Annotated in this window: 186 protein-coding genes, 1 tRNA gene, 3 pseudogenes and 1 riboswitch (1 of these 191 cut by a window edge); of the genes and pseudogenes, 115 read left to right on the top strand and 75 right to left on the bottom strand. The window is 70.2% G+C overall.

What is annotated here, in order from left to right; genetic code table 11:
- The 5 genes from ACFWGD_RS03790 to ACFWGD_RS03770 form a co-directional block, all read right to left on the bottom strand.
- Positions 1-522: the 5' portion of a DUF4191 domain-containing protein gene (locus tag ACFWGD_RS03790; RefSeq protein WP_291344320.1), read on the bottom strand. Its footprint begins 261 nt before the window's first position; the window shows 522 of its 783 coding nt (coding positions 1-522); the start codon lies at positions 520-522; its stop codon lies beyond the left edge, outside the window.
- Between the two features lie 101 nt (positions 523-623).
- Positions 624-1,664 carry a lipoyl synthase gene (gene lipA, locus ACFWGD_RS03785; RefSeq protein WP_377777217.1) on the bottom strand — a complete coding sequence of 347 codons (1,041 nt, stop codon included), beginning with the start codon at positions 1,662-1,664 and terminating at the stop codon, positions 624-626.
- A 10-nt stretch (positions 1,665-1,674) separates the two neighbouring features.
- Positions 1,675-2,466: a lipoyl(octanoyl) transferase LipB gene (gene lipB, locus ACFWGD_RS03780; RefSeq protein ID WP_377777216.1), complete on the bottom strand. Its 792-nt coding sequence runs from the start codon at positions 2,464-2,466 to the stop codon at positions 1,675-1,677.
- 537 nt (positions 2,467-3,003) lie between these two features.
- Positions 3,004-5,223, bottom strand: coding sequence for a 2-oxoglutarate dehydrogenase, E2 component, dihydrolipoamide succinyltransferase (gene sucB / locus ACFWGD_RS03775; RefSeq protein WP_377777215.1), 2,220 nt, complete (start codon positions 5,221-5,223; stop codon positions 3,004-3,006).
- Positions 5,224-5,443: 220 nt separating this feature from the next.
- Positions 5,444-7,036 carry a leucyl aminopeptidase gene (locus tag ACFWGD_RS03770; protein ID WP_377777214.1) on the bottom strand — a complete coding sequence of 531 codons (1,593 nt, stop codon included), beginning with the start codon at positions 7,034-7,036 and terminating at the stop codon, positions 5,444-5,446.
- Positions 7,037-7,195: 159 nt separating this feature from the next.
- On the opposite strand from ACFWGD_RS03770, the gene ACFWGD_RS03765 reads away from it, so the two are divergent.
- On the top strand, positions 7,196-8,320 hold the full coding sequence (locus tag ACFWGD_RS03765) for a branched-chain amino acid aminotransferase (RefSeq protein WP_377777213.1): 1,125 nt from the start codon (positions 7,196-7,198) through the stop codon (positions 8,318-8,320).
- An 894-nt stretch (positions 8,321-9,214) separates the two neighbouring features.
- On the opposite strand, the gene ACFWGD_RS03760 is transcribed toward ACFWGD_RS03765, so the two are convergent.
- From ACFWGD_RS03760 to ACFWGD_RS03745, 4 genes are all read right to left on the bottom strand, one after another.
- Positions 9,215-10,285 carry an adenosylcobinamide-GDP ribazoletransferase gene (locus ACFWGD_RS03760; RefSeq protein WP_377777212.1) on the bottom strand — a complete coding sequence of 357 codons (1,071 nt, stop codon included), beginning with the start codon at positions 10,283-10,285 and terminating at the stop codon, positions 9,215-9,217.
- A gap of 89 nt (positions 10,286-10,374) precedes the next feature.
- The gene (gene cobT, locus ACFWGD_RS03755; protein WP_377777211.1) at positions 10,375-11,514 is read right to left on the bottom strand and encodes a nicotinate-nucleotide--dimethylbenzimidazole phosphoribosyltransferase; all 1,140 of its coding nucleotides are present in this window, start codon (positions 11,512-11,514) and stop codon (positions 10,375-10,377) included.
- Positions 11,515-11,615: 101 nt separating this feature from the next.
- On the bottom strand, positions 11,616-12,215 hold the full coding sequence (locus ACFWGD_RS03750) for a bifunctional adenosylcobinamide kinase/adenosylcobinamide-phosphate guanylyltransferase (protein ID WP_377777210.1): 600 nt from the start codon (positions 12,213-12,215) through the stop codon (positions 11,616-11,618).
- A gap of 6 nt (positions 12,216-12,221) precedes the next feature.
- Complete coding sequence (locus ACFWGD_RS03745; protein ID WP_377777479.1) at positions 12,222-12,992, bottom strand: DUF3043 domain-containing protein; 771 nt, start codon at positions 12,990-12,992, stop codon at positions 12,222-12,224.
- A 265-nt stretch (positions 12,993-13,257) separates the two neighbouring features.
- Here ACFWGD_RS03745 and ACFWGD_RS03740 point away from each other — a divergent pair, with 265 nt between their 5' ends.
- On the top strand, positions 13,258-13,599 hold the full coding sequence (locus tag ACFWGD_RS03740; RefSeq protein WP_377777209.1) for a HesB/IscA family protein: 342 nt from the start codon (positions 13,258-13,260) through the stop codon (positions 13,597-13,599).
- A 641-nt stretch (positions 13,600-14,240) separates the two neighbouring features.
- Here the strand turns inward: ACFWGD_RS03740 and asnB are convergent.
- Positions 14,241-16,166, bottom strand: a complete 1,926-nt coding sequence (gene asnB / locus ACFWGD_RS03735; protein ID WP_377777208.1) for an asparagine synthase (glutamine-hydrolyzing) — start codon at positions 16,164-16,166, stop codon at positions 14,241-14,243.
- Between the two features lie 407 nt (positions 16,167-16,573).
- Between asnB and ACFWGD_RS03730 the strand changes: the two genes are divergently transcribed.
- The 4 genes from ACFWGD_RS03730 (at position 16,574) to ACFWGD_RS03715 (ending at position 20,116) form a co-directional block, all read left to right on the top strand.
- Positions 16,574-17,734 carry a cytochrome c oxidase subunit II gene (locus tag ACFWGD_RS03730; RefSeq protein WP_377777207.1) on the top strand — a complete coding sequence of 387 codons (1,161 nt, stop codon included), beginning with the start codon at positions 16,574-16,576 and terminating at the stop codon, positions 17,732-17,734.
- Between the two features lie 30 nt (positions 17,735-17,764).
- Positions 17,765-18,211 (top strand): cytochrome c oxidase subunit 4, encoded by a 447-nt coding sequence (locus ACFWGD_RS03725; RefSeq protein WP_377777206.1) that lies wholly within the window; start codon positions 17,765-17,767, stop codon positions 18,209-18,211.
- Positions 18,212-18,653: 442 nt separating this feature from the next.
- Positions 18,654-19,457 carry a MerR family transcriptional regulator gene (locus tag ACFWGD_RS03720; protein WP_377777205.1) on the top strand — a complete coding sequence of 268 codons (804 nt, stop codon included), beginning with the start codon at positions 18,654-18,656 and terminating at the stop codon, positions 19,455-19,457.
- The gene (locus tag ACFWGD_RS03715; protein ID WP_377777204.1) at positions 19,454-20,116 is read left to right on the top strand and encodes a hypothetical protein; all 663 of its coding nucleotides are present in this window, start codon (positions 19,454-19,456) and stop codon (positions 20,114-20,116) included. The genes ACFWGD_RS03720 and ACFWGD_RS03715 overlap by 4 nt, the downstream gene beginning before the upstream one ends.
- 410 nt (positions 20,117-20,526) lie before the next feature.
- Here the strand turns inward: ACFWGD_RS03715 and ACFWGD_RS03710 are convergent, their stop codons facing one another.
- The 5 genes from ACFWGD_RS03710 to ACFWGD_RS03690 form a co-directional block, all read right to left on the bottom strand.
- Positions 20,527-22,245, bottom strand: a complete 1,719-nt coding sequence (locus ACFWGD_RS03710) for an ABC-F family ATP-binding cassette domain-containing protein (protein ID WP_377777203.1) — start codon at positions 22,243-22,245, stop codon at positions 20,527-20,529.
- Between the two features lie 391 nt (positions 22,246-22,636).
- Positions 22,637-24,268: a cytochrome b N-terminal domain-containing protein gene (locus ACFWGD_RS03705; protein WP_377777202.1), complete on the bottom strand. Its 1,632-nt coding sequence runs from the start codon at positions 24,266-24,268 to the stop codon at positions 22,637-22,639.
- Entirely contained in the window at positions 24,265-25,476 is a 1,212-nt protein-coding gene (locus tag ACFWGD_RS03700) for a ubiquinol-cytochrome c reductase iron-sulfur subunit (RefSeq protein ID WP_377777201.1), read from the bottom strand. The genes ACFWGD_RS03705 and ACFWGD_RS03700 overlap by 4 nt, the downstream gene beginning before the upstream one ends.
- Positions 25,473-26,366: a c-type cytochrome gene (locus ACFWGD_RS03695; protein ID WP_377777200.1), complete on the bottom strand. Its 894-nt coding sequence runs from the start codon at positions 26,364-26,366 to the stop codon at positions 25,473-25,475. Before ACFWGD_RS03695 ends, ACFWGD_RS03700 begins: the two co-directional genes overlap by 4 nt.
- 72 nt (positions 26,367-26,438) lie before the next feature.
- Positions 26,439-27,053 carry a heme-copper oxidase subunit III gene (locus ACFWGD_RS03690; protein ID WP_377777199.1) on the bottom strand — a complete coding sequence of 205 codons (615 nt, stop codon included), beginning with the start codon at positions 27,051-27,053 and terminating at the stop codon, positions 26,439-26,441.
- Between the two features lie 447 nt (positions 27,054-27,500).
- Between ACFWGD_RS03690 and trpD the strand changes: the two genes are divergently transcribed.
- Positions 27,501-28,553, top strand: coding sequence for an anthranilate phosphoribosyltransferase (gene trpD / locus ACFWGD_RS03685; RefSeq protein ID WP_377777198.1), 1,053 nt, complete (start codon positions 27,501-27,503; stop codon positions 28,551-28,553).
- Between the two features lie 129 nt (positions 28,554-28,682).
- On the opposite strand, the gene ACFWGD_RS03680 is transcribed toward trpD, so the two are convergent.
- The gene (locus tag ACFWGD_RS03680) at positions 28,683-30,290 is read right to left on the bottom strand and encodes a DEDD exonuclease domain-containing protein (protein ID WP_377777197.1); all 1,608 of its coding nucleotides are present in this window, start codon (positions 30,288-30,290) and stop codon (positions 28,683-28,685) included.
- A 383-nt stretch (positions 30,291-30,673) separates the two neighbouring features.
- Positions 30,674-30,831, top strand: a riboswitch (cyclic di-AMP (ydaO/yuaA leader).
- Positions 30,832-30,847: 16 nt separating this feature from the next.
- Here ACFWGD_RS03680 and ACFWGD_RS03675 point away from each other — a divergent pair.
- The 9 genes from ACFWGD_RS03675 to ACFWGD_RS03635 all read left to right on the top strand — a co-directional run bounded on the left by ACFWGD_RS03675 (position 30,848) and on the right by ACFWGD_RS03635 (position 39,731).
- Complete coding sequence (locus ACFWGD_RS03675; RefSeq protein WP_377777196.1) at positions 30,848-31,447, top strand: C40 family peptidase; 600 nt, start codon at positions 30,848-30,850, stop codon at positions 31,445-31,447.
- A 376-nt stretch (positions 31,448-31,823) separates the two neighbouring features.
- Positions 31,824-32,855, top strand: a complete 1,032-nt coding sequence (locus tag ACFWGD_RS03670) for an NlpC/P60 family protein (RefSeq protein ID WP_377777195.1) — start codon at positions 31,824-31,826, stop codon at positions 32,853-32,855.
- 40 nt (positions 32,856-32,895) lie between these two features.
- Positions 32,896-34,074, top strand: coding sequence for a glycosyltransferase family 4 protein (locus ACFWGD_RS03665; RefSeq protein WP_377777194.1), 1,179 nt, complete (start codon positions 32,896-32,898; stop codon positions 34,072-34,074).
- Between the two features lie 11 nt (positions 34,075-34,085).
- Positions 34,086-34,526, top strand: a complete 441-nt coding sequence (locus ACFWGD_RS03660) for an SRPBCC family protein (RefSeq protein ID WP_377777193.1) — start codon at positions 34,086-34,088, stop codon at positions 34,524-34,526.
- Entirely contained in the window at positions 34,523-35,557 is a 1,035-nt protein-coding gene (locus ACFWGD_RS03655) for a hypothetical protein (protein ID WP_377777192.1), read from the top strand. The genes ACFWGD_RS03660 and ACFWGD_RS03655 overlap by 4 nt, the downstream gene beginning before the upstream one ends.
- A gap of 53 nt (positions 35,558-35,610) precedes the next feature.
- The gene (locus ACFWGD_RS03650; protein WP_377777191.1) at positions 35,611-36,582 is read left to right on the top strand and encodes an ROK family protein; all 972 of its coding nucleotides are present in this window, start codon (positions 35,611-35,613) and stop codon (positions 36,580-36,582) included.
- 313 nt (positions 36,583-36,895) lie between these two features.
- Positions 36,896-37,654 (top strand): lysophospholipid acyltransferase family protein, encoded by a 759-nt coding sequence (locus ACFWGD_RS03645; protein ID WP_377777190.1) that lies wholly within the window; start codon positions 36,896-36,898, stop codon positions 37,652-37,654.
- A gap of 87 nt (positions 37,655-37,741) precedes the next feature.
- On the top strand, positions 37,742-38,233 hold the full coding sequence (locus ACFWGD_RS03640; RefSeq protein WP_377777189.1) for a polyadenylate-specific 3'-exoribonuclease AS: 492 nt from the start codon (positions 37,742-37,744) through the stop codon (positions 38,231-38,233).
- Positions 38,234-38,342: 109 nt separating this feature from the next.
- Positions 38,343-39,731 (top strand): class II 3-deoxy-7-phosphoheptulonate synthase, encoded by a 1,389-nt coding sequence (locus ACFWGD_RS03635; RefSeq protein WP_377777188.1) that lies wholly within the window; start codon positions 38,343-38,345, stop codon positions 39,729-39,731.
- 109 nt (positions 39,732-39,840) lie between these two features.
- Here the strand turns inward: ACFWGD_RS03635 and ACFWGD_RS03630 are convergent, their stop codons facing one another.
- Together ACFWGD_RS03630 and ACFWGD_RS03625 are read right to left on the bottom strand one after the other, a co-directional pair.
- Positions 39,841-40,650 (bottom strand): hypothetical protein, encoded by an 810-nt coding sequence (locus ACFWGD_RS03630; protein ID WP_377777187.1) that lies wholly within the window; start codon positions 40,648-40,650, stop codon positions 39,841-39,843.
- Positions 40,651-40,678: 28 nt separating this feature from the next.
- Positions 40,679-43,168, bottom strand: coding sequence for a PASTA domain-containing protein (locus ACFWGD_RS03625; RefSeq protein WP_377777186.1), 2,490 nt, complete (start codon positions 43,166-43,168; stop codon positions 40,679-40,681).
- 110 nt (positions 43,169-43,278) lie between these two features.
- Between ACFWGD_RS03625 and ACFWGD_RS03620 the strand changes: the two genes are divergently transcribed.
- Positions 43,279-43,635 carry an Rv2175c family DNA-binding protein gene (locus tag ACFWGD_RS03620; protein ID WP_377777478.1) on the top strand — a complete coding sequence of 119 codons (357 nt, stop codon included), beginning with the start codon at positions 43,279-43,281 and terminating at the stop codon, positions 43,633-43,635.
- 7 nt (positions 43,636-43,642) lie between these two features.
- On the opposite strand, the gene ACFWGD_RS03615 is transcribed toward ACFWGD_RS03620, so the two are convergent.
- The 3 genes from ACFWGD_RS03615 to ACFWGD_RS03605 form a co-directional block, all read right to left on the bottom strand.
- Positions 43,643-45,298 (bottom strand): alpha-(1->6)-mannopyranosyltransferase A, encoded by a 1,656-nt coding sequence (locus ACFWGD_RS03615; RefSeq protein ID WP_377777185.1) that lies wholly within the window; start codon positions 45,296-45,298, stop codon positions 43,643-43,645.
- Positions 45,295-46,995, bottom strand: a complete 1,701-nt coding sequence (crtI, locus tag ACFWGD_RS03610; RefSeq protein WP_377777184.1) for a phytoene desaturase family protein — start codon at positions 46,993-46,995, stop codon at positions 45,295-45,297. The genes ACFWGD_RS03615 and crtI overlap by 4 nt, the downstream gene beginning before the upstream one ends.
- A gap of 83 nt (positions 46,996-47,078) precedes the next feature.
- Positions 47,079-48,203 (bottom strand): polyprenyl synthetase family protein, encoded by a 1,125-nt coding sequence (locus tag ACFWGD_RS03605; RefSeq protein WP_377777183.1) that lies wholly within the window; start codon positions 48,201-48,203, stop codon positions 47,079-47,081.
- Between the two features lie 82 nt (positions 48,204-48,285).
- On the opposite strand from ACFWGD_RS03605, the gene ACFWGD_RS03600 reads away from it, so the two are divergent.
- Complete coding sequence (locus ACFWGD_RS03600; RefSeq protein WP_377777182.1) at positions 48,286-49,272, top strand: methylenetetrahydrofolate reductase; 987 nt, start codon at positions 48,286-48,288, stop codon at positions 49,270-49,272.
- 70 nt (positions 49,273-49,342) lie between these two features.
- On the opposite strand, the gene ACFWGD_RS03595 is transcribed toward ACFWGD_RS03600, so the two are convergent.
- Both ACFWGD_RS03595 and ACFWGD_RS03590 read right to left on the bottom strand, forming a co-directional pair.
- Complete coding sequence (locus ACFWGD_RS03595) at positions 49,343-49,987, bottom strand: LppM family (lipo)protein (protein WP_377777181.1); 645 nt, start codon at positions 49,985-49,987, stop codon at positions 49,343-49,345.
- On the bottom strand, positions 49,984-50,652 hold the full coding sequence (locus ACFWGD_RS03590; RefSeq protein WP_377777180.1) for a GNAT family N-acetyltransferase: 669 nt from the start codon (positions 50,650-50,652) through the stop codon (positions 49,984-49,986). Before ACFWGD_RS03590 ends, ACFWGD_RS03595 begins: the two co-directional genes overlap by 4 nt.
- Positions 50,653-50,942: 290 nt before the next feature.
- Here ACFWGD_RS03590 and ACFWGD_RS03585 point away from each other — a divergent pair, with 290 nt between their 5' ends.
- The 22 genes from ACFWGD_RS03585 to ACFWGD_RS03480 all read left to right on the top strand — a co-directional run bounded on the left by ACFWGD_RS03585 (position 50,943) and on the right by ACFWGD_RS03480 (position 79,452).
- Positions 50,943-51,362 (top strand): SAV_6107 family HEPN domain-containing protein, encoded by a 420-nt coding sequence (locus ACFWGD_RS03585; RefSeq protein WP_377777179.1) that lies wholly within the window; start codon positions 50,943-50,945, stop codon positions 51,360-51,362.
- 266 nt (positions 51,363-51,628) lie between these two features.
- On the top strand, positions 51,629-52,042 hold the full coding sequence (locus ACFWGD_RS03580; protein ID WP_377777178.1) for a DUF3040 domain-containing protein: 414 nt from the start codon (positions 51,629-51,631) through the stop codon (positions 52,040-52,042).
- Between the two features lie 834 nt (positions 52,043-52,876).
- Positions 52,877-53,308 (top strand): division/cell wall cluster transcriptional repressor MraZ, encoded by a 432-nt coding sequence (gene mraZ / locus ACFWGD_RS03575; RefSeq protein WP_377777177.1) that lies wholly within the window; start codon positions 52,877-52,879, stop codon positions 53,306-53,308.
- A 215-nt stretch (positions 53,309-53,523) separates the two neighbouring features.
- Positions 53,524-54,609: a 16S rRNA (cytosine(1402)-N(4))-methyltransferase RsmH gene (gene rsmH, locus ACFWGD_RS03570; protein WP_377777477.1), complete on the top strand. Its 1,086-nt coding sequence runs from the start codon at positions 53,524-53,526 to the stop codon at positions 54,607-54,609.
- A gap of 176 nt (positions 54,610-54,785) precedes the next feature.
- Complete coding sequence (locus tag ACFWGD_RS03565) at positions 54,786-55,559, top strand: hypothetical protein (protein ID WP_377777176.1); 774 nt, start codon at positions 54,786-54,788, stop codon at positions 55,557-55,559.
- Between the two features lie 168 nt (positions 55,560-55,727).
- The gene (locus ACFWGD_RS03560; RefSeq protein WP_377777476.1) at positions 55,728-57,656 is read left to right on the top strand and encodes a peptidoglycan D,D-transpeptidase FtsI family protein; all 1,929 of its coding nucleotides are present in this window, start codon (positions 55,728-55,730) and stop codon (positions 57,654-57,656) included.
- A 77-nt stretch (positions 57,657-57,733) separates the two neighbouring features.
- Positions 57,734-59,392, top strand: a complete 1,659-nt coding sequence (locus tag ACFWGD_RS03555; protein WP_377777175.1) for a UDP-N-acetylmuramoyl-L-alanyl-D-glutamate--2,6-diaminopimelate ligase — start codon at positions 57,734-57,736, stop codon at positions 59,390-59,392.
- A complete protein-coding gene (murF, locus tag ACFWGD_RS03550; RefSeq protein ID WP_377777174.1) occupies positions 59,393-60,892 on the top strand; it encodes a UDP-N-acetylmuramoyl-tripeptide--D-alanyl-D-alanine ligase in 1,500 nt (499 codons plus the stop codon).
- Positions 60,889-61,995 (top strand): phospho-N-acetylmuramoyl-pentapeptide-transferase, encoded by a 1,107-nt coding sequence (gene mraY / locus ACFWGD_RS03545; protein ID WP_377777172.1) that lies wholly within the window; start codon positions 60,889-60,891, stop codon positions 61,993-61,995. Before murF ends, mraY begins: the two co-directional genes overlap by 4 nt.
- Entirely contained in the window at positions 61,992-63,497 is a 1,506-nt protein-coding gene (gene murD / locus ACFWGD_RS03540; protein ID WP_377777171.1) for a UDP-N-acetylmuramoyl-L-alanine--D-glutamate ligase, read from the top strand. The genes mraY and murD overlap by 4 nt, the downstream gene beginning before the upstream one ends.
- Positions 63,494-65,065 carry a putative lipid II flippase FtsW gene (ftsW, locus tag ACFWGD_RS03535; protein WP_377777170.1) on the top strand — a complete coding sequence of 524 codons (1,572 nt, stop codon included), beginning with the start codon at positions 63,494-63,496 and terminating at the stop codon, positions 65,063-65,065. Before murD ends, ftsW begins: the two co-directional genes overlap by 4 nt.
- The gene (murG, locus tag ACFWGD_RS03530) at positions 65,062-66,216 is read left to right on the top strand and encodes an undecaprenyldiphospho-muramoylpentapeptide beta-N-acetylglucosaminyltransferase (RefSeq protein ID WP_377777169.1); all 1,155 of its coding nucleotides are present in this window, start codon (positions 65,062-65,064) and stop codon (positions 66,214-66,216) included. The genes ftsW and murG overlap by 4 nt, the downstream gene beginning before the upstream one ends.
- A 195-nt stretch (positions 66,217-66,411) precedes the next feature.
- Complete coding sequence (murC, locus tag ACFWGD_RS03525; RefSeq protein WP_377777475.1) at positions 66,412-67,812, top strand: UDP-N-acetylmuramate--L-alanine ligase; 1,401 nt, start codon at positions 66,412-66,414, stop codon at positions 67,810-67,812.
- Positions 67,812-68,516, top strand: a complete 705-nt coding sequence (locus ACFWGD_RS03520) for a cell division protein FtsQ/DivIB (RefSeq protein ID WP_377777168.1) — start codon at positions 67,812-67,814, stop codon at positions 68,514-68,516. Before murC ends, ACFWGD_RS03520 begins: the two co-directional genes overlap by 1 nt.
- 184 nt (positions 68,517-68,700) lie before the next feature.
- Positions 68,701-69,999, top strand: coding sequence for a cell division protein FtsZ (gene ftsZ, locus ACFWGD_RS03515; protein ID WP_377777167.1), 1,299 nt, complete (start codon positions 68,701-68,703; stop codon positions 69,997-69,999).
- 10 nt (positions 70,000-70,009) lie between these two features.
- Complete coding sequence (gene pgeF / locus ACFWGD_RS03510) at positions 70,010-70,750, top strand: peptidoglycan editing factor PgeF (protein ID WP_377777166.1); 741 nt, start codon at positions 70,010-70,012, stop codon at positions 70,748-70,750.
- A gap of 96 nt (positions 70,751-70,846) precedes the next feature.
- A complete protein-coding gene (locus tag ACFWGD_RS03505) occupies positions 70,847-71,404 on the top strand; it encodes a cell division protein SepF (protein ID WP_377777165.1) in 558 nt (185 codons plus the stop codon).
- Positions 71,405-71,413: 9 nt separating this feature from the next.
- Positions 71,414-71,704, top strand: a complete 291-nt coding sequence (locus tag ACFWGD_RS03500; RefSeq protein ID WP_377777164.1) for a YggT family protein — start codon at positions 71,414-71,416, stop codon at positions 71,702-71,704.
- Between the two features lie 535 nt (positions 71,705-72,239).
- Positions 72,240-73,331 (top strand): DivIVA domain-containing protein, encoded by a 1,092-nt coding sequence (locus tag ACFWGD_RS03495; RefSeq protein WP_377777163.1) that lies wholly within the window; start codon positions 72,240-72,242, stop codon positions 73,329-73,331.
- A 405-nt stretch (positions 73,332-73,736) separates the two neighbouring features.
- Positions 73,737-76,934 carry an isoleucine--tRNA ligase gene (gene ileS, locus ACFWGD_RS03490; RefSeq protein ID WP_377777162.1) on the top strand — a complete coding sequence of 1,066 codons (3,198 nt, stop codon included), beginning with the start codon at positions 73,737-73,739 and terminating at the stop codon, positions 76,932-76,934.
- A gap of 155 nt (positions 76,935-77,089) precedes the next feature.
- A complete protein-coding gene (locus tag ACFWGD_RS03485; protein WP_377777160.1) occupies positions 77,090-77,932 on the top strand; it encodes a hypothetical protein in 843 nt (280 codons plus the stop codon).
- Between the two features lie 29 nt (positions 77,933-77,961).
- On the top strand, positions 77,962-79,452 hold the full coding sequence (locus ACFWGD_RS03480; RefSeq protein ID WP_377777159.1) for a DNA polymerase IV: 1,491 nt from the start codon (positions 77,962-77,964) through the stop codon (positions 79,450-79,452).
- 35 nt (positions 79,453-79,487) lie between these two features.
- Here ACFWGD_RS03480 and ACFWGD_RS03475 read toward each other — a convergent pair whose 3' ends face one another.
- Complete coding sequence (locus tag ACFWGD_RS03475; protein ID WP_377777158.1) at positions 79,488-80,432, bottom strand: asparaginase; 945 nt, start codon at positions 80,430-80,432, stop codon at positions 79,488-79,490.
- 124 nt (positions 80,433-80,556) lie between these two features.
- On the opposite strand from ACFWGD_RS03475, the gene ACFWGD_RS03470 reads away from it, so the two are divergent.
- The gene (locus ACFWGD_RS03470) at positions 80,557-81,249 is read left to right on the top strand and encodes a hypothetical protein (RefSeq protein WP_377777157.1); all 693 of its coding nucleotides are present in this window, start codon (positions 80,557-80,559) and stop codon (positions 81,247-81,249) included.
- A 611-nt stretch (positions 81,250-81,860) separates the two neighbouring features.
- Here ACFWGD_RS03470 and ACFWGD_RS03465 read toward each other — a convergent pair.
- Positions 81,861-82,757, bottom strand: coding sequence for a hypothetical protein (locus tag ACFWGD_RS03465; protein ID WP_377777156.1), 897 nt, complete (start codon positions 82,755-82,757; stop codon positions 81,861-81,863).
- Between the two features lie 70 nt (positions 82,758-82,827).
- On the opposite strand from ACFWGD_RS03465, the gene lspA reads away from it, so the two are divergent.
- The 4 genes from lspA to rarD are packed head-to-tail and all read left to right on the top strand — an operon-like array spanning position 82,828 to position 86,042.
- Positions 82,828-83,490 (top strand): signal peptidase II, encoded by a 663-nt coding sequence (gene lspA / locus ACFWGD_RS03460; protein WP_377777155.1) that lies wholly within the window; start codon positions 82,828-82,830, stop codon positions 83,488-83,490.
- Positions 83,483-84,409: an RluA family pseudouridine synthase gene (locus ACFWGD_RS03455; RefSeq protein ID WP_377777153.1), complete on the top strand. Its 927-nt coding sequence runs from the start codon at positions 83,483-83,485 to the stop codon at positions 84,407-84,409. Before lspA ends, ACFWGD_RS03455 begins: the two co-directional genes overlap by 8 nt.
- On the top strand, positions 84,406-85,161 hold the full coding sequence (locus ACFWGD_RS03450; RefSeq protein WP_377777152.1) for a hypothetical protein: 756 nt from the start codon (positions 84,406-84,408) through the stop codon (positions 85,159-85,161). The genes ACFWGD_RS03455 and ACFWGD_RS03450 overlap by 4 nt, the downstream gene beginning before the upstream one ends.
- Positions 85,158-86,042, top strand: a complete 885-nt coding sequence (gene rarD, locus ACFWGD_RS03445) for an EamA family transporter RarD (protein ID WP_377777150.1) — start codon at positions 85,158-85,160, stop codon at positions 86,040-86,042. Before ACFWGD_RS03450 ends, rarD begins: the two co-directional genes overlap by 4 nt.
- 84 nt (positions 86,043-86,126) lie before the next feature.
- On the opposite strand, the gene ACFWGD_RS03440 is transcribed toward rarD, so the two are convergent.
- The 3 genes from ACFWGD_RS03440 to ACFWGD_RS03430 all read right to left on the bottom strand — a co-directional run bounded on the left by ACFWGD_RS03440 (position 86,127) and on the right by ACFWGD_RS03430 (position 89,003).
- Positions 86,127-87,461 (bottom strand): D-arabinono-1,4-lactone oxidase, encoded by a 1,335-nt coding sequence (locus ACFWGD_RS03440; RefSeq protein WP_377777148.1) that lies wholly within the window; start codon positions 87,459-87,461, stop codon positions 86,127-86,129.
- Entirely contained in the window at positions 87,458-88,666 is a 1,209-nt protein-coding gene (locus ACFWGD_RS03435) for an alanine racemase (RefSeq protein ID WP_377777146.1), read from the bottom strand. The genes ACFWGD_RS03440 and ACFWGD_RS03435 overlap by 4 nt, the downstream gene beginning before the upstream one ends.
- 172 nt (positions 88,667-88,838) lie before the next feature.
- Entirely contained in the window at positions 88,839-89,003 is a 165-nt protein-coding gene (locus tag ACFWGD_RS03430) for a hypothetical protein (RefSeq protein WP_377777145.1), read from the bottom strand.
- Positions 89,004-89,246: 243 nt separating this feature from the next.
- Here ACFWGD_RS03430 and dnaE point away from each other — a divergent pair, with 243 nt between their 5' ends.
- Entirely contained in the window at positions 89,247-92,807 is a 3,561-nt protein-coding gene (gene dnaE / locus ACFWGD_RS03425; protein ID WP_377777143.1) for a DNA polymerase III subunit alpha, read from the top strand.
- Positions 92,808-93,121: 314 nt separating this feature from the next.
- Here dnaE and ACFWGD_RS03420 read toward each other — a convergent pair whose 3' ends face one another.
- Entirely contained in the window at positions 93,122-93,943 is an 822-nt protein-coding gene (locus ACFWGD_RS03420) for a DUF6308 family protein (RefSeq protein WP_377777141.1), read from the bottom strand.
- Positions 93,944-94,402: 459 nt separating this feature from the next.
- Complete coding sequence (locus ACFWGD_RS03415) at positions 94,403-95,068, bottom strand: hypothetical protein (protein ID WP_377777140.1); 666 nt, start codon at positions 95,066-95,068, stop codon at positions 94,403-94,405.
- A gap of 163 nt (positions 95,069-95,231) precedes the next feature.
- Here ACFWGD_RS03415 and ilvA point away from each other — a divergent pair, with 163 nt between their 5' ends.
- The 3 genes from ilvA to ACFWGD_RS03400 all read left to right on the top strand — a co-directional run bounded on the left by ilvA (position 95,232) and on the right by ACFWGD_RS03400 (position 102,281).
- A complete protein-coding gene (gene ilvA / locus ACFWGD_RS03410) occupies positions 95,232-96,527 on the top strand; it encodes a threonine ammonia-lyase IlvA (protein WP_377777139.1) in 1,296 nt (431 codons plus the stop codon).
- Between the two features lie 240 nt (positions 96,528-96,767).
- The gene (locus ACFWGD_RS03405) at positions 96,768-98,372 is read left to right on the top strand and encodes an MFS transporter (RefSeq protein ID WP_377777138.1); all 1,605 of its coding nucleotides are present in this window, start codon (positions 96,768-96,770) and stop codon (positions 98,370-98,372) included.
- Positions 98,373-98,453: 81 nt separating this feature from the next.
- The gene (locus tag ACFWGD_RS03400; protein WP_377777137.1) at positions 98,454-102,281 is read left to right on the top strand and encodes a hypothetical protein; all 3,828 of its coding nucleotides are present in this window, start codon (positions 98,454-98,456) and stop codon (positions 102,279-102,281) included.
- A gap of 90 nt (positions 102,282-102,371) precedes the next feature.
- On the opposite strand, the gene ACFWGD_RS03395 is transcribed toward ACFWGD_RS03400, so the two are convergent.
- Positions 102,372-102,890, bottom strand: a complete 519-nt coding sequence (locus tag ACFWGD_RS03395) for an MmcQ/YjbR family DNA-binding protein (RefSeq protein WP_377777136.1) — start codon at positions 102,888-102,890, stop codon at positions 102,372-102,374.
- A gap of 47 nt (positions 102,891-102,937) precedes the next feature.
- Positions 102,938-104,797, bottom strand: coding sequence for a malto-oligosyltrehalose trehalohydrolase (gene treZ, locus ACFWGD_RS03390; RefSeq protein ID WP_377777135.1), 1,860 nt, complete (start codon positions 104,795-104,797; stop codon positions 102,938-102,940).
- A gap of 91 nt (positions 104,798-104,888) precedes the next feature.
- On the opposite strand from treZ, the gene ACFWGD_RS03385 reads away from it, so the two are divergent.
- The 5 genes from ACFWGD_RS03385 (at position 104,889) to ACFWGD_RS03365 (ending at position 107,609) form a co-directional block, all read left to right on the top strand.
- Positions 104,889-105,530: a YigZ family protein gene (locus tag ACFWGD_RS03385; protein WP_377777134.1), complete on the top strand. Its 642-nt coding sequence runs from the start codon at positions 104,889-104,891 to the stop codon at positions 105,528-105,530.
- A gap of 64 nt (positions 105,531-105,594) precedes the next feature.
- Positions 105,595-106,398 carry a crotonase/enoyl-CoA hydratase family protein gene (locus ACFWGD_RS03380; protein ID WP_377777133.1) on the top strand — a complete coding sequence of 268 codons (804 nt, stop codon included), beginning with the start codon at positions 105,595-105,597 and terminating at the stop codon, positions 106,396-106,398.
- A gap of 51 nt (positions 106,399-106,449) precedes the next feature.
- Positions 106,450-106,695, top strand: coding sequence for a hypothetical protein (locus ACFWGD_RS03375; RefSeq protein ID WP_377777132.1), 246 nt, complete (start codon positions 106,450-106,452; stop codon positions 106,693-106,695).
- Positions 106,696-106,731: 36 nt separating this feature from the next.
- Positions 106,732-107,115, top strand: a complete 384-nt coding sequence (locus tag ACFWGD_RS03370; RefSeq protein ID WP_377777131.1) for an RNA-binding S4 domain-containing protein — start codon at positions 106,732-106,734, stop codon at positions 107,113-107,115.
- A gap of 152 nt (positions 107,116-107,267) precedes the next feature.
- Positions 107,268-107,609: a TfoX/Sxy family protein gene (locus ACFWGD_RS03365; protein WP_377777130.1), complete on the top strand. Its 342-nt coding sequence runs from the start codon at positions 107,268-107,270 to the stop codon at positions 107,607-107,609.
- Here the strand turns inward: ACFWGD_RS03365 and ACFWGD_RS03360 are convergent.
- The 5 genes from ACFWGD_RS03360 to ACFWGD_RS03340 all read right to left on the bottom strand — a co-directional run bounded on the left by ACFWGD_RS03360 (position 107,593) and on the right by ACFWGD_RS03340 (position 114,245).
- Positions 107,593-108,246, bottom strand: coding sequence for a CPBP family intramembrane glutamic endopeptidase (locus ACFWGD_RS03360; RefSeq protein WP_377777129.1), 654 nt, complete (start codon positions 108,244-108,246; stop codon positions 107,593-107,595). The two genes, ACFWGD_RS03365 and ACFWGD_RS03360, sit on opposite strands and share 17 nt — an antisense overlap.
- A 195-nt stretch (positions 108,247-108,441) precedes the next feature.
- Positions 108,442-109,509, bottom strand: coding sequence for a GTP pyrophosphokinase family protein (locus ACFWGD_RS03355; protein ID WP_377777127.1), 1,068 nt, complete (start codon positions 109,507-109,509; stop codon positions 108,442-108,444).
- Positions 109,510-109,518: 9 nt separating this feature from the next.
- On the bottom strand, positions 109,519-111,927 hold the full coding sequence (gene treY / locus ACFWGD_RS03350; protein ID WP_377777126.1) for a malto-oligosyltrehalose synthase: 2,409 nt from the start codon (positions 111,925-111,927) through the stop codon (positions 109,519-109,521).
- A gap of 98 nt (positions 111,928-112,025) precedes the next feature.
- Complete coding sequence (locus tag ACFWGD_RS03345) at positions 112,026-112,658, bottom strand: hypothetical protein (protein WP_377777124.1); 633 nt, start codon at positions 112,656-112,658, stop codon at positions 112,026-112,028.
- 117 nt (positions 112,659-112,775) lie between these two features.
- Positions 112,776-114,245, bottom strand: coding sequence for an exonuclease domain-containing protein (locus ACFWGD_RS03340; RefSeq protein ID WP_377777122.1), 1,470 nt, complete (start codon positions 114,243-114,245; stop codon positions 112,776-112,778).
- A 269-nt stretch (positions 114,246-114,514) separates the two neighbouring features.
- Between ACFWGD_RS03340 and ACFWGD_RS03335 the strand changes: the two genes are divergently transcribed.
- Positions 114,515-114,736 carry a HigA family addiction module antitoxin gene (locus tag ACFWGD_RS03335; protein ID WP_377777121.1) on the top strand — a complete coding sequence of 74 codons (222 nt, stop codon included), beginning with the start codon at positions 114,515-114,517 and terminating at the stop codon, positions 114,734-114,736.
- A gap of 84 nt (positions 114,737-114,820) precedes the next feature.
- Here ACFWGD_RS03335 and glgX read toward each other — a convergent pair whose 3' ends face one another.
- Positions 114,821-116,962, bottom strand: a complete 2,142-nt coding sequence (glgX, locus tag ACFWGD_RS03330) for a glycogen debranching protein GlgX (protein WP_377777120.1) — start codon at positions 116,960-116,962, stop codon at positions 114,821-114,823.
- 134 nt (positions 116,963-117,096) lie between these two features.
- On the opposite strand from glgX, the gene ACFWGD_RS03325 reads away from it, so the two are divergent.
- The gene (locus tag ACFWGD_RS03325) at positions 117,097-117,804 is read left to right on the top strand and encodes a lipocalin family protein (RefSeq protein ID WP_377777119.1); all 708 of its coding nucleotides are present in this window, start codon (positions 117,097-117,099) and stop codon (positions 117,802-117,804) included.
- Between the two features lie 82 nt (positions 117,805-117,886).
- Here the strand turns inward: ACFWGD_RS03325 and ACFWGD_RS03320 are convergent, their stop codons facing one another.
- Entirely contained in the window at positions 117,887-118,555 is a 669-nt protein-coding gene (locus ACFWGD_RS03320; protein ID WP_377777118.1) for a TetR family transcriptional regulator, read from the bottom strand.
- A 173-nt stretch (positions 118,556-118,728) separates the two neighbouring features.
- Here ACFWGD_RS03320 and bioB point away from each other — a divergent pair, with 173 nt between their 5' ends.
- The 4 genes from bioB (at position 118,729) to ACFWGD_RS03300 (ending at position 122,055) form a co-directional block, all read left to right on the top strand.
- Positions 118,729-119,739: a biotin synthase BioB gene (gene bioB / locus ACFWGD_RS03315; RefSeq protein WP_377777116.1), complete on the top strand. Its 1,011-nt coding sequence runs from the start codon at positions 118,729-118,731 to the stop codon at positions 119,737-119,739.
- Between the two features lie 2 nt (positions 119,740-119,741).
- Entirely contained in the window at positions 119,742-120,023 is a 282-nt protein-coding gene (locus ACFWGD_RS03310) for a hypothetical protein (protein ID WP_377777115.1), read from the top strand.
- 84 nt (positions 120,024-120,107) lie between these two features.
- Positions 120,108-121,562 (top strand): aldehyde dehydrogenase, encoded by a 1,455-nt coding sequence (gene aldA, locus ACFWGD_RS03305; protein WP_377777114.1) that lies wholly within the window; start codon positions 120,108-120,110, stop codon positions 121,560-121,562.
- 193 nt (positions 121,563-121,755) lie between these two features.
- Complete coding sequence (locus tag ACFWGD_RS03300; protein ID WP_377777113.1) at positions 121,756-122,055, top strand: hypothetical protein; 300 nt, start codon at positions 121,756-121,758, stop codon at positions 122,053-122,055.
- 77 nt (positions 122,056-122,132) lie between these two features.
- Here the strand turns inward: ACFWGD_RS03300 and ACFWGD_RS03295 are convergent, their stop codons facing one another.
- Positions 122,133-123,287 (bottom strand): 8-amino-7-oxononanoate synthase, encoded by a 1,155-nt coding sequence (locus ACFWGD_RS03295; RefSeq protein ID WP_377777112.1) that lies wholly within the window; start codon positions 123,285-123,287, stop codon positions 122,133-122,135.
- A 94-nt stretch (positions 123,288-123,381) separates the two neighbouring features.
- Between ACFWGD_RS03295 and ACFWGD_RS03290 the strand changes: the two genes are divergently transcribed.
- The 4 genes from ACFWGD_RS03290 to nadC all read left to right on the top strand — a co-directional run bounded on the left by ACFWGD_RS03290 (position 123,382) and on the right by nadC (position 127,698).
- Positions 123,382-124,011: a hypothetical protein gene (locus ACFWGD_RS03290; protein WP_377777111.1), complete on the top strand. Its 630-nt coding sequence runs from the start codon at positions 123,382-123,384 to the stop codon at positions 124,009-124,011.
- A gap of 40 nt (positions 124,012-124,051) precedes the next feature.
- The gene (gene nadA / locus ACFWGD_RS03285) at positions 124,052-125,140 is read left to right on the top strand and encodes a quinolinate synthase NadA (protein WP_377777110.1); all 1,089 of its coding nucleotides are present in this window, start codon (positions 124,052-124,054) and stop codon (positions 125,138-125,140) included.
- Positions 125,141-125,179: 39 nt separating this feature from the next.
- The gene (locus ACFWGD_RS03280) at positions 125,180-126,751 is read left to right on the top strand and encodes an L-aspartate oxidase (RefSeq protein ID WP_377777109.1); all 1,572 of its coding nucleotides are present in this window, start codon (positions 125,180-125,182) and stop codon (positions 126,749-126,751) included.
- Between the two features lie 104 nt (positions 126,752-126,855).
- A complete protein-coding gene (gene nadC, locus ACFWGD_RS03275) occupies positions 126,856-127,698 on the top strand; it encodes a carboxylating nicotinate-nucleotide diphosphorylase (RefSeq protein ID WP_377777108.1) in 843 nt (280 codons plus the stop codon).
- Between the two features lie 40 nt (positions 127,699-127,738).
- Here the strand turns inward: nadC and ACFWGD_RS03270 are convergent, their stop codons facing one another.
- From ACFWGD_RS03270 to ACFWGD_RS03260, 3 genes are all read right to left on the bottom strand, one after another.
- Positions 127,739-128,311, bottom strand: coding sequence for a hypothetical protein (locus ACFWGD_RS03270; protein WP_377777107.1), 573 nt, complete (start codon positions 128,309-128,311; stop codon positions 127,739-127,741).
- 77 nt (positions 128,312-128,388) lie between these two features.
- Positions 128,389-129,975 (bottom strand): hypothetical protein, encoded by a 1,587-nt coding sequence (locus ACFWGD_RS03265; RefSeq protein ID WP_377777106.1) that lies wholly within the window; start codon positions 129,973-129,975, stop codon positions 128,389-128,391.
- 113 nt (positions 129,976-130,088) lie between these two features.
- The gene (locus ACFWGD_RS03260; RefSeq protein WP_377777105.1) at positions 130,089-131,054 is read right to left on the bottom strand and encodes a hypothetical protein; all 966 of its coding nucleotides are present in this window, start codon (positions 131,052-131,054) and stop codon (positions 130,089-130,091) included.
- 205 nt (positions 131,055-131,259) lie between these two features.
- Here ACFWGD_RS03260 and hisD point away from each other — a divergent pair, with 205 nt between their 5' ends.
- The 6 genes from hisD (at position 131,260) to ACFWGD_RS03230 (ending at position 137,256) form a co-directional block, all read left to right on the top strand.
- Positions 131,260-132,588, top strand: coding sequence for a histidinol dehydrogenase (gene hisD / locus ACFWGD_RS03255; protein WP_377777104.1), 1,329 nt, complete (start codon positions 131,260-131,262; stop codon positions 132,586-132,588).
- Positions 132,588-133,766: a histidinol-phosphate transaminase gene (locus tag ACFWGD_RS03250; protein ID WP_377777103.1), complete on the top strand. Its 1,179-nt coding sequence runs from the start codon at positions 132,588-132,590 to the stop codon at positions 133,764-133,766. Before hisD ends, ACFWGD_RS03250 begins: the two co-directional genes overlap by 1 nt.
- A 3-nt stretch (positions 133,767-133,769) precedes the next feature.
- Entirely contained in the window at positions 133,770-134,393 is a 624-nt protein-coding gene (gene hisB, locus ACFWGD_RS03245; protein WP_377777102.1) for an imidazoleglycerol-phosphate dehydratase HisB, read from the top strand.
- The gene (locus tag ACFWGD_RS03240; RefSeq protein ID WP_377777101.1) at positions 134,390-134,563 is read left to right on the top strand and encodes a hypothetical protein; all 174 of its coding nucleotides are present in this window, start codon (positions 134,390-134,392) and stop codon (positions 134,561-134,563) included. Before hisB ends, ACFWGD_RS03240 begins: the two co-directional genes overlap by 4 nt.
- Before the next feature lie 127 nt (positions 134,564-134,690).
- Positions 134,691-136,031, top strand: coding sequence for an MFS transporter (locus ACFWGD_RS03235; protein WP_377777474.1), 1,341 nt, complete (start codon positions 134,691-134,693; stop codon positions 136,029-136,031).
- A gap of 22 nt (positions 136,032-136,053) precedes the next feature.
- Entirely contained in the window at positions 136,054-137,256 is a 1,203-nt protein-coding gene (locus ACFWGD_RS03230) for an MFS transporter (protein ID WP_377777100.1), read from the top strand.
- Between the two features lie 18 nt (positions 137,257-137,274).
- Here ACFWGD_RS03230 and ACFWGD_RS03225 read toward each other — a convergent pair whose 3' ends face one another.
- Complete coding sequence (locus ACFWGD_RS03225; protein ID WP_377777099.1) at positions 137,275-137,913, bottom strand: low molecular weight phosphatase family protein; 639 nt, start codon at positions 137,911-137,913, stop codon at positions 137,275-137,277.
- A gap of 217 nt (positions 137,914-138,130) precedes the next feature.
- Here ACFWGD_RS03225 and hisH point away from each other — a divergent pair, with 217 nt between their 5' ends.
- The 14 genes and pseudogenes from hisH to ACFWGD_RS03155 all read left to right on the top strand — a co-directional run bounded on the left by hisH (position 138,131) and on the right by ACFWGD_RS03155 (position 152,992).
- Positions 138,131-138,805: an imidazole glycerol phosphate synthase subunit HisH gene (gene hisH / locus ACFWGD_RS03220; RefSeq protein WP_377777097.1), complete on the top strand. Its 675-nt coding sequence runs from the start codon at positions 138,131-138,133 to the stop codon at positions 138,803-138,805.
- 132 nt (positions 138,806-138,937) lie between these two features.
- The gene (gene priA, locus ACFWGD_RS03215) at positions 138,938-139,672 is read left to right on the top strand and encodes a bifunctional 1-(5-phosphoribosyl)-5-((5-phosphoribosylamino)methylideneamino)imidazole-4-carboxamide isomerase/phosphoribosylanthranilate isomerase PriA (RefSeq protein WP_377777096.1); all 735 of its coding nucleotides are present in this window, start codon (positions 138,938-138,940) and stop codon (positions 139,670-139,672) included.
- 22 nt (positions 139,673-139,694) lie between these two features.
- On the top strand, positions 139,695-140,516 hold the full coding sequence (locus ACFWGD_RS03210; RefSeq protein ID WP_377777095.1) for an inositol monophosphatase family protein: 822 nt from the start codon (positions 139,695-139,697) through the stop codon (positions 140,514-140,516).
- Between the two features lie 47 nt (positions 140,517-140,563).
- Positions 140,564-141,340 (top strand): imidazole glycerol phosphate synthase subunit HisF, encoded by a 777-nt coding sequence (gene hisF / locus ACFWGD_RS03205; RefSeq protein WP_377777094.1) that lies wholly within the window; start codon positions 140,564-140,566, stop codon positions 141,338-141,340.
- Positions 141,337-141,741, top strand: coding sequence for a phosphoribosyl-AMP cyclohydrolase (gene hisI / locus ACFWGD_RS03200; protein WP_377777093.1), 405 nt, complete (start codon positions 141,337-141,339; stop codon positions 141,739-141,741). The genes hisF and hisI overlap by 4 nt, the downstream gene beginning before the upstream one ends.
- A gap of 45 nt (positions 141,742-141,786) precedes the next feature.
- Positions 141,787-143,397 (top strand): anthranilate synthase component I, encoded by a 1,611-nt coding sequence (locus tag ACFWGD_RS03195; RefSeq protein WP_377777092.1) that lies wholly within the window; start codon positions 141,787-141,789, stop codon positions 143,395-143,397.
- The gene (locus ACFWGD_RS03190; RefSeq protein WP_377777091.1) at positions 143,390-144,109 is read left to right on the top strand and encodes a TIGR02234 family membrane protein; all 720 of its coding nucleotides are present in this window, start codon (positions 143,390-143,392) and stop codon (positions 144,107-144,109) included. The genes ACFWGD_RS03195 and ACFWGD_RS03190 overlap by 8 nt, the downstream gene beginning before the upstream one ends.
- Before the next feature lie 67 nt (positions 144,110-144,176).
- Positions 144,177-144,980 (top strand): indole-3-glycerol phosphate synthase TrpC, encoded by an 804-nt coding sequence (gene trpC / locus ACFWGD_RS03185; protein WP_377777090.1) that lies wholly within the window; start codon positions 144,177-144,179, stop codon positions 144,978-144,980.
- Positions 144,981-145,056: 76 nt separating this feature from the next.
- Entirely contained in the window at positions 145,057-146,439 is a 1,383-nt protein-coding gene (gene trpB, locus ACFWGD_RS03180) for a tryptophan synthase subunit beta (protein WP_377777089.1), read from the top strand.
- A complete protein-coding gene (gene trpA / locus ACFWGD_RS03175) occupies positions 146,436-147,257 on the top strand; it encodes a tryptophan synthase subunit alpha (protein WP_377777088.1) in 822 nt (273 codons plus the stop codon). The genes trpB and trpA overlap by 4 nt, the downstream gene beginning before the upstream one ends.
- Complete coding sequence (lgt, locus tag ACFWGD_RS03170) at positions 147,254-148,135, top strand: prolipoprotein diacylglyceryl transferase (protein ID WP_377777087.1); 882 nt, start codon at positions 147,254-147,256, stop codon at positions 148,133-148,135. Before trpA ends, lgt begins: the two co-directional genes overlap by 4 nt.
- Positions 148,136-148,193: 58 nt before the next feature.
- Positions 148,194-149,615 (top strand): pyruvate kinase, encoded by a 1,422-nt coding sequence (gene pyk / locus ACFWGD_RS03165; protein WP_377777086.1) that lies wholly within the window; start codon positions 148,194-148,196, stop codon positions 149,613-149,615.
- Positions 149,616-149,943: 328 nt separating this feature from the next.
- Positions 149,944-151,685, top strand: a pseudogene (locus ACFWGD_RS03160) (BCCT family transporter).
- Between the two features lie 116 nt (positions 151,686-151,801).
- Complete coding sequence (locus ACFWGD_RS03155; protein WP_377777085.1) at positions 151,802-152,992, top strand: alkene reductase; 1,191 nt, start codon at positions 151,802-151,804, stop codon at positions 152,990-152,992.
- Positions 152,993-153,028: 36 nt separating this feature from the next.
- Here the strand turns inward: ACFWGD_RS03155 and ACFWGD_RS03150 are convergent, their stop codons facing one another.
- The 12 genes from ACFWGD_RS03150 to ACFWGD_RS03095 form a co-directional block, all read right to left on the bottom strand.
- Positions 153,029-153,976, bottom strand: coding sequence for a TIGR03571 family LLM class oxidoreductase (locus ACFWGD_RS03150; protein ID WP_377777084.1), 948 nt, complete (start codon positions 153,974-153,976; stop codon positions 153,029-153,031).
- Between the two features lie 69 nt (positions 153,977-154,045).
- Positions 154,046-155,332: an amidohydrolase gene (locus tag ACFWGD_RS03145; RefSeq protein ID WP_377777083.1), complete on the bottom strand. Its 1,287-nt coding sequence runs from the start codon at positions 155,330-155,332 to the stop codon at positions 154,046-154,048.
- A 134-nt stretch (positions 155,333-155,466) separates the two neighbouring features.
- A complete protein-coding gene (locus tag ACFWGD_RS03140; protein ID WP_377777082.1) occupies positions 155,467-157,167 on the bottom strand; it encodes a DUF222 domain-containing protein in 1,701 nt (566 codons plus the stop codon).
- A 225-nt stretch (positions 157,168-157,392) separates the two neighbouring features.
- Positions 157,393-158,418, bottom strand: a complete 1,026-nt coding sequence (locus tag ACFWGD_RS03135; protein WP_377777081.1) for an urease accessory protein UreD — start codon at positions 158,416-158,418, stop codon at positions 157,393-157,395.
- 2 nt (positions 158,419-158,420) lie between these two features.
- Positions 158,421-159,101, bottom strand: coding sequence for an urease accessory protein UreG (ureG, locus tag ACFWGD_RS03130; protein ID WP_377777080.1), 681 nt, complete (start codon positions 159,099-159,101; stop codon positions 158,421-158,423).
- A 42-nt stretch (positions 159,102-159,143) separates the two neighbouring features.
- Positions 159,144-159,860: an urease accessory protein UreF gene (locus ACFWGD_RS03125; protein ID WP_377777079.1), complete on the bottom strand. Its 717-nt coding sequence runs from the start codon at positions 159,858-159,860 to the stop codon at positions 159,144-159,146.
- Complete coding sequence (gene ureC, locus ACFWGD_RS03120; RefSeq protein ID WP_377777078.1) at positions 159,860-161,587, bottom strand: urease subunit alpha; 1,728 nt, start codon at positions 161,585-161,587, stop codon at positions 159,860-159,862. The genes ACFWGD_RS03125 and ureC overlap by 1 nt, the downstream gene beginning before the upstream one ends.
- The gene (locus tag ACFWGD_RS03115; RefSeq protein WP_377777077.1) at positions 161,584-162,024 is read right to left on the bottom strand and encodes an urease subunit beta; all 441 of its coding nucleotides are present in this window, start codon (positions 162,022-162,024) and stop codon (positions 161,584-161,586) included. The genes ureC and ACFWGD_RS03115 overlap by 4 nt, the downstream gene beginning before the upstream one ends.
- The gene (locus ACFWGD_RS03110; protein WP_377777075.1) at positions 162,017-162,856 is read right to left on the bottom strand and encodes a hypothetical protein; all 840 of its coding nucleotides are present in this window, start codon (positions 162,854-162,856) and stop codon (positions 162,017-162,019) included. Before ACFWGD_RS03110 ends, ACFWGD_RS03115 begins: the two co-directional genes overlap by 8 nt.
- Entirely contained in the window at positions 162,853-163,182 is a 330-nt protein-coding gene (locus ACFWGD_RS03105; RefSeq protein ID WP_377777073.1) for an urease subunit gamma, read from the bottom strand. The genes ACFWGD_RS03110 and ACFWGD_RS03105 overlap by 4 nt, the downstream gene beginning before the upstream one ends.
- 102 nt (positions 163,183-163,284) lie before the next feature.
- Complete coding sequence (locus ACFWGD_RS03100; RefSeq protein WP_377777072.1) at positions 163,285-164,634, bottom strand: DUF4921 family protein; 1,350 nt, start codon at positions 164,632-164,634, stop codon at positions 163,285-163,287.
- Positions 164,635-164,644: 10 nt separating this feature from the next.
- Positions 164,645-165,796, bottom strand: a complete 1,152-nt coding sequence (locus ACFWGD_RS03095; RefSeq protein WP_377777071.1) for a glycerate kinase — start codon at positions 165,794-165,796, stop codon at positions 164,645-164,647.
- 46 nt (positions 165,797-165,842) lie between these two features.
- Between ACFWGD_RS03095 and ACFWGD_RS03090 the strand changes: the two genes are divergently transcribed.
- The 3 genes from ACFWGD_RS03090 to ACFWGD_RS03080 all read left to right on the top strand — a co-directional run bounded on the left by ACFWGD_RS03090 (position 165,843) and on the right by ACFWGD_RS03080 (position 168,768).
- Positions 165,843-166,226 (top strand): hypothetical protein, encoded by a 384-nt coding sequence (locus ACFWGD_RS03090; RefSeq protein WP_377777070.1) that lies wholly within the window; start codon positions 165,843-165,845, stop codon positions 166,224-166,226.
- A gap of 354 nt (positions 166,227-166,580) precedes the next feature.
- Entirely contained in the window at positions 166,581-167,924 is a 1,344-nt protein-coding gene (gdhA, locus tag ACFWGD_RS03085) for an NADP-specific glutamate dehydrogenase (RefSeq protein ID WP_377777068.1), read from the top strand.
- A gap of 88 nt (positions 167,925-168,012) precedes the next feature.
- A complete protein-coding gene (locus ACFWGD_RS03080; RefSeq protein WP_377777067.1) occupies positions 168,013-168,768 on the top strand; it encodes a sulfite exporter TauE/SafE family protein in 756 nt (251 codons plus the stop codon).
- A 163-nt stretch (positions 168,769-168,931) separates the two neighbouring features.
- On the opposite strand, the gene ACFWGD_RS03075 is transcribed toward ACFWGD_RS03080, so the two are convergent.
- The 5 genes from ACFWGD_RS03075 to ACFWGD_RS03055 form a co-directional block, all read right to left on the bottom strand.
- Entirely contained in the window at positions 168,932-169,684 is a 753-nt protein-coding gene (locus tag ACFWGD_RS03075; RefSeq protein ID WP_377777473.1) for an amino acid ABC transporter ATP-binding protein, read from the bottom strand.
- A gap of 80 nt (positions 169,685-169,764) precedes the next feature.
- Entirely contained in the window at positions 169,765-170,754 is a 990-nt protein-coding gene (locus ACFWGD_RS03070; RefSeq protein ID WP_377777065.1) for an amino acid ABC transporter permease, read from the bottom strand.
- A complete protein-coding gene (locus ACFWGD_RS03065; protein WP_377777064.1) occupies positions 170,751-171,647 on the bottom strand; it encodes an ABC transporter substrate-binding protein in 897 nt (298 codons plus the stop codon). Before ACFWGD_RS03065 ends, ACFWGD_RS03070 begins: the two co-directional genes overlap by 4 nt.
- 11 nt (positions 171,648-171,658) lie before the next feature.
- Positions 171,659-172,981 carry an NADP-dependent malic enzyme gene (locus ACFWGD_RS03060; protein WP_377777062.1) on the bottom strand — a complete coding sequence of 441 codons (1,323 nt, stop codon included), beginning with the start codon at positions 172,979-172,981 and terminating at the stop codon, positions 171,659-171,661.
- 18 nt (positions 172,982-172,999) lie between these two features.
- Entirely contained in the window at positions 173,000-173,788 is a 789-nt protein-coding gene (locus ACFWGD_RS03055; protein ID WP_377777061.1) for a hypothetical protein, read from the bottom strand.
- A gap of 386 nt (positions 173,789-174,174) precedes the next feature.
- Here ACFWGD_RS03055 and ACFWGD_RS03050 point away from each other — a divergent pair, with 386 nt between their 5' ends.
- On the top strand, positions 174,175-174,429 hold the full coding sequence (locus ACFWGD_RS03050) for a hypothetical protein (protein ID WP_377777060.1): 255 nt from the start codon (positions 174,175-174,177) through the stop codon (positions 174,427-174,429).
- 493 nt (positions 174,430-174,922) lie between these two features.
- Here ACFWGD_RS03050 and ACFWGD_RS03045 read toward each other — a convergent pair.
- The 3 genes from ACFWGD_RS03045 to ACFWGD_RS03035 form a co-directional block, all read right to left on the bottom strand.
- Positions 174,923-174,999, bottom strand: a tRNA-Leu gene (locus tag ACFWGD_RS03045).
- Positions 175,000-175,053: 54 nt separating this feature from the next.
- On the bottom strand, positions 175,054-176,055 hold the full coding sequence (locus tag ACFWGD_RS03040; RefSeq protein ID WP_377777059.1) for a DUF368 domain-containing protein: 1,002 nt from the start codon (positions 176,053-176,055) through the stop codon (positions 175,054-175,056).
- 90 nt (positions 176,056-176,145) lie between these two features.
- Positions 176,146-176,742, bottom strand: a complete 597-nt coding sequence (locus tag ACFWGD_RS03035; protein ID WP_377777058.1) for a TetR/AcrR family transcriptional regulator — start codon at positions 176,740-176,742, stop codon at positions 176,146-176,148.
- 280 nt (positions 176,743-177,022) lie between these two features.
- Between ACFWGD_RS03035 and polA the strand changes: the two genes are divergently transcribed.
- Both polA and ACFWGD_RS03025 read left to right on the top strand, forming a co-directional pair.
- A complete protein-coding gene (polA, locus tag ACFWGD_RS03030; protein ID WP_377777057.1) occupies positions 177,023-179,710 on the top strand; it encodes a DNA polymerase I in 2,688 nt (895 codons plus the stop codon).
- 271 nt (positions 179,711-179,981) lie between these two features.
- Entirely contained in the window at positions 179,982-181,637 is a 1,656-nt protein-coding gene (locus ACFWGD_RS03025) for an ABC-F family ATP-binding cassette domain-containing protein (RefSeq protein ID WP_377777056.1), read from the top strand.
- Positions 181,638-181,684: 47 nt separating this feature from the next.
- On the opposite strand, the gene ACFWGD_RS03020 is transcribed toward ACFWGD_RS03025, so the two are convergent.
- The 4 genes from ACFWGD_RS03020 to ACFWGD_RS03005 all read right to left on the bottom strand — a co-directional run bounded on the left by ACFWGD_RS03020 (position 181,685) and on the right by ACFWGD_RS03005 (position 191,082).
- Complete coding sequence (locus ACFWGD_RS03020; protein ID WP_377777055.1) at positions 181,685-184,864, bottom strand: UvrD-helicase domain-containing protein; 3,180 nt, start codon at positions 184,862-184,864, stop codon at positions 181,685-181,687.
- Positions 184,861-187,650, bottom strand: coding sequence for a PD-(D/E)XK nuclease family protein (locus ACFWGD_RS03015; protein WP_377777054.1), 2,790 nt, complete (start codon positions 187,648-187,650; stop codon positions 184,861-184,863). Before ACFWGD_RS03015 ends, ACFWGD_RS03020 begins: the two co-directional genes overlap by 4 nt.
- Positions 187,651-187,721: 71 nt before the next feature.
- On the bottom strand, positions 187,722-188,600 hold the full coding sequence (locus tag ACFWGD_RS03010; RefSeq protein ID WP_377777053.1) for a methyltransferase domain-containing protein: 879 nt from the start codon (positions 188,598-188,600) through the stop codon (positions 187,722-187,724).
- Positions 188,601-188,640: 40 nt separating this feature from the next.
- Positions 188,641-191,082, bottom strand: a complete 2,442-nt coding sequence (locus ACFWGD_RS03005; protein ID WP_377777052.1) for an ATP-binding protein — start codon at positions 191,080-191,082, stop codon at positions 188,641-188,643.
- 278 nt (positions 191,083-191,360) lie between these two features.
- Here ACFWGD_RS03005 and rpsA point away from each other — a divergent pair, with 278 nt between their 5' ends.
- Complete coding sequence (gene rpsA, locus ACFWGD_RS03000; protein ID WP_377777051.1) at positions 191,361-192,821, top strand: 30S ribosomal protein S1; 1,461 nt, start codon at positions 191,361-191,363, stop codon at positions 192,819-192,821.
- Between the two features lie 608 nt (positions 192,822-193,429).
- The gene (gene coaE / locus ACFWGD_RS02995; protein ID WP_377777050.1) at positions 193,430-194,296 is read left to right on the top strand and encodes a dephospho-CoA kinase; all 867 of its coding nucleotides are present in this window, start codon (positions 193,430-193,432) and stop codon (positions 194,294-194,296) included.
- Between the two features lie 27 nt (positions 194,297-194,323).
- Here coaE and ACFWGD_RS02990 read toward each other — a convergent pair whose 3' ends face one another.
- On the bottom strand, positions 194,324-195,292 hold the full coding sequence (locus ACFWGD_RS02990) for a LysR substrate-binding domain-containing protein (protein WP_377777049.1): 969 nt from the start codon (positions 195,290-195,292) through the stop codon (positions 194,324-194,326).
- Between the two features lie 148 nt (positions 195,293-195,440).
- Here ACFWGD_RS02990 and ACFWGD_RS02985 point away from each other — a divergent pair, with 148 nt between their 5' ends.
- The 5 genes from ACFWGD_RS02985 to ACFWGD_RS02965 all read left to right on the top strand — a co-directional run bounded on the left by ACFWGD_RS02985 (position 195,441) and on the right by ACFWGD_RS02965 (position 201,195).
- Positions 195,441-196,505 (top strand): YeiH family protein, encoded by a 1,065-nt coding sequence (locus tag ACFWGD_RS02985; RefSeq protein ID WP_377777048.1) that lies wholly within the window; start codon positions 195,441-195,443, stop codon positions 196,503-196,505.
- 33 nt (positions 196,506-196,538) lie between these two features.
- Entirely contained in the window at positions 196,539-197,846 is a 1,308-nt protein-coding gene (locus tag ACFWGD_RS02980; RefSeq protein ID WP_377777047.1) for a hypothetical protein, read from the top strand.
- Positions 197,847-197,884: 38 nt separating this feature from the next.
- Positions 197,885-198,379 carry an FABP family protein gene (locus ACFWGD_RS02975; protein WP_377777046.1) on the top strand — a complete coding sequence of 165 codons (495 nt, stop codon included), beginning with the start codon at positions 197,885-197,887 and terminating at the stop codon, positions 198,377-198,379.
- 58 nt (positions 198,380-198,437) lie between these two features.
- On the top strand, positions 198,438-200,549 hold the full coding sequence (gene uvrB, locus ACFWGD_RS02970; RefSeq protein ID WP_377777045.1) for an excinuclease ABC subunit UvrB: 2,112 nt from the start codon (positions 198,438-198,440) through the stop codon (positions 200,547-200,549).
- Positions 200,550-200,754: 205 nt separating this feature from the next.
- A complete protein-coding gene (locus ACFWGD_RS02965) occupies positions 200,755-201,195 on the top strand; it encodes a universal stress protein (protein ID WP_377777044.1) in 441 nt (146 codons plus the stop codon).
- 117 nt (positions 201,196-201,312) lie between these two features.
- Here the strand turns inward: ACFWGD_RS02965 and ACFWGD_RS02960 are convergent, their stop codons facing one another.
- The 3 genes from ACFWGD_RS02960 to ACFWGD_RS02950 form a co-directional block, all read right to left on the bottom strand.
- The gene (locus tag ACFWGD_RS02960) at positions 201,313-203,679 is read right to left on the bottom strand and encodes a HelD family protein (RefSeq protein WP_377777043.1); all 2,367 of its coding nucleotides are present in this window, start codon (positions 203,677-203,679) and stop codon (positions 201,313-201,315) included.
- 201 nt (positions 203,680-203,880) lie between these two features.
- Positions 203,881-204,684 carry a DoxX family membrane protein gene (locus tag ACFWGD_RS02955; RefSeq protein WP_377777042.1) on the bottom strand — a complete coding sequence of 268 codons (804 nt, stop codon included), beginning with the start codon at positions 204,682-204,684 and terminating at the stop codon, positions 203,881-203,883.
- Positions 204,685-204,806: 122 nt separating this feature from the next.
- Complete coding sequence (locus ACFWGD_RS02950) at positions 204,807-205,451, bottom strand: MBL fold metallo-hydrolase (RefSeq protein WP_377777472.1); 645 nt, start codon at positions 205,449-205,451, stop codon at positions 204,807-204,809.
- 263 nt (positions 205,452-205,714) lie between these two features.
- Here ACFWGD_RS02950 and uvrA point away from each other — a divergent pair, with 263 nt between their 5' ends.
- A complete protein-coding gene (gene uvrA, locus ACFWGD_RS02945; protein WP_377777471.1) occupies positions 205,715-208,570 on the top strand; it encodes an excinuclease ABC subunit UvrA in 2,856 nt (951 codons plus the stop codon).
- Between the two features lie 55 nt (positions 208,571-208,625).
- On the opposite strand, the gene ACFWGD_RS02940 is transcribed toward uvrA, so the two are convergent.
- Both ACFWGD_RS02940 and ACFWGD_RS02935 read right to left on the bottom strand, forming a co-directional pair.
- The gene (locus tag ACFWGD_RS02940) at positions 208,626-210,734 is read right to left on the bottom strand and encodes a hypothetical protein (protein WP_377777040.1); all 2,109 of its coding nucleotides are present in this window, start codon (positions 210,732-210,734) and stop codon (positions 208,626-208,628) included.
- 156 nt (positions 210,735-210,890) lie between these two features.
- Positions 210,891-212,300: pseudogene (locus ACFWGD_RS02935) on the bottom strand (YeeE/YedE thiosulfate transporter family protein).
- Positions 212,301-212,847: 547 nt separating this feature from the next.
- On the opposite strand from ACFWGD_RS02935, the gene infC reads away from it, so the two are divergent.
- The 17 genes and pseudogenes from infC (at position 212,848) to tyrS (ending at position 230,082) form a co-directional block, all read left to right on the top strand.
- Complete coding sequence (gene infC / locus ACFWGD_RS02930; RefSeq protein ID WP_377777039.1) at positions 212,848-213,399, top strand: translation initiation factor IF-3; 552 nt, start codon at positions 212,848-212,850, stop codon at positions 213,397-213,399.
- A 126-nt stretch (positions 213,400-213,525) separates the two neighbouring features.
- The gene (gene rpmI / locus ACFWGD_RS02925) at positions 213,526-213,720 is read left to right on the top strand and encodes a 50S ribosomal protein L35 (protein ID WP_291343462.1); all 195 of its coding nucleotides are present in this window, start codon (positions 213,526-213,528) and stop codon (positions 213,718-213,720) included.
- Positions 213,721-213,809: 89 nt separating this feature from the next.
- A complete protein-coding gene (gene rplT / locus ACFWGD_RS02920; RefSeq protein WP_377777037.1) occupies positions 213,810-214,193 on the top strand; it encodes a 50S ribosomal protein L20 in 384 nt (127 codons plus the stop codon).
- A 28-nt stretch (positions 214,194-214,221) separates the two neighbouring features.
- Positions 214,222-215,043, top strand: coding sequence for a TrmH family RNA methyltransferase (locus tag ACFWGD_RS02915; protein ID WP_377777036.1), 822 nt, complete (start codon positions 214,222-214,224; stop codon positions 215,041-215,043).
- Positions 215,044-215,211: 168 nt separating this feature from the next.
- Entirely contained in the window at positions 215,212-216,261 is a 1,050-nt protein-coding gene (pheS, locus tag ACFWGD_RS02910; protein ID WP_377777035.1) for a phenylalanine--tRNA ligase subunit alpha, read from the top strand.
- Positions 216,262-216,295: 34 nt separating this feature from the next.
- A complete protein-coding gene (gene pheT, locus ACFWGD_RS02905) occupies positions 216,296-218,797 on the top strand; it encodes a phenylalanine--tRNA ligase subunit beta (RefSeq protein WP_377777034.1) in 2,502 nt (833 codons plus the stop codon).
- A gap of 85 nt (positions 218,798-218,882) precedes the next feature.
- Positions 218,883-219,926, top strand: a complete 1,044-nt coding sequence (argC, locus tag ACFWGD_RS02900) for an N-acetyl-gamma-glutamyl-phosphate reductase (protein ID WP_377777033.1) — start codon at positions 218,883-218,885, stop codon at positions 219,924-219,926.
- A 32-nt stretch (positions 219,927-219,958) separates the two neighbouring features.
- A complete protein-coding gene (gene argJ, locus ACFWGD_RS02895; RefSeq protein ID WP_377777470.1) occupies positions 219,959-221,152 on the top strand; it encodes a bifunctional glutamate N-acetyltransferase/amino-acid acetyltransferase ArgJ in 1,194 nt (397 codons plus the stop codon).
- Positions 221,153-221,167: 15 nt separating this feature from the next.
- Positions 221,168-222,061: pseudogene (gene argB / locus ACFWGD_RS02890) on the top strand (acetylglutamate kinase); the annotation flags it as partial.
- Between the two features lie 230 nt (positions 222,062-222,291).
- Complete coding sequence (locus tag ACFWGD_RS02885; RefSeq protein ID WP_377777032.1) at positions 222,292-223,512, top strand: acetylornithine transaminase; 1,221 nt, start codon at positions 222,292-222,294, stop codon at positions 223,510-223,512.
- A gap of 136 nt (positions 223,513-223,648) precedes the next feature.
- The gene (gene argF / locus ACFWGD_RS02880; protein ID WP_377777031.1) at positions 223,649-224,623 is read left to right on the top strand and encodes an ornithine carbamoyltransferase; all 975 of its coding nucleotides are present in this window, start codon (positions 223,649-223,651) and stop codon (positions 224,621-224,623) included.
- Between the two features lie 7 nt (positions 224,624-224,630).
- Positions 224,631-225,113 carry an arginine repressor gene (locus tag ACFWGD_RS02875; protein ID WP_377777030.1) on the top strand — a complete coding sequence of 161 codons (483 nt, stop codon included), beginning with the start codon at positions 224,631-224,633 and terminating at the stop codon, positions 225,111-225,113.
- Between the two features lie 41 nt (positions 225,114-225,154).
- Complete coding sequence (locus tag ACFWGD_RS02870; RefSeq protein WP_377777029.1) at positions 225,155-226,354, top strand: argininosuccinate synthase; 1,200 nt, start codon at positions 225,155-225,157, stop codon at positions 226,352-226,354.
- A gap of 88 nt (positions 226,355-226,442) precedes the next feature.
- A complete protein-coding gene (argH, locus tag ACFWGD_RS02865; RefSeq protein WP_377777028.1) occupies positions 226,443-227,903 on the top strand; it encodes an argininosuccinate lyase in 1,461 nt (486 codons plus the stop codon).
- 11 nt (positions 227,904-227,914) lie between these two features.
- Positions 227,915-228,091 carry a Trm112 family protein gene (locus ACFWGD_RS02860; protein WP_377777027.1) on the top strand — a complete coding sequence of 59 codons (177 nt, stop codon included), beginning with the start codon at positions 227,915-227,917 and terminating at the stop codon, positions 228,089-228,091.
- 41 nt (positions 228,092-228,132) lie between these two features.
- Positions 228,133-228,753, top strand: a complete 621-nt coding sequence (locus ACFWGD_RS02855) for a DNA-3-methyladenine glycosylase (protein ID WP_377777469.1) — start codon at positions 228,133-228,135, stop codon at positions 228,751-228,753.
- A gap of 54 nt (positions 228,754-228,807) precedes the next feature.
- A complete protein-coding gene (tyrS, locus tag ACFWGD_RS02850) occupies positions 228,808-230,082 on the top strand; it encodes a tyrosine--tRNA ligase (protein ID WP_377777468.1) in 1,275 nt (424 codons plus the stop codon).
- A gap of 291 nt (positions 230,083-230,373) precedes the next feature.
- On the opposite strand, the gene ACFWGD_RS02845 is transcribed toward tyrS, so the two are convergent.
- On the bottom strand, positions 230,374-230,686 hold a 313-nt coding region (locus tag ACFWGD_RS02845), incomplete at its 5' end, for a hypothetical protein (RefSeq protein ID WP_377777026.1).

Here is a 230,686-nt window from a genome sequence, read left to right as displayed (position 1 = left end):
GCCGAGGAAGCGCGCGAGCGTCTTCTTCTCGCGGGCCATCATGGCCTTCACGCGATTCTCGTCGCCCTCGCCGACCAGGACCACGCCCGGGTTGCCGATGACGCGGTGCACCGCATCGAGCTGCTGATTGGCCTGCGCGGCCGTCTTCACGTGCCACACCGTGCCCACGCCGGAACGCATGTTCTCCAGCGCCCAGCCCGCGGCGCCCATCTGGCCCTCGGCCTCGGAGTAGAACGACGACTCCAGGCGCTTGGTGAAAATCCACATCGCCAGCGCGAAACCGATGGACAGGCCGAGCAGCGGCAGGAACCACGCCCACATGCCGCCGATCAACAGGCCGATCAGCAGCAGCACCAGCACCGGGGCCAGCAGCCCCAGCAGCATGTACGGGATCAGCTTCTTGTCGCGGGCCTTCTGCATCTTGAAGGCCTGCCACAGCTGGCCGCGGGTCTCCTTGCGCTTACCGCGCTTGGCCGCCCGCTCGGCCTTCTTCGACGCCTTCAGCTCGTCCTTGTTCGCCATGGCCACAACTCTAGGGCATGCACGATTCCGGGGACGAAACGGCCCGGCACGCACGTGGCGAGCCGGGCCGGGGGTCGTCGCAAAGCAAAATGCGACGCAAACTACCGCGCCGGGGAGACCTCGGCGTCCTTCGACGAGCCGTAGCGCTCCAGCAGGGACGAAGCCTCCTGGTTGGTGGAGACGTCCTCCGCCAGGGCCGACAGATGCTCTGGCAGCTCCTCGCCGCGCGCCGCCAGCGCACGCGCGAACAGGCGGCCGGCACGATACGACGACCGCACCAGGGGACCCGCCATGACGCCGGCGAAGCCCATGTCGTAGGCGGCCTCCGACAACTCGACGAACTCCTCCGGCTTGACCCACCGATCGATCGGATGGTGCATCGCCGACGGGCGCAGGTACTGCGTGATGGTCAGGATGTCACAGCCGGCGTCGTTGAGATCGTGCATCGCGCCCAGGATCTCCTCGCGCGTCTCGCCCATGCCCAAGATCAGGTTCGACTTGGTCACCAGACCGGCGGCGCGGGCGCGGGAGATCATCTCCAAGCTGCGGTCGTAGCGGAACGCCGGGCGGATCTTCTTGAAGATCCGCGGCACCGTCTCGATGTTGTGCGCGAACACGTCCGGGCGGGCCTCGAACACGGCCTCCGCCGCCGAACCGTCGCCCCGGAAATCGTCGACCAGCAGCTCCACGCCCGTGCCCGGGTTCAACTCGCGGATCTGGCGGCACGTCTCCGCGTACAGCCACGACGCGCCATCGGACAGATCATCGCGGGCCACGCCCGTCACCGTCGCGTACCGCAGCCCCATCTCGCGGACCGACTCGGCCACGCGCCGCGGCTCATCGCGATCCAGCTCCTCCGGCTTGCCCGTGGCGATGTTGCAGAAATCGCAGCGCCGCGTGCACTGGTCGCCGCCGATGAGGAACGTCGCCTCCCGGTCCTCCCAGCACTCGTACAGATTCGGGCAATTCGCCTCCTGGCACACCGTGTGCAGCGACGCGCCCGACACGCGCTTCTTCATCGCCTTGTACTCCGGGCCCGTCTTCGCGGTGGTGCGGATCCAGGACGGCTTGTGCTCGATGGGCGTCTCGGCGTTTTTCGCCTCGATGCGCAACATGCGACGACCTTCAGGTGCGGTAGACATGTCGACCACCCTACAGATCGTGCTTTTCCACGCGAAGGTCGCCGTCCAGAGCGGCGGCGATAGCCGAAGTCAAAGGTTCCCGCAGGTCGGCGACGGTGACGTCGCGGCCGAGCTCCTCGCTGAGCGTGGTCACCCCGGCGTCCGCGATGCCGCACGGCACGATATGCCCGTAGTAGTCCAGCGTATTGTCGCAATTGAGCGCCACCCCGTGCATGGTCACCCCGTGCGTGACGCGGATGCCGATCGCCGCCACCTTCCGCGACGGCTTCAACTGCCCGCCGACGACCCCCGCCGGCAGCCACACGCCGGAGCGGCCCTCGACGCGGCCGGCGTCGTCAAGCCCCATGCCCCGCACGACGTGGATGACCGCCTCCTCGATGCGGCGCACGTAATCCACGACGTCCATCGGCTCGGCCAGCTTCACGATCGGATAGCACACCAGCTGCCCCGGCCCATGCCACGTGATGCGGCCCCCGCGATCGACGTCGACGACCGGCAGGCCATTGTCCGGGCGGTCCTCCGGCTGCGTGCGCTTGCCGGCGGTGTACGTGCTCGGGTGCTCCAGCGCCCACAGCTGGTCGCCGATGGTGCCGGCCGCGCGGGCGGCGGCGGCCTCGGCCTGCTTGTGCCACGTGTCCACGTAATCGACCGTGCCCAGGTCGATGATCTCGAGCGGGGCGTCGGCCGCGCGGATCGAGTCGGTGGGGTGCGTCGCCGGGGCCGGGGTGGCGGTGGTGGCGGCGTCGGTGGCGGCGGCGTCGGTGGCGTGCTGGGAGTCCTGCGTGCTGACCGTGTTCGTCATGCGAAGCAGTCTAGCCCCGCCCCGCTTTACGACGGCCCGCGCCCACCTCAACCGCCCGCATCCCGAGTGCGCCGCCTTCACCACGCGCCAAATTTCTCCTTGCGGCGCAAATAGACGTCCAGTGGACAGAAAGAGGTGGATGACCACGTCTTTCTGTCCACTGGACGTCTTTCTGGCGAAGTCGAGGGAGACCCGGGCAGGGAAACACCGGAATGCGGTCCTTGGAAGCCTCGGTGGCCACCCCGATTGCCGACCCGGCGCCCATGACCCGGCCAGATACCTACGTTCCGGCCAGATACCCATGTTCAAACGTGAGTATCTGGCCGGAACGTAGGTATCTGCGCGGTGGTGGTGCGGTGCTGGGCTCGTCGGCGGCCGGGTCACGGTCGAGTGCTCGGAAACGCCGAAACCCGGCCACCCTCCCTCTGGGAAAGGCGGCCGGGACACCTTCGGCGACCCGAAACGCCGAAACCCGGCCACCCTCCGTTTCGGGAAGGTGACCGGGCAACGGTCGGCCGGAGCGGCCGATCTAGCGGACTAGAGCTCCAGGTCGGACTCGAAGTTGGCGACCTGCAGGCGGTCGACGACGGTGGTCATGAAGCGACCGGCGTCGGCGCCGTCGATGAGGCGGTGATCGTAGGTCATGGGCAGGTAGGCCATCGCGCGGATGCCGATGGCGTCGCTGCCGTTCTCCGTCACCACGACGGGGCGCTTCTTGATCATGCCCGTGCCGACCATCGCGCCCTGCGGCGGGACGAGGATCGGGGTATCGGACAGCGCACCCTCGGAACCGATGTTGGTGATGGTGAACGTGCCGCCGGACAGATCATTCGGCTTGAGCTTGTTGTTGCGCGCGCGGTCGGCGATGTCGGCGATCGCGGCGGCGAGCTCCGGCAGGGACATGTCCTGGGCATCGTGGATGACCGGGGAGAGCAGGCCACGCTCGGTGTCCACGGCGATGCCGAGGTTCACCTTCTCGTGGTACGTGATCTCCTTCTTGCCCTCGTCCCACGACGCGTTCACGTTCGGGTGCGAGACCAGCGCCTCGACCATGGCCTTGGCGAAGAACGGCAGGAACGTGAGCTTCACGCCGTGCTTCTCCTCGAACGCGGCCTTGTTCGCAGCGCGCAGGTCCCAGACCTCGGTCATGTCGGCCTCGTGCAGCTGGGTGAGCTGCGCGGAGGTCTGCAGGGACTCGAGGGTCTTCGCCGCGGTGATCTCGCGGATGCGGTTGACGCGCTGGGTGGTGCCGCGCAGGTCCGCCATCTCGGGGCGGACGCCCTTGGTGGACCAGTTCGACGAAGCCGGCTCATCGCCCTTGGACGCCTCGGTGCCGCCCTCGGCGGCCTTGAGCACGTCCTGCTTGCGGATGCGGCCGCCGATGCCCGAGCCCTCGACCTTCGTCAGGTCGACGCCGTGCTTGTCGGCGAGCTTGCGGACCAGGGGAGTGACGTACGGGACGTCGGCGTTGCCGGAGGTGTCCTTCTTGGACTCCTCCTTCTTCGGCGCGTCCTGCTTGGGCGCGGCCTTCTCCGCCTTCTCCTCCTTGTCCTGCTTCTTCGGCTCGGCCTTCTTCTCGGCCTTCTCTTCCTTCTTGGGCTCCGGCTTCTTGGGCTCGTCGTCCTTCTTCGGCTCGGCCTTCTTTTCGGCCTCCGCCTCGGCGGCCTCGACCTCGGTGTCGCCCTCGGCGGCGTCGGCGTCACCGACGCGCGCGATGACGGCGCCCACGTCGACGGTGTCGTCGACGTCGAACAGGACCTCGATCAGGGTGCCGGCGACCGGCGACGGGATCTCGGTGTCGACCTTGTCGGTGGAGACCTCCAGCAGCGGCTCGTCGACCTCGACGGTGTCGCCGACCTCCTTGAGCCACTGGGTGATGGTGCCCTCGGTGACGGATTCGCCGAGCTCCGGCATCTCGACGTCGGACGCCTTGCCTCCGCCGGATCCGCCGGACTTCTTCGGCTTCTCGTCCTTCGCCTCGTCCTCGGAGTCGGCGTCGCCCTCGTCGTCGCCTTCGGCCTCGTCGACGGTGTCGTTGTCGTCCTTGGACTCCGACTCCTCGATGGCCTCCTCCGACGGGACGTCCTCGTCCTCGTCGTCCTCGGCATCATCGGAGCCCGCGGCGTCGGCGTCGCCGATGCGCGCGATGACCGCGCCCACGTCGACGGTGTCGTCGACCTCGGCGAGGACCTCGACCAGGGTGCCGGCCACGGGCGACGGGATCTCGGTGTCGACCTTGTCGGTGGAGACCTCGAGCAGCGGCTCGTCGACCTCGACGGTGTCGCCGACTTCCTTCAGCCAGGTGGTGATGGTGCCCTCGGTGACGGACTCGCCGAGCTCCGGCATCTCCACGTCGGTGGCCTTGCCGCCGCCGGATCCGCCGGACTTCTTCTTCGGCTTCTCGTCCTTCTCCTCGGACGCCTCCTCGGCCTCCTCGGTCTCCTCCGCCTCGACCTCTTCGGCCTCTTCCTCGGCGTCGGCGTCGTCGGCATCGTCCGAGCCGGAATCGCCGGCCTCGTCCTCGTCGCCGATCTTGGCGATGACCTCGCCCACGTCGACCGTGTCGTCCTCGTCCGCGAGGATCTCGAGCAGCACGCCGGCGACCGGCGACGGGATCTCCGTGTCCACCTTGTCGGTGGAAACCTCCAGCAAGGGCTCGTCGACCTCGACGGTGTCGCCGACCTTCTTCAGCCAGGTGGTAATCGTGCCCTCGGTGACGGATTCGCCCAGTTCGGGCATCTCAACAGAGGTCGCCATGTGTGCTCTCCTCGACAATCGCTCAATAGTTGGTGATCACAACTAGGGTACCGGTTCGCACACGCTCCCGCTTACGCGGTACGCCCGACGCGCCGGGTGGTGGCGCGTCGGGCGTGTTCGGGGGCGAACGGGGTGAGCCCGGGCAGGGGGTGGGCGGGGCTTCATCGTCGTCAAGCGCACGTGCTTTGCGACGGCCACCCGCCCCATCCCCGGCCGAAAACTACTTTCCGGCGAGGTCCTCCAGAGCCGCGAGCATGGTGCGCACCGGGACGCCGGTGGCGCGCTTGGGGGTGTAGCCCCACGGCGCGTGGGTGTTGAACGCCGGGCCGGCGACGTCGATGTGCACCCACTCGGCGTCGTCGGCGACGAACTCGCGCAGGTACGCGGCGGCGACGCTCATGCCGCCCTCGCGGGAGTTGGACACGTTGCGCAGGTCGGCGACGGGGGACTTGAGGCCCTCGGCGAGCTCCTCGGGGATCGGCATGGCCCAGCCGCCCTCGCCGGCCTCGCGGGACAGCTCGGCGACGCGGTCGCGGAATTCGTCGGTGCCGAGCACGCCCGGGGTGCGGCCGCCGAGCGCGACGAGCTGCGCGCCGGTGAGCGTGGCGGTGTCGATGACGTGGGTCGGCCCGTCCTCGCAGGCGCGGACCAGGGCGTCGGCGAGAATGAGGCGGCCCTCGGCGTCGGTGTTGAGGATCTCGATGGTCTTGCCGCCGTACTGCGTGATCACGTCGCCGGGGCGGTAGGCGCGGCCGCCGGGCATGTTCTCCGCCATCGGGATGGTCGCGGTGACCGGCACGTCGAGGCCCAGCCGGCCGGCGAGCACCACGGTGGCGATGACCGCCGCCGCGCCGCCCATGTCGGAGATCATGTTCTCCATGTTCGCGCCCGGCTTCAGCGAAATTCCGCCGGTGTCGAAGGTGACGCCCTTGCCCACCAGCGCGACCTTGGCGGCGCCGGAGTGCTGGTCTCCGGAGTTCTTGGCGGCGGCGTCGGCGCTCTGAGAGCCCTGAGCGCCCTTCCACGTCATGCGCACCAGGCGCGGGCCGCGCTCGGAACCGCGGCCGACGGCGGTGAGGCCGCCGAAGCCGCCCGCGGCCAGCGCCTCGTCGTCGAGCACCTCGACGTCGAGGCCGGCGGACTCGCCGAGCTTCGCCGCCGCGTTGGCGAACACCTCCGGGTACAGGTGCGACGACGCCGTATTGACGAAGTCGCGCGCCGTCGCCACCGCGTCGACGATCGCCGCCGCGCGCTCGACCTGCGCATCATCCGCGCCGAGCACCGTCAGGGTGCGGGCCGTGCTTTCCGACGACCCGGCGTCCCCGCCCGTCGACTTCAGCCCGCCGTAGGAGTAGGCGCCCATGCCGAACCCCTCGGCCGCAGCCGCGGCGTCGAGCTCGCCCAGGGCGCTGACCACGTGATCGACCGACCCCAGCGCGCGGGCAGCGGCACCGGAGGCGCGGCGGATGGTCTCGGCATCCGGGTCGGAATCGCCCAGGCCGACCGCCGCGATCGTCGCGACGCCCAGCCCCTCCGGCGCGGGAATGCGGGTGACCTTCTCCAGCTTCGCCGACGCCCCGACCAACTCCAGCTGCGCCAGCACCTCCGACGCCTTCTCACCGAGCACCGACGAAGCGACGAGCTCGAGGTCATCGCCATCGAGAAGCGCGACGAGCAGGCAATCGGCGCCGAGATCGGCGATGTCGCCCGCGTCGCCCGCGGCAATGGCGACGCGCGTGCCCGTCGCCGGGAGGAACTCCTCCAACACGGTCGAATTGGGGGTGGCGAAATCGGTGGTGCGGGAATCGGTCATGCGAACGCTCCTTCAATCGGGTGCGGCGGATCGGGGCGGCGGTGGGCGTCGTCAAGCAAAAGCCCTGCCCCGGTGAATCGCCACCACCGTACCGCCGCACCCGGACCCCGCGCCGGGCCTTGGCCACCACACCGCCACCACCGGTCTACGATGTACGCCATGGCTGCCACGACTTTCGACATCGTCCGCAACGAGGACCCCCGCTCCGACGAGGAGCGCACCCGCATCCTGGCCAAGCCCGGATTCGGCCAGCACTTCACCGACCACATGGTCCGCATCGACTGGGACGCCGACCGTGGCTGGCACTCCCCGCGCGTCGAAGCGTACGGCCCGCTGACCATGGACCCCGCGTCGTCCGTGCTGCACTACGGCCAGGCCATCTTCGAGGGGCTCAAGGCCTACCGGCACGCCGACGGATCGATCGTCACCTTCCGCCCCGAGCAGAACGCCCGGCGATTCCAGCGCTCCGCCGCGCGCATCGCCATGCCCGAACTCCCCGAGGAACTCTTCCTCGAAGCCGTGCGCCTGCTCGTCGACATCGACCAGGCCTGGGTCCCCGCCGCCGGCGGCGAAGAATCGCTCTACCTGCGGCCCATGCTCATCGCCACCGAGCAGACCCTCGGCGTGCACCCGTCGACGTCCTACTCCTTCCTGCTCATCGCCTCGCCCGCCGGCGCGTACTTCACCGGCGGCATCAACCCCGTCAAGGTCTGGCTGTCCCACGAATACGTCCGCGCCTGCCCCGGCGGCACCGGCGACGCCAAATTCGCCGGCAACTACGCCGCGTCGCTGGCCGCGCAGGCGCAGGCCGAGGAAAAGGGCTGCGACCAGGTCGTCTGGCTCGACGCCCTCGAGCGCACCTGGATCGAGGAAATGGGCGGCATGAACCTCGCCTTCCTCTACCCCGACAACGAGGCCGAGGCCGGCGTCAAGCTGGTCACCCCGGCGCTGTCCGGCTCCCTGCTGCCCGGCATCACCCGCGACTCCCTGCTCACCGTCGCCGCCGACATGGGCATGGACGTCGAAGAGCGCCGCGTGTCCACCGCCGACTGGGAAAGCGACGCCACCAGCGGGAAGATGTCCGAGACCTTCGCCTGCGGCACCGCGGCCGTGATCACCCCGGTCGGCGAGGTCGACTCCCGCGACGGGTCGTTCACCATCAACGGCGGCGAGACCGGCGAGTGGACCATGAAGCTCCGCGAGCGCCTCACCGGCATCCAGCGCGGCGACGTCCCCGACGAGCACGGCTGGCTGCACACCCTCGTCGAGGCGCCCCAGGCGTAGGCGGGGGAGTAGGGGCGCGGGGCCGGCGGGGGGAGCGCGCGGCCGGCTTTCTCGCCCTGCTCGGTCCCGCCCTTTCCCTCAGCCTCCCGCGCTTTTCCTTCAAAAAGACGCCGAGTGGCCAGTTAGATGTGGTGTACCGCATCTAACTGGCCACTCGGCGTCTTTCCGTGGGCGCGGTCGCCCCGATTCCCTGATTCTCCGACCTCTGGGCCACCCCGCAGTGGGCCGGAGCCGTCCGACCCGGCCAGATACCTACGTTTCGGCCAGAAACTCACGTTTGAACATGGGTATCTGGCCGAAACGTAGGTATCTGTCGTCGTGGGCTCCGCGGTTGCTTTACGACGCCACGTCCTCGCCCTCCGGCCCGCTCCTGCCGAGCACCCCCGACGACGATCGGCCAGAGCTGCGACGGGGAAATCGAACACCGGAGGTGGATCAAGGGAAGGATGCCTGGTGCCGATTGGGGGAATGGAATTCACCCGTGAATCGCGAATGGGAATGAGAATGGGTAAGTGAATGGGCGCGCGATTGGGTCCGTGAATGGGCAATCGGACAAACGAAAATGCGCCTCGCGGCAGTCATTCCGCAAGGCGCATTCCGTAAAACCCGGAGGTCGAAGGTGTGCTCGTGAGTGGCGCCCCGGCAAACGGACGGCGCGTAATTTAATTGGGCGAGCCCCGAAACGAGCCTCCTACTCCGCCTCTCCGGCGGTGTGCCCTCAGTCTAGGCCCGCCATTCCGCGTTCGTCAATGGGCAATTTTCGCCAATGTCCAATTTGGGGCCAAAAGGGGTGGTGGCGCACCCCCACCGGGCCGTGAAAGTCCAGGTCACGGGAGGGAGGAGGTCAGGATCGGGTGATACGTGACCGGGGAGGGCGGTGGCCGGCGCCGGGGCTCAGCCGATCGCGAGAGCCAGGGCGATGGCCGCGATGAGCGTGGCCAGCTGGATGATCGCACCGAGGGCGTCGCCGTTGATGCCGCCGAGCCTCCTGACCAGCAACCGCCCGAATCCCAGAGCGAACACCAGCGCCGCCAGGCAGGCCAGTGCGCCCGCGACTCCGGCGGCGATGCCAGCGACGGCGGTCAACGGCACCCACCAGGCAACGAGCGCCCAGGTCGGCTGCGTCGCCGCAACGAGCCCGCCGAATCCAGTCGGCGCCATCGGCGGCAGTGAGTGGTGGCAGGCCGTGGTCGCCGCGGCGCGCCCGATGATGAAGGGCAGCGCAAGCACCAGGAGAGATGCTGTGACACGGACCCCATCGAATTCCGCGCCGAGGATCCACGGAGCGGGGAACATGGCCGTGGCAGCTCCATGGGCCAGCATCGCCATCGCCGCAGCCTGGGCCAGCAAAGTCAGCGACACCGCGGCCGCGCCCATCGGTCCGGTGTCCGGGGCGCGCAGAATCTCCCGGGCACCCTCGGGATCGCGGTAGGAACCGAGGGCGTCGGCGACATCGGCGAGTCCATCGACGTGCATCGCGCGGGTGACCAGCTCGGCCGCGCACACGATGAGCACGCCGATCACCGCGGCGAGCAGGGGAGAGGTTGCGGCGGCGACGGCGGCGGCTTCCCAGCTCCCGCCCAGGCCCACCGCGCCGGCGGGGTCCGCGGCTGGGCCAACGCCCGCCACGACTCCAGCGAGGCCGACTGCCGCCGAATCTGCGCCGGCGGGATTTACGCCGACGGGGTCTGCGCCGGAGCCGGAGGCAGAGCCGAAGGCCGCAGAGTCCGGGGCGCCCGTGCCGGACAGCCCTCCGAACCAGGCTCGGGCACCTCCGGTTTGATGCGCTGACGCGGCCAGCAACCACGCGGCACCGCTGACGCAGATGGTCACGAGCACGGCGACCGCGCCCGGAATCAGCCCCGCGATCGGCGCCGCCGCCATCGCGCGGCGGCCGGTGATGCGGTCGAACGTCTTCGCGCCGCGCATCGGCACGACGGTCAACCACGAGATCGCCGTGGTCACGCCCTCCACAACCGCATTGCCGTGGGCCGCGCGGTCACCGTCCAGTGGCGCGCCCTCGGACGGCCCGGCCTTTCCCGACACCGAGCCGATCAGTCCCGCTGGGAGGGCTGCTCGCCGCCCTCGCGATGGCCGGGGCGTTCATCCTCGGCCGGCGGCTCCGGGATATCGGCGGCGGTCGCGGCGGGCACCGCGCCATCCTTGTCGGACACACCGGCATCGCCGAACGTGGCCATCTCGGACAGTACGGCCACCGACTGCTTCAGAATCGGCAGCGCCGCCACCGCCCCCGACCCCTCGCCGAGGCGCATGCCATATTCCAGCAGCGGCTCCAGGCCCAGGTGGCGCAGGGCAATCGAGTGGGCGGGCTCGGCGCTGCGGTGCCCGGCGACCCACCAGGCCCGCGCGCCCGGCGCCAGCTGGTCGGCCAGCAGCGCCGCCGCCGTGGCCACCACGCCGTCGAGGATCACCGGCGTGCGCCGCACGGCCGCCTGCGCCAAAAACGCCGCCATCGCCGTGATGTCGGGCGACGACGCCCGCCGCAGCACCTCCACCGGATCGTTGCGCAGCCGCCGGACGCGGAACATCGCGTCGCGCACGGCCGCCGTCTTGCGCTTCCATCCCTCATCGTCGATGCCGGTGCCGCGGCCGACGACGGTCACCGGCTCCGACCCGGTCACCGCGCCGATGAGCACCGCCGCCGGGGTGGTGTTGCCGATGCCCAGGTCACCGGCGATGAGGAGGTCCGCCCCCTCGTCGATGGCATCGTCGGCAAGCTTCGTGCCCACCTCGATCGCGTGATCGCACTCCTCCTGGGACATCGCGTCCTCGACGTCGATGGACCCGCAGGAACGGCGGACGCGGAACGGCCCCTCGCCCTCATGGTCCAGCGACACGTCCACCGACGTCACCGAAGCCCCGGACACCCCCGCGATCGCGTTGACCCCCGCGCCACCGGCGTTGATGTTGGCGTGCATCTGAATGGACACCTCGGTCGGGTACGCCGACACGCCGCCGGCCGACACCCCGTGGTCGCCTGCGAAGACGATGACCCGGCAATCCTCCAACGGCTTCGGCGGGCACTGGCCCTGACATGCGGAAACCCACACGCCGAGCTCCTCGAGACGACCGAGCGCCCCCGCGGGCTTGGTCAGCTGCAGCTGGCGTTCGCGGGCGAGCTGCTCGACATGCTCATCGGGGGCGACGACGGTACCGAAGCGATTGTTGGTCATGCCGAAAAGATTATCCCAGCCGCCGGATGCCGGTCCGGCGAGCGACCGCGCCCGGGTCCCCGGCGCCGGCCCACACGCTGGCCCCGCACCAGCCCCCGCCCCTACTTCAGCCGCAGCGGCACACCCGCGATGACCAGCACGACCTGGTCGCACACCTCCGCCAAACGCCCGTTGAGCAGGCCGATCTCGTCGCGGAACAGCCGCCCGGACCTGTGCTCGGGAATCACGCCCATCCCCACTTCCGGGGTCACCACGACCAGCTGGGGGCCCGGCCCGGCTTCTTGCTTGACGACGCCTCCGCGCACCCCTCCGCCCCGATTCTCGCCCGGGGCCCAATCGCGGACGGCCGAGACCAGGTCGTTGGCCCACGGGGCGACGGATCCGCGGGGAGAGTCCCACAGTTGTTCGCGGTCCAACACGCCGGTCAACCACGTGCCCACGTCGTCGAGGAGGACGAAATCCGCGGTCGGCCGACGCAATGCCTCCACCGCGTCGACGTCGTCGACCGTGCGCCAATGTGCAGGGCGACGCCGCCGGTGGCCGTCGATGCGGGCGGCGAAGTCGGGGTCGAAATCATCCGCGCCAGGCCACGGCCGCGCCGTGGCGATGTAGTCGGCGCAGGGGTGGGCGTGGGCGTCGTAAAGCGACTCCGCCCACCCCGACTTGCCGGAACGGGCCCCGCCCAGCACCAGCGTGCGCACGAAAGCCTAGACCTCGTCGCCGATGTTCTTCTGCGGGCGCGGCGTGCGCAGGCGGCGCGGCTGCGAGGCGCGGGAGTAGGCGTAGAAGCCCAGGCCCGCACCGGTGGCGTCCGAGTCGGGGAAACGCTCGCGGACCAGCTTGTTGGCGCGCTTGCCGATCAGGATGGCCTCGATCACCAGACCGACGATCATGATCATCGAAATGATCGACGCAATGTTCGCGACCTGCGGCAACGCCTGGCCCACGAACATGAACAGCAGCAGAATCAGCGCGAACGGCAGGAAAATGTTGGCGAAGAAGCGCCGCGAATCCACCCAATCGCGCACCAGCGCACGCTCCGGGCCCTGATCGCGCGCCAACATGTACTTCGGGTCGCCGGCGGCCATGCGCTCATCGGCGATGCGGCGCTGCTCCCGGCGCTCCGCGCGCTCGCGGGCCTTCTGCGCCTTCAGCTCCTCCTTCGACATGGTGGCCTTCTGCTCGCGGCGCTGCTCGCGGGCCTCCTTGCGGGTCTTCGGCGGCGTCACCGGGCCGCGGCGGGTGCCGTGGGCGCGCTCGATCTCGTTGCGCTTCGGAGTCGGGCGGCCCTTCTTCGGCGTATACGCGCTGCCCTTGTTCGACGACGCGCGGGCGGCCTCCTCCGCGGTGGGCAGGTGGCCGCGCGAGCCGCCGGCGCCGGAGGAGGCGCTCGCGGTGGTCGCGGCGGAGGAGCCGGACGCGGTGGTGGCGTCGGCACTCGCGGCGTCGGAGGTGGGCTCGGTCTTCTTCCAGGGCATCTTCACGGCCAACACCCTATCGGGCCTGCGGCGACGGCCCAAAGTGGCGCGCCGGACCAGCGGAGTGCCGAGGCGTTGCCGGGGGTTGGCCCGCGACGCTAGGGTGCTGAAGGTATCCTTCGGCCATACCGGAACGCGCACCACGCGGGAAGCCGCGGATGAATGCGGAGATACGCAGAAAAACGCACGCGGCATGGGGAATAACCCGGCCCGCGCGTGCGTTCCCCGAAGTAACCGAGCACCGCAAACCAAGGAGCACCACGCTATGACCACCGCACAGACCACCGGCGTGACCCTCACCGACACCGCCGCCGCCAAGGCCAAGGCCCTCCTCGATCAGGAAGGCGCCAACAACCTGTCGCTGCGCATCTCCGTCGCCCCGGGCGGCTGCGCGGGCCTGCGCTACCAGCTGTACTTCGACGACCGGAACCTCGACGGCGACGTTTCCGAGGAGTTCGGCGGCGTGCGCCTGGTCGTCGACCGCCAGTCGGTGCCCTACCTGATGGGCGCGAAGATCGACTTCGCCGACACCATCGAGCAGCAGGGCTTCACCATCGACAACCCGAACGCCACCGGCTCCTGCGCCTGCGGCGACTCGTTCAACTGATCGGCTGACCCCGGCGCCCGGGCCGCAGAGACCCGGGATTTCGAAGCGCCCGGTTTCGAGGCGCCCGCGCCGCGATCGCACTGATGCCCGCCCCGACCCACGTGGTCGGCGACGGGCTTTCGCGTTTTCGGGGCGGCGCATGCTGGGCTGCACATCTGACGAGTGTGCGTGTGAAGGCCTGTACCGCACACTCGTGGGCGGAACGTGGGCTGCACATGTGACGAGTGTGCGCCTGGGGGCCCGTACCGCACACTCGTGGGCTTCGGCGGGGCTTCACATCTGACGAGTGTGCGCCTGAGGGCCCGTACCGCACACTCGTGGGCTTCGACGGTGCGGATCGCGCCGGCTCTCGGGCCGCTCGTGCCGAGAGGACGCCACCGATTTCGGCGACCTGCGCAAACGTAGTTATCGACGCTGCGTTGGTATCTCCTTGGCACGGGCAGGCGAGATGCGGGCACGGGCGGTCGGGCATGGGCACGGGTAGTCGGGGTGCGGGCACGGGCATAGGCGCGGGCGCGGGGTGCGGGCAGGCGTCGTCAAGCAACGGGCCCGCAAACGACGAAATCGCGATTCCTCACCGGAATCGCGATCTCGTGGGGCCGGGGCGCCGCGGACGACGCTGCGGGCCTACAGGCTCGGGCCTACAGCTGGACGGGGTAGTCGCGCTCCTCGATGTCGGGCTTGATGCGGCCCTCGATGAAGATGCCGTGCCACACCATGAACGCCAGGATGGTCCACAGGCGGCGGGAGTGGTCGCGCTCGGTCGGGTGGTGTTCGTTGAGCATCTGCAGCACCTGCGCCTTGTCGATCAGCGCGTCGGTCTGCGACTCGCGGATGACGTCCTCGGCCCAGCCGCGCAGCTCATCGCCTGCGAGCCAGTGGCGGATCGGCACCGGGAAGCCCAGCTTGCGGCGGCCCAGCACGTGCGCCGGCACGATCTGCTCCATCGCCTTGCGCAGCGCGTACTTGGTGGTGCCCTCGGCGATGCGCATGTCCACGGGCAGCGTCTCGGCGACCTTGAACACCTCGCGGTCGAGGAACGGCACGCGCAGCTCCAGCGAGTTGGCCATGGTGATCTTGTCGGCCTTGACCAGGATGTCGCCGCGCAGCCACGTGAACAGGTCCAGGTGCTGCATGCGGGTGACGGGGTCCATGCCCTCGGAGCGGGCGTAGATCGGGGCGGTGACCTCGCGGTGGTCCCACTCGCGCTCGGCCCACGGCAGGACGCGCTGCAGCTGCTCCCAGTTGAAGGAGCGGGCGTTGCCGTAGTAGCGGTCCTCCAGCGAGGTGGTGCCGCGCTGCAGCAGGGACTTGCCGCGCATGCCGTCGGGCAGGGCGTCGCCGAGCTTGGCCAGGCCGGCCTTGAGCGGGCCGGGCACGCGGTCGAAGCCGGCGAGCGACAGCGGCTCCTTGTAAATGGTGTAGCCGCCGAAGAGCTCGTCGGCGCCTTCGCCGGACAGCACGACCTTGACGTGCTTGCGGGCCTCGGCGGCGACGAAGTAGAGCGGCACGAGCGCCGGGTCGGCCACGGGGTCGTCGAGGTACCAGATGATCTTCGGGATCGCCGACGCGAACTCCTCCGGCGACACCACCTTGACGATGTGCTCCACTCCGATCGCCGCCGCCGATTCCGCGGCGACGTCGACCTCGGAGAAGCCCTTGCGCTCGAAGCCGGTGGTGAAGGTCAGCAGGTTCGGGTTGTGGCGCTTGGCCAGCGTCGCGATCGCGGTGGAGTCGATGCCGCCGGACAGGAAGGAGCCCACGGTGACGTCGGCGCGCATGTGCTTTGCGACGGAATCCTCCAGCGCTTCGGCGACCCTGTCGAAGACGGCCTGCTCGCCGCCCTTCGGCACCGGGCGGATGGGGAAGTTCGGGTGGAAGTAGCGCGTCTGCTCGACCTCGCCGCCCGGCGTGATCGTGGCGGTGCAGCCGGACTCGAGCCGGCGGATCCCGGTGTGCAGGGACTCCGGCTCCGGCACGTACTGCAGGTCCATGTAGTGGACCAGGGCTCGCTTGTCGACGTCCTTGGCGTCCACGCCAAGCTCCGGGGCCATCTCGAGGATGGTCTTCTTCTCCGACGCGAACGCGGTGCCGCGCTGCGTCGTGGCGTAGTACAGCGGCTTGATGCCGAACTGGTCGCGCGCGAGGAACAGCTTCTTTTCCACGGTGTCCCAGATGGCGATGCCGAACATGCCGCGCAGGTGCTTGACCACGTCGGCGCCCCAGTGGTGGAAGCCGACGACGATCGGCTCGCCGTCGCCGGAGGTGTTGAAGGAATAGCCGGCGGCGGACAGCTCCTCGCGCAGCTCCACGTAGTTGTAGATCTCGCCGTTGAACGTCATGGCGTAGCGGTCCGGCTGATCTTCGGGGCCCCACGTCAGCGGCTGGTGCGAATGCGCCAGGTCGATGATGGACAGGCGGTTGAAGCCGAACACGACGTCGGCGTCGTTCCACGTGCCCGCTTCATCGGGGCCGCGGTGGCGCATGCAGGGCAGCGCGCGCTCGATGGCGGGCACCAGGTCCGCCGCATCGGAGCCGGCCGTGAGAATTCCGAGGAGACCGCACATGACTGACGCGAACACCTTTCATCGGGGAGGGGGATCGGTTAGACAATAGTCTCCCGTCCGGCGTGGGCGAATTCCCGCGCCGGACGACGGGGACGCGGGCCGTCGTCAAGCAAAATCGGCGGGAAGGTGGGCCGTCGCCAAGCGAAAACGGACCCGAAACGGCCCGGACGCGCCCCCGGCCCGCCCCCGACTCGCCCCCGTGAAAGAGTGTGACCGGGATCTCGCCGAAGGGCGGCACCCCCGCCCGCATGCCCCTTCTCAGCGTTTTATCAGCCCGTCTATACTCGGTGACACCCCGTGGGGTCAGTCCAGTGTGGAGAATTCACAGGAATGGGCTAACCTGCTTGGGAAAGACAGAACCCTGATGGGTTCTTAAGGAATTGTGTGGATCAGGAAGGCAGACACACGTGAATCAGCGTAGAGAGTACGGAGCCGCCCGTAAGCTCGGCCTGCTCGGCGTCCTCGCCGGCGGTTCGACCCTGCTCGCCGGCTGCGACGTCGCAGTGCCGGACAACGGCTTCTTCAAGCTGCTGCGTTTCGGCTGGCCGATGGGCGTCACCCCGGAGGCCGAGGCCATGGGCAACTTCTGGGTCTGGGTCTGGGTCGCGGCCTGGATCGTCGGCATCGCCGTCTGGGGCCTGACCATCTTCTCCATGATCGGCTTCTCCGCCAAGAAGGCCAAGAAGGCCGGCAAGGGCGAGTTCCCGCGCCAGACCGCCTACAACGTGCCGCTCGAGCTGGTTCTGACCATCATCCCGATCCTGATCGTGATGTCGCTGTTCTTCTTCACCGTCCAGACGCAGGACAAGGTCACCGCGATGGACAAGGACCCGGAGGTCGTCGTCGACGTCACCGCGTTCCAGTGGAACTGGAAGTTCGGCTACTCCAACGTCTCCGGCGACATCATGGGCGGCGCCGACTACCAGGGCCGCGACGAGCGCCAGGACCCCGAGGCCTACTTCACCGACGAGCACGCCGGCGAGGACGCCCCGGACCAGGCCCAGTTCCCGGTCCACGGCATGTCCAAGCAGGACCGCTCCTACCTCCACTTCAACGAGGTCGAGGTCCTGGGCACCACCGAAGAGGTCCCGGTCCTGGTCGTCCCGACCGACACCGCCATCGAGTTCGACCTGGCTTCCGCCGACGTCGTCCACTCCTTCTGGGTCCCCGAGTTCCTGTTCAAGCGCGACGCCTTCCCGCACCCGGAGGCCAACAAGTCGAACCGCCGTTTCCAGATCGAGGAGATTTCCTCCGCGATGATCGAGAACCGCCCGGTCGACAACCCCCGCGACACCTACAGCAACGCCTTCGTCGGCCGCTGCGCCGAGATGTGCGGCACCTACCACGCGATGATGAACTTCGAGGTCCGCGCCGTCTCCCGCGAGGCGTTCGCCGAGTACATGCAGTTCCGCATCGACAACCCCGAGGCCACCAACGCCCAGGCGCTGGAGCACATCGGCGAGGAGCCCTTCGCCGTGTCCACCAGCCCGTTCAACTCCGGCCGACTCGACACCCGCGACATGGGTGACCGCGAGGCCAACACGGTTGACCTCAACGCCACCAACTAATCGCCCGCCGACTCCAGAAAGAAGCCAGACATGAAGTCCGCAGCAAAGCTGTTTTACGGCCTCACCGCGTTCCTGGGCGTTATGACCGTCGTGTACATCTTCGGCACGATGTACCTCCAGGACACCGGCAACATCATCAACGAGAACCACGGCCGCCTGGAGTGGGCCGGCGCGACCGGCCTGCTGATGTCGGCCCTCCTGACCCTGTTCCTGGGCGTCTACTTCCACTTCACCGAGGTCCGCTCCGACATCACCCCCTCCGACTGGGAGGAGGCCGAGGTCGCGGACGGTGCCGGCACCCTGGGCTTCTTCTCCGCCAGCTCCATCTGGCCGTTCGTCATGACCATGGCGATCCTGCTGATGGGCTACGGCATCGCCTTCATGGCCTACTGGCTGATCGTGCTCGGCGCGGTCATCCTGATCTGGGCCGGCACGAAGCTGAACACCCAGTACATCACCCCGCCGGAGAAGCACTAGTTTCCCGGCCCGCCGGAGGGCACCGTCTCTCCTGCAGCCCGCGGCGGTGACCTCCCCGGTCACCTGACGCGGACGCGACAGAACCCCGCCACCCGGCCTTCCGGTGGCGGGGTTTCCGCATGCGCGCATGGCCGCATGGCCGCGGCCAGAAAGACGTCCAGTGCACGGATAGAGGTGGCCGACCACGTCTATCCGTGCACTGGACGTCTATCTACGTGCGGGGCGCGCCCCGTGCCCCTCACACACCGCGCCCCGCGCCCCTTACACCCCGCGACGGAGCGCGCCGGCCGGCGCTAGTCGGAGATACCTACGTTTCGGCCAGATACCGACGTTTGAACATGAGTATCTAGCTCGAACGTAGGTATCTGCAGGGAGTACGGGGCCGCACGTCCGATGGAAATAGACTTGACCTTGACGCGGCGTCAAGGTGCACGATGTAGTCATGCGCATTGGTGATCTCGCTCGGGCTGCCGGCTGCTCTACCCGAGCTATACGGCATTATCATTCCGCGGGCGCTTTTCCGGAGCCCCCGCGCAACTCCTCGGGCTACCGCGACTACGGCATCTCCGATGTGGCGGAAGTTCTGCGTATTCGGGCGCTCGTGGATGCGGGTGTTCCTGTACAGGCCATTTGCGATATCGGTTCGGGTTTGGGACCGACTGAACGCGAGCACCTGTCGGATGCATTGCGACGACTCGATGATCGAATCGCCGGACTGATGCGTCAACGGGATCGCTTGGAATCGATGCTCACCGGAACCTTTGGCCTACCGGCCGACATTCGAGAGGGAGTCCGAGCTACGATGATCTCCGGTGTAGCCAAGGAGGGGGCGCACGCTGACTTTGAACTGGAAGCTCATGCCGAGGAGGAACTCGCCTCGCTTGAGCTTATGGCGCTGTCCGGCGTCGCCACCGAACGTACATGGACACAGATCCGACGCAATTTGTTGGACAACGCCAGCATCGGGTTCACCCACCGGGCAGCCAGAGCGTGGGTTGCGCTCGCTCATGAACCGGTGGAAAGGTTTGGTGACGAGAACGAGGCGATTCGTCGGCTGTCCGAAGAGGTGATGATTGGCCACCGACTGGGTGTCTTCCGGGGGGTGGCCGAAACGCTCGTACCGGGAGATGTTCCTATCACCGTCGGCGACGCGAAACTGACGGGAGCGCAAGCCGAGCTGTTCGCGCATTTGGTGGCGACCATGTCGGAGGGCGAATCCGCTTCGGATGCAGGCGGAACAATATGAATCGCGTGCTGCCGGAGCGGCTGGTGCGACTACTGGGGCGACATCCGGCCGTGTGGGTCTTCCGGCATGAGATTCGGGTGTGGGCCGATCTGATTCGCCTTCTGCGGCGGCAACGGGTCGTGCCACCCCGGCGGATTCCGATTCCGGCAGTCGAGGGGCTGTGGGGGATTCCCGGAATGATGACGGTGGCGACGATCGTCGAGCTCATCGCAATCGAACTTCTTTTGCCTTGGCCCGAGGTGCGGGTGGTATTGGCGTTGGTCTCGATCTATTCGCTTTTGATCCTCTGGAGCTTCATCGGTCAGCGCGTGGTCTATCCGCATTCAGTCGGGCCAGAGCTGATACTCAGGCACGGGCGGACGATCATCGCACGCATTGACGCCGCCGCCGTCGGAGAAGTTCTGGTGGTCCGCGACTATGCGGCAGAACAACACGCCGTCGGCGGTGGTGTATTGACGTTATCCAACGGTCAAGGGACAAACGTCCGAGTCGCCCTGCATGCTGGGGCAGTTCCAGTGGAGACTCGTCCCCCGACGTGGATTCCGTGGAAGAAGAAGCCGATGGAGACGATCACCGAAGTGGCGCTGTGGGCCGACGATCCGATCGAAGCAGTCGCCGCAATTCGCACCGCGCGGGACCAGGCGGCGGCGCACACTTAGACAGAAAGACGTCCAGTGTACGGATAGAGGTGGCGGACCGCTTCTATCCGTGCACTGGACGTCTATCTGCATGTTGGGCGCACGCCCCGCGCCCCGCGCCCCTCACACCCCGTGACGGAGCGCGCTGGCCGGCGATAGTCGGAGATACCTACGTTTCGGCCAGATACCGACGTTTGAACGTGAGTATCTGGCTCGAACGTAGGTATCTGCGGGGATGCGTGGGCGCCGCGGGCTACGGGAGTGCTTGGGCGCCGCGCGCTACGCGACCCCGACTGGCCCCGCGCGCGCTACGGGATGCGCGTCCGCCGCCGCGCGATACGCGACCCCGACCGTGCCTCGGCGCTACGGGATGCGCGCTACGCGACCCCGACCGGGCCACCGGCGCTGCGGGGTGCGTCCCACTCCTCGCACTACGCGAACTCGACCGGCTTCTTGCCCCGGGGCAGCTCGGTGACCTCGCCCTCCTCGACGACGAGGTGGCGCGCCTCCAGCCGGTCGACCATGCGGCGGTCGTGGGTGACCACGATGATCGTGCCCTCGGCCTCGGCGATCGCGTCCTGCACCTCTTCGATGAGGTCGACGGACAGGTGGTTGGTGGGCTCGTCGAGAAGCAGAATGTCCGGCGGGTCGGCGACGACGAGTGCCAGCGCCACGCGCCGCTGCTGCCCCACGGACAGGTCGCCCACGGGTCGCTTGGCGTCGCGGGCGGTGAGCAGCCCCAGGTCGTCGAGGGTGACGGTGGGGGACGGGGTGGCGTCGTAAAGCTCGTTGGGGCTTTGCGACGGATCGGCCCAATCCTGCTCCTGCGCCAACATCGAAATGCGGGCGTCCTGCCCGATGCACATCTCGCCGGCGGCCGGCGCGACCTGGCCGAGCATGACCTTCAGCAGCGTCGACTTGCCCGCGCCATTCGGGCCGGTGACCACGATGGTGTCGCCGGGGCGGATGGTCAGCGAGCCGACGTGGATGCGGTCGGGGACGACGACGCCGCGGAGCTTGACGTGGAAATCCTCGTCGCTGCCGGACGGCGCGCGCTTGGTGGACAGCGGCCGGGTCAGCGGGGCGTCGAAACCGAGCAGGGCCGGGGGCTTGGCCACGCCGTCCTCCTCGAGCTCGTCGAGACGCTGGCGGGCCGAGCGGATGCGGCGGGCGACCTGGCGGTCGGCGCGGCCGCCGGCGTGGCCGTAGCCCATCTTCTCGTTGTCGCGCTTGGCGCGCACCGGCCCGGAGGATTCGTTGGCGGCGTCGATGGTCTTCTCCAGCCGCGCCTTCTCGTGCTGCTCCGTGCGCCACTGGTGCTCCCACAGCTGGCGCTCGTGGCGGCGGTGCTTGTCGTAGTCGGTGTAGTTGCCGCGGAACATTCCGATGCCCTCGCGCCCCGGCACGAGGTCGCCGATGACGGTGCACACGGCGTCGAGGAAGTCGCGGTCATGCGTGGCCACGACGACCACGCCCGGATGCGCGGTGATGGTGTCGATGACCAACTGGCGGCCGCGGTCGTCGAGGTGGTTGGTCGGTTCGTCGAGAAGCAGAATCTCGGGCTTGCGGATCAGCGTCAGCGCCAGCCCCAGCCGGGCCCGCTGCCCGCCCGACAGTTCCACGGAGGGCTGGTCGAGCACGAGGCCGTCGGGGCCCGTGCCGGACAAGCCGAGGTAGTCGAGGACGACCTCCGCGTGATGCTCGGCGTTCCAGTCGTCGTGGGCCATGACATCCGAGAACAGCGTGGAATAGGCCTTCTCGGCGGCGTCGGCGGCTTCGGGAGTCGCGGCCGTGCCCATCGCCTCCGCGGCGTCCTCGAGGGCCTGCAGACGCCGTTTCGCCGGGCCGAGCGCCTCGTCGACGAGCATCCGGCCCGTCGACTCGAACGGGGCCTCCAGCTCCTGCGAGCCGAGCACGCGCGTGCCCACGTGCTTGACGCTGCCCGACGTCGGCTTGCGGCGGCCCGACAACAGCCACAGCAGCGTCGACTTGCCGGCGCCGTTGTCGCCGACGAGCCCCAGCACGTCGCCGGCCGAGACGGTCATGTTCACGTCGCGGAGGACGGGCGTGCCCTCGTAGTCGTAGTTGACGGAGTTGGCCACCAGCTGGGTGGCGGAGCCGTCGATGAAGGGGAGCGGGGATTCGGCCATTGCGGCGCCTCCTGCAGAGCGGAAAACGGGTGGGGGAGGGGAGGGGTCGCGGGGGCCGGGCCGGGTGCGCGTCGGGCTGACGCGATTGCTTGGCGACGCCGGCGGGCGCGACCGGAGGCGTCAGATGTTCATGTATCCAGCCTACGCGCCCACGTGCTGGACATTGGCGGCACGAACCCGGGTGTCGTCGCCGGGAATGGGCGGGGAGAGGGCGGCCGGAGAAGTGTGGCCCGAGAGTGGGGGCCCGGTGTCGTCGCAGGGGAGAGAGCCGGAAATGCGGAACCGCCCCGCCGGCGAGAATTTCTTCTCGCCGCCGGGGCGGTTCGTCGAGCGCAGTTGAAACGCCGTGCCGGGCGGGCCCGCAGTGGGCCGTGCCCGGGCTTACCGGGACTTACTTGTCGAGCTCGCCGCGCGCTTCCGCGTTGCGGGCCTCGAGGTCGCGGAGCATCTGAGCCTGCTCGTGGTGGTTCTCCGCCTCGATGCGGTTCGCCTCGTCGGCGATGTCCCGCGGGTCGGGGGAGAACCAGCTGCCGCGGCCCGGGGAGCCGGCGGCACCGAGCTGGTTCATCGTCTTCGGGACGTAACCGCCCTGGTACTCGAGCGGGATCGGGTGACCGTGCTCGTCGACCGGGCCCAGCGGCTGGTGCACCTCGATGAAGGCGCCCGAGGGCAGCTGGTCGATGACGCCGGTCTCGATGCCGTGCTCCAGGACGGCCTGGTCCGAACGCTGCAGGCCGATGCAGATGCGGTACGTGACGAAGTACGCGATCGGCGGGAGCAGGATCAGACCGATTCGGCCGACCCAGGTCATCGCGTTCAGCGAGATCTGGAAGTGGTAGGCGATCAGGTCATTGCCGCCCGACAGGGTCAGCAGGGTGTAGAACACCAGGGCCATGGCGCCGATGCCGGAGCGGACCGGAACGTCGCGCGGGCGCTGCAGCAGGTTGTGGTGGGCGTCGTCGCCGGTCATCTTCGCTTCGATGAACGGGTAGGCGAACAGCAGCACCACGAGCAGGCCGAGCAGCAGGGCGACCCAGAACACGGCCGGGATGGTGTAGGAGCCGATGTAGAGCTCCCACGCCGGCATGACTCGCGCCGCGCCGTCCGTCCACAGCATGTAGATGTCCGGCTGCGAACCGGCCGAAACCTGCGCCGGGTTGTACGGGCCCAGGTTCCAGATCGCGTTGATCTGGAAGGTGCCGGCCAGGAAGGCCATGAAGCCGATGTTGATCAGGCCGAAGGTCATCGCCTTGACGGCGAAGACCGGCATGATGCGGACGCCGACGACGTTGTTCTCGGTGCGGCCCGGTCCGGGGAACTGGGTGTGCTTCTGGTACCAGACCAGCGCCAGGTGCGCGGCGATGAGGCCGAGCAGCAGGGCCGGGATGATGAGCACGTGGGCGATGTACAGGCGCGGGATGATGATGTCGCCCGGGAAGTCGCCGTTGAACATCATCCAGTGCATCCAGGTGCCGATGACCGGCAGGCCGATGATGATGGCCGACATGATTCGCAGACCGACGCCCGAGAGCAGGTCGTCCGGCAGCGAGTAGCCCATGAAGCCCTCGGCGATGGACAGCAGCAGCAGGATGCAGCCGATGACCCAGTTGGCCTCGCGCGGCTTGCGGAACGCACCCGTGAAGAAGATGCGGAACATGTGCGCCATGATCGAGATGGCGAACAGCAGCGCGGCCCAGTGGTGGATCTGGCGGATGAACAGGCCGCCGCGGACCTCGAAGGAGATCTGCAGGGCGGTCTCGTAGGCGCGGGACATTTCCACGCCGTTGAGCGGCGCGTACGCGCCGTCGTAAATGACCTTCGACAGCGACGGATCGAAGAAGAGGGTCAGGTACACGCCGGAGAGCAGCAGCACGATGAAGCTGTACAGCGCGATCTCGCCCAGCATGAAGGACCAGTGCGTGGGGAAGACCTTGTTGATCTGGCGGCGGATGCCGGACGACATGGTGTAGCGGTCGTCCATGTTGCGCGCCATCAAGGCGACGCGGTTAGTGGAGTTGCTCATGACTGACGCTCCCAGAAGGCCGGGCCGACGGGCTCAATGAAGTTGCCGTTGGCGTAGAGGAATCCGTCCTCGTCGACATCGATGGGCAGCTCGGGCAGCGCACGGGCGGCCGGGCCGAAGACCGGCTTGCCGTACTGCAGGGCGTCGAACTGCGACTGGTGGCAGGGGCACAGGATTCGGTTGGTCTGGGCCTCGTACAGCGAGGTCGGGCAACCGATGTGCGTGCAGATCTTGGAGTAGGCGAAGTAATCGCCGTAGTGGAAGTCCTCCTGGCCGGCGCGCAGCGTCGCGCGGGCGGCGTCGCTGGAGCGCAGGCGGATGAGCATCACGGAGTTGCGCGATCCGTGGATCGAGTGCATGTGGTGCTCGTAGACCTCGGCGTCCGGCGAGTAGAGCTCGCCGTCGTTGACGTCGTCGGCCAGCAGGGGGAAGACCGTCTCCATGGAACCGGCGGCGAGATCCTCCGGGCGGATGCGGACCAGGCGGGACACGCCCTTGAAGGAGAAGCCGTGGCTGCCCTCCTCGGCGATGGCGCCGGTGTCGCGGCCCAGGTAGACCTTCTCGCCCTTCTCGACCAGGGTCCAGCCCGTGGTCCAGAGGGTGCCGTCGCCGGTGATGTCGACCTCGTGCTTCGGCTTCCAGGGGTTCTTGATCATGCCGCCGAGCGGCAGGACCATGCCGATGCCGGCCAGGACCGCGCCGGCGCCGAGCAGACCCTTGATGGCGGAGCGGCGACCGAGGGTCGACGTCTCCCAGGAGTCGTTCAGCAGGGCGACGATGGTCTTCTGGTCGGTCTCGGAGGACGCGCCGTCGTGGCGGCGCTGCACCGAGATCTCCTCGGGCACGAAGCGCTTGGTGTACTTCACCGCGCCGACGCCCAGGGCGATGATGGAACCACCGATGGTGATGCCCAGCATCGGGGTGTACAGGGTGTACAGCCACAGGCCGTCGTCGCCGTGGCCGCGGTACTCCCACGGCCAGAACAGGTACACGGCGATGAACGCCAGGCCCAGGACCACCGCGGCGACGAGCCAGGCGATGACGCCGGCGGCCGCGCGCTTCTCCGCCGGGTCACCGGCGATGGGGAAGCGCTCCTTGCGGTAGGCGATGGTCACGTCGTCGAGCTCGGTGCCCAGGCGGGCGAGCTCGTCGTTGCTCATCTTGGACAGCTCCTCGGAGCTGTAGTTCTTCTTCACGTTGTCGGTCACTGTCGGGATCCAATCCAGAGTGCGGCCGCCACGAGGGCGACGATGCCGGCAATCCACATGAACAGGCCCTCGGTCACGGGGCCGAGGCCACCGAGCGGGTAACCGGACGGGCCGGGGGTCTCCGCCGAGTTCTTGATGTAGGCGATGAGGTCCTTCTTCTCGTCAGCGGTGAGCTGGCGATCGGAGAACTTCGGCATGTTCTGCGGGCCGGTGAGCATGGCCTGGTACAGCTCCTGCTCGTTGGCAGGATCCAGGACCGGGGCGTACTTGCCGCCGGAGAGCGCGCCGCCACGGCCGGTGAAGTTGTGGCAGGACGCGCAGTTCAGGCGGAAGAGCTCGGAACCGCGGGCGACGTCGAGGGGATCGATCTCGCCGTTCGGGCCGGCGTTCTTGCCGCGGAGGGACTCCATGGCGATGGAGCCGTCCTCGTCGCGGACGATGCCGGCGCCGCCGCCGTGGGACTGAACGTAGGCGGCGAGGGCGAGGGTCTGCTCCTCGGAGTAGCGCGGGGTCTTGCGCGAGGCCTGGGCCTCGTTGCGGATCATCGGCATGCGGCCGGAGTGCACCTGGAAGTACACGGCGCCTTCGCCGACGCCGATGAGGGACTTGCCGCGGTCCTTGACGCCCTGGAGGTTGGCGCCGTGGCAGGTGATGCACGCGACGTCGTAGATCTCCTTGCCCTGCTGGATCAGAGCCGCCTCGTCCTGCTGGGCGGTGGCGACCTGGGCATCGGGGGTCAGGGCATTGGCCAGGAAGCCCGCGCCCGTGAGGGCGAGGGCGAGCGCCATGACACCGGAGACGGTGCGGCGCATCTTGCGGCGGCCCTTGGCCTTGCGGCCGGCCGCCGCGGAGGACGTGCGGTCCTCAGCTGCGGGGTTATGGTTTTCCATCTTTTTCCCTTTGTTGTGCGTGGAAAGTGGATGGCTGTAGTAGGCCGCACCGGGGGTGTCGGCCGTTACGGCCTACTGGATGAAGTAGATGGTGATGAACAGGCCGATCCACACGACGTCGACGAAGTGCCAGTAGTACGAGACCACGATGGCGGCCGTCGCCTGCGCCGGGGTGAACTTCGACTTGAAGGTACGGATCAGCACCACGACGAACGCCACGGCGCCCGCGAGGACGTGCGCGGCGTGGAAGCCGGTGGTGATGAAGAAGACCGAACCGTAGATCGAGTTCTGGATGGTGAGCCCGTGGCCGACCAGGGTCACGTACTCGTACGCCTGGCCGATCAGGAAGATCCCGCCCAGCAGCGTCGAAAGGGCATACCACCTGCGCAGGGCGAACACGTCGCCCCGCTCGGCCGCGAACACGCCCCACTGGGCGGTGAACGAAGACGACACCAGGATCACGGTGATCACCAGTGCGTACGGGACGTTGAGGTGGCCGGTACCCCAATCCCACGATTCTCCCTGGCCATTTGCGCGCGATACGAAGTACATCGCGAACAGGCCGGCGAAGAACATCAATTCCTGAGACAGGAACACGATCGTCCCGACACTGACCATGTTCGGTCGGTTCAGTGTCGCGGCACGACGTGGTGCTGTCATACCTGTGTTTTCAACTGCGCTCGTCACGTTAGACAGTATGGCCTGTTCTTAAGGAAGAGTCACGTTGCAACCCCCGTTTTGGGAAAGTTTTTTGCAAAACCCCAGGTGGCTGGTTCTGGTTCCTGAGAGTTCCACTAATTTTTCCGGTCGCCGGGAACTTCTCCGGTTGCTTTGCGACGGCCCCCGGTTCCCCTCGTCCGGCCCCCGTGCGGGCAGCGGCCCGATCCCCTCCGGTCCATTCCCGGTCGGGCCCGCTCACATCGTGTTCCAGCCATGCTAGCTGATGATCACATGAGCATAGAAGGTGGGGAAGGTGGGCGGGGGCGGTTGGCCCGGTTTGGCGCGCGGCGCCGTCATGATGTGCGTCACATGCACCCGGCGGCGGCGGGCTGCCGCGGTGCGCCGTAATATTCAACGGGTGGCGGCCCGCGCATGTGGTCGTCGAAAAGCAAGGTGAATAAGAAGGAGCGATGCATGACCCAGCAGACCGTTAACCCGAGCCGGGCAGATTGGCGCGACGTGCTGGGCACCATCGGCGCCCGCCGCGAGGTCTCCGCCGAGGGCATCCGCTTCGCCATGGACCAGATCATGACCGGCCAGGCCGTCGATGCGCAGATCGCCGCGTTCGCCTTCGGGCTGTTCGCCAAGGGCATCACCGCCGCCGAGCTCGACGCCGCGGCCACCGGCATGCTGGCCCACGCCGCCGATGCCGGGGTGCCGAATGCCACCGGCGCGGTGGACATCGTCGGCACGGGCGGGGACGGGGCGCACACGGTCAACATCTCCACGATGTCGTCGGTCGTCGTGGCGGCGTCGGGCACGCCGGTGCTCAAGCACGGCAACCGCGCGGCGTCGTCGAAGTCCGGCGGCGCGGACATGCTCGAGGCGCTGGGCATCGACATCGCCGACGGCCACGTGTCCTCGCCGGAGCACCCCGACTTCAGCCTCCGCTTCCTGTTCGCCGCGACGTACCACCCGGCCATGCGGTACGCAGGCCCGGTCCGCTCGCAGCTGGGCGTGCCGACCCTGTTCAACCTCCTTGGCCCGCTGACCAACCCGGCCCAGCCGGCGAGCAGCCTGATCGGCTGCGCCTTCGAGGACCAGATGGAGACGATGGCCGGCGCGTTCGCCCGCCGCGGGCAGCGCGTCCTCGTCGTCCGGGGATCCGATGGCCTCGACGAGATCACGGTCACCGGCACGTCGCGCGTTTTCGTCGTCGACGGTGGCGCGGTCACCGAGGACGTCATCGACCCGCGCGACTACGGCATGGAGTTCGCCCCGGCCGATTCGCTGCGCGGCGGCGAGCCGAGCTACAACGCCGACGTCGCCCTCAAGGTGTGGAACGGCGAGCTGCGCGGCCCGATCCGGGATGCGGTGCTGCTCAACTCCGCGGCGGCCCTCGTCGCGGCGCGCGGCCTGGAGGGCGGCGATTTGAAGTCCGCGATGACCCGGGCCCTCGCCGACGTCCGCGAAACCCTCGACTCCGGCCGCTGCGCCGAGATCGTCGCCGCCGCCACGGCGCGCTGAGCCCTTCCGGGCACCGACTTCCCGGTGCCAGTCGCGGCCGCGCGCTGAGTCACCAATTCGCGCCGAGTCTTTATATAAGGGCGCGGCTGCGCGGGGTCAGGTCTTGCGCGGGTCAGGTCTAGTGCGGGGTCAGCTCTTCCGCGCCGCCACCGCTGCGGTGGCCCACTCGCGCCACCGGCCGGCGCCCTCGGCGGGGGAGATCCAGGGTGCGTCGGTGGGGCCGATGCGGACGTCGTCGCGAAGCAACCAGTTGAGCACCACCCGCAACTCGTGGGGATTGGCCCCGCGGTAGGGGCCATCGCCGGGGATGACCGTCTCGGCCGACTGCGACAACAGCCCCGCGATGTGCGCCGCGTCGGCCCCGCGCGGCGACCGGCCCGCCGCGGCGAGCCGGCCGTGGCGGACGACGGCCAGGTTCCAGCCGCCGCGGCCATCGGGAAACGCCGCCTGCAACTGCGGGACGGCGGCGAGGGCGCCGAGGCGCTGCCGCGAATCGAGCGCGAGGATCAGATCCGCCGTGATGTCGCGCAAGAACGCCGCCCGGCGATACCGGCCTTCCTCGGACGCCGCCGTCACGTCGGCGATGAGCCGCTCGATGAGCGAGGCGCCGCCCGCACGGAGTTCTTCGGCGATGGTCGGGAACGAGTCGGCGTCGAGGTCCAGCGTCTCCTTCGTCGACTGGGCGGCGTTGCGCGTGCGGAATGGCCCGATCGCGTCGTCGCCGTCCGCGACCCGGGAGACCTTCGGCCCGCCCTTTTTCGCCGGAGGGTTGAGGTACCATCCGCGGCCCGGTTCCTTGCGCTGCCGGTTGTACGGGGGACGCGCCGCGGCGAGCAGGCGGGCCTCGCGGACCTCGGCCTCCATCCCGTGGGCGCATTCGGCCATGTCGACGGACTCGGCGAGCATGACCATTTCCTTCATGCGCCGCCGCGGATCGGCCCCGGTGAAGTACTGCAGCAGCCTGCGGCGCAAGTCCACCGCGGTTCCTATATATAAGGGCTCGCCCGCGGCGCCCCGGAACACGTAGACGCCGGGGGCGTGGGGCGCGTCGGCGATGAGGGTCTTCTTCTCGCGCAGCGCCGGGTCGACGTCGGGGGAGAAGTGCTCGAGTTCGCCGACGGTGCCCACGGAATGGCCGGCGAGCCGCTCGATGAGGAAGTGGAGGACGTCGACCGTCGCCGCCGCATCGTCGAGCGCGCGGTGGTTCGGGGTCACCTCCGCCCCGACGTAGCGGGCCAGGTCTCCGAGCCGGAAACTGCCCGTGCGCTTGCGGTCCAGCAGGCGCCGGGCGAGCTGCAGCGTGTCGACGACCGTCGGCGCCGGCCACCGCAGCCCCAGCTGCTCGCACGACGCCCGGAGGAAACCGATGTCGAACGACGCGTTGTGGGCCACCCACACCGCACCGCGGGCGAATTCGAGGAACCGGGGCAGCACCGTGCCCAGCTGCGGCGCGCCGTCGAGGTCGGCGTCCTTGATGCCGGTCAACTCCGTGATGAAGGAGGGCAGCGGCATCCCGGGGTCGATGAGCTCGCTGAACCGGCCCTCCTCGACCCCGCCGCGCACGCGCACGGCGCCGATCTCGATGATGTGGTCGTCCCCGGCGCGCATGCCGGTGGTCTCCAGGTCGACGACCACGAACGTCGTCTCGCCGAGCCCCAGCTCCTCGGGCACCCGGCCCGCGCCATCGCCGGGGGAGGCGTCGGCGAAGGAGAGCTGGAGGGGGTCGGCGTCGGTCACCCGCCCGATTCTAGGCTTTGCGACGGATCGACCGTGAACACTGTGGCCGGTGTGAAAGTTGAGCCGTCAACGGTAGTGGAATCACAAAATGTGACGCGTTTCACATAACTGTGGATTCAGTACCTTCGCCCCTCGAAGGGGCCGTCGTAACGCGTGACGGCGAAGTGTCGCAAACCTGCAGGTCTCGGTTGGGTCTCGGCGCGTGACACTGAAAACGTTCACATCGGCGCCGCTTCATAACGGACCGGTAACAGATTGGGGTGCATGCCGATAACGGAGCGATTTCGAAACGGTCTTGGCGCGTCGGCTGGACAAGATCCGTGCCCATTTCGTAATCTTGCCGAGACATTGAAGCGGGGTCCTCCAAGAGGTGCCGCTCATGGCAGGAAACCAAGCCTAATCGGCGCCCGCGAGGACGCCGAACCGGGGACCCACTCCTTTCACTGGGGTGAATCCCACCGGCGAGAGCCGGAGGGTAGGGAGAACTTCCATTGCTCCCGAACCCGTCAGCTAACCCGGTCGGCACGAAACTGGAAGAGAACACGGAGTTTTTCATCATGGGTAAGCACCAGCGCCGTTCCAACATCGCCCGCAACGCCGCCGCCTTCGGCGCCACCGTCGCCGGCATCACCGCCCTGACCGCGCCGACCGCCTCGGCCGCGCCGGTCGCCATCCCGGGCGTCGGTTCCATCGACGTCCCGGGCGTCGAGAACATCCAGGGCATCGCCGACGCCATCCCGGGTGCCGCGCAGGGCATCGAGTCGATCACCGATCGCTCCACCGCCTTCGCCCCGGCCGCCGCGCCGGTCGTCTCCACCGGCCAGAAGATCGTCGACGCCGCGCGCTCGCAGATCGGCACCCCGTACGTGTGGGGCGGCACCCAGCCCGGCGGCTTCGACTGCTCCGGCCTGACCTCCTGGTCCTACGCGCAGGTCGGCAAGTCCATCCCGCGCACCTCGCAGGCCCAGGCCAACGGCGGCCAGTCGGTCGGCATGGCCGGCAAGCAGCTCGGCGACATCGTCGTGTTCTACCCGGGCGCCACCCACGTGGGCATCTTCTCGGGCGGCAACAACGTCATCCACGCGCCGCAGGCCGGCCAGAACGTTCACGAGGCCAGCATCGACTACATGCCGGTCCACTCCGTCGTCCGCTTCTAACCAGCGCTCGACACTCCTGCCATGACGGGCGGGGCCACGGGAATTCTCCCGGGCCCCGCCTCATGGCTTTTGCGGGGCGCGGCTTCTGGGCGCCGGGTTCCCGCGGGGCGTGGCTTTCGCGGACCGTGACGATTGCGGAACCCGTGTCACCCGGGGGTACCTGTCGGTCACTTCCGTCACAGCTGACCTCACGTTTCACGTCCCGTGCAGAATGTTCGCGGAATCACTCCCAAGTGATTCGCCCGGCGCCCGGGCGGTTGTTAAAGTTCATCGCGACAATGCCCATCCGACCAGGGCATGCAGCAGATTCCCCGGCCCGCGCCACCGCGCGAGGAACCGGATCCGGAATCCCGGTTTCGAAAGGCCATCCCGCACCGTGCAGCACCGCAGGACCCATCTCCGTCGTTTGATCGCCTCCACGACCGTGGCGGCGACCCTCTCCGCTTCGGCGGCCATCGTCCCGTCCGCCGTGGCGCAGGAGCTCACGGCCGACGCCATCATCGCGGACCTGGAGAAGCTCTCCCGGGAGACCGAGGAGAATTCGCAGGAGGTCCTGCGGCTGGACGGCGACGTCGTCAAGCAAGAGGAACTCGTGCTCAAGCTGCAGGGCGAGGTCGAGCAGGCGACCCGCCTGGCGGAGGAGTCCCGCGGCGAGCTGGACCGCCACCGCGACGACATTTCGCGGTTCGCCCGCCAGCGCATGCGCGGCGACGTCGTCGACCCGATCACCGCCGTCATCGGTTCGAGCGACGCCCAGGATGCGCTGGACCGGTCCTCCTACGTCAACCGCCTGTCGCGCGACAAGGAGGGCACGCTGTCGGAGGTGGCCAAGCGCCAGCGCGAGGCGGCCGACGGTTTCGCCCGCGCGGCGTCGGCCCGTGCGGTCGCCGGCGTGCAGCTGGGCGCCCTGGAGCGCCAGCGCGGTGAGCTGGAGAAGAAGTCCGGCGAGCTGGAGCGCCGCACGCAGGAGGTCCGCGACCGCGTCGATTCGCTGTCGCCGGACGAGCTGGCCGCCTGGCGCGCTAAGGACAACCCGATCACCGATGGCCTGGGCATGCTGCTCGGCTCCTCGGGCGCGGTCGACGCCGCGATGACCAAGGTCGGCTCCCCGTACTCGTGGGGCGCCGCCGGCCCCGACGCGTTCGACTGCTCGGGCCTGATGTACTGGGCGTACCAGCAGCTGGGCAAGTCCATCCCGCGCACGTCGCAGGCGCAGCTCGCGGGCGGCACGCCGGTGAGCCGCGATCAGCTGCAGCCGGGTGACCTCATCGGCTTCTACGAGGGCATCACGCACGTGGGCATGTACGTGGGCAACGGCATGATCATCCACGCCTCGACGTACGGCGTGCCGGTGCAGGTCGTCCCGATCGAGCAGGGCGGCCCCTACCAGGGCGCCGTCCGTTACTGACCGGCTGCGGCGGGGATGGCTGTAGTTGGGGCGGACGCCCGTGCTTGACGACGCCCACCGCGGCACCCACGGCCGCGTCCTCCTGATCACCAACGACTTCCCGCCCCGCCAGGGCGGCATCGAGTCGTACCTGAGGGACTTCTGCGGCACGCTCGATCCGTCGTCGCTGACGGTGCTGGCGTCGACGCGGATTCCCGGCGAGGCCACCCGCGACCACGATGCGGCGCTGCCGTACCGGGTCCACCGCCTGCGCGATCGGGTCCTGCTGCCGTTGCCGCACGTGGCGCGGGCGGCGGCGAAGATCATCGCCGACGAGGACATCGACGTCGTGTGGTTCGGCGCGGCGGCCCCGATGGGGCTGTTGGCGCGCGCGTGCCGAAGGGCGGGGGCACGGCGGATCATCTCCACCACGCACGGCCACGAGGTCGGCTGGTCCATGCTGCCCGTGTCGCGGCGCGCCCTGCGGATCATCGGCGACGGTTCCGACGTGGTCACCTACATTTCCTCGTACACCCGCAACCGGTTCGCCGCCGCCTTCGGCCCCCGCACGGCCTTCGAGCGCCTGCCGTCGGGCGTCGACGTCGAACGCTTCCGGCCTGACGCGGAAGCGGGCGCCCGGATCCGCGCGCGCCACGGCATCGCCGCCGATCAGCCGCTGATCGTGTGCATTTCCCGCCTGGTGGCGCGCAAGGGGCAGGACTCGCTCATCGCGGCCATGCCGGCGGTCGCCGAAGCACTGCCGGAGGCCCGCCTCATGATCGTCGGCGCCGGCCCGTACCGGGAGAAGCTCGACGCGATGGCCGAGGCTTCCGGCGTGGACGACCGCATCATCTTCACCGGCCCGGTGCCCTTCGGCGAGCTGCCGGACCACTACAATGCCGCCACCGTCTTCGCCATGCCCGCCCGCACCCGCGGCCGCGGCCTCGACGTCGAGGGGCTGGGCATCGTGTACCTGGAGGCCCAGGCCTGCGGCGTGCCCGTCATCGCCGGCGACTCCGGCGGCGCGCCGGAAACCGTCGTCGACGGCGTCACCGGCCTGGTGGTCTCCGGCCGCGACACCCGCGCCCTGGCCGGGGCGATCACGTCGATCTGCTCCGACGGCGAACGCGCGCGGGAGATGGGGGAGCGTGGGCGGCGGCACGTCGTCAAGCATTGGACCTGGGAGGTCATGGGCGCCCGCCTGCGCAAGATCCTCGCAGGCGCCGCGCCCCGCGGGTAATCTCGGAGGGCATGAGCGACCGAACGCAGGGACAGATCCTGATCAACGCCCCTCGGGAGCGGATCCTCGACGTCGTCGGCGACGTTCCCGCCTACCCGGAATGGGCGACGGGCACCACCGCCGCGGAAGTCACCGAGGAAGGCGACCGCCCGCTGCGGCCGGCGCGCGCGAAGTTCACCCTGGAAACCGTGCTCAAGGACGTCTACGAGCTGGCCTACGACTGGACCGCCGACGGCGTGAGCTGGTCGCTGCTGTCGTCGCAGCTGCAGAAGTCGCAGTCGGGCCGCTACGTCCTGTCCGACGCCGACGACGGTGCGACGAAGGTGCTCTACGAGCTGGAGATCGTCACCGCCGTGCCCATGCTGGGGATGCTGCGGCGCAAGGCGGAGCACCGCATCGTGGACACGGCGCTGAAGTCGCTGAAGCGCCGCGTCGAGGGCCTGCCTGAGTGACCCCCGACGCCGCGCCGCCGACCCCGCGCCACCCCGTGTACCTGGTGCCGGGGCATCCGGGCGACCGCGCGGCCGAGGCTTTCCTGCCCGCTGGCCTGCAGTGGGCCGAAGCCGGGCCCGATCCCGTCGCCGACGCCGTCGGCCTGTTGCGCGGCATGGACGCCGATGCGTCGGCGCTGGATGCGCTGACCGGTTTCGCCGGCCTGGAGCGCCTGCTGGTGTGGGCGAAGGCGCAGACGATGGCGGGCGTCGGCCCGGTGGGCGTGCGCTTCGGCCCGACGCCGGACCGCCAGCTGTCGTGGCTGCGCAGGGTGCAGGGCCCGGCGGAGCTATCGGACATGCTCGACCTGATCAATCCCCGCGTCGACCGCCACCGGTCCATGCCCGACGTCTTCGGCGACCGCGCCCGGCGGGCCCGGCTGCTGGAGTCCCTGTGGTCATGGGGGCATTCGTGGCAGCGGTTCGTCGACTCCGGCGGCGTGCACCTGCGCGCCGACGGGCCGGTGGATCCGCGCGTGTCCAGCGTCGCCCGGTGGATCGGGGTGGGCATTGAGGAAGGTGCGGAGGGGGGCGTGGAGGTGGCCGCCGGCGAGCCCACCGACGTGGCTACGCCTGCGCCGCTCCCGCGCCTGACTCTCGCGGACCTCGGCGCCGGCGGCGATGGCGCGCCCCGCTACCGCATGCGCGTCCACGCGCCCCTGCACCTGGCGTTCCCGGACTTCGGCGATTCGGGGGAGGTCGCCGAAACCGACGTGGGGGCGGCGGCGGGTGCTACGGGGGTCCGTCGTCAAGCTTTTGTGCTTGACGACGGCGCCGACCCCGGCGACTTCCCCGAATCCACCGTCCGCGTCGACGCATCGCCGAGGGGAGTGGTGGTGCAGGTCGCGGGGTTCGCGAAGCGGTTCGGCGCGCCCTCGATCTTCGGGGTGTGCGCGATGGAAAAGGTGCGCGTGGCGGCTCCGGATACGTGGGCCGGCGGCTGGGGGGATATTCTTGTTTGGTTCCGCGCCGACCCGGCGCGACTGCCCTGAGGGGACGAACCCACCGGTTCGCCCCGCTGACCCACCCGACCAGGAGCCCCCACGTGACGACGCCGCCCGACACCGCGCCCGCGGGGCCGACCATCAGCTTCGACATCGGCGGCACGAATCTGCGCGCGGCCGTGGTGACGGCGCAGGGGCGGGTGATCGACCGGATGCAGCGGTCGTCGAACGGGACGGCCGAGGCGCTCGAGGACGGCATCGCGGAGATGACCGGCGAGCTGCTGCGCGACCATCCCGATGCCGTGGGCGTGGGGCTGGCCGTGGCCGGGTTCCTCGATTCCGAGCGGCGCGTGGTGCGGTTCGCGCCCCATTTGCCGTGGCGCGACGCCGATGTCGCGGCGCGGCTGGGGGAGCGCCTCGACCTGCCGGTGACCCTGGAGCATGACGCGAACTCGGCGGCGTGGGGCGAGTACCGCTTCGGTGCCGCGCGCGGTGCCCGCGATTGGGTGCTCTTCGCGCTGGGCACCGGCATCGGCGGCGCGATGATGAGCGGCGGCCAGATCTACCGCGGCGCGTACGGCACCGCACCCGAGTTCGGCCACCTCACCGTCGTGCCTGGCGGGCGGCCGTGCTCGTGCGGCAAGCGCGGCTGCCTGGAGCGGTACTGCTCGGGCACGGCTCTGGCGGCGACGGCGCGGGAGCTGGCGACGACCAAGCGTTTCCCGGGGCCGCTGGCGCGGGCGTGCATCGACGGTACCGCCACCGGCTCCGACGTCATGCTCGCCGCGCAGACCGGCGATCCGCTGGCGGTGGCGGCCGTGGGGGACTTCGCCGACTGGCTCGGGCGGGCACTTGCGCTGGTGGCCGACGTGTTCGACCCGGAGCTCATCGTCATCGGCGGCGGCGTCGCCCAGGCCGCCGACCAGTACCTGGAACGCGCCCGCGCCGTGTTCGCCTCCGAGATCACCGGCGCCGGGCACCGGCCCACCGCCCGCATCGAGATCGGCCGGCTGGGCGCGGATGCCGGGATGATCGGCGCGGCCGACCTCGCCCGCGCCGACGCCCTCGGCTGACGCGTTGGGGTGACGCGCTGGGCCAACTTCGCCCGCACCGAGGGGCTCGAATACCGCGCCGTCCTGATCACGTGTCGCCGGATGGTTTGACGGGGCCGATCTGCTGCGCGTGGACGTTGTCAAGCGAGGTCCTTATCCGACGAATGCAGCCACTGGCCGGGTGAATGTCGGTAAAACCCCAGGACGCGAAATCGTGTGGCTGCGCTGGGCGGCTAACTCCGGGCCGAGCGCGAGGGGACGGCGGCGCGACGGGGGCACATCGTCGGCGCGGCCACCCGGGCTCCCGCCGAAGCTGAGGGTAAGGTTAGCGGGCGTGAATAACCCCTGGTACAAGTTCTTCAAGTACGTGCTCATCGGGCCGTTCCTGCGCGTGTGGAACCGCCCCACCTACAAGGGCGGCGAGAAGGTGCCGGATCAGGGCGCCGCGATCATGGCGTCCAACCACCTCGCGGTGATGGATTCCTTCTTCTTCCCGCTGGTCCTCGACCGCCAGATCACCTTTCTGGCGAAGAAGGAGTACTTCACCAGCCCGGGCATCGTCGGCCGCATCCAGCGGTTCTTCTTCTCCAACACCGGCCAGGTGCCCATCGACCGCAAGTCCGGCGACGCCGCCCAGGACGCGCTCGACGCCGCCGTGAAGGTCCTCGACCGCGGCGACGTGCTGGGCATGTACCCGGAGGGCACCCGCTCCGCCGACGGCCGCCTCTACCGCGGCAAGACCGGCCTGGCCCGCGTGGCGCTGAAGACGGGCGTCAAGGTCTACCCGGTGGCGATGATCGGCACGGCCGAGGTCAACCCCATCGGCACGTGGGTGCCGCGCCCGAAGAAGGTCGGCGTGGTCATCGGCGACCCGCTGGACCCGGCCGACTACCGCGACCGCGGCGACGAGTACGCGTGCTCCAGGGCGCTCACCGACGACCTGATGAAAGCCCTGCAGGACATGTCCGGCCAGACCTACGTTGACGCGTACTCGGCGGACGTCAAGGATTCGCTGGCCAAGGGCCACGGCTACCCGGAGGGCACCGAGCCGGGCGGCCGGCTCGAGGTCCGCCCCGGCCAGAAGGCACTGTAGGCGATTGTTCGACTGGCCGGCGCACGCCGCCGGCTTCGCACGCCCCACCGGGGAAGATGACGCGGCGCACGGGTTATCCTGTGCGTCGTGCGCTATTTCTACGACACCGAGTTCATCGAAGACGGCCGGACCATCGACCTGGTCTCCATCGGTGTCGTCGCCGAGGACGGCCGCGAGTACTACGCCATCTCCTCGGAATTCGACGCCCGGTCCGCGGGCCCGTGGGTGCGGGCCAACGTGCTCAACCAGCTGCCGAACCCGTCGTCGCCGCTGTGGAAGTCCCGGTCGACGATCCGCGACGATCTGGAGCGGTTCTTCCTCGCCCCCGGCACCGGCGACCCGGAGCTGTGGGCGTGGGTCGGCGCCTACGACCACGTCGTCCTGGCCCAGCTGTGGGGCGACATGACCCGGCTGCCGCGCAGGATCCCGCGCTTCACCAGGGAACTCAAGCAGTACTGGGAAATGGCAGGAGAGCCGCGGCTGTCCAAGCAGGACGAAGGCCGCCACGACGCCCTCGCCGATGCGCGCCACAATATGGTGCGGTTCCGCGAGATCGCGAAGGTGCGCCCCTCGCGGTAGGCGGTGGCCGTCGCAAAGCAGGGTGCATGGACCACCGCCGCGCGGCCCCGAATGCCCCCGGGCGCGGTGGGAGGCAACCCGATCCGGGCGGTCGGCTACGATTGCACCCGTGAGTTGGACCATTGACCTCCCCGTAAACGATCTCCCCGATCTGCCGCCGCTGCCCGAGGGCATCCGCGAACGATTCGAAGACGCACTGTCGCGCCAGGCGCTGCAGCAGCCGTCGTGGGACCCGAAGGCCGCCGCCAACGTGCGCCGCATCCTCGAGTCGGTGCCGCCGATCGTCGTGGCGCCGGAGGTGCGCAAGCTCAAGGAGGAGCTGGCGGACGTGGCCATGGGCCGCGCGTTCCTGCTCCAGGGAGGCGACTGCGCGGAGACCTTCGAGTCCAACACGGAGCCGCACATCCGGGCGAACATCAAGACGCTGCTGCAGATGGCCGTGGTGCTGACCTACGGCGCGTCGACGCCGGTGGTGAAAATGGCCCGCATCGCCGGCCAGTACGCCAAGCCGCGCTCGGCCGACCGCGACTCCGAGGGGCTGCTCAGCTACCGCGGCGACATGGTCAACGGCGTCGAGGCGACCGAGGAATCCCGCGTCCACGACCCGGCCCGCATGGTCCGCGCCTACGCCAACGCGTCGGCCGCCATGAACATGGTCCGCGCGCTGACCGGCTCGGGCACCGCAGACCTGCACCGCCTGCACGAGTGGAACCGCGAATTCGTGACCACCTCGCCGGCCGGCGCGCGCTACGAGGACCTGGCCCGCGAGATCGACCATGCCCTGCGCTTCATGCAGGCCTGCGGCGTCTCCGACTCCAACCTGCAGACCGCCGACATCTACTGCTCGCACGAGGCGCTGGTCGTCGACTACGAGCGCGCGATGCTGCGCCTGGCCCACGACGAGGCCGGCGACGACAAGCTGTACAACCTCTCGGCGCACCAGCTGTGGATCGGCGAGCGCACCCGCGGCCTCGACGACTTCCATGTGGCGCTGGCGGCGCTGATCGGCAACCCGGTCGGCGTGAAGATCGGCCCGAAGACGACGCCGGAGGAGGCCGTCGCCTACGTGGAGAAGCTCGATCCCCTGTTCCAGCCGGGCCGCCTGACGCTGACGTCGCGCATGGGCAACGACAAGGTCCGCACGGTCCTGCCGGCCATCGTCGAGGCCGTCGAGGCCACCGGCCACAAGGTCATCTGGCAGTGCGACCCGATGCACGGCAACACCTACAGCGCCTCCAACGGCTACAAGACCCGCCACTTCGACCGCATCGTCGACGAGGTCCAGGGCTTTTTCGAGGTCCACCGCGCCATCGGCTCCCACCCGGGCGGCCTGCACATCGAGCTCACCGGCGAGGACGTCACCGAGTGCCTCGGCGGCGCGCAGGACATCGCGGACGTCGATCTGCCGGGCCGCTACGCCTCGGCGTGCGATCCGCGCCTGAACACGCAGCAGTCGCTCGAGCTGTCGTTCCTGGTCGCGGAGATGCTGCGCAACTAGCCGCTTGACGACGAAATCACGGTGATCGGCGAATCACCGCTGAAAGGGGCCCCGGCATGATTGCCGGGGCCCCTTCGGCCTGCGTTCCCGTTTGAGTTTCCTCGTGCGTTCAGTCGTCGAGGGCGCGGCGGTAGAAGCGCAGGCGCAAGAAGGCGCGGTCGGCGGCGTCGATGCGCTGCAGCCGCTGGTGGAGATCCGCGCCGGGCAGGTCGCTACGCAGGTCCGCGAGGGCGTCGTGGCCGTCGGCGAGCGCGGAGTCGATGGAGGCGATGATCGACTGGCGTGCGCGGTCGAGTTCGGGGGACTGGGGCTCGCGGGCGTAGGCCGATTCCAGTGCGGTGCCGATGCCCAGGGTGTCGTCGATGCGGAACCACTCGTCGATGATCGCCTGCAGCCGGGCGCGGGAATCGGCGGCGAGTTGGTCGAGCGTCGCCGCGGCGTCGGCGCCGGCGATCTCCGCGCGGCGGCCGGCGAACCAGCGCCCGCCGCCGATGTAGAGCACCGCGCCGATGGCGACGGCGGCCACGAACAACCCGGCCCCACCGGCCAGCCCGGCCGCCACGACGCCGAGGAGCCGCGGCGCGATGAGCACGGCGGCGATGAGGACCAGGATCACCGTCAATCGGCCCATCGCAGGCTGCCGCCCGGAGAAGAACTCGGCGACACCGCCAACCCCGCCGCCGATTCCACCGCCTCGAGCGCCCGGCATCTCTCCACCGCCCCCGCCGATGCCGCGGGCGAGTTCGGCGGAGGTGTCGTCGATGACGGCGTCGGCCCGCTGTTTGGCGTCGAGGAGCCGCCGATGGCGCAACGGCTGGTCGCCGGGGGCGCGCAGCTGGGGTGGGCGGTGGGCGTCGTCAAGCACGGCCCGCCGGCGCTCGACGATGCGGCCCCACCCGCGGCCCGGTCCGCCCGCCATGTTCGCCCCGTCCCGTCGCCGTCGTCCGCTAGAACCCGCGGACGGTGACCTCGTCGCCGCGCTTGGCGTCGCTGCCGGAGCGCGGGGACTGGCTGTAGATGCGGTCGTCGTCGGAGGCGTCGCCGGTGATGCGCAGGCGCAGGCCGAGCTCGTCGAGCTTCTGGCGGGCGTCGCCGATCTTCGAGCCGAGGATGTTGGGCACCTCGACGCGGTCGGAGACGACGAGGTCGATGGTGGCGTTGGTCGGCTCGACCATGGTGCCGGCCTGGGGAGTGGTGGAGTCGATCTGGCCGGCCTTGCGCGGGGAGGACTCCGACCGGGTCACGTCGCGCACGGTCAGGCCGGCTTCCTCGAGCTTGGTGCGGGCTTCGTCGAGGGTGAGGCCCTCGACGTCGGGGACCTCGATGCCGTTGTTGACGGCCAGGGTGACGTCGGAGCCGCGCGCCAGGCCGGTGCCGGGGTCGGGCGTCACGGACAGCACGGCCCTGGGGTCGTAGGTCTCGGAGAATTCCTCGGTGACGTCGGCGACGGTCAGGCCGGCGTCCTCGATGACCTTCCGGGCGTCGTCGAGGCTCAGCCCGACGACGTCGGGGACCTTCACGGGCGCCTGCCCCTTGGACAGGTGGACGGTGACGGTGGATCCGGTGCCCACGGTCTGTCCGGCGGCGGGTTCGGTCATGAGGATCGCGCCGGAGGGCACGGAGTCGGAGTACATCGGCTCGCCGGTGGCTTCGACGAGGGTGCGCTCCTTGAGCATCGTCGAGTACCGCGACGGCGAGCGGTCTGCGGGCAGCGCGGGCACGGTGGGCCGGCCCAGGCTGACCAGGACGGTCACCGGGGCTCCTTTGACGGCGCGCGCCCCGGCGAGCGGTTCGGTGCCGATGACCTGCGATTGCGGCACCGCGTCGTGGTACTGCTGCTGCGCGATCGGTTCGAATCCCGCGTCGCTGACGGCGGCGGAGGCCTGCTGTTCGGTCATGCCGGAGATCGACGGCACTTCGCCGTAGCGCCCGGAGCCGAGCCACCACGCGCCCAGGCCCATGCCCAGCGTCGCGATGAGCGCGATGATCAGCCAGATCGCGCAGCCCGTGCGGGTGCGCTGGCGTCCTTCCCGGGCCCCTGCTTGACGACGGGCCGGCGTCGCACCCCGTCCACCCCTCCCGTCGCGTCCGTCGTCGGGGGCGGCGTGGCGCGGTGCGGGGACGTCGTTGCGGTAGGGGGCGGGCCCGGGCATTCCGGTGGGCATGCCGGGCACGGCGCCCGCACCTGCTGCACCGGTTGCTCCGGCCGCGCCCGCGCCGGCGGCGGCACCCGGCACCGGGCCGGGCAACACCGCCGTGCCGTCGGGGCGGGCGGCGAAATCGCCATCGTCGTAATCGTCCGAGTAACCGTCTCGGTAATCGGCGTCGCCGAACTCATCGCCGTGATCGTCGCCGTATCCGTCCCCGGCGTCAGGGGAGGCGAAGGTGCCGGGAGCCGGCAGAGGGGAGGCGGGAACGTCGTGCCGGGTTTCGTTCATCCCGTCGCGTCCGTGGGGGCCGAACAAACCGGGTTCGGGCGGGCCGTCGAAAAGCTCCGTTCCCCGCACGTCCTCCGGATCCGGCGCCGACAAATCATCCCTGGTCCGGGAGGCGCGGTGGGCGGCGGAATCGACGGGGGCGGGCACGCGGAACGGCGGCAGGCCGAGCTCGTCGACGATGTCGTCGAGCTCCTCGGCGAACTCCGCGGCCGACGCGAACCGATCCTCGGGCTCGCGGGCGCAGGCGCGGGCGACGAGCTCGTCGAACTCCGGGGGCACGCCGTCGATGGCCTCCGACGGCGGGGGAACGTCGCGATTCAGCCGCTGCAGCGCCACCGCCAGCGACGTGTCGCCGGTGAACGGGGTCGAGCCCGTCAGCAGCTCATAGAGGAGGATGCCGGTGGAGTAGACGTCCGAGGCCGGCGTCATCTCCGCACCCGTGACCTGCTCGGGCGACAGGTAGCCGACCGTGCCCACGATCACCGAATTGGACGTCACCTTCGAATCCGCCGCCGCGCGCACCAGGCCGAAGTCGGCGAGCTTGACCCGCCCCGAATCCGAGATGAGCACGTTTTCCGGCTTGATGTCGCGGTGGACCATCGACCGGTCGTGCGCCAGCGACAGTGCGCGCAGCACCGGGCCGAGCACGGCGGCCGCGGCATGCGGCGGCATGGGGCCGCGTTCGCGCAGCAGCTCGCGCAGCGTGCCGCCGTCGACGAGCTCCATGATCAGGAAGACGTGCCCCGCGGCGTCGTGGCCCTGGTCGTAGACGTTGACCAGCGACTCGTCGGCCATGCGGGCCACGGCGCGGGCCTCGCGCTCGAAGCGGATGCGGAAGGATTCGTCGTGGACGAACCGGGGGTCCATCACCTTGGCGGCGACGTCGCGGCCCAGCCGCAGGTCCGTCGCGCGATGGACGGAGCTCATGCCGCCGCGCGCGATCAGCGGACCGATGCGGTACCGGCCGTCGAGGACATCGCCCTCGCGAACTTCAGCCATCGCCTGTTCTCCTCCCGTTGCCGCCCACCAGTATGGCCGACCGCCGCGCGCCGGTGCCAATGCGGTCGGGGACCGGCGGCGGGGCGCGGTATGGTGACGGCGTGAGAAAGATCCCCACGTGCCCCGATGTCCTGCCCGCCGACGAGGAGACCCTGGTCGTCCCCGACGTCGCCGATCACCTCGGCGTCCCGGTGACCCGCGTCCACGCGCTGCTGCAGGAGGGCAAGCTGGTCGCCGTCGAGCGTCGCGGCGTGCCCCAGGTCCCGCTTTTGCTTCTCGACGATGACGGCGTGAACAAGTACGCCTCCGGCGCCCTCGCCGTCCTCGCCGATGGCGGCTACCGCCCCGAGGAAGCCCTGACCTGGCTGTGGACCGAAGACGAGTCGCTGCCCGGCCGCCCGATCGACGGCCTGCACGGGCACCTGGCGCGCGAGGTCATCCGCCGCGCCCAGGCCTCCGCCTTCTAGCGGCGTTCTAGCTCCGCTTCACTTCCTCCGCGCCCGCGGAAGTGTCGGGCGCCGGGTCGTCGTCAAGCGGCCCGCGCCAGCGCACCGGGCGCCGCAAGTCGCCATTGACCAGCCACCGCAGCGCGAACCAGGCGGCGACGGTGATGACGATCATCCAGGGGACGTCGTAGAAGCGGTTGTTGCCGCCGCCGGAAAACGACAGGCACAGGATCAGCGTGGCCACGACCGTGCCCTGCACCAGCCACCGCGGCGGGCGGAACGTGCCGACCGGCGTGAGCAGGCTGGCGTAGTACCAGGGCAGCGCGACGGCGTTGAACACCACCGCGACTCCGTAGGCGGCGACCATGCCGGCCATGTTGCGGCGCGGATCCTGGCGGAACACGAACCAGCACACCACCAGGCCGGCGACCATGATCACCGACGACACCGTGCGGGTGACGGCGACGATGGAGTTGAACACCACCGTGTCGTCGATCCACGCCATCACCGCCGCGATGATGCCCGCCACCGCCGACGGCGCGGCCAGGGGGTTGATCACCTTGGTGTTGCCGCTGATCTCCGTCAGCCAGCCCCAGGTCGAACCGGTCGCCCACGTCACCGCGGTCAGCGCCGCGACCATGAGCGCGGACATGCCGATGCCGTAGCCCAGCAGCGACGGCAGGCGGCGAAACACCGCGCCCCACTTCGGCAGGGTGCCGCCGCGGGTCACGGCGATCCACACCAGGAACGGCAGGGCGATGACGGCGGTGGCCTTCAGCGACACCGCGACTCCGATGAGCAGGGAGGCGACGACGGCGCCGCGCAGGCGGGGCATTTTCAGGCCGGCGACCAGCGCCAGCGAGACCAGTCCGACCATGATCGACTCGTTGTGCAGGCCCGCGACCAGGTGCAGGATCACCAGCGGGTTGAGCACGCCCAGCCACTGCGCCATTGCCGGATCGCCGCCGAGCCGCACCGCGATGCGCGGCACCGACCAGACGATCGCCGCGAAGCCCAGGATGCACAGGATCCGGAACAACACCACGCCGATGGAGATGTTGTCGCCGACGATGCGGGTGATCACCTCGTTGATGCCCAGGTGCAGCGGGCCGTACGGGGTGGTGGTGTTGCGCCAGTCGGCGGAGACCTCCAGCAGCATCGGGCCGGGGTTGACGGCCGCGCCCTCGCTGTAGGGGTCGAAGCCGTCGCGCATCATCGCGCCCTGCATCAGGTACGAGTAGATGTCGCGCGAGAAGATCGGCGCCGACAGCGACAGCGGCACCAGCCACCACAGCAGCGAGCGGTTGAGCGTGCGCAGGCGGGTCGTGGCGGGTCCGCGGCCGCGCCAGATCAGTTGCCGGCCCGCGATGAGCCAGGCGCCGAGCAGGCAGACGATGCCGACCCAGATGAAGATCTCGAACAGCGCGAACCCGTGGCCGTAGGTGATCCAGCCGATGCCCAGCGCGTCGACGACGCCGCCGCGGTACCGGGTCGCGCCGGCGCCGTAGGAGCCGAGCGCGATGAACAGGGCGCCGACGAATCCGAGCTTCGCATGGTCGGCCCACCAGGGCAGGCGGGCGTCGGGCAGGGCTGTGTGCTTGCCGACGGCCGTGGCGCCCGATCCCTCAGCAGTGGCGGATCCGGTGGCGCCGGACCCGGCGGTGGTGTCGGTGTCTGCGGTCACCGGACCGCACCTCCCGTGAATCGGTCGGCGGCGAGCGCGCCGGAAATCATGACGGTGGGCACCCCGACGCCGGGGACGGTCGTCGACCCCGCGAGCACGAGATTCGACGGCAGGCGCGGGGAGAGATTGCGCGGGCGAAATGGCCCGGTCTGGCGGAACAGGTGCGCCAGCCCGAAGGGACTGCCGTCGACCATGCCCTGCCCGGCCCAGGTGGCCGGGGTGTCGAGCTTTCCGACGGCCCAATGCTCCGCAATGCCCGTCAGCCCCCGGGACTCCAGCTCGGCCGTCACTTCGGCGAGGTGGGCGGGTCCGACCAGGTCCCAATCGACGTCGGCCGACGCCAGATTCGGGCATGGCGCGAGCACGCTGACCGGCTCCCACTCGCGGCCGTCGGCGTCGACGACGATGCGGTCGGGGCACGTCACCGCGGGGCGGGTGACCAGCAGCGACGGATCCGACATCAGCGAGCCGCCGCGCGGCGAGGAGATCTCGCGGAACGTCTCGTCCCACGCCTCGCCGAAGGAGATGAGGTGGTGGCGCTCCGGCCAGTTCTCGGTGACGTCGACGGGCACCGCACCGTGGGAGACCATCGCAGACGGCGACGACCGGGTGGGCACGACGCGTTTCTTCGCGGGTGCGCCGGCCTCGCCGAGCCACTCCTCGACCACCGGCAGATCCACGGTGGCGACGATGCCGTCGCAGGAAATGGAGCCATCGGCGGTGCGCACGGCCGTGACGCTCCGGCCGGAACCGACTGACAGGCCGGTCACGGGCGTCGACAAGCACAGCGTGCCGCCGGCCCCGACGAAGGCTTCGGCCATGACCTCCGCGATGGCCCCGATGCCCGAACCCGTGCGCGAGGCGGTCGGGTAGAACACGCCCATCGTCGTGTCCATGTGCGCGATGCAGCCGTAGACTGCGCGGGCGTTCTTCGGCGCGACGCCGGCGTACAGGGACTGGAAGCTGAACACGCGGGCCAGCAGCTCGTCGCCGAGCATCGCCTCGACCCTGCGGCCCAGCGACCCGAACGCGCCGAGCTGCACCAGCTGGCCCAGGTCGCCCGCCGTGCCGGAGTCGCCGACCATGTCCAGCGGCGAATCGAAGCTCGCGGCCATGAAGTGGGGGAACGCGGAGGCGAACATCTCGGCCAGCCACTCGCGCATCCGCCGGTAGCCCTCGACGCGCGGGGCGGGGTCGTCGCCGCCGGCTTCGGCGAAGCGGGTGATCTCCGCGGCCATCCGCGAGGCGTCGCCGTAGACGTCGATCGAGCGGCCGTCATGGAACGTCGCATGGTAGGCGGGGGTCAGGCGGTCGACGGCGAAGGCCGGGTCGACGTCGGCGATGCGCTTGCCGACGGCCGACAGCGCCGACTCCACCAGCTGCGGCATCGTCCACACCGTCGCACCCGTGTCGGCGCGGACGGTGACGCCCGCGCCGGGCACCGCGACGTCCTCGGTCGCGCAGCGGCCGCCGACGTGATCGGACGACTCGACGACCGTGACCCGGTGGCCCGCGCCGATCAGGTGCAGCGCAGCGGTCAGCCCGGACAGCCCCGCGCCGATGACGACGATGTCGCGGGTGCCGCCGGCGGCGTTCGCTCCACCAGCACCTGCATCAGGGGCGGGGACGCGGCGGCGGGGTCCCGGCACCGGCGACAGCGGCAGGAACTTCATGAAGTCCGAAGCGGGGTTCTGCACTGGTTTTTCGACCTCGATGTTTTCGTGGGGTGGGGAGGCGGTCCGGGTGGGGAAGCGGCTCGGCTGGAGGAACCGGCCGTCCGCTACCAGGCGCGGGCGGTGGCCCGGCGGCCCATTTCGGCCAGGCGCTCGCGCTGCTCGTCGACGATCGGCGCCGACTCCAGGGCGTCGAGGCCGCGGCGGGTCAGCCGGGTGATCTCTTCTTCGAGCAGCTCGTTGGCGCCGGAGGCGAGGATGAGCCCGCGCAGTTCGGCGACGTCGTCGAGCCCTCCGACGCGGCCGAGCTTCTCGTCGAGGTGGTGCGCCCCATCCGGGTCGGTCTGCCGCAGCCGCTCCAGGGCGGTGGCCACGAGCACGGTGCGCTTGCCCTCGCGCAGATCGTCGCCGGCGGGCTTGCCGGTGACCTCCGGGTCACCGAAGACGCCGAGCTGGTCGTCGCGGAGCTGGAAGGCGATGCCGATGTCCTTGCCGAACTCGCGGTAGGCGTCGACGATGTCATCGCCCGCACCGGCGATGGCCGCGCCGATGTGGAGGGGCCGCTCGATGGTGTACGCGGCGGTCTTGAAGCGGTTGACCTTCTCGGCGACGCCGACGCGGGAATCGCCGGAGGACTCGGCGGTGATGTCGAGCAGCTGGCCGCCGAGGACCTCGGTGCGCATGCGCCACCACGGCTCGCGGGCGCGGTTGCGCGCGGAATCGGACAGCCCCGACCCGTGGAACATGTCATCGGCCCAGGCCAGGGCCACGTCACCGGCGAGGATGGCCACCGAGTGCCCGTAGTGGGCGGCGTCGCCGCGCCAGGAATTGCCCCGGTGGCGGGACTCGAAGACCTTGTGCACCGTCGGATTGCCGCGGCGGGTGTCGGAGGCGTCGATGATGTCGTCGTGGATCAGCGCGCACGCCTGGATGAACTCCAGGGCGCAGACGGAACGGAAGACCGCATCGGGGTCCTCGGCGTCGTCGTAAAGCCCCGCGTCACCCCCGGCACCCAGCCAGCCCGCCCAGGCGAACGCCGGGCGCACGCGCTTGCCGCCCAGCAGCGTGAAATCGCGCAATGCCCCGATGACCCGCGAAAACTCGTCGTCGATGTCGGCGACCATCGACGAACGGGCGTCGAAAAAATCGGCCAACGCGCCGGTCACCGCGGCGGGGACGTCGAGGGGGGACATTCCGGGTTCGATCGCCGGGAAGTTCGCTGGGTCGGCCATCACGCCACCTTTCGGGTGTCATCGACTCCAATCGGGGGCCGGGTCGGCGCCCACTGTCGTCCTCCCAATAAGATAACCGGTCATGTCCGACTTCCCGCCACCCGCGGTGGGCCGCCAGGTTCCCGTCCGCCACGCGCTGACGCTGCCCAGCCCCGGCCCCATCCCGTTCTCCGTCGAGTTCATGCCCCCGCGTGACGACGCCGCCGAGGAACGCCTGCTCCGGGCGGCGGAGGCCTTCCACGATCTCGGGGCGTCCTTCGCCTCCGTGACCTACGGTGCCGGGGGATCCTCCCGCGACCGGACGCTGCGCATCGCCGAGCGGGTCTCGCGGGAGCCGCTGACCACGCTGGTGCACCTGACGCTGGTGGGCCATTCCGTCACCGAGCTGCGCGAGATCCTGCGCGCCTACCTCGAGCGTGGGCTGACCAACCTGCTGGTCCTGCGCGGCGACCCGCCCGGGGACCCGCTCGGCGAGTGGACCCCGATGGACGACGGCCTGAGCTACGCCTCCGAGCTCATCGAGATGATCCGCGCCGAGGACGAGTTCTCCGACTTCGAAATCGGCATCGCGTCCTTCCCCGAGGGCCACTTCCGCGCCGCCGACCTGGAGGCCGACACGCGCCACACGCTGGCGAAGCTGCGTGCCGGCGCCGAGTACTCCATCACCCAGATGTTCTTCGACGTCGACCACTACCTGCGCCTGCGCGACCGCCTGGCCGCCGCGGACCCGGAAAACGGCGCGAAGCCCATCATCCCGGGCCTGATGCCGATCACGTCGATGCGGTCGCTGCGCCGCCAGGTCGAGCTGTCCGGCTCGGCGCTGCCGCCGGCCGTCGACGAGCGGCTGCTGCGCGCCGCCGCCGGCGACGAGGAGGCCAACCGCGATGAGATCCGCAAGGCGGGCATCGAGGTGACCACCGAGATGGCCGAGCGCCTCATCGCGGAGGGCGTGCCGGGCATTCACTTCATGACCCTCAACTTCGCCCGCGCCACCCAGGAAGTCCTGCACAACCTGGGCATGGCCCCGGCGTGGGGCACCGGTCAGGACATGCTGCGGGGCGGGTTCTAGGGCCCAGCTTTTCGGCGGGCCAGGTTTTCAGCGGGCCCAGCGTTCCGGCGGGCCCAGCTTTCCGGCGAGCTCAGTCCCTCATGTCGTGGTCGCGGCGGGCCCACAGGACGACGAGCAGGGCGGCGAGCAGCCCGGCGGCGGTGGCCAGGCCGGTCCACAGCAGCAGCTGGTCGCGGTCGGTGCTGCCGGCGGGGGAGGTGGCCCAGAACGTCGAGTCGCTGCCGCCGTCCATGGTCCATCGGACGGTCTGGCCGCCGTCGACGGTGCCGTTGGTGCCGGTGACGGGGGCGGGGAAGGCGATGGCCAGGGTGAATTTCGCGCCGGGGTAGCGCGCCAGGGACGCCTTGCCGGCCACCGAGACCTGGTTGCCGCCGACGCGCTCGAGCTCCAGGTCGATGGCGTCGGAGGAGGCGGCGTCGACGAGGTCGTGAATCTCGTCGAACGTCAGGTCGCGCACCACGTAGGTGGCGGTGCGGTTGCCGTCGGACTCGCCGTTTTCCACGGTGACGCCATCGCTGAACGCCGCGGGGACCTCCCACAGCTGCTCGCGGGTCGTCGCGCCGGCGGGCACGGCCACGTGGATCGTGCCGCTGACCCGATCAGATCCGGAAATCGACATCGCCGCGTCGGTGGTGAAGCACCCCGTCAGCGCCAGCACCGGCGCCACGATCACGGCCAGCGCGGCCAGGCGGGCGCGCAGGGTCACGGCTTTCATGCGGGCCCCTCCTCATTGCTTGGCGACGATTGCGTGGGCGCCGATTCGTCGTCAAGCGAATCGACCCGGGCCAGCGGAAGCCTGGCCCCGAGCACCGCGAAGGGCCGGGAATCGCCCGCGAAGTGGAAATTGCGCAGGACATCGGTGAAGCCGAGGCGGCGGTAGAGGCGCCAGGCGCGGTTGGCCTCGGCGGGGACCTCCGGCGTGGACAGCAGGACGCGGCGCTCCGGGCGGCCGCGCATCAGCTCGTGGAGGAGCCGCTCGCCGATGCGCGCGCCCTGGTGGCCGGGATCGACGTGGATCTCGGCGAGCTCGACGTAATCGCCGAGGATGTCGCGGGCGGCGTGGATCGGGGTGCGCCGCGCAGCCAGGCCCGCGCGGACCTGCACGTGCCACCACTGCGTCGACGTGCCCTGCTGGCAATACGCGATGCCCGCCAGCGGAAACGCGGGATCGGCCAGGGCCACGTGCGGCGCGACGTCCTCGGGGTGGGCCACGGCGGCGACGGCCGACCACCCGGGCTCATGGCGGGCCCGGGCCCACGCCAGCACGCGCGCATCGACGATCGACGGGTCGTAGCCCATCGCCCCGACATAAAGGGAGACGGCCTCGTGGAGCCGGAGCCGGAAAATCGGTTCCGGCAGGGGGAGGACGCTGTATCGCACCCGACCAGCTTAACCGGGCCGGCGGCGCGGGCGGGGGCGCGGGCCGCAGAAAGGGCGGATGCGCGGCGAAAACCCTTGTGTGCGAATGGGTGTTCGATTATGCTGGAGGGTGAATCCGGGCGGTCTCGTAGTGTCCGGGGCGTCGCGGAAGCGATGGTGGGCCGGTGGTGCGGATCCCATCGAACGAACGAGTGAAGTTCGGCCGGTGCCGGTGGTGGTGCGGTCGGTGGACGTGGTTATTGACGGACGGTTTTGACGGATCGCTTGAACGGATGGAAGGGAGAAGTCGGATGGCACGCATTGGAAACGGGAGGAGCGCGATGGTGGCGCCGTCGGGCATCTCTTCTCAGGCAGTGTCCTTCCTGGGTCGGGCGGCGTCGCTGCTCGCGCAGGCGAGGACGGCGGCGCCGGCGGATCGGCTGGACCTGTCGTACCAGGCGGCGCTACGCGTCGCCGGTGCGGTGATCGCGGAAAATCCGGGCCGGCGCCGGAAGGCCGACCACGGTGCGTGGGCGCGGCTGCGCAGGCATGCGCCGGCGTATGCGCCGTGGGCCGCGCGGTTCGAGGCGTTGTCCGGGCAGTGGGAGGACGTGCGCCTGGGGCTGTCCCGGGGCGTCGACGAGCTCGAGGCCCGGCGGGTGCAGTCGCTGGCGGCGGATTTTCTGGCGGAGGTGGAGGCCGACTTCGGAATGCTGTCTGACGTTGCCTGATGGCGTCGCATGAACCTGCCGAATTGTGGTGGTTGGCGGGAGGTGGCGTGCGTACACTGGCCGGTACTGGAGAAGCACCGCCGTTCGGCGTCTGCGCGTGGTTGGCGGTCGTGGAGCGCGGGGCAGGTTCGGGAACAAAATCGGCGCGCCGCCCGTTGGACTTTGTGAGCGAACATTGCGCCCGGTGGCAGCTGCCGCAGCGATGATGTGTTGCAGCGAAGATGTGAAGTACGACGAGCCCGACCGTGAGTCAGGGAAGGAAACCCATGGGACTTTCCGAGCAGGAACAGAGGATGCTGGCCGAGATCGAATCGGCGCTGTATGCCGAGGATCCGAAGTTCGGCTCCGCCATGTCCGGAAAGTCGATGGGCCTGGAGTCGGGTGGAACGCCCCGCGGATTTTCGCCGCGAGTCATCGCCATCATCGGCGTCGGGCTGCTGCTGCTGATCGGCGGCATGGCGTTGTCGCAGACGAGCCTGTGGTTCCTGGCGCTGAGCATCATCGGATTCCTGGCCATGTTCGGTGCCGGCGTGTGGGCGCTGACCGGATCCGGCAAGGACCCGAAGCTGGTGTCCGTCGGTTCGGACGGCGCGCGCGGCGGCAAGGCGAAGAAGCCCCGCCGCCCCAGTTCGTCGGGCGGCGGCATGGAAGACCGTTTCCGCGGACGGTTCCAGGGCTAAGCGCCGACCCCCGAGGATTTCAAGCGCGCCGTCCCCGTCGCGTATGAATCGTCCACCAACCCCGTTTCCGGCAGCCGCCGGGGCGGGGTTTTCGCGTGCCTTGTGCTGCGGCAGATTCTGTGCGCCGAGCGCACTCGCTAACCCACCTCGAATGCCCTAACCCACCTCGAATGGCCTAACCCACCCGTTATAGCGGGTGGGTTAGGCCATTCGAGGTGGGTTAGCCGCTGAGGGGATGGCGACGGGCGGTGAGGGTCGGCCGCCGGCGCGATTCGAGGTGGGTTAGCCGCTGAGGGGGCGGCGACGGAGGGTGAGGGTCGGCCGCCGGCGCGATTCGGGGTGGGGTAGCCGCTGAGGGGATGGCGGGCGGAGCTGCGGTCGCTCCTTTCGGCCCCACCACGGCAATCCACTCGGCCTTGCCGAGGCTGCCCACTCGGCCCCACCTCGATCACCCACTTTGCCCCACCTCGATCGCCCACTTCGCCCCACTTGGGTGCGTCGCTGGAGAAGATCGACTCGGGGCCCATGTGAAATGTGATGCACGACACGCCGGAGGGACACGCCGGTGGGGAATATTCGTCGTCAAGCGTGGTCCGTGACACCGCCCACGGGCGAACGCCCCACCTGCGAATATGCAGGTTGACAGGTTTTGGCCGGTGAAAAACCCCTGGAAACCGATGCGTCTTGGTGTTGCTTGTGGGGCAAAGTGGGGTACTGTGGGCCGTGATGTTGGAGAGGTCGACCGGCATCGCAGGAAAAAGACGAATACCGATGAGATGACTCGATGCGGCGCCACCGCGTCGGCCGGAGAAGGGGAGAGGAGCCGGAAGCGACATGTTCCTCGGCACCTATACCCCGAAGCTGGACGACAAGGGCCGCCTTACGCTCCCGGCGAAGTTCCGCGACGAACTCGCCGGCGGGCTGATGGTGACCAAGGGGCAGGACCACTCGCTGGCCGTCTACCCCAAGGACGAGTTCCTCCAGCTCGCGCAGCGCGCGACGAAGGCATCGCGGACCAACACCCGCGCACGAGCCTTCATCCGCAACCTGGCGGCGAGCACGGACGAACAGCGGCCCGACGGGTCGGGGCGCATCACGTTGTCGGCGGATCACCGCACCTACGCGGGCCTGACCAAGGAATGCGTGGTCATCGGATCGATCGATTTCCTGGAGATCTGGGACAAGCAGTCCTGGGAGGCCTACCAGGCGGAGCATGAAGAGGACTTCTCCGACGGCGAAGACGATTCGCTGTTCGGGGTGCTGTAGGACTCGCGCCGCCCGGGACGGGAGCGTCCGCAAGGACTCTGTCCGACCCGCCCCTGGTGTACTTCCCCGACACCAGGTTCGGGTCGGGCAGGGCCCTGTGCACGCGCCCGCGGATCACGCACGAGCGAGGTAATCGAAGACCAACTGCGAGACTTCCGGAGGGAGTGCCGATGACCGATGTCAACGATGTGACTGGAGTGGTCGCCGGTGCTGATGTGGCGCCCGGTGGGCGCTCCGCACCGGGGGACCGCAAGTCCGGGGAGCACGGCCACGTGCCCGTCCTCCTCGACCGCGTCACCGCGCTGCTCGAGCCAGGCATCACCGGCGTTGGTTCCCCCGATGGGACCGGCGCCGTCGTCGTCGATGGCACCCTCGGCGCCGGCGGCCACGCCGAGCATCTCCTGGAGACGTTTCCCGGGCTCCACCTGATCGGCCTCGACCGCGATGCCGCCGCGCTGGCCTCGGCCCGCGAGCGCCTCGCCCGTTTCGGCGACCGCTTCGCCGGCGTCCAAACCAGATTCGACGGCCTCGCCGACGTCATCGGCGTCGACGGCGCGGTCGCGGTCCCCGGCTTCGACCCGTCCGACGAGTCGGCCCTCGACCCGCAGGCCCCGGCGATCGCCCTGGCTCGCGAGGCCGGGCTGGCCGGCGCGCTGTTCGATCTCGGCGTGTCCTCCATGCAGCTCGACCAGGTCGACCGCGGTTTCGCCTACCGCGTCAATGCGCCGCTGGACATGCGGATGGACCCCACCACGGGCCCGACCGCGGCGGACGTCCTCAACGGCTATTCGCACGGTGACCTCGCGCGGATCCTGTCGACGTACGGCGACGAGCGTTTCGCGGGCCGCATCGCCACGGCGGTGCTGCGCGAGCGGGACAAGGAGCCGTTCACCACGTCGGGCCGTCTCGTCGAGTTGCTTTACGACGCCATCCCGGCCGCATCCCGGCGCACCGGCGGCCACCCCGCCAAGCGCACCTTCCAGGCGCTTCGCGTCGAGGTCAACCGGGAGTTGGAGGCGCTGGAGAACGTCCTGCCCATGACCTGCGAGGGCCTCGCGGTCGGCGGCCGGGCGGTGTTCATGAGCTACCAGAGCCTCGAGGACCGACTGGTCAAGCGCGATTTCGCTGAGCGCGTGAAGTCGACGACGCCGGCCGGGCTGCCGATGGAACTGCCGGGCCACGAACCCAAGTTCCGCCTGATCACCCGCGGCGCCGAAAAGGCCGATGCGCAAGAGGTAGAGGACAACCCCCGCGCCGCACCGGTGCGGGTCAGATGCATCGAGCGCGTCCGGCCGAATTGACCGGAGCCGGCGATGTACCGGACTAGGCGAAGCGCCGGAATAACCGAATAACCGGAACAAGCGAATAGCAGCACCCGCACCACACACCACCACCAAGCACCACCCACCACCGCACCACCCACCACCACACCGCACCAAGCACCCCGCCGCTCGCGGCGACGACCCCGGGAGAAGTCATGGCAGCCACCATCACGGACGACGCCCCCGCCCGCACGATCGGGCGCGGCCGAGGCCGCGGCCGCATCGATACGCCCGCGGCCCCCGCCCCCGCCCGCCGGGGCAAGGGTCGCCGGACCATCCACCGTGGCCGCACGGGATCCCGCCAGATCGTGTCCCGCCGCGGGCGCCGGCTGACCAACACCACGGCCGACCGCTCCAAGGTGCGCTTCGCCATCGGCTCGATCCTCGTGGTGGTGCTGGGCATCGTGCTGGCCATGGTCCTGTCGGGCCTGTCCACCTCCCAGTCGTTCCAGCTCAACGAGGCCCGCCAGGAGGAGCAGCGCCTGCGCGACGGCATTTCCGTCCTCGAGCGCGACGTCGAGTTCCAGCGCTCCACCGCCGAGATCGCCCGCCGGGCCGCGGAGATGGGCATGGTCAACGTGGAGAACCCGGCGATCCTGGTCGTCGGCGAGGACGGTGCGGTCCACGAGGTCCGCCCGGGCTCCCCGGAGCACCAGCGCGTCGTCGACGTCAACGGCGCCGCCGTGCGCCCCGACGCCCCGACGTCGAACCCGGCCGAGACCGAGCACGTCCCGGGCATGCAGGCCCCGTCGGTGCAGGAGGCCAACCCGGCCGTCCCGCAGCTTCCGGCGCAGGCGCCCTACGCCCCCGGCGCCGCCCGCCAGCAGGCTCCCGCGCCCGCCCCGGCACCGGGCCCGGCGCCCGCACCTGCACCGGCTCCCGAGGGTGACGTCAATCCCGGGGAGGTCCCGGGACCGGCTGTAGACTGACGCCCGCATGCGACCACGGCACACCGCCGTGGTCCGTCCATCGAGAAGGCACCAGGCATGATCCGATCTTCTGACGACCGCGGCGATTCCGGGCAGTTCCGGGATCGCCGGGATCGTCGCATCCCCGTCGAGTCGGGGACCCGGCCCGCGCCGCGCCGCAATCGGGCGATGGCGTCGTCGGAGCGGGTGGACGTCTCCGGCAGCGAGTTCCACCGCCGCCGCAAGGTGCTGCAGGTCATCGGCGCGATCATCGTCGCGGTCCTCATCGTCCGGCTGGGCTGGGTCCAGCTCGTCGCCGGTCCGGATCTGGCCGCGAAGGCCCAGAATCAGCGCACCATCGAGGTCGTCGAGGCCGCCCGCCGCGGCGCCATCACCGACCGCAACGGCGCGTCGATGGCCTTCACCCTCGAAGCCCGCAGCATCACGGCGCACCCGTCGAGCCTGCGCGCCCACCTCGAGCACGCCCACCAGCTGTGGCCCGAGGATTACCCGGAGTACGAGGAGCGCCTGCGCGACATCGCCGACGCCCTTCCCGAGATGCTCGGCGTGCCCGACCTGGACGCGGCGAAGGAGCGGGAGAGCCGTCGTCGTCAAGCACCGGAGGCCCCGGCCGACGACGGCATCCGCGAGGCACCCGGCGGCATCAGCTCGAAGGAGGTCCTGGACAAGCTTCGCGACGAAAACAGCACCTACGAGGTGCTCGTGCGCAACGTCGACCCGGACAAGGCCGCCGCGGTCGTCGAGCGTTTCCCGGAACTGGTCTCCGAACGCCAGGACATCCGGCAGTACCCGAACGGGGCGGTCGGCGCGAACGTGATCGGCAAGATCGGCATGGACGGCGTCGGCCAGTTCGGCTTCGAGGCATCGCGCGACGCGACGCTGCAGGGCGTCAACGGCGGCCGCACCGTCGACATCGCCGCCAACGGCATCGCCATCCCGGGCTCGACCCGCGACCAGCACCCGCCGATCGACGGCACCGACTACGAGCTGACCATCGACGCGGACATGCAGTACTTCGTCCAGCAGCAGGTCCAGCAGGCCAAGGACAACTCCGGGGCGAAGGAAGCCTCGGCGGTGGTCATGGACGCCAAGACCGGCGAGATCCTGGCCATGGCGCAGTCCGACACCGCCAACCCCAACCGCGACATCGGCCGTGAGGTCGAGGACGGGCGCAACATCGGCAACACCCCGGTGTCCACCCCGTTCGAGCCCGGTTCGGTGGCGAAGATCATCACCGCAGCCGGCGCCATCGAAGACGGCGTGACCACGCCCGACGAGGTGCTCACCGTCCCCGGCTCCATCCACATGTCCGGCGTGACGGTCAACGACGCGTGGCAGCACGGGCCGGAGCCCTTTACGACGACCGGCATCTTCGGCAAGTCCTCCAACGTGGGCACCCTGATGCTCGCCGAGCGGCTGGGACCGGACCGTTTCGCCGAGCTGCTCCACGACTTCGGCCTGGGCCAGTCCACCGGCGTCGAGCTGCCGGGCGAGTCCTCCGGCCTGGTCCCGCAGCGGCCCCAGTGGTCGGGCGGCACCTTCGCCAACCTGCCCATCGGCCAGGGCATGGCCATGTCCTTGCTACAGATGACCGGGATCTACCAGACCATCGCCAACGACGGCGTGCGCGTCGCGCCGCGGGTGGTCAAGTCCGCCACGGCCCCCGACGGCACCGTCGTCGAGGCCGAGCGCCCGGATCCCGTCGAGGTCATCAGCCCCGACACCGCGCGCACCGTCCGCGACATGTTCCAGTCCGTGCTGCAGTCCGACCCGACCGGCCGCCAATCCGGCACCGCCTCGGGCGACGGCATCGAGGGCTACCAGCTCACCGGCAAGACGGGCACGGCCCAGAAGGTCGATCCCGACACCGGCCGGTACTCGAATTCCAAGTACCACATCACCTTCGCCGGCATCGCGCCGGCGGATGACCCGCGGTTCGTCATCGGCATCATGCTCGACGAGCCCGTCCGCGGCGTCCACGGGCAGGGCGGCCAATCGGCCGCGCCGCTGTTCAGCGACATCGCCGCGTGGGCCCTCAACCGCTACAACGTGCCGCCGGCCCCGCGTGAAGAGGGCACCCTCCTCCTGCAGCCGTGACCGCCCGCCACCCATTGGCGCGTCACCCGGATGGCACGACAACCGAATCCACGAACCAGACCCCACAAGGAGCGCACATGACCGTCACACTCGGACACCTCGCCGAATTGATCGGCGGTTCCGTGCTGCCGTCCGCGACCGGCCCGGCCACTGATGCCACCGATGCCGCCGGCACCGCCATTTCCGGCGTCGAGCTCAACGCCGCCGAGGTCCCGGAGGGCGGCCTGTTCGCCGCGCTGCCCGGCACCCGGGTCCATGGCGCGTCGTACGCGGACCAGTCTCCGGCCGCGGCGATCCTCACCGATGCCGCGGGTCTGGCCATCCTCGAGCAGGCGGGCGGCCCGGATCGCCCGGTGCTGCTCGTCGACGACGTCCGCGCGGTCCTCGGGGCGGTCTCCGCGGAGATCCACGGCCGCCCGTCGGAGAAGCTGACGGTCATCGGCGTCACGGGCACCTCCGGCAAGACCACCACCACGTACCTCCTAGAGGGCGCGCTGCTGGCCGCCGGCAAGCGCACGGGGTTGATCGGCACCACGGGCACCCGCATCAACGGCCGGTCGGTGCCCAGTCACCTGACCACGCCCGAGGCCCCGGCCCTGCAGCGCCTGTTCGGGGAGATGCTTGACGACGGCGTGACCCACGTCGTCATGGAGGTGTCGTCGCACGCCCTATCCCTGGGGCGCGTCGACGGGGTCTCGTTCGACGTGACGTGCTTCCTCAACCTGTCGCAGGACCACCTCGACTTTCACGACGGCCTGGAGGACTACTTCGACGCGAAGGCGGCGCTGTTCCGCCCCGAGTCGCCGCTGCACGCACCGCGCGTGGTCTCCTGCGTCGACGATTCCTGGGGCCGCCGCATGGCGGAGATCGCCGCCGCCCCCGGCGTCACCGTGGACACGGTGGGCACGCCCCACGCCGAGGACGCGAAGATCGCCGACGACGGTTCCCGCATGGCGCCGCAGGCGACATGGCGCGCCGGCTCGGTCTCGGTCGCCGACAACGGAGTCCAGCACGTGACCTTGACGGGCCCGGGCGGCCCCGTGGATCTCGACGTGCCGCTGCCGGGCGCGTTCAACATCGCCAACGCCGCCGTCGCGTGGGCTGCGCTCGCCGCCCTGGGCGCCGCCGGTCCCGAGGCCGCCGAGGGCATCGCCCGCGTCGCCGTGCCCGGCCGCATGCAGCGCATCGACGAGGGCCAGGACTTCCTCGCCGTCGTCGACTACGCCCACAAGCCCGCCGCGGTCGGCGAGGTGCTGCGCACCCTGCGCGCCCAGACCGTCGGCCGCGTCATCGCCGTCGTCGGCGCCGGCGGCGACCGCGACTCCTCCAAGCGGCCCCTGATGGGCGCCGAGGCGGCCCGCGTCGCCGACGTCGTCATCGTCACCGACGACAACCCGCGCACCGAGGACCCTGCCACCATCCGCGAGGCCGTCACCGACGGTGCCGTGGAAGCCGCCGAGAAGCGCTCGGCCGCCGTCGGCATCGACGCCATCCGCGTCGAGAACATCGGCGACCGCGCCGAGGCCATCGATCTGGCCATCGGCCTTGCCGAAGCCGGCGACGCCGTCGTCGTCGCGGGCAAGGGCCACGAAACCGGCCAGGAGATCAACGGCGTCCAGCACCACTTCGACGACCGCGAGCAGGTCCGCGAGGCGCTGCTGCGCCGCGCCGGCCGCGACGGCGACTCCCGCCGTGACGGCAGTGCGGCCCGCGACGATCACGAGGGGGAGAGCTAGATGATCCAGCGCACCGCGGGGGAGATCGCCGACATCGTCGGAGGCGAGCTCCACGACGCCGACCCGCAGACCCCGGTCGCCGGTCCCGTCGAATTCGATTCCCGCCGCATCGTCCCCGGCTCAGTGTTCCTGGCGCTGCCCGGCGCCCGCGCGGACGGCCACGACTTCGCCGGCGGCGCCACGGCAGATGGCGCCGCGCTGGTGCTGGCGGCGAGGCCGGTCGGGGTGCCGGCGGTCGTCGTCAAGCCCCTGGGCGCCCAGGACTCCAACGCCGACGCCTTCGCGCACGACCCGGACGGCTCCGGGGCCGCGGTGCTCGAGGCGGTGGGCAAGCTCGCCCGCCGCGACGTCGACGAGCTGGCCGCCGACGGCCTGGTCGTCGTCGGGGTCACCGGGTCGGCCGGCAAGACCTCCGTCAAGGACATGATGGCCACGATCCTGCGCACCGACGGCGAGACCGTCGCGCCGAAGGGATCGTTCAACAACGAGATCGGCCACCCGTACACCGTGCTGCGCTGCACGCGCGAGACCCGGTACCTCGTCGCCGAGATGAGCGCCCGCGGCATCGGCCACGTCGCGCACCTGGCCCGCATCGCGCCCCCGCGCATCGGCGCCGTGCTCAACGTGGGCACCGCCCACCTGGGCGAATTCGGATCCCGCGAGACCATCGCGCAGGCCAAGGGCGAACTCGTCGAAGCGCTCCCCGACGCCGCCGACGGGGGAGTCGCCGTGCTCAACGCCGACGACCCGCTGGTCGCCGGGATGGCGCCGCGCACCCGCGCGAAGGTGGTCACCTTCGGCGTCGACTCCGAGGCGGCCGACTACCGAGCCACCGACGTCGCCGTCGACGATCTGGCCCGGGCCTCCTTCACCCTGCAGTGCCCCGACGGCTCCGCCCACCGCGTGGAGCTGAAGGTCCACGGCGCCCACCAGGTGCCCAACGCGCTGGCCGCCGCGGCCGTCGGCATCGAGGCCGGCCTGGCCCCGGCCGCCGTCGCCGAGGGACTGAGCTCCCACCTCGCCGCCTCCGAGCGGCGCATGGAGATGCGACAGCGCGGCGACGGCACGACGGTGATCAACGACTCGTACAACGCCAACCCCGACTCGATGCGCGCCGGCATCGATGCGTTGGTGCTGGCCACCGCCGCCCGCGACGGCGCGACCTCGTGGGCCGTGCTCGGCCAGATGGGCGAACTCGGCGACACCGCGGTCGGCGAGCACTCGGCGCTGGCCGGGTACCTCGCCGAGCACGGCGTCGACCGCCTGGTCGCCGTCGGCGACGGCGCCAACGTGCGCGCCCTGGCGGACGAGGCGGAGACCATGGGGTTAAATACTGTGCGGGCGCCGGGCCCCGACGACGCCGCAGAGGCGGTCGCGGCGGGCCTGCGGCCCGGAGACGTTGTGCTGGTCAAGGCGTCCTACGCCGATGGCCTGTGGCGGGTCGCCGACGCATTGGCGCCGGCGGCGCATGAGAATTCGACCGAGAGGCGAGGCAAGTGACTCAACTCATCTACAGCGGAGCCTTCGCGTTCATCGTGTCGGTCTTCCTGACCCCGGTGCTGATCCGCCGCTTCTCCGCGGAGGGCATCGGCCAGGAGATCCGCGAGGAGGGGCCGAAGAGCCACCTGCGCAAGCGCGGCACCCCGACGATGGGCGGCATCGCCGTCATCGCCGGCATCCTCGCGGGCTACTTCGGCTCGCACGCCATCGGTTTCTTCCAGACCGGCGCGGGGCCCTCGGCCTCGGGCCTGCTGGTGCTCTTCCTCACCCTGGCCATGGGCGGCCTGGGGTTCGCGGATGACTTCATCAAGCTGTACAAGGGCCGCAACCTGGGGCTGAACAAGACGGCGAAGCTCATCGGCCAGCTGGCCGCCGCGCTGATTTTCGGCGTGCTGCTGCTGCAGTTCCCGGACGCCTCGGGCATCACTCCGGGCTCGACGAGCCTGTCCTTCGCCCGCGACATCACCACCTGGAACCTCGCACCCGGCCCGGTGTGGCTGGGCATGATCGTGTTCCTGGTGTTCGTGTTCATCGTCATCGCGGCGTGGACCAACGCGGTCAACCTCACCGACGGCCTGGACGGCCTCGCCGCCGGCGCGGTGGCGCTGCTGCTGGGCACGTACACGGCCATCGCCTTCTGGCAGTTCCGCAACTCCTGCGACGTTGCCATCGGCGCCGGCTGCTACGACGTCCGCGATCCGCTCGACGTCGGCATCCTCGCCGCCGCCGGCCTGGGCGCGTGCCTGGGCTTCCTGTGGTGGAACGCGGCCCCGGCCAAGATCTTCATGGGCGACACCGGTTCGCTGGCGCTGGGCGGCCTCATCGCCGGACTGTCGTTCGTGACCAAGACCGAGCTGCTCATGGTCATCATCGGCTTCATCTTCGTCCTGGAGGTCGCCTCGGTGGCCATCCAGATCGCGGCGTTCCAGACGACGGGCAAGCGCCCGTTCCGCATGGCGCCGATCCACCATCACTTCGAGGCGAAGGGCTGGGCCGAAACGGCCGTCGTCATCCGCTTCTGGCTGTTGGCGGGCATCTTCAACATGCTCGGTTCCGCGATCTTCTATTCCGACTGGCTCATGCAATCGGGGGTTCTGCGATGACGTCGCCCGGCACGTCCATGGATCTGGTGGCGCTGGTGTGCTCTGGCCCGGTGCTGGTCACCGGCGCGGGCGTGTCGGGGGAGGGCGCGATCAAGCTGCTGCGCGACCTCGGGTGCCCCGCGATCCACCTCGTCGACGATTCCGCTGAGCGCGGCCGGCCCATGGCCGACTCGCACGGCGTGGCATGGTGCACCTCGGATGCGGCACGGGCCTTGCTTTCCGACGCCGCGGCCGTGGTGACCTCCCCGGGCTGGCGCCCGGACACGCCGCTGCTGGTCGACGCCGCGGACGCCGGCGTCCCGGTCGTCGGCGACGTGGCCGTGGCCTTCGCCGGCGATCGCGCCGGTGCGTGGGGAGCCCCGCGCACGTGGCTGGTGGTCACCGGCACCAACGGCAAGACCACGACGACCGCGATGCTCGCCGCCATGCTCGGCGACCGTGGCGCGGCGGTCGGCAACATCGGCGTGGCGCTGCACGACGCGCTCACCGCCGACGACCGCGTCGACGTGCTCGCCGCGGAACTGTCCAGCTTCCAGCTGCACTGGGCCCCCGGGCTGCGCCCCGACGCGGGTGCGCTGCTCAACCTGGCCGAGGACCACATCGACTGGCACGGCTCCTACGACGCCTACGGCGCCGACAAGGCCATCGCGCTCACCGGCGGGGTGGCGGTCTACGGACTGGACGACGGTGACGTCGTCAAGCAAGTCACCGCCCTGGCCGATGCCGGGCGTCTGGCGCCGGCTGACGTCGGCTTCACGGTCGGCGAGCCGGAGGAGGGCCAGATCGGCGTCGTCGGCGGCCGCATCGTCGACCGCGCCTTCGGCGACCGCACCACCGACGAGCCGCACGAGGAATCCCCGCTCGGCGGCGTGGACATCGCGCCGGTCGAGGGCATTTCGCCCCCGGGCCCGGCCGGCGTTCTCGACGCGCTGGCGGCCACGGCGCTGGCCCGATCCATCGGGGTGCGCGCCGCGGACATCGCCTCCGCGCTGGCCGGCTTCACCGTCCGCGCCCACCGCGGGCAGGTCGTCCACTCGCACGGCGGCGTCGACTGGATCGACGATTCCAAGGCGACCAACCCCCACGCCGCCGACGCCGCACTGCGCGGCCACGACTCCGTGGTGTGGGTCGCCGGCGGCCAGCTCAAGGGCGCCGACGTCTCCGGGCTCATCGCCGACCACGCGCACCGCATGCGCTCGGCGGTGGTGCTCGGCATCGACGGCCCGGCGATCGCCGAGGCGCTCGCCGCCGCGTCGCCGGGACTGCCGGTGACGGTGATCGGGGAGACCGATCCGGCCGTGGCCATGGAGCAGGCGTGCTCCGCGGCCGCCGGCGCCGCCGAACCCGGCGACGTGGTGTTGCTCGCGCCCGCCGCCGCCAGCCTGGACATGTTCACCGGCATGGCGCAGCGCGGCGACTTCTTCGCCGCCGGCGCCCGTGCCGCGACCGGCTCGCCGGCCGACGCCGCGGCCCCCGCCATCACCGAGGGTGACCCGCGATGAACCGCGCCAAGCGGGAGGGCCGCGGCGCGGAGACCGGCGCGATGCTGCGCGATTGGATCTCGCGCCCGCTGTTCGACTACCACGTCCTGCTGGCCATCACGGCGCTGCTGACGGGCATCGGCCTGGTCATGGTGCTGTCGTCGTCGATGGCGTCGTCGGGCACCGACGGCAGCGTCTGGGGCGTCTTCATCCGTCAGGCGGCGATGGTCGCCGTCGGCCTGGTCGCGTTCTGGGTGGTCATGCGCGTGCGGGTGGAGATCATCCGCAAGCTCGCCGCCTTCGGCCTCATCGTCGCGTTCGCGCTGCTCATCCTCGTGCTCATCCCCGGCATCGGCGTCGGCATGGAGGAGACCGGCGCGCAGTCGTGGATCTACGTCGGCGGCGTGTCCATGCAGCCGTCGGAGGTCGCGAAGGTCGCGCTGGCGGTGTGGGGCGCGAAGTTCCTGGCCGAGCGCATGCGCACGGCCACGGACCCCAAGCAGATCGTCGTGCCGTTCGGCATCGTCTCCGCGCTGGTCCTGGGCCTGGTGTTCTTCCAGCGCGACCTGGGCATGGTGGCGTCGATGGGCTTCGTGGTCCTGGCGCTGATGTGGTTCGCGGGCCTGCCGCGCTACATCGTCGGCGGCATCGTCGGCGTGGGCCTGGCGGTGCTGGCCGTGGCCACGCTGACGACGGGCTTCCGTTCGGCGCGCATTTCGGTGTACTTCAACACCCTCTTCGGTCGCTTCGACGAGACCCAGGGGCCCGCGTACCAGTCCTATCAGGGCATTCTTTCGCTTGCCGACGGCTCCATGACCGGCGTGGGATTGGGCCAGTCGCGCGCGAAGTGGTTCTATCTGCCCGAGGCCAAGAACGACTTCATCTTCGCCATCATCGGCGAGGAGCTCGGCTTCCTCGGCGCGATCATCGTCGTGCTGCTCTATGCCGCGCTCGGCTGGGTGGGCCTGCGGGTCGCCCAGCGCCAGGCGGACCCGTTCCTGCGCCTGATGGCGGGCACGATCACGCTGGCCACGGTGGTGCAGGCGTTCATCAACATCGGCTACGTCGTCGGCGTGCTGCCGGTGACGGGCCTGCAGCTGCCGCTGATTTCCGCCGGCGGCACCTCGGCGATCGTGACCCTGCTGTCCATGGGCCTGTTGGCCACCTGCGCCCGGCACGAGCCGGAGTCGGTGTCGGCCATGCAGACCTCCGGTCGCCCGGCGATCGACCGCATCCTCGGCCTGCCCGAGCCGTTGCCCTACGACCCGTCGCGTCGCGAGGACCGGCCGACGCGCGGCCACCGGGACACCCGCCGTTTCGGCCCGCCGGTCACCGGTTCCGACGATGTCGTGGGCGATCGTTTCGAGGGCCGACAGCGGCGTCGCGAAGCAACCCCGCCCACCCGCACCGCCCGCACCGCGACGGCCGCCCGCCCCGACCCGCGCTCGCGCGACGGGATCAGGGGAGGCCGCGCCGGAGGTTCCTCGCGCGGCGTCGCGGAGCGGTACCGTGAATCCGAACGAGGGGATCGCCGTCCCCGAGGCCGCGGCAACCGCCGGCCGGGCGGCCCCGACAGGAGGATCAGGTGACCGGAGGGACTGCGCAGGCGCGGCACTTCGCCAAGCCGGACGGGCGTCCGTTGTCGATCGTCGTCGCCGGCGGCGGCACCGCGGGCCACATCGAGCCCGCGCTGGCCGTGGCCGACGCCATCCGCGAGATTGCGCCCGACGCGCGCATCACGGCGCTGGGCACCAACCGCGGCCTGGAGACCACCCTGGTCCCGGCGCGCGGCTATGACCTGCGACTGATCCCGCCGGTGCCGGTGCCGCGCAAGCCCTCCGGCGACCTGGTCAAGCTGCCGCTGCGCGTCGCCCGCGCGGTGTCGGAGGCGCGGGCGGTGCTCGACGAGGTCGAGGCCGACGCCGTCATCGGCTTCGGCGGCTACGTCTCCGCCCCCGCGTACCTGGCGTGCCGCCGCGGCCGCCGCATCCCCTTCCTGGTCCACGAGGCCAACGCCCGTGCCGGCATGGCCAACAAGCTGGGCGTTAAGCTCGGCGGCGAGGGCCTGACCGCCGTGTCGGGCTCCGGCATGGACGGCGACGTGGTGGGCATCCCGGTGCGCGCCGCGCTGTCGACGCTCGACCGCGCCGCACTGCGCGCCGAGGCCCGCGAGTTCTTCGGGCTGCCCGCCGAGGGCCCCGTGCTGTTCGTCACCGGCGGTTCGCAGGGCGCGCGCAGCATCAACGAGGCCGCCTCCGGCGCCGCCGCCGACTTCGCCGCCAAGGGCATCGCGGTGCTCCACGCCCACGGCAAGAAGAACACGGTGACGCTGCCGGAGGGCACCGGAGCCGATGCCGAGACCCCGTACGTCGCCGTGCCGTACGTCGACCGGATGGATCTGGCGTATTCGGCCGCGGACCTGATCCTGTGCCGGTCGGGCGCGATGAGCGTCGCGGAGATCTCCGCCGTCGGCCTGCCCGCCGTCTACGTCCCGCTGCCGCACGGCAACGGGGAGCAGGCCCTCAACGCCACGGACATCGTCGAGGCCGGCGGCGGCCTGCTCGTCGCCGATTCCTCGCTGACCGCGGCGTCGATCCGGGACACCGTCATCCCCCTGCTTTCCGACGCCGACCGCCTCGCCGGCATGGCGCGCGCCACCGCGGCCGCCGGCCACCGCGATGCGGCGTCGGCGATCGCCCGGAGGGTCCTCGCGGCCGCGACCGGGACGCCCCGCGGATGACCGCGGGGACCGCGCACTAGTCGTGCCGGATAATCTTGAAGAGTTGTCAGCCCTCCGGGCCCCCGGCCCGGCTTCTTCCCCCGAGGTGACCACCAGATGAGCGATTCCACCACCAACGGCGCCAACGGCTCTACCGGCTCCACCGGCTCCGCCGGTTCCTCCCGCGAGCCGGGGGCCCTGCCCGCCAGCGTGCACATGATCGGCATCGGCGGCGCCGGAATGTCGGGCGTCGCCCGCCTGCTGCTGGCCCGCGGCGTCACCGTGTCCGGTTCGGACATGAAGGATTCCCGCGCGGTGGTCGGCCTGCGCGCCATGGGCGCCACGGTGTGCATCGGGCATGACGCGGCGAACCTCGACTCGTCGGGAAGCCTGCCGGAGGCCATCGTGGTCTCCTTCGCCGCGATCCCGGACACCAACCCCGAGCTGGCGCGGGCCCGTGAGCTGGGCATCCCGGTGCTCAAGCGGTCCGACGTGCTGGGCATGCTGCTCGAGGGCAATCGCGCCGTGCTCATCGCCGGCACCCACGGCAAGACTTCGACGACGTCGATGAGCGTCGCCGCGCTGCAGGCCGCGGGCCTCGACCCGTCCTTCGCGGTCGGCGGCCTCATGTCGAAGGCGGGCGTCAACGCCCACCAGGGCAGCGGCGACGTTTTCGTGGCGGAGGCCGACGAGTCCGACGCATCGCTGCTGACGTACTCGCCGCAGGTCGCGGTGGTCACCAACATCGAGCCGGATCACCTGGACTTCTTCGGCACCGCCGAGAAGTACTACGCGGTGTTCGACGCCTTCGCCGGGCGCATCGTCGACGGCGGCGCGCTGGTCGTGTGCGCCGAAGACGAGCACGCCGCCGCACTGGGCGAGCGCGCCGCGGCCGCGGGCATCCGCGTCTACGGCTACGGCGGGCCCGAGGCCCTGGAGGCGCACCCGGCACTGGAGCCCGGCGGCGTGCTGCACGGGTGGACCGCCCACGGCGGCGGCGCCCGCGTCGAGGCGACGGTCCTCGGCGACCGCGTGAGCTTCGAGCTGCGCCAGCCCGGCCGCCACATGGCGCTCAACGCGCTGGCGGCGCTGGTCGGCGGCGGTCTCGTCGACGCCGACTTGGTGCGCATGGCCCGGGGGCTCAGCGAGTTCACCGGCGTGCGCCGCCGCTTCGACTACCACGGCCGCATCGGCGCCGGGGAGTTCGAGGGCGCCCGCGTCTACGACGACTACGCGCACCACCCGACCGAGGTCCGGGCCGTGCTGGGCGCCGCCCGCGAGCTCGTCGACGAGGCGGGGCAGGGCAACGTCGTCGCCGTCTTCCAGCCGCACCTGTACTCGCGGACCAAGGCGTTTTCCGCGGAGTTCGCCGAGGCCCTGTCCCTGGCCGACCGCGTCATCGTCCTCGACGTCTTCGGCGCCCGCGAGGAGCCCGAGCCGGGCGTCGACGGCGCGCTGATCGCCCGGGACGTCACCGTCCCCGTGGTGTTCGAACCGCACTTCACCAGCACGCCGGAGCGCGTCCGCGAGGTTGCCGGGCCGCATGACGTGATCCTGACCATCGGCGCCGGCAGCGTGACCATGCTCGCCGACGAGATCCTGCGGGAACTGGACTGATGCGTGGCCGCGGAGGCGCCAAGCGCGCCGGTCTGATCGTGCTGGCGCTGCTCGCCGTCGCGGCGATCGCGTGGGCGGTGCTGTGGTTCACCCCGGTGGCCACGGTGAAGGAGATCCGCGTCGAGGGCGTCGTCAACGGCGACGCCGCCGCGATTTCCGAGTCGACGGGGATCTCCACCGGCGAGCAGCTCGCGCGCGTGGACACCGGCGCGGCGGCGCGCTCCGTCGCCGCGCAGCCGTGGGTGGAAAAGGTCACGGTCGGCCGTTCGTGGCCGTCGGCGATCACGGTCGAGGTCGTCGAGCACACCGCGCTGGTGCACATCCGCGCCACCGACGGCGAGCACCTGTTCAACGCGGAGGCCAAGGAATTCCTCGTGGCCCCGCCGCCGCCGGGCAGCGTCGAGATGGTCCGCGTCCCGCGCGTCGAGGACCCGCAGCCGGGCAAGCTCGACCCCGACCCGGATGCGGTGCGGGCGGTGCTCGACGTGCTGGCCGCATTGCCGGAGCGCGTCCGCGGCGAAGTCGCCCGCGTCGATGCGCCGGGTGCGACGGAAATTGCGCTCAACCTGCACGATGGCCGCGAAATCTACTTCGGCTCGTCGGACCGTGCGAAGGAAAAGGGCCGTGCGGCGGAGATCGTCCTGGACCGCGAGGGGCAGCGCTGGAACGTGTCCAACCCGGTCGAGCCGACCGTGCGAAACTGATCGCGAACGCGATGCGCAAGTGATTGCGCAATCGGGCGATCCGCGCACCAAACTAGCCCTCAACCTTTACTTGAGGGTACCGACACGCCGGGCCGTCGGTGGCGGATCTGCGCCAGTCCATGGACGATGATGGGGCGGACAAGAAAGCCGGGAACGCAATCAAAGGAAGGGCGAGCAGAACCACATGACCTCCCCGAATAACTACCTCGCCGTGATCAAGGTCGTCGGAGTCGGCGGCGGCGGCGTCAACGCCGTCAACCGCATGATCGAGGAGGGTCTGAAGGGCGTCGAGTTCATCGCCGTCAACACGGACTCGCAGGCCCTGATGTTCACCGACGCCGACGTGAAGCTCGACATCGGCCGAGAGGCCACCCGTGGCCTGGGCGCCGGTGCGAACCCGGAGGTCGGGCGCACCTCCGCCGAAGACCACAAGGACGAGATCGAGGAGACCCTCAAGGGCGCCGACATGGTCTTCGTCACCGCCGGCGAGGGCGGCGGCACCGGCACCGGTGCGGCCCCCGTCGTCGCGTCCATCGCGAAGAAGGCCGGCGCGCTGACCGTCGGCGTCGTCACCAAGCCGTTCTCCTTCGAGGGCAAGCGCCGCACGAAGCAGGCGATGGAAGGCATCGAGCAGCTCAAGGAAGCCTGCGACACGCTCATCGTCATCCCGAACGATCGCCTGCTGCAGATCGGCGAAGAGAACATCGGCATGATGGAGGCCTTCCGCGCCGCCGACGAGGTCCTGTTCAACGGCGTCCAGGGCATCACCGATCTGATCACCACCCCGGGCATGATCAACGTGGACTTCGCGGACGTCCGCTCCGTCATGGCGTCGGCCGGCTCGGCGCTGATGGGCATCGGTTCGGCCCGCGGCGAGAACCGCGCGCAGAAGGCCGCGGAGATGGCCATCAACTCGCCGCTGCTCGAGACCACGATGGAGGGCGCGACCGGCGTGCTGCTGTCCTTCGCCGGCGGCTCCGACATCGGCCTGATGGAGGTCAACCAGGCCGCCTCGCTGGTCGAGGAGCAGGCCGACGACGACGCGAACATCATTTTCGGCACCATCATCGACGACAACCTGGGCGACGAGGTCCGCGTGACCGTCATCGCCACCGGTTTCGAAGACCGCGCCCGCAAGGCCACGGTCACCCCGTCGCAGCCCAAGGCCGAGTCCGACCAGCGTTCCGGCGCCCTTCCCGGCGGCGACAACCTGGGCGCCGGCGAGCGCGACCGCGAGCCGGCCCCGCGCGAAGATGCCCGCGACGCCCGTGACGTCCGCGATGATCGCCGCGATGACCGCGACGACCGCCGCGACTCCGGTTTCACCCCGCGCTCCGACGTCTCCGGCGGCCTGTTCACCCGCCGCGACGATTCCTACCGTGGCGAGCACCGCCGCTCCTACCGCGGCGATGACCGCCGCGACGACCGCCGGGATGACCGCGGCCAGCAGGACGACGGCCTCGACCTGCCGGGTTGGGCGTAGGCCCCGACCGATGAACCCCACCTCCCCGCAGGGGAGCGGAACCCGCCGCGTGCGCAAGGTGCTCACCACCCGCCGCGGCGGGTTTTCCGCGTCCCCGTACGACTCCTTCAATCTCGGCGACCACGTCGGCGATGATCCGGCCGCCGTCGCCGCCAATCGCCGCCGCCTGGCCGAGGGCATGGGCCTGGATCCCGCGCGGTTCGTGTGGATGGAGCAGATCCACTCCAACACGGTCACCGTCGTCGACGGCCCCCGCGACGAGCCCGTCCCCGCCACCGACGCCGTGGTCACCACGGTGCCCGGGCTGGCGCTGGCGGTCCTGGTCGCCGATTGCGTCCCGGTCCTGCTTTCCGACGACGACGCCGGCGTCATCGCCGCCGTCCACGCCGGGCGCATCGGCGCGCGAAACGGCATCGTCGCCCGCGCCGTCGAGGCGATGGTCGAACTCGGCGCCGCTCCCGGGAACATCCATGCCCTGCTCGGCGCCGCCGCGGGCGGCGAATCCTACGAGGTGCCCGAAGCGATGGCGGCGGACGTCGACAAGCACCTGCCGGGGTCCCGGACGGTGACGACGAAAGGCACCCCGGGCATCGACGTGCGCGCGGGCCTGATGCGCCAGCTGCACGGGATGGGCGTGACCAACATCAACGCCGAACCGCGCTGCACGATCTCCGAACCGGAGTACTTTTCCTACCGGCGCGAGGGGAAAACGGGGCGCCAGGCGGGCGTCGTCGTCCTCGTGGAGGAGTAGTTTTCCGGCCGGGCGTGTCGGCCCGGTGATCCCCGGCGGCCCAGGTACCTTTGTGGGCAGCACCGCACCATGAACCACGACATGCAAAGGATGAACATGTCCAACATCTCCCGGAAGTTCTCTGACTTCTTCGGCCTGACCCCCGCGCAGGCCGATTCGGAGTTCGCCGACCGTTACGAGCGCGACTCCTACGAGGACGACTACCGCGCCTCCGGCCGCTACGCCGACGACTACGACGAGGATTACCGCTCGTCGGACCGCGGCTACTCCCGCGGCGCCGGCATCCGCGACTACGACCGCGAGGACCGTACCGAGCGCGACGCGGACCGCGACGATTCCTACAGCCGCCCGCACCTGCGCCCGCTGGACCGCCCGGTCGCCCCGTCGGTGCACCACATCACGCCGAAGACGGAGTTCCTGGACAAGTTCTCCGAGGCCAAGGTCATCGGCGAGACCTTCCGCGACAACGACGTCGTGGTCTTCGACCTGGTCGATCTGGAGCCCGCCGAGCGCAAGCGCTACCTGGACTTCGTCGCCGGTCTGGCCTTCGCCCTGCGCGGCCGCATCCAGCGCACCGAGGGCGGCACCGTGTTCACGCTGCTGCCGGAGGGCGTCGAGCTCTCCGACGTCGAGCGTGACCGCATGTCCGTCTAAGATCTAGGCGTGCAGACTTTCTTCGGCATTCTCCTCATCGTCGTCCAGCTGTTCACGTACCTGCTGTTGGCGCGGATCGTCATCGAGATGATCCAGTCGTTTTCGCGGTCGTGGCAGCCGGGCCGGATTTTCTCCATGGTCGGCGAGGTGATCTTCACCGTCACCGACCCTCCGGTCAAGGCGTTGCGCAAGGTCATCCCGCCCATGCCGATGGGCGGAGTGCAGCTCGACATGTCCGTGCTCGTGCTCTTCTTCATCCTGATGATCATCCGCATGGTGCTGCAGGGCATCGCTTTCTGACGCCCCGGTAAACCGGCGGGCCACCACCTGGTGGCCCGCCGGTTTCGTGTTTGCCGGGCGAACATGGGCCCGAACTGATCCCGGGTCGATCCCGAGTAGATCCCGAGACGATCCCGAATTGGTGGGGAGTCGGGCGGAGGTGGGGTGGAAGTGGGGCGGGATTGGGCCGGAAGTGGGGCGATTTTCCGGGAAATTGCGGGGAGGCGCGGGAATTTGCCGACGTCGCGTCCGCCGCGGCCTCCGCGGGGGACAGAAGGTCAAAGTCCCAGGTTGAGCGGGAGGTTTAGAGTTTGGGGCGGGAGTGGTTCGACCGAACTCGGGTGCATCCTGGGGTTTTCGGGGTGCACTTGACGTGTGTTGCAGGTGTGATGTCGGTAGTATGGGGCGGGAAGAAACAAGTATCGTCGTTCGAGGATCGTTTTCTTCCGTCCGGATCCCGGGCGGGAGCCCGATTCCGACGTGCGGGTTCCCGGCCACGGTTGGCTGGGATTTCCGTGAAAATACAGCGTCCACAAATTTTGAAGGGGAACTCTCCATGCCGCTGACTCCAGCTGATGTGCACAACGTCGCGTTCAGCAAGCCGCCGATTGGCAAGCGCGGCTACAACGAGGACGAGGTCGACCAGTTCCTCGACCTCGTCGAGGACGCGCTGGGCGAGCTCCAGGACGAGAACGCGGATCTGCGACTCCGCGTCGAGGATCTCGAGCGCGATCTCGAAGACGCCCGCTCCGGCGGTTCCGTCCCCGCCGCCGCCCCGGTGGCCGTCGACTCGTCGTCGGACGTCGACGAGGATGCCCTGCGCGCCTCCATCGAGGCCAAGGTCCGCGCCGATTACGAGCGCCGCCTCGACGAGGAGTCGGCCCGCCTGCGCGAGGAGGCCGAGGACCGCGTCCGCGAGGCCGAGGAGCGCGCCGCCGAGGCCGAGTCCCGCGCCGAGGCCGCTTCGGTGTCCGGCACCGATTCCGACGCCGGCACCCAGCAGCAGTCGTTCGTGTCCACTCCGGCCGCGTCCGTCGACAACGGCGAGGTCGCCACGGCCGACACCCACATGCAGGCCGCCCGCGTCCTGGGCCTGGCCCAGGAGATGGCCGACCGCCTGACCTCCGACGCCAAGCGCGAGTCGGACGAGATGCTGTCGATCGCCCGCACCAACGCCGAGACCACCGTCTCCGACGCCGATGCCCGTTCCGAGGAGACCCTGACCAGCGCCCGCCGCGAGGCGGAGGAGACGCTGACCAGCGCCCGCCGCGAGGCCGACGAGACCCTGGCCGACGCTCGCCAGCGTTCCGAGCAGATGATCACCGAGGCGCAGACGGAGTCCGAGAACACCCTCAACGACGCCCGCCAGCGCTCCGAGCAGATGATCTCCGACGCCGACGCCCGCTCCACCGCGACGGTGACCACCGCGCAGGAGAAGGCCGCCGAGCTGCAGGCCGACGCCGAGCGCAAGCACACCGAGATCATGACCACGGTCAAGGAGCAGCAGCAGGCGCTCGAGGGCCGCATCGAGGAGCTGCACATCTTCGAGCGCGAGTACCGCACCCGCCTGAAGACGTTCCTGGAGTCCCAGCTCGACGAGCTCAACTCCCGCGAGACGGCCGCTCCGGCCGACGGCTACAACAACTAGGCCGAATCGCCCGAGCACGGCGACGAAGCTCGCGCGCCGGTCCGTCGCAAAGCGGACCCGGCCGCCCGGCGCCCGCCCCCATCCCCGCAACGACGCGGGGGAGGAGGCGGGCGCTTCGCCGTTGCGGGGCGGCCGGTCTATACTGATGCCTTGTATGCGCAGTGATCCGGCAATCACCGGGGAGCGTTCCGGAAGAAAGGCGCCGGCCCATCCCCGCGGGAGACCGCGGGAGGGGGCCGGGGCCCGGTAGAACCGGACGGGTCGGGCCCGCACAGCCCGGACGATGAGCGGGCCATGCGCCTCCCCACCGGGAGGCGGGCGGCCAAGCGGGGTGGTACCGCGCCGACAGGCGTCCCCGTGGCACTCCCCGGCTCCGGCCGGGGCCAGCGACCATGGAGGACCCACGTGAACAAGCCCACCCCCGCAGGCGGCGCCTACCCGCGCACCGACCAGTTCGGCGACGTCTCCGGCAGCCCCAGCTTCCCCGCCCTCGAGGAACGAGTCCTCGACTTCTGGGAGTCCGACGCGACGTTCCAGGCCTCGATCGACGAGCGCGACGGCGACGAGGAGTACGTGTTCTACGACGGCCCGCCGTTCGCCAACGGCCTGCCGCACTACGGGCACCTGCTCACCGGCTACGTCAAGGACATCGTCCCGCGCTACCAGACCATGCGCGGCAAGCAGGTCAACCGCGTCTTCGGCTGGGACTGCCACGGCCTGCCCGCCGAGCTGGAGGCCGAGAAGCAGCTGGGCATCACCGACAAGGGCCAGATCGAGGACATGGGCCTGGCCAAGTTCAACGAGTATTGCGCCTCGTCGGTGCTGGAGTACACCAACGAGTGGCAGGAGTACGTCACCCGCCAGGCTCGCTGGGTCGACTTCGACAACGGCTACAAGACCATGGACCCGGGCTTCATGGAGTCGGTCATGTGGGCGTTCAAGGAGCTCTACGACAAGGGCCTGATCTACCAGGGCTTCCGCGTCCTGCCGTACTCGTGGGCCGAGCACACGTCGCTGTCGAACCACGAGACCCGCCTGGACGATTCGTACAAGATGCGCCAGGACCCGACGCTGACGGTGACCTTCCCGGTCACCGGTGCGGTGGCGGGGTCGGCGGGCGAGTCGACGCTGGCCGAGCACCCGGAGCTTTCCGACGCCGCCGCGCTGGCCTGGACGACCACCCCGTGGACCCTGCCGTCGAACCTGGCGCTGGCGGTGCACCCCGAGGTGGAGTACTCGCTGGTGCGCGTGGGCGAGAAGGGCCTGGCGGAGTTCGCCGGCCGCACCTTCCTGCTGGCGTCGAACCTGGTGGCCGCCTACGCCAAGGAGCTGGGCAAGGACCGCGAGGTCGTGGCCACCTACTCCGGCGCGCAGCTCGAGGGCCTGACGTACCAGCCGATCTTCGACTTCTTCGCAGACCACCCCAACGCCTTCCAGATCCTCGTGGCCGACTACGTGACCACCGAGGACGGCACCGGCATCGTCCACCAGGCCCCGGCCTTCGGCGAGGACGACATGAACGTCTGCCAGAGCTACGGCATCGAGGTGGTCATCCCGGTGGACATGGACGGCAAGTTCACGTCCCTGGCTGCGCCGTACCAGGGCCAGCTGGTCTTCGACGCGAACAAGGACATCATCCGCGACCTGAAGTCCGCGGCCCGCGTGGTGCGCCACCAGACCATCGAGCACTCCTACCCGCACTCGTGGCGCTCGGGCGAGCCGCTGATCTACATGGCGCTGCCGTCGTGGTTCGTCGCGGTGACCAAGTTCCGCGACCGCATGGTCGAGCTCAACCGCGAGCAGATCGAGTGGATGCCGGAGCACATGCGCGACGGTCAGTTCGGCAAGTGGCTCGAGGGCGCGCGCGACTGGAACATCTCGCGGTCGCGCTACTGGGGCTCGCCGATCCCGGTGTGGGTCTCCGACGACGAGGAGTACCCGCGCGTCGACGTCTACGGGTCGCTGGAGGAGCTCGAGCGCGACTTCGGCACGCGCCCGAAGTCGCTGCACCGCCCGGACATCGACGAGCTGGTCCGCCCGAACCCGGATGACCCGACGGGCAAGTCGATGATGCGCCGCGTGCCGGAGGTCCTGGACTGCTGGTTCGAGTCCGGTTCCATGCCGTTCGCGCAGAAGCACTACCCGTTCGAGAACAAGGAGTGGTTCGACTCCCACTCGCCGGCGGACTTCATCGTCGAGTACTCGGGGCAGACGCGCGGCTGGTTCTACACGCTGCACGTGCTGTCGACGGCGCTGTTCGACCGCCCGGCGTTCAAGAAGGTCGTCGCCCACGGCATCGTGCTGGGCAACGACGGCCTGAAGATGTCCAAGTCCAAGGGCAATTACCCCAACGTCAACGAGGTCTTCCAGCGCGACGGTTCCGACGCCATGCGCTGGTTCCTCATGTCCTCGCCGATCCTGCGCGGCGGCAATCTGGTGGTCACCGAGCAGGGCATCCGCGACGGCGTGCGCCAGGCGCTGCTGCCGATGTGGAACGCGTACTCCTTCCTGCAGCTCTACGCGTCGAAGCCGGCGCAGCGCGCGACGGATTCGGGCAACGTGCTCGACCGCTACATCCTGGCCAAGCTGGCCGCGACGGTGAAGGCGACCACGGACAAGCTTGAGGCGACCGACATCGCCGGGGCGACCGATGAGATCCGCTGGTTCTGCGACGCCCTGACCAACTGGTACGTGCGCCGTTCCCGCGATCGTTTCTGGGCGGGCGACGAGGAGCACCCGGAGGCCTTCAACACCCTGTTCACGGTGCTGGAGACCCTGACTCGCCTGGCCGCGCCGATGCTGCCGATGGCGTCGGAGGTCATCTGGAAGTCCCTGACGGGCGGTCGCTCGGTGCACCTCGCGCCGTGGCCGACGGCAGATGAGCTTGCCGACGACGCTGCGCTCGTCGCCGCGATGGACGACGTCCGTGCGGTGTGCTCGGCGTCGTCGCGCGTGCGCAAGGCGCACCAGCTGCGCAACCGCCTGCCGCTGCCGAAGCTGACCGTGGCCATCCCGGACGCCGATGCGCTGGAGCCGTTCAAGGACATCATCCGCGACGAGGTCAACGTCGACGACGTGGAGCTCACCGAGGACGTGGCGTCCGTCGGCCGCTTCGAGGTCGCCGTCAACGCCCGTGCCGCGGGCCCGCGCCTGGGCAAGGACGTCCAGACGGTGATCAAGGCCGTGAAGTCCGGCGACTACGAGGTCGTCGATGGCACGGTCGTCGCCGGCGGCATCGCGCTGGAGGACGGCGAGTACACCCGCCGCCTGGTCGCCGAGAACGCCGAGTCGACCGCCGAGGTCGATGGCGTCGATGGCCTGGTGGTGCTGGACATGACCGTCACCGCGGAGCTGGAGGCCCGCGGGTGGGCCGCCGACCGCATCCGCGGCCTGCAGGACGCCCGCAAGGCCAGCGGCCTGGACATCACCGACCGCATCGCCGTGACCATGAACGTCCCGGCGCAGCGCGCCGAGTGGGCGCAGCGCCACAAGGACCTCATCGCCGGCGAGGTGCTGGCCACGTCCTTCGACGTCGTCGTCGATGGCGCGGCGCTGGCCCACGATCTGGGTGACGGAACCACCGCCGACGTCGCCAAGGCGTAGGAGGGCGCGGGGTTTTTCCACAGCCCCCGATCCATCCACAATCGCACCCGAGGCCACCGCCTCCCGAGCTGCATCCGGGAGGCGGTGGCCTTAGCGTTGCCGTCGTCGGGCGCCGGAAGGTCCGCCGCCCGCTGACGACGAGGGGGACACCGGGGATGAACGAGTCGGGTATGGGCGAGTCGGGGATGGAGATGCCGGGGATGTTCGGGCCGGGGATGGATGCGCCGGGGGTCGACTACATGGGGTGGGATGACCGCGAGGATCCGGGGCCGGAGGAGCTCGAGTACCTGGGCACCGTCGATGCGGTGGTGCGGTTGCTGGAAGAGGAGTTCGGGCCGGGCGCGACGTGGCCGTGGACGTGGGCGCGGCGGGCGGACATGGCCGAGTGCATCATCGACGCGGTGTTTTCGGTGCGGGCGCGCAACATCGACGTCGATCGCATCGTCGACCGGTGGCGGCATTGGCAGATGGAGGAGGGCATTGCCTCCGTGACGCCGTGGGATTTGGCGGTGGCGCTGAGGAACCTGCCGGGGCTCACGGGCGCTGGCCCCGTGCGGGTGATCGAGGGCAACCCCGCGGCCAGGCGCCCGGTGTTCCCGCGCAATCGCATCGCCGGTCGGCTGAAGACGACCATTGCGGAGGAGGCCGCCACGGTGCTCGACGATGCCGGGATCGTGGGGATGGAGAGCTTCCGCCGTCGCCTGCGCATCAGCCCGATGGCGCTGCGCAACGAGTGGCTGCGGGTGCACGGCCTGGGGGAGACGTCCTTCTGCCACATGCGTTTGCTCGCCGATTCCGATGCCCTCGATCCCGGGGTGCGGGTGCTGCGGTTCCTCGGCCTGGGCAAGGCGGTGCCGGTGCAGTGGGCCAAGGACGTGATCCTGGGCGTGGCCAATGCGATGGACGTGCCGCCGGTGGCCGCGGAGTACGCGCTGTCGCTGTTGGCGGCGCGGTCCCACGTGCGGGCGAAGAAGGGCGGGGACGCCGACGCGGCCTGAGCGGGAGCCGCCGCCTATGCTGTGCAGTCATGCATCGCTGGGTCCTGCACATCGACATGGACGCGTTTTTCGCGTCCATCGAACAGCTGACCCGGCCGACGCTCACGGGCCGCCCGGTCCTCGTCGGCGGGGTCGGCGGCCGAGGGGTCGTCGCCGGTTGCTCGTACGAGGCCCGCGCCCACGGTGCCCATTCCGCGATGCCGATGATGCAGGCCCGCCGCCTCATGCCGCCCGGCGCCGTCGTCGTCGGCCCCCGCAAGGGCATCTACGGTCCCGTCTCGCGCCGGGTGTTCTCGCTCATCCGCGACCGGGTGCCGGTGGTGGAGCAGCTCAGCGTCGACGAGGCCTTCATGGAACCCGCCGAACTCGCCGGCGCCGACGCGTCGACGGTGGAGGAGTGGGCCCACCGGCTGCGCGCCGACATCCGCGAGGAGACCGGCCTGCCCGCCTCGATCGGTGCGGGGCCGGGCAAGCAGTTCGCCAAGATCGGCTCTGGGCTGGCGAAGCCGGATGGCGTGTACATCATCGAAAAATCGAGGCAGCACGAGTTGCTCGACCCGCTGCCCGTCGGAAAGCTCTGGGGAGTCGGTCCCGTCACCGAAGCCAAGCTCAAGGCCCAGGGCGTGGAGACCATCGCGGACTTCGCCGCGCTCGAGCGCCGCGACGTCGAGATCACGCTGGGGCGCACCGTCGGGCCGGCGCTGCAGCTGCTCGCCCGCGGGATCGATGATCGGCCGGTGAAGGAGAGGGACATCGCCAAGTCCATCTCCGCCGAGTACACCTACCCGCGCGACCTCGAATCCACCGCGCAGATGCATTCGGCGATCGAGCGCGCCGGGCGGAAGTCGCACGGCAGGTTGCTTTCCGACGGCCGCGGAGCCCGCACCATCACCGTCAAGGTCCGGTTGGCCGATCTGAGCCTGCACACGAGGTCGGAGACGCTGCCGTACGCGACCCAGGACGTGGAGACGCTGCTGTCGGTGGCCCACCGGCTGGCGTTCGACCCCGCGTCGATCGGGCCGGTGCGGCTGGTCGGCGTGGGATTGTCGGGGCTCGACGCGACGATGCAGGCGGTGCTGTTTCCCGAGCTCGACCGCGGCCAGGTCGTCGAGGACACCGTGCCCGGTCTCGCCGACGTGCCCGCCGGGCTGGTCGAGCTGACCGGCGACGGGGCGCTGCCGACGTTCCGCGCGTCCGATTCGAAATGGGCGCCGACCTCCGACGTCCACCACCCCGAGCACGGCCACGGGTGGGTGCAGGGGTCCGGCCACGGCGTGGTGTCGGTGCGGTTCGAGTCGAGGACGACGGGGCCCGGGCGGGGGATCAGCCTCCCCGAGGATGATCCGGACCTGCGGGAATGCTCGCCGCTGTGCAGCCTCGACTGGGAGGAATGGTTCTCCGAGCACGACGACGCCGCCGAATGGGCGGATCAGCCGGCCAAGCCCGCCACGGGAGACAACGGTGAGTCCGGTGAACCCGGCGAGAACGGTGGGGACGACCACACCGGCGGGACCGGCTGATTCAGTGGGGCCGGTGGCGACGCTGGTGGAAGGCCCTAGAAGAGCGTCTGCGGGTGCACGCCGGAGGCGATGGCGGCGGCGAGGATGATGCGCGCCTGCGGGGCGTGGACGCAGCCCGCCCCGACGACGCCGCGCGCCGCCAGGGTCGCGCCGCCGCCGGCGCCGCCGTAGGTGCCGTGGACGTCGCCGCGCGGTACCCGGGTGCACATGACCACCGGCACATCGGCGTCGAGGGCGCGGCCGATCGCCGCGGCCATCGCCGTGCCGACGTTTCCTGCGCCCATCCCTTCCACGACCAGGCCCTTGGCACCGGCGGCGAGAGCCGCGTCGACGAAGGACCCGTCGCTGCCGGCGTGGGCGGGGATGATGTCCACGCGGACGTCGTCAAGCTCATGGAGGGGGAGGGGACTCGGCCGCACGGGATCCTCCGGCGCGTTGGTGGCGAACCCCAGCTCGTCGGTGGTGTGCCACTTCACCGCGCCGCGCACCGGCAGCACCGCGTGGCCGAAGACGATGAGCACGCCGATGCCGCGGGCGGAGGCGTCCATGGCGACGACCATGGCCTCGAAAAGATTGTTCGGGCCATCGGCCTCCGGATCATCCGACGGCTTCTGCGCGCCGGTGAAAACCACCGGGCGGGCGTCGTCGTGGAAGACGTCGACGGCCATCGCCGTCTCCTCCATCGAATCGGTGCCATGGGTGACCACGACGCCGTCGACGCCCGGGTCGGCGAGGATTTCGTGGATGACGGCATTGAGCTCGTCGACCTCCGCCAGCGTCATCGACGCGGAATCGACGTGAGCGATCTCGCGGACCTCGACCTCCACGGAACCGGCGGGGAAGCGGTCGGCGATCGGCCGGACGAGCGACTCCCCGTCGAGGGCTGGCAGCAGATGGCCCTGGCGGTCGCTGGTGCAGGCGATCGTTCCGCCGGTGGTCAGGACGACGAGGCGGGCGGGTGCGGCATCGGTGTCGGACATGCGCCCCACTCTACGGAGGTGCCGTGCGGTGTAGGATCGGCGGGCATACCGAACCAACCGGAAACACCGCCAAAGGATCCCGGACCCGGCCACCTGCCGCGGCCCCGGCCCGATGAGGAGTGAGATGAAGTTCCACCGCAGCCTGACCGCGACCCTGATCGCGGGAGCCACAGCACTGTCCCTCGCGGCGTGCGGCGACAACGGCGAAGGCACCGAAGAGACCACCACGACCACGACGTCTGCGTCCGAGGTCGCGGCGTTCCCGACGGCCATGGAGCTCAATGACATCCTGGCCCGCGCCACCGACCCGGCGCTGCCGGCCGAGGAGAAGGCCCAGACCGTCGAGAACGGCGAGGACGCCGCGGAGCTTTTCGACGTCATGACGCGCTCCAAGCAGGAGTCGGGCGCGACCCTCGAGGTCGTGGAGCCCGTGCTGCCGGGGTACACGCCCGATGCCGTGCTGGCCGGCGTGAACTTCATCCTGCCGGAGCAGCCGCCGCAGCTGATCGAGGGCGTGGAGTTCCGCAACATCGACGGCCAGTGGAAGCTGTCCCAGACCTGGGCGTGCACGCTGGTGCAGAACGTCGCCCCGGATCAGGTGCCGCCGATGTGCCTGCCGGAGGGCGTCGAGCCCCCGCCGCCGGCGCCCGAGGGTGACCCGGCCGCGCCGGACGCCCCGCCGGCCGAGCCCGCGCCGCCGGCCCCCGAAGCTCCGCCGGCCCCGCCGGCCGATGCGCCCCCGGCCCCCGAGGCCCCGCCGGCGCCCCCGGCTGACGCGCCCCCGGCTCCGGAGGCTCCGCCGGCGCCCCCGGCCTAAGCGTTACCGGATGACCGATTGCGCGTAGCCGGTTCGCCGTAGTCGGCGTCGAGCAACGGGCACGACACCGGCACTGCACCGGCCCTACTCCGAGGCCCCGCTCCCAGGAACAGTGGGAGCGGGGCCTCGTTGCGTTGGGCGGCATTGGCCGTCGGCCACATGGCCCAAAGCCGCGTTGGCGTCCGCTGTGCGCACTCCGGCACCGGCCAACGGCGCTGAGGGGCACACAGCGCCCTTCTTTTGTTTGTGCTGGTCACGGGGGCGTTGGGCGTCGTCAAGCAAGGTGCACTGCGGCGTGGGGCGCACCTGAGTAGAACCTATTCAAGCTCAGAGTTTTCGTGGCGCCGGAAGCGGCGACGATGTGCACGAGATTGAATTTCCGGACCCCCTATTCTTCAATCTCAGAGTTTTCGTGGCCGACGGAAGGACCACGGATGCCGCGAGATTGAATCGATGGGGCGGCACCAACGACTTTTCGAGGATGCCCGAGCCCTCCCACGCAGTACGGCCACGTGTCGAGGAGCATCGAGTGGTGCGGAGGGGGCGCTGGGTGCCGCAGAGCCGCGTGGGGCGGGAGTGTCGGGTGCCGGGTGCCGGGGGAATCTGAGCGGCTACTTGCCGAACTGCACCGCGCGGTGGGTCTGCTGGATGATGCGGGTGCCGGACTCCTCGCCGGCAGCGTCGCCGTAGGTCACCGTGGTGACGTAGTCGATGAGCCCGGACGTGGGCAGCGGGGACGTGAGATCGATGCTCAGCTCGCCGGAACGGGTCTCGGTTCCGGAATCGACGACCTTCAGGGTCACGCCGTCGCCGGAATCGAGCTCGGTGACGGTGGGCGTCTGCTCGACCTCGACGTCGAGCTCCACCTGGTCGCCGTCGCGGGAGGCCAGCGTGTAGGTGATGGACTGGCGCAGCGACGAATCGCCGCCGACGTGGGCGTCGACCGTCCACTCCGCACCCTCGCCGATCGGCTCGGAGGGGAACACGATGGGCAGGCGCGCCCACTGCAGCAGCGCCGCCTCGGCACCCGCGCGAGCGGTGTCGGTGGCCTCCTCGGGCGCGCCGACCTCCAGCTCGAGCATGCGGCCGGTGGCGTCGCCCTTCCACGCGGCCACGAAGCCCTCGGCGCTGGCGATGTCCTCGTTGAGCTCCGCATTCGAGCCGAAGGGGACGCCGACCTCGGCCTCGGCGGAACGCTCGTCGCCGGAACCCGATGCGGTCACGGTCACGGGCAGCTCCAGGCGCGTGTCCGGCGATGTGGTGTTCGCCGACTCGTCGGCGCCGGGGCCTTCGGCACGCTGGGTGAAGCCCTGCGTCACCACGATCGACGTCTCCTGCTCGGCCCCGTCGTCGGCCCATTCCACGACGTCGCGCGCGCCCTCGCCGGCATCGGCCAGCGTGACGGTGGGGACTTCGAGGGGCACCGGCGCGGTCTCCGGCGCGGAGCCGGAACCGCAGCCCGACAGGACCAGGCCGGCGGCGAGCAACATGGGGGCAAGACGACGCATCTTCACCCGGACCAGGCTACCGTCGCCGGGCCGTTGGCCCCGAACGGGGGACATGGGAGATGATGGGCGGGTGACCAATTCCCGCACCCCAGGATCAGCGACGAGTTCCCCGCCCGACCCCGCCCCCGCCCGGAGGTGGTCGGCCCTGCGCCCGAAGCGCGGGCTGCTGGTGGCGACGATCCTGGCGGTGGCCGCCATCGACCAGGTGACCAAGATCGTCGCCGTCGATGCGCTGGAGGGCGGCGCTCCGGTGGACATCCTCGGCGAGTGGTTCCAGCTGACGCTGCTGCGCAATCCGGGTGCGGCGTTTTCCATGGGCACCGGGTCGACGTGGCTGTTCACGACCATCCAGATCGCGTTCATCGTCGCGGTGGCCATCGCCTCGAAGTGGCTGCGCACGCCGTGGCCGACGATTTCCGCGGGCCTCATCGCCGGTGGCGCGGCGGGCAATCTCATCGATCGCCTCGTCCGCGACCCGTCGTTCTACTTCGGCCACGTCGTCGATTTCCTGTCGGTGCGCGGGTTCGCCGTGTTCAACCTCGCCGATGCCGCGATCACCGTGGGCGTGGTCATCCTCGCCGCGTGGATCATGTTTTCGCCCGACGTCGACGAGATGACGGGGGATTCGAAGAAGAAGGCAGGGAAGGGGGACGGTGGGGGCGTCGTAAAGCGTGACGACGATGCCGACCGCCCCGCACCCGAGGGCTCCGGGGAGCGTGGCGCCGATGCGTGAGACGAGGCAGATGCCGGTGCCGCCGGGCCTGGCCGGGATGCGCGTCGATGCCGGGCTGGCGAAGCTGCTGGGCCTGTCGCGCACCGCGGCCGCCGAGCTGGCCGAAGCCGGCGACGTGCAGGTCGACGGCGCGACCGTGGGCAAGTCCGACCGGCTCCATGAGGACGCGTGGCTGTCGGTGCTGCTGCCCGAGGTCAAGGCGCCGCTGATGCCCAAGGAAGAGCTGGTCGAGGGCATGGACGTGCTCTATCACGACAGCGACCTGGTCGCCGTGCACAAGCCCGTCGGCGTCGCCGCGCACCCGTCGGTCGGCTGGACCGGGCCGACCGTCATCGGCGGGCTGGCCGCGGCGGGATTCCGCATTTCGACGTCCGGGCCGCCCGAGCGCCAGGGCATCGTGCAGCGCCTCGACGTGGGCACCTCCGGCGTCATGGTCGTGGCGTGCTCGGAACGCGGGTACTCGGTGCTCAAGCGGGCGTTCAAGAACCGCGAGGTGACCAAGACCTACCACGCGCTGGTGCAGGGCCACCCCGATCCGTCGTCGGGCACCATCGACGCCGCCATCGGCCGGCACCCCTCGGCCGGCTGGCGCTTCTGCGTGCGCCGCGACGGCAAGCCCGCCGTGACGCACTACAAGACCCTCGAGGCCTTCGCGCCGGCGACGCTGCTGGAGGTGGGGCTGGAAACCGGCCGCACCCACCAGATCCGCGTGCACTTCTCCGCGCTCAACCACCCGTGCTGCGGCGACCCCATGTACGGCTCGGACGAGGCGCTGGCCGCCAAGCTCGGCCTGAACCGCCAGTGGCTCCACGCCGTCAACGTGGGATTCCGCCATCCCGCCGACGGGCGCTGGATGGAGATCGAATGCCCGTACCCCGATGACCTCCAGCACGCGCTCGACGTGCTGAGGGCGCAGTGAGCCGCCACCGGGCCCCCGAACCGGAGCAGAAGCAGGGGGAGGGCGTCAGCCCGATCGCCGCAGTCATCGCCATCGTCTGCGTGCTCGGCCTGGCCGTGGCGCTGATGATGATGGCCGGCTCCGACCGCACCAGCGCGCCCATGAACGTCAACGGCGATTTCGTGGGCATGGACTCCGGCGAGGACGTCGCCGCCTACGCCGCCCGTGCCGCGGGCACGCTGGCCGATCCGCCGGCGCAGGCCGACGGCATGGCCTCCGGCCCCGGCGACGCGCATTGGGCGCTGGTGTCCTTCGACCCGCCCGCCGAACCGGCGGCGGCCGCGGCGGCGGTCGACGGCCTCGACGGGTTGCGCGCGGGCACCATGTACGTCGGCCAGATCGTCTCGCGCAGCCTGCCCGAGCCCGTCGCCGGGCAGACCAGGGCCGACGTCATCGAGCGCGAGCTGGACCTGCTGCGCCGCTCGGCCGGCCCCGTCGTGCGCGGAACCGGTGACGCGAATCTGACCGGCCTGCTCGTGCGCGGCACCCTCGACCAGCTGCGCACCATCGCCGGCCGGCCGGGCGTCGCCGCCGTGGAGGCGCTGGCCGCCGACGCGGTGATCGGCCGCTTCGGCGTGCGCCCGCTGCCGCTGCCGGAGCCCGGGCCCGACCCGGTCCCGGCTCCCGCACCCGAGGGCGCGCCGGATGCGCCGGCTCCCGAACCCTCTCCCGCACCCGAGCCCGCACCCGACCCAGAGGCGGCGCCGCTGTGATCCAGGCATTCCTCGCCTACCTGCTGTGGGGCGCGTTCCCGCTGTACTTCCCGCTGCTGCAGCCGGCGGGCCCGGTGGAGATTTTGGCGCACCGGTTCGTGTGGACCCTCGTGGTCATGGCCGTGGTCCTGTCGATCATGCGCAAGTGGCCGGAGCTGCGCACGGCGTCGCGGCGCACGTGGGGCATCGTCGCCGCGGCGGCGCTGTTCATCGCGGTCAACTGGGGCGTCTACGTCTACGCGGTCAATTCGGGCCACATCGCCGAGGCGGCGCTGGGCTACTTCATCAATCCGCTGGTGTCGGTGCTGCTGGGCGTCATCTTCCTCAAGGAGCGCCTGACGGTGCTGCAGAAGTGGTCGGTGGCCATCGCGGCGGTCGCCGTGGTCGTGCTGACCATCGGCGTCGGCCGGCCGCCGGTCCTGGCGCTGCTGCTCGCGTTCAGCTTCGGCTTCTACGGCCTGATGAAGAAGCGCGTCAGCCTGTCGGCCACGGCCTCGCTGACGGCGGAGTCGGCGATCATGACGCCTGTGGCCATCGCCTACCTCGTCTACCTGGGCCAGCAGGGCACGGGGACCTTCACCGCGCACGGGCCCGGGCATGCGCTGCTGCTGGTGTCCGCGGGCTTTGCGACGGCCCTGCCCCTTCTCCTCTTCGGCATCGGCGCGAAGAAGATCCCCCTGTCGACCATCGGCCTGATGCAGTACATCACGCCGATGATGCAGATGAGCATCGCCATCTTCATCGCCGGCGAGCACCTGGAACCGGCGCGGTGGATCGGCTACATCATCATCTGGGTGGCCGTGGCGGTGTTCGTCACCGACATCCTGCTGCGCCACGGGCGCAACCGCCGGCGCAAGCGCGCCGAACGCCACGCGGGCTGATCCGGCGCGCCCCGGGAGAAGTGCCGGGCCCCGGGCCCCGGGCGGCCGGCGCCGGCGTTACCCGGCGCCCGGCGCGTCCGGCCTTTACCCCTCGAACAGCCCCCGCAGGTGGTCGTTGAGGAAGACGCCGTTGGGGTCGAGTTGGCGGCGCAGCTGGGCGACGTCGTCGAAAAGCGGGTAGCGCTCGCGCAGCTGCTCCGCGCCCAGCGTATGCAGCTTGCCCCAGTGCGGGCGGCCGCCGGCGGCGAGGAAGATCGGCTCCAGCAGATCGAAGTACGCGCGGTAGTCCTCGCGGTGGTAGCGGTGCACGGCGATGTACGCGCTGTCGCGGCCATAGGCGGTGGACAGGGCGACGTCATCGCCCTTGGCGGCGCGGATCTCCAGCGGGAACGACACCCACGCGCGGTGGCGGTCGATGGTGCGGCGGACCTCGTCGAGCACCTCCGGCAGCGACTCCAGCGGCACGGCGTATTCCATCTCGGAGAAGCGCACGCGGCGCGGGGAGACGAAGACCTTGTGGGCCTCGTCGACGTAGCGGCGGGTGGACACCGTCTTCGCGGCGAAGGCGTTGAGCGTGCGGGTCAGCTTCGGCGCAGCCTTGGCGGCCTCGCACATGGCCAGCAGGCCGGCGTTGTTGATGACCTCGTCGGCGATGAACTCGCCCGCGCGCCCCAGCAGGCCGGGGTCGTGGGCGGACTCCATGTCCTCGACGCCGGGCAGCCGCGTGTTCTCCTTGACCAGCGCCAGGTCGGTGCCGGGGAACCAGTAGAACTCCATGTGGTCGACGGCGGCGACGCGCTCGGGGAAGGTGCGGCGGACCTCGTCGAAGTCCTCGGCGTGCTCGTCGGCGGACAGGCGGAAGGCGGGCACGCCCTCCAGGGTCAGTTCGGTGATCACGCCGAAGACGCCGAGGCCCAGGCGCGCCAGGCGGAACAGCTCGCCGGCGGTGCCGGGTGCGCCCTCGTGGGCGTGGACCTCTTCGCCATCGGCGCCGACGATGCGGAATCCCTTGACCATCCCGGCGAACCCGGTGAAGCCGAGCCCGGTGCCGTGGGTGCCGGTGGACACCGCACCGGCCAGCGCCTGCGGGTCGACGTCGCCCTGGTTGGCCAGCGCCAGGCCGCGCGGGCGCAGGATGCCGGGCACGTCGCGCAGGCGGGTGCCGGCGCGGAGGGTGACCGTGCCGGCGTCGGCGTCGGAGCCGACGAAACCGGTCATCTTGTCCAGCTGCACCCGGTGGCCGTCGGTGACGGCGACCGGGGTGAACGAATGGCCCGCGCCCAGGGGACGGACGGTGCTTTGCGACGACGCCGCGTCGCGCACGATCCGCCCGACTTCCGCGGCATCGGCCGGCTGATGGACCGCCCCGGGCACGCATGTCTGGGTGCCCGACCAATTGCTCCAGGTTTTGCCGCTCACGTGTAAATCAGTCCCTTCCCTCGGTAGGTGGCCCAGCGGCCGATGATGGCGCCGTCGGAGACGACGATGGCCTCGTTGGCGTGCTCGGCGGTTTCGCCGGCCTTGGTGTGGCGGAACCACACGGGGTCGCCGATGCGCAGCGACATCGCCGCATTGCCGGTCAGCGGCGTCTGCACCTCGCCGGGTCCCTCGTCCTTGGCGAAGGCCAGGCCCTCGGGGAACACGGCGCTGGGCAGGCGGTCGTCGCCGGCGGGGCCGGAGGCGATGCGGCCGCCGCCGGCGACGGTGACCGTGTCCTTCTTCGGGCGCCTGACGACGGGCAGGACGAACCAGCTCGCCGGGCGCAGCGTGAAGGCGCGGTAGTTGTCGAACAGCGTCGGCGCGACGAACCCGGAGCCGGCCGCGGCCTCGGTGACCGCATGCTCGGCGCAGGTGGATTCCAGGGATCCGGTGCCGCCGCCGTTGACCAGCTCGAGGGGCCCCACGGCCGCCTCGACGGCCTTGACGACCTTCGCGCGGCGCGCGGCCAGCTCCTTGCGCGAGAGCTTCTGCATGACGCGGATGCCCGCGTCGCGCGGGCCGGTGCCGGCGTCGCCGAGGCCGGCGATGTGGCCCTCGTACATCATCACGCCGATGACCTGCAGGCCCGGCGTCGAATCGACGGCGCGGGCGAGGTCCGCCGCCTGCCGGGGAGAGTGCGCGGGGGAGCGCAGGGTGCCGATGTGCACGCCCGGCGCCGGCTTCCATGAGGCGTCGATGTCCAGGCACACCCGCAGCGGGGCGTCCTCGGAGGCGTGGCGGGCGAAGGCGGGCAGCTGCTCGGCGGAGTCGGCCATGATCGCGATGGCCGCCCGCGCGCCGGCGTCGGCGGCCAGCTCCGCCAGCGCGGCCTCGTCGGTGGTGGGGTAGGCCACGAGGATGTCGTCGCTGACGCCCTCGGCGTAGAGCATGAGGGCCTCGGCCAGCGTGTAGGCCAGCACTCCCTGGAAGCCCGGCTTGGCCAGGACGTGCTTGATCAGCTCGGGGATGCGCAGCGACTTCGACGCCACGCGGATGGGCGTGCCGCCGGCGCGGCGGAGCATGTCGCCGGCATTGGCGTCGACGGCGTCGAGGTCGACGACGAGGGCGGGCAGGCGCTCGTCGGCGACCGCCGCCCGGAGCTGCCGGGGCACGGGTTCGGGTGCGGGGAGGGCCGGTGCGTTCATGCGGAAAAGGTTACGCCGTCGGCCGGAAAGGCGCGGACGAATCCGCGAAGTTTGTCAAGGTCGAGGGGGTGGGGGCGAATGCCGGATGAGGGGCGGATGGAGGGGGCGGTGGCCGTCGCAAAGCAAAAATCCCCGCACCACCCGGAGGTGATGCGGGGACGCGCGCGGGAGGCTAGACCAGCCAGGTGTAGCGCGTGGCGTCGATCTCCGAGGAGACGACGTCGCCGTCGGCCAGGTAGCCGGCCGCGACCGGGCGGCGGTCCATCGAGGCGATGGCGTTGTTCAGGGCCTGGGCGGGGAAGAGGGAGTAGATGCCGTCGGGCAGGGGAGCGAACATCGCGTGTCCTTTCCTTGGAGGGCCCGGCCGGAAGGTCCGGGCGGGTACGCCGTCCCGCGGGGCGTCCGCGGGAAAACGTGAGGATGCGCTCAAGTATGGGGGCGGGGTCGGGGATTGTAAAGTTTCGATAACGTGACCTTGCACACGTCTGCGAACATGGATATATGCAGGTAGGGCTTTATTTTGCTTCTGTTTTCGTGGCCATTGGCCCGCGATCCGGGGCACCGCCTACAATCCGGAGCCATGGCCAATTCCAGCTTCGTGCATCTCCACAACCACACCGAGTACTCGATGCTGGACGGGATGGCGAAGATCGACCTGCTCGCCGACGAGGTCTCGCGGCAGGGCATGCCCGCCGTCGGCGTCACCGACCACGGCAACATGTTCGGGTCCAACGCGTTCTACCGGCAGATGAAGTCGAAGGGCGTCAAGCCGATCATCGGCATCGAGGCGTACATGGCGCCGGAAAGCCGGTTCAACAAGAGCCGCATCACGTGGGGCGACCCGCACCAGAAGGGCGACGACGTCTCGGGCCGCGGCTCGTACCTGCACCAGACGATGCTGGCGGAAAACGTGCAGGGCCTGCACAACCTCTTCTACCTGTCGTCGATGGCGTCGTACGAGGGGCAGCTGGGCAAGTACCCGCGCATGGACGCGGAAATCATCGCGGAGCGGGCCGAGGGCATCATCGCCACGACCGGCTGCCCGTCGGGGGACGTGCAGACGCGCCTGCGCCTGGGGCAGTTCGACGAGGCGCTGGCGGCGGCGGGCATGTGGCAGGACATCTACGGCAAGGACAACTACTTCCTCGAGCTCATGGACCACGGGCTCGACATCGAGACCCGCGTGCGCACCGAGCTGCTGGAGATCGGGCGCAAGCTCGGCCTGCCGCCGGTGGTGACCAACGACTGCCACTACGTCACCCGCGACCAGGCGAAGGCGCACGAGGCCATGCTGTGCGTGCAGACCGGCAAGACCCTCCACGACCCGGACCGCTTCAAGTTCGACGGCGACGGCTACTACATCAAGACCGCCGCGGAAATGCGCGAGACCTGGGACACCCTGGTGCCGGGGGCGTGCGACAACACGCTGCTCATCGCCGAGCGCGTCGGCGACTACGACGAGATCTGGGAGGAGCACCCCCACGACCGCATGCCCAAGGCCGACGTGCCGGAGGGCGAGACCCCGACCACGTGGTTGCGGCACCAGGTCATGGACGGGCTGACCAAGCGTTTCGACGGCGGCGAGGTGCCGGAGGAGTACATCCGCCGCGCGGAGTACGAGATCGAGGTCATCGACGGCAAGGGCTACCCGTCGTACTTCCTCATCGTCGCCGACATCATCGCGCACGCCCGCGACATCGGCATCAAGGTCGGGCCGGGCCGTGGTTCGGCGGCCGGCTCGCTGGTGGCGTACGCGACGTGGATCACCAACATCGACCCCATCGAGCACGGGCTGCTGTTCGAGCGATTCCTCAACCCCGAGCGCCCGTCGGCGCCCGACATCGACATCGACTTCGACGACCGCCGCCGCGACGAGATGATCCGCTACGCCGCCGACAAGTGGGGCGAGGACAAGGTCGCGCAGGTGGTGACGTTCGGCACCGTGAAGACGAAGCAGGCGATCAAGGACTCCGCCCGCGTGCAGTTCGGCCAGCCGGGCTACCAGATCGCCGACCGGATCACGAAGGCGCTGCCGCCGCCGATCATGGCCAAGGACATCCCGCTGGGCGGCATCGTCGACCCGTCGCACGAGCGCTACGGCGAGGCGGCGGAGGTGCGCCAGCTCATCGAGACCGACGCCGACGTCGCGCGGATCTACGAGACCGCGCGCGGGCTGGAGGGCGTGGTGCGCCAGACCGGCGTGCACGCGTGTGCCGTGGTCATGGCGTCGGTGCGCCTGGTCGACCACATCCCCATGTGGAAGCGCCCGGCGGACGGGGCGATCATCACCGGCTGGGACTACCCGGCGTGCGAGGCCATCGGCCTGCTGAAGATGGACTTCCTGGGCCTGCGCAACCTGACGGTCATCGGCGACTGCCTGGAAAACGTGCAGTCCAACCGCGACGAGCACATCGACCTGGATACCCTCGACGTCGTCGACGGCCCGACCTACGAGCTGCTGGCGCGCGGCGACACCCTCGGCGTGTTCCAGCTCGACGGCGGCGGCATGCGCGAGCTGCTCAAGCGCATGCGCCCGACGGAGTTCAACGACATCGTGGCGGCGCTCGCGCTGTACCGCCCGGGCCCGATGGGCGTCAACGCCCACTGGGAGTACGCCGACCGCAAGAACGGCGTGAAGCCGATCGTGCCCATCCACCCCGAGCTCGAGGAGCCGCTGGAGGACATCCTCGCCGAGACCTACGGCCTGATCGTCTACCAGGAGCAGATCATGAGGATCTCGCAGAAGGTGGCGGACTACACGGCCGGCCAGGCCGATGGCTTCCGCAAGGCCATGGGCAAGAAGAAGCCGGAGGTGCTGGAGAAGGAGTTCATCACCTTCGAGGCCGGCATGAAGAAAAACGGCTACTCGGATGCGGCGATCAAGACGCTGTGGGACACGATCCTGCCGTTCGCCGGTTACGCGTTCAACAAGTCGCACGCCGCCGGCTACGGCCTGGTGTCGTTCTGGACGGCGTACCTGAAGGCCAATTACACCGCCGAGTACATGGCGGCGCTGCTGACGTCGGTGTCGGACAACAAGGACAAGTCCGCCATTTACCTGTCGGACTGCCGCCACCTGGGCATTCACGTGCTGTCGCCGGACGTCAACGAGTCGGCGATGAACTTCCAGTCCGTCGGCACCGACATCCGCTTCGGCCTCGGCGCGATCCGCAACGTCGGCCGCGACGTGGTCGATTCGATCGTGGCCACGCGCGAGGAGAAGGGCGCGTTCAAGGACTTCTCCGATTACCTGGACAAGATCGACACCCTGCCGTGCTCGAAGCGCGTGACGGAGTCGCTGATCAAGGGCGGCGCGTTCGACTCGATGGGCCACCCGCGCAAGGGCCTGGCGCTCATCCACGAGGATGCGGTCGATGCGGCGCTGCCGACGAAGAAGGCCGCGGACAAGGGCCAGTTCGACCTGTTCGCCGACTTCGGCGGCGGAGACGAGGCGGGCGACGACGCCGACAACGTCTTCCAGGTGAAGATCCCCGAGGAGAACTGGGAGCGCAAGCACGAGTTGGCGCTCGAGCGCGAGATGCTCGGCCTGTACGTGTCTGGCCATCCGCTCGACGGGTTCGAGGAGTCGCTGGCGCAGCAGACCGACACGGCGATCACGACGATCGTCGGTGGCGAAGTCACGCACGGCACGGAGGTCGTCATCGGCGGCATCATTTCCAGCGTCGACCGCCGCGTGAACAAGGACGGCCTGCCGTGGGCCATCATCGGACTGGAAGACCACAATGGTGCGGCCGTCGAGATCCTCGCGTTCCCCCGCACGTACGCGATGGTGTCCACGCTGGTGGCGGAAGATGCCATCGTGCTCGCCCGCGCCCGCGTCCAGTACCGCGATGACCGCCTGTCCATCGTGTGCGACGACCTGAAGGTCCCGGATCTGGGGCTCAACGGATCGGGCAGCCCGATTCGCCTGACCATGCGGACGGATCAGTGCACGCCGGAGAACATCGCCAGGCTCAAGGGCGTCCTGGTGAACAACAAGGGCGATTCGGACGTGTACCTGAATCTCGTGGAGGGCAACAATTCCACGTTGATGGTCCTCGGCGAGCACCTGCGCGTGACCAAGTCGGCCAGCCTCTACGGGGACCTCAAGGCCACGATGGGCACCGGCATCCTGGGGTAGCGGCGGAGACACGCCGCGCCGGCGGGCGGCGGCGGGGCAGCGCGCCGGCGGGCAGTGACGGGGCAGCGGCGCCGTCAATGGCGCGCCGGGCCTCGGCGACCCTCCGCGACTGCTTTACGACTGCTTTACGACGGCCGGCCCGCACCCCGGGGAGCGCCCCGAGAGCGCTCCCCGGGAGCGCACCCCTCAGATAGACGCCCAGTGGACGGAAAGATGTGGTCAACCACATCTTTCCGTCCACTCGGCGTCTATTTGTCTGCTCGGATGCTGTGCGCCGGGCTCGGTTGCGGCGGTGCTAGATGGCCCCAACTACGTCACGGCTTCCAATCCTCGGGTTTGTACCCCTTGCCGGTCATCCAGACGATGACATCGAACACGCGCAGAACGCTGATGTCCGAAAGATCTGAGTCATCTTGGATGGGTTTGAGAAGCTCCCCCGCACGTTGGCGGATCCGGTACAGGCCAAGAAGGAGCCGACCATTGTCCTTCGTGAGTTCGTCCTGCATCGAGACCCAGAAATTGTCCCCAACGTAATCGGGGCAGTCGCCAGGAGCGAGGGTTTTCTTGAGGACGTCATCGATGACGGGGAAGAGGTGGGGTCGCTTTCTGGCAAGAAGCTTGCTGGCCCTAGTTTCGCCGACCCCCGTCTTTTCCCCGCCCGATCGCTCCACGGTGAAACGGGTGACGAGCCGCCACAGACGCCGCATCGTCAGATAGTGCGCACCCCTTTCTTCGATCCCGTTCACGGTCGTCCTGAGTTGCGCTTCCGCGAGACTTAACGTGGGTGGTAGCTTCTTCAGTTCTTTTGAGATGTCGTCGGCGATATCATTTCCGGAGTCGCCGGTAAGGGCCAGTGCTGCATTCGCGGGGACGTTCACGCTCAACATCGACACGGCGACCAAGTCTTCGGCGGTGAATCGATTGATTGTGCTCGCATCATCACTGCGTCCGAGGCGATCGAAGCGCGCTCCACTGAATAGGACGCGTCCGTCGGGCCGTCGCTGGAAATACTGCGCGAGTACCTGGGCGGGGCGAGTGAAGTCAGCTTCCCCTCGATCGTCCGCGAGATTCTCGAGAACGTCGGGAAGAACCCAGTTGCCGGGGTCGTTCCAGTTGCGTTTCTTGCGTAGCGTCATAACCTCGATACTATTTGAGTCGAAATTAGAGGCCCGGAATGGCGGCAGCGCAATTGCCTCTGCATGGGGGCCGCGACTGCTTTGCGACGGCCGGCCCGCACCCCGGGAGCGCATCCCGGGAAGGCACCCCTCAGATAGACGTCCAGTGAACAAAAAGACGTGGTCAACCACATCTTTTTGGCCACTAGGCGTCTATTTGTCTGCTCGGATGCTGTGCGCCGGGCCTCGCCCCTTCGGCACACCGCTTCGGCGCGTCGGGCCTCGCCTCCGCATTCGCCTAAGCCCATCGGCGCGCCGGGCCTCGTCTCCGCATTCGCCCGACCCCATTGGCGCCAGGTACCTACGTTTTGGCCAGATACCCACGTTCAAACGTGAGTATCTCGCCGAAACGTAGGTGTTTGTCGTCGAAGCGCCCGGGGTGGCGGCGGATGGCGGACGAGCGGCCGTCGCCTCGGGCCGCTACTCGTCCCAGCCGTAGTCGTCGATGGTGACCCAGCCTGAAGCGGTGTCGCCGGAGCCGCCGACGGTGAACGTCAGGCGCTCGCGGTCGGTGAGGTCGATGGTCGCGTCGCCGAGCCGATAGCTCCGGTCGCCGCGGACGCCCTGGATCTCCCAGGCGGTGACGGGCGCGTTGGCCTGCAGGGCCTTGATCTCGCCGGGCGAGCCGTCCTCGTCCAGGCGGAACAGCAGGACGGAAGCGGGGGAGGTCCCTTCGGTCGCTTCCCAGCCGGCCGCGCCCTGGCAGCCGAAGACGGTGTCCTCGCTGCCGTCGTCGGCGTCGGCCCAGCACAGCAGTTCCGTGCCGGCGAACCGGAATTGGATCGCGTCGGCGGTGATGGTTTCCGGCGGCGCGTCTCCGCTGGTGGGGGTTGCGTCCCCGCCATTGCTTGACGACGGCCCCTCCCCATCTTCTCCGCCCCCGCCCCCGTTGGAACCGGGCGTCGGGTTCGGCCGGGACGCGTCGCCGGAATCGCCTCCGGCGGTGACTCCGGCTCCGTTGGTCTCCGTCGCACCGGCCGCTGCCGGATCCCCGTCGCCGTCGGTCGCCGAACACGCGGCGGCCGCCAGCAGGGGGAGGGTGAGCAGTGCGGCGGTGGTTCGTCGTAAAGCTCTGTGTCGGATCATGGGCCCACGGTACCGGCATGTGCGAAATATTTCATTGGAAAATGTAACGCGGCGGGCAATCGCCGCGGGATCGTGGGCGGCCCCCGCGCCCGCCCCGGTCGCGTCCCACGGGATGAACCCTGCGTTCCACTTCCGCGGGCCCCAACGAGTATCGTCTACGCCCATGAACGCTTCTTCCGCGCCGTCCACCGACACCGCACGCCGCCTCGTCCACGCGGCGGACGTCCAGGCCGCCCAGGCCAGGATTTCGTCGGTCATCGCCGCGACGCCGCTGCAGTTCTGCCCGCGGCTGAGCGAGGAAACGGGGGCGAAGGTCTTTCTCAAGCGCGAGGACCTGCAGGACGTGCGGTCGTACAAGATCCGCGGCGCCTACAACGCCATGGTGCAGCTCACCGATGACGAACGCGCCGCCGGCGTCGTCGCCGCCTCGGCCGGCAACCACGCCCAGGGCGTCGCCTACGCGTGCCGCACCCTCGGGGTGAAGGGCCGCATCTACGTGCCCAACCAGACGCCGAAGCAGAAGCGCGACCGCATCGCGTACCACGGGCGCGACGCGGTGGAGATCATCGTCACCGGCGACAGCTTCGACGAGGCCTCGGCCGCCGCCCGCGCCGACGCGCAGACCTCGGGCGCGACGATCATCGAGCCGTTCGACTCGTTCAACACCATCGTCGGCCAGGGCACCGTCGCCGCGGAGATCGTCGCGCAGCTGTCCGGCCAGGGCCTGACGCCCGACACCGTGTGCGTGCCCGTCGGCGGCGGCGGCCTCCTCTCCGGCGTGACCAGCTACTTCGCCGACATGTCGCCGCGCACCGCGATCGTCGCCGTCGAGCCCGCCGGCGCGGCCTGCCTCACCGCCGCGATGGCCGCCGATGAGCCGGTCTCCCTTCCGTCGGTCGACCCCTTCGTCGACGGCGCCGCGGTGAAGAAGCTCGGCGAGCTGCCGTACCAGATCATCGACCGCAATCGCTCGCGCATCCACACCGTCATCGCCCCGGAGGGCGCGGTGTGCGTGGGCCAGCTGGACCTGTACCAGAACGAGGGCATCATCGCCGAGCCCGCCGGCGCGCTGTCGGTCGCCGCGCTCGACCAGATCAACGCCCGCCCGGGCGAGGTCATCGTGTGCATCATCTCCGGCGGCAACAACGACGTCCTGCGCTACGCCGAGATCATGGAGCGCTCGCTGATCTACCGCGGCCTGAAGCACTACTTCCTGGTCAACTTCCCGCAGAAGCCCGGCCAGCTGCGCATGTTCCTCAACGACATCCTCGGCCCGGACGACGACATCGCGCTGTTCGAGTACCTCAAGCGCAACAACCGCGAGACGGGTGCGGCGCTGGTGGGCATCGAGCTGCGCAACGCCACCGACCTCGACGCGCTGGTGGCCCGGATGGACGCCTCGCCGCTGGATTGCCGCCGGCTGGTGCCGGGCACGCCGGAGTACGACTTCCTGACGTAGGCACAGTGACAATGTGACGTAGCCCCGCCCTGCATTGTCCTGTTACGCTGGCGGGCGCACTTGAGACGACTGGCCCCGCGGTGACCGCGCCGCGGGGCCGGCCTGACGAAGACCCCTGCTTTTCCAGGCGGGAGGACGGTGACCCCGCCGACGCGACGGGTGAATGCCGGGGAGGACCCCGGCTGCCGTGCCCCCGGCAGGTGATGGTCCGCCAGCGCCATGGAGAGAAAGGGGTCTTTCGTGCGCGACAAAACTTTGAACGACATGCTTTACGACGCCCCCTCGCCCTCCTACCCGCTGCGCTGGTGGGGAGTGGCGGTGCTGGCGTTGGCGGTGGTCATCCTGGCCATCGACATGACCGTGCTGAATTTCGCGCTGCCGGCCATTTCCAGGGATCTGGATCCCTCGGGCACGCAGCTGCTGTGGATCGTCGACGTCTATGCGTTCGTCATCGCGACGCTGCTGATCACCATGGGCACGCTGGGCGACCGGATCGGCCGCCGCCGGCTGCTGCTGTGGGGCATCGCCGGTTTCGGCGCGGCGTCGCTGCTGGCGGCGTATTCGGTCAGCCCGATGATGCTCATCGTGGCCCGCGCCCTGCAGGGCGTGGCGGGCGCGACGCTGATGCCGTCGACGCTGTCGCTGATCAAGGCGATGTTCCCGGACAAGAACGAGCTGCCGCGGGCCATCGCGGTGTGGATCTCGTGCTACTCGCTCGGCGCGATCATCGGCCCCGTCCTCGGCGGCTGGTTGCTGGAGCACTTCCATTGGGGTTCGGTGTTCATCATCAACGTCCCCGTCGCCGCTGCGGTGATCGTCGGCGGCCTGCTGGTGCTGCCGGAGTCGAAGGCGAAGGCGCCGGGCCGATTCGACATCGCCGGTGCGGTGCTGTCGATGGCGGCGCTGTTCGGCGTCGTCGGCGCGCTGAAGGCCGCCACCGCGGGGCTCGCATGGTGGATCCCGGCGCTGCTGGCCACCGCCGCGCTGCTGGCGGCCGGGGCGCTGGTGTCTCACCTGAACAACACCCCGCACCCGCTCGTCGACGTGCGGTTGCTGCGCGACCGCGCCTACGCCATGGCGGTGGTCATCAACGCCATGTCGTCGTTCCTGCTGGTCGGCGCCATGTTCTATCTGACGCAGTACCTGCAGGTCGTCCTGGGCATCGGCCCTGTGCACGCGGGCCTGCTGCTCATGCCGGGCATGGTCGCCTCCATGGCGGCGACGATGATCACCGGCGAGATGGTGGGCAAATTCTCCGCCCGCCCGCTGCTGCTCATCGCCATCACGCTGGCCGCCGCCGGCTTGGCCATGCACGTGGTCGAGGCCTCCGGGATGTGGCCGGCGGTGTCGGCCGGCACCGGCGCCCAGGTGTGGTTCGCGGCGTCGTTCATCCTGCTCGGCGTCGGCTCCGGCATGATCGACCCGGTCACCAACACGATCATCCTCGGCTCGGCGCCGCCGGAGCAGTCCGGTGCGGCGTCGGCGCTGTCGGAGACCGGCTACGAGCTCGGTGGCGCGTTCGGCGCGGCGATCCTCGGCTCGGTGCTGGTGGGCACGTACTCGCGGGAGTTGTCCACCGTCGACCTGCCGCTGGATCCCGGCCAGTCCGCGGAGTTGTCGGACAACGTCAACTCCGCCCACGTCCTGGCCGAGTCGCTTCCCGACGACCTCGGGGCGGCCGTCATCGACGTCGCCGACAAGGCGTTCACCGCCGGCATGGGCTGGGCGTCGGCGGCGGCGGTGGTGTGCTGCTTGGCGACGGCGGTGGCCGTCCGCGCGCTGCTGCCCGACGTCCGCGCCGGGGGAGACGACTCCCATGAGGTGGCGCTGGCCGACCGTCGTTAGCGCGCGGCGCGTCCGTCGTTAGAATGAAGCCCGATGCGCGGGCCCGGATTGGCCCGCCCAACGGGACCCATTGAGGAGAGTGTGAACCCAACCATGGCCGATGCGCCGCATGATCCGAATCCGCTCCGCGCCTGGCTCGCCGCCGCGGACATTGACCTGCGGGGACGGCTCAGCGCCCTCGCCGCCGACGCCGATTCGGAGGACGGCGCCGAAGCCCTGGTCGCCTGGTGCGGCGTGCGCATGGACGAGGTCGAGCGGATCGACGGGTTCCTCGGCCCGCTGCTGAAGACCGTCGACGTCGACGGTGCCCGCGGCGTCGCCGACGCGTACCCGGCCGTGCTGCTGGCGTCGCTGGTCGGCCGCGCCGCCCGCGTGGCGTCGACCGCCGACCTGTGGGCGGATTGGGCCGCGGGCCTGCAGTTGGATTCGGAATCGCGCGACGTCGCGGCGTTCGTCGACCACGTCGTCGAGCGGGTGCCGGAGATCCTCGCGGAGCTCGGGCTGCCGGACGTCGCGCTTCTCGACGGCGCCCCGGCCGAGCACGGCACCCGCGAGGATTCGGCGCGGTTGATGATGCTCCATGCCGGCGTCCAGCAGTCGGTGATGCCGCTGCTGATCGAGCGGATCGAGGACGCCGCCGGAATCGGCGGGGAGGCCGGGGCGGGTGGCGCGGGGTCGTCGTCAAGCGACCTGGTGCAGAAGCTCGACCCCATCCGCGAGACCGTCGACGCGATGGTGTCGGGGTTTGCCGCGGACGTGGGCTCGGACGTGCCGCGCGCGCTGCGCGTGCTGTCGCTGTCCGCCGCCGCCCGCGCGCGGACGCTGGTGCACGCGACGCTCGGCTACGTCATGGCCACCGCCGCCGACCCCGCGAACTGGGAATCGCGCGAGGACCTGGGGCCCGGCGAGGTCGGCCTGCCGCCGATCCTGCTCGACGCCGCCCGCGAGGAACTGCGCGCCCGGCCCGCAGGCACGCCGTCGCGGCGCACGGCCGTCGGCGTGGTGGCCACCACCGGCCGTCCGCAGCTGTTCTTCGATGACCTGGAAAACCGCGTCTGCGTGCAGCTGCCCACCCCGTCGGCGCCGGCCGGCCGGTCGTGGCTGGTCACCTACGGCGGCACCGTCGTCGCAGAGCCCGCCGTGGCGCTGGGCGAGGCGACGGCGCGGCCGGTGGTGCCCATCACCGAGCCGGTGCGCGAGGTCCTCGTCGAGCTCGGCGACGGCCCGCACTGGCGCGTGCCGGCGATCGACACCGCGGACCCGGTGCTCATCTTCGGCGACGACGGGCAGTCCGTCACCGACAAGGTGTCGCTGCATTCGACGTCGGTGCACGTGGTCTACCCGAATGACGCCCGCCTGGTCGACCCCGTCACCGGCGAGGACGTGCCGCTGCTGTCGGAGCCCGCGCCCGCCGAATGGGAGCTGTGGCAGGTGGCGCAGGCCGATCTGCGCGACGTCCACGCGCTGCAGGTCGTGCGCCCCGGCGTCGTCGGCGAGGTCCGCTCGGCGTCGCCGATGCGCCGGCCGAAGCTGACCGTCCCGCACGCCCGACTCGATGGCGCGGCCACCGTCCACGGCACCCCGGTCCACGCCGGCGGCCCCGTGGCGGTGTTCCCGCCGACGCTGTCGGGCCGCGACGAGTCGTGGCGCGTGCAGGTCGCGGACTTCCCCGGCTACGGGCAGTTCGCCGAGGACATGGTCATGGTCTACGACCTCGAGGTCCCCGCCGCCGGCGGCGAGGTCGACGTGCTCACCGACGACGACTACCCGTGGCTCGGCGAGTTCGTCGTCCGCCTGACCAATCCGCGCGGCCGCAGCTTCCAGGCGCACGTCGCCGTGGCGGAGCAGGCCGATCTGGACATTTCCTACCGCGGCGGCGGCGATGGCTTCCGCATTCCCGAGGAGGGCGGGCTGAGCCCCGCGGAGGTCCGCGTGACCTCCGGCGACAAGCCCCTCGAGGTCGAGCCCGCCGTGCTGCGGCTGGGCCCGGCGGAGTCGGCCGGCACCGTTGAGCTGTCCACCGAAGAGGGCGCCTACCTGGAGCTGCGCGTCAAGCCGGGCCGCCTGCACTTCGAGATCCCCATGGCCGACGAGGCCCCCGCCCGCCGCTCGCGCACCCTGCGCACCCGCCCGGGCCGCGTCGACGCCCATGGCGTGTTCCGGGTCTCCGCGCCCGGCGAGCTGCGCCATGCGCACCTGGCGGTGAAGTCGGGGGAGCGCGACATTTGCCGCGTGCCGCTGACCCGCCGCGGCGACGACGCCTTCGCCGACCTGGGCACCTACGCCGATCGCGTGGCCATGCTCGGCGATCTGACCATCAGCCTCGACTGGACGCGCGTGACGGGCCGCCGCCGGCTGTCCGTGCCGCTGGTCGATGCCCCGGCCCGCGACAACGTGCGCTCGGTGACCCGCGATGGCGACGAGATCGTCGTCGACGTCGATCCCTCCGTCGCCGATGTGCCGCTGACCGCGTGGGTGTGGTGCCCGCAGCAGCCGTGGCGCGCGCCGCGGGCCCTGCCGGTCGTCGATGGCCGCTGCCTGCTTGGCGACGACGCCGCCCAGCCCACCCTCATCGTCCAGGTCGTCTTCGGCCGCGAGACCGACCGCCGCCCGCTGTGGCCGGCACCGGAAGCCGCCGTGGTGGTGGATGAGTCTGCCGACGGAGCTGCGTCCGGCGATGCCGCGTCCGCGGAGGTGGCGCTGCCCGAGAACCTGGGCGTGCGCGAGCTGACCGGCGTGTGGTCGCTTTTCGAGACCCTGCGCGCGGGACGGGCGACGATCATGCCGCAGGTCTCTGAGTCCCTGGCGCCGGAGAACCTGCGCCGCCTGCTCACCGCCGACGCGCGCACCGGGCTGGCCGCGCTCAACGGTTCGGCGATCCGCCTCGGCGATCAGCCGGGCATGGTCGTATCCTCCGGGCTGGTGCTCGGCGACTTCACCGAAACGTCCCCGACCCCGGGGCGCCGCCGCGTGCCGTGGCTGGGGGCGTTGGCGGCGATGGCGGATCTGGCCGATCCGTCGTCAAGCGTGGACAAGCAGAAGGACCAGATCGACCACCTGCGCCGCGCCGGCGGTGAGGCGCTGATCCGCGCGCTGGCGACGGGGCAGGACACGACGCTGGAGTCGGCGTGCATCGACAAGACGTCCGTGCAGATCACCGCGCTGCCGGAGCCGCAGGCCAACGCGATTCTGGCGCAGGTCTTCGACGGCTACCGCATGGTGCCGGGGCCGCTGACCGACGACGACGCGCGATTCACCGCGATCCACGAGGTCGTGGCCAACCGCGCCGAGATCGTCGACGCCGGCATCATGCCGGGGCTGGCGGCGGCGTCGCGGGCGCTGTTCCAGGCGGTGTCGCGGACGTCGCCGAAGCTGCGCAAGGCGGTCAACGTGCGGTTCCACAAGCTCGACGGCATCGACGCCGACGACGCGTCGCTGCACTGGACGCTGGTGCCGGGAACGTCGCTGCTCATCGCCGTCGCCGCGCGTGCGCTGGCGAGGCAGAAGGCGGCAAACCCCGATGTCGACGACACCGTCGTGCGCAGCCTCATCCCGCTATGGGCGCAGCTCGCCGACATGGTGCCGACGCTCGTGATGGGCGACCTGCTCATCGCCGACGCGCTGGTCACGCATGCGATCCACGGTGATCTGACGGATCCGCAGGAGGCGGAGGCGGAGCTGGAGTCCGAGGCCGAGGCTGCCGCTGGCGCTGGCACTGGTGCCGGTGCCGCTGGTGCTGGGGCTGGCGCGGCTGGTGCGGACGCCGAGCCCATCGACCAGGCCGCCGCGGACGCGAAGTCCAACGAGGCCGCCATCGCCGAGGCCGCCGCGCTGGGTGACGGAGCCGGCGACGCCAACGGGGCCGGCGAGTTCAACGAGAACGACCTGCCGAACTTCATCTCGGAGTAGGCGCGGTCCTTCGACTCATGGGGCTGCTAACCCACCTCGAATGTCTTAACCCACCCGCTACAACAGGTGGGTTAAGACATTCGAGGTGGGTTAAGGCGTGGGTGTCGGATCCACCGGTCGCTTCGCCTTCGGCAGACCCAGCACGACATTGCGGTAAGAGTCGACGACGAGATCGCGAACGAGGCCCTCGAACGCGATCTCGTCGATGCCGGTCACAGCGTCCGGCGCTTCGTCGGGGGCGGGGGACTGCTGTGGGCGGGCGTCGTCGTCAAGCGAATCCGAATCGGCCGCGGTGACCTCGCCCGGCGCGACGACCGTGATCCAGTGCTTCTTGTTCAGGTGGTAGCCCGGGAAGACGAACGGGTGGGCCTGGCGCAGTGCGTGGCAGTCGCCGGGCTCTGCCTTGACGACGATGATGCGCGTCCCACCCGCCGCGTCAACGTCCTTCGCCCCATGATCGGGTAGCCGGTGATGGAGCATGAACATCTTGTCGGCCACGCGGAACACGTCCCACTCGGGGCCGAAGGGGTGCGCGAGCTCGGCGGCGGGCAGGGCCAGCGCCACCTCGCGGGAGAGGTGCTGGAGCTGCCGGCCGTCCATGGTGGTCATCGATTCCGGCACACTCGGCGCGCTCGCGTGATCACCGTGTCACCGGCCTACGCCAGCACCGCATAACCCCAGGCGGGGAGCGTGACCACGCCATCGCCGACGGCGGCCGGCGCATCGATGTGGGTGTGGATGAGCTCCTCGTACCCGGCCTCGACGGCGACCTCGGCGGGCTCGTCGGAGAAGTTCGCCGCCAGGTGCACGGTGTCGCCGTCGGCGCTGCGGGTGAGCAGCAGCGTCTGACCCTCAACCGTCGTCTCCACCGAATCCCCCCACGGCGAGCCCAGGGCGGGGCGCTGTCGGCGCAGGCCGAACAAGGCGCGGTAGGTGTCGAGGATGGTGGAGTGGGGGTCGTCGGAAAGCTCGTCCCACTTCAGCTTGGACATCTCGAAGGTCCGCGGGTCGGCGGGATCGGCGATCTCCTCCGGATCCCAGCCGGCGCGGGCGAACTCGCGGACGCGGCCCTCGCGCGTCAGGCGCAGCAGCAGATCGGACTCGTGGGAGCAGAAGAACGCGAACGGCGTCGACGCGCCCCACTCCTCGCCCTGGAACAGCATCGGGGTAAATGGCGAGCACGCGATGACCGCCGCCTTCAGCGCCTGCTGCGCCGGGGTCAGGTTCATCGACGGGCGGTCGCCGGCCGCACGGTTGCCGGTCTGGTCGTGGGTGGTGGTGTACGTGACGAACGCGCTCAGCGGCTGCACCGACAGATCCAGCGGGCGGCCGTGGACGCGGCCGCGGAACGTCGACATCGTCCCGGCGTGGTGGAACGCCTCCCGCAGCGTCTGCGCGAGCGTCTCCACGGTGCCGAAGTCCGAGTAGTAGGCGTGGTCCTCGCCGGAGACGACGGTGTGCAGCGCGTGGTGGACGTCGTCGGCCCACTGCGCGGCCAGGCCGAAGCCACCGGAGGCACGCGGCTTCACCAGCTTCGGGTCATTCTGGTCGGACTCCGCGATGAGGCTGCGCGGCACCCCGGTCTGCGCCGCGACGGTGTCGGCCACGACCTGCATCTGCTCGAGGATGTGGAACGCGCCTTCGTCGTGAAGCGCATGAACCGCATCCAACCGCAGCCCGTCGATCCTGTAATCGGCCAGCCACAGGCGCACGGCGTCGAGGATGTAGGCGCGGATCTCGTCGGAATCCGGGCCGATGAGGTTGACCACCTCGCCCCAGCCAGTGTTGCCGCCCGAGGTGTACGGGCCGAAGAACCCGACGTAATTGCCGTCGGGGCCGAAGTGGTTGAACACGACGTCGAGGATGACGGCCAGGCCGCGCTCGTGGCAGGCGTCGACGAGCTTCTGCAGCCCCACCGGCCCGCCGTAGCCTTCGTGGACGGCATGCCAGCTCACGCCGTCGTAACCCCAGTTGCGGTCGCCGCCGAACGGCTGCACCGGCATCAGCTCGACGTGGGTCACGCCCAGGTCCACCAGGTGATCGAGCCGCTTGACGACGCCCGCGAAATCACCCGATTCGGCGTACGTTCCCACGTGCATCTCGTAGATCAGACCGCCCGGCAGGATGCGGCCCGTCCAGTCGCCCGCCCGCCAGTCGTAGGCGTCGAGGTCGACGACCTGGGAAAAACCGTGCGGGCCATCGGGCTGGCGGCGCGAGCGGGGATCGGGCAGCGGGATGGTCCAGTCACCGATGGGGTTTGAGGTGTCGGTCGCGTCGGCGTTGCCGGCCCCGGCGTCATCGGCCGTCGCGTCGTCGTCCTGCGGCGCCCCGTGCCCGTCGGTGGCGCGCATGCGGAAGGCGTAGCGCTCGCCGACGGCCATCTCCTTGTCGGCCTCGAACCAGCCCTCGCGGTCGTCCCCGCAGGCGGTCATCGGGTGGTGCTCGGGTGCCGACGGATCACCCGTCAACAGCTCCACTTCGGCGGCGTACGGGGCCCAAACGCGGTAATTGTCCATGACCTCGATCGTAGGGGTTTGCCGCATTCACGGCAGATGGCGGGCGAGGGCGCCGGGCCGCGCGAAGCGCCGGGGGTGCGACAATGTGGCCATGTCCTCCCTCCTCGTCCCCGCCCGCGGTTCCCTGACCACCGGGGAGATCGAGATCAAGCGTTCGCGCTTCATCACCTGGATCGGGCGTGCCGAGGACGGCGAACAGGCCCGCGACCTCATCGCCATGGCGAAGTCCGAATACCCCGACGCACGCCACCACTGCTCGGCGTACATCCACGAGGTGCCCGAGGCCAACCGCGTGGAGCGATCCTCGGATGACGGCGAGCCCTCCGGCACCGCGGGCCGGCCGATGCTCGACGTGCTCGTCGGCTCGGGATTGACCGACGTCACCGCCGTGGTCATCCGCTACTTCGGCGGCGTGAAGCTGGGCACCGGCGGGCTGGTCCGCGCCTATTCCGATGCGGTCAACGAGTGCCTCGCCGACGTTCCGCGCGCGAAGCGGGTGCGCCGCGAGATCCGGTCCGTGTCCGCCGATGCCGCCGACGCCGGCCGCATCGAGGCCGAACTGCGCGCACGGGGGTTCGAGATTTCGGAGACCGAATGGGGGGCCGTCGTCACGCATCTGGTGGAAGTCGAGCCCGGGGGTGCCGACCGCCTCGACGGCGTGCTGCAGGCACTGACGCATGGAGCGCTGGCGTCGGACGAGGCGGGGGAGACGTGGACTGAGGTGGCGGTGTGAATCGTCTGTAACCTGGGTCACGAACGGGGTGCAGGCCCCGGAGGTGGAGAGACGTGGAGGAACAATGACCCAGGACGTGCTGCTCGTCGACCGCGATGGGCACGTGGAGACGTGGACGATCAACCTGCCGGAGATCCGCAACCCGATTTCGTCGCCCGACGTCATCGACGCGATCGTCGCCAACGTCGACCGGGTCAATGCCGACCTCGACGTCCGCGCGATCGTCCTCACCGGCGCGGGGTCGGCGTTCTCGGCTGGCGGCAACGTCAAGGACATGGTCGACCGCGCCGGGATGTTCGGCGGCGCCCCGCACCAGATCCGCCAGTCCTACCGGTCGGGGATCCAGCGCATCCCGTTGTCGCTGTACAACTGCGAGGTGCCCGTCATCGCCGCGGTCAACGGGCCGGCGGTTGGCGCCGGCTGCGACGTCACCCTCATGTGCGACATGCGCGTGGCGTCGACGAAGGCGTGGTTTTCCGAGAGTTTCGTCGGCCTCGGCATCATCCCCGGCGACGGCGGGGCGTGGCTGCTGACCAAGACCCTCGGGCCTGCGCGCGCCGCCGAAATGGCGCTGACCGGCGACCGCGTCACCGCCGAGAAGGCGCTGGAGTGGGGGATGGTCAACGAGGTCGTCGAGCCGGATGAGCTTCTCGACGCCGCCCGGGCCCTGGCCGGCCGCGTCGCCAAGAATCCGCCCAACGCCGTGCGGATGGCCAAGAAGCTGCTGCGCGAGTCCCAGCATCAGTCGCTTGCGGGCGTCCTCGAGCTGTCGTCGGCGATGCAGGCGCTGGCGCACCACTCCCGCGACCATCGCGAAGCGCTCGACGCATTCATGGACAAGCGCCCCGGCATCTACACCGGGGAGTGAACCGGGAACGGTTCGGGCGGCGGTTCGGCGCGGGACCGCGTTCAGCCTAAGATGTCCCCCATGAGCAGCATTCAGCCGTACCACTCCAACCCGATCCAGCAGCGCAAGGACGCGGTGCGCCGGTACAGCCGCAACGCCGTCGTATGGACCGGTGGCGGCGTCGTCGCCGGCGTGGCCCTCGGCGTGCTCGCGTCGTCGCTGTCCCTGTTCATCATCCTCACGGTCATCGGCGTCGTCGGCGGGTTCATCAACTGGCAGAAGGTCCAGAAGATCGTCAACCACCGCGACAACCAGTAAGAACCCGCCCGCAGCACGCCAACGCCAGGACCCGCCATGAACCACGCCGACGACTCCAAGCCCGTGCGCGTCGACGCGTGGCTGTGGGCGGTGCGGCTGCTCAAGACCCGATCGCAGGCCGCCGACGCCTGCCGCGGCGGGCACGTGAAGATCAACGGCACCGCGGTCAAACCCGCCCAGCAGGTCGTGCCGGGCGACGAGATCCGCGTGTGGGCCAACCACCGCGAGACGATCGTCGAGGTCACGCGCACGATCGCCAAGCGCGTCGGCGCTCCCGTGGCCCGCACCTGTTACGTGGACAAGACGCCGGCCCCACCGCCGCGCGAGATGTTCGCTGCGCTGCCCGTGCGCGACCGGGGCGCTGGCCGCCCGACGAAGCGCGAGCGCCGGCAGATCGACAAGCTCCGCGGCCGCGACTGACTGCGCCGCCGCACGCCGGACCAGGTCGCCGCCGCACGTTCGACGAGATCACGATCGGAGGCGTGGATCGCGATCTCGTGGGGGCGGGGTCGGGCCCGAACTCCGTGGACGAACTCCGTGCACGGTCATGGGGACGTCCGGATACTGGTGCCATGACGCCGGAACAATCCACGCTCGTCGACCGCATTCGCTCTCTCCTCGACCGAGAGGGCGAAGTGCGTGAAGTCCGCATGTTCGGCGGCATCGCGTTCATGCTTCGCGACGCCATGGCCGTCAACGCCGGGAAGACCGGCGATCTGTTGATCCGAGTCGACGACTCCCGGGGCCCGGAACTGGTGAAACGCGACGGTGCGGAGCCATCGATCATGGGCGAGCGGGAAATGGGGTCCGGGTGGGTCCGCGTGTCCGCCCACGCCATCGCCGAGGACGAGGATCTGGCCTTCTGGGTGGGCGAGGCACTGGCCCACAATCGCAGGGTCACCGGCGCAGGCTGACCCGATGCCGCCCCCTGAACGACAGCACCGCCGCGACGGCCGTCGTGAGGCCCGCGACGATGGCGGTGCGCCGGGTGCTCGTCGCTCCCGGCAGAGCGTCGACCATCGTGTTCGACGCCGCGTGCAGCAACACCGCCGGGCCGAGCGCACCTCTTGTGGCGGCGAAGACGTGGCCCATGATCACGCGGGTCGCCACCGTTGCGGTGCTTTGCAGGGCGATCCACGCGCCGGATTTCCCCATCGACCGGTACGGGATGACGTGCCACGCGGCCCAGACCGCGCCGATGATCGCCCCCGCCCCGGCGACCCCGAACCTGCGCTGCAGGGGAGCGGTGGCGTACGCGGTCCAGCCCAGTTCCTCGGGAATCGCGCCGGCCCAATACACGGGGAACACCGTCGCCGCCCTCCGCGCCACGTGCGCGGCGCCGGGTCGCGGTCCTTGCTTCACGACGACCACCGACTCCGCATTCCGCCCATCATCCACCGCGAGCGGGAGAACGTGGACCGCGGGCACGACGGTCACCGCCGCCGTCGCGGGCGGGAACCGGAACAGGGTGCGCACCAGGTCCCGGAGCCCCTCCCTTCCGGACTCGCGATGGACGAGAAATGCGGCGGTCGCCGCCGGCACGACGATCATGACGGAACTCGGCGGAAGCCCGAGCGGCATGCGATGTCGCAGCATCGGGCACGAATTCAGCGCGTATGCCGGCGCGGACGCGGCCATGACGAGCCCGAGGAACGCGAACGGGGAGCCGTCGTGAACGCCCGTCGCTCCATCGTTCTTTCGCCACCCGACCGCTTCGCCCATCACCGCGCCGCCGACCGACCCCCGCTAACCCACCACGCCGGCCTTGCGCATCTGGCCCAGGCGCGACCGCAGCCTGGCTGGCCGCTGCGCCGGGTGCGCGCCGGACTTGCCGGTGCGGGCGACGTGCTCGGCGCCGAACGCCGCGAGCAGCAGGTCGTCGATGATGCGCACGTGGCCCGGCTGGAACCGGTACTTCAGCGCCTCTTCCACGGCGGCGACGCGCTCGGGCGCCACCAACTCGCGCAGGTCGCCGACGGTGGACACGCCGTTGGCATCGAGAAGCTCCTCCAACCAGGCGTAATGCTCCGACTTCGACCGCGGCACCGTCGGCAGCAGCAGCGTCAGCAGGCCGGGCAGCGTTTCGGCGCCAAGCTCGACCGCATTGGCGGCGGCCTCGTCGTCCGAATCCTCGCCGGCCGCTCCGCCACCGCCGGCGGCGTCGTCGCGCTCTTCGTCGAGGATTGCCGCGACCTGGTCGAACTGCTGGTCCGCCAACTCGATCAACCCCGCCGCCAGCGCGAAGGCCCGGTCGATCCGCGGATCGATGACGCCATCGGGCGACTTGTACCGGATGTCGTGCTCGAACTCCGCCCATGCGTGCTGCAGCACGGTGCGCACCTGCACCTCGAACTGCTGCCCGCGATACGGCGCCAGGCCCGGGGGAGCGCCCTCGCCGACACGGCACACCAGGTGATGCGAGCCGTAGCCGAACTGCCCGGAAATCCGCGTCTCCGCGGTCTTGTCGATGGTCCTCAGCACCTCCAGCGAATCCCCCAGCACCGCCAGCACGTCCGGGATCTCGTTGGAGTGGTACGTGGTCACGCGCACGCCGACGATGTCGTGGACGTCATGCCACGGATCGGGGTAGGAAAACTCCCCGCCGTCGGCGCGCCGCATGGCCTTGATCCGCAGCGATCGCCACGTCTTCACCCGGGCGGTGACGCTGTCGAAGGCCAGGCCGGCGTCGGAAAGCAATTCCCCGATCGCGCCCGCGAAGTCGTCCTTCGCCCGCGGATGCGCGGCGGTCCACTCGTCGTATCGCCCGTGCAGCTCGCGCAGGCGGGCGTTTCCCTTCGACTTCGACTTCGGCATGACCGCGGCCTACTCCTCCGGATCCGCCACGAGCAGGGCCACGGGGTACGTGCCGAACACCGCCGCCACCGTCACCGTCCCCGACCACGCGTTGCCGGTGAAGCGGTCGGTCCAGATGCCCTCCGGCAGCGTGATGGTGGTGTCGCCCCAGCCGCCGTCGCGCTCCAGGCCGATCAGCCGGCGCGTCACCAGCGTGATCACGTCCTGGTCGCCGCCGACGGGCCCGCGCGCGTTGCCCACCAGGTACCGCTCGCCGGAGCCCTCCGCGAACACCGGCTGGTACGTGCCGCCCACGAAGGACCCGGGTCGCTCGGTGCGCAGGGTCAGCGCATGGTGGGTGACCATGAGCTTGACGACGTCCCCGTCCGCCGCATCCACCTCGCCCCGGCGCACCTGCTCCAGGGCGCGGGCGCGGGCGTCGTAGTCGACGAAGCGGCGGTTGTCGGGGTCGACCAGGGAATCCTCGAGGAATTCGGTGCCCTGGTAGGTGTCCGGTATGCCCGGGGAGGTCAGCTGCAGCAGTTTCCGGCCCCAGCTGGTGACGCGTGCCGCGGGGTCGATGGTCTGCACGAATTCGGTGATACGGTCGCGCAGCGGGCCGTCGAGAAGCGCATCGATCCAGCGCATGACGTGCAGCTCGAAGTCCTCGTCCTGCTCCGTCCACGTGGTGTGGACGCTCGCCTCGCGCATCGCCTTCTCCGCGTAGGCGTGGAGGCGGTCGCGCAGCTCCTCGGTGATCTCGCCATCGGCCGGCCACACGCCGACGATGTTCTGCAGCAGGAAGTAGCCCGTCGCACCATCCGGCGCCGGAGTCACCGCGGACCAATCGCGGACCTTCTCCGCCCACTCGCCGTAGATGTCGGACAGCTGGATGATGCGCGCGCGGACATCTTCGCCGCGCTTGGTGTCGTGCGTGGACAGGCCCGTCATGGTGCGCGGCCACAGGCGGGCGCGCTCGGACTGCAGCAGGTGGTACTCGGCCGCCGACATGCCGTAGCGTCCCGGGTCGCCGCCGACCTCGTTGAGGCTGACCAGGCGGCAAGCGCGGTAGAAGGTCGTGTCCTCCACGCCCTTGGCCATCACCGCGCCACAGACCTGCGCGAAGCGCGTCGCGGCCTCGCCCTGGGCGATGAGGCCCGCGGAAATGAGGTCCAGCGCGAAGACGCGGGAGGGGAAGCGGGCGACCATCTGCTGGATCACCGACGACGTCACGCGCGACAGCGACACGTAGTCGGCGCGGTAGACCGGCATCGCGGCGACGAGCTCGCAGATGGTGTCGATGAGCTCTTCTTCGGTGACGTTGTCGCCGCCGGTCGACCAATTGTCGCGGCGCAGGGCGCGGGCCAGGCGGCGGACCTCGGCGGCGAGCTCCTGGGCGGCGACATCGCGCTTGAGCGCCCGCTCGGTGGCATGGACCGCCGACTTGTCCCAGGTCGAGCCGGACTCCTGCAGGGCCAGCATGCTCATGGCATCGCGGGACTCGCGGTTCATGAAGACGTTGTCGAACTCGCGCAGCGCGTCGTAGCCCGTCGTGCCGTCGACCTGCAGGCGCGGATCCAGCGGCTCGGTGGGGCCGAGGATCTTCTCGATCACCAGCCACTTGTCGTCGCCGAGCAGGCGGCGCAGCTCCGAAAGATAGCCGAAGGGATCGGACAGGCCGTCTGGGTGGTCGATGCGCACGCCGTCGATGATGTCTGCGGCGATGAGCTCGCGGACGATGCGGTGGGTGTGCTCGAAGACGACGGGGTTTTCCTGGCGGATGCCGGCCAGCCCGTTGACGGAGAAGAAGCGGCGGTAGCCGATGACGCCGTCGCGCCAGTACATCAGGCGGTAGGCCTGGTGGTCATGGATCTCCTGCGGGGTGCCCTCGTCGGTGCCGGGCTTCACCGGATAGACGTTGTCGTAGTAGCGCAGCAGCGGCTCGTCGCCGGAGCGGTCGATCTCCAGCTTCTCCAGGTCCTCCGGCGAGCCCAGGACGGGCAGGCCCATCTTGCCGCCGGCGCCGTTGTCCTCGTGCCAGTCGACGTCGAAGTAGGGCTCGAACTGTGAGTCGCGGCCGTTGGTCAGCACGTCCCACCACCACTCGTTGAGCTGCGGATCCTCCACGCCCAGGTGGTTGGGCACCAAGTCGATGATGATGCCCAGCCCCGCCTCGTGCGCGACCTCCGCCAGCTTCTGCAGCCCGGCCATGCCGCCGAGCTCGGGGTTGACGGTGGTGGGGTCGATGACGTCGTAGCCGTGGTTGGATTCCGGCACCGACGCCAGGATGGGCGACAGGTACAGGTGCGAGATGCCCAGGTCCGCGAGGTAAGGGACCTGCTCGGCGGCGTCGGCGAACGTGAACGCCCGGCCTCCCTCATCCGCCTTGGGGCCTCGCAGCTGGAGTCGGTAGGTGGAGGTGATGGGCAGTCGGTTCATGGAACCTGTTCACGCGCCTTTCTTAGTCGTCTGTTCGGGCCGCGCTCGTCGGTGCACCCTGGGGTGAACCCGATTCCCCTGTTCCGCCGGCCGGTGGGTCAGTGGGCGGGGACGCGGGCCCGGATGGTGCGGCCACCCGCACCATCGTAGTGGGATTCCGCCCTGCCTTGCCCGGCCGCCAGCAGGACGGCCGTGCGGTGGGCCGGATGGGCGGCGGTGCCTTCCTCGGGCGCGTGGACCGTCAGCCGGTCGTCGCCGAGCGTCAGCGCCAGCGGCGAGACCGGGTCGGCCGCCGCGCGCCAGGTGCGCGCGGCCCACAGGTACGCCCGTGCCAGGTCGGCCCCGGCGGGCAAGGCCAGCAGGTGGTCGACGGAGGCGGGGAAGTACACGGGGCGGTCGCGGAACAGCCGGCGCAGATGGCCGTCGATTTCCAGCAGTGGGCTGACTTCGGCGAGCCATCCGGTCGGTCGGGTGGCGGGCGATCCGATCTGGATGCCGCGCCGCAGGTCGGCGCCGTCCGAGCCGGTGACGGCGGAGGCGGGCCGCGCGGTGAGGTGCAGTTTCCCGTGGGCGATGTGCCGTTCCATGAGCACCCGCGCCGCCGATTCGACGCCGTATCCGGGTTCGGAGACGACGCCGACCAGCCCGCCGCCCGCGTCGCGCCAGTCGACGTCTGCGGGTGCGGTGGTCAGCCAGGTCGCGGGACGTAATTCGGGAACGGGCCGTTGCACGTGAGGACCTCCTGCATGGGGGACGATGTCACGTACATGGACGCGCCGCAGCCCGGAACGGTTCCGTTTATTTTTCGCGGGGGTGATTCCGGGGGCGCCCGCTCCGGGCGGGGCCGTTTAGAACGGCGGTTCCTCCTCGAGCCCCAGGACGGTGAAAAGCTGCTTCTCGTCCCAGATCTCGATTTCCTGGCCCTTTTCCTTGTACTCCCGGGCCTTCTTTTCCTTCGAGGTCATCGAGTCCCACGGCCCGGCGACGAGGATGGTGGTCTTCTTGGTCACTCCCTTGTTGATGTCCGCGCCGGCGTGCGCGATCAGCTCCCACAACCTGCCCTTGTCGTAGGGCGCGAAATCGCCGGTGAGCGTGACCCGCTGGCCGTACAGCAGCCCGTCCGGGTCGGCGTCGTCGTTGCGGTCGGGGATGACCTCCGGCGCCTTGACCGCGTCCCACTTCGCGCGCCGGTCCTGCTGGCCGCCGCCGGAGCGTCCCCGGCTTCCTGCTTGACGACGCCCACCGCCACCCGATCCGACCTGCGACTGGCCGGTGGTCTGCATGGGCACCAGCCGGGTGCCGAAGAGCATGCCCATGTCCATGCCCAGATTCGCCGTGTACTGGACGGGGTTGAGCGTGGGCTCGGCGCCGGGGTGCTCGCGCATGAGCCACAGGGCGACCTCGGCGCAGGCGGCGGCGTCATCGGCGGCGTCGTGGTGGGAGAAGTCGGATGACGCGGCTTCGCGGGCGAGCGTCGGCAGGCGGTAGTTCTCCACCTGGAGCCCGACCCGGCGCGCCCACTCGTAGGTGCAGGCGTAGGCGACGTCGGGGACGTCGATGCCCGCCGCCGCGCAGCCGCGCTTGAGGGCCGTGAAGTCGAACTTGGCGTTGTGCGCGATGACCGGGGTGCCGTCGACGAGGCGGCCGAATTCCGCGGCGCGCTCGGCGAAGGTGGGGGCGTCGACGACATCGGAGGGCGTGATGCCGTGGATGGCGATGTTGCCCTCGTCGAACTGCTCCAGGCCGGCCGGCGGGCGGCACGGCCACGAATGCGTCTCGGTGACCTTCCCGTCGCGCACGGCGGCGATGCCGAACTGGATCACCGAGCCCTCGTCGGCGTTGGCGGTCTCCACGTCGAACGCGAAGAAGTCCGGGTCCGGGATGTCCCCGCCAAGCTTGGTGCGCGGTGCGGAGTCGGCCTCCTCAGAATCGGCGGCCCCAGAATCGACCGCCTCAGAATCGCCGGGCCCGGGCACGGTCGCCCCGGGGACCGTGGCGCCGAATCCGGAGGCGGGGGGAGCTGCCGCGCCCTCGATGTCCGGCCCCGACTCCAGCAGCTCCATGAGCGCCTGCGCCGCCGGCAGGGTCGACGGCGTGACCCGCACGGAGGGCAGATTCGCCCCGAAGTCGATGCGGCCGGGCAAGACGCTGCCGGGAGGAGTGAGGGACGGGGCGAACGAGGCGTCGGAAAGCTCGGTCGTGGCGGGCGAGCCGTCCGTGCTGCGCGTCCTGGCGATGCGGTGCACCGCGACGCTCGCCGGGGAGCCCGGGGTGACGCGGACGATGGCGCCGGAGAGGCGGAAGTCGAGAACCTGCATGCCCACGAGCCTAGCGGCCGTGCCGGACCGCGCCGCCCGCCCCCAGGGGAGTGACGGGGGTAACAGTGTTGCAGGGGTGTGATCCGTGCCTCATTATGGTTTGGCGAAGAAAGGTTCACACATTTTCCGACCTTCAAATGCCCGTTCGGCAAGAACGGTGTTCCGGGTCTAATCTGAGCTCCGTCGCGAACGACCGGGCACCCATCCGGCCATCGCCACCTTGAGAAATCAGCCTGAACATCAGCACAGATCCAACAAGGAGAGCACGCATGACCAACGCAGTCTCCACCCATCCCGGCACCATCCTCGACGAGCGCTTCCTCGAGCCCCGCGGCATGAGCATCTACCGCCTCGCCGTCGCCATCGACGTCCCCAGCTCCACCCTCGAACGCTTCCGCACCGGCCGCACCAAGCTGACCTCGGACCTCGCCCGCCGCCTGGGCGACTACTTCGGCACCGGCGCCGACTACTGGCACGAGCAGGCCGCCTGACCCACATATGACGAGCGGCGCATCCCCCGGAGGGAATGCGCCGCTTTCGCGTGTCCGGGGCAGGTCCCCGGAGCCGGTGGCCGGCTAGTGCTTTTCGACGAGCACGATCGTCGAGCGGGCCGGCACCCGCAGTTCGCCCTCGGGCTCGACAAGGCGCTCGTGGGTCGGCTGGCCCGTCAGCTCCGTGGTGTCGATGAGCACCTCCCACTGGGCGGCGTACTCGGAGCCCGGGATCTGGAACGTCAGGTCCTCGTGGTGGGCGTTGAAGCACAGCATGAAGCTGTCGTCCTCGATGCGGTGGCCGCGGGCGTCGGGCTCGGTGATGGCATTGCCGTTGAGCCACACCATCAGGGACTTGCCGAAGTCGAAGTCCCAGTCGTCCTGCGACATGACCCGGCCCTCGTGGGTCAGCCAGGCGATGTCGCGGTCGTCGGTCTCCGCGCCCAGCGGGCCGCCCTTGAGGAAGCGCCGGCGGCGGAACACCGGGTGCTCGGCGCGCAGCTCGAGCAGGAAGCGGGTGAAGTCCACCAGCTCCGAGTTGGTGCGCACCTGGTTCCAGTCGATCCAGGACAGCTGGTTGTCCTGGCAGTAGACGTTGTTGTTGCCCTTCTGGCTGCGGCCCATCTCGTCGCCGTGGCTGATCATCGGGGTGCCCAGCGACAGCAGGAGGGTGGTCAGGAAGTTGCGGCGCTGCTGCGCGCGCAGGCGCAGGATCGTCTCGTCGTCCGTGTAGCCCTCCACGCCGCAGTTCCACGACCGGTTGTGGCTCTCGCCGTCCCGGTTGTCCTCGCCGTTGGCCATGTTGTGCTTGTGGTTGTAGCTGACCAGGTCGTTGAGGGTGAAGCCGTCGTGGGCGGTGACGAAGTTGATCGACGCGGTAGGGCGGCGGTCGTTGTTGGCGTACAGGTCGGAGGAGCCGGTGATGCGCGAGGCGAACTCGCCCAGCGTCGACGGCTCGCCGCGCCAGTAATCGCGGATGGTGTCGCGGTACTTGCCGTTCCACTCGGTCCACTGCGGCGGGAAGTTGCCCACCTGGTAGCCGCCCTCGCCGACGTCCCACGGCTCGGCGATGAGCTTGACCTGCGAGACGATCGGATCCTGCTGGACCAGGTCGAAGAACGCGGACAGGCGGTCGACGTCGTGGAACTCGCGGGCCAGGGTGGAGGCGAGGTCGAAGCGGAAACCGTCGACGTGCATCTCGGAGACCCAGTAGCGCAGCGAATCCATGATCAGCTGCAGCGAATGCGGGTGGCGGACGTTGAGGCTGTTGCCCGTGCCCGTGTAGTCCATGTAGTGCTGCTTGTCGTTCTCGACGAGGCGGTAGTACGCCGCGTTGTCGATGCCGCGGAAGCAGATGGTCGGGCCCATGTGGTTGCCCTCGGCCGTGTGGTTGTAGACCACGTCGAGGATGACCTCGATGTCGGCATCGTGGAACGCGCGGACCATGCCCTTGAACTCGGACACCGCGCCACCCGGCTTCGACGACGCCGCGTAGTCCTGGTGCGGGGCGAGGAAGCCGAAGGTGTTGTAGCCCCAGTAGTTGCGCATGCCCAGGTCGCGGAGGCGATCGTCCTGCAGGAACTGGTGGACCGGCATCAGCTCGATGGCGGTGACGCCGAGGTCCTTGAGGTAGTTGATGATCGACGGGTGCGCCAGGCCGGCGTAGGTGCCGCGCAGGGACTCCGGCACGTCCGGGTGCGTCATGGTCATGCCCTTGACGTGGGCCTCGTAGATGACGGTCTCGGAGTAGGGGTGCTTCGGCTGGCGGTCGGTGGCCCAGTCGAAGAAGGGGTTGATGACGACCGAGGTCATGGTGTGGCCGAGGCTGTCGTCGGTGTTGCGCTTCGTCGGGTCGTCCAGGTCATAGCTGAACAGGGACTTGTCGCCGTCGAAGTCGCCGTCGAACGCCTTGGCGTACGGGTCGACCAGCAGCTTGCTGGGGTCGCAGCGGTGGCCGTTGGCGGGGTCGTAGGGACCGTGGACGCGGTACGCGTAGCGCTGGCCGGGCATGATGCCGGGCAGGTAGCAGTGCCAGATGTGGGCGTCGACCTCTTCGAGCGGGATGCGGGTCTCCTCGCCCTCCGCGCTGATCAGGCACAGCTCGACCTTTTCCGCGATATCGGAAAACAGGGCGAAGTTGGTGCCGGCGCCGTCGTACGTGGATCCCAGGGGGTAGGGGTCTCCGGGCCAGACCTGGTAATCGCCGTCGATGTTCGCGTTTGTCATGCGGATAACCATACCGGGCGGGCCGGATTCCACGGGGTTGGGCCGGGTGTGATGTGCGTAGACGAATGAAAATGCCTGTGGAATTGTCGTTGAAAGGCGTTAACCCGGCGCCGCGAAGGCCGAAAGGGGCCATCATGACCATCTCGCATACCTTCACGCGCCGCACTGCGGCACTGCTGATCGCCACGGTGGCGACGACCGGCGCGCTCGGCGCGCAGACCGCCTCCGCCCAGGGGTCCTCCGAGCAGCTCGGCCCGGTCGCCGACGCCGTCATCGGCGCCAGCGGCTCCATCTCCTCCATCGGCGAGTCCATCTCCGCCGGCAGCTCCTTCGGCCCGGAGCTCACCCAGGTCGATTCGGTCGACCCCGAGCGCTACGCCGGAAAGTGGTACCAGGTCGCCGCGATCCCGCAGGTGTTCAACCTCCAGTGCATCAACGACACCACCGCCGAGTACGCCGTCGTCGACGACTCGACGCTGTCGGTGCGCAACTCGTGCGGCGACGTCTTCGGCGGCACCTCCGTGGTCGAGGGCCAGGCCCGCGTCACCGATCCGGAGACCAACGCGTCTCTGCGCGTGGCGTTCAACGACATCCCCGGCCAGAACCCGGATGGGCCGACCAACTACCGCGTCACCTATCTCGCCGACGACTACTCGCTGGCGATCGTCGGCGACCCCGCCCGCCGTTCCGGTTTCGTGCTCAGCCGCACCCCGGCGCTGTCGGACGCGGACTGGGCCATGGTGGCCGAGGTGATCGAGGAGCGCGGTTACCAGCCGTGCACCTTCATCACCAGCCCGCAGGCCGAGGGCCGGAGCGCCGCGACCCCGGTGTGCGCCCTGTAGATCCGCACCACCGTCGTGCGGGTGTTGCGAACGCGGTGAATGCGGTGGACGCCGCGTGCGATGCGGGGTGAGGGGTCGCTGCTCAGGCTCCGCCCGTCTCGCCGCCCGCCGCTCCGCCCGCTGCAATGCCCGCGACGATGAGCTCGACGCCGTGGCGGATGCGCCGCTCGTGAGAGGCTTTGCCCTCGCGGGCGGCGTTCGTCGTCGCGCCGTCGCTCTCCGATTTGTCGTCGGAGCCCGAGCCCGAGTCTGAGCCTGCGCCGGAACCGGAACCGGAGCCGGCTTCCGCCACCTTCGCCAATTGCTCCGCCGTCTGCTCGTCGACGGTGGCGCCCAGAATGAAATAGACGAGCGTCGCCGCCGCGTCGGAGGCCAATTCGCCGCCGACGGGGGCGTCGTCAAGCAAAGGCGCGAGGATCGACGCGGGCCGGACCGTGACCGTATCGGTGGCCAGGCCCGCGGACACGACCTCGGCGCCATCGCGGTGCGAGGTCAGGCACGCGTGCAGCGACCCGGCGAAGGCCGTCGCGTCCGCGCGCCAGTCGCCGGTGGGCTCGAGCTCGGACAACGGCGCGAGCAGGCGGTCGGCGACGGCGCCGAGCAGCGCCTGCTTCGAGGGGAAATGCCAGTACATCGCGCCGGCCGCCGCGTCGAGGTGGCGGGCCAGGCGGCGGATGGTCAGGTCCTGGAGACCGTATTCATCGAGGATGCCCATCGCCGCGTCCATGATGATGTCCTTGGTGAGCTGCACGGGATCCACGTTATCGGAAACAGGGGGGTGGGCGGCCCGGCGAGCCGTCTTGAACGGTGTTCGGGGCGCGGGGTACATTCGTTGCCGAACATCGTTCAAGTCGATGTTCGCGACCGCCGGACGCCGCCCTTTCGCCGCCGTCGGCCGCGCCCCGCCTACAGCCAGGAGAACCCATGACCGCCGTGTCGCCCGCCGACGTCCTCGAGATCGCACGCGAGAAGGTGCTCGAACGGGGGGAGGGGCTCGACCACGCGGAAACCCTCGCCGTGCTCCAGCTTGACGACGACAAGATCGACGAACTGCTCGCACTCGCCCACGAGGTGCGCCTGAAGTGGTGCGGCGAAGAGGTCGAGGTCGAGGGCATCATCTCGCTGAAGACCGGCGGCTGCCCCGAGGACTGCCACTTCTGCTCGCAGTCGGGGCTGTTCCAGTCGCCCGTGCGCAACGCCTGGCTGGACATCCCGGCGCTGGTCGACGCCGCCAAGCAGACGCAGAAGACCGGTGCCACCGAGTTCTGCATCGTCGCCGCGGTCAAGGGACCGGACGAGAACCTGCTGTCGCAGCTGGAAAAGGCCGTGCAGGTCATCCAGGAGGAAGTCGACATCAACGTCGCGGCGTCGGTGGGCATCTTGACCCAGGACCAGGTCGACCGCCTGGCCAAGGCCGGCGTGCACCGCTACAACCACAACCTGGAAACCGCGCGCTCGCACTTCCCGAACGTCGTGACCACCCACTCCTGGGAGGACCGCGCCGAGACCCTGCGCATGGTCGCCGAGGCCGGCATGGAGGTCTGCTGCGGCGGCATCCTCGGCATGGGCGAGACCCTGGAGCAGCGCGCCGAGTTCGCCCAGGACCTGGCGTCCCTCAACCCGACCGAGGTGCCAATGAACTTCCTCGACCCGCGCCCCGGCACGCCGTTCGAGGGCCGCGAGCCGCTGCCCGCCAAGGACGCGCTGCGCGCCATCGGCGCCTTCCGTCTGGCGCTGCCCAAGACCATCCTGCGCTTCGCCGGCGGCCGCGAGCTTACCCTCGGCGACCTCGGCGCGGAGCAGGGCCTGCTCGGCGGCATCAACGCCGTCATCGTGGGCAACTACCTGACCACCCTGGGCCGCCCGGCCGAGCAGGACCTGGACATGCTGGGCAAGATCCGCCTGCCCATCAAGGCCCTCAACGCGACGGTGTAGCCATGGCCGCCACCGCCGCGCGCCGGGGCGCGAACCCGGACTCGAAGGAACTGCTCCGCGCGACGCTGCTGGGCGACCCGCCGGAGTATGACCCGTTCACCGGCGCCCACCTGGCGGAGGGGGAGCGGCGCCCGCTCAGCTACTCTGCCCGCGCCGGGCTGGAGGCGCCCCGATATTGCCGGCTGTGCGGCCGCCGGATGGTGGTCCAGGTCCGGCCCGACGGATGGTCGGCGCGGTGCTCGCGGCACGGCGAGCTGGACTCCGCGATGCTCGATCGTCGGTGAATTCCTGCTGATCCGCGCGTAGGATAGCGCTCACATCGTCCGCAGCGGCGGGGGCTCTCGCCGCTACCTACGCGAGGAGACAGCATGTCCGCACCGACCACCTTCCCCGGACCACACCGCAACTACGTCGATGGAAAGTTCGTCGACTCCGCCGACTCCATGGAGGTGCTCAACCCCTCCACGGGCGCGGTGATCGCCGAAGTCCCCGCGGCCTCGGAGGAGGAGACCGCCGCCGCGATCGCCGCGGCGAAGGCCGCCCAGCCGGAGTGGGCCGCGCTGACCAACATCGAGCGCGCCGGGTACCTGCGCAAGATCGCCTCGCTGTTGCGCGAGCGCGCCGAGGACTTCGCGGACATGCTCGTCGTCGAGCAGGGCAAGACGCGCGGCTTGGCGACGGTCGAGGCCAACTTCACCGCCGACTACCTCGATTACATGGCCGAGTGGGCCCGCCGCATCGAGGGCGAGGTCATCCCCTCGGACCGTGCCGGCGAGATGATCCTGCTCACCCGCCGCCCCATCGGCGTCGTCGGCGGCATTCTGCCGTGGAACTTCCCGTTCTTCCTCATCGCCCGCAAGATGGCGCCGGCGCTGCTGACGGGCAACACGATCGTCATCAACCCGTCGTCGGAGACTCCGGTCAACGCCCTTGAGTTCGCCAAGCTCGTCGATGAGGCGGGCGTGCCGGCCGGCGTGTTCAACCTGGTCAGCGGCCGCGGCCGCGTGGTCGGCGAAGAGTTGAGCACCAACCCGGACGTGGGCATGATCTCGATGACCGGCTCCGTGGGCGTCGGCAAGCGGATCATGGAGAAGGCCGCGCCGACCCTGACGCGCGTCAACCTGGAGCTCGGCGGCAAGGCTCCGGCGATCGTCCTGGCCTCGGCCGACCTCGATCTCGCGGCGAAGGCCATCTGGGATTCCCGCGTGATCAACACCGGCCAGGTGTGCAACTGCGCCGAGGTCGTGCTGGTCGAGGATTCCGTCCACGACGAGCTGGTGGCCAAGCTCAAGGAGCTTTTCGACGGCACCAAGTTCGGCGATACCTCGCAGGTCGAGGAGCTCGACATGGGCCCGCTGATCAGCGAATCCGCGCTCGACGACGTCGCCGACATGGTGTCGCGGGCCTGCGACGCCGGTGCCACGGTGGTCAGCGGCGGCAAGCGCGCCGAGGGCAAGGGCGACGGCTGGTTCTACGAGCCGACGATCCTCGACGGCGTCACCGCGGACATGGAGATCGCGAAGGAGGAGATCTTCGGCCCGGTGCTGCCCGTGGTGCGGGTCAAGGACCTCGACGAGGCACTGGAGATCGCCAACGCGTCGCGCTTCGGCCTGACCAGCTCGGTGTTCACCGACGACCTCAACCAGGCGCTCAAGGCGGTCGAGGGGCTGCAGTACGGCGAGACCTTCGTCAACCGCGAGCACTTCGAGGCGATGCAGGGCTTCCACGCCGGCCGCCGCGAATCGGGCATCGGCGGCGCCGACGGCAAGCACGGTCTGCTGGAGTTCACCGAGACCCACGTCGCGTACATCCAGCGCAACTGATGCAGCTGGCGTGACGGTCGCGCCTGGCGTGGCGGCCGCGGAGGCCGTGTCTCGTCAGCGCGCGGCTGCTCGGCCGAGTTCATGCCGGAAATAGGCGTACCCTGGGCATGGCATAGTCCGGATATTCGAATCGGATATCCGGGGCGTGCCCCCGGGTCGCCGGGACCCGGGGACGGCATCCGGAAGGCGGATCATGAGCACCGAGAAGCACGTCCACGACAATCACGACCACGAACACGGCGAGGGCTGCGGCCACGTGTCCTTCGCGCACGGCGACCACGTCGATTACGCCCACGACGGTCACGTCCACCGCAAGGTCGACGGCGAGTGGGTCGAGTGCGACCCCGCCGAGCACGTCGTCGCCGAGGATCACGGCGACCATGTCCACGGTGAAGGCTGCGGCCACGTGGCCATCCCGCACGGCGACCACGTCGACTACCTCCACGATGGCCACCGCCATGCCGTCCATGGTGACCATTACGACGAGCACTGATCCGCGGCAGTTCAATGGCGCCGCCGACACCGATCAAGGTGTCGGCGGCGCCTCCTTCTATCTGGGGCCGGTGCCGGCTATTCGGAGCAGTGGCCAGGGACGTCGCCGTGGCGGGGAGCGGCCATGTGCAGCTGCTCCGGCGTGAGGTTCGCCCGCGCCGTGATGCGCAGCCGCGAGCCGCCCGGCGGGACGCTCGGCGGGCGGAACACCCCGACCAGAACGCCGCGCGCCCGGAGATTGTCGCGGGCGGCGACCGCCCGGTCGGGTTCCCCGAGGATGACCGGCACGACGGCCGACCCCGGTGCGTCCACGCCCCATGCGTCCGCGATGGCCGCCGCGTGGGAGAGGACGGAATGGGGGAGCGAGGGGTCGTCGTCAAGCAATCGCAATGCCGCGAGCGCGCCCGCCGCGGCAGGCGGGGCCAAGGCGGTGTCGAAAATGATGGGGCGGGCGGTGTCGATGAGATGCGCGCGCAGCTCGGGAGGGCCGAGGATCGTGCCGCCCTGGGCGCCGAGGGACTTCGACAGGGTCACCGTGGCCACCAGATCCGGGGCGCCGGACAAGCCCGCGGCAGCCACTGCGCCCCGCCCGCCGGGACCGACGACGCCCAGGCCGTGGGCCTCGTCGACGAGCAGCGCGGCGCGATGGGCACGGGCCGTGGCGTAGAGGGTGCGCACGTCGGCGACGGCGCCGGAGGTGGAGTACACCGCGTCGGAGATCACCAGCGCATTCTTTTCGGAGCGGGTCGCCAGCACCCGGGCGATCGCGTCGACGTCGCCGAGCGGGGTGACCACGACGCGGGCGCGGGAGAGCCTGCAGGCGTCGATGAGCGAGGCGTGCGACCCGCCGTCGGAGACGATGAGGTCGCCGCGCCCGGCCAGGGCCGTCACCGCGGCGAGGTTGGCCATGTATCCCGACGATGCCGTGAGCGCGCAGCCGAAGCCCATGAACGCGGCCAACGCGGACTCGAGTTCGTCGTGGATCTCGGTGGCGCCGGTGACCAGGCGCGACCCCGTCGAGCCGAGGCCGTAATCGCGCAGGGCCGCGGTGGCGGCGGCGATGACGGCCGGGTGGTCGTGCAGACCCAGATAGTCGTTGGAGGCCAGATCGAGCAGCGCCGGCGGCCCGGGCGGCCGTGGCGCGAGCACCCGGTGCAGCCCGGCGGCGGTGCGCGCCCGGGTCAGGTCCGCCAGGTCCGCGAGGTGCGAGCGGGCGGTGTTGTCGTCGGTCATGGGCCCACGATATCCGAGAGCTTGAACAGTGTTCGAGAATGGGTGCCGTGCGCCGTCGCCGGGCCGATCCGGGCGGCGGGGTAGATTCGCCCCCATGGATCCGACAACCCCCGCGATGGCCGTGCCGCACACCCGCCGCCCGCCCCGCTTCGTCGGCGACGCGTCGGCGGTGCTGCTCACCGCACTGGCCGGCGGCGTCCTCGGCGGCATCACGTGGGCCATGGTCCGCCCGGCGCAGCAGGTCACGTTCCTCGAAGGCGGGCGCCTGGCCGTGGGGCGGGAAGGCCTCGACGCCACGTTCTCCGCGCTGCTGTGGTTCACGGGCATCGCGCTGGTGCTCGGCCTGGCGCTGGGGTCCTTCGCGCACAAGCGGTACCCGGTGGCGCGGGGCATCGCCATGGAAGCGTGGGCGGGAGTGGCCGCGCTGGCCATGGCCGGCGTGCAGCTGGTCGTGGGCAACATGATCGCCGGGGTGCGCCAGCCCGACCTCGACGCGGTGGAGCCGGGAACGGCGATCGACGTTCTGCCCGCGTTCGACGTGCCCGTGGCGCTGCTGGTTGCGCCGTTCGCGGCGATGCTGGCGTATTGGTGCCTTCTCTTCCTCGCGCCGGGAGCCGAGCCGGGCGACGAGCCCGGCACCGAGTCTGGCGCGGGGTCGGACACCGGGTTGGGTGCGGAGCCCGGACCGAACGGCGATGCGGGGGCGGTCCGGCCCACGGGCTAATATCGGCGGCAAGAAGATCCTCCCCAGCCAAGGAGCCGATGTGACCACCCATGCGCCCGCGCAGGACAGCGCGAACCTCCAGCCCCTCGAGTCCGCATTGGCGGCGTCCATCGTCGACGGCGAGGGCGGCTACGCCGGCGTCGAGGCCACGCAGGAATGGGCGGACGAGGTCCGCCGCCTGGCCAAGGAACGCAACGCGGTCATCCTGGCGCACAACTACCAGCTGCCCGAGATCCAGGACATCGCCGATTACGTCGGCGACTCCCTGGGCCTGTCGCGCGTGGCCGCCGAGACCGAGGCGGAGGTCATCGTGTTCTGCGGCGTCCACTTCATGGCGGAGACCGCGAAGATCCTCAGCCCCGACAAGACGGTGCTCATCCCCGACGAGCGTGCCGGCTGCTCCCTGGCCGATTCCATCTCCGCCGAGGAGCTGCGCGAGTGGAAGGCCGAGCACCCGGGTGCCCTGGTGGTCAGCTACGTCAACACCACCGCCGACGTGAAGGGCGAGACCGACGTGTGCTGCACCTCGTCCAACGCCGTCGACGTCATCCGCTCGCTGCCGGAGGACAAGGAGATCCTGTTCAACCCGGACCAGTTCCTCGGCGCGCACGTCAAGCGCGAGACCGGCCGCGACAACATCCGCATCTGGGCCGGCGAGTGCCACGTCCACGCCAACATCAACGGCGATGAGCTGGCGCGCCGGGCGGAGGAGAACCCCGACGCGGAGCTGTACATCCACCCGGAGTGCGGCTGCGCGAACTCGGCCATTTACCTGGCCGGCGAGGGCACGATCGAGCCGGAGCGCGTGCACATGCTGTCGACCGGCGAGATGCTGGCGTCCGCGCAGCGCGAGGCGCAGCGGGCGGAGAAGCGCGAGGACCGTAAGGTGCTCGTCGCCACCGAGGTCGGCATGCTGCACCAGCTGCGCAAGGCCGCGCCGGACGTGGAGTTCGAGGCCATCAACGATCGCGCCTCGTGCGTCTACATGAAGATGATCACCCCGGCGGCGCTGCTGCGCAGCCTCGCCGAGGGCGCCGACGAGGTCACCGTGCCCGCCGACGTCGCCGAGAAGGCGCGTGCCTCCGTCGAGCGCATGATCGCCATCGGCAACCCGGGCGGCGGCGAGTAGGTCGTGGCCGCGGGGTCCGGCCGGGGGACTGGTCGCAGCGTGGGCCGGCACAGTGGCCCGGTCGCCGGTTTCGATTGGTCGGCGCAGTGCGATCTGCTGGTGATCGGCGGTGGCGTCGCGGGGTTGTCCGCGGTGCGCCGCGGCCGTGAGCTGGGCCTGGACGTGCTGCTGGTGGACAAGGGCCATTGGTCGGCCGGCGCCCGCAGCCATCTTCGGTTCGAGACCGCGGCGACGAACCTGGCGCAGGGCGGCCTGGCCGTCATCGGCCTGTCCGATGCACCCCAGGGGCCGGAGGGCCCGGGGGGATCCGATGGCCCAGATGGCCCGGATTCCGTCGAGGCCCACGTCGCCGACACCCTCGACGCCGGTGCCGGGCACTGCGACGAGGACGCCGTGCGCGCCATCATCGGCGCCGGCGCGGAGGCCACGGAGTGGCTGATTTCGCTGGGTGCCCGCTTCGACGCCAAAACCCACCCCGCCGATGCCGGCGAGTATTCGCGCACCCGCGAGGGCGGCCACGGCAATCGCCGCATCATCCACGCCGGCGGCGATGCGACCGGTGCGGAGATCCAGCGAGCCCTGGAGGCGTCGGCGGCGGGCGTGCGCGTGCTGCAGAACGCGGTGGCCGAGGAGATCATCGTCGATGACGGCCGCGCCCATGGCGCCCTGATCCGCGATCCCCGCGGCCTGGGGGCGGTGCTGGCGTCGGCGACGCTCATCGCCACCGGCGGCGTGGGCCACCTGTACCGCGCGACCACCGCGCCCGAGGGCATGCTCGGCCAGGGCCAGTGCCTGGCGCTCGACGCGGGTGCGGAGCTGGCCGACATGGAGTTCATCCAGTTCCACCCGACCGTCCTGTTTGACCGCGAGCGCCGCGGCCGCCGCCCCCTCATCTCGGAGGCGGTGCGCGGCGAGGGCGCGCGACTGGTCGATTCCCGCGACGAATCCGTCACCGCCGGCGTCGACCCGCGCGGTGACCTGGCCCCGCGCGACATCGTCTCGCGCGCCGTGGCCACGCGCCTGCGCGAGCTCGGCGAGGAGTGCGTCTATCTCGATGCCCGGCACATCCCCGGCGTGAGGGATCGCTTTCCGACGGTCACCGCGGGCGTCGCCACCGCGGGATTGGATCCGGCGAAGGACCTGTTGCCGGTGGCGCCGGCCGTGCACTATTCCTGCGGCGGCATCGCCACCGACGTGGCCGGCCGCACCCGGGTGCCCGGGCTCTACGCCGCCGGGGAGTGCGCCCGCACCGGTCTCCACGGCGCCAATCGCCTGGCGTCGAATTCCCTGTTGGAGGGCCTCGTCGTCGGCCGCGCCGCCGCGGAATCGGTGCGGGCGGCCATCGATTCCGGGGAGCTCGGCGGCGATGGCCCGTCCGACGTCCGGCGCCGGCGCATCCGCCCGCGCCCGTGGCCCCGCGACCTCGATCGCCTGCAGCGGGCCATGACCGACGGCGCCGGGGTGGGCCGCACCGCCGAATCCCTCGCGCGGGCCGCCCACGCACTGTCGGCGCTGCCCGACTCCGCCGAAGTCGCCGTCGCACGCGCCATCGTCGCCGCCGCGGCCGCCCGGACCACCACGCTGGGCTGCCATACGAGGCTGGACGAATGACGACGGCGACGTCGTAAAGCAACCCCCGCAGCACCCCGCACCCGACACCGACTGACCCCGACCTGCACCGACCGACACCGACCGACCCCGAGGAGCCCACGACCATGCTGGACGAACAGATCACCCGCGGTCTCATCCGCACCGCCCTGCAGGAGGACCTGCGCTACGGGCCCGACGTGACGTCGCTGGCCACCGTCGGTGCGGCGCAGCGGTCGCGGGCGACGGTGACCTCGCGCGTCGATGGCGTCATCGCCGCCGGCGACGCGATCCGGTGGACGCTCGAGGAGGTCATCGCCGACGAATTCGAGGTGGACATTCGCGTTGCCGACGGTGGGCGCGTGGCCCCGGGGACCGTCGTCGCCGAGATCGAGGCGCCGACGCGCGGGCTGTTGACGGCGGAGAGGACGCTGTTGAACATCGTCACGCATGCGTCGGGCATTGCCACGGCCACCCGCCGCTGGGTCGACGCCGTCGACGGCACCGGCGCGCGCATCCGCGACTCGCGCAAGACCATCCCGGGTCTGCGCAACCTGCAGAAGTACGCCGTGACCTGCGGCGGCGGCGTCAACCACCGCAATGGCCTGGGTGATGAGGCCCTGATCAAGGACAACCACGTCGCCGCAGCCGGTGGCGTCGTCCGCGCCCTCGAGCGCGTGCGCCACGCCTACCCGGAGCTCAAGTGCGAGATCGAGGTCGACGACCTCACGCAGCTGGACCAGGTGCTGGAGATGAAGCCCGAGCTGGTCATGCTGGACAACTTCGAGGTGTGGCAGACGCAGATCGCCGTGCAGCGCCGCGCGCAGGTCTCGCCGGCCACGCAGTTGGAATCCTCCGGCGGGCTGACGCTCGACGTGGCGCGCGAGTACGCCTCCTGCGGCGTCGACTTCCTAGCAGTCGGCGCGCTGACGCACTCGTCCGGGGTGCTCGACCTGGGGCTGGACTTCTAGCCGGGGGAGGAGCCGTTAGAGCCCCGGCCAGTGCCTCGCGTTAGAGGCGGGCGCCGATGGCGGCGGAGACGTCGTCGAGAAGCTGCCCGAAGCGGGCGGCGTCCTCCGGCTTGCGGGCGCGGGCGGCCAGGGCGCGGTTGAGGGCGTCCTCGGCGCGGGGGAGATCGTCGCACTCGAGCTGGCACATGGCGATCTGCGCCAGCAGCGGGATCTCCTGAGCGACCATGCCGTCGGAGCCGAACAGCCCGGCCGCGAGTTCGAGGTGATCGACGGCTCGGCCCGGGTGCCCGCGGCGGATCTCGGCCTGGCCGCCCAGCGCATGCCACTGGGCCCAGCGCATGTGGCGAGGGGGAGTTGCGGCGGCGACCTCGGCGGCGATGGCATCGGGATCATCGGCCTCGATGCTGTCGAGCAGATCCATGTAATCGGCGGCGCGGTCCATCAGCTTCGGCGACGACGCGCGGATCGGGCGCCCCAGCGAATCGACCTCCGGGGCATCGGCGGCGTCGCCGAGGTCCGCGAAACCGGCCATCAGCGAATCGGCGGCCGCCCACAGGCACCCGTCGGCGGCGAGGTCGGAGGCGGCGTCGAGGAGTTCGGAAGGGGAGCGCATGGGCGTCGATCCTACCGGGCATGTTCTGCCAACCCCGCGATCCACCCATTGGACGGCCGCGCAGTTCAGGGAGCCGCTCAGCCCAGCAGCGCGGCCAGGGCCTCGCGGACGGGGTGGCCGGCCCAGGACTCACCGGGCAGCAGCTCGTCGATGCGCCCGGCGTAGCGGCGGGCCCCCGGCTCGTCGTCGCGGTCGAGGCAACAGCGCACTCCGGTGAGCAGCGCGCGGGCGGCCTCCTCGCCGTCGCCGGCCTCGAGGTAGCCCGCCGCGGCGGTGTCGACGTGGCCCAGCGCCAGGTCCTCGCGCGACGACGCCCAGTAGACGTAGGCGAGGTCGTCGTGCCAGTCGGCGATGGCCCAGCCGTCGGAGATGAGGTCGCGGGCGTCGACCATGAGGTCCTCGGCGCGCTCGGGGTCGGCGTGGACGGCGCTGCGGGCGGCCTGGCGCAGCGCGCGCGACGCGCCCTCGCCATCGCCCAGCCGGTGCAGGTGCTCGGCGTGCTCGATGAGCAGGTCCGCCGCGCGGCCCGCATCGCCGGAGCGCCCCGCGGCGGTGGCCGCGATGGAAAACGCCGCGTCGGTGCGCTCCTCGTCACTGGTCAGCGACGACCACTGGGCCACCGGCACCGCATGGGACAGGGCCGCCTCGTCGTCGCCGGAGTCGAGCAGCGAGCGCGCGAGGATCAGCCGCAGGTCCATGACCAGGGCGTTGACCGGCATGCCCGTTGCCGCGTCGAGCGCGGCCTGCGCCAGTTCCGCCGCCCGCGCGAACTCGCCGTCGGAGTTGAGCAGGGCGGAGAGCAGCCGGCACGACCGCAGCGTGCCCACGACCAGGTCGTAGTCCAGCCCGACCTCCACGACCGGCGCCAGCTGGCGCATGGCCTCGGCCGGCTCCTCGGCCTCCAGCGAGAGGTGCGACAGCATCTGGCGCGCCTCGATGGTGCTGGTCACAGGTTCGGATGCCGGCGACTCGGCCACCGCGGAGCACATCGTCGCCGACGCCACCAGATCGCCGCGGCCGTGGGCGACCTGCGCCTGCAGCAGGCGTCGGTCGTCGTCGCCGGTGCGCGGCGGGGCGTACTCCGCCGACCACCGCGACAGGGCTTCGGCGAGGTCGGGGCGGCGGGCCAGCGACGCCGACGCCCCGGCCACCGCCGCCGACAGCGCGTATTGGTATGCCTCCGCGCCGTTGGGCCGAAGGTCGAGGATGTCGCGGGTCAGCGAGGTCAGCTCCGGCACCTGCGCGTCGGTCGGGCGCCCGCCGGCGGGGCGGGAGTCGATGAACTTCTCCGCCTCGGCGAAGGCCCCGAAGGACCGGGCGTGGAACGCGGCGGCGGGCCGGTCCGTGCGGATCGCCCAGTCGAGCCACTCGCGGCGGGCTTCCTCCGCCTCGTCGGACAATTCCAGCTGGTCGGCCGCGGCGTGGCGCAGCGCGTGAAACTCGCCGATGAGCTCCTCGGGGACCCCGTCGGCGTCGTCAAGCCAATGATCGCGCGCATACGCCGTCACCGCCCGCCAGCTGGAAACGTGATCCAGGCTGCGGGCCGACGCGCGCGAAAACTCCACCAGCGCAGGCAATTCCGACGGCAAGGCGGGCGGTTCGGCGACCGGCCGCCGGGCCGGAATCGGGGCCGACGCGTCAACGGATTCATCCCACCAGGTCATTCGGCCATTGTGGGTCGCGGCGCGCGCGGAACGCAAAGCGGCTGCACGTCGGTGGTGGGCGCCGTGCTCGACTCCGCCTGCTTGACGACGGCCACCGCCGACCCACCCGCCGCCTACTTCGCGGCGGCGGTGACCTCGTCCATCGCGGGCGAGGCGGGGTAGCCGGCCGCGGCGGCCAGCGCCTCCTTCGCCATGGTCCGGCGCTCGCGGGCGCGGCCCAGGCGGTCGAGGACCGGGGCGGCAAGGCGCACGGCGGCGACGTGGTCGAGCCCGAGCCCGGCGGCCCTCGCATCGTCGGCGACCATGGCGAGCATGCGCGCGGCGGTCTCGTCCTGGCCCGCCTCGATGGAGTACAGGGCCAGCTCGCGGCGGAATTCGATCGCCGCGGTGACCGGCTCGCCGACCGGGTCCGACGCGGCCGATGCGCACAGCCGGGCGGCGGCCGGCAGATCGCCCATGGCGTGGAGGCGGCGGGCGTCGATGAGGGTGACGGCATCGGAGAGGTTCTCCGCGCCCGGGGCCTCGGACTGGTCGCGCAGCCAATTGGCCAGCGGCTCGGCGATGTCGGGGCGGCGCACCATCGCGGCGGCGGCCTCGGTCTGCAGCATCGCGTCGACGAGGATCGGGTCGGCCGGCTGCGTCGCGGGGCTCGGCTCGCCCTCGCGGCCCGGCAGCCCGCGCACCATCTGGGCCAGCAGGGGGATGTCGGAGACGTCGGCGCCCGAGGACCCGTCGTCGACGAAGCGCAGCCAGCGGTGGGCCTCGTCGACGGCCAGGCGGGCGCGGGCGCGCAGCTCGTGGGCGGCGTTTTCCACGGTCATCGCCCACCCCGTCCACGCCATCGCCGCGGTATGGGAGGCCTCCTCCATGCCGAGGGACTCCGCCACCGCACGGCGCAGCCCGTGGTAGGCGCCGTGGAGCTCCTCGTCGAGATCCACCGGCGGCACCGCGCGGCCCGCATGCCCCGACGCGGCGAACTCCGCGGCGACCAGGCGGGCCGCACGCGGATCGCCGTCCCACGCGGCGGAGAGCGATCGGCGCGCCAGGTCTGCGAGGACTCTGCTATCGGTGCTGGACATGCGGACGATTGTTCAGGATCGGGCGGCCATTTCGCAACGGAACGGTAAAGACTAGGGGGAGGAAACGTCACGGCGCGGGGGCCCCTCGGCCCGCTCCCGGGAGGCGGGCGGGCGCGAACTATGATGAAGGCCGTCCGAAGACCAGGCACCCGAGCATGCCCCCGCGCATGCACCCGAGCTTTTCCGAAAGGTGGCGTCCGCCCCGATGCTGTCCACCATTGACCTGCGCGGTCGCGTCCCCTCCACCGCCGAGCTGCGCCGGGCGCTGCCCCGCGGCGAGGCCGACGTCGATTCGATGCTGCCGACGGTGCGCCCCGTCGTCGAGGACGTCGCCGCCCACGGCGCCGAGGCCGCGATGCGGTACTCGGAGAAGTTCGACCGGGTGCGCCCCGACTCCCTCGTCGTGCCGGCCGACGTCATCGCCGGCGCACTCGAGCAGCTCGACCCGGATGTGCGGGCGGCGCTGGAGGAGTCCATCGGGCGCATCCGCACGTTCCACGAGGCCCAGAAGCCCGCGGACGTCTCCGTCGACGTGGTGCCCGGCGGCGTGGTCCGGGAGAAGTGGATCCCGGTGCGCCGCGTGGGCCTGTACGTGCCCGGCGGCAACGCCGTCTACCCGTCGAGCGTGCTCATGAACGTCATCCCGGCGCTGGCCGCCGGCGTCGATTCGCTGGTCGTCGCCTCGCCGCCGCAGGCGGACTTCGGCGGGTGGCCGCACCCGACGATCCTGGCGGCGTGCGCGCTGCTCGGCGTCACCGAGGTGTGGGCGGTCGGCGGCGGCCAGGCCGTCGCGCTGCTGTCCTACGGCGACGAGGCGGAGGGCCTGGAGCCGGTGGACATGGTCACCGGCCCGGGCAACATCTTCGTCACCGCCGCCAAGCGCCTGTGCCGCTCGGTCGTCGGCATCGACTCCGAGGCCGGCCCCACGGAGATCGCCATTCTCGCCGACGCCACCGCCGACCCGGTGGCCGTGGCCTACGACCTGATCTCGCAGGCCGAGCACGACGTCATGGCGGCGTCGGTGCTCATCACCGATTCCACCGAGCTGGCCGAGGCCGTCGACCGCGAGGTCGCCGCCCGCTACGGCGTCACCCTCAACGCCGACCGCGTCAAGCAGGCGCTGGAGGGCCCGCAGTCGGGCATCGTGCTCGTCGACGACATGGAGGTCGGCCTCAAGGTCGCCGACGCCTACGCCGCCGAGCACCTGGAGGTCCACACAGCCGACGCCGCCGCGCTGGCCGATCGCGTGACCAACGCCGGCGCGATCTTCGTGGGCAATTACTCGCCGGTGCCGCTGGGCGACTACTCGGCCGGCTCCAACCACGTGCTGCCGACGTCGGGCACCGCCCGCCATTCCTCGGGGCTGTCCACGCACACGTTCCTCAAGTCCGTCCACGTCGTCGAGTACGACGAGGCCGCGCTTAAGGGCGTGGCGGATACGGTGGTGGCGTTGGCCGACGCCGAGCGCCTGCCCGCCCACGGCGAAGCCATCCGGGCCCGCTTCGAGGACCTGTCCATCCGGGAGGAGAACTGATGAAGGACACCGGCATCACCCTGGCCGATCTGCCGCTGCGCGATGAGCTGCGCGGCGAGGAGGCCTACGGCGCGCCGCAGCTCGACGTCGACGTCCGGCTGAACACCAACGAGAACCCGTTCCCGCCGTCGGATGCGCTCATCGACGAGCTGGTGGGGGAGATCGGCAAGGTCGCCTCGGACCTCAACCGCTACCCGGAGCGCGACGCCGTGGTGCTGCGCCGCGCGCTGGCCGACTACGTCACCGCCCGCACCGGCGTGGCGGTCGGCGAGGAGAACCTGTGGGCGGCCAACGGCTCCAACGAGATCCTCCAGCAGCTGCTGCAGGCCTTCGGTGGCCCGGGCCGCTCGGCCATGGGCTTCACGCCCAGCTACTCCATGCACCCGATCCTGTCGGCGGGCACGCAGACGGAGTTCCTGGCCATCCCGCGCGACCCGGCCACCTTCGACGTCGACATGGACGCAGCGCTGGCCGCCATCGAGGCGCAGCAGCCGGACGTCATCTTCGTCACCTCGCCGAACAACCCCACCGGCAATCTCACGCCGATCGACGACCTGCGCGCCATCCTCGATGCGGCGCCGGGCATCGTCATCGTCGACGAGGCCTACGCCGAGTTCACCGACGAGCCCTCCGCGGTGGGTCTCATCGCCGAGTACCCGGCGAAGATCGTGGTCAGCCGCACCATGAGCAAGGCGTTCGATTTCGCCGGTGGCCGCCTGGGCTACTTCGTGGCGGATCCGGCGTTCGTCGACGCCGTCATGCTGGTGCGCCTGCCGTACCACCTGTCCACGCTGACGCAGGCGGCGGCGACGGTGGCCCTGCGCCACTCCGCGGAGACGCTGGGGACCGTCGACAAGCTCGCGGGCGAGCGCGATCGGGTCGTCGCCCGCCTCGAGGAGTTGGGCTATGACGTCATCGACTCGCACGCCAATTTCGTGTTCTTCGGGCTTTTCGACGACGCCGCGATCGCATGGGCTGATTTCCTCGAGCGCGGCGTACTGATCCGCGACGTCGGGGTGCCCGGGCGCCTGCGCGCGACCATCGGCCTGCCCACGGAAAACGACGCCCTGCTCGAGGCCGCCGAGGGCGTCATCACCGCCGGCGTGGCCCACGACACCGCCGACACCGCTCCCGCCGCCAACACTGCCGCCGACAATTCGGCCGATCTGGAGAAGTAGACAATGACCGATCCCACCCACCGCGAGAATGCCCGCACCGGCACCGTCGAGCGCGCCACGCGCGAGTCGTCGATCGTGTGCACCGTCGACCTCGACGGCACCGGCCAGGCGGACATCGACACCGGCCTGCCGTTCTTCGACCACATGCTCACCGCGCTGACGGCCCACGGCAGCTTCGACATCAAGCTCCACGCCAACGGCGACACCGACGTCGATGCCCACCACACGGTCGAGGACACCGGCATCGTGCTCGGCCAGGCCTTCGCGGAGGCGCTGGGCGACAAGTCCGGCATCCGCCGCTTCGGCGATGCGTACATCCCCATGGACGAGACGCTGGCCCAGGCGGTCGTCGACGTGTCGGGCCGCCCGTACTTCGTGGTCACCGGCGAGCCCGACCAGATGCTCACCGCCGTCATCGGCGGCCACTACGCCACGGTGATCAACGAGCACTTCTTCGAGTCCTTCGCGCTCAACGCCCGGATTGCCCTTCACGTCCGCTGCCTGTACGGTCGCGATCCGCACCACATCACCGAGGCCGAGTTCAAGGCCGTCGCCCGCGCACTGCGCGCGGCGTGCGAGCCGGACCCGCGCGTCAAGGGCATCCCGTCGACGAAGGGCGCACTGTGAGCGCCGCCGACATGCCGACGATCTTCCTGTTCATCGTCGCCGGCCTGCTCGTCGGCGGCGCCTGGTCGGCGTACCAGGCCGGGTCGAAGTTCGGCACGATCGTGCTGGGCCTGCTCGCCGTCCTGGCGACGGCCGGCGCGATCGTCTGGTTGCTGGACCAGACGAGCTGATCGGCCCGGCGCTGTGACGGGCCCGGTGATGGGGCAAAAGCACTGAAGAAGCAGACGAATTGACGCGTCGGAGCATCTGACGCCGACGAAGGGGAGATGAGCTGAATTGACCGAACGGGTGGACTCCATGTGGAAGGCGCCCGGGCTCATCCCCACCCTGGTCGCGGTGCTGGCGGCATTCGGCGGCTGGTCGCTGCTGTTGCCGGTGATCCCGCAGGCCATCCTCGACGATGGCGGCGGCACCGGCCTGGCCGGCGCGTACACCGGCGTCTTCATGGCGGCGACGGTGCTCACGCAGACGCAGACGCCCCGGATGCTGCGCAAGTACGGCTACCGGGCGACGATGTTCGTCTCCGGCCTGCTGCTGGGCCTGCCGACGTTTCTCCACCTCTTCGGCACCGACGCCGCCCTCGTGCTGGGCATCGCCGTGATCCGCGGCATGGGCTTCGGCGCTCTCACCGTCGCCGAGTCGGCGCTCATCGCCGAGCTGGTCCCGGTGAAGTTCCTGGGCAAGGCCTCCGGCGCGCTCGGCGTCGCGGTGGGCGTCGCACAGTTGACGTGCCTGCCCCTGGGCCTGGCCATCGCCCATTGGACGGGGTCCTACCAGTGGGTCTACGTCCTCGGCGGCGTCATTTCGCTGGTCGGGTCGACCATGGCGCTGCTGATCCCGAAGCTCAAGGCCGCGGCCAAGCCGGGGCGGCGCAAGAGGAAGGCCGCAGGGGCCACCGACACCACCGGCGAGGAGCTGCCCTCCCGTGAACCGGGCCCGGCGGCGCTCGTTCCGACGTGGAAGCTGGTCGCCGTCCCGGCGCTGGCGATCGGCGCGACGGCGATGGGCTTCGGCGGCATCTCCGCGTTCCTCGCCCCGGCCGCCCGCGAGATCGACGTCGTCGCCGGCGCGATCGTCGCCGGCGCCGCGCTGTCGGTGATGGGCGGCTCCCAGATGGTGTTCCGCTACGCCGCGGGCGTGTGGGCCGACCGCAAGGGCAAGGCCGGCACGCTGCTCATCGCGTCGCTGGCCGCCGGCGTCATCGGCCTGGCGTTCATGTCCGTGGTCGTCTTCGCGGGCTGGTCCGCGTGGTGGCTGCTCGGTGCCGCGGCGTTCTACGGCGCGGGCTTCGGCATGGTCCAGAACGAGGCCCTGCTGCTCATGTTCGCCCGCCTGCCGCGCGAGCGCACCGCCGAGGCCAGCGCCTACTGGAACATGGCCTTCGATTCCGGCACCGGTTCCGGCTCGTTCATCCTGGGCCTGGTCGCCGGCATGGCGCTGCAGCCGTACCCGGCGGTGTTCGCGGCCGCCGCGGCGCTGATGTCGGTGGGGCTCGTCGCGGCGATCCTCGATCACATCATCGGCGCGCACCGCGTCGCCGAACACCACAACACGAGGGCGACGCTGCGGAAGTTGGGCGGTGCCGTCGTCAAGCCCAAGCGAGCCGCCCAGCCTGCCGGCACGGACAAGCGGGACTGAGCCGATGCAGACGGGGAGCACCATGAGCCGCGGTTTCCTGGGCACGTCCCTGATGTTCGCGTCCAACGGCGCGATCTTCGCGTCGCTGCTGCCGTGGTACCCGACGCTGGTCAACGACTGGGGCCTGACGGACTTCCAGTTCGGCTTCATCGTCGCCGCCATGCCGCTGGGATCGCTGGTGTCCTCGGCGCTGCCGGCGCGCATCGTGTCGCGGCGCGGGCCCCTGTTCGCGGCCGTCGGCGGCACGCTGATCATGGCGGTGCTGATGGTCCTCATCGGCCAGATTTCCAGTGGCCTCGCGCTGGCGGCGCTGCTGTTCGGCTTCGGCATCTGCGACGCCACCGCCGACGTCGGCCAGAACGTCGCGGGCACCCGCGTCCAGGACCGGACGGGGCGGTCGATCATCTCGCGCCTGCACGCCTTCTGGAGCCTCGGGGCGGCGTCCGGCGGCGCCATCGCCACCTGGTCGGCCGTCGCGGGCAACGACTTCGGGCTCCACGTCGCCGTCGCCTCGGCCGTCTGCCTGGCCATGGTCTCGCTCGGCGCGTGGCTGGTCGGGGAGCGCGCCGCGCCGCTGCCGGAAGAGAGGCTTGACGACGCCACCGCCGACCCATCCGCCCCCACCGACGAAGGGGCGACGCCGCGGTGGTCGGTGCTGCGCGCGGCGTTCGTGGCGGTGCTGCCGCTGGCCGCGGTGGCGACGGCGGGCACCGCAGTCGAGGACCTCGGCCAGAACTGGGGAGGCCTGGCTGCCCACCAGCTCGCCGGGTTGGCGGCGGCCTCGGCCGGCATCGCCTACTCGGTGTTCCTGGCGTCGCAGACGCTGGGGCGTTTCCTCGGCGACGCCTTCATCGACCGCTTCGGCCGGTCGGAAGTCGCCGTCGCCGGCAGCGTCCTCATCGCCATCGGCGGTGGCCTGGTGCTGCTCGGCGGCGCGGTGTCGGCGCCGGTGGTGCTCATCGCCGGGTTCGCGCTCGCGGGTTTCGGCTGCGCGACGCTGGTTCCTTCCGCGTTTGCGGCGGCGGCGCGGCTGCCGGGGGTGTCCGATGGCGCGGGCGTCACGCTCGTCGGCTGGCTCATGCGCCTGGGATTCCTGGTGACCAGCCCCGCCATCGGCATCGCCGCCACCGGCGTCGGCCTGCAGGTCGCGCTGGGGCTGCTCGTCATCCTCGGCGTCGTCGCCGCGGTGTGCTCGCCGGCGCTGAAGGTGCGCGCCGGCAATTAAGGCCGGCGCGCGAGCCGGTTACGCCGACAGCGCCTCGTCGAATCCCAGCTCGGCGAGCAGCGCGCGGACGTGGCGCTCGACGTCGTCGGCGATGGCGCGGACCTCGTCGATGGACGCGCCCTCGGGGTCGGCGATGTCCCACTCGGCGTAGCGGTCGCCGGGCACGTCGGGGCGCTTGTCCACGCCCATCAGCACGACGACGTCGGAGCGGTGGACGGTCCGGGCGACGATCTCCTTCTGGTACAGGTGGCCGGTCGGGATGCCGCGCTCGGCGAGCACCTCGAGCACGGTCGGGTTGATGCCGCCGGTCGGGTTGAGGCCGACGGAGCGGACGAAGAGCCGGTCGCCGACGAGCCACGACGTGATCGCGGAGGCCAGCTGGGAACGGCCCGCATTGTGCTCGCAGACGTAGAGGACCTCGCGGCGCGCGGAGGCGTCGGTGGCTCCGGAGGTCGCGGCCTGCTCTTCCAGGGTTTCGGAGACCACGCGCTCGACGATGACCGGCAGGAACGTCTCCACCTTCGCCTCGGCGGTGTGCGCGGCGATCGCGTCGTCCATCACGGCGTCGATGTGGTCCGCGGCGTGCAGGGCGCCGTAGCGGCGGTGCATGTCCTCGCGGACGATCTCGAACTGGCGGTTGAGCAGCGGGTTGGTCATCGGGGCCCTTTCTCGTGGTTCCTGGGAACCCATGCTTGGCGACGGTCCGTCGCAACGCGGTCCGGCAGCGTGCCCACCAGCGGTGATTGGCATGAAGTTCAATGGAAGTTAACCTGCCGTTAACCTTAGCATCTCTCAGGGTCCCGCGCCCACACGAGAGCGGCGGCGCGTCGGGGCGGTGCGGGACGGCCGCGAAACGACCCTTTATGATTCCCCCATGACCACCGTCGCAATCCTCGACTACGGCTCCGGCAACCTGCGCTCCGCCGAGCGCGCCGTGGCCTCCACCGGCGTCGACGTCGTCGTCACCGCCGACCCGGACACCGTGCTCAATGCCGACGGGCTCCTGGTCCCCGGCGTCGGCGCCTACGCCGCCTGCATGGAGGGCCTCCACCGGGTGCAGGGCCCCCGCCTCATCGGATCGCGCCTGGCCGGCGGGCGCCCCGTGTTCGGCATCTGCGTGGGCATGCAGGTGCTCTTCGACCGCGGCGTCGAGTTCGCCGAGGGCATCCACGCCGATGAAGCCGACCCCGGCGCCCGCGCCGTGGGCACGCCCGGCTGCGGCGAATGGCCCGGCACCGTCGAGCGCCTTGAGGCCTCGATCCTGCCCCACATGGGCTGGAACACCGTCGACGTCCCCGGCGGCACCGAAATGTTCCGAGGCATCGGCGACGAGCGCTTTTACTTCGTCCACTCCTACGCCGCCCGCCGATGGGAACTCGATTCCGACTCGCGCATCGCCGCGCCGCTGGTGACCTGGTCGACCCACGAAAACGATCGTTTCGTCGCCGCCGTGGAAAACGGCCCGCTGTGGGCCACCCAGTTTCACCCGGAAAAGTCCGGCGACGCCGGACTGGCGCTGCTGCGCAACTGGACCGACACGCTCGGCTGACTCCGGGGCCGCCCCGGTCACCGCGCCCGGGTGCTGGCCTATACTTCACAGCGGAACTTCGGGCCGCCTCCGCGCCGGCCGCAGGAGCACGCCCAGACATGAACACCGACCCCCGGGGAGCGATACACCGCCATGACCTTGACCCTCCTGCCCGCCGTTGACGTCGCCGATGGACAGGCCGTCCGCCTGGTCCAGGGAGCGGCGGGTTCCGAGACCCATTACGGTGCGCCGCTCGATGCCGCGATGAACTGGCAGAACGCCGGCGCGGAGTGGATCCACCTCGTCGACCTCGACGCGGCGTTCGGCCGCGGCTCCAATTACGAGCTGCTCAAGGACGTCGTCGGCAAGCTCGACGTGGACGTGGAGCTGTCCGGCGGCATCCGCGACACCGAGTCGCTCGAGGCGGCGCTGGCCACCGGCTGCCGCCGCGTGAACATCGGCACCGCGGCGCTGGAGCACCCGGAGTGGTGCAAGGAGATCATCGGCAACTACGGCGATCGCGTCGCCATCGGCATGGACGTGCGCCAGATCGAGGGCGAATGGCGCCTGCGCGGCCGCGGCTGGGTGTCCGACGGCGGCGACCTGTGGGAGGTCCTCGAGCGCCTGGACTCCGAGGGCTGCACCCGCTTCGTGGTCACCGACGTGTCCAAGGACGGCACCCTGGCCGGCCCGAACCTGGAGCTGCTGCGCGACGTCGCCGCCGCCACCGACGCCCCGATCGTCGCCTCCGGCGGAGTGAGCTCGCTGGCCGACGTCGAGGCCATCAAGACCCTGGTGGGCGAGGGCGTCGATTCGGCGATCATCGGCAAGGCGCTCTACGCCGGCCGCTTCACCCTGGAAGAGGCCCTGGCGGTCGCGCGCTCCTAGAGCGCAGGAAGGTCACGCGACCATGGCGGATCTGGAACCCCGGGCCCTGCTGGCGATGGCGGAGGCGGCGGTCGACGAGGTCGAGGACCTCTTCACCGTCAACCTCGGCGCCGACCCGCTGGTGACCAAGGCCCGCGGCGACTTCGCCACGGAAATCGACCTGGCCATCGAGCGGCGCCTGCGCGAGCTGCTCCTGCACTTTACGGGCTTCCCCGTCCACGGCGAGGAGTACGGGGTTGGCGACGACCCAGAGCTGGCTCCGGACACCGTGTGGGTCGTCGACCCCATCGACGGCACCACCAACTACGCCGCCGGCTTTCCCATGTGCGCGATCCTGGTGTCGCTGCTGCACAAGGGCGAGCCCATCGTCGCGCTGGCGTCGATGCCGCTGCTGGGCCGACGCGTCACGGCGACGGTTGGCGGCGGCACCCGGGTCAACGGGCGGGAGGTCCACATGGACCCGAAGTCCGGCCGCCCGGTGTCCATCGCCTTCGGCTCGGTCATCGCCCGCCGCGACGGCACCTTCCCCCGCGGGTGGCGCCAGGCGCTGCTGTCGGCGGTGGGGGACAGGTACCCGACCATCCGCATCTCCGGCTCCGTCGGCGTCGACCTCGCCGCCACCGCGGCCGGATCCTTCGGCGGCACGGTGACCTTCTCGCCCCACGTGTGGGACAACGCCGCGGGCGTCCTGCTCATCCGCGAAGCCGGCGGCGTGGTCACTGACCTGACCGGCGAGCCCTGGCGGTCCGGGTCGCTGGGCGTGCTCGCCGGCACCGAGGAAGTCCACGCCGGGCTGCTCCACATCGTCCGGGGCATCCAGCCGCCGACCGACTTCCGGGCCTGAGCGACCCGGTATTTTTCGAATAAACCCCGCATCCACCGAGGAGAACCATGTCCGTCGCGATCCGCGTCATCCCCTGCCTGGACGTCAATGACGGCCGCGTGGTCAAGGGCGTCAACTTCGAGAACCTCCGCGACGCCGGCGACCCCGTCGAGCTGGCCCACCGCTACAACGACGAGGGCGCCGACGAGCTGACCTTCCTCGACGTCACCGCGTCCAAGCACGGCCGCGGCACGATGCTCGACGTGGTGCGCCGCACCGCCGAGCAGGTCTTCATCCCCCTGACCGTCGGCGGCGGCGTCCGCAGCGTCGACGACGTCGACCAGCTGCTGCGCGCCGGTGCGGACAAGGTCAGCGTCAACACCTCGGCCATCGCCCGCCCGGAGCTGCTGCGCGAGCTGTCCCAGCGCTTCGGCGCCCAGTGCATCGTCCTGTCCGTCGACGCCCGCCGCGTCCCCGCCGGCGGCGAGCCCCAGCCCTCCGGTTTCGAGGTGACCACCCACGGCGGCTCGAAGTCCGCGGGCATCGACGCCGTCGAGTGGGCGCGCCGCGGCGAGGAGCTCGGCGTCGGCGAGATCCTGCTCAACTCCATGGACGGCGACGGCACCAAGGACGGCTTCGACCTGGAGCTGCTGCGCAAGGTCCGCGCCGCCGTCGACGTGCCGGTCATCGCCTCCGGCGGCGCCGGCGCCGCCGACCACTTCCCGCCCGCGGTGGAGGCCGGCGCCGACGCCGTGCTGGCCGCCTCCATCTTCCACTTCGGCGAGATCTCCATCGGCGAGGTCAAGGACGCCATGGCCGACGCCGGCATCGAGGTCCGCCGATGAGCGCGAACGGGCCGAAGGGGGAGAACCTGACCGTCGGCAAGCAAGACCCGGACGATCCCGCGACCTGGGACCTGGCGCCCGACCTCGCCGCCCGCCTCAAGCGCAACGACGCCGGCCTGGTGCCCGCGATCGTGCAGGAGGCCGGCACCGGCGAGGTACTCATGCTCGCCTGGATGGACGACCACGCGCTGGCGTACACGCTGGGCACGCGCCGCGGGACGTACTGGTCGCGGTCGCGCGGCGAATACTGGGTCAAGGGGATGACGTCGGGGCACTTCCAGAAGGTCCACCACGTCGCCCTCGACTGCGACCATGACACCGTCCTGGTCACCGTCGAGCAGACCGGCGCCGCCTGCCACACGGGCGCGCATTCCTGCTTCGACGTCGATCCGCTGGTGTAGGCCCGCGTCCGGGCGGCGGCGGGGGCGTTTGGCATGATGTTCCCCATGACGCGAACCTCGACGCGAACCTCGATGACCTCCCGGGAGCGTTTCCGCGCGCTGGCGCGGGACCACCGCGTGGTGCCGGTGATCAGGCGGGTGCTGGCCGACGGCGAGACCGCCCTGTCGGCCTACCGCAAGCTCGCCGCCGACCGCCCGGGCACGTTCCTGCTGGAGTCGGCGGACGTGGGGCAGTCGTGGTCGCGGTGGTCGATGATCGGCTGCGGTTCGCGCACGGCCCTGACCGTCGTCGATGGCCAGGCCCGGTGGATCGGCACGGCGCCGGAGGGCGCCCCGGAGGGCGGTGATCCGCTCGACGCGATGCGCGAGACCCTGCGGTTGCTGCACAGCGAGCTCCCGCTTGACGACGCCGCCGTGGCCGGCGGTTCCGTGCCCCCCTTCACCTCCGGCCTGGTCGGGTACTTCGGGCACGACATCGTGCGCTTCATCGAGCGCAAGTTGCCGGACACCTGCGTCGACGACCTCGGCGTGCCGGAGATGGTGCAGCTGCTGGTCGAGGACCTGGCGGTGGTCGACCACCACGAGGGCGTGATTTGGCTGGTGGCCAACCAGATCAACTGGGACGGCTCCGACGAGCGCGTCGACGGCGCCTACGACGATGCCGTCTCGCGCATCGACGCAATGCTGGGCAAGCTCGCCGCGCCGCTGTCGACGCCGCCGGTCGAGGTCGAGCTGCCCGAGCCCGACGTGCGCCGCCAGCGCGAACCCGAGGAGCACATGCGCCGCATCGAGGTGTGCAAGGAGCACATCCGCGCCGGCGACGCCTTCCAGATCGTGCTGTCGCAGCGCTTCGAGATGGACACCGACGCCACCGCGCTGGAGGTCTACCGCATGCTGCGCATGACCAATCCCAGCCCGTACATGTTCCTGGTCAACGTGCCCGACGAGTCGATGGCCGAGACCGCCTTCCAGATCGTCGGCTCCTCGCCGGAGTCGCTGGTGCAGGTGCAGGGCCGGCGGGTGGTCACCAACCCCATCGCCGGCACGCGGCCGCGCGGGGCCGACGTCGAGGCCGATGTCCTGCTGGAGAAGGAACTGCTCGCCGACGAAAAAGAGAACAGCGAGCACCTCATGCTCGTCGATCTGGGGCGCAATGATCTCGGCCGCGTGTGCGAGCCGGGCACCGTGAAGGTCCACGACTTCCGCCACATCGAGCGGTACTCGCACGTCATGCACCTGGTGTCCACGGTCACCGGCACGCTGGCCGAGGAGTCCACCGCGGTCGACGCCTTCGCCGCGACATTCCCGGCGGGCACGCTGTCGGGGGCGCCGAAGCCGAGTGCGCTGGCCATCATCGACGAGCTGGAGGACACCCGCCGCGGCGTCTACGGCGGCACGGTGGGTTACTTCGACTTCCGAGGCAACACCGACCAGGCGATCACCATCCGCAGTGGCCTGATCAAGGACGGCACCGTCTACGTTCAGGCCGGCGGCGGCATCGTCGCCGACTCGGATCCCCACGACGAGGACGCCGAGACCCGCAACAAGGCCGCCGCCGTGTTGCGCGCGGTCGCCGCGGCGGAGACCATCCGCGATGCCAGTGGAGACGATGCCAGCGGTGACGATGCCAATGGAGAGCGGGGCAGCGATGACTGATCGCGAGAAGAAGTCCGACCGCCGTCCCGGGGCCGCGCTGGCGCTGGTCCTCGTCTCGGCCGCCGGACTGTGGCTGGCCGGACGCGCGGCGTGGCTGACGGCGACGACGTTCGACGACAAGTCCGGCGAGGCGGTCAACGACCTCGTCGGCGCGACGTGGGCCCCGGAGTCCACCGCGCTGGCGCTGGCCCTGGCCGCGGCCGTCGCGGCGACGCTGATCCTCGGCGGCATCGGCCGGCGCATCGTCGGCGGGCTCGCCGCCGTCATCGCCGCGGCCGCCGCGTGGGCGCCGCTGCAGCTGCTGACCACCGGCGCCGATCCGCAGCGCGCCCTGGACCTGCTGTCCTCGGGGGCGGCGACCCAGCGGGCCAACGCGCCGGTCACGGTGTCGGACTGGGCCGAGATCCAGGACCTTCAGGTCCATCTGTTGGGCCCGGTGTCGTCGGTCATCGCCGCCGCCCTCGGCGTGCTCGGCGGGGTGCTGTTGCTGGTGCGGCCGGGAGGGGCCGTCGCAAAGCGGCGATCCGGGGCCTACGAGACCCCGGAGGTGCGCCGCGACCGCGTGCGCGACGACCTGTCGCGCGAGCCGGAGTCCGGCCGCGTCCTGTGGGACGCGCTCGACGCCGGCGTGGATCCGACCGATACCGGCACGGGCCCCGATGCCGGCCCCAACCCGGACCCCGCGCCCGGCGGTGGCCGGAGCGGGCGATAACATTCACCCGGAAACGACTTCACCAGCTTCACGGGGCCACCGCGGCCCCACGACGAGGGGATTGACCATGGCAACGGTGCTCGACGACATCATCGCCGGCGTGCGCGAGGATTTGGCCGCCCGCGAGGCGAAGATCTCCTACGCGGAGATCAAGGAGCTGTCCCTCCAGGCCCCGCCGGCCATCGACGCCGTGGCGGCGCTGTCGCGCCCGGGCGTGCACGTCATCGCGGAGGTCAAGCGCGCCTCTCCGTCCAAGGGCGACCTCGCCGACATCCCGGAGCCGGCCGTGCTGGCCAAGCAGTACGCCGACAACGGTGCCGCGGTGATCTCCTGCCTGACCGAGGAGCGCCGCTTCCGCGGATCGCTCGCCGACCTCGACGCCGTCCGCGCGGCGGTGGACATCCCGGTGCTGCGCAAGGACTTCATAGTCACCCCGTACCAGATCCACGAGGCCCGCGCCCACGGCGCCGACCTGGTGCTGCTCATGGTCTCGGCGCTGGAGCAGCCCGCCCTGGAGTCGCTGCTCGACCGCACCGAGTCGCTGGGCATGAACGCGCTCGTCGAGGCCCACACCGCCGAAGAGGTCGACCGCGCGGTCGCCGCCGGCGCGAAGATCCTGGGCATCAACGCCCGCAACCTGAAGACCCTCGAGGTCGACATGGGCGTCTACGGCAAGCTCGCCCCGCTGCTGCCCGACAACGTGGTCAAGGTCGCCGAATCCGGCGTCAAGGGCCCCGAGGACCTGCGCGCCTACGCCGACCAGGGCGCCGACTGCGTGCTCGTCGGCGAGGGCCTGGTCACCGCCGGCGACCCCGGCGACGCCTGCCGCCGCCTCGTCGCCGCCGGCCAGCACCCCGCGTCGCGCGGCTGATCTGCCCTAACCCCCTCCCGACCCCCTCCCGACCCCGGTGCCCGCGCGCCGGGGTCGGATGCGTCACAATGGTCGGGTGAACGATCAGGATTTCAAGAACAAGGACGTCGCCGGAGACCGCCTGCCCACCGTGGGCGAGGTCATTTCGCGGCCCACCGACCACGAGCCCGATGAGCTGGGGCACTGGGGGCAGTGGGGCGGCACCTACATCCCCGAGGCCCTGATGTCCGTCATCGGCGAGGTGACCGAGGGCTATGCCAAGGCCCGCACGGACGAGGCCTTCCTCGCCGAGCTCGATCGCCTGCAGCGCGATTACACCGGCCGCCCGTCGCCGCTGTACCCGGCGGCGAAGTTCGGCGAGATGATCGGCGCGAAGGTGTGGCTCAAGCGCGAGGACCTCAACCACACCGGCAGCCACAAGATCAACAACGTGCTCGGCCAGGTGCTGCTGGCCAAGAACATGGGCAAGTCGAAGATCATCGCGGAGACCGGCGCCGGCCAGCACGGCGTGGCCACCGCCACCGCGTGTGCGCTGCTGGGCCTGGAGTGCCGCATCTACATGGGCGCCGTCGACGCGGAGCGCCAGGCGCTCAACATCGCGCGGATGCGCCTGCTGGGTGCCGAGGTCATCGAGGTGCAGATCGGCTCGCGCACCCTCAAGGACGCGATCAACGAGGCCATGCGCTTCTGGGTCGCCAACGCCGACGACACCTATTACTGCTTCGGCACCGCCGCCGGCCCGCACCCGTTCCCGGCGATGGTGCGCGACTTCCAGCGCGTCATCGGCGCCGAGGCCCGCCAGCAGATCCTCGCCGCCACCGGCGAGCTTCCCGACGCCGCCATCGCCTGCGTCGGCGGCGGCTCCAACGCCATCGGCCTGTTCCACCACTTCATCGGCGACGAGTCGGTCCGCCTCATCGGCGCCGAGGCCGCCGGCGATGGCGTGGACACCGGCCGCCACGCCGCCCCGATTTCCGCGGCCGGCAACCCGGGCGTCTTCCAGGGCTCCTTCGCGGCGCTGATGCAGGACGAAGACGGCCAGATCATCGAGTCCCACTCCATTTCCGCCGGCCTCGATTACCCGGGCGTCGGCCCCGAGCACTCCAAGCTCGCCGATGCCGGCCGCGCCGAGTACGTGCCCATCACGGACACCCAGGCCATGGAAGCCTTCCGCGACCTGTCCCGCACGGAGGGCATCATCCCGGCCATCGAGTCGGCGCATGCGGTGGCGGCGGCGCGGGTCGTCGCAAAGCAGCTTTACGACGACCTCGGCCGGGAACCCGTCCTCATCGTCAACATCTCCGGCCGCGGCGACAAGGACGTGGACACCGCGGCGCGGTGGTTCGACCTGAACCCGGAGACCATCGACACGCCCGCCGAGACCACCGGCCCGGAAACGGCCGACCATGAGCTGAGCGACGAGAAGACCAGCGACGAGAAGAAGGAGCAGGGCAAGTGAGCCTCGCAGACGTTTTCGCCACCGCCCGCGCCGAGGACCGCGCGGCCTTCATCGCCTACCTGCCCGCCGGGTACCCGACGGTCGAGGGGTCGATCGACAACATCAACGCCGTCGTCGCCGCCGGCGCCGACGTCATCGAGGTCGGGCTGCCGTACTCCGACCCGATGATGGACGGCCCCACCATCCAGGAGGCCGCCGACATCGCGCTGAGCGCGGGCTTCCGCATCAAGGACCTGTTCCACGTCATCCGCGAGGTCACCGACGCCGGCGGCAATTGCGTGACCATGACCTACTGGAACCCGATCCTGCAGTACGGCCCGGAGAAGTTCGCCGAGGACTTCGCCGCCGCCGGCGGGCTCGGCGCCATCATCCCGGACCTCATCCCGGAGGAGGCGGGCCGCTGGCTCGCCGCCGCCGAGAAGCACGGCCTGGACACCATCTTCCTGGTCGCGCCGTCGTCGTCGAACGAGCGCATCGCGCTGACCGCGGGGGCGTCGGGCGGTTTCGTCTACGCCACCAGCCACATGGGCGTCACCGGCGCGCAGAAGGCCGTCGACTCCGCCGCCGGCGTCCTGGTCGAGCGCACCCGCGAGTACACCGACACCCCGGTGTGCGTGGGCCTGGGCGTCTCCAACGGCGAGCAGGCCAAGGAGATCGCCGGCTTCGCCGACGGCGTTATTGTCGGCTCGGCGCTGATCAAGGCGGCCACCGCCGGCCGCGACGAGCTCGTCGCGCTGGCCGAGGAACTGTCCGCGGGCGTGCGCGCCGGGGAGCGGGCGGGAGCCCGCGCCGGAGAGCAGCCGGGGGAGCGGGCGTGATCGTCGACCTGCTGGCGAACATCCCCTCGCCGCCGCAGGGCGTGTGGCAGCTCGGCCCGATCCCGCTGCGCGGCTACGCGCTGTCGATCCTGGCGGGCATCATCATCGCCGTGCTGTGGTCGAAGCGCCGCTACGCCGACCGCGGCGGTGACCCCGAGATCGTCCTCGACGTCGCCATCGTGGCCATCCCCGCCGGCATCATCGGCGGGCGCCTGTACCACGTGGCCACCGACTGGCCGAAGTACTTCGGCGAGGGCGCCAACCCCTGGCAGGCGCTCAACATCACCGCCGGCGGCCTGGGCATCTGGGGCGCCGTCGCGCTGGGCACGCTGGCCGGCCTGGCGATGCTGAAGTACCGCAAGGTCCCCGTGGCCCCCATGCTCGACGCGGTGGCCCCGACGATCATCCTCGCCCAGGGCATCGGGCGCCTGGGCAACTGGTTCAACCAGGAGCTCCACGGCGGGCCCACCACGCTGCCGTGGGGCCTGGAGATCTACGAGCGCGTCGACGAGTCCGGCGCACTCGCCCCGGTGTCCGGCACCTCCACCGGCGAAGTCCTCGCCGTGGTGCACCCCACGTTCCTCTACGAGCTGCTGTGGAACGTCGCCATCTGCGTGCTGCTGGTGTGGCTCGACCGCCGCTTCCGCCTCGGCGGTGGCATGGTCTTCGCCCTCTACGTCGCCGGATACACGCTGGGCCGGTTCTTCATCGAGCTGATCCGCACCGATGCGGCCACCGAAGTCTTCGGCGGCCTGCGCATCAATACCGTCACCTCCGCCGTCGTGTTCCTCGTCGCCTGCGCGTTCGTCGTCATGCTGCGCCATCGGCGTCGTGAAGCACCCGACGAGGTCCGGGGCGACCGGGCCCACGCGGACTAGCCGCCCGGCGGGGAGGCCCGCGGCGCGGAGGCGACCGTGGGGGACTAGGGTGGTGGACGTGCAAAGACGAACGAAGATCGTATGTACCCTTGGCCCCGCCGTCGCCTCGCTGGAGGGAATCACCGGCCTCGTCGAGTCCGGCATGGACGTCGCCCGGCTCAACTTCTCGCATGGCGAGCATGAGGACCACGCGCAGAACTACCGCTGGGTCCGCGAAGCCTCCGACGCGACCGGCCACGCGGTCGGCATCCTCGCCGACCTGCAGGGCCCCAAGATCCGCCTCGGCCGCTTCGCCGAAGGCTCGACCTACTGGGCCGACGGCGAGATCGTGCGCATCACCGTCGACGACGTCGACGGCACCCACGATCGGGTCTCCACCACCTACAAGAACCTGGCCAACGACGCCAAGCCCGGCGACCGCCTGCTCGTCGACGACGGCAAGGTCGGCCTGAAGTGCGTCGGCGTCGAAGGCAACGACGTCATCTGCGAGGTCACCGAGGGCGGCCCCGTGTCCAACAACAAGGGCGTCTCCCTGCCGGGCATGGACATCTCCGTGCCGGCGCTGAGCGAGAAGGACATCCGCGACCTGCGCTTCGCCCTGAACCTGGGCGTCGACTTCATCGCGCTGTCGTTCGTGCGCTCGCCGTCGGACGTCGAGCTCGTCCACGCCATCATGGACGAGGAGGGGCGCCGCGTCCCGGTCATCGCGAAGCTGGAGAAGCCGGAGGCCGTCGACGCGCTCGAGGCCATCATCCTGGCGTTCGACGCCGTGATGGTCGCCCGCGGCGACCTGGGCGTCGAGGTGCCGCTGGAGGACGTGCCGCTGGTGCAGAAGCGCGCCGTGCAGATCGCGCGCGAGAACGCCAAGCCGGTGATCGTCGCCACGCAGATGCTCGACTCGATGATCGTCAACTCGCGGCCGACCCGCGCCGAGGCGTCCGACGTCGCCAACGCCGTCCTCGACGGCGCCGACGCCGTGATGCTGTCCGGCGAGACGTCGGTGGGCAAGTACCCGGAGACCACCGTGCGCACCATGGCCCGCATCGTCGGCGCCGCGGAGCGCGACGGCGAGGTGCCGGCGCTGACGCACGTCCCGCGCACCAAGCGCGGCGTGATCTCCTACGCCGCCCGCGACATCGGCGAGCGACTCAACGCGCGCGCCCTGGTCGCCTTCACCTCCTCCGGCGACACCGCCCGCCGCGTCGCCCGCCTGCACTCGCGGCTGCCGCTGCTGGTGTTCACCCCGGACCCGTCGGTGCGCTCGCAGCTGGCGCTGACGTGGGGCGCGGAGACGTTCCTCACCCGCGAGGTGCGCACCACCGACGACATGATGACCACCGTCGACGAGGCGCTGCTGGACATGAAGGAGTACCGCCGCGGCGACATGATGGTCGTCGTCGCCGGTTCGCCCCCCGGCAACGAGGGCAACACCAACCTGGTCCACGTCCACATGCTCGGCGAGGACATCAAGGGCGAATAGAACGCCCCGCGAGCTTCCGGGACTTTCCGGAGCAGCCGCGACCGTCCGGGACCGCCCGGAAGCAGTCGGCCCGCGTCCCCCGCATATGCGGGTGGCGCGGGCCTTTGCCATGCCACGTTCATCGGGGTTTATCGGGCCAAACGGCTCAACTCGGTAACGGTTCGGCCCGTTCAGGTTGTATTCGAAGATGAATGGTGATCATCTGGAAAGGAAAGCCAACCACCAACAATCACCTGAGGTGATAATCGTGTCCCTGCCCGATTCAACGAAGAAGGAACCGGGGGACATCACCCGCGGCAGGAGATTCACCTTCAGCATCGACCCGCCGGTGTTCTGGCCGTCGGTGGCGCTGATCCTGGCGTTCGTGGTGTGGACGCTGGTGTCCACCGAATCCGTCACCGCGACATTTTCCACGGCGGCCGATTGGCTGAAGGAAAACCTCGGTTGGTTCTACATCCTCGGCGTGACCGTGTTCCTGGTGTTCCTCATCTGGATCGCGGTGTCGCGCTTCGGGCGGATCCGCCTGGGCGGCGACGACGAGCGGCCGGAGCATTCGACGCCGGCGTGGTTCGCGATGCTCTTCGCCGCCGGCATCGGCACGATCCTCATGTTCTGGGGCGTGGCGGAGCCGCTCAACCACTTCGCCAACCCGCCGATGGCCGACGTGGACCCGCAGTCGAACGACGCGGCCCGTGAGGCGATGGCATTCACCTTCTATCACTTCGGCCTGCACACGTGGACGATCTTCGCGCTGCCGGGCCTGGCGTTCGCCTACTTCATCTACAAGCGCAAGCTGCCGGCGCGCCTGTCGTCGATCCTCGCCCCGCTCATCGGCACCCGCATCTACGGCCCGATCGGCCGCATCGTCGACGTCATCGCCGTCGTCGGCACGGTCTTCGGCGTGGCGGTGTCCATCGGCCTGGGCACGATGCAGATCAGCGCCGGCCTGAACCGCCTGTACGGCATCGACGAGTCGGTCACCGTGCAGGTGCTGCTCATCGTCATCGTCTCGCTCATCGCCTGCGTGTCCGTGGCGCTGGGCCTGGACAAGGGCATCAAGCGCCTGTCGAACCTCAACATCATCGCGGCCGTCGCGCTGCTCATCTTCGTTCTCGCCGCCGGCCCGACGCTGTACCTGCTGCGCGGCACCATCGAGGCCTCGGCGGCTACCTCGTCGAGCTGCCGCGCCTGGCGCTGTGGAACGACTCGTTCGAGGAGAACCCCGGCTGGCAGGGCGGCTGGACCGTCTTCTACTGGGCGTGGACCATCACGTGGGCGCCGTTCGTGGGCATCTTCGTCGCCCGCATTTCCCGCGGCCGCACGATCCGGGAGTTCGTCGGCGGCGTGCTGGCGCTGCCGGTGCTGTTCTCGCTGGTCTGGTTCGGCATCTTCGGCATGGCGTCGTTCCGCATCGAGCAGGAGCAGGGCGGCCTCGTCGACGTCGTCGTCGACCAGGGCGACGTCCCGGGCGCGCTGTTCGAGTTCCTGTCCAACTTCCCGTGGGCGCCGGTGATGTCGCTGTTCTCGGTGATCATCGTGGTCATCTTCTTCACCACGTCCATGGACTCGTCGTCGATGGTCCTGGACATGATGGCCCTCGGCGACGAAGAGCGGTCCAACCCGGTCCAGCGCGTCGTCTGGGCGGTGCTCACGGGCCTGGTCGCGGCGATCCTGCTCATCGGCGCCGGCGAGGCCGGTCTGACGGCATTGCAGGACACGATCACGGTCGTTGGCCTGCCGTTCTTCGTGCTGGGCTTCATCATGATGATTTCCCTGGTCAAGGGGCTTCGCGACGACGCCGCCGCCATCCCCGAGCCCCGTACCCGCCAGTGGCAACCGGCATTTACCCCCGATGCGCTGGAGTCGCAGGAGTCGACGCCGGCCCCGGGCTACGACGACAACGGCGAGCCGTTGCCCGCCCCGCTCATCGACGAGGAGGGCAACCTGCACATCCCGGGCGGCGCGGTCATCGACGGCGATGTCACGGTGCGCGGTTCGGTGCAGGAGGAAGCCGCGCCGGTGGACGCCGACACCGTGTCACCGGATGACGCGGCTTCGAACCGCAACTGAGCCATTGCTGAACCTCGACTGAGTCCGCCGCGGCGCGCGGTGTTAAGGTCACCGGAAAAGTTTTCCGGTCCGGCGACCGACCGCGCGCCCGCGGCGGCATTTTTCGAGGAGGCCCGTTGCCCACCCTGTTCGATCCCTTCCGCATCGGCGCAGTACCGGTGGACAACCGGGTGGTCATGGCCCCGATGACGCGCGTGCGGTCGCAGTCGCAGGTCGCCGACGAGATGGTGGCCGAGTACTACGGGCAGCGCGCGTCGGCGGGCCTCATCGTCACGGAGGGGACCTTCATCTCCCCGGAGGCCCGGGGGTTCGCGGCGGTGCCGGGCATCTGGAAGCCTGCGCAGGTCGAAGGGTGGGCCCACGTCGTCGACGCCGTCCACGCCGCCGGCGGCCGGATCGTCGCGCAGCTGTGGCACAGCGGCCGCGTGTCGCACACGGCGCTGCAGCCGTCGGGGTCCGCGCCGGCGAGTTCCACGTCGACGCCGGCCCGCGGCGCCAAGTGCTACATCTTCGATTCGACCGGCGAGGCCCGCTTCACGGGGGCCTCGGAACCGCTCGGGCTTGACGACGACGGCATCGCCCGCACCATCGCCGACTACGCCCGGGCCGCCGCCGGTGCCGTGGCCGCCGGCTTCGATGGCGTGGAGATCCATGGCGCCAACGGCTACTTGATCCAGCAGTTCATCAACCCCGGCGTCAATGACCGGTCGGATGACTGGGGTGCGCAGACCGTCGACAAGCGGCTGCGGTTCCCCCTGGCCGTCGTCGATGCCGTGCAGAGCGCGGTCCGGGAGGCGCTCGACGCGCGGACGGGCGAGGGGAATGGCGAGGGGAATGGCGAGGGGAGTGGTGACGGGGAGGTCGCGCCGCGGCCGTTCACCGTCGGCATGCGCGTGTCGCCGTATGGCACGGTCAACGACATCCCGCTGTACGACGACGTCGAGACGACCTACGTGTCGCTGGCCCGCGAGCTCGACGCGCGCGGGGTCGACTTCATCCACGTCGCCGACCAGTCGTCGACCACCGGCGACGTGCCGACGCCCGAGGTGCCCCGCGAATTCATGGAGCACCTGCGCGAGGTCTACCGCGGCGCCGTGATCTTCACCGGCGGCCAGACCGCCGGGTCGGCGCAGGAATGGCTCGACTCGGGGCTGGTGGACCTGGTCGGCTTCGGGCGGCCCTACATCGCCAACCCGGACCTGGTGCGCCGCCTGCGCGACGACCTCCCGCTGGCCGAAGCCGACGCCGACACCATCTACGCACAGGGCCCCGAGGGCTACGTCGACTACCCGGCGTACGGGGGCTGATCGGCTTCAGCGGCAGGAGCGGTCACGCCACTCAACTCACCGCGGGTATGCGGGGAAGACGTGCTCGGCGAGTTCGGCGATGACGTCGGGGACGGGGCGTCGTGAAGCACGAAGCCCCAGGATCACGTGGTCGGCGCCAGTGGCGTCGAGGCGCTCCAGGTACCGCAACAGGAACGTGCGGCCCGCGCGGAAGCCGTAGCGCAGGGGCTTCGGCTCGGCGTCGGGATCGGCGAGCAGATCGAGGGTCAGCGTGGTGATGTACGGCTTGGCCAGCGCGTCGGGGCCACGGGCCTTCTCGACGTTCGCCCGCCACTCCCGCACGAGCCTCGCCGTCGTGTCCAGGTCCTGCCCGTAGTACATCCAGCCGTCGCCGTGCTCCGCGATCCACTCGGGGCTCTGCCCGCAATGGCCCGTCACGTAGAGGGGGATGGGGGCGCCGCCGACGGGCTTGGGCAGCATCTCGATGCCCATGTCGACGCCTCCCCACCTGTTCGCCGCCGTGCGCGGCGTGCCCGGGCGCCACAGCGCGCGGATGTACTCGACGGCGTGGCGGAAATCTTCGGCGCGGTCGGCGCGGCGGCGCTTGAAGGCCGGGAACTCCTCGGGCCGGTCGCCCGTGGCCACGCCCAGCGCGACGCGGCCGCCCGAGAGCTGATCGACGCTCGCCGCCTGCTTGGCCACGTGAATGGGGTGGCGCAGCGTGAGCACCGTCGACGCGGTGGCCAGGCCGATCTCGGACGTGTGCGCGGCCAGGTACGCCATGTGGGTGAAGGGGTCGAGGATCTGCCCGGCGTCGCGGAATTCGTCGACGAGCAGGGGGACGTCCCGGAACCACAGGGCCGCCGCGCCCGCTTCTTCGGCTTGCTTTGCGACGTCCGCCGTATCCCTCAGCAGCCCATCCAGATCCGGCACCGGGCCGCGCCCGCCGGTGAGCGGTTCGGCCAGGCCGATGGTCATCCGGTCGGTGGGCAGCTGGAGGGGCATGGTGCTGGAGGGGGAGTCGGAGGCGGTGGCGGTGGCGGTGGCGAGGGGTTGGGCGAGGCCGGGAGCCGTCTACCGGCGCAGGCAGGCCAGCACCGCGGCGGAGGCGGCGCGGGTCGTGGCGTCGACGGTGGGTTCGAAGTCCGGCAGGAACGTGGACATGTGGTTGGACGGGACGTCCTCGAGGACCCGGTCGGCGGCGACGGCGGCGTCCCACAGGTCGCGCGGGGTGACGCCGACGGTCCAGTAGACGTAGGGGCAGCCGAAGGCGTTGGGGATGTCGGAGAAATCCTCGGACGCCGTCCAGCGCTGCGCCGTGACGGATTCGCCGCCGAAGACGCCGTCGAACGCGGCGCGGACGTCGGCGTAGACGTCCGGGTCGTTGTCGGTGACGTCGCCGTGGTCGGTGTAGGTGAATCGCGGCTCGACGGCGGAACCGGAGGCCATGCACTCGGCGCGGACGACGCGCTCGATGGCATTGATGAGGATCTCGCGGACCTCATCGGAGTAGTACCGGATGTTCAGCACGATGCGGGCGTGGCCGGGGATGGTGTTGTTCGAGTTGCCCGACGTCAGCGTGCCCACCGAGATCACCGCGAACTCGTGCGGCGAGACCTCGCGGCCGACGATGCCCTGCAGTCGCATGACGATCGCCGCCGCAATGTACGTCGGGTCGACGCCGTTGTGCGGCATGGATCCGTGGGCGGAACGTCCCGTGATGTCGATGGTGATGGTGTCGCAGCCGGTGAGCACCGGGCCGGAGGCGGACATCACGCGGCCGGCGGGGCCGGGCACGACGTGCTGGCCCAGGCACACGTCGGGGCGCGGGATCGTGTCCGCCAGGCCGTCGTCGACCATGCCCTGGGCGCCGCACGCGGTTTCCTCGGCGGGCTGGAACAGGGCGATGAAGGTGCCGGACCAGTCGTCGCGGTTGGCGTCGAGGATGGCGCAGGCGCCGAGGAGCGCCGTCATGTGGTGGTCGTGGCCGCAGGCGTGCATGACCTTCGACGCGACGCCTTCGCGGGAGACGCCGTCGGCGGTGGACGCGTAGTCGACGCCCGTGGCTTCTTCCACGGGCAGGGCGTCGATGTCGGCGCGGAACAGTACCGTCGGCCCTTCGCCGTTGCGGAAGACGCCGACCAATCCGTGGCCGCCGATGCCGGTGGTGATGCTGCAGTCGAACTCGGACAGTCGCTCGGCCAGGTACGCGGCGGTGCGTTCCTCGACGGCGGACAGTTCCGGGTTGGTGTGCAGATGCCTGTACACCGACTGCTGCCAGGACAGGTCAGCGCCATGGTCCGCGATGATCTCCGGGATCGTGCGGTAGGGGCGGGCGTCGGTGGGCGGGGTGGCGGGCATGTGGTCGGGCTTCCTCATTTCCGGGTCGCGTGAACTGTGCGCATGCCAGTGTACCGCTCGGTACATTTTCGCCCCGGACTCACTTGTTCCCGGCTATCCCTCCAATCTCACCGTCGCCCTCAATCCGCGGTGGCTCACTTGTCCCCACCATCTCCGCCGTCCCCACGGTCCCCACCAGCCCCACCCTCCCCACTTCTGCGCGCGAAGTATCGCCGGATCCGCCGCCCGGGCGCGAGCCAGCCCAGCGGATGGTGATTTTCCCGCGGCGTCCGCGCCGGATCCTCCGACCTCGGCGGAATCCACCGCACCTTCGGATTATCCGGCCCCGCCGTCGGCGGTTCGGGGCCCCGTTCATGGCCCCGTTCGTGGCCTGGTGGCCGTGGTCCAGGTCCCTGGCTTGACGACGTTCCGGCCCTCGTCGTCCACCACCTGTTTTCATCGGTCCGGTCATCGTCGACGCGGCCGTGCATGACGTAGTCCGCGAGCGTCAGCCCGCCGATGTCGGTCAATCCGCCCGTGTCCCACCGATCGATGTGGTGGATGTCGCAGTACGCGGCTGGCGAGGACGATCCCGGCGCCGTGCTCATCCCTTCCTCCGCGCACAACGCGAGGTACTGCGCCATCGAGCCGCAGCGCCGGGCCCGGCCGAACCACAGGTTCTGCCCCTTGAAGTCCATCACCGACAGAAACACGTTGTGGGCATCGGCGCCGCGGATGGCCTCGCCGATGGACATGCTCGTGCTCACGTCGGTCAGCGCGGTGCCGGTCATCGCCGCCAGCTCCGAGATGTGCATGGTCACCACGATCGACGTGGTCCCGCGCTTGGGGCGCAGCCGCCCGGCCGGCCGGAGATCGGGGGCCGCAGGCGGCGGATCCTCCGGTGGTCGCCCCGGAGATGCCACGCCACAGCCACCTTCGCCAGGGGCATCACCAGGGTCATCACCAGGGCCATCGGCAGTGCCAGTGTCAGCTCCATCGACACCGTCATCCCCACCGCCATCATCCGAGTCCGGCGCGCCATACCCCGCGGCGACGGCGGCTTCCGCGGCATCGTGGCGGCGTTGGTCGGCGCTGCGGGTCTCCTCCGCACCGTCGGGAAGCAAACCCCCGGGTCCCGCGTGGTCCGCGAACAACCGCCGCAGGATCGCGGCGAACTCCGGGGTGATGTGGCCGCTGATGCGCGACATGTTGTCGGAATCCGGAGTCGACAACCGCAGGCTGCGGCGCCGCTGCCGATCCTCGTCGGTGTACGGATCATCCAGCCCGAGCAGCGCCCGCAGCATCGGCCCCAGGTGCTTGAGATCGTCGACCCGCACCTTGTCCAGCAGATCGGCGATGTGCGGGTCGGCGACGTGGATCAGCTTCTCGGCCTTCTTCGGCAACCCGTCGAGCGCCTTGTCGATGATCTCCACCGCATCCGCGCCCACCACACCCTCCGCGACCTTGCGCCGCACCGCCGGCAGATCATGCTCGGGCGGCCGGTTCTGCGCCTCGGGCCGCTGCAGCCTGTGCGCCGCGGAAATCCGGCGGCGAGCCTCCGCCCTCGACACGTGCGCGTTGACCGTGAGCTTTTCCACGACCTTCGGCGTTGGCTTTACGACGCGCCCGTTCGCCGCCGCCGACAAGTACTCCGCGTCCACGATTGCGAGCCTCCGCCGCGCCTTTTCGATGGCGACGTACGCGTCGTGGCGGGCGTCGTCGTCGAGCAGATCCCATGCGCCCGTCATGGTCTCCACGGCCTGCGCGAATTGCTCGATGCCGGCGCGGAGGTCGGCGGCGCACGCGGCGGGTCGCCCCGTGCCCGTCGTGTCGTTGCCGTCGCCCCCGCTAGCCATGGGAACAAAATAGCGGACGCTCCGGATTGCGATGCGGGCCATGGGTACGTGGGTCGAACGTGCGTGCTACTACTGTGGTCACATCCGTTGGGGCTCAACCGATCTCGGTGTTCGAAAGTTGGGTCAGGGTTCCGGCCCTAACGTTGAAGCGCCGCGGCCTCAACGCTGAAGCGCCGTGGCCCTAACCCCGAATCGCCGTGGCCTCAACGCGGCAGAATTGTGGCGTCACCGCTTGCGCAGGTCGAAGGCGCCGACGCCGAACAGCTCACGACGCGCGATGTCCCACAATCGGTGAAAGGTGCGCTGCACGGCTTCGGCGTCGGAACCCAGCGCCCGGACGATGACGCCGGCGTCGCGATGCATGGTGGTGACGCCGTAGGCCATCCCACCGCCGCCCGCGCCGGCCCCCGCAGCACCCAGTTCCGCACCATCTAGTTCTGCAGCACCGGCCCCCGCACCATCCATTCCCGCACCGCCATCCAGTTCCGCGCGCATCGCCGCGACCAACGTGCGGGCGGCGGCGGGCTCCGGCACGACGACCAGGAGCGTCCCCAGCACCGGCGCGCTCCCGGTGATCAGCGCATCGTCGGCGGTCGCCCCGCCGAGGGTGACCCGGTCGACGAGCACCGGCCGTCCCTCGCGCGTGATGCGGGTGGCCAGCTGCGCCTCATCGGGCGCGACGCGCTCGACCTCCGACAGCCGGCCCATGACCGTGACGTCGGAGGCGATGAGCGTGGCCCCCGGCGCGACGTCGGCGACCATCGACTGGCGCAGCGACGACCCGGGAAAGCAGATCGTCGGATCGGGGAGGTACTCCAGGGCGGAGCCGGGCTCGGCGGTGAGGTGGATGTGGTTCGTGGCAAAGCCATCCGACATCCCGTGGATCTTCGTCGCAGCCTGCGACGTGACCAGCGCATGCCCGCCCGCGCGGACGGTGACCTCGGTGCGCGTGCGGTCGCCCTGGACCAGCCCGCCGCCGGTGCACATGGCGTAGACGACGGGTAGCCCGGGCAGCGCGGGATCGGTGTGCAGCGGCCGCGTGACGTGCAGCGGCGTCCGGTGGCGCCGACGCGTCCACTCGGTCACGGGCCCAGCATCGCGCGCGCCGCCGGGCCGCTCGACCGGCGCGAACTCGAGCACAAGCAGGCCGTCCTTGCCCGGCGACCCCACCGGCAGGGCCGCCGTGTTGGTCCCGGTCCCAGGCTTATTGCTTTGCGACGATCCCGCGCCGCCGTGATTCACCGTCCCCATGCTCAGGGCCGCTTCGATTCGAGGAAGTCGGCGACCTCGGCGATGCCCGCGCCGTCGAGGCAGTTCGTCGCGACGACGGGTGCGCCGGAGCGGACGCGGTCGGCGTCGGAAAGCATGACGCCCAGGTCGCACCGGACGTACTGGGCGATGTCGGCCTTGTTGATCACCAGCAGATCCGACTCGGTGATGCCGGGCCCGCGCTTGCGGGGCATCTTCTCGCCTTCGGCGGTGTCGAGGACGAAGACGAAGACGTCGGCCAGCGCCGGCGAGAACGTCAGCGTCAGGTTGTCGCCGCCGGATTCGAAGAAGATGGTGTCCACCTCGGGGTGCTCGGCCTGCAGTTCGGCGGCGGCCATCATGTTCATGGTCGGGTCGTCGCGCACGGCGGTGTGCGGGCACGAGCCCGTTTCCACGCCGACGACGCGCGCCGGGTCGAGCGTCCCCGCCAGCGTGCGGCGGACGTGGTCGGCGTCTTCCTGCGTGTAGATGTCGTTCGTGATCACCCCGACCTCGCGCCCGCGCTCGGCGAAGACGGGCACCAGCGCCTCGATGAGCGCGGTCTTGCCGGAGCCGACGGGCCCGCCGATGCCGATGCGGAACGGGCGTGTGGGCGCGGCGACGGTGCCGGCTGCGGCATGGTCGGTGTGGCTGGCATGGCTGGTGCGGGCGTGATCGTGGTTCATCGTCGGCTTTCGGGTTGGTCGTGGTTGGGGTTGGGGTCGGGTTCAGTTCAGGAAAAGTCGGGCCGGCGCGGTTTCGTGCGCGGCGGAGGCGATGTCGAGGGCCGGGGTCGATGGGCCGAGCAGGTCGAGCGGGCGGGCCAGGGCGTCGTCGAGTGCGGCTTCGATGACCGGCGCCATCGCCGCGACGAGCTTCTGCGCGGTGATGTGGTCGGCCAGCCGCAGCCGGATGGCGGCGCCGGCGATGCCGTTGACGAATCCGGCGAGCTCGGCCGCCGCAACGTGCTCGATGCCCACTCCCAGGCCGTGCTTGACGACGGCCACCGCCACCGCCTGGTTTCCCGGGCAGCGGCCGGCGGCGACGGCGCCGTGGAACTCGGCGGCCATGCCGTGGGCGGCGCCGTGGCCGAGTTCGTCGGCCATGGTCAGGACCTGCAGGCCCACGCGGTGGGATCCGCGGCGCATCCCCTCGGAGGGGCGCGTGGCCGAGAGCTCCTCGTCGATGGCGATGAGCTCGTCCAGGTCGCCGGCCTCGGCGGCCCGCCACGCCAGGCAGGCGGCCGTGGCATCCGAGGGGCCGATGGAGTGGCGGATGAGTTCGGAGACGACGTCGTAAAGCCGGTCCGCGGTGGCGATGCCGCGCTGCGCGAGACCTTCCAGCCCGTGCGACAGGGTGAACAGGCCGGAGGGGAACGCCGAGTCGGTCCACTGGAGCGTGACCAGCAGGGAGCGGACGCCGTCGGCCGTCGTGGTGCCGGACATCAGAACAGGTAGTGCCGCTGGGCCAGCGGCAGGGTCTCGGCGGGGGCGATGGTGACCGGCGTGCCGTCGACGGTGACCACGTAGGTTTCGGGGTCGACATGGATGTCGGGCAGCGCGTCGTTGCGGACCATGTCGCGTTTGCCGATGTCCCGGCAGCCCCGCACGGGCAGCACCGTCGATTGCAGTCCCAGGCGGGCGGGCAGGCCGTCGTCGATCGCCGCCTGCGACATCCAGGTCACGCGCGTCGCCGTCAGCGCCGAGCCGTAGTTGGCGAACTGGGGGCGGTAATAGACGGGCTGCGGCGTGGGCAGCGAGGCGTTGGGGTCGCCCACCGCCGCCCAGCAGATCTGGCCCATGCGCAGGACCAGCTGGGGCTTCGCGCCGAAGGAATCGATGGGCCACAGCACCAGGTCGGCGATCTTGCCCGGTTCGATGGAGCCGACGTGATCGGCGATGCCGGCGGCCAGGGCCGGGTTGATGGTCATCTTTGCCACGTACCGCAGCACCCGCTCGTTGTCGACCGGACCGTCGCCAAGCTTCCCCAGCTGGTCGCGGCAATGGTGCGCGGTCTGGAAGGCGCGGACCCAGCTCTCGCCGACGCGGCCCATCGCCTGCGAATCGGAGGAGAAGATGGACAACACGCCCATGTCGTGGAGGACGGTCTCGGCGGCGATGGTCTCCACCCGCACGCGGGAATCGGCGAAGGCGACGTCCTCGGGGATGGAGTGCGACAGGTGGTGGCACACCATCACCATGTCCAACAGCTCCTCGACGGAGTTGACGGTGTAGGGCAGCGTCGGGTTCGTCGACGCCGGCAGGACCGACGGCATGCCCGCCACCCGGAGGATGTCCGGCGCGTGCCCGCCGCCGGCGCCCTCGGAGTGGAAGGTGTGGATGGTGCGGTCGCCGATGGCGGCGGCGGTGTCCTCGAAGAAGCCGCTTTCGTTGAGTGTGTCGGTGTGGATGGCCAGCTGGACGTCGTACTCGTCGGCGACGTCGAGTGCCGTGCGGATCGTGGCGGGGGTCGCGCCCCAGTCCTCGTGGATCTTCAGCCCCGCCGCGCCCGCGATGATCTGCTCGGCCAGCGGGGCGTGGACGGAGCCGGAGCCCTTGCCCAGGAACCCGGTGGACACCGGCAGCCCGTCGGCGGCGCGCAGCATCGAGGCGAGGTTGGCGGGGCCGGGGGTGCACGTCGTGCCGCGGGTGCCGTCGGCCATGCCGGTGCCGCCACCGAAGAAGGTGGTGATGCCATTGGACAGGCCCTCTTCGCACTGCTGCGGCGTGATGTAGTGGATGTGCGTGTCCACGCCGCCGGCGGTGAGGATGCGGTGCTCGCCGGAGATGACCTCGGTGGCCGCGCCGATGATCAGGTCCGCGTCGATGCCGTCCTGCGTGTTGGGGTTGCCGGCCTTGCCCAGGCCGACGATGCGGCCGTCGCGGATGCCGACGTCGCACTTGCGGATGCCCGCCATCGCGTCGACGACGATCGCGCCGGTGATCACCAGGTCCAGGGCGCCGTCGGCGGCGGTGATGGTGGGGTCCTGGGCCATGCCGTCGCGGATGGCCTTGCCGCCGCCGTAGACCGCTTCTTCGCCGTAGGCGCCGGCGGTGGCGTCGTGCTCGATCTCGATTTCCAGGCAGGTGTCGGCCAGCGGCACGCGGTCGCCGGTCGTCGTGCCGAAGATGGCCGCGTATTCACCGCGGCCGATGGTGATGTCGCCGTTCATCGGGACGCCTCCTGTTCCGTGCTGGTGCTGGTGCTGGTGTCCGTGCTGGTGTTGGTCTGGTCGCCGAATCCCCGGAATCCGCCGGCGATGGCCGCCGCGCGCGCCCTGCCCCGGACGTCCGGATCGTCGAGCGGGCCGTCGACCAGCCCGTGGAAGCCGTGGAGGATGCGCTTGCCGCCGAAGTCGACCAGCTCGACCGTGCGGGTCATGCCGGGCTCGAATCGCACGGCCAGCCCCGCGGGCAGCGCCAGGTGCATGCCCCAGGCGGCGTCGCGGTCGAAGTCGAGGGCGGGGTTGGCCTCGAAAAAGTGGTAGTGGCTGCCGACCTGGATGGCACGGTCGCCGGTGTTGGTCACGGATTGCTTTGCGACGCGCCGCCCCGGATACAACACGATCGGGGATTCGTCGGCGGTGCGGTAGTCGACTGCGTCAGCCATGGGCGTGCCTCGATTCGTGAGAGTGGGAGTGGGAATGGCCGTGTGAATGCCCGTGGTGATCGTCGTCGCCGTGGCTGTGGGCGTACCCGTGGCCGTGGTCGGCGTCGAGGGCGCCGTCGATGCCGTCGTGGCCGTGGCCCAGCGCGGCCAGGGCATCGTCGGCGGCAAGCGCCAGAAGTGTGGACAGGACCGGGGGAGACCACAGCGGGATGTGCCCGTCGCAGGGCTCGAGGGCCAGATCGGCGCGCAGCACCCGAACGTCATCCGCGCCGAGCGCCCGGCACCGCTCGCGCCCTTCCCCGATGGTCGGGGAGACCCGGTCGCAGTGGCCCGCAGCCTCATGGCCGGGATCGAACGCGACCTCCACGGGCGTGTCCTTGTGCGTGGCGGCCAGGCGCGCCAGCCGGAACAATTCGGCGTCGGCGAAGGAATCCAGCGCCACCGACGCCACCAGCGCCCAGGCGCCGGCGGGAACATGGCGGCCGATGTTGGCGCGCAGGGCCGAGACCGTCTTGGTCGCGTCGCCCAGCGGGGCGGCCAGGCACACCCTCGCCCCGGTTTCGTCGCGCACCCATCGCAGGGCGCGGGCCGCATCGGAAATGGTCACCGGATGGCGCCCCGTCGACAGGGGAACGACGACGTGCGTCCGCGACGGCGACCCCGCGACGATGTCCGCCGCCTCCGCGGGCCCATTTGCCCACGTGACTTCGCGGCCGGGCAGCAATTCCGGCAGCCTCGCGCGCCACGTATCGGGATCGGGGACCTCGTCGCCGCCGAGCACGATCACGCGGGCCCCGCCCCCGTGGAGCGCGGCGGCACCGCCCCGGCTCACGTGCCCAGCTCCGGATCCGCCGGGCCACCGATGGGGTCGTGGACGGAGACGAGCTTCGTGCCATCGGGGAAGGTCGCCTCGACCTGGATCAACGGCACGGATCCGCGGACGCCGGGCATGACGTCATCCTCGGAAAGGATCAGCGTGCCGATCTCCGCCGCCCGCGCCACGGACACCCCGTCACGCGCGGCTTCGACGACCGCATCGGTGACCAGCGCGATCGCCTCGGGCCGGTTCAGCACGACTCCACGTGCGCGCCGGCGACGGGCCACTTCGGCGACGGTGAACACCATCAACTTGTCGATTTCCCGTGGGGTCAACTCCATGGCCCCCAGAATTACCGGGACGACATTTCCGGGGTGTTACGACATAGTTGCGAAACGGCGAGCGTCGTAAAGCAGGGCCCGCGAGCCCCGCCGGCCCAGCCCCTACAACCGCGACTCCTTGGACACCTGCGGGTTGTAGCGCAGCGAGTTGGGGCGGCAGGCGCATTCGACGGCGATGCGGATGTCGCCGGCGATGCGGCGTTCGTCGCGCAGGCGGTAGAGCTGCGGCACGACGCGGTCGCGCAGGCCCTGGGGGGAGATGGTGTTCAGGTAGATCTTGGTGCCGCCCTCGAAGCCGGCGAGGTTGGAGACGCGCCATTTGATCATCACCCGCCACGGCATGCGCACGTCGAGGTCGATGGGGCGGTGGTGCCACTCCTCGTTGCAGGGCACGTCGGGGCCGGCGGCGGCGTGGCAGGCGTGGAGCAGGTCGCTCATGCCGGCGATTTCCTCGGGCGTCTGGCGCCACGGCTCGCACGTCGGCGACTTCGAGTGGATTTCCAGGGTGGGGTAGCGGTGGCCGAAGCCCGCGAAGGCGACGGCGTGGTCGTTTTCGGCGATGACCAGGTTGTGCCGCGCGGCGTAGTCGACGGCGAACTCGTTGTACATGTTCGGGTTGGCGCGCAGGCGGCGGATCTCCTGCTCCAGCTGCTCGCCGTGCTCGTCGATGGCCACGAGCTGCTTGTGCAGGTGGTCGAAGCTGGCGCCCGCGGGCTTGAGCCAGTTCTGGAACGCGGCGACGTAGCGCACGTAGCGGTTGCGGCGGTACAGGTCGGCCATGGACTCGACGGTGAAGCCGATGAACGCGCGGTGCTCGTCGACGGTCAGGGTGCCCGACGACGCCAGCTGGTCGTCGCGCGTCGCACCGTCGATGAAGTGGCGCCGCCCGATGATCACGTCGTGGCCGCCGGCGAAATAGCCGGGCGCATGCTCGAGCAGCTCGCCGTCGGAAAGCGCCGCCACCGCCTCGGGGGCCATCCCGCCGGCCTTGAGCCGCGTGCGCACGATGGCGATGACGTGGGCGCGGCCCTCGGGGTCGGCGAGGTAGGCGGCCATGCGCGCGCGGGTCTCGTCGTCGGGGATGAAGCCGTAGTTCTTGGCCCAGTAGTCGTAGGTGACGATCTCGAAGAGGTTCGGCACCCGCCGGAACTCCGCCCGCGTGCGGTGGACGTCGCCGGGCAGCACGCCGTCGATGGTGCGGAAGCCCGTGGGGGAGGCATCGTCGCGGATCACGCGGGCCTTCTCCGGCGGGGTCTGCAGCGGGTTGGCCGAGCCGAACGCGTCGCGGGAGGTGAAGTCGGCGTCGGTCAGCGGTTTCGGGTCGGGCCGCGAGATGCCCAGGGGGCGGTTGCCGCGGCCGGGGACGGTCCACACCTGGGTGCCGGAGAAGGGGTTGAGCTGCTTGACGGTGCCGTCCGCCAGCGTGACCAAGGGCGTTCCGATTTCCTGCATGCCCCCCAGATTACGACCGCCGCGCCCGCCCCGCCGTCCGGGCCGCCCGCAGCGTCGCATCATGGGCCGCGCGCCGCAGTTGCTCGCGGGTCCGGTCCATGGGCCCGGGCAGGGCGGTTGCTCCGGCGGCTCGCTTGACGACGTCCGCACCCTCATCGACCGTCCCACCGATCACATGGACCGGCGCGGACGAATGCCCGACGATCCAGCCGACGACCTTGCCCACGTGGCTCTGGGAGTCGACGGCGCCTTCGCCGGTGAGGACGAGGTCTGCTTGACCGTCCAAAGCAGTGCCGCCCAAAACAGCGTCGAGGCCGGTGGCGCGGGCGAGGAGGGGAGCGCCGCGCTCGATGGTGACGTCTCCGGCGATGGCGGTGATGCCCACCGGCGTCGCGCCCGCTGCGCCATGCCCGGGTTCGGCCGTGTCGACGCCGCACAGCCGACACCAGGCGAGCAGCGCGTCGGTGAGCTGCCGCACCTGCTCCGGGCTCGCGCCCTTCTGCGGGCCGAAGACCGCGGGGGCGTCGCGCGGCGGGGTGGTGACGTCGAGCACCAGCGTCCAGCGGGCGCGCCGGGCACGCGGATCGAGGCCGGAGAGGTCGAGCTCGGTGGCGTCGGCGAGTGCGGCGCCGCCCAGCCCCTGTGTGCCGAGTCCCCGTGCACCGAGAATCCGGGCACCCAGTGCCGTGATCAATCCCGCGCCGCCGTCGGTCGTCGCCGATCCGCCGAGGCACACCGTGATGTCCGTGGCGCCGTGGTCCAGGCAGTCGAGGATCACCTCGCCGGTGCCGCGCGTCGAGGCGCCGAGCGGGTCGGGGGCGTCGGCGACGGCGGGCAATCCGGATGCGGAGGCGAGATCGAGCACCGCCCGGCCCGGCGCCGGCTCCCACCACCGCGCGGTGATCGGGCGGCCGATGGCGTCGACGGTGGCCACGTCATGGTGGATGGGGACTCCGCGCGCACCTCCATCGCCCGCCCACGCGCCGGCGAGGAGTTCGGCGGTGCCTTCGCCGCCGTCGGCCATGGGCACCTCGATGGCCGTGGCGCCGGCGTCGCGGACGCCGGCCGCCATCGCCGCGGCGGCCTCGCGGGCGGTGGCGGTGCCCTTGAAACTGTCGGGGCAGCAGATGACCGTGAAGTCGCCGGTGAAGTCGGGGTCCATGAATCCATCATGGCGCACCCGCGTGTGTGAGGTTAGCCTTACTGGCATGCCTGCCATCGTTTTCGATTGCCTCGTACCGTCCGCCGATTCCGACGACCTCGCCCGCGCCTTCGCCGCCCGGCTGGGCCAGTTGGAGGCCGAGGGGAAGATCTCCAACGCCGACGTGTTCGTCTCCGACGCCCCCGTCGACGAGCAGCTGCTCGAGCAGTGGGAGCGCGAGAACCCCGACGTGCCCGTCGGCGATCGCGTCATGCGCCGCTACACGCTCGACCTCGCCGGCCTGGAGGGTTCGCTCAACGCCCTGACCATGGACCTGTCGCGGCTGCTCACCCCGGCCGCCCAGCTTCCCGACGACCCCGTGCTCCGCGAATTCGACGACATGCTCGAAGAGGTCGCCCGCTACCCGTGGATGGTGGCGGTCCGCCCCTGACGCGAGGGTTCCGGCCCTGACACACGGGTGCGGAGTGACAAGTTTCACGCCGGCACGTCGTCAAGCGAGATTTTCCCGGGACGCTGCCCGGCCATGTTTCCGCAATGTTTCGCGGCCATTTCCCGGGCATTTCCCGCCCCCGATCGGCGACCGCACATGGGGGTGCTGGCAGGGGGCGCTGCGCCACCGGGGCGCCCCACGCGTTTCCGTGCGGGCGGTGGGCGTGAAAGAATGCCCATTGGTATAACCCATCTCCCCGTCCCGGTCCGCGCCGTTCGCGCGGTCCCGCGAACCGGCGGGCCCAGGCCCGTCGCAGAGCAGGGGTGCCGGACGGGCGCTAAGAAAGGTCAATAGTTGAACGTCGACGATCGAGTCTCCGATTTCTACCAGCTCGTTCTGCGTCGGAATGCGGGCGAGCCCGAGTTCCACCAGGCCGTGTCCGAGGTCCTCGAATCCTTGAAGATCGTCCTCGCCAAGGATCCCGAGTACGGCGAGAATGGCCTGGTCCAGCGACTCTGCGAGCCGGAGCGCCAGATCATCTTCCGCGTCCCGTGGGTCGATGACCAGGGCAACGTCCAGGTCAACCGCGGCTTCCGCGTGCAGTTCAACTCCGTGCTCGGCCCCTACAAGGGCGGCCTGCGCTTCCACCCGAGCGTGAACCTGGGCATCATCAAGTTCCTGGGCTTCGAGCAGATCTTCAAGAACTCCCTGACCGGCCTGCCCATCGGCGGCGGCAAGGGCGGCTCCGACTTCGACCCCAAGGGCAAGTCCGAGCTGGAGATCATGCGCTTCTGCCAGTCCTTCATGACCGAGCTCAACCGCCACATCGGCGAGTACACCGACGTGCCGGCCGGCGACATCGGCGTCGGCGGCCGCGAGATCGGCTTCATGTTCGGCCAGTACCGCCGCCTGAACAACCGCCACGAGTCCGGCGTCCTCACCGGCAAGGGCCTGACCTGGGGCGGCTCGCTGGTGCGCACCGAGGCCACCGGCTACGGCACCGTGTACTTCACCCAGCGCATGATGGAGGAGCACGGCGAGTCGATGTCCGGCGCGAAGGTCGTCGTCTCCGGCTCGGGCAACGTGGCCATCTACGCCATCGAGAAGGCCCAGCAGCTCGGCGCCACCGTCGTCGCGTTCTCCGATTCCTCCGGCTACGTCTCCACCCCGAATGGCGTGGACGTCGAGCTGCTGCGCGAGGTCAAGGAGGTCCGCCGCGGCCGCGTCGGCGAGTACGCCGAAGAGGTCGAGGGCGCGGAGTTCCACGCCAAGGGCAACGTCTGGGAGGTCGCCTGCGACGTCGCGCTGCCGTGCGCCACGCAGAACGAGCTCAACGGCGACGACGCGAAGATGCTCGTCGACAACGGCTGCAAGTACGTCGCCGAGGGCGCGAACATGCCGTCGACGCCGGAGGCCGTGGAGTTCTTCCGCAAGTCCTCCATCAACTTCGCCCCGGGCAAGGCCGCCAACGCCGGCGGCGTGGCCACCTCGGCGCTGGAGATGCAGCAGAACGCCACCCGCGACTCCTGGTCCTTCGAGTACACGGACGAGCGCCTGCAGGGCATCATGTCCAACATCTTCGAGAACTGCGCGAAGACCGCGGCCACCTACGACCGCGAGCACGATTACGTCGTCGGCGCGAACATCGCCGGCTTCAAGAAGGTCGCCAACGCCATGCTCGCGCAGGGCATCATCTAGCACTGCCTGCGGGGCCCCGGGCCCCGTGCTTTGCGACGGCCAACGCCCACGTCGGGCGGCCCATGGGCGGAAGGTAACATCTCCGCCCATGGACCTATCGACGTGGGCGTTGCTCGTCATTGCCCTGGTGGCGCTCATCGGCGCCTGTTTGCAGCGGGTGTCCGGCATGGGCCTGGGGCTCATCGGCGCGCCGGTGCTCAGTTTGCTGGTGGGCCCCGTCGCGGGCGTGCTGATCATCAACGTCCTGGCCGCGGTCATCGCCGTGTTCCAGACGATGTCGGTGCGCGAGAACGTCGATTGGCGCAAGTTCTGGCTGATCGGGCCCATCATGCTGGCGGGGGCGATACCCGGCGCGTGGGTGGTGCATTCGACGCCGACGGCGCCGCTGCAGGTCATCGTCGGAGGCGTGGTGCTGCTGGGTTTGGCGGTGACCACGTTCATGCCCGCCCACATGCGCGTCGATGGGAAGGGCTACGCCATGGCCTCCGGTGCGGCCGGTGGTTTCATGAACACCCTCGCCGGCATCGCCGGGCCCGCCATCACCGTGTATGCGCAGGCGAGCCGGTGGCCGCAGAAGTCCTTCGCGGCGACGCTGCAGCCGCTGTTCTTCGTCTCCGGCGCGGTGTCGCTGGCGGCGAAGGAGCTGTCGGCCGCCGAGCCGCTGATCCCCACCGCCCCGTGGTACCTGTGGGCGATCGGGGTGGTGGCGATGATCGCCGGGCTCAAGGCCGGCACCCGCATCGCCTCGCGCATCGACGTGCGCAAGGCCCGCCGACTGGCGCTCATCGTCGCCTCGACCGGTGCCGCGGTGACGCTGGTGCGCGGCCTGATCGGGATGATCTAGCCGCCGCCCCTTCCCCCCATCCCTGCAAACCCACCCCGAATGGTGAAAACGGCCCGTTGTAGCGGGTGGGTTAGGCCATTCGAGGTGGGTTAGCGTGCCGGGCGCTGCACCACGTGGAGTGGCGGCGGGGCCGCGGCCCGGTCGGCTGGAGCAGCTAGAACAGCTAGAACAGCGAGGACAGGAAGGACTTCGTGCGGTCCTCCCGCGGATCGCCCAGAACCTGCTCGGGGGAGCCGGCCTCGACGACCATGCCGTCATCCATGAACACGACCTGATCCGCGACCTCGCGGGCGAAGGCCATCTCGTGGGTGACCACCATCATGGTCATGCCGTCATCGGCCAAACCGCGCATCACGGCCAGGACGTCACCGACGAGCTCGGGGTCGAGGGCGGAGGTCGGCTCGTCGAAAAGCATCAGTTTGGGGTCCATCGCCAGCGCCCGCGCGATGGCCACGCGCTGCTGCTGGCCACCGGACAACTGCACCGGGTACGCGTCGGCCTTGTGTGCCAGCCCGACCTGGTTGAGCAGCTCCATCGCGCGATCGTGGGCCTGGTCCTGCTTGACGCCCTTGACGTGCATCGGGGCCTCGACGATGTTGCCGAGCACCGTGCGGTGCGGGAAGAGATTGAAGTTCTGGAAGACCATGCCGATGCCGGCGCGCTGCTTCGCGGCGTCGCGCGGCGAAATCTCGTGCAGGACGCCATCGCGCTCGCGGTAGCCGATCAGCTCGCCGTCGACGTACAGGCGCCCGGCATTGACCTGCTCCAGGTGATTGACGCAGCGCAGCAGCGTCGACTTGCCCGACCCGGACGGGCCGATGAGGCACGTCACCGTGCCGCGGGGGACCTCCAGGTCGATGCCCTTGAGCACCTCCAGGCGGCCGAAGGACTTGCGCACGTGGCGGGCCTCGACCATCGGGCCGGCGGCGGTGGCGGGGTAGGAGGTGGCCGCGTCGGCGGCCCGGTTGGCGTTGGCCTGGTTGGAGTTGGCGGGGCTCATCGCGGGTTCTCCTCGTAGTTGGCGCGCTCGGACTTCTCCACGACGCGGGCGTTGATCGGGGGCACGCCCTCGGCGTCGGCCAGGGCCGCGAGCTGGCGGGCCGTGAGATGGCGCGTGGCGCCCTTGGCGAAGTGCTTCTCCAGGAAGTGCTGGCCGACCATGAGGATCGACGTGATGGCCAGGTACCAGGTGGCGGCGACGAGCAGCATCGGCACCGGCAGGAACAGCTCGTTGGCGATGTCCGTGGCGCGACCGTACAGCTCGGCGGTGTAGGGCACCGCGACGACCAGCGACGTGGTCTTCAGCAGCGAAATGAACTCGTTGCCGGTCGGCGGGATGATGATGCGCATCGCCTGCGGCAGGATCGTGCGGCGGATCGTCTGGCCCCAGCTCATGCCCAGCGCCTTCGACGCCTCGGTCTGGCCCTCGGGGACGGCCTGGATGCCGGCGCGGACGATCTCGGCCATGTACGCGGCTTCGTTCAGGCCCAGGCCCAGCACAGCCAGCAGGAACGTGTTCTGCAGTGCGGTCTGCAGGTCGATCTCGGCGAAACCGACGCCGATCGAGCTGTAGATCGTGCCCAGCAGGCCCCAGAAGACCAGCTGGACGTACACCGGGGTGCCGCGGAAGATCCACAGGTAGATCCACGAAATCGTGGACAGCACCGGGTTGTCCGACATGCGAAGCACGGCGATGAGCGCGCCGCCGACGATGCCGATGAGCATCGCCAGGATGGTCAGCGCCAGCGTGTGCAGCGCTGCGGTGGCGATGCGGGTGTCCAGGAGGTACTGGAAGTAGACGTCCCAGTGGTAGGCCTCGTTGCGCGCGGCGCCGATGACGAACCACGCGGCCAGCGCCAGCAGGATGGCGGCGCCGATCCAGCGGCCCGGGTGGGGCAGCGGCTTGGCCTTGATCGGGGCGTCGAGCTCGCGCTCGGTCGGCTCGCGGCGGGTGCCGCTCGCGCTCGCGCTGGTCCTGTCCGTCATCGGATGTCCTCTCCATTGATGCGCGCCTGGTCCACGGCGCCGTCGTCGAGCCCCCACATGGTCAGGATGCGCTCGTATTCACCGGTGTCGATGAGGTGTTGCAATGCGTCGGCCAGCAGCGGGGCCAGTTCGGAGTCCTTGGGCACGGGCCAGCCGAACGGTGCGCCGTCGTAGATGTCGCCGGCCATCTCCAGCTTCCCGTCGGCACGGGCGACGGCCCACGCGGAGACGGGGGAGTCGGCGGCCATGGCGTCGGCGCGGCCGAGCACGACGGCCGTCGCGGCGGTGCCGGCGTCCTGGTAGGCCAGGCGCTTGATCGGCTCCTTGCCCGCCTCGACGCACGCGTCGCTGCGCACGGGCAGGTCCTCCATCTCGGCGACGGTGCCGCGCTGGACGGCGATCTCGCGGCCGCAGGCGTCGTCGGGCGTGATGGTCGATCCCGCCGGCCGGGCCCACTGCAGGCCCGTGTCCAGGTAGTCGACGAAGTCGTACGTCTGGCGGCGTTCCTCGTTGCTGGTGAAGCCCGAGGCGCCGAAGTCGACGGTGCCCGCCGAGATCGACGGCAGGATCAGGGTGAAGTCCTGTTCCCGCACCTCCAGCTCCAGGTCGAGCACGTCGGCGGTGGCGCGGGCGAGGTCGAGGTCGAAACCGATGATCTCGCCTTCGGCGTCCTTGAACTCCAGCGGGGCGAACGGGGGGTTGGTGCCGATGGAAATGCTCCCGCGGGCGCGGATGTCGTCGGGGACCTGCGCGGCGAGCTCGGGCACGGGTTCCGGGGTGACCGGTTCCCACCCGTCGGGGTGGCCGCCTTCGTCGTTGGTGACGCAGCCGGCCAGCCCCACTGTCAATGCGGCCGCCAGGGTGGCCGCGGCGGCGGCGAGGGGTCTTCTCATGGGAGAAGAGTTTAGCGGGCGGCCCCCGACGTCGAATCATTGCGGGCGGCGACCTCGACGGCGGCGGCGACGGCCGGGGCGACGCGGGGATCCAGCGGCGAGGGGATGATGTAGTCCGGTCGCAGGTCCTCGGCGGTCACCGCGGCGATGGCGCGGGTGGCGGCGAGCTTCATCGACTTGGTGATCCTCGTCGCCCCGGCCGACAGCGCGCCCTTGAAGATGCCCGGGAACGCCAGCACGTTGTTGATCTGGTTCGGGTAGTCCGACCGGCCGGTGGCCACGATCGAGCCGTACTGCAGCGCGATCTTCTGGGGGATCTCCGGGTTGGGGTTCGCCAGGGAGAACAGGAACGGGCCCTCGGCCATCTGGGACACCTGCTCGGAGTTGAGGTGGCCGGCGGAGACGCCGATGAAGGCGTCGGCGCCGACGAGCGCGTCGGTGATCGTGCCCTGCAGCCCGCGGGGGTTGGTCAGCTCGGCGATGGTCGCCTTGACCTCGTTGAGCGGCTCGCGGCCCTCGTGGATGATGCCGCGGGAGTCGACGACGACGATGTCGGTGACCCCGGCGGACAGGAGCATGCGGGTCGTCGCAACGCCCGCGGCCCCGGCGCCGGAGATGACCACCTTGAGGTCCTCCAGTCGGCGGTCGGTGAGCTTGCAGGCGTTGCGCAGGCCGGCGGTGATGACGATCGCGGTGCCGTGCTGGTCGTCGTGGAACACCGGGATGTCCAGCTGCTCGTCGAGCCGGCGCTCCACCTCGAAGCACCGCGGGGCGGAGATGTCCTCGAGGTTGATGCCGCCGAAGGACGGCGCGAGCCGCGCGATGGTGTCCACGAGCTCGTCGGGGTCGGTGGTGTCCAGGACGATCGGCACGGCGTTGAGGCCGGCGAAGCGGCCGAAGAGCTGGGCCTTGCCCTCCATGACGGGCAGCGCGGCCTTGGGCCCGATGTCGCCGAGGCCGAGCACGGCGGTGCCGTCGGAGATGATGGCGACGTTGTTGCCGGTCCAGGTGTAGGTCCGCGTCAGCTTCGGGTCGTCGTGGATGGCCTCGCAGACCTGGGCGACGCCGGGGGTGTAGGCGATGGACAGGTCGCGGGTGGAGTCCAGCGGCAGGGTCGAGGCGGTGATGAGCTTGCCGCCCTCGTGCGCCTTGAAGATCTCCTCGGTGCTGATCGGCCCGTCGAGCGACTCGACGTTGTCGTCGGCCCTGTCGTGGCCCCCGTTGTCGCCCCGGATGCTGCCCTGGTCTTCGCCCTGGTTATTGCCCTTGCCGCTGGCCATCTGCGTCGGCTCCTCGTGGATCGGCCGGGCGCCGTTCGCCCGTCGGTTCGTCAAGTAAGCCTAATGGACGCCCTACGCTGGCGGTTCAGTCGGTGGGGAGGGGGTGTTCGTCGGCTGCGTCGGCTGGGTGGGCTGGGTCGGTTCCGTCGGCTGGGTCGTGGGCGGCTGGGTGGTCGGCGGAGTCGTCGGCTGCGTCGTCGGTGGCTCGGTGGTCGGCGGGCTCGTGGGCTCGCTGGTCGGGCGCGTCGAGGGCGTCGTGGGGCGAGTGCTTGACGACGTCGACGTCTCCGTTTCCGACGTGTCCGACGATTCCGACGTGGACGAGGAGGTGGAGGTTGTCGACGACGAGGTCGTGGTCGATTGCGTCGTCGTCGTGGAGCGCGTGCCCGGAGTCTTCGACGTCGAGGAGCGGGACGGCTTCGGCGCGGTGCGGTGCGAGGAGGTCTCTTCCTCCGGCGTGGTCGCCGCGTCATCGGGGGCCGGCAGGGCGATGGCGAGGAGCCCGCCGATGGCCAAGAGCACCACGGAGATCGGCGCGATGAATCGCCAGCGGCGGTCGAGCATGGCGGCGGGGGCGTCGGGGTCGACGGCGGCGCGGTGCTCGCGGTTTTCGTGCCACAGCCACCAGGCGGCGGGGACGATCAGGCCCGCGGCCAGCGCGATGCCGATGGCGATGCCCGGCACGCCGCGCATGACGATCGCGCCGAACAGCGCGGCGGCGCCGAGGATCAGCGCGAGGGCCGCGAGGATGGTCTTCCACGTCTTCGGTAGCGAGTACTGCGCGCCGAATCCGTCGTTGCCGTCCGGGCCCCGTGAATCGCCGGTTCCGCCCGGGCCGTTGTCACCCGACATGTCCCGCATTCGCTGGCCTCCTTTGCGGCTATCGATCGTCGCACCCCGTGGATGGTGACGCCCACTCTACGGCGATCGCTCCCGCGCGGCCGTGCCCGAAGCCGAGAAAACCCCGCCCACCTGCGAGAAACAGGTGAACGGGGTGTTCGGTTGGTGCCCCCGGTCACGTTCCGTGATCTACGCCGAAGCGGAAAAGAGCGCGGTTCACCGTTGGCAAGGCATGGATCGCAAATTTCAAGGTTAAGGCCAGGGAATTGGATGCCCACCCATGGGCGCGAGGGATCAGAGTATCGTGAGCAGGAAGAACTGCTACTTCCTTCCGACGTCACGATGCGCCTCGTGGAAATCTCCGAGACTGACGACGAGATTCCAGTGATCCACGTGGAGGTGTCGACATGACGGAAATCAACAAGCACCTCTACGACGTGTGGCAAGACGAACAAGCCGCTGCAGCCTTCCACACCCCCCGAAGCTTCCCCGGCCCGGTGTCTTGGGCTGGGCTGATGCGAAAACTCGGCTTGACCGAAGCCTCGCCCCTTGAGCAAGTCGCCGGGGCCAGGGAGTGGCTCAAATTCAACCAAATCTCGCCTGGCCTGAAGTTCGGCTTGGAGAAGCGAGGAATCCAAACGTACCTCGAAGCAGACGATTAGCTCGGGCACCTCAATGGGAGGTGCGCCTGGCTTCGTCGCGCGTGCCCTAGGAAATGTTTGTCGTCTGGATGGCAGGACGCAACCGTTTGGTTCAGGTAGCCCAGGTTCGCATCCTGACGAGGCAGCTGACCCCGCACCCAGGTGGTGGCGAGGTTTTGTCATATCCGCACATCGATCGCAGGAGGACACGATGACCGACACAGCCACCCCCGCTACCGGTGCAGGAGGGGCCGCGAAGAAGGCCGACGATGCGGCAGCGTCTGCAGCGGAATCTGCGGCCGATGCCCAGTCGAACGACTCCGACGCTTCTGCGGACAACGGGCCGTATTCGCATTTCGTTCCCAGGGCGCGAGGGTGGTTACGCGGCTCTTTCGTGGCTCACTCTTGGCTCACAATGGCGCAGATTCAGGCGAGAAAAGGGCGTAAAGGTGCCGTGCCCGAAGCCAAGAAAACCCCGCCCACCTGCGAGAAACAGGTGAACGGGGTGTTCGGTTGGTGCCCCCGGTGGGACTCGAACCCACACTGGACGGGTTTTGAATCCGTTGCCTCTGCCAATTGGGCTACAGGGGCGCTCCAGGCTGCTCCAGGTGCGGCGGTGGCCGTCGTGAAGCAACTCGAAGAATCTTAGCGCACCGGCTCGGGCTCGGAGAAACGGTGCTGCACCCAGGCCACGACGCCCACGATGGCGGCGCCGAGGACGAACAATCCCAGGGCCATCGGCCAATCGTCGCCGGCGCGCACCATCGAGCCGTCCTCGGCCTGCCACGGCCACAGGGCGCGCAGCGAACCGAGCAGCAGGCCCGCCATGGCGACGAGGGTGACGGTGTGCTTGTGCTCGAGGAGCCACTCGAGAAGGCGGACGAACAGCACGATGCCCACCAGCGCGCCCAGCATGAACGCGCCCAGGTAGGCGAAGTTGCGCTGGTCGACGGCCGCCATCGTCGGGGCGTACAGGCCCACGACCAGGAGGAAGAACGAGCCGGACACGCCCGGCAGGACCAGGGCGCAGATGGCGACGGACGCTGCGGCGAAGACGAGCCACAGCGACGGATCCGACGACGCGGCCGCCTGCGGCAGCGACGTCAGCCAGAACGTGGCCACCGCGAACAGCACGAACACGGCGATGGCCTTGCCGCGCATGCCGGGCCGGTCCATGGCGCCCGGGCGGATCTCCTGGAAGGGGATGAGCACCGACATGGCGATCATGCCCATGAACAGGGCCTTCGACGCGACCGGCTGGTCGGTGACGAAGGACTCCATGATGCCGGCCATGGAGAACACGACCGCGAGCATGCCGATGGCCACCGGCAGCAGCAGCCACCAGTCGATCTTGCGGGCCGAGGCGCGCCAGTCGCCCTTGGTCGCCAGGTCCTTGGGGATCTCCGTGATGTTCTTCGCCGACGCGATCAGTCGCTCGTAGATGCCGGTGACCAGGGCCACCGTGCCGCCGGAGACGCCGGGGATGGTCTCTGCGAGGCCGATCAGGCCGCCGCGGACGACGTTGGCCGCGGTGCCGCCGACCGTCGGCGGGCGGGGGTCCGTGCTCGTGGCGGGGGCGTCGACCGGCGCCGGCGTGCGGTGCGGTCGGCGATCACGGGAGGGCCGGGAGTTTTCGTTGGTATCCATCGCGTCGCGATGATACTCGGTCGGGTACGGAAAACCGGTGGTGGAACCGGGTAGCGCGCGTCACACCCGCGCGCCGGTGGCGGAAACGGGCTACTGGGTGGGCGTTTCCAGCACGCGCTGGATGTGGGCGCCGTAGGACTGCACGGCAGACGTGCCCTCGGTCGGGATGCCGCGGGCGTAGCTGACCAGGACGGAGGCCAGGCCGGTGTACATGGCCAGCGCGTACTGGCAGCGCTGCTCGGCGTCGTCGTCGCCGGTGACGCCGGGGGCCTCGTTGCGGATGCGGTCGAACAGGGCGCCGCCGATGACGTCCTGGAACTGGTCGGTGACCGTCTGGACGGCGGCCGGGCTGCCGGCGGTGGCCATCAGCAGCGCGATGAGCGAGCTCGTGGAGGAGCGGTCGCCGTGGAGTGCGTCGTCGGCGAGCGACGTGCCGATGTCGCCGAACGGCGCATCGCAGATCACGTCCTTCATCGGCTCGAAGTTGATCAGCTCCTCGAGCAGGCCTTCCTTCGTGCGGAAGTACTTGATGATCAAGGGTGCGCTGACGCCGGCCTCGGTGGCGATCTCCTTGAGGGAGACCTTCGAAAACGGCTTGCGGGTGAAGTAATCCGCGGCCACCTCGACGATGCGGGCCCGGGTCGCCGCGGAGTTCTGGCGGCGCGGGCGGGAGGTATCGCTTTCCATGTGGTCAGCATAAAGCCCACGGGGGTATGAACCTAGTTAGGGTGCCCGATAATCACTCATTGCGGGGGTGCATGAATGGGGTTTGAGCCCCGATAGGGGGTGAATTCCGCGGCGCCATACGTTGCATAGGTTCAGTACAATCGGGACATAGTTCCGAATTGAGACTCTCGATACCCACTTTTGTCGGGGGTAGCACCCCCGATGCCCCCGTAACTGGGGGTGTCGCACCAGTCCGGCCCGCTCTCGGAGGCCGTGGGCCGATTTTCCTACACTGGTCGGCATGAAACGCACCCTCATGCTCGTCGACGGACACTCCATGGCGTTCCGCGCGTTCTTCGCGTTGCCCACCGACAATTTTTCCACCACGGGCGGGCAGTTCACCAATGCGGTGTACGGGTTCCTGTCCATGTTGTCGAACCTGCTCGCGGAGGAGAAGCCGACGCACGTGGCGGTGGCCTTCGACGTCGGCCGCAAGACCTTCCGCACCGACAAGTTCCCGGAGTACAAGGCCCAGCGCGACAAGACGCCGGAGGAGTTCCGCGGCCAGGTGCCGCTGCTGCAGCAGGTGCTGCAGGAGATGGGCATCGTGACGCTGGAGAAGGACAACTACGAGGCCGACGACATTATCGCCACGCTGGCCACCGAGGCGCTGCCGGAGGGGTTCGAGACGCTGATCGTCACCGGCGACCGCGACGCGCTGCAGTTGGTCAACGATTCGACGACGGTCCTCTATCCCATGCGCGGGGTGTCCACGCTGCACCGCTTCACGCCCGATGCGGTGAAGGAGAAGTACGGCCTGACGCCGGCGCAGTACCCGGATTTCGCGGCGCTGCGCGGCGATCCGTCGGACAATCTGCCGGGCGTGCCGGGCGTCGGCGAGAAGACGGCGCAGAAGTGGATCCTGCAGTACGGCAGCCTCGCCGAGCTCATCGACCGCGTCGACGAGGTCCGCGGCAAGGTCGGCGACAGCCTGCGCGAGCGGGTGGCCGCCGTGCAGATGAACCGCGATCTCACCGAGATGGTCAAGGATCTTCCCTTGCCCTACGGCCCGGGCGAGCTGGAGTTGCGCCCGGCCAACGCGCAGGGCATCGCCGACTTCTTCGACCGCCTCGAGTTCGGCGAGTCCCTGCGCGACCGGGTGTTCCGCACCTTGTCCGTGGAGGGCGCGGGGGTCACCGCCAGCGAGGGGGATGCGGGCACGGAGGTGGTCGTCGAGCAGCTTGACGACGACGCACTCGGCGCATGGCTGCAGTCCCGCCGCGGTCCCGCGGCCGTCGATTTTTCCGGCGGGGAGCTGGCGATCGCCGCCTCGGAGCACGCCGATGGCGCTGACGCGGTTGGCGCCGACACGGCGTCCGTGTCCGCCGTGGTCCTCGACCCGGCCTCCCTCGTTCCCGCCGACTCCGAGGCGCTGGCCGAGTGGCTGGCCGGCGATCACCCGAAGCTGGTCCACGATGCGAAGGCGACCATGCACGCGCTGTGGGGCCACGAGCTCGATCTCGGCGGCGTCGTCCACGACACGTTCCTGGCGTCGTACCTGCTGCGCCCCAGCCAGCGCAGTTACTCGCTGGACAACATCCTCCAGCGCCACTTGAACCGCACGCTGGCACAGGCCGAAGGGCAGCTGACGCTCCTCGACGAGCCCGGCCCCGGCAACGCCGACCGCGTCGCGGCGGTCTACGACCTCGCCGGGGCACTGGCCGCGGAACTCGACGCAAATGGTCTCTACGACGTCTACGCCGACATCGAGGTGCCTCTGGCGCCGGTGCTGGCGAGGATGGAGCGGGCGGGGATCGCGGTGGACGTCGACAAGCTCAAGTCCCTGCGCGACCAGGCGGCGCAGGCCCAGTCGACCGCCGAGGACGCGGCGCGCGAGATCGTCGAGCGCCCGGAGCTCAACCTCGGTTCGCCCAAGCAGCTGCAGGAGGTCCTGTTCGACCAGCTGGGCATGCCGAAGACCAAGAAGACCAAGACCGGGTATTCGACGGCGGCCAAGGAGCTGGAGAACCTGGCCAAGACCAACGACCACCCGTTCCTCGAGCGGCTCATGGCGTTCCGCGAGGCGCAGAAAATGAAGTCGACCGTCGAGGGCCTGGTCAAGGCCGTCGGCGAGGACGGGCGCATCCACACGACGTTCAACCAGACCGTCGCCGCGACCGGCCGCCTGTCGTCGACCGAGCCGAACCTGCAGAACATCCCCGTGCGCACCGAGTTCGGCCGCGAGATCCGCTCGGCGTTCGTCGCCGGTGAGGGGTACGAGGGCCTGGTCACCGCCGACTATTCGCAGATCGAGATGCGCGTGATGGCGCACCTGTCCGGCGACGAGGGCCTCATCGACGCCTACCGGCGTGGCGAGGACCTGCACAATTACGTCGGTTCGAAGGTGTTCGACGTGCCCATCGACGGCGTGACGCCCGAGCTGCGCCGCCGCGTGAAGGCGATGTCCTACGGCCTGGCGTACGGGCTGTCTGCGTTTGGCCTGGCCCAGCAGCTCGACATTCCGCAGGGCGAGGCGAAAAAGCTCATGGAGGAGTACTTCGAGCGTTTCGGCGGCGTGCGCGCCTACCTCGATGGCGTGGTGGAGCGGGCCCGCAAGGACGGCTACACCGCGACGCTGTTCGACCGCCGCCGCTACCTGCCGGACCTCAATTCCGACAATCGCATGGCCCGCGACATGGCCGAGCGCGCGGCGCTGAACTCGCCGATCCAGGGCACGGCGGCGGACATCATCAAGGTGGCCATGCTCCGCGTCGACGATGCTTTGCGACGGGGCGGCGCGAGCGGTGGCCGCCTCAAGTCCCGCGTGTTGCTGCAGGTCCACGATGAATTGGTCGTGGAGGTCGCGCCCGGCGAGCGGGAGGTCATTGAGGAGATGCTGCGCCGCGAGATGGACGCCGCCTTCGATTTGAAGGTGCCGCTCGACGTGTCCGTCGGCGCCGGCGGCAACTGGGACGAGGCGGCGCACTAGGTGTTGCTCCCCGAGAGGTCGCATGGGGAGCCACTGCTCGACTGCGAGACGACCCCGACGTGTTACGGTGGGCGCATGTACGCAGGCACCGCCTCGATGAAGCTCCGTTTCCGCCGCTGACGGCGGCGGACACCACGTGACCCGGCCCGGGTGAATTCCACCCCGGCCCGGATCGAACCATTGGCATTTCGCACGCCGTCCAGGTGATCAATCACCGGGCGGCCCTTTTCGGCTGCCCGGCTCCGAGACGAGCTGAAAGCACTTTCCCGAAATGTCCCGTACCAATCCCGAATCTTCATCTGTTTCACCCGCGGCCTATCCCGCATCCTCCGCCGCGGTCTCCGCTGGCGCGGCGTCGCACATCCGGCTCCGCGGTGTCGGCGCAGCCCTGGGCGGCCGCCCAATTCTGGTGGACGTCGACGTCACGGTCTCCGCCGGTTCGCGGCTGGCGATCGTCGGCGAGAACGGCCGCGGTAAGACCACGCTGCTCAATGTTTTGGCTGGCCGGGTGGCTCCCGATCAGGGAGCCATCGATCGCGCCGGCAGCATCACCGTCGTAGACCAGGAGCTCGATGCCGCAGACGGCCGGACCGTCGGTGCAGTGATCACCGAAGCCGTCGGAAATGCTCGCTTGGCGCTCGGTCGCCTGGACGCGGCCGCCGACGACATCGCGGCCGGAGTCGACGGCGCCGACGAGGCGTACGCCGAAGCTCTCGAGACCGCGACCCAACTCGATGCGTGGGATGCCGAGCGCAGGATAGACATGTCACTCGAAGGTCTCGGTGCCAGCACCGACCGGAACCGGGTCCTATCGACCCTGTCGGTCGGCCAGCGCTACCGCGTCCGATTGGCGCTCGCGCTTGGGTCGACCTCCGATCTTCTGCTCTTGGATGAGCCGACCAATCACCTCGACGCCGCCGCACTGTCGTACCTCACCCGTGCGCTGAAGGAAAGGCCCGGGGGGTTCGCCGTGGTCAGCCATGACCGGGCGCTCTTGCGCGACGTTGCCACCGATTTTCTCGACCTCGATCCGACCCGGGACGGTAAGCCCCGGCTCTACTCGGGAGGGTATGGCGGCTGGATGAAAGGACGGCGCCGCGAGCGGGAATCGTGGGAGCAGGACCACGCCCGTCAGATGGGCGAGCTCGATGAGCTCACCCGCGCCGCCGATGAGGCGCGCGGCCGACTGCGCGGTGGGTGGCGACCGCCAAAGGGAACGGGCAAGCACCAGCGCGCCACCCGGGGCGCCTCGGCGGTGCAGGCGTTCAATCGCCGAGTCGATGAGCTCGAGAGTCACCGGATCACAGATCCGGCGCCGCCCCTGAGCTTTCGTCCGCCGGACCCGGGAACCAGAACCGGGGCGTTCCTTCTCGGAGTGGACGACGTGATCGTGCCCGGACGCCTGGACATCCCCGCGTCATTGCGGGTGGAAGGCGGAGACAAGCTGCTCATCGTGGGGCCGAACGGCGCCGGCAAATCGACGTTGTTGTCGGTGCTCGCCGGGCTCGTGCGGCCAGAAACCGGTTTTCGGGCGGTTGGGGAGGACTGCGTCGTCCGGCTCTTGTCGCAGGAAGTTCCGGATTGGGATCCGACTGAAATGCCTTCCGCGATTTGGGAACGCGAGCGCGGTGCGGAGCCCGGGGCCCCATCTCTCACCAGCATGGGACTGCTCGGCCCGGAATCTCTGCGCACCCCAGTCGGCAGATTGTCGCAGGGGCAGCAGCGACGACTGCAATTGGCCATGTGCATTGCGGCGCGCCCGGATTTGATCATGCTCGATGAGCCGACGAACCACTTGTCGGCCCATCTCGTCGATGAGCTGACGGAGCATGTGCGCTCCACCACTGCGGCCGTCATCGTGGCGACCCACGACCGCCAGATGCTCCATGATCTCGGTGATTGGCCGAGGTTGGAGTTGAGGCGGTAGCCGAGGCCCGGCGGCGCGGGACCGGCGCCGCGCCGGGGCCTCATCGCCTACGGCCTGATCGCCACCACCTGTCCCTTCAGCGGCAGGTGCACCAGGATCTCGGCGGGGCGTCCCGCGCCCGCCAGCTCCAGGGCGTCGGCATATCCGGAGAGCTGCCCGATGTAGTTCTTCCGGACGTGGTCAATGGGATCGTCGCCGGGGTAGGTCTTGTGGTCGACGAGGATCAGGCGACCGTCGGGAAGCTCGAGGATCTGGTCGATCCAGCCCTCGTGCACCTGATGGGCGTCGTTGCGCCAGGTGACCGGAACCTCCGAGCGGATCACGGCACCCGGGAACTCCCGATCGAGCCAGCCCAGCCAACGCGTGCCGATGTCCACCATGGTCTCCGCGGACACGTGGGCGCCCACGCCCCACGATGCGATGAGCCGCTCGGCGGCCTGCGCGCGCAGGTCGTCGCCAAGGGCGGCCAGCGGCAGACCGAGGTATCCGTGGACGGCTTCGCCCACGCGCTCCCAATGCTGGCCGCCGCCGGACACCAAAGGGGTGCCCAGCACGGCGCGTTCGACGACGGCGGCAGTCGCCCGTTGCTCCTCGGTGGCTGCGATCGACGACGGCGCGATGCGCGCCGGCACCAGCCGCCCGGTCCGGGCGGGGCCGCGCATCGGATCCAGTCCGGGGCGGTGGGGCGAGGGCACGGGGGCGGCGGCGTCAGCGTCGGCGTCGTCCCAGATCATCGTCTCGATGGTGGCGGGCACGGCGACCTCATTGCCGGCGGCGTCCTTGACCAGTACGTGGCCATCGTCCGGGGTCATGGTCACCGGGGTGCCCTTCACCGCGGCGAAGTCCCCGAACCCCGAGCGGGCGCAGAGGATCGAGTGCTTGGCCGCTCGCGTCAGCGACACGTAGGCCAGGCGGCGGGCGTCCTCGACCTCGGCCGCCGCGCGCTCCCGCTGCACGGGCTGGGCGGCCATCGCCTCGACGATCAGCGCCGCCTTGTCCGGTGCCGCCGGCCAAAAGCGCAGGTAACGCTTGCCCAGCGGATCCGTCAGCGTCGGGGCCTCCCGCGAGGCCACCCAGTGGCCATCGGGCGTGAACATGTCCTTCGGCTTGGGCACCGCCACGCACACGGCGTCCCACTCGAGGCCCTTCGAGGAATGCATGGTGCCCACGAACACCGAATCGTCATCGCCGCCGGCCTGCGGCAGGTCGTCGATCGAGTCGAACCAATTGAGGAACCCGGACAGCGACGTCGCCCCGCCCGCCGAACGGGTTTCGTCCTGGTACTCGCGCGCCAACCCGGTGAAGGCATCGAGCGATCCCATGCGCCGCGACGGCCGCGTCCACCCCACGATGCGCCTGCGCAGGTCGAGTGCGTCGATGACCTGGCGGACGCATTCGACGGGCGTGAGATTCACCGCGGCCGTGCGCAGCTGCTGCAACGGGGCCAGCGCATCGTCGTCGGCCCAGGACCGCAGCAGCTCGCTCCTCGATTCCCGCGTCGTGTCCGAGGCGGTGAGCCGCGCGAACCAGTCGTCGTGCGCCGAGTGGTCGTCGCACAGCACGATCAGCTCGACCAGCGAGCGCGTGTCCCGCGGGTCGAGCAGGAACCCGAGCCCCGCGCGGATGACCTGGCCTTCGCGGGCCGAGCCCAGATCCGCCTTGTCGCCGGTGCAGGGGATGCCCGCATCGGTGAGCGCTCCGACGATGCTCTCCACGTTGGACTTCGACCGCGCGAGCACCGCGATGTCCTTCGGCGCGGTGCCCTCGGCGATGAGCGACGCCACGCCCTTCGTGATCGCCCCGAACCACGGCGCATTCGAGGTGCCGCCGTCGGTGGACGGCTGCCAAATGCGCACGTCACCGCCCTTGTGCTCGAACATCTTCGCTTCGGCGACGCGGAGGCGGACGTCGGCGTCCGGCATCGACGCGGAAAACAGTTCGTTGGTCAGCGCCAGTGGTTCCCTGAAGGAACGCCAGGACCGATCGAGCTTTTCGACGGTGCCGTGCGCGGCCAACTCGTCGAATGCGGCGGCCATCAGCTGCGGATCGGAACCGCGGAAGCCGTAGATCGACTGCTTCGGGTCTCCGACCCAGATGACCTCGCCGGCCAGTTCGCCCAGCTGGAAGAAGAGGGCGAGCTGGATGGGGTTGGTGTCCTGGAACTCGTCGACGACCAGCACCTCGTAGGTCTCGGCGATGGCGGCGCGGACCGACGGCGAGGTGGTGATGAGCTCCAGCGCCAGGACTTCCTGGTCGGTGAAGTCGATGAGGCCGAGGGCCTTCTTGTGGGCGTCGTAGGCGGCCAGGCATTCCGCCGCCGTGCCGATGACCAGGTGGGTCAGGGTGGCCATGTCCCGTCGATACGCGGGATTGGCGGCGATGCCCGCGGCAATGTCGGAGAAGCCCGCGAACAAGGCGGCGATGGGCTTGGGGGACGTCACGCCGGCGAGTTTCGCCCACTCGTTCCACGAGATCCGATCGAGGGGGCCGGCCATGTCCTTGGCCAGGTCGGCGTACTTGCGCCGGCGGCCGACGGCGGCATTGCGCTCGTCGCCGGCGTCGAGTTCGATGGCGGATTCGCAGGCGTCGATGGCCTGGGCCGCCCACGTCGCCCGCTCGTCGCCGGTGCCTTCGGCGGCGACCTGGTCGAGCACCCCGATCAGTTCCGCCACGGAGTCCTCCGCGTCGGCGGCGAGGGACTCCGCGCCGATGAGATTCTGGCGCGCGGTGTCGGCGATGGCCCGGACCGTGTCGGAGAAGGACCTGCGCTTGTCGAACTCGAACGCATCGACGGGCCGGTCGTAGCCGGTGCGCCGGAACAGGTCGCGGTGGGCGTCTTCGGCGTCGGCGATGACCGCATCGCAGGCCAGGCCGAAGGCGCGATCGGCGGCGTCCTCGGTGAGCGTCTCCAATTCAGGGGACAAACCGGCGTCGATGGCGAAGTCGCGCACCAGCGTCGCCGACACCGAGTTGACCGTGCCCACCAGGGCGGAACCGATGGCCTGCGCCTCGTCGACCAGGCCGGCCTCCATGAGCCTGGAGCGGATGCGCTCCGACAGTTCGCCGGCGGCTTTGGTGGTGAAGGTCGTGGCGATGATCGCCGACGGCGACAGCCCATCCTTGATCCGGTCCGCCAGCTTGCCGGTGATGGTGTACGTCTTGCCGGTGCCGGCGCTGGCGGTGATGATGGTCGACTTCATGGTGTTCTTCTGGTTCCCATCGCTCATGACGGATCGGCCTCGATGCCGGTGATGATCCCGTAGTCCACGTACTTGGCGGTGTCCATGGGCAGGTAGCGGTCGTTCATGTCGGCGGCCTCGGACGCGTTGGCCGACCTCTTGGTGATCTCCCGTTCGACGCCGCCGGCGGCGACGAGCATGGCGTTGCCCTCGTCCCTGACGACTCCGGCGAACATGATCTCGGACAGCGCATCCTCGACGGAGGTCACGGCCCGGCGCCACAGCGTTTCCGGGTCGATCGCCCCGTTCGCCGGGGCCATGCCGCCGAGCGCCGGGTCGAGCGAATCGAAGCGGCCGTACTTCAGCTCGAAGTAGGCGGTGACGATGCTCTCCAGTGGCAGCTCCTCGGCGACCGACCACGCATAGGTGGCCAGCTGCAGGGAGCGGCCGGATTCGATGAGCCGGCCGTACTTGTGGCGGCTCACCGAGTACTTCATGTCGATGACCACGGTGGTGCCATCGGACGTTTCGGCGTCGAGGTCGCGGAATCCCACCAGCGTGACCGGATGCTCGTGGACGTTCGCCGCGTCGCCCGAATTGCCGCCCGGATCGCCGTCGGGATCGCGGAGCGTGAGCACGAGCTCCTTCGTGATCGGGGCCTCGGCGGCGGTGACGACCATGCCGCCGCGCCGCAGCGACCCGAAGAGCTCGGGGATGCTCTCCAGTGCCTCCGCCTCGACCTGCTGGCGCAGTCGCGCGTTGCCCGGCAGGTTCAGCTCCGAGGCGTAGTGGGGGAGCAGCTCGGCGAAACAGGTCCGGACGGTGCCGGCGTCGGCGCCATCGAGGTCGTCCTCGACGATCTTCTCCACGATCGCGTGGAGGAAGGTGCCGATCATCCTGTTTCCGGTGGGGATGTCCGTCACCCAGCCTTGCCGGATGCGCAGTGGGTACGCCAGCAGCCACTCCAGGCGATGGACCAGGAGCTTCTCCATCTGGGAGTAGGACAGCCGATCCGGCAGCAGGTGCGTGCCCGGCGGCACCGACCGCGCGGTCGCATTCGCCGCGATGGCGTCGGCGTCCGGCACGAAGGGCTCCGGGACGTCCAGGGGAAGGGAGGCGTCGCCGAATGCCCAGGTGCCGTCGGCGACGAGCTCCCGGGCGGTGAACTCGGAGTCGTCCTCGTCGTATCCGGCGCTGCCGTGGGCGGCGAACGACAGTGCGGGGTGCCGGGTCGTCGCCGCGCCGTCGATGACGGTGGGGACGATGGCGATGACGTCGCCGGCCCGGCACAGGCCCGCCACATCGGCGGTGGCCGACAACGTCGCCAGCGTGCCGGGGTCGGGGACCTCGACGCCGGCCGCCGCGAGGATGCGGACTTCCTCCGGCGTCCAGATCCGGCGCTCGCTCCGGCCATCGTCGACGGCTCCCCACCAGACGACGGGGCCGGGATGGCGGATCAGCGCCGGCGAGGGCACACGCGTCCCTTCGGCGGCTTCGGCACCGGCCAGGGGAGAGGCCTGCGCGGAACCGCAGTCTTCGAGGATCCTCTGCAGCTCGCGCTCGCCGACGACGTCCTGGCGCCCGAGCACCTCGATCGCCGTGGACACCGACCGGCCGGCGACGAGCAGCTCGGGAGCGTCGAACACCGCGCCCATGTTGCGCAGGCGCTGTGCCAGCCACTCCAGCCGCTCGATGATCGCCGCCGTGCCGCACTGCCCGTCGGCGAACTCGATGCGCGAGGTGCGCAGGTACGAATCCAGCGTGTCCAGGAGCTCGCCGTGGACCGTCGCCCGATTCGCCGCGACGGCCTTGTCCACCCCTTCGACCTCGTCGGCCCGGGCGGCGATGTCGGCCCGGATGGTCTCCAGCGCGCCGAGCCATGCCGGGCCGCCGACGCCGGGCTGGGCCGCGAGCGCACCGAGGAGCCCGCGGCGGATGACCGACGGGACGACGCCCAAATCGATGACCTCGCCGGTGCGGGTATCGGTGGTGGTCAGCCCCATGTCCAGGAACGCGGCGATGGCGTGGACGTCGATGGGGCCGCAAATCGCCGCCAGGAACATCGGCAGGATCTGCGCCGTCGCGCGCTGGTCCGAGGTCTCCAACGCTCCCAGCCGCGCCATGCCGCGGCGGGACAGCTCCTGATCCAGAACCTCGGTGTGGTGCGTGGCCACGAGCGTGCCACCCGACGTGGCCAGAATCCGCGCCGCCGCTTCCGCCGCCTCCCATTCCGTGGCCGCGGAAATGACGCGCAGGCGCTCCACGGCGGCCGGGGCGTCTTCTTCCGCCACGTCCACGCCGAGTGCCTCGACGTCGGCGATGACCTGCGGCCACGGCGCGGGCAGCCCGTCCCTCGACCCCAAAATGGTCAGTCGATCGATGCCCAGCGGCCATTCGACGCCGCCGGCGACGAGGCTGCGCAGCATCGCCGCGACGTCCCTGAAATCATCGGCCGCCCCCGGAGCGTCGAAAAGCGCCTCGGCGTCCGCCAGATCCGCCAGCCGGGGCGAGGCACCGGCGACCGGGGACCCGTCCCACCCCGCGGCGACGAGCTCGTCGCGCCACGACAGCATCTTCTTGGCCACCGCCCACGCATCCAGTTCGAACGACGCCCCGCACCATTGCCGGGGCGTCTGCGCCAGCGCGTCGCGGTAGGCGCCGATGCGCAGCGGGCGCTCGAGCGTCACCCCGCCGATGCCCAGGCGCGTGCCCAAAATCCCGGCCAGCCCCGCCGGCCCGACCGCCGCATGGCCCAGCGCCGCGCCCGAATCACTGCCGTGACCGGGCTTTTCCCACGCGGCCCCGTCGAGGCCCCAACCGAAGGTGATCTCCATGCCCCCATGCTAGGAAAGCCCCCGGATCGCCGCGCCGCCGCGTTCGAACACGGGTGCACCTTCGCCCGGGTTCACCCCGCCAGCGTCGCCACGAAAATCGCGGTCCCCGGAATCACCGCCCCGCGCAGCGGCGACCATTGCCCCCAGGTGACGTCGAGGTCGTCGGGCCATTCCGGCTCGATGACGTCGTCGAGCACGAACCCCGCCCCGACGAGCTCGCGCACGCGGTCGCCCATCGTCCGGTGGTGCTCGACGTAGATGGCCGCGCCGTCGTCGCCACGCTCGACGTAGGCCTCGCGATGGAAGTACGGGATGCCCGCCTTCAGCCCCGCGGGACCGGGGTCGTCGGGAAAACACCAGCGCATCGGGTGCGTCACGGAAAACACGAATCGCCCGCCGGGCCGCAGCACCCGTGCCACACCGCGCATGAGAGCCGCCGAATCCGCCACGAAGGGGATCGCGCCGAACACTGAAAACACCACGTCAAACGAGTTTTTTGCGAAGGGCATCGCCGCGGCATCGGCATGCACCAGGTTCACGCCGGTGACCTCCCGCGCGCCGGCTGTGCTTTGCGACGGCCCCTCGCCCGCCACCGCACCCGCCCCCGCCCGAGCGGCCTTCACGCCATGGGCGAGCATCCCCATGGACACGTCGAACGCCGTCAGGGACTTCGGAGGGCGGTGCGCCGCCAACCAGCGGGAACACGGCGCGGAACCGCAGCCGATCTCGAGGACGTCGGAATCGGCGAGTACGTCGGCGTCGCCAAGCAAAAGGGCATGCTCCTCGCGCAGCATCTCCGGGCACCAGACGAAATCACCGTCCGGCCGGCCTTCCCCGAGGTAGAGGGGATGCTCGCGGTGGTAATCGGCGGCGTCGGAATCCCACCAGGAGCGGTTGGCGCGGGAGGACTCGTCGTCGCCGACGGAGCCGTAGCCGATGAAGGAGGACATGGGCACGAGTGTATTGCCGCGCTCAGTTGTATTGCCGCGCTCAGTAGGCGATAGACACGCGCCGCGGTTCGGCGGCGTCGGGAGAGAGCACGATCGTGGCGAAACTCGACCGCCCGGGCGGCAGCAGCCGGACGGTGAGGCGGCCATCGGAAATGCCCGCTGCGGCGACGTGGTCGGCGATGTCCGCGAAAGCGCCGGCGACCTCGTCGAGCAGGCCCGCCGGGCACTCTGCGCCGCCGCGCGGGCCCCGATCATCTACGAGCAGCACCGTCAGGCCCCGGACGCGGAGATCCCAGGCCAGGGCGGTGATGTCCGGGCGATCCAGGCGCGGGGAGCGCAGCGAATCGCGGATGCGGGCGTCGAGGAGCCCCGCCATCGTGCGGTCGTCGGCCGTGAATGCCTCGCCGGGTACGTGGCGGATGCGGCGCAGGAAGGCCCCGGCGACGTCGTCGAGCCACGTGCGGTTGGCCTCGCGGACGCGGTTTTCTGCGTGGCGCTGGCCGACCAGGTCCAGCAACCGGCGCTCCGTCATGCGGGCCCACTCGATGCGGCGGTTGACGGCGTGGAGGGCCAGACGCGCGATGGCGCCGCTGAACACGATGCCGGGAACGTGGGTCGCCGCCGACAGGCCCGTCCAGCTGCGCCGGCCCCGGGCCGTGGTGCCCGCCAGCCACAGCAGCGACGTCCCCGTCGCCAGCCACGGGCGGCCGCGCGCGCCGACGAGGCTCAGCGCGAGCGCGAAGGAGTATTCGTGCCACGCGGGCACCGACGGATTGGACGTCCGCGCATCCGCCAGCGCCGGAATGAGCGTGCCCGCCGAAGTCAGCCCGACGATGGCGGCCGTGCGGGGGATCGACGGCCGTCCCTTCGGGGTGAGGCGCTGCACGTGGAAGCCGGCCATGCCCAGCGCCCACCCGGCGGCGGCCGCGATCGGGTGGGCCGCGGTCGACTTCTCCAGCAGCATCTGCGTGGTGATCGCCGCCCCGACCAGCACCGACAGTGGCGTCCGGGTGACCACGTCGTCGGCGATGGAGACGGGGATCGCTTCCGTCGGCTCCGGGGTCCATTCGAACTCGACGGTGGTCCCGGCGCCCGGCCGGGAGTCGATGCGCACCGTCGCGCCGTCGAGGGAGAGCATCCGGTCGCGGATGGACGTCCGCAGGCCCAGGCGGTCGTGGGGCACGTCGGCGGGGTCGAAGCCGCGGCCGTCGTCGGCGTAGGCCAGGTCGATGCCGTCGGCGCGGATGCTGATGTCGCAGGTCCGCGTGACGCCCTCGCCCGCGTGCCGGGCGGAGTTGCCGGCCGTTTGGCGCAGCGCGCTTTCCAGCGCCGAGGCGACGTCCGCGGGCACGGGCGGGCCGTGCGCGGTGGACCGGATGCGGCAGTCGGGGGTCGCTTCGAGCACGACGCGGCGCAGCGCCCGGTCCAGATCCTCGGCCGCGACGCCCCTTTTCACGCGCGCGGCCGCCCCCGGTGCCCGGTCGGGATCGAAGCCGGCGGCCAATCCGGCGGCGAGGCCGGTCATCCGGCGGGCGGCGGCACCGTCGTCGGCGGCCGCGGCGCGTTGGGTCAGGCGCAGCGCGCCCGTCGCGATCCGCCGCACGTCGGCCGGCGGCACGTCGTTCTTCACGGCCTTGAGCACGGCGAGCACTTGGTCGTGGAGCAGCGCGTTGAACCGCGTCGCCTCCGCATTGGCCGCGGACAACCGGGCCGTGGCGATGGCCGATGCCGCCGTCGACCGCGCGATCGCGTCGTGTTCGCGGGCGCGCAGGATCATCGCCTGCGCCAGGAAGACGAAGGGCAGGGAAATCGCCGCCGGCATCACGCACGCGGAGAACAGGGAGGCCGCGCCGCGATTTCTCGAGGCCCCGTGCTTGACGACGCCTATGTAGGACCCCTGCGCCACGGCATTGAGTGCGGCGGCCCAGTGGGAGCTGGACACCGAGGCCAGCGTGCTGGTGATGCCCGCGACCCATCCCACCGTGAGGCCGGGCACGCGTGCGCCGGCCGCCGTCGACGCTGATGCGGCGGCGGCCACGGGCCAGGAGGCGATGGTGGCCAGGGCGGCGGTACGTCGAAAAGCGGAGGGATCGGGGTGGGCCGTGGCCACGGCGGGCGCGGCGACCAGGGCGATCTGCGCCAGCGTCAGGGGAACGACGTGGCGGTGGCCGCGGCGGACGTCCTCGATGAGCGCGGGCAACTCGACGAGGATGCGCGCCCCGAACAGCGGCGCGACGATGCCGACGGTGATGCGGTGCGCGAAGGTCTCCGCCGTCGGAGCGGGAGCCTCGGACGTGGGGGAGCCGGGCGCGGGGGACTCGGGCGCAGGGGCGCCGACCGTGGGGGACTCGGGCGTGGGGGCGCCGCCTGAGGGGCGCGCCATGTTGCCCGGCAAGGGACGGAATGCGTTGGGCGGCGGGGCGTGCGGATCCGACTCGACGGCCGGGGGCGGGCGATCCCGGGATTCGCGCGTGTCGGGCATGCCGGAATCGTATCTCTCCGGGCCCTTCCGCAACACCCGTCACACCCGCTGCGGTGCAGGGTGGGGCCCCGAACGGCCACCGTGGCGCGCCCCGTGCGCCACCTGCGGTGAAACTTGATTCGGTGCCGGTCGGCGCGTATCGTGTTCGCGGTATGCGTGCGCGACCCGCGCCCGCCTGCCGATCCGGCGACTCCGCTTCCGTCCACCAGGGCACATGACGCGCGTCCCGGACCGACCCTGTCCAACTCGATTCCTATCCGCTTCGGAGCAACTTACATATGCCCACCTCCAACACCCCTCAGGTCGCCGTCAACGACATCGGCACCGCTGAGGATTTCCTCGCCGCCATCGACTCCACGATCAAGTACTTCAACGATGGCGACATCGTCGAGGGCACCGTGGTCAAGGTCGATCGCGATGAGGTCCTGCTCGACATCGGCTACAAGACGGAGGGCGTCATCCCCTCCCGCGAGCTGTCCATCAAGCACGATGTCGACCCCGACGAGGTGGTCGAGGTCGGTGACGAGATCGACGCCCTGGTCCTCACCAAGGAGGACAAGGAAGGCCGCCTGATCCTGTCCAAGAAGCGTGCGCAGTACGAGCGCGCCTGGGGCACCATCGAGGATCTCAAGGAGAAGGACGAGCCGGTCACCGGTACCGTCATCGAGGTCGTCAAGGGCGGCCTGATCCTGGACATCGGCCTGCGCGGCTTCCTGCCGGCGTCGCTGGTCGAGATGCGCCGCGTCCGCGACCTGCAGCCGTACATCGGCCAGGAGCTCGAGGCGAAGATCATCGAGCTGGACAAGAACCGCAACAACGTGGTCCTGTCCCGCCGTGCGTGGCTCGAGCAGACCCAGTCCGAGGTCCGCTCCGAGTTCCTGCACCAGCTGCAGAAGGGCCAGGTCCGCAAGGGCGTCGTGTCCTCCATCGTCAACTTCGGCGCGTTCGTCGATCTCGGCGGCGTCGACGGCCTGGTGCACGTTTCCGAGCTGTCCTGGAAGCACATCGATCACCCGTCCGAGGTCGTCCAGGTGGGCGACGAGGTCACCGTCGAGGTTCTCGAGGTCGACCTGAACCGCGAGCGCGTCTCCCTGTCGCTGAAGGCGACCCAGGAGGACCCGTGGCGCGTGTTCGCCCGCACCCACGCCATCGGCCAGATCGTCCCGGGCAAGGTCACCAAGCTGGTGCCGTTCGGCGCGTTCGTCCGCGTCGAGGAGGGCATCGAGGGTCTGGTCCACATCTCCGAGCTGGCCGAGCGCCACGTGGATGTCCCGGACCAGATCGTCACGGTCGGCGAGGAGGCCATGGTCAAGGTCATCGACATCGACCTGGACCGCCGCCGCATCTCCCTGTCGCTGAAGCAGGCCGACGAGGACTTCACCGAGGAGTTCGACCCGACCAAGTACGGCATGGGCGATTCCTACGACGATCAGGGCAACTACATCTTCCCGGAGGGCTTCGACGCGGAGACCAACGAGTGGATGGAGGGCTTCGAGACGCAGCGCGCCGAGTGGGAGGCCCGCTACGCCGAGGCGGAGCGCCACCACGGCATGCACGCCGCGCAGATCGAGCGTCACCGCGCGCAGGCCGCCGAGGCCGCCGCGACCCCGTCGAACTACTCGTCCGAGACCACCGAGGACGCTCCGGCGGCCGCGGCGGAGGCTCCGGCCGAGACCGGCGGCACCCTCGCCTCCGACGAGCAGCTGGCCGCCCTGCGCGCCCGCCTGTCCGGCAACTGAGCGAGTTGATGGTCCGCGCCGGCGGTTGATCCGCCGGGCGTGATCGAAAGGCCCCGGCCCCGTCCTCTTCGGAGAGCGGGGCCGGGGTCTTTTTGCGGCTTCTTCGCGGAGGTCAATGAAAATGGGTATCGACAACGATCATGACGTCCGTTACGCTTCGCGCCATTCAATAGTTTCAACATAGAGCCGGATAGGTGGCTGCAGTTTTCAAGGTCGGGGTTCCCCTGATTCGGTGTCGCACGAGTGGAGGGCCTTTCAGTGGATCAGCCGAAAAGCGTCTACTTCCGCGGCGTGTGCATGGGTCTCGCACTGGGGATAGCGCTCTCGCTGGCGGTGCAAAAGGTGGCCGAGCATGGCTTTGCGGCGAGTTGGCCCTGGGTCCTCGGATCCGTGGGAGTGGCTGTTGCGGTCGTCCTCTCATTGCGTGAGTCGTAGCTGAGGCGACGGCACCTTCGCCTCCGGCGAGCAGTTCACTCCAGCGTGTGGGCGCGAGTTCCGGGCTTCGCATTGGTGCCGGGCGTCGATTGCATTCGTGAAATCCGTTGGCGCGCAACAAAATTGGCGGGCCGGTCGCTCATGGTCGGCGGGGGTGGCCTATTGTTGCCCTCATGTTGAAGGTTGGTTTGACCGGAGGAATGGGCAGCGGCAAGTCGTCCGTGGCCCGGCGATTGGGCGAGCTCGGCTGCGTCGTCATTGACGCCGATGCCATTGCGCGCGAGATCGTCGAACCCGGTCAGCCGGCGCTGCAGGAGCTGGCCGACGCGTTCGGCCCGGACATCCTCGATGCCGAGGGCCGGCTGTTGCGCAGCAGGCTCGCCAATCGGGCGTTCACGTCGAAGGAGAAGACGGCGACGCTCAACGCGATCACGCACCCGCGGATCAAGGAGCGCACGGCCGAGCGGTTCGCGCGGGCCGGCGACAAGGACATCGTCGTCCACGACATGCCGCTGCTGGTGGAAAACGATCTCGCGGCCGATCACCACATCGTGCTGGTCGTCGATGCGCCGGTGGAGACCCGCGTCAATCGCCTGGTGGAGAGCCGTGGGGTGGACGAGGCCGACGCCCGCCGCCGCATCGCCTCGCAGATCTCGGATGAGGAGCGCCTGGCCGCAGCCGATGCGGTCATCGACAATTCCGGCACCGAGCGGGCCCTGTTCACGCAGGTCGATCGCGTGTGGCGCACGCGTCTGGTGCCCATGTCGGGCGTGGCCGGTTTGGCGGAGCCGCAGCCGGTGCGCTCGCCGGGCCGCATCGACCGGGAGATTGCCCGCGTGACGCGCCAGCTCGGCGTCGGCGTCGTCGGATCCGTGCTCAGCGGCAAGCGGCTGGTGCTCACCGTCGATGGCGAGCCGTCCATCGGCGACGCCCCGTGGCGGCTCGTGGGCACGCACTGGGAGAACCTCGATCCCGGCAATCCGGTCACCCTGGTCCGGCAGGAGACGCCCGCGCTCGACGACAGGGTCGCCGGCGCCTGATCGGTCGCGGCCCGGGCCGGCGATGCTTTACGACGACGCAATCGCCACCAGTTCGCCCGCCGCACGACCGGGCCCGCCCGCGCCGCGCCATACCGCGCGAATGTGGCGGCGGAAATCGAGGCGCTCATCGACGTCGACGGCGACGAGGTCCCCGTGCGCCAGCGCATCGGCGATGGCCAGTTCGCTGAGCACTCCCGGTTCACCGCCGGCGCGGACGGTGGCCGCCACCGCCGCGTTGCTGCCCAGCTCGACCGCCGGCGGCACCGGGTTCCATGGGGCCATGGCGCGGTCAAAGAAGGCCCTGGTGCCCGAGCCGGGTTCCCGCAGGACCAGGGGAGTGGCGGCCAGCTCGGCGGCGGACACTCGCTTCCGCCCGGGCTCTGATCCTGATCCTGGCTCTGCCTCTGAACCGGACTCCGCCTGTGACTCCGTCTCCGCCCATGGGTGGCCGGGCGCCACGATCACGACCAGGTGGTCTTCCGCGACGACCGTGGCGTGGAGATCTCGGCGCGCCAGCGGGGTTTCCACGAAGCCGATGTCGCAGGCGCCGGAGACCACGTCGTCGAAGACGCGGTCGGAGTTGCGCACCTGCAGGCCGACTTCCGCCTCGGGGTGCCGCGCCCGGTAGGTCGCCAACCAGGCCGGGACGAGATGTTCGGCTACCGTCATGCTCGCCGTCACCCGCAGCGGCGCCGCATCGGTGCCGGTGATGTGGTCGAGTTCGCGGTGGAATTGGTCGACGGCGTCGAAAAGCGGCCCCGCCGCCGCGAGCACGGCCCGGCCCGTGGGCGTCGGCGCCGACCCCCGCGGACCACGTTCGAGCAATGCCGCGCCCAGTTCGCGCTCGAGGGCCGCGATGGTGCGGCTGGCGTTGGGCTGGGCCATGCCCAAACGCCGGGCCGCGGCGCCGAGGCCGCCGAGCTCGTCGACGGCGGCGAGGATCCGGAACGCCGTCAGATGCAGGGGGCGGTCGGGAGGCGGCGGGGATGCGCTCATATCACGAGCGTATGCCCTCGTGCCTTTTCCGCGTCTACCGGGGCGCCCGCCGGCGGCGGACACTGTCCCGGTGCCCACGAAAACGCTCGTCCCCGGCCCGGTCCTAACCAGGTTCGTCCCTCCCGGTCTCATCCCGCCCGGTCGGGTCGTGCCCGGTCTCATCGTCGCCGCCGCCGGAGTGGCCGCAGCCCACGTCATTGCGGCGCCGTTTCCGGTGCTCGGCCCCATGGTCGTCGCCATCGTGCTGGGCATTCTCGCCGGCAATGCGGGCGTCGTGCCCGCCATTGCGGGCCCGGGCCTGGAGGTCGCCGGGAAACGCGTGTTGCGCATCGGCATCGTTCTGCTTGGGCTGCGGTTGTCGCTTCACGACGTCGCCGACCTGGGCACCGGCATGATCCTCACCGTCGTCGCCGTGGTCGCCGGCGGGCTCGCGTGCGGCATGGGCATCGGTGCGGCCCTCGGCGTCGAGCCGCGGCTGCGGTTGCTCATCGCCTGCGGCTTCTCCATCTGCGGTGCCGCGGCGATCGCGGCGGTGGCCGGGGTGCTCGATGGCGGCAAGGAGCGGCCGGATCAAGGGGCCGAACTGCGGGAATCGGTGGTGGCCGCCGTGGCGCTGGTCGTCGTGTTCGGCACGATCATGATTCCCGCCCTGCCGGCACTCGGCCATGTTCTGGGCCTATCCGGAACAGGCATCGGGATATGGGCCGGGGCGTCGGTGCACGAGGTCGCCCAGGTCGTGGCCATCGGCGGCTCAGTCGGGGGAGCGGCGCTGGGGGCGGCGGTGGTCGTCAAGCTCGGCCGCGTGCTCATGCTCGCACCGGTGCTGGCCGTGGTGTCGATCATGGAACGACGCCGCATCCGGGCGCAGTCAGGCAAGACCAGCAAGTCCGGCAAGTCTGGCGCGTCCATCGTGACGGGGGAGCCGGTGACGCTGCCGCCGGTGATGCCGTTGTTCGTGGCTGGTTTCTTGGCGATGGTCGTGATCAGGTCGACCGGCCTTGTTCCCGTGGTCGTCATCGAAGTGGCCGGGGTGGCCGAGCAGTGGTTGCTCGGTGCGGCGATGTTCGCGCTGGGCACCGGCGTGCGAGCGTCCCTGCTTCGTTCGGTGGGCGCCGCGCCCTTCGTGATGGCCGCGCTGACGACCATCGTCGTCGCATCGATCGGGCTCATCGGCGTCCATGCAGGTGGCGGGGTCTCCGCCTTCGCTAGTTGAAAACAGTTTGCAGTAAATGGTCTAATGAAAACCATGACCAATACCAAGATCGCCGTCGGTGCCCTCGCCGCGGCCTCGCTGTTCCTCACCGCCTGCTCCACCGATGCGGACTCCGCCGCCGATGGCGGAAACGGTGGTGCGGGTGAGACGTCGGCGTCGTCAAGCAATGCCGAAGCCCGCACGCCCGCCGTGACCACCGCGACCACCGCCGCCGATGCCCCCGAGTCCCGCGGCGCCGAGCCGCGCTTGGCCATCAGCCACGACGGTGGCGTCATGGTCGTCGACGCCGGCGACCTGGACAAGGGGGAGAAGCCCGAGGTGCTCGGCGACCTGCCCGCCGAGGGCTACCTGCGCCTCAACCACGCCGGCGACGGCCGTCACGTGTTCGTGTCCTCCGACAAGGCCTTCCGCGCTCTGGACCTGGGCTCCTACTCCAAGCCGCACGGCGACCACTCGCACCACTACGCCGGCGATCCGGTGTTCACGGGCTTCGAGGTCGCCGCGGACAAGCCGGGCCACGTCGTCGCCAACGAGGAGAAGGCGGTGCTTTTCGACGATGAGACCGGCGACGTCACCACCCTGCGTCTGATGGGAATGGACGCCGTCGACCACTTCCGCGTGCCCGCCCACCACGGCATCGCGGTGCTCGGCGAGGACGGGACGTACATGGTCACCATCGCCGACGACGAGGGCAAGCGCACCGGCATCGCCCAGGTCGACGCCGACGGCAAGGAACTCAAGCGCTTCGAGCAGTGCCCCGGCGCCCACGGTGCCGAGGAAACCTCCGCCGGCATCTTCGTCGGCTGCGCGGATGGCGGGCTGATCTACAAGGACGGCGAGGTGACCAAGGTGACGTCGCCCGACGAGTACGGGCGCATCGGCAACCAGGCCGGTTCCACCGAGTCGAAGTACGTCCTCGGCGACTACAAGTCGGACAAGAAGGCCGCGGACAACGAGGAGCTGGAGCGCCCCGAAAAGGTGTCCATCATCAACGCCGAGACCGGCGACCTGAAGCTCGTCGACCTGGGCACGTCCTACACCTTCCGCTCGCTGGGCATGAACGACGACGGCCTGGCCGTGGTGCTGGGCACCGACGGCAAGCTGCACCTCATCGATACCGAGCAGGCGAAGGTGGTCAAGACCATCGACGTCATCGACGCCTGGGAAGAGTCCGAGGAGTGGCAGGACCCGCGTCCGGCACTCGCCGTGTCCGGTGACGTCGCCTACGTCACCGACCCCGCCACCAAGTCCGTCCACGTCGTGGACCTCAAGGGCGAGAAGAAGACCCTGACCACGGAACTGCCGGAGACCCCGGACGAGATCTTGGCGACGGAGGGGTAGACCGGGCGGCCAATGGGGATGGCGGTACCCTGGGGGGCATGAACCTCCATCCCCTGGTCGCCGAGTTCGAGTTCCTCATCGGCACGTGGAAGGGTCCCGGCCGTGGCCACTACCCGACGATCGACTCCTTCCGATACACCGAGACGCTGACCTTCGGCGCCGTGCCCGGCAAGCCGTTTTTGCGCTACGAGCAGAAGACCGCCGGAGCCGAGGGGCAGCCGATGCACACCGAATGCGGATTCCTCCGCCCTCTCGGCGACGGCCGCGTCGAGCTCGTCCTGGCGCAGCCCACCGGACAGACGGAGCTATTGGAGGGGATGGCCACGCCCGGCCATGAGGGGGATCCGGAGGCGCTGACCATGACCTTCGATCGCTCCGTGGTGGCCAATTCGGCTTCCGCCAAGCAGGTCGACGCCACTGCGCGGAGGTGGGTGCTCAATGCCGGCCGCACCGAGATGGCGACCGAGTTCGGCATGGCCGCCGTCGGCGAGCCCATGCAGCAGCACCTGGTCAGTGAGCTGGCCAAGCAGTAGCGAGTTCGCGGCGACGAACGGGTGTGCGACGGTCCGCCGTCGCTTGTAGGCTGGCCGCATGGCCTTCGCAGCAGAACAACCGGTCGTCGCCCACTCCGAATTCCGCCCCGTCGGCGAAATCGAGCGGGCCGGCGGCGACTTCGAGGTCGTCAGCGACTTCCAGCCGTCGGGCGACCAGCCCCAGGCCATCGCCGAACTGTCGGAGCGGCTGCGCAAGGGCGAGCGCGAAGTGGTGCTCATGGGCGCCACCGGCACCGGCAAGTCGGCCACCGCGGCGTGGCTGATCGAGAAGATGCAGCGCCCCACGCTGGTCATGGCCCCCAACAAGACCCTGGCGGCGCAGCTGGCCAACGAACTGTCGTCGCTGCTGCCGAACAACGCGGTCGAGTACTTCGTCAGCTACTACGACTACTACCAACCAGAGGCGTACATCGCGCAGACGGACACTTTCATCGAGAAGGACTCGTCCATCAACGAAGACGTCGAGCGCCTGCGCCACTCCGCCACGTCGGCGCTGCTGTCGCGGCGCGACGTGGTCGTCGTCAGCTCCGTGTCCTGCATCTACGGCCTGGGCACGCCACAGTCCTACCTCGACCGCTCGGCGATGCTGCGCACCGGCGAAGAAGTCGACCGCGATGATTTTCTGCGCATGCTCGTGGACATCCAGTACGCCCGCAACGACATCGCCTTCACGCGCGGCACCTTCCGCGTCAAGGGCGACGTCGTCGACATCATCCCGGCATACGAGGAGCTCGCCGTCCGCGTCGAGTTCTTCGGCGACGAGATCGACTCGCTGTACTACCTCAATCCGGTGACGGGCGACGTCGTCAAGCAAGTAGAGGAACTGCGGATCTTCCCGGCCACGCACTACGTCGCGGGCCCGGAGCGCATGGAGCGCGCCGTCGAGGAGATCAAGATGGAGCTGACCGAGCGCCTGGCGGATTTCGAGAATCGCGGCAAGCTGCTCGAGGCGCAGCGGCTGCGCATGCGCACCGAATACGACCTGGAGATGATCCAGCAGGTCGGGTTCTGCTCCGGCATCGAGAACTACTCGCGGCACATCGACGGGCGCGCGGCGGGATCGGCGCCGGCGACGCTCATCGACTACTTCCCGGAGGATTTCCTCACCGTCATCGACGAGTCGCACGTCACCGTGCCGCAGATCGGCGGCATGTTCGAGGGCGACGCCTCGCGCAAGCGCAACCTCGTCGACTTCGGGTTCCGCCTGCCGTCGGCGCTGGACAACCGGCCGCTGACCTTCGAGGAATTCGACGCGCGCGTCGGCCAGGTCGTGTTCATGTCGGCGACGCCGGGGCCGTACGAGCTCGGGCAGACCGGTGGTGAAGTCGTGGAGCAGGTCATCCGCCCGACCGGCCTGGTCGACCCGAAGGTGGTGGTCAAGCCGACCCAGGGGCAGATCGACGACCTCATCCACGAGATCCGCCTGCGCGAGGAAAAGGGCGAGCGCGCCCTGGTGACCACACTGACCAAGAAGATGGCCGAGGACCTCACCGACTACCTGCTGGAAAACGGCATCCGCGTGCGCTACATGCACTCCGACGTGGACACCCTCAAGCGCGTCGAGCTGCTGCGCCAGCTCCGGCTTGGGGATTACGACGTCCTGGTGGGCATCAACCTGCTGCGCGAGGGCCTGGACCTGCCGGAGGTGTCGCTCGTGGCCATCCTCGACGCAGACAAGGAAGGGTTCCTGCGCTCGACGACGTCGCTGATCCAGACCATCGGCCGCGCGGCGCGAAACGTCTCCGGCGAGGTGCACATGTACGCCGACTCGATCACCGATTCCATGCGCAACGCGATCGAGGAGACCGAGCGGCGCCGAGAGAAGCAGATCGCGTACAACACCGAGCACGGCATCGACCCGCAGCCTCTGCGCAAGAAGATCGCCGACATCCTCGACCAGGTCCAGGAAAGCCAGGCCGAAGGTGGCGGGGACGCCGGCGATGCCGCGGCCGTCGACGCCGCGCTGGCCGAGCGCGCGACCGTCGAGGGCATGCCCAAGGCGCAGCTGCAGAAGCTCATCGACGACATGACCGCGCAGATGGGCGCCGCCGCCCGCGAGCTGAAGTTCGAGCTCGCCGGGCGCCTGCGCGACGAGATCTACGACCTGAAGAAGGAGCTGCGCGGCATGGAGGAGGCCGGGCTGGAGTGAATCGCCATTCGCGAACGGCGAAAAATGCCCGGTCCACCGGCCCCGGATTTTGCTAGGGTTGGGCGGAGGAACATGGCCCCCAGGGCATTCCGGACGTGAAATGCGTCACGTCGATCTCGACGAAGACCAATCACGACGAAGACCAATCTCGACAAAAACCAATCTCGACCACCACCAACACCGAGTTTTGCGGAAGGCAGTTTTCATGAGCGCTTACCAGACCATCGTCGTCGGCACCGACGGTTCGAAGTCCTCGCTTCTTGCAGTCGAGCGCGCGGCCTCCATCGCCGCGGCGTTCGACGCGACCCTGGTCATCGGCTGCGCCTACTACGAGAACCAGGAAGCCGCCTCCTCGACGCTGCGCCAGGATTCCGTCCAGGTGCTCGGCGACGATCCGGCCCAGCAGAACCTGGCCAGCGCCAAGGCCGCGGCCGAGGCCGCCGGCGCCACGAAGGTCGAGACCGAGGTCAAGGCCGGCTCCCCGGTGGAGGCGCTGATGGGCCTGGTCAACGACCACAACGCCGACCTTCTCGTCGTGGGCAACCGCGGCATCAACTCCCTGACCGGCCGTCTGCTGGGTTCCGTCCCGGCAGACGTCGCGCGCCAGTCCGACTGCGACGTCATGATCGTCCACACGGTCGCGTAACGCACCTCACCAGCGCCGGACTCCGCTCCGGCCGCGTGGAATGACCCCGGCACCCCATGGGCGCCGGGGTCGTCGCATGTCCGGACGGTCCCGGACTGCGCTTGACGACGGCCCCGTCTACCGCGCGACCTCGATCGCCGGCAACGACTCCGGCTGGCCGTCGGCGACGACGGTGAGCCCTTGCGTCGCGCGGGTCAGGGCCACGTAGAGGTCCTGGAGGCCCTGGGGCGACTCGTCGACGATGGCGTCGGGGTCGACGAGGATGACTTCGTCGAACTCCAGGCCCTTGGCGTCGTCGACGTCGTGGACGGGGATCGCGGCGTCGCCGGGCGACAGTGCGCCGGCCTGCTCCGTGATCGCCGCGACCTCTGCCTCGACCGCCGCGACCTGCGCTGCGGGCGCGATGACCGCGGTCAGCCGAGAGCCGCCGGAGGCGCCGCGGGCCACGTCCAGTGCCTCGGCGAGGCTGCCCGTGCGCACCGGCGGGCGGCCGGTGGAGCGGATCGAGCTGGGCGGCTCCGCCTCCGGCGCGATGCGCGACAGGACGTCGGCGGCGACGTCCATGATCTCCGACGGCGTGCGGTAGTTCACCGTCAGCCGGTGCAGGCGCCACCGCTCGCCGATGATCGGATCCAGCGCATCGGCCCAGCTCTCCGCGCCGGCGGGGGAGCCGGTCTGGGCGATGTCGCCGACGATGGTCATCCAACCGTTGGGGGAGCGGCGGCGGATCATCCGCCACGCCATCGCCGACAGCTCCTGGGCCTCGTCGACGATGACGTGGCCGTAGGTCCACTCGCGGTCCTCGGCGGCGCGGTCGGCGGTGCTTCGCACGTCGCGGTCGCGGTGGCGCTCGGCCAGCGCTTCGGCGTCGATGAGGTCGTAGGCCATGAGGATCTCGGCGTCGGTGCCGTCGTCGAGCTCCTGCTGCGCCGAACCGGTGAGGATGTCCAGCGCGTCCTGGGCCTCCTCGATCTGCGCGCGCCACCATTCGCGCTCGTCGCCGGCGTCCGCGATGTCGCCGAGCAGTTCGGCGAGCTCGTCGAGCAGCGGCGGGTCCGACGGGCCCATCGGCGTGCCGGGTGCGCGCAGCAACGCCGCCCGCGTCGCGTCGTCGTACTCGGCCGCCGCCGAGGCGATGCGCTCCTCCGATTCGAGGAGGTCGGCGAGCAGCTGCTCCGGGGTCAGCTCCGGCCACATGTCGTCGAGGACGCCGGAGATCGACGGGTCCGCGTCGAGCTCGTCGCGCAAATCGGCGACGTCGGTGACGGAGAGCAGATTCTCGCCGCCCAGCGGGTCGGCGCCGATGCGGTCGGCCAGCGAGCGCGCCAGCGCCTCGACCAGGTGCTCGCGGAACAGTGGGCGGGCGAGGTTGTGCGGCTTGCGGGAGCGGCGGGCGCGCGTGCGCGCGGCGCGGACCATCGCGGGCGTCACGGTCAGCTCGACGCCGTCGAACGTCACGGTCTCGTCGCCCGCGGGATCGGGCTGCCGGTCGCGCACGGCCCGGCGCAGAATGTGCACCATTTCGTCGGACCCCTTGACCTCGCGGGTGGCCAGCGATTCGTCGCCGGTGCCGGTCACGCCGGGGTAGAGGTCGGCGATGGTCCGCAGCACCACGCCGGTTTCGCCGAGGCTCGGCAGCACGCGCGAGATGTACTCCAGGAACGTCGTGTTCGGCCCGAGGATGAGCACGCCCGTCTTCGCCAGCTGGTCGCGGTGGGTGTACAGCAGCCACGCCACGCGGTGCAGGGCCACGGCGGTCTTGCCGGTGCCGGGCCCGCCCTGGACGACCATTGCGCCGCGGCCGGCGTCGCGGATGATCAGGTCCTGCTCGCGCTGGATGGTCTCCACGATCCCGCGCATGTGGCCGGTGCGCGCCGAGTCGATGACCTCGCGCAGCACGGCCTCGCCGCCGACGCCGTCCTCGATGCGCCGCTCGCCATGCTCGCCCGATTCGCCTGCACCGGCACCGGCGCTTCCGTCCGCGCCACCACCAACGCCATCCCCCATGCCATCGCCGGCGAGCCGCTCATCGTCGATCGCCCGCACGGTCCGCCCGCGGGTGCGCAGGTGCCTCCGCAGCGTCACCCCTTCCGGGTGCGCGGTCGTGGCCAGGTAGAACGGCCGGGCCTGCGGGGCTCGCCAGTCCATCAGCAGCGAACGGTATCCGTCGTCGGCGTCGGAAAGCCCCATGCGCCCGATGTACCTGCGATCCTGCCCGGGGGCGCCGGGGACGGGATTGTCGGGCTCGTCGTCGTCGATGTCGATGCGCCCGAAGACCAGGCCCACCTCCGCGTGCCGGTAGCGCTCCAGGTTCGACTGCAGCCGCTGGTACTCGACTTCGCGCTCGACGCGGGCCTGCGGTTCCGGATCATCGTCGAGCATGACCTTGCGCAGGGCCTCCTGGTCACGGCGCCGCGCGGCGTCGAGATGCGCGTACACCTCGTCGAGGTGGCCCTGCTCGGCGGGCAGATCCGGGTGCTGCACGTGCGCTCCAATCGTGATCGGGGGAAGGGGCCATTTTACGCGACGGCTCACGCGGGCCGGTGCGGGCCCGGCCGACGTGCTTGACGACGTCCCGGCGCCCGGCCCATCCGCCCCGCAAACGCGAAGCGGCCCGCCCACCGGAAACCGGTGGGCGGACCGTGCGATCGCGGGGAGAGGCCGGGGCGCGGCCTCCGGCGGCGACTACTTGAAGTTCTTGCGGGCCTTCTTCAGCTGCTTGCGGGCCTGCTTGCGCGACTTCTTGGTCTCCTTGGCCGCGGTGTCGGCGGCGTCGGAGAAGGTCTCGCGGGCGGTCTCGGCGGCGCCGGCGAGGGTGTCGCGGGCCTCCTCCGCGAAGGTCTGCAGCGAGTCCTTCCAGTCGTCCTTGTTGTCGGCGACGTAGTCCTCGGCGCGGTGCAGGGCGACGGCCGACTTGTCCTGCAGGTCGGCGCCGACCTCCTGGGCCTTCTCCAGCCACTCGGACGCGGTGCCCTTGATCTCCTCGGTGCGCTTCTCCGCCTCCGACTTGGTCGGCAGCGCGGCCTGCACCTTCTTGTTCACCTTCTTGCCGGCATGCTCGGCGCGCCACGCGACGCCCGGGCGGCCGGCGGTGTCGGCCGAAGCAAGGAACAGGCCGCCGAGCAGGGCGACGTCGGTGAGGAAACCGGTCTTGCGGGCCTTGCGCTCCTTCGGGTCCTGGGTCTCCCAGAACGAGTGGCGGGCCAGGGCGGTGGGGATCTGCACGGCGGCCAGCGCGGTGGCGGCGACGCGCGGGGCCTTGCCCAGGGCGTACAGCGCGCCGGCGGCGACCTTGGTGCCGGCGACGATCTGCACGGACGTCTGAGGGTTGTTGGGCAGGAAGGAGACGTACTGGGCGGGCACGACGGTGCGGATGCGCTTGGTCACCTCGCGGGCGCCCTCGACATGGTCCTGCTGGTTCATCAGGGTGTCCACGCCATCGGCGACGAAGACCGAGGCGAGCATCGGACGGGCGAGCTTGCGGATCATATTCTGGTCATCTCCTGTTTGTCGTGAGTCTCGTCTGCGGGCGCGGCCGCCGGGATCGATCCCGCGGGGCCGCGTTGCCCTATGTGTCGATTCTACGCGCGGTTGCGTGCGGTGTCCGGGGTTTACCAGCCGCGGTTGCGCCATTCCTCCAGGTGGGGCCGCTCGGAGCCCACGGTCGTATCCGAACCGTGACCGGGATGGACCACGGCGTCGTCGGGGTAGGCGTCGAAAATGCGCTCTTCGACGTCGGCGAGCAGCTGGGCGAAGGTCTCCTGGCCGTTGGTCTTGCCCACGCCGCCGGGGAAGAGGGAGTCGCCGACGAAGAGGTGGATCGGGGCGTCGTCCGAACCGGCGCCGTCCGAATCGGCGTTGTCCGAACCGGACTCCCCATCACCCGAATTCGACGGGTCGCCGGCGTCGAGGCCGAGCCCCACGCCGCCGCGGGTGTGTCCGCGCAGGATGAAGGCGACCAGCGTCGCGCCGTCGCCGAAGGTGACCACGTCGCCCTGATCCAGGCGGCGGTCGGCGGGCACCTCGATGTCGGGGGCGTCGGGGGTCGACGTGACGTGCTCGGCGCCCCAGGCCTCGACGAGCTCCGCCAGGGCCTGCACGTGGTCGCCGTGGGAGTGGGTGGTCACGACGGTGGTCACGGTCGCGCCGACCTCGTCGCAAAGCGCCCGCAAGTGCCCGGCCTCGTCGCAGGCGTCGATGAGCAGCGACTTCTCGGGCGCGCGGGTGTCCACGAGCAAATAACAGTTGTTGTCCATGTCGCCGACCGAGGTCTTGTACACGTCGATGGCGCCGGCTCGGACGCGCTGGACCTCGTGGCGGGACAGGTCCCCGGTGTAGTCGTCGTTGATGGTGACGTCGTGTGCTGTCATGGCCGCCAGGGTAGCGGCGGATGTTCGATCCCGCCCGGAAACGTTCGAACGGATGTATGAGTGATGTATCATCGCGGGCGACACGAGCAAATGGACTCGACGCAGACTCGATCCATTCGACACGATCCGATCTAGGAAAGGTGCGCACGTTGGCCGAACGGCTCATCGTCCGTGGTGCCCGGGAGCACAACCTCAAGGGCGTCGACATCGACCTGCCCCGCGACAAGATGGTGGTCTTCACCGGCCTGTCGGGGTCGGGCAAGTCGTCGCTGGCTTTCGACACGATCTTCGCGGAGGGGCAGCGCAGGTACGTCGAGTCGCTGAGCTCCTACGCCCGCATGTTCCTGGGGCAGATGGAAAAGCCCGAGGTCGAGATGATCGAGGGCCTGTCGCCGGCGGTGTCCATCGACCAGAAGTCGACGAACCGCAACCCGCGCTCGACCGTGGGCACCATCACCGAGGTCTACGACTACCTGCGCCTGCTCTTCGCGCGCACGGGCACGGCGCATTGCCCGACCTGTGGCGAGGTCATTTCGTCGCAGACCCCGCAGCAGATCGTCGACCAGGTGTTGTCCATGCCGGAGGGCACCAAGTTCCAGGTGCTCGCGCCGGTGGTGCGCACGCGCAAGGGCGAGTTCGTCGACCTCTTCGCGGAGCTGGCGGCGGAGGGCTATGCGCGCGTCGTCGTCGACGGCGAGATGCACCGCCTGACCGATCCGCCGACGCTGGAGAAGCAGGTCAAGCACGACATCGACGTCGTGGTCGACCGCCTGCAGGTCAAGGCGTCGCAGAAGCAGCGCCTCACCGATTCCGTGGAGACGGCCCTGCGCCTGGCGAACGGCGTCGTGGTCATCGATGCGGTGGGGCTTGGCGACGATGACGGCAACCGGCTCCAGAGCTATTCCGAGAACATCTCGTGCCCCAACGGCCATCACCTCGACATCGAGGAGCTGGAGCCGCGGTCGTTTTCCTTCAACTCCCCGTACGGCGCGTGCCCGGCGTGCGACGGCCTGGGCACGAAGCTCGAGGTCGACGAGGACCTCATCGTGCCGGACCCGTCGAAGCCGGTGACCGAGGCGATCGGGCCGTGGAACCGGACGCTGAACAAGAAGTACTTTGAAAAGCTCATCGCGGGCCTGGCCGAGGCCATGGGCTTCGACCCCGCGACCCCGCTGCAGGATCTGACCAAGGCGCAGCACAAGGCGCTGATGCACGGGTCGAAGCACAAGATCAGCGTCAACTACCGCAACCGGTACGGGCGTTCGCGCCAGTACACCGCGCCGTTCGAGGGCGTCATGCCGTACCTGCACCGGAAGCTGGAGCAGGCGGACAGCGAGTCGCAGAAGGAGCGCTACCAGGGCTACATGCGCGAGGTGCCCTGCACGTCGTGCGGCGGTTCCCGCCTGCGCCCGGAGATCCTGTCGGTGACGCTGGCGTCGGAGGGCTTCGGCGACAAGTCGATCGCGGGACTGACGGAAATGTCGGTGGCGGATTGCTCGGCGTTCCTCGATGCCCTGACGCTGGGCAAGCGCGAGGAGATGATCGCCGGCCGCGTGCTGCGCGAAGTCCAGGCGCGCCTGCGCTTCCTGCTCGACGTCGGCCTCGACTACCTGTCGCTGGCGCGCTCGGCGGGCACGCTGTCGGGCGGCGAGGCCCAGCGCATCCGCCTGGCCACCCAGATCGGTTCGGGGCTGGCGGGCGTGCTCTACGTCCTCGACGAGCCGTCGATCGGCCTGCACCAGCGCGACAACCACCGGCTGATCCAGACGCTGAAGAAGCTGCGCGACCTGGGCAATACGCTCATCGTCGTCGAGCATGACGAGGACACGATCCGCGAGGGCGATTGGCTCGTCGACATCGGGCCGCGCGCCGGCGAGTACGGCGGCGAGATCGTCTACTCGGGCGTTCCCGACGGGATCTTCGGCGCCGAGGGGTCGATCACCGGCGAGTACCTGTCCGGCAAGCGCAAGATCCTGCCGCCGGACAATCGCCGCCCGGTCGATTTCGATCGCCTGGTCACCGTCCGCGGTGCGCGCGAGAACAACCTGAAGAGCGTCGACGTGAACTTCCCGCTCGGCTTGCTCACCTGCGTCACCGGCGTCTCGGGGTCGGGCAAGTCGACGCTGGTCAACGAGATCCTGGCCAAGGTCATGTCCAACGAGCTCAACGGCGCCCGCCAGGTGCCGGGCCGCCACACCCGGGTCGAGGGCCTGGATCAGCTGGACAAGCTGGTGCAGGTGGATCAGTCGCCGATCGGCCGCACGCCGCGGTCGAACCCGGCGACGTACACGGGCGTGTTCGACAAGATCCGCAACCTGTTCGCGGACACCCAGGAATCGAAGGTCCGCGGCTACAAGCCGGGCCGGTTCAGCTTCAACGTCAAGGGCGGCCGCTGCGAGGCGTGCCGCGGCGACGGCACGCTGAAGATCGAGATGAACTTCCTGCCGGACGTCTACGTCCCGTGCGAGGTCTGCGAGGGCGCCCGGTACAACCGCGAGACCCTCGAGGTCCTGTACAAGGGCAAGAACATCGCCGAGGTACTGGACATGCCGATTTCGGAGGCCGCCGGGTTCTTCGAGCCGATCCAGTCGATCGCCCGGTACCTGAACACGCTCGTCGACGTCGGCTTGGGCTACGTGCGCCTGGGCCAGGCGGCGACGACCCTGTCGGGCGGCGAGGCGCAGCGAGTGAAGCTGGCGGCCGAACTGCAGAAGCGCTCCAATGGCCGGACGGTCTACATCCTCGACGAGCCGACGACGGGCCTGCATTTCGAGGACATCCGCAAGCTCATGCTCGTCCTGCAGGGGCTGGTGGACAAGGGCAACACGGTCATCGTCATCGAGCACAACCTCGACGTGATCAAGTCCGCCGACTGGATCATCGACATGGGTCCCGAGGGCGGCGCCGGCGGCGGCACCGTGGTCACCCAGGGCACGCCGGAGGACGTCATCCAGGTCGAGGCCTCCCACACCGGCCAGTACCTGAAGCCGCTCCTGACGGGTTAGCGCCCGCGCCCACCCGCCCAGCCGCTAACCCACCTCGAATGCCCTAACCCACCCGTTAGAACGGGCCATTTTGGCCATTCGAGGTGGGTTTACCGGGAGGGGGCCCGTGCCCGGCTCCTGGGCCGGTTCGCGGCTTCTCGTCCGCGTTGCGGTCGCGGAGGCTGCGGGCGACGACCATGCCCAGCATCAGCAGGCCGCAGAGCAGGAAGGCCGCGACGCGGGTCAGGCCGCTCATCGCCTGCATGTCGTAGAACACGAGCTTGACCACGGCGGCGGTGGCGATGACCAGCGATGCGGCCATGTTCGCGTCGACGTTGAAGCGCTTCGGCGCGAGCATCAGCCACGCCGCGGCGATCATCCATCCGATGGACACGAGCACGTGGGCGAGGCTGAACCGCATCCCCGCCTCGGTGAGCACGATGATCACCGGCACGGCGGTCAAAAGCAGGCCGACGAGGCCGCAGGACTTGTCGAAGCCGGTGGCGGATTCTCGTCGTGAAGCGACGATGGCGATGAGCCCCAGCGCGCAGACACCGATGAGCAGGCCGGACAGGGTGACGTTGGGGACGTCGACCGTCCACATGAACATGCGGTGCTCGATCAGGTACGACGGCGCGAACATGGTCAGGACCAGCGCCGGGAAGTTGGCGATCAGCGCCACGACGGTCCAGATCGGGATCAGCCAGCGGCCCATGCGGCTCGGCCGGAAGACGTGGAACCAGATGACGCCGGCGGCCACGAGCAGCGAGGGCATGCGAGTCCACGAGAGGTTGGGTTCGGTCGTCGCCAATTGCAGCGCGGGCAGGGCCGCGGAGCACAATCCCGCCCAGCGCAGGGTGGCCATGCGCGGGTCGGCCCGGTCGAGCCACGGGCCGAAGCCCGCCGCGCCGATGGCCAGGCCGAGCACGAGGGCGATGGCAGCCGACGTCAGGTGGAGCTGACCGAAAATGGCCACCATCGGCGCGGCCAGCCACGCGAGCAGGCGCAGGGGGAAGAAATCCGCGGACGGCTGGAGCGCGGCAATGGCCGCGGGCCCGGTGCCCGGCGCATTGCCCGGTTGGTGGCCGGGTTGGTTGCCGGGCCCCGTGCCGGGCAGTGCGGCGGCGGACGCGTCGTCGAGGAAGTCGGGCAGGGCCAGCGCGAAGCCGAAAACGATGAACGCCGCGATGGCCAGCCAGCCGGGGGCCGCGTCGACGAGAACGGGAATCGAGCCGAACAGGAACAAGATGACGGCGAAGGTCGCGATCACCGGCCGTTTCGCCATGCCGAACCACGCCCACGCGGCGGCCACCGACGGGACGAACACGGCGATGGTGACGGTGCCGGCCGCCCCGGCATCGCCGCTGTCCGGGATCGCGATGGAGCACACCGCGATGAACGAGGCCAGCAGAATGACGATGTGCAGCGCCGCCGATTGCCAGAATCTCGCCGCCAGGTAGCCGAGCCCCATGACGGCCAGTGCGACCACGGTGCCGAGCCAGCTCGGCCACCATTCCAGACCGTGGACCAGGACCGTCGTCGTGATGTGCGCGGTGACCACGGAGGCGGCGCCGGCCGCGGTGACGCCCGCGTTGTCGGGGTTCTTCCGGTGGACGACCACGGCGGTACCCGCCAGCGCGGCGGCCAGGGCGTAGGCCAGAATGACGCGGCCGAGCGGCCCGAGCAGGCCGCTCTGGATCGCCAGCGCCACGAGCAGGCCCACGCCGGAAATGGTGATGATCGCACCGATCGCCGCCGTGACCTTCAGGACCGTCTTCTCGTTGCTCCACCACGGGTCGGCCGGGGCCTTCGGCGGGTGCTGCGCACCGTGCGGAGCGCCGTGCTGGGGGCCAACCTGCGGACCGTGCTGGGGTCCGTGCTGCGCGCCTTGCTGCGCGCTGTGCTGAGGGTCGAACTGCGGCCCGACCTGCGGCCCGTACTGCGGAGCCGACGGCGGGCCAGCCGGCTGAACCGGTGACGGCTGCTGACCCGGCGTCGGCTGCTGCATCGGCTGCTGCATCGGCATGGGAGGACGCGGCGGGGGAGCCTGCCACGCGTCCCGCGGTTCGCCGCCTTCGACGTCGCCCCGGAACCCCCTGGCCAGTGATGCCACGCGTTCGGCGGCGGCCTCCAGGTCGGCGAGCGCGGCGGCCAACTCCCTATTGCGGTCATTGGGCGTGTTCATGGCCCCGACAGTACGTTCGCCGCCGCAATCATGCCGGGTTTTCGGCGGGCCCTGACATGCGAAACCCGCCCTGGCCGGTGGCCGGGACGGGCTTTGCTTTGCGACGGTCGTCGCCGTGCAGCGGCGGGGCCGCTACCTTGTCACGGAGTCGTGGGCCTACTTCTTCACGACGGTGATCGACCATTCGGCGTCGCCGACGACCTTGAAGTCCTTGACGCCGTGGCCTTCGGTGGCGGCCCAGCGCGGGATGGACTCGGTGCCCTGGGTGCAGTCGAAGCCGATGATCAGCTCATCGCCGGTGGAGAGCTCCTCCATCTTCTGCTTCGCCTCGATGAGGGGGAAGGGGCAGACTTCGCCGTTGGTCTCGAGAACGTGGGTGGCCATGCTGGGTCCTTTCGTGGAAGGGAAAGTCGGTGAAGGGGGGAATTACGCGTTGACCTTGGCGGTCTCGGCGTCGCTCTTGGTGGTCTTGCCGGTCTTGGTGGCCGCGTCAGCCTCGGCGTTCGCGGTGCCCTTGCGGGACAGCGAGGCGCGCAGGGACTCGGGCAGCAGCGGCTTGCGCATCAGGTAGATGCGGGCGGCCAGGCCGGCGCCGAGGGCCATGGCGGCGAGGGCGATCCAGCCCTGCCAGGAGAACAGGCCGGTGGCGACCATGCCGTTGCCGACGGTGCAGCCGCCGGCCAGCACGGCGCCGACGCCCATGGCGACGCCGCCGCCGACGGAGCGCTTGGCAATCTGGGCGTTGGGAACGCGGACGCGGAACTCGCCGGAGGCCTTCGCGGCGATGTAGGAGCCGAGGAGGATGCCCAGGACCAGGAGGGTGCCCCAGTTCATGTACTCGGCCTCGCCGGTGCCGAACCATCCGACCAGGTGCGCGGACGGGGTGGTGATGCCCAGGCCCGAGTTGCGGCCGGTGGCCTGCGACAGCGGCCAGGCGATGGCGCCGATGAGACCGACGATGACGGCGGTGGAAAACAGGCCCCACGGCTTCTCGGCGAGCAGGTGGGCCAGGCCGGTCTTGCGCGGCGGCAGGCCGGGGATCTCGATCTTCGGCTTGGACACCTCGCGGTAGACCAGCCAGCCGGTGATGGCGACGAGGACGACGAGCGGCACGATCACGGGCACGCCGAGGTCGCCGTGGATGGAGCCGGAGCCGATGGTCTGCTCGCGCGCCGAGGAGCTGAAGTCGGCCAGCGGGCCCAGGCGCATGAAGGCGGCGGTGGCGGCGTAGGCGATCAGGGCCAGCCAGGAGCCGACGAGGCCCTCGCCGGCGCGGTACCAAGTGCCGGTGGCGCAGCCGCCGGCCAGGACCATGCCGTAGCCGAAGATGAGGCCGCCGACGATGGAGGCGACGGGGGCGAAGGTCTGGTCGCGCAGCTCGACGACGCCGACGCCGGCGAGCGCCCAGTAGCCCACGGCGTGCACCGCGATGACGACCATGAGCGCGGTGAAGCCGCGCATCGACTTGGTCAGCCAGAGGTCGCGGAGGAAGCCCGTGACGCAGAAGCGTCCGCGCTGGAGCACGTAACCGAGGATGGTCCCGAGGACCGCACCGGTGAGGAGCATTGGAAATGCACCGTCCTGTTCATCGTGTCCCGGTCCCGCATGGTGCGGGCCCGGGGAGGTAAAAGAGTCGAAAACGCTTGACGACGCCCATGCGCCCGCCAAGCCCGCCGGGCACGTTACATCGAACGGACAAGTCTGTCTAGTCCGATCGGTCTACGATGGATTCATAGCGATCCGAACTATGGGCATGAGCCACGGGCATGGTGGGTGCGACGCGTCCAGCGGGGATTCGAGTGTGGCTATGTGTGTGTCTTCGCGTGCGGGTTCCCGCGTGGGTTTTGGCCTTTGGGGGTGGCCCATGCTAGGTTCGTCCGTACGACCGCCAAGCGGCGGCGCTTCACCGCGCCATCGCCTTGGTAGCGAAGAGGAGAGAATCCCACCCTGGGTGCGCCGAAGAATCATGGTTGCGCCGGGGTCGACCCGATGGGGCGAAGAAAGGCCGTCGCCGGCCCGCGCGCCCACCATCATCGGATGGCGTCGTGGCCCGGAAACGGGTCGCCTCGCGTGGCTTCCCTCGTACATTTGCTTCCGGCGGTTCGGCAACGAAATGTACAGGTACTACCTAGGAGGCCACATCAGCGCTGAAGCTCGCATCAACGAGCGAATCCGAGTTCCCGAAGTCCGACTCGTCGGACCCGGTGGTGAGCAGGTCGGCATCGTTCGCACGGATGACGCCCGCAAGCTCGCGTACGAAGCCGATCTCGACCTCGTCGAGGTCGCGCCGAACGCGAAGCCGCCGGTCTGCAAGATCATGGACTACGGAAAGTTCAAGTACGAGCAGGCCCAGAAGGCCAGGGAAGCTCGCAAGAACCAGCAGCAGACTGTGGTCAAGGAACAGAAGTTCCGGCCGAAGATCGACGATCACGACTACGAGACGAAGAAGGCCAATGTGGTCCGCTTCCTCGACAAGGGTTCGAAGGTCAAGGTCACCATCATGTTCCGCGGTCGCGAGCAGTCGCGCCCGGAGCTCGGTTTCCGACTGTTGGAGCGCCTCTCCGAGGATGTCAAGGAACACGGCATCGTCGAAACGCGCGCCAAGCAGGACGGCCGCAACATGACGATGGTCCTGGGGCCGGTCCGCAAGGGCAACAAGAAGTAGCCGGCCAACGGCCGGAACGGCACGAACCGGGGATGCGGCAGGCATCGCCGGGTGACCCACCACGCCCCGACGACGGGCGTCGCGGGAGTTCCGGACAACAAGATTTCGAAAAGGACGCGAAACACCATGAAGCAGAAGACCCACAAGGGCACCGCCAAGCGCATCAAGGTCACCGGCGCCGGCAAGCTCCGCCGCGAGCAGGCCAACCGCCGCCACCTCCTCGAGGGCAAGCCCTCGACCCGCACCCGCCGCCTGAAGGGCACCACCGAGGTCGCCAAGGCCGACGAGAAGCGCATCAAGCGCCTCCTGGGCAAGGCGTAACAGCCTCCCACTGCCCGTGATCCCCGGCGACCGGCCGGGGATGCGGATAACGAACACAACATCCGTCAGATAAGTAAGGAAGTACCAACGTGGCACGTGTGAAGCGGTCCGTCAACGCCAAGAAGAAGCGTCGCGAAGTCCTCGATTCCGCCAAGGGCTACCGCGGCCAGCGCTCCCGCCTGTACCGCAAGGCGAAGGAGCAGATGCTCCACTCGAAGACCTACGAGTTCCGCGATCGCCGTCACCGCAAGGGCCAGTTCCGCAAGCTGTGGATCCAGCGCATCAACGCCGCCGCCCGCGCCAACGGCATGACCTACAACCGTTTCATCCAGGGCCTGGCCCTGGCCGGCGTCGAGGTCGACCGCAAGAACCTGGCCGAGCTCGCCGTCAACGACGCCGCGACCTTCGCCGCCCTGGTCGAGACCGCCAAGGCCGCGCTGCCGGAGGACGTCAACGCCCCGGCCGCCCAGTAGGATTTCGCCCTCGCGTAATCTCGTCGTCATGGCTGACGACTTCCGACGACCCGTGGAGACCTTTACCGCAAGGACTCCGCGGGTCGTTTCGGCTTCCAAGCTCCACCGCGCCGCCGCCCGCCGCAAGGCCGGGCGCTTCCTGGTGGAGGGCTTCAATTCCGTCGATGCGGCGGCCCGGGCCGACGCGATCGCCGAGGCGTTCGCCACCGATGCCGCCATCGACCGGCACCGCGACCTCGTCGAGGCCATCGCCGCCTCGGGCCGGCCGGTGTCCGTCATCGACGACTCGGCCGCCGCGGCCCTGGCCGAAACCGTCACCACGACGGGCCTGTTCGCCGTGTGCGGCTCCGATGCGGTGCTCTCGCCGCTCGACCGCGCCATCGCGGCCGGCGTCGAGGCGGGCGTCCTCGTCGTCCCCGTCGAGTGCAACGATCCCGGCAACGCCGGCACCATCGTCCGCATGGCCGATGCGCTCGGCGCCGGGGGAGTCGTCCTCGCCGGCGACTCCGTCGATCCGCTCGGCGGCAAGGTCGTGCGCTCCTCGGCCGGCTCGGTGTTCAACGTCCCGGTCGCCCGCGAGCGCGACACGGACACGGTCCTGCGGGCGCTGGCCGATGCGGGCTTTGCGACGTTGGCGACCACCATGGACGCCGACACCATCCTGGGCCGCGACGAGCTCCCGGCCGGCCCGGTGGCCTGGCTGTTCGGCAACGAGGCCCACGGCCTGCCGGCGGAGATCCTCACCGGCGCGGGGCGGCGGGTGTCCATCCCGATCCGCGGCGGCGCCGAATCGCTCAATCTGGCCACCGCCGCCGCCATGTGCCTGTGGGAGACCGCCCGCGGCAGGTGACCGGCCGGGGGATTTCCCGCAGGATCGTCGTCAAGCGAAAGGGCCCGGGCGGTGGCGGTGCGGGGGCGGGCGAACCGCTATGATGGCGCGTTGTTAACAACGGGGTCCGGGCGCGTCGTGCGCGCACCCGCCCCGCCGTCCCCGCCGACGAAGAAATGGGCATCTGACGTGAGCGACACCCCCACCTCCATCGACCTGTCCGAGGACGCGCTGAACGCCGCCGCCGACGCGGCGGCCACTGCGTTCGCCGAGGCCTCCGACCTGGCGCAGCTCGCCGAGGCGCGTCGTGCGCACCTCGGCGACGATGCCCCGATCCCGCAGGCCCGCCGCGCCCTCGGATCGATCCCGAAGGCCGAGCGCAAGGATGCCGGCCGCAGGGTCAACGTCGTGCGCGGGAAGGTGGAGAAGGAATTCGCGCAGCGCCAGGCCGTCCTCGAGGAAGAGGACGCCCAGCGGCGCCTGGCCGAGGAGCGCATCGACGTCACCGTCGACACCACCCGCGGCCAGCGCGGCGGAATGCACCCGATCACCATCCTGTCGGAGCAGATCGGCGACATCTTCCTGGGCATGGGCTGGGAGATCGCCGAAGGACCCGAGGTCGAGGCCGAGTACTTCAACTTCGACGCCCTGAACTTCCTGCCGGACCACCCGGCGCGGACGCTGCAGGACACCTTCCACATCGCCCCGGCCGGGTCGCTGCAGGTGCTGCGCACGCACACCTCCCCGGTGCAGGTGCGCACCATGCAGGAGCGCGACCTGCCCATCTACGTCATCTGCCCGGGCCGCACGTTCCGCACCGACGAGCTCGACGCGACGCACACGCCGGTGTTCCACCAGGTGGAGGGGCTGGCCATTGACAAGGGCCTGACCATGGGCCACCTGCGCGGCACCCTCGACCACATGGCCAAGGAACTGTTCGGCCCGGAGACCCGCACCCGCATGCGCCCGAACTACTTCCCGTTCACCGAGCCGTCGGCCGAGGTCGACGTGTGGTTCCCCAACAAGAAGGGCGGCGCCGGCTGGATCGAGTGGGGCGGCTGCGGCATGGTCAACCCCAACGTCCTGCGCGCCTCGGGCATCGACCCGGAGGAGTACTCGGGCTTCGCGTTCGGCATGGGCCTGGAGCGCACCCTGCAGTTCCGCAACGGCCTGTCGGACATGCGCGACATGGTCGAGGGCGACGTCCGCTTCACGCAGCCCTTCGGCATCCGCGGCTAATCGGCAACCCACCACTCCAAGGAGAATCACTTCAATGTTCATCCCGCAGTCCTGGGTCACCGACGTCGTGTCCGCCGCAAACCCCGGCTGGTCCGTCACGCCCGATGAACTCGACGCCGGCTTCGTCCGCGTCGGCTTCGAGACGGAGGGCCACGAGCCCCTGCCGCCGATCACCGGCCCGCTGGCGTTCGGCCGCGTCGCCGACATCGAGGAGCTGACCGAGTTCAAGAAGCCGATCCGCTTCTGCAAGGTCGACGTCGGCGAGGCCAACGGCACCGGCGAGCTGCAGGGCATCATCTGCGGCGCCCGCAACTTCGCCGAGGGCGACATCGTCGTCGTGGCGCTGCCGGGCGCGGTGCTGCCGGGCGATTTCGCCATCGGCGCGCGCGAGACGTACGGCCGCATTTCGGCCGGCATGCTGTGCTCGGAAGCCGAGCTGGGCCTGACCGCGCAGTCTTCCGGCATCATTTCCCTGCCGGAGTCGGTGCTTGACGACGCCGACGTGGAAATCGGCGGCGACGCCCGCGCCTTCCTCGGCCTGGACGACGAGCTGTTCGAGGTCAACGTCACCCCGGACCGCGGTTACGCCCTGTCGGTGCGAGGGCTGGGGCGCGAGATCTGCTCGGCGTTCGACGTCGAGTTCGCCGATCCCGCCGACGTCGAGCCGATCGCCGTGGAGGGCTCCGCCCTCGAGCTGGACCTGCGCCCGGAGACCGATGCCCTGCGCTTCGGCCTGCGCCGCGTCACCGGCGTCGACCCGAACGCGCAGACCCCGTGGTGGATGCGCCGCCGCCTGCTGCTGGCGGGCCAGCGCAGCGTCAACCTGCCCACGGACATCACCAACTACGTCATGCTGCTGCTGGGCCAGCCGATGCACGCCTTCGACGGCGGCGCCATCTCCGGCGGCCTGACCGTGCGCAACGCGGAGGCGGGGGAGACCCTGACCACGCTCGACCACGTGGAGCGCAAGCTCGACCCCGAGGATGTCGTCATCTGCGACGATTCCGGCATCCAGTCCCTGGCCGGCGTCATGGGCGGCCTGACCTCGGAGATCGCCGACGGCACCACCGACGTGCTGTTCGAGGCCGCGATCTGGTCGCCGCTGCGCGTGTTCCGCACGGGCCGCCGCCACAAGCTGTCATCGGAGTCGTCGCGCCGCTACGAGCGCAGCGTCGACCCGGCCCTGGTCGAGCCGTCGCTGGACCTGGCCTGCCGCCTGCTCGCCGAGCTCGGCGGCGGCACCGTCGAGCCCGGGCGCACGCTGGTCGGCGACGTGCCGGCGCCGGCGGTCATCGAGTTCCCGGTCGACCGCCCGTCGCGCGTCGCCGGCGTCGAATACTCCCGCGAGACGGTCGTCGGCCGCCTCGAGGAGGTCGGCTGCACCGTCGAGATCTCCTCGTGCGGCGGCAAGCTCACCGTGACCCCGCCGACGTGGCGCCCCGATCTGACCATGTCCGCGGACCTGGTCGAGGAGGTCCTGCGCCTGGAGGGCCTCGAGGACATCCCCGTGGTCCTGCCGGTCGCCCCGGCCGGACGCGGCCTGACCCCGCGCCAGCAGCTGCGCCGCGGCGTCGGCCACGCACTCGCCCACAACGGCTACCTGGAGATCCTGCCGACCCCGTTCACCGCCAACGACGTCTTCGACGTGTGGGGCCTCGACGCCGATGACCCGCGCCGCAACACCGTCACGGTGATCAACCCGCTGGAGAGCGACCGCGCGCAGCTGGGCACCACGTTGCTGCCGGCGATGCTCGATTCGCTGCGCCGCAACGTCGCCCGCGGCCAGGTCAACCTCGCGCTGTACGGCGTGGAGCAGGTCACCCAGGTCCGCGGCGACGGCCGGTCGTCCATGCCGTCGACCGCCGGTCTGCCGGATGCGGAGGAGCTGCGCGAGCTGCGCGAGTCCCTTCCTGATCAGCCGCTGCACGTCGCCGCCGTCGCCTGCGGCCAGGTCGAGCTCGACTCGCCGTGGGGTGCGGGCCGCGCCTACGGTGCCGCCGACGCCATCGAGGCCGCGCGCGTCATCGCCCGCGCCGCCGGCGTGGAGCTGGGCATCCGCAATGCCGAGCACCTGCCGTGGCACCCGGGCCGCTGCGCGAAGCTGACCGTCGACGGCCGCGTGGTCGGCTACGCCGGCGAGCTGCACCCGAAGGTCATCTCCAACGCGGGCCTGCCGGAGCGCACCTGCGCGCTGGAGATCGACCTCGACGCGCTGCCGCTGTCGGAGAACCTCCCGGCCCCGGTGCTCAGCCCGTTCCCGGCCGTGCACCAGGATCTGGCGCTCGTCGTTGCCGACGACGTCCCCGCCGCCGAAGTGGAGGCCACGGTCCGCGAGGGCGCCGGCGAACTGCTGGAGTCGATCCGCATCTTCGACGTGTACCGCTCGGAGCAGCTCGGCGACGACCGGCGTTCGCTGACCTTCTCCCTGCGTTTCCGCGCCACGGATCGCACGCTGACCGAGGATGAGGCCTCCGAGGGGCGCCTCGCAGCCATCGAGCTGGCCAAGGAGCGCCACGGCGCGGAGCTGCGCGGTTAGCCTGCGCCACATGCGGCCATTCGGCACGGCACGCCGATGCGATGAATATCTTGCATCGGAGTGAATATCCGTGTTGAATGGCCGCATGAGCATTTCAGTGGCGATCGCCGGGGCGACGGGTTATGCCGGAGGAGAAATCCTCCGGCTGCTCCTTTCGCACCCCGCGTACCTGTCCGGCGAATTGACCATCGGCGCGTTGACCGGCGCCTCCAACGCCGGTGCCCGCGTGGGCGACGTCATGCCCCACCTGGCGCCGCTGGCCGACCGCCGCATCGAGGACACCAACGCCGGCACCCTCGCGGGGCACGACGTGGTGTTCCTGGGCCTGCCCCACGGCCATTCGGCCGCCATCGCCGCCGAGCTCGGCGACAACGTCGCCATCATCGACTGCGGCGCCGACTTCCGGTTGTCCGACGCCGCGGAGTGGGAGCACTACTACGGCTCGCCGCACGCCGGCACGTGGACTTACGGCATCCCGGAGCTGCCGGGCCAGCGCGACAAGATCGCAGGTTCGAACCGCATCGCGGTGCCGGGCTGCTTCCCGACGGGCGCGACCATCGCCCTGTACCCCTCGCTCGCATCCGGCCTGGTCGAGCCCGATTTCTCCGTCGTGTCCATCACGGGCACCTCGGGCGCGGGCAAGAAGGCCGCCGTGCCGATGCTCGGTTCGGAGGTCATGGGCAACCTCAAGGCCTACAACACCGCGGGCCGGCACCGGCACACCGCGGAGTTCCGGCAGAACCTCTCCGTCTTCGCCGGGGGCGTCAACGTCGGTTTCACGCCGGTGCTCGCGCCGACGTCGCGCGGCATCCTCACCACGGCCACCGCGCCGCTGTCCGACGCCACCGTCACCACCGCCTCGGCCCGCGCGGCCTACGCGGAGGCCTTCGACGGCGAGCCCTTCGTCCAGCTGCTCGCCGAGGGCATCCAGCCGCAGACGAAGTCCGTCATCGGCTCCAACCTCGTGCAGGTGCAGGTCGAGGTCGACGAGCGCGCCGGACGGCTGCTGATCACGTCGGCGATCGACAACCTGACCAAGGGCACCGGCGGCGCGGCCGTGCAGTGCATGAACCTCATCGTCGGCCAGCCCGAGACCGCGGGCCTGCCGTTGGCGGGTGTCGCGCCGTGAGCGGGGCGCAGATCTCCGTGGCCGATGCGTCGGTGGGCGGCACGGTCGAGTACGGCCCCGAGTGCGGCGGCGTCGTCGCCCCCGAGGGTTTCCGGGCCGCCGGCGTGACGGCGGGCATCAAGGCCTCCGGCAACCCGGACATGGCGCTGGTGGTCAACGATGGACCGAAGAAGACGGCCGCCGCGGTGTTCACGCGCAACCGCGTCGTCGCCGCCCCGGTGACCGTCACCCGCGACCACGTCGCCGATGGCTCGATCACCGCGGTCCTGCTCAACTCCGGCAATGCGAACGCGTGCAACGGCCGCCCGGGCGTCGAGGACGCCCTGCGGACCTGCGGGTCGCTTTCCGACGAGTTCGGCGTCCCCGTGACGGACATCGCCGTGTGCTCCACCGGCCTCATCGGCGACCGCCTGCCCATGGACACCGTCCTGGGCGGCATTGCGCCGCTGGTCTCCGGCCTGTCGGGGGAGGCGGCCGCCGGCCATGATGCGGCGACGTCGATCATGACGACCGACCTCGTCGCAAAGCAGGCGGTCCACCGTACCGGCGACTTCACGGTCGGCGCGATGGGCAAGGGCGTCGGCATGATCAGCCCGTCCATGGCGACGATGCTGGGCGTGCTGACCACCGATGCCGACATCACCCCGGAGATGGCGCATGCCGCTCTGGCGGCGGCGTCGGAGGAGACGTTCAACCGCCTCGACATCGACGGGTCGACGTCGACCAACGACACCGTGCTGCTGCTGGCCTCCGGCGCGTCGGGGCACGTCCCGACCCAGGATGAGCTCGATGCCGCCGTGCTGGCCGTCTGCGATTCCATCGCGGCGCAGATGCAGGGCGACGCCGAGGGCGTGACCAAGCGGGTGGCCATCACCGTCACCGGCACCGGCGGGGAAGACGACGCGCTGGTCGCGGCGCGGATCATCGGCCGCGACAACCTGTTCAAGTGCGCCATGTTCGGCTCCGACCCCAACTGGGGCCGCGTGCTCGCCGCCGTCGGCGTCGCGCCGGTGGCCATGGACCCCGAGCACATCACGGTGTCCTTCAACGGCCACGTCGTCTGCCGCGACACCGGCGGCACCCCCGACGCCCGCGAGGTCGACCTGTCCGGCGCCGACATCCACGTGGAAGTCGACCTGGGCACCGGTGACGGTCGATCGGCCACCGTGCGCACCACCGACCTCTCGCACGACTACGTGCACATCAATTCGGCGTACTCGACCTAAGGAAGGCCGCCACCCATGAGCCCCTTCAGCGGAAACCTCACCGAGGACCTCACCCCGGAACAGCGCGCCCACGTGCTCGCCGAGGCCCTGCCGTGGTTGCAGCACCACCGCGACAAGGTTGTCGTGATCAAGTACGGCGGCAACGCCATGACCGACGACCGCCTCAAGGCGGCCTTCGCCCGCGACATGGTGTTCCTGCGCACCGTCGGCATCAAGCCGGTCGTCGTCCACGGCGGCGGCCCGCAGATCTCCGCGATGCTGCGGCGCCTGGGCCTCGACGGCGAGTTCCGCGGTGGCTTCCGCGTGACCACGCCGGAGGTCATGGAGGTCGTGCGCATGGTGCTCTTCGGCCAGGTCGGCCGCGAGCTCGTCGGGCTGATCAACGCGCACGGCCCGCTGGCCGTGGGCACCTCCGGCGAGGATGCCGGCCTGTTCCGCGCCGAGAAGCGCCTCGTCGACGTCGGCGGCGTGCCCACCGACATCGGTCTTGTGGGCGACATCGTCGACGTCAAGTCGGAGTCCTTGTTCGACCTCATCGACGCCGGCCGCATCCCGGTCGTGTCGACCATCGCCCCGGGCGCCGACGGCGAGATCTACAACGTCAACGCCGACACCGCCGCCGGCGCATTGGCCGCCGCGCTGGGCGCCGAGCGGCTGGTCATCCTGACCAACGTCGAGGGCCTGTACACCAACTGGCCGGACAAGGGCTCGCTGGTCTCGCAGATTTCGGCCAACGACCTGCGCGAGATGGTCCCCGGCCTGGACGCCGGGATGATCCCGAAGATGGAGTCCTGCCTCCACGCCGTGGACAACGGCGTCAAGGCGGCGCACGTCATCGACGGCCGCCAGCCGCACTCGGTGCTGCTCGAGTTGCTCACCTCCGGCGGCATCGGCACCATGGTGCGCCCCGGCGACGGCACGCTCGGCGACGACCCGGGCGCCCGCGCACTGCGCGCGGCCATGGAGGACCTGGAGCAGGCGCAGGCGAGCGCGGCCGAGGCCGCCGCCCGCACCTCGCGGCCCTCCGGCTCCGCCGCCGACGCCGCCGCGGACATCTCCGAGGCGCCGGCCGATGCCGGCTCGGATGCCGCCGCCAACCCCACCACCAACCCGAACCCCAACCCCGAAGGAAACGCGTGATGACCGACTTCACCGCCGCCTGGACCTCCAGGATGATGGACAACTACGGCACCCCGCGCATCGAGCTCGTCGAGGGCGAGGGCCCCTGGGTGACCGACTCCGAGGGCAAGCGCTACCTCGACCTGCTCGCCGGCATCGCCGTCAACGTCCTCGGCCACGCCCACCCGGCCATCGTCGAAGCGGTGTCCTCGCAGATCGGGAAGCTGGGCCACGTGTCCAACATCTTCGCCTCCGAGCCGCCGCTGCAGCTGGCCGAGAAGCTCATCGAGCTCACCGGCTGGGGCGCGGAAGACACCCGCGTGATGTTCTGCAACTCCGGCACGGAGGCCAACGAAGCCGCGTTCAAGCTGGCGCGCCTGACCGGCCGCCGCCGGATCATCGCCACCAACCACGGCTTCCACGGCCGCACCATGGGGGCGCTGGCCATGACCGGCCAGCCCGACAAGCGCGCGCCGTTCGAGCCGGGCCCCGCCGGCGTGGAGTTCGTGCCCTTCGGCGACATCGAGTTTTTGACCAAGACCATCGAGTCCGACCCGCTGGGCGTCGCCGCCGTGATCCTGGAGCCGATCCAGGGCGAGACGGGCGTCGTCGCGCCGCCGGAGGGCTACCTGGAGCAGGTGCGGTCCCTGACCGAGCGCTACGGGATCATGATGATCATGGACGAGGTGCAGACCGGCATCGGCCGCACCGGCGCGTGGTTCGCCCACCAGCACTCCAACATCGTCCCCGACGTGATGACCCTGGCCAAGGGTCTTGGCGGCGGTCTGCCGCTGGGCGCGGTCGTCGCCCACGGCGACGCCGCGAAGCTGTTCACCCCGGGCGTCCACGGCACGACCTTCGGCGGCAACCCGGTGTGCACCGCGGCGGCGCTGGCGGTTATCGACGTCCTGGAGTCCGAGCAGATCATCGACCGCGTCGCGGAGAAGGGCCGGGTCCTGGCCCGCAAGCTCGCTTCGCTCGACCACGTCGACCACGTCCGCGGCCGCGGTTTCATGCTCGGTCTGGTCCTCGACGGCCCGCTGTCCAAGGGCGCGGTCGACGCCGGCTACCGCAACGGCGTGATCCTCAACGCCCCGCAGCCCAACGTCATCCGCATCGTGCCGCCGCTGAACCTGACCGACGAGGAAATCGACCGCGCCGTCGAGCTCGTCGATCAGTGCCTCGCGGAGGCGCAGGAGGCGCTCGACGCCGATGGCGGCGCCGCGGGCGAGCAGAACTAATCCGCACTGATCTGTACCGATCCGAACTGATCCGCATTGATCCGCGCCCGACCCCCGGGAGGCCCCTCCCGGGCGGGCACGCGATGAGCCGCACCGGTGGCCGTCGCAAAGCAACATGAACCAGAAAGGAACCGTGATGACCGTGGCCACCAGGCACTTCCTCGCGGACGACGACCTGACCCGGGCCGAACAGGCTGAGGTCCTGGCGCTGGCGGCGCAGCTCAAGGCCGACCCGTACTCCGCGCGCCCGCTGGAGGGCCCGCAGTCGGTGGCGGTGCTGTTCGACAAGACGTCGACGCGCACGCGCTTCTCGTTCGACGCGGGCATCGCGGCGCTGGGCGGCAACGCCATCGTCGTCGACTCCGGCTCGTCGCAGATGGGCAAGGGCGAGACGCTGCAGGACACCGGCGCGGTGCTGTCGCGCTTCGTCTCGGCGATCGTGTGGCGCACCTACGCGCAGTCCGGCCTCGAGGCGATGACCGAGACGGCCACCGTGCCGGTGATCAACGCGCTGTCGGACGACTTCCACCCCTGCCAGATCCTCGCGGACCTGCAGACGATCATCGAGAATCTCTGCCCCGAGCAGGGCCAGGCCGGGCTGGCCGGGCGCAAGGCCGTCTACTTCGGCGACGGCGCCAACAACATGGCCAACTCGTACCTGGTCGGCTTTGCGACGGCCGGGCTCGACGTGACCATCTGCGCACCGGAGGGATTCCAGCCGGAAGCCCGCTTCGTCGAGCGCGCCGAGGCGATCGCGGCGGAGACCGGCGCGACCGTCTCCGTGACCGCCGACGTCGACGAGGCCATCGCCGGCGCCGAAATCGTGCTCACCGACACGTGGGTGTCGATGGGCCAGGAGAGCGACGGCCTGGACCGCCGCACCCCGTTCCTGCCGTACCAGGTCAACGCCGAGCTCATGGCCAAGGCCGCCGACGGTGCGATTTTCCTGCACTGCCTGCCGGCCTACCGCGGCAACGAGGTCACCGCCGACGTCATCGACGGGCCCGCGTCCGTCGTCTTCGACGAGGCCGAAAACCGCATGCACGCCCAGAAGGCGCTGCTGACGTGGCTGCTGGAGCGCAACACCGCCGGCACCGGCGGGGAAGCGTAGGCCCGCCATGACCATCCCCGGTTCCCGCACCGCCCGGCAGGCCCGCATCGCGGACCTGCTGCGGCGCAGGCGGGTCTCCAGCCAGCTGGAGCTCGCCGCTCTGCTGTCGGCGGAGGGCATCGGCATCGCCCAGGCGACGCTGTCCCGGGACCTGGACGAACTCGGCGCGCGCAAGGTCCGCGAGGACGACGGCGCCGCCCGGTACGTTCTGGAGGGCGATGCCGACGGCATGGCCGCGAGCAGGGGAGCGGTGGCGCGCATGCGGCGCGTCCTCGACGAACTGCTGGTGGCCGCCGACCACTCCGGGACCATCGCGGTGCTGCGCACCCCGCCCGGGGCGGCGCAGTACCTGGCCAGCGTCATCGACCGCGCGGGCCTGCCCGACATCGCCGGCACCATCGCCGGCGACGACACCATCTTCTGCCTGGCGCGGGAGCCCCTGACCGGGGCAGACCTGGCCCGGCGTTTGTCCGGCGACGCCGGGCAGTAGAATCGACAAGAATCAACACCCCCAAGAAGGAGCGAACGCACATGACTGATCGGGTCATTCTCGCCTACTCCGGCGGCCTGGACACCACCGTCGCCATCGAGTGGATGAAGCAGGAGACCGGCGCCGAGGTCGTCGCCGTGTCCATCGACGTGGGACAGGGCGGCGAGGACATGGAGTCCATCCGCCAGCGCGCGCTGGACGCCGGCGCCGTCGAGTCCGTCATCGTCGACGCCCGTGACGAGTTCGCCGAGGAGTACTGCCTGCCGGCCATCAAGGCCAACGCGCTGTACATGAAGCAGTACCCGCTGGTCTCGGCGCTGTCGCGCCCGCTGATCGTCAAGCACATGGCGCAGGCGGCCAAGGACCACGGCGGCACGCACGTCGCCCACGGCTGCACCGGCAAGGGCAACGACCAGGTCCGCTTCGAGGTCGGCTTCTCCAACACCGCCCCGGACCTGAAGATCATCGCCCCGGCCCGCGACTACGCGTGGACCCGCGACAAGGCCATCGCCTTCGCCGAGAAGAACGACATCCCGATCGAGCAGTCGAAGTCGTCGCCGTTCTCCATCGACCAGAACCTGTGGGGCCGCGCCATCGAGACCGGCTACCTCGAGGACCTGTGGAACGCCCCGACCAAGGACGTCTACGCCTACACCGAGGACCCGACCCTCAACTTCAACTCCCCGGACGAGGTCATCATCTCCTTCGAGGACGGCAAGCCGGTCGCCATCGACGGCAAGCCGGTCACCATGCTCGAGGCCGTCGAGGAGATGAACCGCCGCGCCGGCGCCCAGGGCATCGGCCGCCTGGACATGGTCGAGGACCGCCTGGTGGGCATCAAGTCCCGCGAGATCTACGAGGCCCCGGGCGCCATGGCGCTCATGGCCGCGCACACCGCGATGGAGGACGTCACCGTCGAGCGCGAGCTGGCCCGCTACAAGCGTGGCGTCGAGGCCAAGTGGTCCGAGCTGGTCTACGACGGCCTGTGGTTCTCCCCGCTCAAGCGCGCGCTGGACACCTTCGTCGAGGAGTCCCAGAAGGGCGTCTCCGGCGACATCCGCATGACCATGCACGCCGGCAACTGCAACGTCAACGGCCGCCGCTCGAACTCGTCGCTGTACGACTTCAACCTGGCCACCTACGACGAGGGCGACACCTTCGACCAGACCCTGGCCCGCGGTTTCGTGGAGCTGCACGGCCTGTCGTCGAAGATGGCCGCCAAGCGCGACTTCAACCTGTAGGTCCCGCACCAGATCCCGTGCACGCGCCCGGCCCCGCAAACGGGGGCCGGGCGGTCGCATCCCGCCACCGATGAGGAGCACCACCGACATGTCCGAGCAGTCCGCCGTCGAAAAGCACGGCACCAACGAGGGTTCGCTGTGGGGCGGCCGTTTCGCCGGCGGCCCCGCCGACGCCATGGCGGCGTTGAGCAAGTCGACCCATTTCGACTGGGTGCTGGCCCCGTATGACGTGCTGGCCTCGAAGGCCCACGCCAAGGTCCTCAATGCGCGGGGTCTGCTTTCCGACGACGACCTGGCGACCATGCTCTCCGGCCTCGACGCGTTGGGCGACGACGTCGCCTCCGGCGCGTTCGGCCCGGAGGAGTCGGACGAGGACGTCCACGGCGCCATGGAGCGCGGGCTCATCGACCGCGTGGGCGCCGAGGTGGGCGGCCGCCTGCGCGCCGGCCGTTCGCGCAACGACCAGGTGGCCACGCTGTTCCGCATGTGGGTGCGCGATGCCGTGCGCGACATCGCCGCCGGCGTGCTCGACCTGGTCGATGCGCTGGCCGATCAGTCGGCGGCCCACCCGGATGCGATCATGCCGGGCAAGACCCACTTCCAGGCCGCCCAGCCGGTGCTGTTGGCGCATCAGCTGCTGGCGCATGCCCAGCCGCTGCTGCGCGACGTCGAGCGCATCCGCGATCTGGACCGCCGCCTGGCGGTGAGCCCCTACGGCTCCGGTGCGCTGGCGGGGTCGTCGCTGCACCTGGACCCGGAGGCCATCGCCGCTGAGCTGGGCTTCGATTCGGCCGCCGACAACTCCATCGACGCGACCAGCTCCCGCGATTTCGCGTCGGAGACCGCGTTCGTGCTGGCGCAGATCGCGGTGGACATGTCGCGGTTGGCCGAGGAGATCATCGCCTGGTGCACGCCGGAGTTCGGCTACGTGACGCTGGCCGACGAGTGGTCGACGGGCTCGTCGATCATGCCGCAGAAGAAGAACCCGGACGTCGCCGAGCTCACGCGCGGCAAGACCGGCCGGCTCATCGGCAACCTGTCGGGCCTGATGGCCACGCTGAAGGCCCAGCCGCTGGCGTACAACCGCGACCTGCAGGAGGACAAGGAGCCGATCGTCGACTCCGTCGCCCAGCTCACCCTGCTGCTGCCGGCCATGACCGGCCTGGTGGCCACCCTGACCTTCCACGAGGACCGCATGCGCGAGCTGGCCCCGGCCGGCTTCACGCTGGCCACGGACCTCGCGGAGTGGATGGTGCGCCAGGGCGTGCCTTTCCGCGTCGCCCACGAGGCCTCGGGCCAGTGCGTGCGCATCGCGGAATCGCGCGGCGTGGGCCTGCACGAGCTTTCCGACGACGAACTCGCCGGCGTCCACGAGTCCCTCACCCCGGAGGTCCGCGAGGTGCTGACCATCGACGGCGCCGTGGCGTCGCGCGACACCCGCGGCGGCACGGCCGGCGCCCGCGTCGCCGAGCAGCTCGGCCGCGTCCGCGAGGCCTCCACCGGCGGCCGTTCCTGGGCGGACGCCCCGGTGCGCGGCGACGGATCGTAGGATTGGTTGCCATGAGCCTCGATCCGAAGTTGCTGGACATCCTCGCCTGCCCCCGCGACAAGGGCCCGCTGACGTACCTGGAGGACGAGTCCGTCCTGGTCAACGAGCGCCTGAACATCGCGTACCCCATCGAGGACGGCATCCCCGTGATGCTTTCCGACGAGGCCGTCGACTGGCCCCGCCGCTAGCCCCCTTGAACGTCCCGCCGATCAATCCACAGATGGCCCCGTTGAACCGGGACGAACTGTCGGTGCACCCGGCCGAAGCAGCGAAAGCGCTGCTCGGCCGGGTTCTCGGCATTCCGGGGGAGGGCCTGCTGGCCCGCATCACCGAGGTGGAGGCCTACGGAGGCCCGGCCGACTCGCCGTGGCCGGATCCCGGCGCCCACACGTGGCCGGGCCCCACGCCGCGCAACCGGGTGATGTTCGGCCCCGCCGGGCACCTGTACGTCTACCGGTCCTACGGCATCCACTTCTGCGCCAACGTCACCGCCGGGCCCGACGGCATCGGCGGGGGAGTGCTGCTGCGCGGGGCCGAGATCCTCGAGGGCGAGGCCATTGCGATGGAGAGGCGGAAGAGGGGGAACGGGGGCGTCGTCAAGCACGCTCTGGCCCGGGGACCCGGCAACCTGGGGCAAGCCCTGGGCGTTGACCTCGGCGACTACGGCCAGGATCTTTTCGGCGAGGGCTCGCGCGTGCGGCTGCTCGGCGGCGACCGGGCCGATGACGTCATCGCCGGCCCGCGCGTCGGGCTGCGGGCGGCGTCCGAGCGGCCGTGGCGCTTCCGGATCCCCGGCGCCCCCGGCGTCTCCTCCTACCGCCGCCACGCGAAAGCCGACGGACGGGCCTAGACCCGCTACCGGCCCGGACCCGCCCCGCACGTTAGGATGACCCGCGTGACCGACATGAACATCATCGACGAACTGGAATGGCGCGGCCTCATCGCGCAGTCGACCGACCTGGACGCCCTGCGCGCACTGGCCGAGGAAGGCCCCATCACCGCGTATGTGGGCTTCGACCCGACGGGCTCCTCGCTGCACGCGGGCCACCTCGTTCCGCTGGTGATGCTCAAGCGATTCCAGGAAGCCGGGCACCGCCCGATCGCCCTGGCCGGCGGCGCCACCGGCATGATCGGCGACCCCCGCGACGTCGGCGAGCGCTCCATGCTCACCGAGGACGAGATCGCCGGCAACGTCGCCAACATCGAGGGCCAGCTGCGCCGGTTCATCGACATCGTCGAGGAGGACCAGCCCGGCCGCGGCCTGCTGGTGAACAACTACGACTGGGTGTCCAAGCTGTCGGTGATCGAGTTCCTGCGCGACCTGGGCAAGAACTTCTCGCTGAACACCATGCTCGACCGCGACACCGTCAAGCGCCGCCTGGAGAGCGACGGCATGTCCTACACCGAGTTCTCCTACATGCTGCTGCAGGCCAACGACTTCGTGCACCTGCGCCGCAACCACGGGTGCCGCCTGCAGATCGGCGGGTCCGATCAGTGGGGCAACATCGTCTCCGGCGTCGACCTCAACCGCCGCCTCGATGGCGAGAAGGTCCACGGCCTGACCGTGCCGCTGGTCACCGATGCGGAGGGCAAGAAGTTCGGCAAGTCCACCGGCGGCGGCAAGCTGTGGCTCGATGCGGAGCAGACCAGCCCGTACGCGTGGTACCAGTACTTCATCAACGCCGGCGATGCCGTGGTGGTGGATTACCTGAAGTGGTTCACCTTCCTGACCCGCGAGGAAATCGCGGAGTACGAGGTCGCCGTCGCCGAGCGCCCGTTCAAGCGCGAGGCCCAGCGCCGCCTGGCGCAGGAGATGACCGATCTGGTCCATGGCGAGGACGCCCGCAAGGCCGTGGAGCTCGCCGCGCAGGCGCTGTTCGGTCGCGCGGAGCTGACGGAGCTCGACGAGGGCACCCTGGCCGCCGCCGTCTCCGAGACCGAGGTCGCCGACGTCAACGCCGGCGAGCCCGACACCGCCGTCGACCTGCTGGTCGCCTCCGGCCTGGCCAAGTCCAAGGGCGAGGCCCGCCGCACCATCAAGGAGGGCGGCGCCTACGCCAACAACGAGCGCATCACCGACGAGGAGTGGGTTCCCGCCGATTCCGACCTCCTGCACGGGAAGTGGCTCGTGCTGCGCCGCGGCAAGAAGAACTTCGCCGGCGTGCGCGTGAACCGCTGATCTACGCGCTTCCGGCTTCAGCGTCCTGACCCGCCATCCCAGATTCCCTGGGATGGCGGGTCTTTCGCTTTACTACGGCTTGCGCGGACGCGTTTGACGCGCTGAAATGGGTGCTGACCAGTCACTTTGTCGCGGATCGGTGGCGTGTGTAGTGTTACCGGGGCAAGCGAGACGCCGGGACGGTGCCTGCAAGGGCGCTGGTTGCGGTGGGGAGTTTGCGGGGAGTTCACTTCCCGGTCGGGCCGAGTTTGACTTGCGAGCCGCGGGTGGTTTAAGATTCCTTCTTGCTGCTCAACACGGCCGGGCAAGGTCCGGTGGCGAGAGTGTGCGTGTGTTTTTTGAGAACTCGATAGTGTGCCGATGTACTATTTTTTGTGTTGATTTTGGTGAGTGCCAGGAGTTTCTGGTTGCTCTTTTATCAACCTTTTTTGCGTGTGCCTGCTCCTTCACCCTGTCGGGGTGGGTGCGCGTGTTTTTCGGATAATGAATGCCAGGCTGATCGCCTTTTGGGTGGTTGGTTTGTCGTTTGTTTTTTGCCGGTTTTGGGCTTTTCACTAAAAGAAAGCTTTTGTGGAGAGTTTGATCCTGGCTCAGGACGAACGCT

The sequence above is a fragment of the Corynebacterium sp. NPDC060344 genome, from assembly GCF_042725215.1.
In the GTDB taxonomy this organism is placed as follows: Bacteria; Actinomycetota; Actinomycetes; order Mycobacteriales; family Mycobacteriaceae; genus Corynebacterium.
The sequence above is the reverse complement of the archived record's forward strand: the minus strand, read 5'-3'. Positions and strand labels throughout refer to the sequence as shown.

What these genes read in the sequence shown, in the direction of transcription:
- lipA (WP_377777217.1), bottom strand. Translation starts at nt 1,664, where the DNA reads ATGTCTACCGCACCTGAAGGTCGTCGCATGTTGCGCATCGAGGCGAAA.
- lipB (WP_377777216.1), bottom strand. Translation starts at nt 2,466, where the DNA reads ATGACGAACACGGTCAGCACGCAGGACTCCCAGCACGCCACCGACGCC.
- sucB (WP_377777215.1), bottom strand. Translation starts at nt 5,223, where the DNA reads ATGGCGACCTCTGTTGAGATGCCCGAACTGGGCGAATCCGTCACCGAG.
- ACFWGD_RS03770 (WP_377777214.1), bottom strand. Translation starts at nt 7,036, where the DNA reads ATGACCGATTCCCGCACCACCGATTTCGCCACCCCCAATTCGACCGTG.
- ACFWGD_RS03765 (WP_377777213.1), top strand. Translation starts at nt 7,196, where the DNA reads ATGGCTGCCACGACTTTCGACATCGTCCGCAACGAGGACCCCCGCTCC.
- cobT (WP_377777211.1), bottom strand. Translation starts at nt 11,514, where the DNA reads ATGACCAACAATCGCTTCGGTACCGTCGTCGCCCCCGATGAGCATGTC.
- ACFWGD_RS03745 (WP_377777479.1), bottom strand. Translation starts at nt 12,992, where the DNA reads ATGCCCTGGAAGAAGACCGAGCCCACCTCCGACGCCGCGAGTGCCGAC.
- ACFWGD_RS03740 (WP_377777209.1), top strand. Translation starts at nt 13,258, where the DNA reads ATGACCACCGCACAGACCACCGGCGTGACCCTCACCGACACCGCCGCC.
- asnB (WP_377777208.1), bottom strand. Translation starts at nt 16,166, where the DNA reads ATGTGCGGTCTCCTCGGAATTCTCACGGCCGGCTCCGATGCGGCGGAC.
- ACFWGD_RS03725 (WP_377777206.1), top strand. Translation starts at nt 17,765, where the DNA reads ATGAAGTCCGCAGCAAAGCTGTTTTACGGCCTCACCGCGTTCCTGGGC.
- ACFWGD_RS03720 (WP_377777205.1), top strand. Translation starts at nt 18,654, where the DNA reads ATGCGCATTGGTGATCTCGCTCGGGCTGCCGGCTGCTCTACCCGAGCT.
- ACFWGD_RS03715 (WP_377777204.1), top strand. Translation starts at nt 19,454, where the DNA reads ATGAATCGCGTGCTGCCGGAGCGGCTGGTGCGACTACTGGGGCGACAT.
- ACFWGD_RS03710 (WP_377777203.1), bottom strand. Translation starts at nt 22,245, where the DNA reads ATGGCCGAATCCCCGCTCCCCTTCATCGACGGCTCCGCCACCCAGCTG.
- ACFWGD_RS03705 (WP_377777202.1), bottom strand. Translation starts at nt 24,268, where the DNA reads ATGAGCAACTCCACTAACCGCGTCGCCTTGATGGCGCGCAACATGGAC.
- ACFWGD_RS03695 (WP_377777200.1), bottom strand. Translation starts at nt 26,366, where the DNA reads ATGGAAAACCATAACCCCGCAGCTGAGGACCGCACGTCCTCCGCGGCG.
- trpD (WP_377777198.1), top strand. Translation starts at nt 27,501, where the DNA reads ATGACCCAGCAGACCGTTAACCCGAGCCGGGCAGATTGGCGCGACGTG.
- ACFWGD_RS03675 (WP_377777196.1), top strand. Translation starts at nt 30,848, where the DNA reads ATGGGTAAGCACCAGCGCCGTTCCAACATCGCCCGCAACGCCGCCGCC.
- ACFWGD_RS03660 (WP_377777193.1), top strand. Translation starts at nt 34,086, where the DNA reads ATGAGCGACCGAACGCAGGGACAGATCCTGATCAACGCCCCTCGGGAG.
- ACFWGD_RS03630 (WP_377777187.1), bottom strand. Translation starts at nt 40,650, where the DNA reads ATGGCGGGCGGACCGGGCCGCGGGTGGGGCCGCATCGTCGAGCGCCGG.
- ACFWGD_RS03625 (WP_377777186.1), bottom strand. Translation starts at nt 43,168, where the DNA reads ATGGCTGAAGTTCGCGAGGGCGATGTCCTCGACGGCCGGTACCGCATC.
- ACFWGD_RS03605 (WP_377777183.1), bottom strand. Translation starts at nt 48,203, where the DNA reads ATGGCCGACCCAGCGAACTTCCCGGCGATCGAACCCGGAATGTCCCCC.
- ACFWGD_RS03600 (WP_377777182.1), top strand. Translation starts at nt 48,286, where the DNA reads ATGTCCGACTTCCCGCCACCCGCGGTGGGCCGCCAGGTTCCCGTCCGC.
- ACFWGD_RS03595 (WP_377777181.1), bottom strand. Translation starts at nt 49,987, where the DNA reads ATGAAAGCCGTGACCCTGCGCGCCCGCCTGGCCGCGCTGGCCGTGATC.
- ACFWGD_RS03585 (WP_377777179.1), top strand. Translation starts at nt 50,943, where the DNA reads ATGGCACGCATTGGAAACGGGAGGAGCGCGATGGTGGCGCCGTCGGGC.
- ACFWGD_RS03580 (WP_377777178.1), top strand. Translation starts at nt 51,629, where the DNA reads ATGGGACTTTCCGAGCAGGAACAGAGGATGCTGGCCGAGATCGAATCG.
- mraZ (WP_377777177.1), top strand. Translation starts at nt 52,877, where the DNA reads ATGTTCCTCGGCACCTATACCCCGAAGCTGGACGACAAGGGCCGCCTT.
- ACFWGD_RS03565 (WP_377777176.1), top strand. Translation starts at nt 54,786, where the DNA reads ATGGCAGCCACCATCACGGACGACGCCCCCGCCCGCACGATCGGGCGC.
- ACFWGD_RS03560 (WP_377777476.1), top strand. Translation starts at nt 55,728, where the DNA reads ATGGCGTCGTCGGAGCGGGTGGACGTCTCCGGCAGCGAGTTCCACCGC.
- ACFWGD_RS03555 (WP_377777175.1), top strand. Translation starts at nt 57,734, where the DNA reads ATGACCGTCACACTCGGACACCTCGCCGAATTGATCGGCGGTTCCGTG.
- murF (WP_377777174.1), top strand. Translation starts at nt 59,393, where the DNA reads ATGATCCAGCGCACCGCGGGGGAGATCGCCGACATCGTCGGAGGCGAG.
- murD (WP_377777171.1), top strand. Translation starts at nt 61,992, where the DNA reads ATGACGTCGCCCGGCACGTCCATGGATCTGGTGGCGCTGGTGTGCTCT.
- ftsW (WP_377777170.1), top strand. Translation starts at nt 63,494, where the DNA reads ATGAACCGCGCCAAGCGGGAGGGCCGCGGCGCGGAGACCGGCGCGATG.
- murC (WP_377777475.1), top strand. Translation starts at nt 66,412, where the DNA reads ATGATCGGCATCGGCGGCGCCGGAATGTCGGGCGTCGCCCGCCTGCTG.
- ACFWGD_RS03520 (WP_377777168.1), top strand. Translation starts at nt 67,812, where the DNA reads ATGCGTGGCCGCGGAGGCGCCAAGCGCGCCGGTCTGATCGTGCTGGCG.
- ftsZ (WP_377777167.1), top strand. Translation starts at nt 68,701, where the DNA reads ATGACCTCCCCGAATAACTACCTCGCCGTGATCAAGGTCGTCGGAGTC.
- pgeF (WP_377777166.1), top strand. Translation starts at nt 70,010, where the DNA reads ATGAACCCCACCTCCCCGCAGGGGAGCGGAACCCGCCGCGTGCGCAAG.
- ACFWGD_RS03505 (WP_377777165.1), top strand. Translation starts at nt 70,847, where the DNA reads ATGTCCAACATCTCCCGGAAGTTCTCTGACTTCTTCGGCCTGACCCCC.
- ACFWGD_RS03495 (WP_377777163.1), top strand. Translation starts at nt 72,240, where the DNA reads ATGCCGCTGACTCCAGCTGATGTGCACAACGTCGCGTTCAGCAAGCCG.
- ACFWGD_RS03485 (WP_377777160.1), top strand. Translation starts at nt 77,090, where the DNA reads ATGAACGAGTCGGGTATGGGCGAGTCGGGGATGGAGATGCCGGGGATG.
- ACFWGD_RS03480 (WP_377777159.1), top strand. Translation starts at nt 77,962, where the DNA reads ATGCATCGCTGGGTCCTGCACATCGACATGGACGCGTTTTTCGCGTCC.
- ACFWGD_RS03475 (WP_377777158.1), bottom strand. Translation starts at nt 80,432, where the DNA reads ATGTCCGACACCGATGCCGCACCCGCCCGCCTCGTCGTCCTGACCACC.
- ACFWGD_RS03470 (WP_377777157.1), top strand. Translation starts at nt 80,557, where the DNA reads ATGAAGTTCCACCGCAGCCTGACCGCGACCCTGATCGCGGGAGCCACA.
- ACFWGD_RS03465 (WP_377777156.1), bottom strand. Translation starts at nt 82,757, where the DNA reads ATGCGTCGTCTTGCCCCCATGTTGCTCGCCGCCGGCCTGGTCCTGTCG.
- ACFWGD_RS03455 (WP_377777153.1), top strand. Translation starts at nt 83,483, where the DNA reads ATGCGTGAGACGAGGCAGATGCCGGTGCCGCCGGGCCTGGCCGGGATG.
- ACFWGD_RS03435 (WP_377777146.1), bottom strand. Translation starts at nt 88,666, where the DNA reads ATGAACGCACCGGCCCTCCCCGCACCCGAACCCGTGCCCCGGCAGCTC.
- ACFWGD_RS03430 (WP_377777145.1), bottom strand. Translation starts at nt 89,003, where the DNA reads ATGTTCGCTCCCCTGCCCGACGGCATCTACTCCCTCTTCCCCGCCCAG.
- dnaE (WP_377777143.1), top strand. Translation starts at nt 89,247, where the DNA reads ATGGCCAATTCCAGCTTCGTGCATCTCCACAACCACACCGAGTACTCG.
- ACFWGD_RS03420 (WP_377777141.1), bottom strand. Translation starts at nt 93,943, where the DNA reads ATGACGCTACGCAAGAAACGCAACTGGAACGACCCCGGCAACTGGGTT.
- ACFWGD_RS03415 (WP_377777140.1), bottom strand. Translation starts at nt 95,068, where the DNA reads ATGATCCGACACAGAGCTTTACGACGAACCACCGCCGCACTGCTCACC.
- ilvA (WP_377777139.1), top strand. Translation starts at nt 95,232, where the DNA reads ATGAACGCTTCTTCCGCGCCGTCCACCGACACCGCACGCCGCCTCGTC.
- ACFWGD_RS03395 (WP_377777136.1), bottom strand. Translation starts at nt 102,890, where the DNA reads ATGACCACCATGGACGGCCGGCAGCTCCAGCACCTCTCCCGCGAGGTG.
- treZ (WP_377777135.1), bottom strand. Translation starts at nt 104,797, where the DNA reads ATGGACAATTACCGCGTTTGGGCCCCGTACGCCGCCGAAGTGGAGCTG.
- ACFWGD_RS03385 (WP_377777134.1), top strand. Translation starts at nt 104,889, where the DNA reads ATGTCCTCCCTCCTCGTCCCCGCCCGCGGTTCCCTGACCACCGGGGAG.
- ACFWGD_RS03380 (WP_377777133.1), top strand. Translation starts at nt 105,595, where the DNA reads ATGACCCAGGACGTGCTGCTCGTCGACCGCGATGGGCACGTGGAGACG.
- ACFWGD_RS03375 (WP_377777132.1), top strand. Translation starts at nt 106,450, where the DNA reads ATGTCCCCCATGAGCAGCATTCAGCCGTACCACTCCAACCCGATCCAG.
- ACFWGD_RS03370 (WP_377777131.1), top strand. Translation starts at nt 106,732, where the DNA reads ATGAACCACGCCGACGACTCCAAGCCCGTGCGCGTCGACGCGTGGCTG.
- ACFWGD_RS03365 (WP_377777130.1), top strand. Translation starts at nt 107,268, where the DNA reads ATGACGCCGGAACAATCCACGCTCGTCGACCGCATTCGCTCTCTCCTC.
- ACFWGD_RS03360 (WP_377777129.1), bottom strand. Translation starts at nt 108,246, where the DNA reads ATGATCGTCGTGCCGGCGGCGACCGCCGCATTTCTCGTCCATCGCGAG.
- ACFWGD_RS03355 (WP_377777127.1), bottom strand. Translation starts at nt 109,509, where the DNA reads ATGCCGAAGTCGAAGTCGAAGGGAAACGCCCGCCTGCGCGAGCTGCAC.
- treY (WP_377777126.1), bottom strand. Translation starts at nt 111,927, where the DNA reads ATGAACCGACTGCCCATCACCTCCACCTACCGACTCCAGCTGCGAGGC.
- ACFWGD_RS03340 (WP_377777122.1), bottom strand. Translation starts at nt 114,245, where the DNA reads ATGCAGGTTCTCGACTTCCGCCTCTCCGGCGCCATCGTCCGCGTCACC.
- ACFWGD_RS03335 (WP_377777121.1), top strand. Translation starts at nt 114,515, where the DNA reads ATGACCAACGCAGTCTCCACCCATCCCGGCACCATCCTCGACGAGCGC.
- glgX (WP_377777120.1), bottom strand. Translation starts at nt 116,962, where the DNA reads ATGACAAACGCGAACATCGACGGCGATTACCAGGTCTGGCCCGGAGAC.
- ACFWGD_RS03325 (WP_377777119.1), top strand. Translation starts at nt 117,097, where the DNA reads ATGACCATCTCGCATACCTTCACGCGCCGCACTGCGGCACTGCTGATC.
- bioB (WP_377777116.1), top strand. Translation starts at nt 118,729, where the DNA reads ATGACCGCCGTGTCGCCCGCCGACGTCCTCGAGATCGCACGCGAGAAG.
- ACFWGD_RS03310 (WP_377777115.1), top strand. Translation starts at nt 119,742, where the DNA reads ATGGCCGCCACCGCCGCGCGCCGGGGCGCGAACCCGGACTCGAAGGAA.
- aldA (WP_377777114.1), top strand. Translation starts at nt 120,108, where the DNA reads ATGTCCGCACCGACCACCTTCCCCGGACCACACCGCAACTACGTCGAT.
- ACFWGD_RS03300 (WP_377777113.1), top strand. Translation starts at nt 121,756, where the DNA reads ATGAGCACCGAGAAGCACGTCCACGACAATCACGACCACGAACACGGC.
- ACFWGD_RS03295 (WP_377777112.1), bottom strand. Translation starts at nt 123,287, where the DNA reads ATGACCGACGACAACACCGCCCGCTCGCACCTCGCGGACCTGGCGGAC.
- ACFWGD_RS03290 (WP_377777111.1), top strand. Translation starts at nt 123,382, where the DNA reads ATGGATCCGACAACCCCCGCGATGGCCGTGCCGCACACCCGCCGCCCG.
- nadC (WP_377777108.1), top strand. Translation starts at nt 126,856, where the DNA reads ATGCTGGACGAACAGATCACCCGCGGTCTCATCCGCACCGCCCTGCAG.
- ACFWGD_RS03270 (WP_377777107.1), bottom strand. Translation starts at nt 128,311, where the DNA reads ATGCGCTCCCCTTCCGAACTCCTCGACGCCGCCTCCGACCTCGCCGCC.
- ACFWGD_RS03265 (WP_377777106.1), bottom strand. Translation starts at nt 129,975, where the DNA reads ATGACCTGGTGGGATGAATCCGTTGACGCGTCGGCCCCGATTCCGGCC.
- ACFWGD_RS03260 (WP_377777105.1), bottom strand. Translation starts at nt 131,054, where the DNA reads ATGTCCAGCACCGATAGCAGAGTCCTCGCAGACCTGGCGCGCCGATCG.
- hisD (WP_377777104.1), top strand. Translation starts at nt 131,260, where the DNA reads ATGCTGTCCACCATTGACCTGCGCGGTCGCGTCCCCTCCACCGCCGAG.
- ACFWGD_RS03250 (WP_377777103.1), top strand. Translation starts at nt 132,588, where the DNA reads ATGAAGGACACCGGCATCACCCTGGCCGATCTGCCGCTGCGCGATGAG.
- hisB (WP_377777102.1), top strand. Translation starts at nt 133,770, where the DNA reads ATGACCGATCCCACCCACCGCGAGAATGCCCGCACCGGCACCGTCGAG.
- ACFWGD_RS03235 (WP_377777474.1), top strand. Translation starts at nt 134,691, where the DNA reads ATGTGGAAGGCGCCCGGGCTCATCCCCACCCTGGTCGCGGTGCTGGCG.
- ACFWGD_RS03230 (WP_377777100.1), top strand. Translation starts at nt 136,054, where the DNA reads ATGAGCCGCGGTTTCCTGGGCACGTCCCTGATGTTCGCGTCCAACGGC.
- ACFWGD_RS03225 (WP_377777099.1), bottom strand. Translation starts at nt 137,913, where the DNA reads ATGACCAACCCGCTGCTCAACCGCCAGTTCGAGATCGTCCGCGAGGAC.
- hisH (WP_377777097.1), top strand. Translation starts at nt 138,131, where the DNA reads ATGACCACCGTCGCAATCCTCGACTACGGCTCCGGCAACCTGCGCTCC.
- priA (WP_377777096.1), top strand. Translation starts at nt 138,938, where the DNA reads ATGACCTTGACCCTCCTGCCCGCCGTTGACGTCGCCGATGGACAGGCC.
- ACFWGD_RS03210 (WP_377777095.1), top strand. Translation starts at nt 139,695, where the DNA reads ATGGCGGATCTGGAACCCCGGGCCCTGCTGGCGATGGCGGAGGCGGCG.
- hisF (WP_377777094.1), top strand. Translation starts at nt 140,564, where the DNA reads ATGTCCGTCGCGATCCGCGTCATCCCCTGCCTGGACGTCAATGACGGC.
- hisI (WP_377777093.1), top strand. Translation starts at nt 141,337, where the DNA reads ATGAGCGCGAACGGGCCGAAGGGGGAGAACCTGACCGTCGGCAAGCAA.
- ACFWGD_RS03195 (WP_377777092.1), top strand. Translation starts at nt 141,787, where the DNA reads ATGACGCGAACCTCGACGCGAACCTCGATGACCTCCCGGGAGCGTTTC.
- ACFWGD_RS03190 (WP_377777091.1), top strand. Translation starts at nt 143,390, where the DNA reads ATGACTGATCGCGAGAAGAAGTCCGACCGCCGTCCCGGGGCCGCGCTG.
- trpC (WP_377777090.1), top strand. Translation starts at nt 144,177, where the DNA reads ATGGCAACGGTGCTCGACGACATCATCGCCGGCGTGCGCGAGGATTTG.
- ACFWGD_RS03150 (WP_377777084.1), bottom strand. Translation starts at nt 153,976, where the DNA reads ATGCCCCTCCAGCTGCCCACCGACCGGATGACCATCGGCCTGGCCGAA.
- ACFWGD_RS03145 (WP_377777083.1), bottom strand. Translation starts at nt 155,332, where the DNA reads ATGCCCGCCACCCCGCCCACCGACGCCCGCCCCTACCGCACGATCCCG.
- ACFWGD_RS03140 (WP_377777082.1), bottom strand. Translation starts at nt 157,167, where the DNA reads ATGGCTAGCGGGGGCGACGGCAACGACACGACGGGCACGGGGCGACCC.
- ACFWGD_RS03135 (WP_377777081.1), bottom strand. Translation starts at nt 158,418, where the DNA reads ATGGGGACGGTGAATCACGGCGGCGCGGGATCGTCGCAAAGCAATAAG.
- ureG (WP_377777080.1), bottom strand. Translation starts at nt 159,101, where the DNA reads ATGAACCACGATCACGCCCGCACCAGCCATGCCAGCCACACCGACCAT.
- ACFWGD_RS03125 (WP_377777079.1), bottom strand. Translation starts at nt 159,860, where the DNA reads ATGTCCGGCACCACGACGGCCGACGGCGTCCGCTCCCTGCTGGTCACG.
- ureC (WP_377777078.1), bottom strand. Translation starts at nt 161,587, where the DNA reads ATGAACGGCGACATCACCATCGGCCGCGGTGAATACGCGGCCATCTTC.
- ACFWGD_RS03115 (WP_377777077.1), bottom strand. Translation starts at nt 162,024, where the DNA reads ATGGCTGACGCAGTCGACTACCGCACCGCCGACGAATCCCCGATCGTG.
- ACFWGD_RS03105 (WP_377777073.1), bottom strand. Translation starts at nt 163,182, where the DNA reads ATGGAGTTGACCCCACGGGAAATCGACAAGTTGATGGTGTTCACCGTC.
- ACFWGD_RS03100 (WP_377777072.1), bottom strand. Translation starts at nt 164,634, where the DNA reads ATGCAGGAAATCGGAACGCCCTTGGTCACGCTGGCGGACGGCACCGTC.
- ACFWGD_RS03095 (WP_377777071.1), bottom strand. Translation starts at nt 165,796, where the DNA reads ATGGACCCCGACTTCACCGGCGACTTCACGGTCATCTGCTGCCCCGAC.
- ACFWGD_RS03090 (WP_377777070.1), top strand. Translation starts at nt 165,843, where the DNA reads ATGCCTGCCATCGTTTTCGATTGCCTCGTACCGTCCGCCGATTCCGAC.
- ACFWGD_RS03080 (WP_377777067.1), top strand. Translation starts at nt 168,013, where the DNA reads ATGGACCTATCGACGTGGGCGTTGCTCGTCATTGCCCTGGTGGCGCTC.
- ACFWGD_RS03075 (WP_377777473.1), bottom strand. Translation starts at nt 169,684, where the DNA reads ATGGTCGAGGCCCGCCACGTGCGCAAGTCCTTCGGCCGCCTGGAGGTG.
- ACFWGD_RS03070 (WP_377777065.1), bottom strand. Translation starts at nt 170,754, where the DNA reads ATGACGGACAGGACCAGCGCGAGCGCGAGCGGCACCCGCCGCGAGCCG.
- ACFWGD_RS03065 (WP_377777064.1), bottom strand. Translation starts at nt 171,647, where the DNA reads ATGAGAAGACCCCTCGCCGCCGCCGCGGCCACCCTGGCGGCCGCATTG.
- ACFWGD_RS03055 (WP_377777061.1), bottom strand. Translation starts at nt 173,788, where the DNA reads ATGCGGGACATGTCGGGTGACAACGGCCCGGGCGGAACCGGCGATTCA.
- ACFWGD_RS03050 (WP_377777060.1), top strand. Translation starts at nt 174,175, where the DNA reads ATGACGGAAATCAACAAGCACCTCTACGACGTGTGGCAAGACGAACAA.
- ACFWGD_RS03040 (WP_377777059.1), bottom strand. Translation starts at nt 176,055, where the DNA reads ATGGATACCAACGAAAACTCCCGGCCCTCCCGTGATCGCCGACCGCAC.
- ACFWGD_RS03035 (WP_377777058.1), bottom strand. Translation starts at nt 176,742, where the DNA reads ATGGAAAGCGATACCTCCCGCCCGCGCCGCCAGAACTCCGCGGCGACC.
- polA (WP_377777057.1), top strand. Translation starts at nt 177,023, where the DNA reads ATGAAACGCACCCTCATGCTCGTCGACGGACACTCCATGGCGTTCCGC.
- ACFWGD_RS03025 (WP_377777056.1), top strand. Translation starts at nt 179,982, where the DNA reads ATGTCCCGTACCAATCCCGAATCTTCATCTGTTTCACCCGCGGCCTAT.
- ACFWGD_RS03020 (WP_377777055.1), bottom strand. Translation starts at nt 184,864, where the DNA reads ATGAGCGATGGGAACCAGAAGAACACCATGAAGTCGACCATCATCACC.
- ACFWGD_RS03015 (WP_377777054.1), bottom strand. Translation starts at nt 187,650, where the DNA reads ATGGAGATCACCTTCGGTTGGGGCCTCGACGGGGCCGCGTGGGAAAAG.
- ACFWGD_RS03010 (WP_377777053.1), bottom strand. Translation starts at nt 188,600, where the DNA reads ATGTCCTCCTTCATCGGCTACGGCTCCGTCGGCGACGACGAGTCCTCC.
- ACFWGD_RS03005 (WP_377777052.1), bottom strand. Translation starts at nt 191,082, where the DNA reads ATGCCCGACACGCGCGAATCCCGGGATCGCCCGCCCCCGGCCGTCGAG.
- rpsA (WP_377777051.1), top strand. Translation starts at nt 191,361, where the DNA reads ATGCCCACCTCCAACACCCCTCAGGTCGCCGTCAACGACATCGGCACC.
- coaE (WP_377777050.1), top strand. Translation starts at nt 193,430, where the DNA reads ATGTTGAAGGTTGGTTTGACCGGAGGAATGGGCAGCGGCAAGTCGTCC.
- ACFWGD_RS02990 (WP_377777049.1), bottom strand. Translation starts at nt 195,292, where the DNA reads ATGAGCGCATCCCCGCCGCCTCCCGACCGCCCCCTGCATCTGACGGCG.
- ACFWGD_RS02980 (WP_377777047.1), top strand. Translation starts at nt 196,539, where the DNA reads ATGACCAATACCAAGATCGCCGTCGGTGCCCTCGCCGCGGCCTCGCTG.
- ACFWGD_RS02975 (WP_377777046.1), top strand. Translation starts at nt 197,885, where the DNA reads ATGAACCTCCATCCCCTGGTCGCCGAGTTCGAGTTCCTCATCGGCACG.
- uvrB (WP_377777045.1), top strand. Translation starts at nt 198,438, where the DNA reads ATGGCCTTCGCAGCAGAACAACCGGTCGTCGCCCACTCCGAATTCCGC.
- ACFWGD_RS02965 (WP_377777044.1), top strand. Translation starts at nt 200,755, where the DNA reads ATGAGCGCTTACCAGACCATCGTCGTCGGCACCGACGGTTCGAAGTCC.
- ACFWGD_RS02955 (WP_377777042.1), bottom strand. Translation starts at nt 204,684, where the DNA reads ATGATCCGCAAGCTCGCCCGTCCGATGCTCGCCTCGGTCTTCGTCGCC.
- ACFWGD_RS02950 (WP_377777472.1), bottom strand. Translation starts at nt 205,451, where the DNA reads ATGGACAACAACTGTTATTTGCTCGTGGACACCCGCGCGCCCGAGAAG.
- ACFWGD_RS02940 (WP_377777040.1), bottom strand. Translation starts at nt 210,734, where the DNA reads ATGAACACGCCCAATGACCGCAATAGGGAGTTGGCCGCCGCGCTCGCC.
- infC (WP_377777039.1), top strand. Translation starts at nt 212,848, where the DNA reads ATGTACAGGTACTACCTAGGAGGCCACATCAGCGCTGAAGCTCGCATC.
- rpmI (WP_291343462.1), top strand. Translation starts at nt 213,526, where the DNA reads ATGAAGCAGAAGACCCACAAGGGCACCGCCAAGCGCATCAAGGTCACC.
- ACFWGD_RS02915 (WP_377777036.1), top strand. Translation starts at nt 214,222, where the DNA reads ATGGCTGACGACTTCCGACGACCCGTGGAGACCTTTACCGCAAGGACT.
- pheT (WP_377777034.1), top strand. Translation starts at nt 216,296, where the DNA reads ATGTTCATCCCGCAGTCCTGGGTCACCGACGTCGTGTCCGCCGCAAAC.
- argC (WP_377777033.1), top strand. Translation starts at nt 218,883, where the DNA reads ATGAGCATTTCAGTGGCGATCGCCGGGGCGACGGGTTATGCCGGAGGA.
- ACFWGD_RS02885 (WP_377777032.1), top strand. Translation starts at nt 222,292, where the DNA reads ATGACCGACTTCACCGCCGCCTGGACCTCCAGGATGATGGACAACTAC.
- argF (WP_377777031.1), top strand. Translation starts at nt 223,649, where the DNA reads ATGACCGTGGCCACCAGGCACTTCCTCGCGGACGACGACCTGACCCGG.
- ACFWGD_RS02875 (WP_377777030.1), top strand. Translation starts at nt 224,631, where the DNA reads ATGACCATCCCCGGTTCCCGCACCGCCCGGCAGGCCCGCATCGCGGAC.
- ACFWGD_RS02870 (WP_377777029.1), top strand. Translation starts at nt 225,155, where the DNA reads ATGACTGATCGGGTCATTCTCGCCTACTCCGGCGGCCTGGACACCACC.
- argH (WP_377777028.1), top strand. Translation starts at nt 226,443, where the DNA reads ATGTCCGAGCAGTCCGCCGTCGAAAAGCACGGCACCAACGAGGGTTCG.
- ACFWGD_RS02860 (WP_377777027.1), top strand. Translation starts at nt 227,915, where the DNA reads ATGAGCCTCGATCCGAAGTTGCTGGACATCCTCGCCTGCCCCCGCGAC.
- tyrS (WP_377777468.1), top strand. Translation starts at nt 228,808, where the DNA reads ATGAACATCATCGACGAACTGGAATGGCGCGGCCTCATCGCGCAGTCG.